At 71.2% G+C, this 230,686-nt stretch carries 205 protein-coding genes, 1 pseudogene and 1 riboswitch (2 of these 207 only partly in view); of the genes and pseudogenes, 89 read left to right on the top strand and 117 right to left on the bottom strand.

The features are described 5' to 3' along the window. Positions 1-738: the 5' portion of an SDR family oxidoreductase gene (locus ACFFRH_RS02020; RefSeq protein WP_386153599.1), read on the bottom strand. It extends 147 nt beyond the left edge of the window; only the first 738 of its 885 coding nucleotides appear in the window; it begins with the start codon at positions 736-738; the stop codon falls past the left edge of the window. A 114-nt stretch (positions 739-852) separates the two neighbouring features. Here ACFFRH_RS02020 and ACFFRH_RS02015 point away from each other — a divergent pair, with 114 nt between their 5' ends. Further along, positions 853-1,785, top strand: a complete 933-nt coding sequence (locus ACFFRH_RS02015; RefSeq protein ID WP_344749595.1) for a LysR family transcriptional regulator — start codon at positions 853-855, stop codon at positions 1,783-1,785. A gap of 326 nt (positions 1,786-2,111) precedes the next feature. Here ACFFRH_RS02015 and ACFFRH_RS02010 read toward each other — a convergent pair whose 3' ends face one another. From ACFFRH_RS02010 to pyrR, 15 genes are all read right to left on the bottom strand, one after another. Then, positions 2,112-2,468: a PIN domain-containing protein gene (locus ACFFRH_RS02010; protein WP_344749596.1), complete on the bottom strand. Its 357-nt coding sequence runs from the start codon at positions 2,466-2,468 to the stop codon at positions 2,112-2,114. Between the two features lie 89 nt (positions 2,469-2,557). Next, positions 2,558-3,745 carry a methionine adenosyltransferase gene (metK, locus tag ACFFRH_RS02005; protein ID WP_344749597.1) on the bottom strand — a complete coding sequence of 396 codons (1,188 nt, stop codon included), beginning with the start codon at positions 3,743-3,745 and terminating at the stop codon, positions 2,558-2,560. A gap of 279 nt (positions 3,746-4,024) precedes the next feature. Then, on the bottom strand, positions 4,025-4,393 hold the full coding sequence (locus ACFFRH_RS02000; protein WP_344749598.1) for a hypothetical protein: 369 nt from the start codon (positions 4,391-4,393) through the stop codon (positions 4,025-4,027). A 225-nt stretch (positions 4,394-4,618) separates the two neighbouring features. Then, positions 4,619-5,851, bottom strand: a complete 1,233-nt coding sequence (gene coaBC, locus ACFFRH_RS01995; RefSeq protein WP_344749599.1) for a bifunctional phosphopantothenoylcysteine decarboxylase/phosphopantothenate--cysteine ligase CoaBC — start codon at positions 5,849-5,851, stop codon at positions 4,619-4,621. Positions 5,852-5,859: 8 nt separating this feature from the next. Further along, positions 5,860-6,123 carry a DNA-directed RNA polymerase subunit omega gene (gene rpoZ, locus ACFFRH_RS01990; RefSeq protein ID WP_030909981.1) on the bottom strand — a complete coding sequence of 88 codons (264 nt, stop codon included), beginning with the start codon at positions 6,121-6,123 and terminating at the stop codon, positions 5,860-5,862. 12 nt (positions 6,124-6,135) lie between these two features. Continuing rightward, the gene (gene gmk / locus ACFFRH_RS01985) at positions 6,136-6,708 is read right to left on the bottom strand and encodes a guanylate kinase (RefSeq protein WP_386154243.1); all 573 of its coding nucleotides are present in this window, start codon (positions 6,706-6,708) and stop codon (positions 6,136-6,138) included. A gap of 194 nt (positions 6,709-6,902) precedes the next feature. Beyond that, positions 6,903-7,226: an integration host factor, actinobacterial type gene (gene mihF, locus ACFFRH_RS01980; RefSeq protein ID WP_030909986.1), complete on the bottom strand. Its 324-nt coding sequence runs from the start codon at positions 7,224-7,226 to the stop codon at positions 6,903-6,905. Between the two features lie 689 nt (positions 7,227-7,915). After that, the gene (pyrF, locus tag ACFFRH_RS01975; RefSeq protein WP_344749600.1) at positions 7,916-8,629 is read right to left on the bottom strand and encodes an orotidine-5'-phosphate decarboxylase; all 714 of its coding nucleotides are present in this window, start codon (positions 8,627-8,629) and stop codon (positions 7,916-7,918) included. Continuing rightward, on the bottom strand, positions 8,626-9,600 hold the full coding sequence (locus ACFFRH_RS01970; RefSeq protein ID WP_344749601.1) for a dihydroorotate dehydrogenase: 975 nt from the start codon (positions 9,598-9,600) through the stop codon (positions 8,626-8,628). The genes pyrF and ACFFRH_RS01970 overlap by 4 nt, the downstream gene beginning before the upstream one ends. After that, positions 9,590-10,441, bottom strand: a complete 852-nt coding sequence (locus ACFFRH_RS01965) for a dihydroorotate dehydrogenase electron transfer subunit (RefSeq protein WP_344749611.1) — start codon at positions 10,439-10,441, stop codon at positions 9,590-9,592. Before ACFFRH_RS01965 ends, ACFFRH_RS01970 begins: the two co-directional genes overlap by 11 nt. Positions 10,442-10,491: 50 nt before the next feature. Beyond that, positions 10,492-13,788: a carbamoyl-phosphate synthase large subunit gene (gene carB / locus ACFFRH_RS01960; RefSeq protein ID WP_386153590.1), complete on the bottom strand. Its 3,297-nt coding sequence runs from the start codon at positions 13,786-13,788 to the stop codon at positions 10,492-10,494. Next, on the bottom strand, positions 13,781-14,968 hold the full coding sequence (gene carA, locus ACFFRH_RS01955) for a glutamine-hydrolyzing carbamoyl-phosphate synthase small subunit (protein ID WP_344749602.1): 1,188 nt from the start codon (positions 14,966-14,968) through the stop codon (positions 13,781-13,783). Before carA ends, carB begins: the two co-directional genes overlap by 8 nt. A 157-nt stretch (positions 14,969-15,125) precedes the next feature. Beyond that, positions 15,126-16,445 carry a dihydroorotase gene (locus tag ACFFRH_RS01950; protein WP_344749603.1) on the bottom strand — a complete coding sequence of 440 codons (1,320 nt, stop codon included), beginning with the start codon at positions 16,443-16,445 and terminating at the stop codon, positions 15,126-15,128. Further along, entirely contained in the window at positions 16,445-17,374 is a 930-nt protein-coding gene (locus ACFFRH_RS01945; RefSeq protein WP_344749604.1) for an aspartate carbamoyltransferase catalytic subunit, read from the bottom strand. Before ACFFRH_RS01945 ends, ACFFRH_RS01950 begins: the two co-directional genes overlap by 1 nt. After that, a complete protein-coding gene (pyrR, locus tag ACFFRH_RS01940; protein ID WP_344749605.1) occupies positions 17,371-17,952 on the bottom strand; it encodes a bifunctional pyr operon transcriptional regulator/uracil phosphoribosyltransferase PyrR in 582 nt (193 codons plus the stop codon). Before pyrR ends, ACFFRH_RS01945 begins: the two co-directional genes overlap by 4 nt. A 441-nt stretch (positions 17,953-18,393) precedes the next feature. Between pyrR and ACFFRH_RS01935 the strand changes: the two genes are divergently transcribed. The 4 genes from ACFFRH_RS01935 to ACFFRH_RS01920 all read left to right on the top strand — a co-directional run bounded on the left by ACFFRH_RS01935 (position 18,394) and on the right by ACFFRH_RS01920 (position 23,616). Further along, positions 18,394-19,638, top strand: coding sequence for an arginine deiminase (locus ACFFRH_RS01935; RefSeq protein ID WP_344749606.1), 1,245 nt, complete (start codon positions 18,394-18,396; stop codon positions 19,636-19,638). Positions 19,639-19,864: 226 nt separating this feature from the next. Then, the gene (locus tag ACFFRH_RS01930) at positions 19,865-21,289 is read left to right on the top strand and encodes an amino acid permease (RefSeq protein WP_344749607.1); all 1,425 of its coding nucleotides are present in this window, start codon (positions 19,865-19,867) and stop codon (positions 21,287-21,289) included. Between the two features lie 483 nt (positions 21,290-21,772). Continuing rightward, positions 21,773-22,267, top strand: a complete 495-nt coding sequence (gene bldD, locus ACFFRH_RS01925; protein WP_344749608.1) for a transcriptional regulator BldD — start codon at positions 21,773-21,775, stop codon at positions 22,265-22,267. Between the two features lie 218 nt (positions 22,268-22,485). Then, positions 22,486-23,616, top strand: coding sequence for a PP2C family protein-serine/threonine phosphatase (locus ACFFRH_RS01920; RefSeq protein WP_386153582.1), 1,131 nt, complete (start codon positions 22,486-22,488; stop codon positions 23,614-23,616). A 299-nt stretch (positions 23,617-23,915) separates the two neighbouring features. Here ACFFRH_RS01920 and ACFFRH_RS01915 read toward each other — a convergent pair whose 3' ends face one another. Then, positions 23,916-24,365, bottom strand: coding sequence for an SAV_6107 family HEPN domain-containing protein (locus ACFFRH_RS01915; RefSeq protein ID WP_386153579.1), 450 nt, complete (start codon positions 24,363-24,365; stop codon positions 23,916-23,918). 744 nt (positions 24,366-25,109) lie between these two features. Further along, the gene (locus ACFFRH_RS01910) at positions 25,110-25,922 is read right to left on the bottom strand and encodes a L,D-transpeptidase family protein (protein ID WP_386153576.1); all 813 of its coding nucleotides are present in this window, start codon (positions 25,920-25,922) and stop codon (positions 25,110-25,112) included. Positions 25,923-26,041: 119 nt separating this feature from the next. On the opposite strand from ACFFRH_RS01910, the gene ACFFRH_RS01905 reads away from it, so the two are divergent. After that, entirely contained in the window at positions 26,042-26,518 is a 477-nt protein-coding gene (locus ACFFRH_RS01905) for a YbaK/EbsC family protein (protein WP_386153573.1), read from the top strand. 398 nt (positions 26,519-26,916) lie between these two features. Beyond that, positions 26,917-27,465, top strand: a complete 549-nt coding sequence (locus tag ACFFRH_RS01900; protein ID WP_344745002.1) for a GNAT family N-acetyltransferase — start codon at positions 26,917-26,919, stop codon at positions 27,463-27,465. Positions 27,466-27,692: 227 nt separating this feature from the next. Here the strand turns inward: ACFFRH_RS01900 and metF are convergent, their stop codons facing one another. Continuing rightward, positions 27,693-28,625, bottom strand: coding sequence for a methylenetetrahydrofolate reductase [NAD(P)H] (gene metF / locus ACFFRH_RS01895; protein WP_344745003.1), 933 nt, complete (start codon positions 28,623-28,625; stop codon positions 27,693-27,695). 416 nt (positions 28,626-29,041) lie between these two features. Here metF and ACFFRH_RS01890 point away from each other — a divergent pair, with 416 nt between their 5' ends. Continuing rightward, the gene (locus tag ACFFRH_RS01890; RefSeq protein ID WP_344745004.1) at positions 29,042-30,109 is read left to right on the top strand and encodes a polyprenyl synthetase family protein; all 1,068 of its coding nucleotides are present in this window, start codon (positions 29,042-29,044) and stop codon (positions 30,107-30,109) included. A 200-nt stretch (positions 30,110-30,309) separates the two neighbouring features. On the opposite strand, the gene thiE is transcribed toward ACFFRH_RS01890, so the two are convergent. Genes thiE through ACFFRH_RS01875 form a run of 3 tightly spaced genes read right to left on the bottom strand, consistent with a single transcriptional unit; the run spans position 30,310 to position 32,532 of the window. Further along, positions 30,310-30,951 carry a thiamine phosphate synthase gene (thiE, locus tag ACFFRH_RS01885; protein ID WP_344745005.1) on the bottom strand — a complete coding sequence of 214 codons (642 nt, stop codon included), beginning with the start codon at positions 30,949-30,951 and terminating at the stop codon, positions 30,310-30,312. Further along, positions 30,929-31,303 carry an Rv2175c family DNA-binding protein gene (locus tag ACFFRH_RS01880; protein ID WP_344745006.1) on the bottom strand — a complete coding sequence of 125 codons (375 nt, stop codon included), beginning with the start codon at positions 31,301-31,303 and terminating at the stop codon, positions 30,929-30,931. The genes thiE and ACFFRH_RS01880 overlap by 23 nt, the downstream gene beginning before the upstream one ends. Positions 31,304-31,353: 50 nt before the next feature. Further along, complete coding sequence (locus ACFFRH_RS01875; RefSeq protein ID WP_386153567.1) at positions 31,354-32,532, bottom strand: NAD(P)/FAD-dependent oxidoreductase; 1,179 nt, start codon at positions 32,530-32,532, stop codon at positions 31,354-31,356. A 325-nt stretch (positions 32,533-32,857) separates the two neighbouring features. Between ACFFRH_RS01875 and thiO the strand changes: the two genes are divergently transcribed. The 4 genes from thiO (at position 32,858) to pknB (ending at position 37,254) form a co-directional block, all read left to right on the top strand. Then, a complete protein-coding gene (thiO, locus tag ACFFRH_RS01870) occupies positions 32,858-34,210 on the top strand; it encodes a glycine oxidase ThiO (protein WP_344745008.1) in 1,353 nt (450 codons plus the stop codon). After that, the gene (gene thiS / locus ACFFRH_RS01865; protein ID WP_344745009.1) at positions 34,207-34,407 is read left to right on the top strand and encodes a sulfur carrier protein ThiS; all 201 of its coding nucleotides are present in this window, start codon (positions 34,207-34,209) and stop codon (positions 34,405-34,407) included. The genes thiO and thiS overlap by 4 nt, the downstream gene beginning before the upstream one ends. 33 nt (positions 34,408-34,440) lie before the next feature. Further along, positions 34,441-35,238 (top strand): thiazole synthase, encoded by a 798-nt coding sequence (locus ACFFRH_RS01860; RefSeq protein ID WP_344745010.1) that lies wholly within the window; start codon positions 34,441-34,443, stop codon positions 35,236-35,238. Positions 35,239-35,313: 75 nt separating this feature from the next. Then, positions 35,314-37,254, top strand: coding sequence for a Stk1 family PASTA domain-containing Ser/Thr kinase (gene pknB, locus ACFFRH_RS01855; RefSeq protein WP_344745011.1), 1,941 nt, complete (start codon positions 35,314-35,316; stop codon positions 37,252-37,254). Between the two features lie 19 nt (positions 37,255-37,273). On the opposite strand, the gene alc is transcribed toward pknB, so the two are convergent. From alc to uraD, 9 genes are all read right to left on the bottom strand, one after another. Beyond that, positions 37,274-38,236 (bottom strand): allantoicase, encoded by a 963-nt coding sequence (alc, locus tag ACFFRH_RS01850; RefSeq protein WP_344745041.1) that lies wholly within the window; start codon positions 38,234-38,236, stop codon positions 37,274-37,276. A gap of 91 nt (positions 38,237-38,327) precedes the next feature. Beyond that, positions 38,328-39,641 (bottom strand): allantoinase AllB, encoded by a 1,314-nt coding sequence (gene allB, locus ACFFRH_RS01845; protein ID WP_344745012.1) that lies wholly within the window; start codon positions 39,639-39,641, stop codon positions 38,328-38,330. 26 nt (positions 39,642-39,667) lie between these two features. Continuing rightward, on the bottom strand, positions 39,668-40,909 hold the full coding sequence (locus ACFFRH_RS01840) for a glycerate kinase (RefSeq protein WP_344745013.1): 1,242 nt from the start codon (positions 40,907-40,909) through the stop codon (positions 39,668-39,670). A gap of 231 nt (positions 40,910-41,140) precedes the next feature. Further along, a complete protein-coding gene (locus tag ACFFRH_RS01835) occupies positions 41,141-42,511 on the bottom strand; it encodes an 8-oxoguanine deaminase (RefSeq protein WP_344745014.1) in 1,371 nt (456 codons plus the stop codon). 146 nt (positions 42,512-42,657) lie between these two features. Next, the gene (locus ACFFRH_RS01830; protein ID WP_344745015.1) at positions 42,658-43,131 is read right to left on the bottom strand and encodes a (2Fe-2S)-binding protein; all 474 of its coding nucleotides are present in this window, start codon (positions 43,129-43,131) and stop codon (positions 42,658-42,660) included. Next, positions 43,131-44,006 carry an FAD binding domain-containing protein gene (locus ACFFRH_RS01825; protein ID WP_344745016.1) on the bottom strand — a complete coding sequence of 292 codons (876 nt, stop codon included), beginning with the start codon at positions 44,004-44,006 and terminating at the stop codon, positions 43,131-43,133. Before ACFFRH_RS01825 ends, ACFFRH_RS01830 begins: the two co-directional genes overlap by 1 nt. 5 nt (positions 44,007-44,011) lie before the next feature. Continuing rightward, the gene (gene pucL, locus ACFFRH_RS01820; RefSeq protein WP_344745017.1) at positions 44,012-44,914 is read right to left on the bottom strand and encodes a factor-independent urate hydroxylase; all 903 of its coding nucleotides are present in this window, start codon (positions 44,912-44,914) and stop codon (positions 44,012-44,014) included. 2 nt (positions 44,915-44,916) lie between these two features. Further along, the gene (gene uraH, locus ACFFRH_RS01815) at positions 44,917-45,228 is read right to left on the bottom strand and encodes a hydroxyisourate hydrolase (RefSeq protein ID WP_344745018.1); all 312 of its coding nucleotides are present in this window, start codon (positions 45,226-45,228) and stop codon (positions 44,917-44,919) included. A 142-nt stretch (positions 45,229-45,370) separates the two neighbouring features. Then, the gene (uraD, locus tag ACFFRH_RS01810; protein ID WP_344745019.1) at positions 45,371-45,988 is read right to left on the bottom strand and encodes a 2-oxo-4-hydroxy-4-carboxy-5-ureidoimidazoline decarboxylase; all 618 of its coding nucleotides are present in this window, start codon (positions 45,986-45,988) and stop codon (positions 45,371-45,373) included. Positions 45,989-46,184: 196 nt separating this feature from the next. Between uraD and ACFFRH_RS01805 the strand changes: the two genes are divergently transcribed. Then, the gene (locus ACFFRH_RS01805; protein WP_344745020.1) at positions 46,185-47,027 is read left to right on the top strand and encodes a deoxyribonuclease IV; all 843 of its coding nucleotides are present in this window, start codon (positions 46,185-46,187) and stop codon (positions 47,025-47,027) included. Positions 47,028-48,027: 1,000 nt separating this feature from the next. On the opposite strand, the gene ACFFRH_RS01800 is transcribed toward ACFFRH_RS01805, so the two are convergent. The 3 genes from ACFFRH_RS01800 to ACFFRH_RS01790 all read right to left on the bottom strand — a co-directional run bounded on the left by ACFFRH_RS01800 (position 48,028) and on the right by ACFFRH_RS01790 (position 50,752). Beyond that, positions 48,028-48,816 (bottom strand): LytR/AlgR family response regulator transcription factor, encoded by a 789-nt coding sequence (locus ACFFRH_RS01800; RefSeq protein ID WP_344745021.1) that lies wholly within the window; start codon positions 48,814-48,816, stop codon positions 48,028-48,030. Between the two features lie 76 nt (positions 48,817-48,892). Next, complete coding sequence (locus ACFFRH_RS01795; RefSeq protein ID WP_344745022.1) at positions 48,893-50,086, bottom strand: histidine kinase; 1,194 nt, start codon at positions 50,084-50,086, stop codon at positions 48,893-48,895. A 48-nt stretch (positions 50,087-50,134) separates the two neighbouring features. Continuing rightward, positions 50,135-50,752: a molybdopterin-dependent oxidoreductase gene (locus ACFFRH_RS01790; protein WP_344745023.1), complete on the bottom strand. Its 618-nt coding sequence runs from the start codon at positions 50,750-50,752 to the stop codon at positions 50,135-50,137. Positions 50,753-51,126: 374 nt separating this feature from the next. On the opposite strand from ACFFRH_RS01790, the gene aroF reads away from it, so the two are divergent. Then, complete coding sequence (gene aroF / locus ACFFRH_RS01785; protein ID WP_344745024.1) at positions 51,127-52,164, top strand: 3-deoxy-7-phosphoheptulonate synthase; 1,038 nt, start codon at positions 51,127-51,129, stop codon at positions 52,162-52,164. Positions 52,165-52,207: 43 nt separating this feature from the next. Here aroF and thiI read toward each other — a convergent pair whose 3' ends face one another. The 5 genes from thiI to ACFFRH_RS01760 all read right to left on the bottom strand — a co-directional run bounded on the left by thiI (position 52,208) and on the right by ACFFRH_RS01760 (position 58,070). Then, positions 52,208-53,410, bottom strand: a complete 1,203-nt coding sequence (gene thiI / locus ACFFRH_RS01780; protein WP_344745025.1) for a tRNA uracil 4-sulfurtransferase ThiI — start codon at positions 53,408-53,410, stop codon at positions 52,208-52,210. A 139-nt stretch (positions 53,411-53,549) separates the two neighbouring features. Continuing rightward, positions 53,550-54,179, bottom strand: a complete 630-nt coding sequence (locus tag ACFFRH_RS01775; protein ID WP_386154240.1) for a response regulator — start codon at positions 54,177-54,179, stop codon at positions 53,550-53,552. A gap of 182 nt (positions 54,180-54,361) precedes the next feature. Then, positions 54,362-55,471 (bottom strand): MacS family sensor histidine kinase, encoded by a 1,110-nt coding sequence (macS, locus tag ACFFRH_RS01770; protein WP_386153550.1) that lies wholly within the window; start codon positions 55,469-55,471, stop codon positions 54,362-54,364. Positions 55,472-55,760: 289 nt separating this feature from the next. Continuing rightward, positions 55,761-56,786, bottom strand: coding sequence for a 6-phosphofructokinase (locus ACFFRH_RS01765; protein WP_344745028.1), 1,026 nt, complete (start codon positions 56,784-56,786; stop codon positions 55,761-55,763). A gap of 267 nt (positions 56,787-57,053) precedes the next feature. After that, positions 57,054-58,070, bottom strand: a complete 1,017-nt coding sequence (locus ACFFRH_RS01760) for a lactonase family protein (protein ID WP_344745029.1) — start codon at positions 58,068-58,070, stop codon at positions 57,054-57,056. 153 nt (positions 58,071-58,223) lie between these two features. Here ACFFRH_RS01760 and ACFFRH_RS01755 point away from each other — a divergent pair, with 153 nt between their 5' ends. From ACFFRH_RS01755 to ACFFRH_RS01730, 6 genes are all read left to right on the top strand, one after another. After that, complete coding sequence (locus tag ACFFRH_RS01755) at positions 58,224-59,162, top strand: bifunctional helix-turn-helix transcriptional regulator/GNAT family N-acetyltransferase (RefSeq protein ID WP_386153545.1); 939 nt, start codon at positions 58,224-58,226, stop codon at positions 59,160-59,162. Positions 59,163-59,435: 273 nt separating this feature from the next. Beyond that, positions 59,436-60,518: an LLM class flavin-dependent oxidoreductase gene (locus ACFFRH_RS01750; RefSeq protein ID WP_386153542.1), complete on the top strand. Its 1,083-nt coding sequence runs from the start codon at positions 59,436-59,438 to the stop codon at positions 60,516-60,518. Then, a complete protein-coding gene (locus tag ACFFRH_RS01745) occupies positions 60,515-61,363 on the top strand; it encodes an ABC transporter permease (protein WP_386153540.1) in 849 nt (282 codons plus the stop codon). Before ACFFRH_RS01750 ends, ACFFRH_RS01745 begins: the two co-directional genes overlap by 4 nt. Positions 61,364-61,374: 11 nt before the next feature. Further along, on the top strand, positions 61,375-62,436 hold the full coding sequence (locus ACFFRH_RS01740; RefSeq protein ID WP_386153538.1) for a taurine ABC transporter substrate-binding protein: 1,062 nt from the start codon (positions 61,375-61,377) through the stop codon (positions 62,434-62,436). Beyond that, positions 62,417-63,367, top strand: a complete 951-nt coding sequence (locus tag ACFFRH_RS01735; protein ID WP_386153535.1) for an ABC transporter ATP-binding protein — start codon at positions 62,417-62,419, stop codon at positions 63,365-63,367. Before ACFFRH_RS01740 ends, ACFFRH_RS01735 begins: the two co-directional genes overlap by 20 nt. Positions 63,368-63,616: 249 nt before the next feature. After that, on the top strand, positions 63,617-66,823 hold the full coding sequence (locus ACFFRH_RS01730; RefSeq protein ID WP_386153533.1) for a P-loop NTPase fold protein: 3,207 nt from the start codon (positions 63,617-63,619) through the stop codon (positions 66,821-66,823). A 242-nt stretch (positions 66,824-67,065) separates the two neighbouring features. Here the strand turns inward: ACFFRH_RS01730 and ACFFRH_RS01725 are convergent, their stop codons facing one another. Continuing rightward, positions 67,066-67,752, bottom strand: a complete 687-nt coding sequence (locus ACFFRH_RS01725; RefSeq protein ID WP_386153531.1) for a CGNR zinc finger domain-containing protein — start codon at positions 67,750-67,752, stop codon at positions 67,066-67,068. Positions 67,753-67,816: 64 nt separating this feature from the next. Beyond that, the gene (locus tag ACFFRH_RS01720; RefSeq protein WP_386153528.1) at positions 67,817-69,034 is read right to left on the bottom strand and encodes an MFS transporter; all 1,218 of its coding nucleotides are present in this window, start codon (positions 69,032-69,034) and stop codon (positions 67,817-67,819) included. Between the two features lie 142 nt (positions 69,035-69,176). On the opposite strand from ACFFRH_RS01720, the gene ACFFRH_RS01715 reads away from it, so the two are divergent. Then, positions 69,177-69,401, top strand: a complete 225-nt coding sequence (locus tag ACFFRH_RS01715) for a hypothetical protein (RefSeq protein ID WP_386153525.1) — start codon at positions 69,177-69,179, stop codon at positions 69,399-69,401. A 119-nt stretch (positions 69,402-69,520) separates the two neighbouring features. Here the strand turns inward: ACFFRH_RS01715 and ACFFRH_RS01710 are convergent, their stop codons facing one another. Beyond that, positions 69,521-69,943, bottom strand: a complete 423-nt coding sequence (locus tag ACFFRH_RS01710) for a nuclear transport factor 2 family protein (protein WP_386153523.1) — start codon at positions 69,941-69,943, stop codon at positions 69,521-69,523. A gap of 161 nt (positions 69,944-70,104) precedes the next feature. Between ACFFRH_RS01710 and ACFFRH_RS01705 the strand changes: the two genes are divergently transcribed. Next, positions 70,105-71,220 carry a MerR family transcriptional regulator gene (locus ACFFRH_RS01705; protein WP_386153520.1) on the top strand — a complete coding sequence of 372 codons (1,116 nt, stop codon included), beginning with the start codon at positions 70,105-70,107 and terminating at the stop codon, positions 71,218-71,220. A 320-nt stretch (positions 71,221-71,540) separates the two neighbouring features. On the opposite strand, the gene ACFFRH_RS01700 is transcribed toward ACFFRH_RS01705, so the two are convergent. After that, positions 71,541-71,768, bottom strand: coding sequence for a DUF397 domain-containing protein (locus tag ACFFRH_RS01700; protein WP_386153518.1), 228 nt, complete (start codon positions 71,766-71,768; stop codon positions 71,541-71,543). Positions 71,769-71,948: 180 nt separating this feature from the next. Beyond that, the gene (locus tag ACFFRH_RS01695; protein WP_386153515.1) at positions 71,949-72,686 is read right to left on the bottom strand and encodes a GntR family transcriptional regulator; all 738 of its coding nucleotides are present in this window, start codon (positions 72,684-72,686) and stop codon (positions 71,949-71,951) included. Positions 72,687-73,108: 422 nt separating this feature from the next. On the opposite strand from ACFFRH_RS01695, the gene ACFFRH_RS01690 reads away from it, so the two are divergent. Next, complete coding sequence (locus tag ACFFRH_RS01690; protein ID WP_386153512.1) at positions 73,109-73,300, top strand: hypothetical protein; 192 nt, start codon at positions 73,109-73,111, stop codon at positions 73,298-73,300. Between the two features lie 89 nt (positions 73,301-73,389). Here the strand turns inward: ACFFRH_RS01690 and ACFFRH_RS01685 are convergent, their stop codons facing one another. Continuing rightward, positions 73,390-73,857: a Dps family protein gene (locus tag ACFFRH_RS01685; protein WP_386153509.1), complete on the bottom strand. Its 468-nt coding sequence runs from the start codon at positions 73,855-73,857 to the stop codon at positions 73,390-73,392. Positions 73,858-73,981: 124 nt separating this feature from the next. Between ACFFRH_RS01685 and ACFFRH_RS01680 the strand changes: the two genes are divergently transcribed. Together ACFFRH_RS01680 and ACFFRH_RS01675 are read left to right on the top strand one after the other, a co-directional pair. Next, positions 73,982-74,722, top strand: a complete 741-nt coding sequence (locus tag ACFFRH_RS01680) for a helix-turn-helix domain-containing protein (RefSeq protein ID WP_386153507.1) — start codon at positions 73,982-73,984, stop codon at positions 74,720-74,722. Continuing rightward, positions 74,719-77,100, top strand: coding sequence for a VIT domain-containing protein (locus ACFFRH_RS01675; RefSeq protein WP_386153504.1), 2,382 nt, complete (start codon positions 74,719-74,721; stop codon positions 77,098-77,100). The genes ACFFRH_RS01680 and ACFFRH_RS01675 overlap by 4 nt, the downstream gene beginning before the upstream one ends. A 174-nt stretch (positions 77,101-77,274) precedes the next feature. On the opposite strand, the gene ACFFRH_RS01670 is transcribed toward ACFFRH_RS01675, so the two are convergent. Both ACFFRH_RS01670 and ACFFRH_RS01665 read right to left on the bottom strand, forming a co-directional pair. Then, a complete protein-coding gene (locus ACFFRH_RS01670; protein WP_386153501.1) occupies positions 77,275-78,045 on the bottom strand; it encodes a hypothetical protein in 771 nt (256 codons plus the stop codon). After that, on the bottom strand, positions 78,042-78,533 hold the full coding sequence (locus ACFFRH_RS01665) for a SigE family RNA polymerase sigma factor (protein ID WP_344749455.1): 492 nt from the start codon (positions 78,531-78,533) through the stop codon (positions 78,042-78,044). Before ACFFRH_RS01665 ends, ACFFRH_RS01670 begins: the two co-directional genes overlap by 4 nt. 190 nt (positions 78,534-78,723) lie before the next feature. Between ACFFRH_RS01665 and mmuM the strand changes: the two genes are divergently transcribed. Further along, the gene (gene mmuM, locus ACFFRH_RS01660; RefSeq protein WP_344749456.1) at positions 78,724-79,596 is read left to right on the top strand and encodes a homocysteine S-methyltransferase; all 873 of its coding nucleotides are present in this window, start codon (positions 78,724-78,726) and stop codon (positions 79,594-79,596) included. A 96-nt stretch (positions 79,597-79,692) separates the two neighbouring features. Here the strand turns inward: mmuM and ACFFRH_RS01655 are convergent, their stop codons facing one another. Further along, on the bottom strand, positions 79,693-81,258 hold the full coding sequence (locus ACFFRH_RS01655) for a rhamnulokinase (protein WP_386154237.1): 1,566 nt from the start codon (positions 81,256-81,258) through the stop codon (positions 79,693-79,695). A 168-nt stretch (positions 81,259-81,426) separates the two neighbouring features. Next, positions 81,427-83,469: a bifunctional aldolase/short-chain dehydrogenase gene (locus ACFFRH_RS01650; protein ID WP_344749457.1), complete on the bottom strand. Its 2,043-nt coding sequence runs from the start codon at positions 83,467-83,469 to the stop codon at positions 81,427-81,429. A gap of 249 nt (positions 83,470-83,718) precedes the next feature. On the opposite strand from ACFFRH_RS01650, the gene ACFFRH_RS01645 reads away from it, so the two are divergent. Continuing rightward, complete coding sequence (locus ACFFRH_RS01645) at positions 83,719-84,726, top strand: LacI family DNA-binding transcriptional regulator (protein ID WP_344749458.1); 1,008 nt, start codon at positions 83,719-83,721, stop codon at positions 84,724-84,726. A 91-nt stretch (positions 84,727-84,817) separates the two neighbouring features. On the opposite strand, the gene ACFFRH_RS01640 is transcribed toward ACFFRH_RS01645, so the two are convergent. Then, positions 84,818-85,558 (bottom strand): lysophospholipid acyltransferase family protein, encoded by a 741-nt coding sequence (locus ACFFRH_RS01640; RefSeq protein ID WP_344749459.1) that lies wholly within the window; start codon positions 85,556-85,558, stop codon positions 84,818-84,820. Positions 85,559-85,706: 148 nt separating this feature from the next. On the opposite strand from ACFFRH_RS01640, the gene ACFFRH_RS01635 reads away from it, so the two are divergent. Continuing rightward, positions 85,707-86,471 carry an alpha/beta hydrolase gene (locus ACFFRH_RS01635; protein ID WP_344749460.1) on the top strand — a complete coding sequence of 255 codons (765 nt, stop codon included), beginning with the start codon at positions 85,707-85,709 and terminating at the stop codon, positions 86,469-86,471. 66 nt (positions 86,472-86,537) lie between these two features. Next, the gene (locus ACFFRH_RS01630; protein ID WP_344749461.1) at positions 86,538-87,014 is read left to right on the top strand and encodes a hypothetical protein; all 477 of its coding nucleotides are present in this window, start codon (positions 86,538-86,540) and stop codon (positions 87,012-87,014) included. 33 nt (positions 87,015-87,047) lie between these two features. Here ACFFRH_RS01630 and ACFFRH_RS01625 read toward each other — a convergent pair whose 3' ends face one another. The 7 genes from ACFFRH_RS01625 to ACFFRH_RS01595 form a co-directional block, all read right to left on the bottom strand. After that, positions 87,048-88,178 (bottom strand): hypothetical protein, encoded by a 1,131-nt coding sequence (locus tag ACFFRH_RS01625; protein WP_386153493.1) that lies wholly within the window; start codon positions 88,176-88,178, stop codon positions 87,048-87,050. Positions 88,179-88,350: 172 nt separating this feature from the next. Further along, positions 88,351-89,055: an endonuclease/exonuclease/phosphatase family protein gene (locus tag ACFFRH_RS01620; RefSeq protein WP_344749463.1), complete on the bottom strand. Its 705-nt coding sequence runs from the start codon at positions 89,053-89,055 to the stop codon at positions 88,351-88,353. Positions 89,056-89,332: 277 nt separating this feature from the next. After that, positions 89,333-90,277 (bottom strand): ROK family glucokinase, encoded by a 945-nt coding sequence (locus ACFFRH_RS01615; RefSeq protein WP_344749464.1) that lies wholly within the window; start codon positions 90,275-90,277, stop codon positions 89,333-89,335. Between the two features lie 26 nt (positions 90,278-90,303). Beyond that, a complete protein-coding gene (locus ACFFRH_RS01610; protein ID WP_344749465.1) occupies positions 90,304-91,521 on the bottom strand; it encodes a hypothetical protein in 1,218 nt (405 codons plus the stop codon). Further along, positions 91,511-92,683: an ArsA family ATPase gene (locus ACFFRH_RS01605; protein ID WP_344749466.1), complete on the bottom strand. Its 1,173-nt coding sequence runs from the start codon at positions 92,681-92,683 to the stop codon at positions 91,511-91,513. The genes ACFFRH_RS01610 and ACFFRH_RS01605 overlap by 11 nt, the downstream gene beginning before the upstream one ends. Positions 92,684-92,750: 67 nt before the next feature. After that, positions 92,751-93,188, bottom strand: coding sequence for an SRPBCC family protein (locus ACFFRH_RS01600; protein WP_344749467.1), 438 nt, complete (start codon positions 93,186-93,188; stop codon positions 92,751-92,753). Between the two features lie 197 nt (positions 93,189-93,385). Then, a complete protein-coding gene (locus tag ACFFRH_RS01595; RefSeq protein WP_344749469.1) occupies positions 93,386-94,153 on the bottom strand; it encodes a metallophosphoesterase family protein in 768 nt (255 codons plus the stop codon). Between the two features lie 219 nt (positions 94,154-94,372). Here ACFFRH_RS01595 and ACFFRH_RS01590 point away from each other — a divergent pair, with 219 nt between their 5' ends. After that, positions 94,373-96,166, top strand: a complete 1,794-nt coding sequence (locus ACFFRH_RS01590; protein WP_344749470.1) for an AMP-dependent synthetase/ligase — start codon at positions 94,373-94,375, stop codon at positions 96,164-96,166. Between the two features lie 102 nt (positions 96,167-96,268). Here ACFFRH_RS01590 and ACFFRH_RS01585 read toward each other — a convergent pair whose 3' ends face one another. The 4 genes from ACFFRH_RS01585 to ACFFRH_RS01570 form a co-directional block, all read right to left on the bottom strand. Next, a complete protein-coding gene (locus tag ACFFRH_RS01585) occupies positions 96,269-97,393 on the bottom strand; it encodes a glycosyltransferase family 4 protein (RefSeq protein WP_386153485.1) in 1,125 nt (374 codons plus the stop codon). Further along, a complete protein-coding gene (locus tag ACFFRH_RS01580; protein WP_386153482.1) occupies positions 97,390-98,667 on the bottom strand; it encodes a M48 family metallopeptidase in 1,278 nt (425 codons plus the stop codon). The genes ACFFRH_RS01585 and ACFFRH_RS01580 overlap by 4 nt, the downstream gene beginning before the upstream one ends. Beyond that, positions 98,664-99,491 carry a hypothetical protein gene (locus tag ACFFRH_RS01575; protein ID WP_386153479.1) on the bottom strand — a complete coding sequence of 276 codons (828 nt, stop codon included), beginning with the start codon at positions 99,489-99,491 and terminating at the stop codon, positions 98,664-98,666. Before ACFFRH_RS01575 ends, ACFFRH_RS01580 begins: the two co-directional genes overlap by 4 nt. 304 nt (positions 99,492-99,795) lie before the next feature. Further along, complete coding sequence (locus ACFFRH_RS01570; protein ID WP_386153476.1) at positions 99,796-100,314, bottom strand: C40 family peptidase; 519 nt, start codon at positions 100,312-100,314, stop codon at positions 99,796-99,798. 133 nt (positions 100,315-100,447) lie between these two features. Continuing rightward, positions 100,448-100,607, bottom strand: a riboswitch (cyclic di-AMP (ydaO/yuaA leader). 557 nt (positions 100,608-101,164) lie between these two features. Between ACFFRH_RS01570 and ACFFRH_RS01565 the strand changes: the two genes are divergently transcribed. Beyond that, positions 101,165-103,177: an erythromycin esterase family protein gene (locus ACFFRH_RS01565; RefSeq protein ID WP_386153473.1), complete on the top strand. Its 2,013-nt coding sequence runs from the start codon at positions 101,165-101,167 to the stop codon at positions 103,175-103,177. Between the two features lie 139 nt (positions 103,178-103,316). On the opposite strand, the gene ACFFRH_RS01560 is transcribed toward ACFFRH_RS01565, so the two are convergent. The 3 genes from ACFFRH_RS01560 to ACFFRH_RS01550 form a co-directional block, all read right to left on the bottom strand. Then, positions 103,317-104,273, bottom strand: coding sequence for an NlpC/P60 family protein (locus ACFFRH_RS01560; protein ID WP_386153470.1), 957 nt, complete (start codon positions 104,271-104,273; stop codon positions 103,317-103,319). A 464-nt stretch (positions 104,274-104,737) separates the two neighbouring features. After that, positions 104,738-105,376 (bottom strand): hypothetical protein, encoded by a 639-nt coding sequence (locus ACFFRH_RS01555; protein ID WP_386153467.1) that lies wholly within the window; start codon positions 105,374-105,376, stop codon positions 104,738-104,740. 47 nt (positions 105,377-105,423) lie between these two features. Beyond that, positions 105,424-106,746: an NYN domain-containing protein gene (locus ACFFRH_RS01550; RefSeq protein WP_386153464.1), complete on the bottom strand. Its 1,323-nt coding sequence runs from the start codon at positions 106,744-106,746 to the stop codon at positions 105,424-105,426. A 178-nt stretch (positions 106,747-106,924) separates the two neighbouring features. On the opposite strand from ACFFRH_RS01550, the gene ACFFRH_RS01545 reads away from it, so the two are divergent. From ACFFRH_RS01545 to ACFFRH_RS01535, 3 genes are all read left to right on the top strand, one after another. Next, positions 106,925-108,058 (top strand): phosphotransferase family protein, encoded by a 1,134-nt coding sequence (locus ACFFRH_RS01545; protein ID WP_386153461.1) that lies wholly within the window; start codon positions 106,925-106,927, stop codon positions 108,056-108,058. Positions 108,059-108,339: 281 nt separating this feature from the next. After that, a complete protein-coding gene (locus ACFFRH_RS01540) occupies positions 108,340-110,064 on the top strand; it encodes a DEDD exonuclease domain-containing protein (protein WP_386153458.1) in 1,725 nt (574 codons plus the stop codon). A gap of 55 nt (positions 110,065-110,119) precedes the next feature. After that, entirely contained in the window at positions 110,120-110,407 is a 288-nt protein-coding gene (locus tag ACFFRH_RS01535) for an Lrp/AsnC family transcriptional regulator (RefSeq protein WP_386153455.1), read from the top strand. Between the two features lie 3 nt (positions 110,408-110,410). Here the strand turns inward: ACFFRH_RS01535 and ACFFRH_RS01530 are convergent, their stop codons facing one another. The 3 genes from ACFFRH_RS01530 to ACFFRH_RS01520 all read right to left on the bottom strand — a co-directional run bounded on the left by ACFFRH_RS01530 (position 110,411) and on the right by ACFFRH_RS01520 (position 112,967). Further along, positions 110,411-111,361 carry a sensor histidine kinase gene (locus tag ACFFRH_RS01530; protein ID WP_386153452.1) on the bottom strand — a complete coding sequence of 317 codons (951 nt, stop codon included), beginning with the start codon at positions 111,359-111,361 and terminating at the stop codon, positions 110,411-110,413. 108 nt (positions 111,362-111,469) lie between these two features. Further along, positions 111,470-112,540, bottom strand: a complete 1,071-nt coding sequence (trpD, locus tag ACFFRH_RS01525; protein ID WP_386153449.1) for an anthranilate phosphoribosyltransferase — start codon at positions 112,538-112,540, stop codon at positions 111,470-111,472. A 28-nt stretch (positions 112,541-112,568) separates the two neighbouring features. Then, complete coding sequence (locus ACFFRH_RS01520) at positions 112,569-112,967, bottom strand: DNA-binding transcriptional response regulator (protein ID WP_344917239.1); 399 nt, start codon at positions 112,965-112,967, stop codon at positions 112,569-112,571. A 195-nt stretch (positions 112,968-113,162) separates the two neighbouring features. Here ACFFRH_RS01520 and ctaE point away from each other — a divergent pair, with 195 nt between their 5' ends. From ctaE to qcrB, 4 genes are read left to right on the top strand one after another with little or no spacing between them, the layout of a single operon-like run. Beyond that, positions 113,163-113,780, top strand: coding sequence for an aa3-type cytochrome oxidase subunit III (ctaE, locus tag ACFFRH_RS01515; RefSeq protein ID WP_386153446.1), 618 nt, complete (start codon positions 113,163-113,165; stop codon positions 113,778-113,780). Between the two features lie 16 nt (positions 113,781-113,796). After that, positions 113,797-114,612, top strand: coding sequence for a cytochrome bc1 complex diheme cytochrome c subunit (gene qcrC, locus ACFFRH_RS01510; protein ID WP_386153443.1), 816 nt, complete (start codon positions 113,797-113,799; stop codon positions 114,610-114,612). Continuing rightward, the gene (gene qcrA, locus ACFFRH_RS01505) at positions 114,609-115,721 is read left to right on the top strand and encodes a cytochrome bc1 complex Rieske iron-sulfur subunit (protein WP_386153440.1); all 1,113 of its coding nucleotides are present in this window, start codon (positions 114,609-114,611) and stop codon (positions 115,719-115,721) included. Before qcrC ends, qcrA begins: the two co-directional genes overlap by 4 nt. Beyond that, positions 115,721-117,421, top strand: a complete 1,701-nt coding sequence (gene qcrB / locus ACFFRH_RS01500; protein ID WP_386153437.1) for a cytochrome bc1 complex cytochrome b subunit — start codon at positions 115,721-115,723, stop codon at positions 117,419-117,421. Before qcrA ends, qcrB begins: the two co-directional genes overlap by 1 nt. Positions 117,422-117,894: 473 nt before the next feature. On the opposite strand, the gene ACFFRH_RS01495 is transcribed toward qcrB, so the two are convergent. The 4 genes from ACFFRH_RS01495 to ctaC form a co-directional block, all read right to left on the bottom strand. Beyond that, positions 117,895-119,130, bottom strand: coding sequence for a L,D-transpeptidase (locus tag ACFFRH_RS01495; RefSeq protein ID WP_386153434.1), 1,236 nt, complete (start codon positions 119,128-119,130; stop codon positions 117,895-117,897). 222 nt (positions 119,131-119,352) lie between these two features. Beyond that, complete coding sequence (locus tag ACFFRH_RS01490; protein ID WP_344746161.1) at positions 119,353-119,748, bottom strand: cytochrome c oxidase subunit 4; 396 nt, start codon at positions 119,746-119,748, stop codon at positions 119,353-119,355. Beyond that, positions 119,745-121,403, bottom strand: coding sequence for an aa3-type cytochrome oxidase subunit I (gene ctaD / locus ACFFRH_RS01485; protein ID WP_386153431.1), 1,659 nt, complete (start codon positions 121,401-121,403; stop codon positions 119,745-119,747). The genes ACFFRH_RS01490 and ctaD overlap by 4 nt, the downstream gene beginning before the upstream one ends. After that, positions 121,400-122,146, bottom strand: coding sequence for an aa3-type cytochrome oxidase subunit II (gene ctaC, locus ACFFRH_RS01480; protein WP_386153428.1), 747 nt, complete (start codon positions 122,144-122,146; stop codon positions 121,400-121,402). Before ctaC ends, ctaD begins: the two co-directional genes overlap by 4 nt. Positions 122,147-122,363: 217 nt before the next feature. Here ctaC and ACFFRH_RS01475 point away from each other — a divergent pair, with 217 nt between their 5' ends. The 3 genes from ACFFRH_RS01475 (at position 122,364) to ACFFRH_RS01465 (ending at position 124,279) form a co-directional block, all read left to right on the top strand. Beyond that, the gene (locus ACFFRH_RS01475; RefSeq protein ID WP_344746166.1) at positions 122,364-123,500 is read left to right on the top strand and encodes a cysteine desulfurase family protein; all 1,137 of its coding nucleotides are present in this window, start codon (positions 122,364-122,366) and stop codon (positions 123,498-123,500) included. A gap of 25 nt (positions 123,501-123,525) precedes the next feature. Further along, on the top strand, positions 123,526-123,795 hold the full coding sequence (locus ACFFRH_RS01470) for a sulfurtransferase TusA family protein (protein WP_344746167.1): 270 nt from the start codon (positions 123,526-123,528) through the stop codon (positions 123,793-123,795). 61 nt (positions 123,796-123,856) lie between these two features. Then, on the top strand, positions 123,857-124,279 hold the full coding sequence (locus tag ACFFRH_RS01465; RefSeq protein WP_344746168.1) for a CBS domain-containing protein: 423 nt from the start codon (positions 123,857-123,859) through the stop codon (positions 124,277-124,279). Between the two features lie 408 nt (positions 124,280-124,687). Here the strand turns inward: ACFFRH_RS01465 and ACFFRH_RS01460 are convergent, their stop codons facing one another. Then, positions 124,688-125,674, bottom strand: a complete 987-nt coding sequence (locus ACFFRH_RS01460) for a carbohydrate kinase family protein (RefSeq protein ID WP_344746169.1) — start codon at positions 125,672-125,674, stop codon at positions 124,688-124,690. A 254-nt stretch (positions 125,675-125,928) separates the two neighbouring features. Continuing rightward, entirely contained in the window at positions 125,929-126,282 is a 354-nt protein-coding gene (locus ACFFRH_RS01455) for a HesB/IscA family protein (protein WP_030910261.1), read from the bottom strand. Positions 126,283-126,493: 211 nt separating this feature from the next. Between ACFFRH_RS01455 and nadA the strand changes: the two genes are divergently transcribed. Next, positions 126,494-127,648, top strand: a complete 1,155-nt coding sequence (nadA, locus tag ACFFRH_RS01450) for a quinolinate synthase NadA (RefSeq protein WP_344746170.1) — start codon at positions 126,494-126,496, stop codon at positions 127,646-127,648. Positions 127,649-127,904: 256 nt separating this feature from the next. On the opposite strand, the gene ACFFRH_RS01445 is transcribed toward nadA, so the two are convergent. Beyond that, the gene (locus ACFFRH_RS01445) at positions 127,905-128,630 is read right to left on the bottom strand and encodes an SIMPL domain-containing protein (RefSeq protein WP_344746171.1); all 726 of its coding nucleotides are present in this window, start codon (positions 128,628-128,630) and stop codon (positions 127,905-127,907) included. A gap of 277 nt (positions 128,631-128,907) precedes the next feature. Between ACFFRH_RS01445 and ACFFRH_RS01440 the strand changes: the two are divergent. After that, positions 128,908-129,366: pseudogene (locus tag ACFFRH_RS01440) on the top strand (FAD-binding protein); the annotation flags it as partial. 28 nt (positions 129,367-129,394) lie between these two features. Continuing rightward, entirely contained in the window at positions 129,395-129,664 is a 270-nt protein-coding gene (locus ACFFRH_RS01435) for a hypothetical protein (RefSeq protein WP_344746187.1), read from the top strand. Positions 129,665-129,692: 28 nt separating this feature from the next. On the opposite strand, the gene ACFFRH_RS01430 is transcribed toward ACFFRH_RS01435, so the two are convergent. The 6 genes from ACFFRH_RS01430 to ACFFRH_RS01405 form a co-directional block, all read right to left on the bottom strand. Further along, positions 129,693-130,445: a maleylpyruvate isomerase family mycothiol-dependent enzyme gene (locus ACFFRH_RS01430; protein WP_344746172.1), complete on the bottom strand. Its 753-nt coding sequence runs from the start codon at positions 130,443-130,445 to the stop codon at positions 129,693-129,695. Position 130,446: 1 nt separating this feature from the next. Beyond that, a complete protein-coding gene (locus ACFFRH_RS01425; RefSeq protein WP_344746173.1) occupies positions 130,447-133,047 on the bottom strand; it encodes a serine/threonine protein kinase in 2,601 nt (866 codons plus the stop codon). A 237-nt stretch (positions 133,048-133,284) separates the two neighbouring features. Beyond that, entirely contained in the window at positions 133,285-133,875 is a 591-nt protein-coding gene (gene pspAB / locus ACFFRH_RS01420; RefSeq protein WP_344746175.1) for a PspA-associated protein PspAB, read from the bottom strand. A 212-nt stretch (positions 133,876-134,087) separates the two neighbouring features. Beyond that, on the bottom strand, positions 134,088-134,993 hold the full coding sequence (gene htpX / locus ACFFRH_RS01415; protein WP_344746176.1) for a zinc metalloprotease HtpX: 906 nt from the start codon (positions 134,991-134,993) through the stop codon (positions 134,088-134,090). A 9-nt stretch (positions 134,994-135,002) separates the two neighbouring features. Continuing rightward, entirely contained in the window at positions 135,003-135,281 is a 279-nt protein-coding gene (pspAA, locus tag ACFFRH_RS01410; RefSeq protein ID WP_344746177.1) for a PspA-associated protein PspAA, read from the bottom strand. Next, positions 135,278-136,111: a PspA/IM30 family protein gene (locus tag ACFFRH_RS01405; protein ID WP_344746178.1), complete on the bottom strand. Its 834-nt coding sequence runs from the start codon at positions 136,109-136,111 to the stop codon at positions 135,278-135,280. The genes pspAA and ACFFRH_RS01405 overlap by 4 nt, the downstream gene beginning before the upstream one ends. Before the next feature lie 147 nt (positions 136,112-136,258). Here ACFFRH_RS01405 and ACFFRH_RS01400 point away from each other — a divergent pair, with 147 nt between their 5' ends. Then, positions 136,259-136,867 carry a DUF3043 domain-containing protein gene (locus ACFFRH_RS01400; protein ID WP_344746179.1) on the top strand — a complete coding sequence of 203 codons (609 nt, stop codon included), beginning with the start codon at positions 136,259-136,261 and terminating at the stop codon, positions 136,865-136,867. A 290-nt stretch (positions 136,868-137,157) separates the two neighbouring features. On the opposite strand, the gene ACFFRH_RS01395 is transcribed toward ACFFRH_RS01400, so the two are convergent. Next, the gene (locus tag ACFFRH_RS01395; RefSeq protein ID WP_386153417.1) at positions 137,158-138,507 is read right to left on the bottom strand and encodes an SMI1/KNR4 family protein; all 1,350 of its coding nucleotides are present in this window, start codon (positions 138,505-138,507) and stop codon (positions 137,158-137,160) included. A gap of 55 nt (positions 138,508-138,562) precedes the next feature. On the opposite strand from ACFFRH_RS01395, the gene ACFFRH_RS01390 reads away from it, so the two are divergent. Next, positions 138,563-139,564, top strand: a complete 1,002-nt coding sequence (locus tag ACFFRH_RS01390; protein ID WP_344746181.1) for an aldo/keto reductase family protein — start codon at positions 138,563-138,565, stop codon at positions 139,562-139,564. A 236-nt stretch (positions 139,565-139,800) separates the two neighbouring features. On the opposite strand, the gene ACFFRH_RS01385 is transcribed toward ACFFRH_RS01390, so the two are convergent. After that, positions 139,801-140,007 (bottom strand): hypothetical protein, encoded by a 207-nt coding sequence (locus ACFFRH_RS01385; protein ID WP_350970781.1) that lies wholly within the window; start codon positions 140,005-140,007, stop codon positions 139,801-139,803. A 248-nt stretch (positions 140,008-140,255) separates the two neighbouring features. On the opposite strand from ACFFRH_RS01385, the gene ACFFRH_RS01380 reads away from it, so the two are divergent. Both ACFFRH_RS01380 and ACFFRH_RS01375 read left to right on the top strand, forming a co-directional pair. Continuing rightward, positions 140,256-141,632, top strand: a complete 1,377-nt coding sequence (locus tag ACFFRH_RS01380) for a bifunctional adenosylcobinamide kinase/adenosylcobinamide-phosphate guanylyltransferase (protein WP_386153413.1) — start codon at positions 140,256-140,258, stop codon at positions 141,630-141,632. A 313-nt stretch (positions 141,633-141,945) separates the two neighbouring features. Then, positions 141,946-142,914, top strand: coding sequence for an adenosylcobinamide-GDP ribazoletransferase (locus ACFFRH_RS01375; RefSeq protein WP_386153410.1), 969 nt, complete (start codon positions 141,946-141,948; stop codon positions 142,912-142,914). A 149-nt stretch (positions 142,915-143,063) separates the two neighbouring features. Here ACFFRH_RS01375 and ACFFRH_RS01370 read toward each other — a convergent pair whose 3' ends face one another. The 3 genes from ACFFRH_RS01370 to ACFFRH_RS01360 all read right to left on the bottom strand — a co-directional run bounded on the left by ACFFRH_RS01370 (position 143,064) and on the right by ACFFRH_RS01360 (position 145,672). After that, positions 143,064-143,987, bottom strand: a complete 924-nt coding sequence (locus tag ACFFRH_RS01370) for a CPBP family intramembrane glutamic endopeptidase (RefSeq protein WP_386153407.1) — start codon at positions 143,985-143,987, stop codon at positions 143,064-143,066. Positions 143,988-144,302: 315 nt separating this feature from the next. Further along, complete coding sequence (locus ACFFRH_RS01365; RefSeq protein ID WP_386153404.1) at positions 144,303-145,298, bottom strand: DUF1648 domain-containing protein; 996 nt, start codon at positions 145,296-145,298, stop codon at positions 144,303-144,305. Positions 145,299-145,336: 38 nt separating this feature from the next. After that, positions 145,337-145,672, bottom strand: a complete 336-nt coding sequence (locus ACFFRH_RS01360; protein ID WP_329092738.1) for a GntR family transcriptional regulator — start codon at positions 145,670-145,672, stop codon at positions 145,337-145,339. 138 nt (positions 145,673-145,810) lie between these two features. Here ACFFRH_RS01360 and ACFFRH_RS01355 point away from each other — a divergent pair, with 138 nt between their 5' ends. Beyond that, positions 145,811-147,319 carry a leucyl aminopeptidase gene (locus tag ACFFRH_RS01355; RefSeq protein WP_386153400.1) on the top strand — a complete coding sequence of 503 codons (1,509 nt, stop codon included), beginning with the start codon at positions 145,811-145,813 and terminating at the stop codon, positions 147,317-147,319. Between the two features lie 57 nt (positions 147,320-147,376). Here the strand turns inward: ACFFRH_RS01355 and ACFFRH_RS01350 are convergent, their stop codons facing one another. Further along, a complete protein-coding gene (locus ACFFRH_RS01350) occupies positions 147,377-147,508 on the bottom strand; it encodes a hypothetical protein (RefSeq protein ID WP_386153397.1) in 132 nt (43 codons plus the stop codon). A gap of 11 nt (positions 147,509-147,519) precedes the next feature. Here ACFFRH_RS01350 and lpdA point away from each other — a divergent pair, with 11 nt between their 5' ends. The 8 genes from lpdA (at position 147,520) to ACFFRH_RS01310 (ending at position 156,014) form a co-directional block, all read left to right on the top strand. Beyond that, positions 147,520-148,899 carry a dihydrolipoyl dehydrogenase gene (gene lpdA / locus ACFFRH_RS01345; protein WP_386153394.1) on the top strand — a complete coding sequence of 460 codons (1,380 nt, stop codon included), beginning with the start codon at positions 147,520-147,522 and terminating at the stop codon, positions 148,897-148,899. 37 nt (positions 148,900-148,936) lie between these two features. Next, positions 148,937-150,430 (top strand): 2-oxoglutarate dehydrogenase, E2 component, dihydrolipoamide succinyltransferase, encoded by a 1,494-nt coding sequence (sucB, locus tag ACFFRH_RS01340; protein ID WP_386153391.1) that lies wholly within the window; start codon positions 148,937-148,939, stop codon positions 150,428-150,430. A 201-nt stretch (positions 150,431-150,631) separates the two neighbouring features. Further along, positions 150,632-151,528 (top strand): TIGR01777 family oxidoreductase, encoded by an 897-nt coding sequence (locus ACFFRH_RS01335; RefSeq protein ID WP_386153388.1) that lies wholly within the window; start codon positions 150,632-150,634, stop codon positions 151,526-151,528. A 48-nt stretch (positions 151,529-151,576) separates the two neighbouring features. Further along, positions 151,577-152,314: a Type 1 glutamine amidotransferase-like domain-containing protein gene (locus ACFFRH_RS01330; protein ID WP_386153385.1), complete on the top strand. Its 738-nt coding sequence runs from the start codon at positions 151,577-151,579 to the stop codon at positions 152,312-152,314. Positions 152,315-152,342: 28 nt separating this feature from the next. Next, on the top strand, positions 152,343-153,020 hold the full coding sequence (gene lipB / locus ACFFRH_RS01325) for a lipoyl(octanoyl) transferase LipB (protein ID WP_350970771.1): 678 nt from the start codon (positions 152,343-152,345) through the stop codon (positions 153,018-153,020). A 349-nt stretch (positions 153,021-153,369) separates the two neighbouring features. Further along, entirely contained in the window at positions 153,370-154,299 is a 930-nt protein-coding gene (lipA, locus tag ACFFRH_RS01320) for a lipoyl synthase (RefSeq protein WP_362874352.1), read from the top strand. A 240-nt stretch (positions 154,300-154,539) separates the two neighbouring features. Then, entirely contained in the window at positions 154,540-155,220 is a 681-nt protein-coding gene (locus ACFFRH_RS01315; protein WP_386153380.1) for a DUF4191 domain-containing protein, read from the top strand. Then, positions 155,220-156,014 carry a class I SAM-dependent methyltransferase gene (locus tag ACFFRH_RS01310; RefSeq protein WP_386153377.1) on the top strand — a complete coding sequence of 265 codons (795 nt, stop codon included), beginning with the start codon at positions 155,220-155,222 and terminating at the stop codon, positions 156,012-156,014. The genes ACFFRH_RS01315 and ACFFRH_RS01310 overlap by 1 nt, the downstream gene beginning before the upstream one ends. Positions 156,015-156,243: 229 nt before the next feature. Here ACFFRH_RS01310 and ACFFRH_RS01305 read toward each other — a convergent pair whose 3' ends face one another. The 5 genes from ACFFRH_RS01305 to ACFFRH_RS01285 form a co-directional block, all read right to left on the bottom strand. Then, complete coding sequence (locus ACFFRH_RS01305) at positions 156,244-157,377, bottom strand: serine hydrolase domain-containing protein (RefSeq protein WP_386154233.1); 1,134 nt, start codon at positions 157,375-157,377, stop codon at positions 156,244-156,246. A 107-nt stretch (positions 157,378-157,484) separates the two neighbouring features. Beyond that, complete coding sequence (locus ACFFRH_RS01300; RefSeq protein WP_386153374.1) at positions 157,485-157,772, bottom strand: cupin domain-containing protein; 288 nt, start codon at positions 157,770-157,772, stop codon at positions 157,485-157,487. A 110-nt stretch (positions 157,773-157,882) separates the two neighbouring features. Beyond that, complete coding sequence (locus tag ACFFRH_RS01295; protein ID WP_386153371.1) at positions 157,883-158,929, bottom strand: RNA polymerase subunit sigma-70; 1,047 nt, start codon at positions 158,927-158,929, stop codon at positions 157,883-157,885. Positions 158,930-159,278: 349 nt separating this feature from the next. After that, positions 159,279-160,220, bottom strand: coding sequence for a tyrosine-type recombinase/integrase (locus ACFFRH_RS01290; RefSeq protein WP_386153368.1), 942 nt, complete (start codon positions 160,218-160,220; stop codon positions 159,279-159,281). 653 nt (positions 160,221-160,873) lie between these two features. Next, positions 160,874-161,848: an alpha/beta hydrolase family protein gene (locus ACFFRH_RS01285; RefSeq protein WP_386153365.1), complete on the bottom strand. Its 975-nt coding sequence runs from the start codon at positions 161,846-161,848 to the stop codon at positions 160,874-160,876. A gap of 253 nt (positions 161,849-162,101) precedes the next feature. On the opposite strand from ACFFRH_RS01285, the gene ACFFRH_RS01280 reads away from it, so the two are divergent. Together ACFFRH_RS01280 and ACFFRH_RS01275 are read left to right on the top strand one after the other, a co-directional pair. Then, positions 162,102-162,512: a hypothetical protein gene (locus tag ACFFRH_RS01280; protein WP_386153362.1), complete on the top strand. Its 411-nt coding sequence runs from the start codon at positions 162,102-162,104 to the stop codon at positions 162,510-162,512. Positions 162,513-162,560: 48 nt separating this feature from the next. Then, complete coding sequence (locus ACFFRH_RS01275; protein ID WP_386153359.1) at positions 162,561-163,775, top strand: TetR/AcrR family transcriptional regulator; 1,215 nt, start codon at positions 162,561-162,563, stop codon at positions 163,773-163,775. On the opposite strand, the gene ACFFRH_RS01270 is transcribed toward ACFFRH_RS01275, so the two are convergent. The 3 genes from ACFFRH_RS01270 to ACFFRH_RS01260 form a co-directional block, all read right to left on the bottom strand. After that, a complete protein-coding gene (locus ACFFRH_RS01270; RefSeq protein WP_386153356.1) occupies positions 163,776-164,018 on the bottom strand; it encodes a hypothetical protein in 243 nt (80 codons plus the stop codon). After that, complete coding sequence (locus tag ACFFRH_RS01265) at positions 163,987-164,790, bottom strand: DUF4158 domain-containing protein (RefSeq protein ID WP_386153353.1); 804 nt, start codon at positions 164,788-164,790, stop codon at positions 163,987-163,989. Before ACFFRH_RS01265 ends, ACFFRH_RS01270 begins: the two co-directional genes overlap by 32 nt. Before the next feature lie 284 nt (positions 164,791-165,074). Further along, positions 165,075-165,536, bottom strand: a complete 462-nt coding sequence (locus tag ACFFRH_RS01260; protein ID WP_386153350.1) for an RDD family protein — start codon at positions 165,534-165,536, stop codon at positions 165,075-165,077. Between the two features lie 136 nt (positions 165,537-165,672). Here ACFFRH_RS01260 and ACFFRH_RS01255 point away from each other — a divergent pair, with 136 nt between their 5' ends. The 3 genes from ACFFRH_RS01255 to ACFFRH_RS01245 all read left to right on the top strand — a co-directional run bounded on the left by ACFFRH_RS01255 (position 165,673) and on the right by ACFFRH_RS01245 (position 172,055). After that, on the top strand, positions 165,673-166,704 hold the full coding sequence (locus tag ACFFRH_RS01255) for a hypothetical protein (protein ID WP_386153347.1): 1,032 nt from the start codon (positions 165,673-165,675) through the stop codon (positions 166,702-166,704). A 159-nt stretch (positions 166,705-166,863) separates the two neighbouring features. Next, on the top strand, positions 166,864-168,288 hold the full coding sequence (glnA, locus tag ACFFRH_RS01250) for a type I glutamate--ammonia ligase (protein WP_344916640.1): 1,425 nt from the start codon (positions 166,864-166,866) through the stop codon (positions 168,286-168,288). A gap of 1,073 nt (positions 168,289-169,361) precedes the next feature. After that, a complete protein-coding gene (locus ACFFRH_RS01245) occupies positions 169,362-172,055 on the top strand; it encodes a ricin-type beta-trefoil lectin domain protein (protein WP_344743342.1) in 2,694 nt (897 codons plus the stop codon). A gap of 290 nt (positions 172,056-172,345) precedes the next feature. Here the strand turns inward: ACFFRH_RS01245 and ACFFRH_RS01240 are convergent, their stop codons facing one another. After that, the gene (locus tag ACFFRH_RS01240; protein ID WP_344743341.1) at positions 172,346-172,636 is read right to left on the bottom strand and encodes a hypothetical protein; all 291 of its coding nucleotides are present in this window, start codon (positions 172,634-172,636) and stop codon (positions 172,346-172,348) included. Positions 172,637-172,733: 97 nt separating this feature from the next. Here ACFFRH_RS01240 and ACFFRH_RS01235 point away from each other — a divergent pair, with 97 nt between their 5' ends. The 3 genes from ACFFRH_RS01235 to ACFFRH_RS01225 all read left to right on the top strand — a co-directional run bounded on the left by ACFFRH_RS01235 (position 172,734) and on the right by ACFFRH_RS01225 (position 175,008). Further along, positions 172,734-172,925 (top strand): hypothetical protein, encoded by a 192-nt coding sequence (locus ACFFRH_RS01235; protein WP_344743340.1) that lies wholly within the window; start codon positions 172,734-172,736, stop codon positions 172,923-172,925. Between the two features lie 643 nt (positions 172,926-173,568). Continuing rightward, positions 173,569-174,120 (top strand): C40 family peptidase, encoded by a 552-nt coding sequence (locus tag ACFFRH_RS01230; protein ID WP_344743339.1) that lies wholly within the window; start codon positions 173,569-173,571, stop codon positions 174,118-174,120. Between the two features lie 51 nt (positions 174,121-174,171). Beyond that, positions 174,172-175,008 (top strand): LLM class flavin-dependent oxidoreductase, encoded by an 837-nt coding sequence (locus ACFFRH_RS01225; RefSeq protein WP_344743338.1) that lies wholly within the window; start codon positions 174,172-174,174, stop codon positions 175,006-175,008. A gap of 31 nt (positions 175,009-175,039) precedes the next feature. On the opposite strand, the gene ACFFRH_RS01220 is transcribed toward ACFFRH_RS01225, so the two are convergent. From ACFFRH_RS01220 to ACFFRH_RS01210, 3 genes are all read right to left on the bottom strand, one after another. Then, positions 175,040-176,293 carry a hypothetical protein gene (locus tag ACFFRH_RS01220; RefSeq protein ID WP_344743337.1) on the bottom strand — a complete coding sequence of 418 codons (1,254 nt, stop codon included), beginning with the start codon at positions 176,291-176,293 and terminating at the stop codon, positions 175,040-175,042. Between the two features lie 119 nt (positions 176,294-176,412). Next, positions 176,413-179,394, bottom strand: coding sequence for a bifunctional [glutamine synthetase] adenylyltransferase/[glutamine synthetase]-adenylyl-L-tyrosine phosphorylase (locus tag ACFFRH_RS01215; RefSeq protein WP_344743344.1), 2,982 nt, complete (start codon positions 179,392-179,394; stop codon positions 176,413-176,415). A 262-nt stretch (positions 179,395-179,656) separates the two neighbouring features. Next, complete coding sequence (locus ACFFRH_RS01210) at positions 179,657-180,367, bottom strand: type 1 glutamine amidotransferase (RefSeq protein WP_344743336.1); 711 nt, start codon at positions 180,365-180,367, stop codon at positions 179,657-179,659. Positions 180,368-180,630: 263 nt separating this feature from the next. On the opposite strand from ACFFRH_RS01210, the gene ACFFRH_RS01205 reads away from it, so the two are divergent. Continuing rightward, positions 180,631-181,494, top strand: a complete 864-nt coding sequence (locus ACFFRH_RS01205; RefSeq protein ID WP_344743335.1) for an alpha/beta hydrolase — start codon at positions 180,631-180,633, stop codon at positions 181,492-181,494. Positions 181,495-181,663: 169 nt separating this feature from the next. Here the strand turns inward: ACFFRH_RS01205 and ACFFRH_RS01200 are convergent, their stop codons facing one another. Both ACFFRH_RS01200 and glnA2 read right to left on the bottom strand, forming a co-directional pair. Next, positions 181,664-182,398 carry a PaaI family thioesterase gene (locus ACFFRH_RS01200; protein ID WP_344743334.1) on the bottom strand — a complete coding sequence of 245 codons (735 nt, stop codon included), beginning with the start codon at positions 182,396-182,398 and terminating at the stop codon, positions 181,664-181,666. A gap of 499 nt (positions 182,399-182,897) precedes the next feature. Beyond that, positions 182,898-184,259 (bottom strand): gamma-glutamylpolyamine synthetase GlnA2, encoded by a 1,362-nt coding sequence (gene glnA2 / locus ACFFRH_RS01195; protein WP_344743333.1) that lies wholly within the window; start codon positions 184,257-184,259, stop codon positions 182,898-182,900. A 192-nt stretch (positions 184,260-184,451) separates the two neighbouring features. On the opposite strand from glnA2, the gene ACFFRH_RS01190 reads away from it, so the two are divergent. The 10 genes from ACFFRH_RS01190 (at position 184,452) to ACFFRH_RS01145 (ending at position 197,922) form a co-directional block, all read left to right on the top strand. Next, the gene (locus ACFFRH_RS01190; protein WP_344743332.1) at positions 184,452-185,510 is read left to right on the top strand and encodes a terpene synthase family protein; all 1,059 of its coding nucleotides are present in this window, start codon (positions 184,452-184,454) and stop codon (positions 185,508-185,510) included. A 34-nt stretch (positions 185,511-185,544) separates the two neighbouring features. Beyond that, the gene (locus tag ACFFRH_RS01185) at positions 185,545-186,090 is read left to right on the top strand and encodes an EF-hand domain-containing protein (protein WP_344743331.1); all 546 of its coding nucleotides are present in this window, start codon (positions 185,545-185,547) and stop codon (positions 186,088-186,090) included. Between the two features lie 71 nt (positions 186,091-186,161). Continuing rightward, positions 186,162-187,205 carry a terpene synthase family protein gene (locus ACFFRH_RS01180; RefSeq protein WP_344743330.1) on the top strand — a complete coding sequence of 348 codons (1,044 nt, stop codon included), beginning with the start codon at positions 186,162-186,164 and terminating at the stop codon, positions 187,203-187,205. Positions 187,206-187,522: 317 nt separating this feature from the next. After that, positions 187,523-189,487, top strand: coding sequence for a sensor histidine kinase (locus tag ACFFRH_RS01175; protein ID WP_386153334.1), 1,965 nt, complete (start codon positions 187,523-187,525; stop codon positions 189,485-189,487). An 85-nt stretch (positions 189,488-189,572) separates the two neighbouring features. Next, complete coding sequence (locus ACFFRH_RS01170; protein ID WP_344743324.1) at positions 189,573-191,033, top strand: BTAD domain-containing putative transcriptional regulator; 1,461 nt, start codon at positions 189,573-189,575, stop codon at positions 191,031-191,033. A gap of 2 nt (positions 191,034-191,035) precedes the next feature. Then, positions 191,036-193,159, top strand: a complete 2,124-nt coding sequence (locus tag ACFFRH_RS01165) for a sensor histidine kinase (RefSeq protein WP_344743323.1) — start codon at positions 191,036-191,038, stop codon at positions 193,157-193,159. Positions 193,160-193,218: 59 nt separating this feature from the next. After that, complete coding sequence (locus ACFFRH_RS01160) at positions 193,219-194,199, top strand: TolB family protein (protein WP_344743322.1); 981 nt, start codon at positions 193,219-193,221, stop codon at positions 194,197-194,199. A 299-nt stretch (positions 194,200-194,498) separates the two neighbouring features. Then, positions 194,499-194,834, top strand: a complete 336-nt coding sequence (locus ACFFRH_RS01155; protein WP_344743321.1) for a hypothetical protein — start codon at positions 194,499-194,501, stop codon at positions 194,832-194,834. A 763-nt stretch (positions 194,835-195,597) separates the two neighbouring features. Then, positions 195,598-197,382 (top strand): NAD+ synthase, encoded by a 1,785-nt coding sequence (locus ACFFRH_RS01150; protein WP_344743319.1) that lies wholly within the window; start codon positions 195,598-195,600, stop codon positions 197,380-197,382. A gap of 63 nt (positions 197,383-197,445) precedes the next feature. Continuing rightward, on the top strand, positions 197,446-197,922 hold the full coding sequence (locus tag ACFFRH_RS01145) for a hypothetical protein (protein ID WP_344743318.1): 477 nt from the start codon (positions 197,446-197,448) through the stop codon (positions 197,920-197,922). 114 nt (positions 197,923-198,036) lie between these two features. On the opposite strand, the gene ACFFRH_RS01140 is transcribed toward ACFFRH_RS01145, so the two are convergent. Together ACFFRH_RS01140 and ACFFRH_RS01135 are read right to left on the bottom strand one after the other, a co-directional pair. Beyond that, the gene (locus ACFFRH_RS01140; RefSeq protein ID WP_344743317.1) at positions 198,037-198,216 is read right to left on the bottom strand and encodes a hypothetical protein; all 180 of its coding nucleotides are present in this window, start codon (positions 198,214-198,216) and stop codon (positions 198,037-198,039) included. Positions 198,217-198,219: 3 nt separating this feature from the next. Next, a complete protein-coding gene (locus tag ACFFRH_RS01135; RefSeq protein ID WP_344743316.1) occupies positions 198,220-200,070 on the bottom strand; it encodes a hypothetical protein in 1,851 nt (616 codons plus the stop codon). 274 nt (positions 200,071-200,344) lie between these two features. Between ACFFRH_RS01135 and ACFFRH_RS01130 the strand changes: the two genes are divergently transcribed. Continuing rightward, positions 200,345-201,184 carry a helix-turn-helix domain-containing protein gene (locus tag ACFFRH_RS01130; RefSeq protein ID WP_344743315.1) on the top strand — a complete coding sequence of 280 codons (840 nt, stop codon included), beginning with the start codon at positions 200,345-200,347 and terminating at the stop codon, positions 201,182-201,184. Further along, entirely contained in the window at positions 201,169-201,414 is a 246-nt protein-coding gene (locus ACFFRH_RS01125) for a DUF397 domain-containing protein (RefSeq protein WP_344743314.1), read from the top strand. Before ACFFRH_RS01130 ends, ACFFRH_RS01125 begins: the two co-directional genes overlap by 16 nt. Positions 201,415-201,723: 309 nt before the next feature. On the opposite strand, the gene ACFFRH_RS01120 is transcribed toward ACFFRH_RS01125, so the two are convergent. The 3 genes from ACFFRH_RS01120 to ACFFRH_RS01110 form a co-directional block, all read right to left on the bottom strand. Beyond that, entirely contained in the window at positions 201,724-202,350 is a 627-nt protein-coding gene (locus tag ACFFRH_RS01120; RefSeq protein WP_344743313.1) for a TetR/AcrR family transcriptional regulator, read from the bottom strand. Positions 202,351-202,357: 7 nt separating this feature from the next. Further along, positions 202,358-203,920 (bottom strand): MFS transporter, encoded by a 1,563-nt coding sequence (locus ACFFRH_RS01115; protein WP_386153324.1) that lies wholly within the window; start codon positions 203,918-203,920, stop codon positions 202,358-202,360. Positions 203,921-204,204: 284 nt separating this feature from the next. Beyond that, complete coding sequence (locus ACFFRH_RS01110; protein ID WP_344743311.1) at positions 204,205-205,407, bottom strand: MFS transporter; 1,203 nt, start codon at positions 205,405-205,407, stop codon at positions 204,205-204,207. 574 nt (positions 205,408-205,981) lie between these two features. Between ACFFRH_RS01110 and panB the strand changes: the two genes are divergently transcribed. Continuing rightward, positions 205,982-206,827: a 3-methyl-2-oxobutanoate hydroxymethyltransferase gene (gene panB / locus ACFFRH_RS01105; RefSeq protein WP_344743310.1), complete on the top strand. Its 846-nt coding sequence runs from the start codon at positions 205,982-205,984 to the stop codon at positions 206,825-206,827. A gap of 122 nt (positions 206,828-206,949) precedes the next feature. On the opposite strand, the gene ACFFRH_RS01100 is transcribed toward panB, so the two are convergent. From ACFFRH_RS01100 to npdG, 3 genes are all read right to left on the bottom strand, one after another. Then, positions 206,950-207,861, bottom strand: a complete 912-nt coding sequence (locus tag ACFFRH_RS01100; RefSeq protein WP_344743309.1) for a threonine/serine dehydratase — start codon at positions 207,859-207,861, stop codon at positions 206,950-206,952. A 103-nt stretch (positions 207,862-207,964) separates the two neighbouring features. Further along, a complete protein-coding gene (locus ACFFRH_RS01095) occupies positions 207,965-209,137 on the bottom strand; it encodes a trans-sulfuration enzyme family protein (RefSeq protein WP_344743308.1) in 1,173 nt (390 codons plus the stop codon). A gap of 296 nt (positions 209,138-209,433) precedes the next feature. Next, positions 209,434-210,099, bottom strand: a complete 666-nt coding sequence (npdG, locus tag ACFFRH_RS01090) for an NADPH-dependent F420 reductase (protein ID WP_344743307.1) — start codon at positions 210,097-210,099, stop codon at positions 209,434-209,436. A 123-nt stretch (positions 210,100-210,222) separates the two neighbouring features. Here npdG and ACFFRH_RS01085 point away from each other — a divergent pair, with 123 nt between their 5' ends. After that, entirely contained in the window at positions 210,223-210,801 is a 579-nt protein-coding gene (locus ACFFRH_RS01085; protein ID WP_344743306.1) for a hypothetical protein, read from the top strand. Between the two features lie 121 nt (positions 210,802-210,922). Here ACFFRH_RS01085 and ACFFRH_RS01080 read toward each other — a convergent pair whose 3' ends face one another. Continuing rightward, positions 210,923-211,873, bottom strand: a complete 951-nt coding sequence (locus ACFFRH_RS01080) for a LysR family transcriptional regulator (protein ID WP_344743305.1) — start codon at positions 211,871-211,873, stop codon at positions 210,923-210,925. 103 nt (positions 211,874-211,976) lie between these two features. Between ACFFRH_RS01080 and ACFFRH_RS01075 the strand changes: the two genes are divergently transcribed. Beyond that, on the top strand, positions 211,977-212,246 hold the full coding sequence (locus ACFFRH_RS01075) for a CBU_0592 family membrane protein (protein ID WP_344743304.1): 270 nt from the start codon (positions 211,977-211,979) through the stop codon (positions 212,244-212,246). Further along, the gene (locus tag ACFFRH_RS01070) at positions 212,243-212,902 is read left to right on the top strand and encodes a cyclase family protein (RefSeq protein ID WP_344743303.1); all 660 of its coding nucleotides are present in this window, start codon (positions 212,243-212,245) and stop codon (positions 212,900-212,902) included. The genes ACFFRH_RS01075 and ACFFRH_RS01070 overlap by 4 nt, the downstream gene beginning before the upstream one ends. A 120-nt stretch (positions 212,903-213,022) precedes the next feature. On the opposite strand, the gene ACFFRH_RS01065 is transcribed toward ACFFRH_RS01070, so the two are convergent. Then, a complete protein-coding gene (locus tag ACFFRH_RS01065) occupies positions 213,023-213,205 on the bottom strand; it encodes a hypothetical protein (RefSeq protein ID WP_344743302.1) in 183 nt (60 codons plus the stop codon). 44 nt (positions 213,206-213,249) lie between these two features. Here ACFFRH_RS01065 and map point away from each other — a divergent pair, with 44 nt between their 5' ends. Next, positions 213,250-214,098 (top strand): type I methionyl aminopeptidase, encoded by an 849-nt coding sequence (gene map / locus ACFFRH_RS01060; protein ID WP_386153315.1) that lies wholly within the window; start codon positions 213,250-213,252, stop codon positions 214,096-214,098. A gap of 109 nt (positions 214,099-214,207) precedes the next feature. Here the strand turns inward: map and ACFFRH_RS01055 are convergent, their stop codons facing one another. From ACFFRH_RS01055 to ACFFRH_RS01040, 4 genes are all read right to left on the bottom strand, one after another. Next, complete coding sequence (locus ACFFRH_RS01055; protein WP_344743301.1) at positions 214,208-214,621, bottom strand: sensor histidine kinase; 414 nt, start codon at positions 214,619-214,621, stop codon at positions 214,208-214,210. Between the two features lie 177 nt (positions 214,622-214,798). Next, positions 214,799-216,841 carry a bifunctional copper resistance protein CopD/cytochrome c oxidase assembly protein gene (locus ACFFRH_RS01050; RefSeq protein WP_344743299.1) on the bottom strand — a complete coding sequence of 681 codons (2,043 nt, stop codon included), beginning with the start codon at positions 216,839-216,841 and terminating at the stop codon, positions 214,799-214,801. Further along, positions 216,838-217,467 carry a copper resistance CopC family protein gene (locus ACFFRH_RS01045; protein ID WP_344743298.1) on the bottom strand — a complete coding sequence of 210 codons (630 nt, stop codon included), beginning with the start codon at positions 217,465-217,467 and terminating at the stop codon, positions 216,838-216,840. Before ACFFRH_RS01045 ends, ACFFRH_RS01050 begins: the two co-directional genes overlap by 4 nt. 112 nt (positions 217,468-217,579) lie before the next feature. After that, positions 217,580-218,854, bottom strand: coding sequence for a helix-turn-helix domain-containing protein (locus ACFFRH_RS01040; RefSeq protein ID WP_344743343.1), 1,275 nt, complete (start codon positions 218,852-218,854; stop codon positions 217,580-217,582). A 1,374-nt stretch (positions 218,855-220,228) separates the two neighbouring features. On the opposite strand from ACFFRH_RS01040, the gene ACFFRH_RS01035 reads away from it, so the two are divergent. The 3 genes from ACFFRH_RS01035 to ACFFRH_RS01025 all read left to right on the top strand — a co-directional run bounded on the left by ACFFRH_RS01035 (position 220,229) and on the right by ACFFRH_RS01025 (position 224,483). Then, positions 220,229-220,648, top strand: a complete 420-nt coding sequence (locus tag ACFFRH_RS01035) for a helix-turn-helix domain-containing protein (protein WP_386153310.1) — start codon at positions 220,229-220,231, stop codon at positions 220,646-220,648. 1,145 nt (positions 220,649-221,793) lie between these two features. Continuing rightward, a complete protein-coding gene (locus ACFFRH_RS01030; RefSeq protein WP_386153307.1) occupies positions 221,794-222,222 on the top strand; it encodes a BTAD domain-containing putative transcriptional regulator in 429 nt (142 codons plus the stop codon). Continuing rightward, positions 222,219-224,483 (top strand): xanthine dehydrogenase family protein molybdopterin-binding subunit, encoded by a 2,265-nt coding sequence (locus ACFFRH_RS01025; RefSeq protein ID WP_386153304.1) that lies wholly within the window; start codon positions 222,219-222,221, stop codon positions 224,481-224,483. The genes ACFFRH_RS01030 and ACFFRH_RS01025 overlap by 4 nt, the downstream gene beginning before the upstream one ends. 83 nt (positions 224,484-224,566) lie before the next feature. On the opposite strand, the gene ACFFRH_RS01020 is transcribed toward ACFFRH_RS01025, so the two are convergent. Beyond that, positions 224,567-225,766, bottom strand: coding sequence for an excalibur calcium-binding domain-containing protein (locus tag ACFFRH_RS01020; RefSeq protein ID WP_386153301.1), 1,200 nt, complete (start codon positions 225,764-225,766; stop codon positions 224,567-224,569). A gap of 782 nt (positions 225,767-226,548) precedes the next feature. Between ACFFRH_RS01020 and ald the strand changes: the two genes are divergently transcribed. Continuing rightward, on the top strand, positions 226,549-227,667 hold the full coding sequence (gene ald / locus ACFFRH_RS01015) for an alanine dehydrogenase (protein ID WP_386153299.1): 1,119 nt from the start codon (positions 226,549-226,551) through the stop codon (positions 227,665-227,667). A 69-nt stretch (positions 227,668-227,736) separates the two neighbouring features. Here the strand turns inward: ald and ACFFRH_RS01010 are convergent, their stop codons facing one another. Next, positions 227,737-228,495 carry a thioredoxin-like domain-containing protein gene (locus ACFFRH_RS01010; protein WP_386153296.1) on the bottom strand — a complete coding sequence of 253 codons (759 nt, stop codon included), beginning with the start codon at positions 228,493-228,495 and terminating at the stop codon, positions 227,737-227,739. A 122-nt stretch (positions 228,496-228,617) separates the two neighbouring features. Between ACFFRH_RS01010 and ACFFRH_RS01005 the strand changes: the two genes are divergently transcribed. Then, the gene (locus ACFFRH_RS01005) at positions 228,618-229,271 is read left to right on the top strand and encodes a DUF305 domain-containing protein (protein WP_386153293.1); all 654 of its coding nucleotides are present in this window, start codon (positions 228,618-228,620) and stop codon (positions 229,269-229,271) included. 74 nt (positions 229,272-229,345) lie between these two features. Beyond that, positions 229,346-229,645 carry a DUF3467 domain-containing protein gene (locus tag ACFFRH_RS01000; protein WP_329092600.1) on the top strand — a complete coding sequence of 100 codons (300 nt, stop codon included), beginning with the start codon at positions 229,346-229,348 and terminating at the stop codon, positions 229,643-229,645. 95 nt (positions 229,646-229,740) lie between these two features. Here ACFFRH_RS01000 and ACFFRH_RS00995 read toward each other — a convergent pair whose 3' ends face one another. Then, positions 229,741-230,686 carry the 3' portion of a threonine aldolase family protein gene (locus ACFFRH_RS00995; RefSeq protein ID WP_386153289.1) on the bottom strand. 119 nt of this gene lie beyond the right edge of the window, so the window shows 946 of its 1,065 coding nt (coding positions 120-1,065); its start codon lies beyond the right edge, outside the window — the gene reads right to left on this strand; its stop codon occupies positions 229,741-229,743.

Genomic DNA, 230,686 nt, shown 5'->3' with positions numbered 1-230,686 from the left:
CTCCCGCTCGGGGATCGCGGTCACCGGCACGCCGAGCCGGCGCCCGATGACGCCGGCGACGTCGCGTACCGGCACCCCCTCCTCGGCGACGGCGTGCAGCCGCGCGCCCGCGGGAGCCTCCTCCAGGGCCAGCCGGTACAGGTGAGCGGCGTCCAGCCGGTGCACGCTCGGCCACCGGGGGTCGCCGTCGCTCACGTACGCGGAGACGCCCTTCGCGCGGGCGATGCCGATCGCGACCGCGACGAACCCCGGGTCACCCTCTCCATGCACCAGCGGCAGCCGCACTACCGAGACCCGCACTTCGCGCTCCGCGAACGACAGCGCCACCTGCTCGGCCGCCCCTCGGGGCGAATGCGTCCCCGGCTCGTCCTTCTCGGTGCCGACGCGGCCGGGCGGGAGCAGGCCGGTGCCCGAGGTGACCACGAGCGGCCGGCCGGACCCCGCCAACGCCTCGCCGAGCGCCGCGATGGCTCGCCGGTCGGTCTGGTTGGCGGCTTCGAAGTTCGCGAAGTCGTGCACGAAGGCCAGGTGGATGATGCCGTCGGCGGCGGCGGCCCCGTCGCGCAGGCCGGCGAGGTCATCGAGCGAGCCGGGGTGGGGCTCGGCTCCGGCGGCCCTCAACGCGGCGGCGGCCTCATCCGTACGGGCCAGACCGGTCACCTGATGCCCGGCCTCGATGAGCTCACGTACGACGGCGGACCCCACGAAACCCGTGGCGCCGGTGACGAAAACACGCATGATGATCTCCTTCTTCAGCGGTGTTCCCATCGTCGGAGCCGGTGCCGTGCGGCGTCCAAAGCTTGTCGCTCATCGGGCGATACGTTTCAGGCATCACCGCAGTAGGCTGCGGGCATGCCCAAGTCGCCCGATCTCGATCTGCGGCTCGTGCGCTACTTCACGGCCGTCGCCAAGCACCGGCACTTCGGCCGCGCCGCCGAGGCCCTGCACATCACCCAGCCGTCGCTGAGCCGGCAGATCCGCGCCCTTGAGCGGCAACTGGGCGCCCTCCTGCTCGACCGAACCCCGCAGGGCACGCGACTCACCGAGGCCGGCGAGGTCTTCCTGCCCCGCGCGAAGACGCTGCTGCACGCGGCCGCCCAGGCGGCGGCGCAGGCCCGCGCCGCCGCTCGGCCCAGCCGGATCACCATCGGGTACACGATGGGCCTCATCGTCACGCCGGCCGTGCGCGAGCTGCGCCGCCTGCATCCGGATGCCGACGTACGCACCTCACACGTGGCCTGGAACGAGCCGCGCCCCGCTCTGCTCGACTACCGTGTGGACGCGGTGGTGACCCGGCTGCCGTTGGCGACCGACGGGCTCGACGTGACGATCCTGTACGGCGAGCCGCGCGTGCTGCTGCTCTCGCGCGACCACCGCCTGGCGGGCAGGGGATCCGTGACGCTCGCCGACATCGCCGACGAGCCGTTGCCCCGACTGGCCGACCCGGACCCGGCCTGGGAGGCGTACTGGCGCATCGATCCCAGGCCCGACGGCCGCCCGGCCCCCGACGGCCCCATCATCGCCGACATCGAGGACAAGTCCGAGCTGATCGCCGCCGGGGAGGTGGTGGCCATCGTGGGCGGCCCGCCCCTTGTCAACCTCCGCCCGGACATCACCTCGATCCCTCTGGAGGGCGTCGAGCCGAGCCACGTCGTGCTGGCGACCCGGGCCGGCGACCGCAACCGCCTGGTGTCGGCGTTCCGCAAATCCGCCAAGGCGCTGCTCACCGGTTCGCGGGCACCCCTGAGGTCGTCGGAGGCGGCGGGTGGTCCGGCGGGTGAATGACGTACGTCACGCCGCCGCTGCCGGTGCTGCGCAGCCACACCTTCTCGAAGCCTCTCCGAGCAGGACCGGCAAGCCTTTGTCGAGCTGATCGACCACCGCCGGCCCTATGGCGGCTGGTGACACACCGGTACCGGGCTTGGAGAGCAACTCCGACTATCTGGTCGAACATCCGCGTCATTCTCGCCCTGGCCTTCCTGTCCGCCATCGCCGCCACCCAGCGCCCCTGCGACGCAGAACACACTGCCTTGACCATGCCCGAGATCCGCCGGCTGCTGACCACCCTCATCTTGAACCCACGCCGCACCGCGGTGCAGGTTCCGCACTGGTCACAATGGCGCCGACGTCATCAGGCCACCGCCCGCCGCTGCCACTACCGGCGCAGATCCCAACCATGATCCCGAAGTGTCACCGGAGTACTGGATGGAGGTGAAACCAAGCGCCGCAGCGGCCTCGCTCTGCGCGGTGTCATGACCGGCGAAGCCGAGCTTGTCCCCCGGCTCCTCCAGAAGCGGCACGGCCGCCAGCTCCGCGGTGGCGAGATGCACGGCGTCGAGCGCACGAAGGGCATGGGTGTGGACGATCTCCACCGCCCGGCGTTCCACGGCGTCACGGGGAGCGCTCAGCAACGTGACCGGGCCGTCCTCTCCAAGGTCCGCCGCCAGTACGGCGATCCCGGTCTCCACGTCCCGGTATCCCGCCGGGCGGGACAGCGGCCGGGAACACGAACGGCCCCCGCGAAGGAGTTCGCGGGGGCCGTCTTGGAACGTGCGGGTCAGAGACCGGCGGCGGAGCGCAGGGCGTCGGCGCGGTCGGTGGACTCCCAGGAGAAGCCCTCGCGGCCGAAGTGGCCGTACGCGGAGGTGCCCGAGTAGATCGGGCGGAGCAGGTCGAGGTCGCGGATGATCGCGGCCGGGCGCAGGTCGAAGACCTCCAGCACGGCCTGCTGGATCTTCTCGACGTCGGTCTTCTCGGTGCCGAAGGTCTCGACGAACACGCCGACCGGGTGGGCCTTGCCGATGGCGTAGGCGACCTGGACCTCGGCGCGGTCGGCCAGACCGGCGGCCACGATGTTCTTGGCGACCCAGCGCATGGCGTAGGCGGCCGAGCGGTCGACCTTGGACGGGTCCTTGCCGGAGAAGGCGCCGCCACCGTGGCGGGACATGCCGCCGTAGGTGTCAACGATGATCTTGCGGCCGGTCAGGCCGGCGTCGCCCATGGGACCGCCGATCTCGAAGCGGCCGGTCGGGTTGACCAGGAGGCGGTAGCCCTCGGTGGCGATCTCCAGGCCGGCCAGGACCGGGTCGACCACGTGCTCCTTGATGTCGGGAGCGAGCATCTCCTTGAGGTCGATCTCGGCCGCGTGCTGGGTGGAGACCACCACGGTGTCGAGCCGGACGGGCGTGTCGCCGTCGTACTCGACGGTGACCTGGGTCTTGCCGTCGGGACGCAGGTAGGGAACCGTGCCGTCCTTGCGGACCTGCGACAGGCGCTCGGCGAGGCGGTGCGCCAGCTGGATCGGCAGCGGCATCAGCTCGGGGGTCTCGCGGCAGGCGTAGCCGAACATCAGGCCCTGGTCACCGGCGCCCTGGCGGTCGAGGTCGTCGCCGGCCTCGCCCTCGCGGTTCTCGTAGGCGTCGTCGACACCCTGGGCGATGTCGGGCGACTGCGCCCCGATGGACACCGACACGCCACAGGAGGCGCCGTCGAAGCCCTTGTGCGAGGCGTCGTAACCGATCTCGAGGATCTTCTCCCGGATGAGACCGGGGATGTCGACGTAGGTCTCCGTCGTCACCTCTCCGGCGACGTGGACCTGACCGGTGGTGATCAGCGTCTCGACCGCGACCCGGCTCTTGGGGTCACCCTTGAGCATGGCGTCGAGAATCGCGTCACTGATCTGGTCGGCGATCTTGTCCGGGTGGCCCTCTGTGACCGACTCGGAGGTGAAAAGGCGACGGGACAAGTCAGTGGCTCCTCATGCAGCGGCTGCTGGCGTCTGGGGGCTCTGGCGTCGGCGGACACCAGTAGCGCTCCGGCGAATTCTAGCCCCACCTGATGTGGGGCCGCGAAACCGTCTCAGATCATTCACCCTAAAGTCTCAGATCGCGTACGGGAAAGAGCCCCTGCTCACCGCGATCCGGAGCCGGAACCACGCGCGGCCGCGCCGCGAGCGGAACTCGATCGAGGCACGGGCGAAACTCGGTCCCGGCACGGGCGGCAGCCCGCCGGAGCGGTGTCCGGCTCACAGATCGGGCAGCGGGTCGGGAGGAAGCGTCTCCGGGGCGAAGATCTCGGCGTCGGCGGCGGCGACCACCGCGGCGTACTCCTCGTCGATCTCGAACACCATGCCGCCGAGCTCGATGGCCGCGCCCGCGGAGAACTCCAGCGGGCCGAGCCGGGTGCGCCGGGAGTGGGTGGCGTACACCGAGGTCGGCGCGTCGCGGTCGAAGAACTTGGTGGACATCACGCAGATGGTGCGGTCGGTGACCACGATGAGGAAGGTCGCCATCACAGGGGTGCCCACCGACAGCGCGGGCAGGACGTAGTGGATCTCCTCCCCCGGAGGGAGCAGCGCCCGGCATCGAGCCCTGACGGCGGCGGCGACCGGCATGATCGAAACCCCTCCCAGCCGCGACAACGCAGGTCATCTCGGACGCAGTATCCGCCGGGAGGTGGCCGACGGCAAGAGCCGGGATCCATCGGAAATCGGTCTACGGCACATGTCCGGGATCCGCCGGGGAGCCGGTGGCCCGTCTACAGCAGGTGGGCAGGATCCGCGGGGGACGGCCGACGGTGAGCGGCCGGGATCCGCCGGGAGACGATCTACGCCGAGCGGTCAGGCCAGACGCGCGGCGACGAGATCCCAGACCGTGTCGGCGAGGGCCTCCTTGGGGCCGCGGGGGATCTCGACCTGCTCCCCGCCCGCGACCAGGACCACGGCCGCGTTGTCGGGCGTGCCGAAGGCGAGGCCGTCGCCGACCTGGTTGACGACGAGCAGGTCACAGCCCTTGCGGGCGAGCTTGGCCCGCCCGTTGGCGAGCACGTCGTCGGTCTCGGCCGCGAATCCCGCGATCACCCGCGGGTACGGCTTGAGGCCCTCGCGGCGCCGCTCGCCCAGCTCAGCCAGGATGTCGGGATTTTTCACGAGATGGATGGCGTCAGGCTCGTCGGCGGTCTTCTTGATCTTCGATCCGCTCCGCGCCGAGGGCCGGAAGTCGGCGACGGCGGCGGCCATGACCACGGCGTCGGCGCCCTCCACCGCGTCGAGCACGGCGGCGCGCAGCTCCAGGGCCGACTCGACCCTGACGACCCTCGCACCCGCCGGGTCGGGCAGGCCGACGTTGGCGGCCACCAGGGTGACCTCGGCCCCGCGGGCGACGGCCGTGCGGGCCAGCGCGTAGCCCTGCAGGCCCGAGGAGCGGTTGCCGATGAAGCGGACCGGGTCGATGGCCTCGCGGGTGCCCCCGGCGGAGATCACCAGGCGGCGCCCCGCCAGATCGGCGGGACGTCCGGCGATGACACGGCGGCAGACCTCGAAGATCTCCTTCGGGTCCGGCAGCCGTCCGGGGCCGGTGTCGGCGCCGGTCAGGCGGCCCACGGCGGGGTCGACGACGATCGAGCCGCGCTCGCGGAGCGTGGCCACGTTGGCGCGGGTCGCGGGGTGCTCCCACATCTCGGTGTGCATCGCCGGGGCGAACACCACCGGGCAGCGCGCGGTGAGCAGGGTGTTGGTCAGCAGGTCGCCCGCGAGCCCGTGGGCGGCCTTGGCGAGCACGTCGGCGGTGGCCGGCGCGACGACCACCAGGTCGGCGCCCTGCCCGATGCGGACGTGCGGCACCTCGTGCACGGACTCCCAGACGTCGGTCGTGACCGGGTTGCCGGACAGCGCGGCCCAGGTCGGCTCGCCGACGAAGCGGAGCGCCTCCCTGGTCGGGACCACGCGCACGTCGTGGCCCGACTCGGTGAACAGGCGCAGCAGCTCGCACGCCTTGTAGGCGGCGATGCCCGCGCTCACACCGAGGACGACCCTGGGTCTGCCGGGGGACCCGGCTTCTTCTGGGGTCCGCACGAGGTGGTTCAGCCCTCGATCGGCTCGGAGGTGAGCAGGCCCTCGCTGACCTCGCGCAGCGCGATGGACAGCGGCTTCTCCTGCGCGTGGGTCTCGACGAGCGGGCCGACGTACTCGAGCAGGCCCTCGCCGAGCTGGGAGTAGTAGGCGTTGATCTGACGCGCCCGCTTGGAGCCGAAGATCACGAGACTGTACTTGCTGTCGACGATGTCGAGCAGGGCGTCGATCGACGGGTTGGTGATGCCTTCGGAGTAGGCGGCGCTGGTTGCCACGTGTGATTTCCCCTAGCTAGGTGAACGTCCGAGGCGCGAATCCTCGGGAGCATCAGCCAATAAGGCTATCAGCCGATGGCATACGCCCTGGACGGACGTGTTGACGAGTGTCAGGTCGAACTCCTGCTCGGCCGCCATCTCGATCCGGCCGGCCGCCAGGCGGCGGGCGATGACGTCCTCGGGCTCGGTGCCGCGGCCGCGCAGCCGCTTCTCCAGCTCTCCCCAGGTCGGGGGGGCGAGGAAGACCAGCAGCGCCTCGGGCATGGTCGCGCGGACCTGCCTGGCGCCCTGGAGGTCGATCTCCAGCAGCGTGGGCACCCCGGCGTCGAGCTTCTCGAGCACGGGGCCGCGCGGGGTTCCGTACCGGTTGCCGGCGAACTCGGCCCATTCCAGCAGCTCACCCGAGGCGGCGAGGCGGTCGAACTCCTCGTCGTCGACGAAGAAGTACTCGACCCCGTGGGTCTCCCCGGGGCGGGGTTTCCTGGTGGTCACCGAGACCGACAGCCACACCTCGGGGTGTGCCCGCCGAAGCTCGGCGACGACCGTGGACTTGCCTACGCCCGACGGCCCGGACAGGACCGTCAGGCGCTTACCGGCCGAGAGGCCGGGGAAGGCTCGCGCCCCCTCCGGACCTCCGGCTGGGGATGTGAAGCGACCGGCCCCGCCCTCGGCGGTTGCCTCCGGAGTCCGACTCTCGTCGGACCACGACGTTCCGGTCACTCCAAACCCCCCGTGATGCCGTCCCCCATGCGGGGCGAGCGTGGTCGTATGAACCGAGACTAGCTCTCGGCCCCGCCGAACTCACGCTCGAGCGAAGCTCGCTGGTTCGTACCCAGGCCCCGCACGCGGCGGGACTCTGCGATTCCAAGCCGCTCCATGAGCTGCTTGGCGCGGACCTTGCCCACGCCGGGAAGCGACTCGAGAAGGGCCGAAACCTTCATCTTGCCGATGACGTCGTCGGCCTGCCCGTCTTTGAGCACCTCAGCCAGAGAGACCGCACCGTGCTTCAGGCGGTTCTTCACCTCGGCACGCTCTCGGCGGGCCTTGGCAGCCTTCTCTAGGGCTGCGGCGCGCTGCTCAGGGGTAAGGGGAGGAAGAGCCACGCCGGGTCACCTCGAATTTCCTGTCGATGTACTCGGACGGGATGGGAAACTAGCTGGTCATGGCGCTTCAAGCAACGTCAAGGCCACTTTATCCCCCTAGAAAATCTACTTCGTGACTTTGCGTGCTCGCCGCGTCGCTCTACGTCGACGAAACTGCCCTCGACGCCGAGTTTTCAGGGGTTGTCCCACCCGCGACGCCCGGCGGTCCCCAGGGTCCCCTCACACGCGAAACCGGGTGCTCCCCGGCGTTACCCCACCCGCGACGCCCGAGGGTCTCCGGACCGTGCCGTCCACACCGCCGACGGCTTCCGGGACCGTGCCACCCGTGACGCGCAACGGGTCCCCGGCGCGTCACGGGTGACGCACGACGGATTTCCGGACACGCCCCTCACGCCGCACGACGGGTTTCCGGACACGCCACCCACACCGCACGACGGGTTTCCGGACACGCCACCCACACCGCACGGCGGATTTCCGAACCGCCCCACCCGGGACACGCAACGAGTCTCCGGACCACGCCGCCCAACGGCGCCCGGCGGTTTCCGGGCCGCGTCACGCGCGACGCCCGGCGGGTCCCCGGGCCACGTCACCTCGCGGCTCTCCGGGCCGCGTCACCCGCAGCGCCCGGCGCGTGACACAGGCCGGGCGGGCCGGGCCGGGCTCGACGCCCGAGGGCTTCCCGGACCGTGTCACGCGCCGCGTCCCGTGGCGGCGGAGACGCGCCGGAGGGCGGCGGCGATGCCCGCGGCCGTCGCGCCCGGGTCGGCGGAGCCGGTGATCGGGCGGCCGATCACGAGAAGGTCGGCCCCGTCGGCCAGCGCCTGCTCGGGAGTCGCTACTCTTGCCTGGTCCTGGCTCGCGGCGCCGGCCGGGCGGACGCCGGGGGTGATGAGGGTGATGCCGGGTCCGACCTCGGCGCGCACCGCGGCGACCTCGCGCGGCGAGCAGACGAGGGCCTGGGCGCCCGCGGCGACGGCCAGTGCCGACAGGCGGCGTACGGCGTCCTCCGGGGGCCCGCTGACACCCACCTGCTCCAGGTCGGCCTCCGAGAGCGAGGTGAGCAACGTCACCGCCGCGATCTGGGTGTTGGGCATGGCCTCCACGGCCGCCCGGATCATCGCGGGGCCGCCGGTGGCGTGCACGGTCAGGATCGCGGGCTTGAGGCGGGCCACGGCCCTGGCTGCGCCCGCGACGGTGTTGGGGATGTCGTGGAGCTTCAGGTCCAGGAAGACCCGCACCCCGCTGGCGCCGCGGACGGAGGCGATCACGTCCGGGCCGTAGCGGAGATAGAGTTCCAGCCCGACCTTGACGGTGGTGACGTGCGGGGTCACCAGGCTCGCCCAGTGGGCCGCGGTCTCGAGGTCTGGCGCGTCCAGGGCGACGGCGATGGGTGCGGGCGTCACAGGGAACTCTCCTCAAGATCTATCCGGTGCCGGGAGGACGCCCCCGGCGGGCGGTGGGCCAGTCCGACCGCGTCGGCCAGCCGGTGGAACCCCCGGGCCGCCAGGAGCTCCTCCAGCTCGCGGAGGATGCGCAGGCAGGCGTAGGGGTCGTGGAACAGCGCCGTCCCCACGGCGACGACGCAGGCGCCGGCGAGGATGAGCTCGAAGGCGTCCCTGCCGGTCAGCACGCCGCCCATGCCGATGATGGGCACGCTGGGCAGGGCCGCGTGGACCTGCCACACGCAGCGTACGGCGAGCGGCCGGATGGCCGGTCCCGACAGTCCGCCGGTGACGGCCGCGAGCGCGGGGCGCATGGCCTCGGTGTCGATGCTCATGCCGAGCGGGTTGTTGATCATCGAGAGCGCGTCGGCGCCGCCGTCCACGCACGCGCGGGCGACGCTCACGATGTCCACGACGTCCGGGGAGAGCTTGGCCACCACGGGCACGTCGTAGCGCATGACCGAGCGCACCGAGGCGATCACCTCGGCGGAGGCCGCGCCGTCACGGGCGAAGACCCGGCCCCGGTCCTCGATGTTGGGACAGGACAGGTTCACCTCCACCGCGGTGACCCCGGGCGCGTCGGTGAGCCTGCGGGCCAGCGCGGTGTACTCGGCCACGGTGCCGCCGCCGATGGACACCACGGTCCGCACGCCCCGCTGGGCGAGCCAGGGCAGCTCGCGCTCCAGGAAGGCGTCCACGCCCGGCCCCTGGAGCCCGACGGCGTTGAGCATCCCCGAGGGCGTCTCGGCCATCCTGGGGGTCGGGCGGCCCGCCCTGGGGGCCATCGTGATCGACCGGGTGGTCAGCGCGCCGATCCTGGCGAGGTCGAAGAACTGGGCCAGCTCCGAGCCCGACGCCGCGCATCCGGCGGCTGTGGTGACGGGGTTGACCAGCTCCACGTGCCCCAGGTACGTCCGCATGTCAACCGGCATTCCGCGTTCCCCCACCGGGCGCTCCCAGCGCGTCGAACGGGATCGTCCCGACGTCGTCGAAGCGGACGCGCTCGCCCCTGAAGACCGGTCCTTCGACGCACGAGCGCACCATCCGGGTTACACCGTCGTCGCCGATGACCGGGAGCACGCACGTCATGCACACGCCGATCCCGCACGCCATCCCCTCCTCGACGGCCACCTGGACGGGGATGTCGAACTCGACCGCCACCGCGGTGACGCCGCGCAGCATCGGCATCGGGCCGCAGGCGTAGACGGCGTCGGCCCGCACGTCGGCGATCACCCCCGGCAGCACGTCGGTCACCCGGCCGCGCATGCCCAGGGAGCCGTCCTCGGTGGTCAGCGTGGTGGTCTCCCCCATCCTCCTGGCGCGCAGGGCGCCGAACACCCGGTCGGCGGAGACCCCGCCGAGGACGAAGTCGACGCGGCAGCCGCGTCCCTGGAGGGCGTCGGCCACGGTGAACAGCGTCGCCGAGCCGTGCTCGGCGCCGACCAGGACGCAGGTCACCGGGTCTCTGGGCAGCGGGAACGGGCGGCCGAGCGGCCCCACCAGGTCGAGGGTGTCGCGGGCGCGGCGCTCGGCCAGCCAGGCCGTGCCCGGACCCCGCACGGAGAAGACGAACTCGACCGTGCCTCCGTAGTCGGGCTTGACGTCGTGGACGAAGAAGGCGCGGCGCGTCAGCATCGACGTCCGCGCCCCTCCGACGGCCACCCCGACGAAGTGGCCGGGCCGGAAGCGCTCGGCGATGCCGGGCGCCACCACGGTCAGCGCATGGTAGGCGTCGACGCGGCGCGTCGTCAGCACCGTGCCGGTCACCTGCACCGGAGTAACAGGCGTCTCCCTCACCTCCGCTAAGGCACCGGCCCCGCTCCTCAGCCGCTCCGCAAACGCTTCGCGTGCTCCTGGAGGGACCGTACGCCGATGTCGCCGCGGACGATCGCCTGGATGCCCTGTACGGCCGCGGCGAGTCCCTGGACGGTGGTGATGCAGGGGATGGCGCGCAGCACGGCGGCGGTGCGGATCTCGTAGCCGTCCAGGCGCGGCCCCGACTGGCCGGGACTGCCGAACGGGGTGTTGACGATGAGGTCCACCTCCCCGTCCAGGATGCGCCGGACGATGGTCTGCTCGCCCTCGGGGCCGGTCCCCTCGCTGTGCTTGCGCACGATCTTGGCACGGACGCCGTTGCGGCGCAGTACTTCGGCGGTGCCCTCGGTGGCGAGGATCTCGAACCCGAGGTCGGCGAGGGCCTTCACCGGGAAGATCATCGCGCGTTTGTCGCGGTTGGCCACCGAGACGAACGCCCGCCCCTTGGTGGGCAGCGAGCCGTACGCGGCGGCCTGCGACTTGGCGTAGGCGGTGCCGAAGAACTCGTCGATGCCCATCACCTCGCCGGTGGAGCGCATCTCGGGGCTGAGCACGATGTCCACGCCGCGGAAGCGGTTGAACGGCAGCACGGCCTCCTTGACCGCGATGGGCGCGTCCAGCGGCATGGTGCCGCCGTCGCCGGTCGCGGGCAGCAGGCCCTCGGCGCGCAGGTCCGCCACCGTGGCGCCCATCATCACCCTGGCCGCCGCCTTGGCCAGCGGCACCGCCGTGGCCTTGGAGACGAACGGGACCGTACGGCTGGCGCGGGGGTTGGCCTCCAGCACGTACAGGATGTTGGCCGACATGGCGTACTGCACGTTGAGCAGGCCGCGCACGCCCACTCCCCTGGCGATGGCCTCGGTGGCGGCGCGGATGCGCTTGATGTCGTAGCCGCCCAGCGTCATCGGCGGCAGCGAGCACGCCGAGTCGCCGGAGTGGATGCCGGCCTCCTCGATGTGCTCCATCACGCCGCCGAGGTAGAGCTCCTCGCCGTCGAACAGGGCGTCGACGTCGATCTCCACGGCCTCGTCGAGGAACTTGTCCACCAGCACCGGATGGTCGCTCGCCGCGCCCGCCTTGGCCATGTAGGCGGCCAGGGTGTCGTCGTCGTAGACGATGGCCATCCCGGCGCCGCCCAGCACGTAGGAGGGTCGCACCAGCACCGGGTAGCCGATCTCCGCGGCGATGGCCAGCGCCTCGTCCTCGGTCACCGCGACGCCGTGCTTGGGCGCGGGCAGGCCCGCCTCGGCGAGGACCCTGCCGAACGCGCCGCGCTCCTCGGCGAGGTGGATCGACTCGGGCGAGGTGCCGACGATGGGGACGCCCGCGTCCTTGAGCGACTGGGCCAGGCCGAGCGGGGTCTGGCCGCCGAGCTGGACGATGACGCCCACCACGGGACCGGTCTGCTGCTCGGCGTGGACGACCTCCAGGACGTCCTCCAGGGTGAGCGGCTCGAAGTAGAGGCGGTCGGAGGTGTCGTAGTCGGTGGAGACCGTCTCGGGGTTGCAGTTGACCATGACGGTCTCGTACCCGGCGGCCGACAGCTCGAAGGAGGCGTGCACGCACGCGTAGTCGAACTCGATGCCCTGGCCGATCCGGTTGGGCCCCGAGCCGAGGATGAGGACCTTGGGACGCTCCCCGTAGGGGACCTCGGTCTCCTCGTCGTAGGTGGAGTACAGGTAGGGGGTCTGGGCGGCGAACTCGGCGGCGCAGGTGTCGACGGTGTTGTAGACCGGGCGGACGCCGAGCGCGTGGCGCAGGTCGCGCACCCTCGGCTCGGTCATGTCGCGCAGCTCGGCGATCTGCGCGTCGCTGAAGCCGTAACGCTTGACCCGGGTCAGCACCTCGGCGGTGAGCTGCGGCGCGTCGCGCAGCTCGGCGGCCACCTCGTCGATCTCGATGAGCTGGTCGAGGAACCAGGGGTCGACGGAGGTGGCCTCGGACAGCTCCCCGATCGTGGCCCCGGCGCGGATGGCCTGCTGCATGGTGAACAGCCGCCCGTCGTGCGGGACCCGGCAGGCGGCCAGGAGCTCGTCCTTGACGCCCGGCTCCCCGGCCCAGGTGAAGGAGGCGCCCTTCTTCTCCAGCGAGCGCAGCGCCTTCTGCAGGGCCTCGGGGAAGGACCTGCCGATCGCCATCGCCTCGCCCACCGACTTCATGTGGGTGGTGAGGGTCTGGTCGGCCCCGGTGAACTTCTCGAACGCGAACCTCGGCACCTTGACCACGATGTAGTCCAGCGAGGGCTCGAACGACGCCGGGGTCTCCTTGGTGATGTCGTTGGGGATCTCGTCCAGGGTGTAGCCGATGGCCAGCTTGGCGGCGATCTTCGCGATCGGGAAGCCGGTGGCCTTGGACGCGAGCGCCGAGGAGCGCGAGACGCGGGGGTTCATCTCGATGACGACCATGCGGCCGGTGCGCGGGTCGACGGCGAACTGGATGTTGCAGCCGCCGGTGTCGACGCCGACCTCGCGGATGACCGCGATGGCCACGTCGCGCATGTTCTGGTACTCGCGATCGGTCAGCGTCAGCGCGGGGGCCACGGTGACGCTGTCGCCGGTGTGCACGCCCATCGGGTCGATGTTCTCGATCGAGCAGACGATCACCACGTTGTCGGCCCGGTCGCGCATGACCTCCAGCTCGTACTCCTTCCAGCCGAGGATGGACTCCTCCAGGAGCACCTCGGTGGTCGGCGAGGCGTCGAGGCCCGCCCCGGCGATGCGGCGCAGTCCCTCCTCGTCGTGCGCGAAGCCCGAGCCGACCCCGCCCATGGTGAAGGAGGGGCGCACCACCAGCGGGTAGCCCAGCTCGCCGGCGGCGGCCAGGCACTCGTCCATGGTGTGGCAGACGAACGAGCGCGCCGACTCGGCGTTGAGGCCGCGCTCGGCGGCGACCTTGGCCACGATGCCCTTGAACAGCTCGCGGTTCTCGCCCGCCTGGATGGCGTCGACGTCGGCGCCGATCAGCTCGACCTCGTAGCGCTCCAGGACCCCGGCCTCGTACAGGGAGATCGCGGTGTTGAGCGCGGTCTGCCCGCCCAGGGTGGGCAGCAGCGCGTCGGGCCGCTCCTTGGCGATGATCTTCTCGACGATGTCGGGGGTGATGGGCTCGACGTAGGTGGCGTCGGCGAACTCGGGGTCGGTCATGATCGTCGCCGGGTTGCTGTTGACGAGGATCACGCGGAAGCCCTCGGCGCGCAGCACGCGGCAGGCCTGGGTGCCCGAGTAGTCGAACTCGCAGGCCTGGCCGATCACGATCGGCCCTGAGCCGATCACCATGATCGACTGGATGTCCGTGCGCTTAGGCACCCTTGCTTCCTTCCGTGCTTGTGGTCGCGCTCGTGGTCGCGCCGGTGTCAGCGCTCACCCCACCGGCCGTTCCCCGCTCGCCCGCCATCAACGCGCAGAAGTCGTCGAACAGGCCGGCCGAGTCGTGCGGGCCCGCCGCGGCCTCGGGGTGGTACTGGACGCTGAACGCCGGGCGCTCCAGCAGCCGCAGCCCCTCGACGCAGTCGTCGTTGAGGTTGACGTGGCTGACCTCCGCCGGTCCGTACGGCGTGTCGAACGCGCCCTCCAGGGGCGCCCGCACCGCGAAGCCGTGGTTGTGCGCGGAGATCTCCACCTTGCCGGTGCCCCGGTGCTGCACCGGCTGGTTGACGCCCCGGTGGCCGTAGCGCAGCTTGTAGGTGCCCAGCCCCAGGGCCCGCCCGAAGAGCTGGTTGCCGAAGCAGATGCCGAAGAACGGCACGCCCGCGTCGAGGACGCCGCGAAGCGCCTCGACCGGGCCGTCGGCGGTGGCGGGGTCGCCGGGGCCGTTGGAGAAGAACACCCCGTCGGGGCCGAGCGCGAGGATCTCCCCGGCGGTGACGGAGGCGGGCAGCACGTGCACCTCGCAGCCGCGCTCGGCCATCCGGTGCGGCGTCATCGCCTTGATGCCGAGGTCGACGGCGGCCACGGTGAACCGCTTGGGACCGATCGCGGGCACGACGTACGGCTTGGGGGTGGAGACCGCCCCCGCCAGGTCGGCGCCCTCCATCGCGGGGCTGCCCAGCACCCGCTCCAGCAGCTCCTCGACCGGCGCCAGGGCCTTGCCGGAGAAGACCCCGGCCCGCATCGCCCCCCGCTCACGCAGGTGGCGGGTGAGGGCGCGGGTGCCGGTGATGGCGATGCCGACGACGCCCTGCTCCTTGAGGTAGTCGTCCAGGGAACGGTTGGAGCGCCAGCTGGAGGCCGTCCTGGCGGGCTCGCGGACCACGTATCCGGCGACCCACACCCGCGACGACTCCGGATCCTCGTCGTTGACCCCGGTGTTCCCGATGTGGGGCGCGGTCATCGCGACGATCTGGCGGTGGTACGACGGGTCGGTCAGCGTCTCCTGGTATCCGGTCATCCCGGTGTTGAAGACCATCTCGCCGAAGGTCTCGCCCTCGGCGCCGTAGGGGGTCCCGCGGAAGACGCGGCCGTCTTCCAGCACTAGCACTGCGGTCACTCACACACCCCGATCATCTCGGTTACAGCTCCGCAAAGTATGAAATATCCGGCATGTTGGGTCGCTGTGCCCCCGTCGAGCGGGACACACCCGCGTCCCGCGAAGGCCCCGGAGGCCGCGAGGATCGCGGCGGTCCGGGGGCGGCGGACGGGTGCCCTCACGTGAGCTTTCCGTCCAGGACGGTCGGTCTGCCGCGCAGGAAGGTCGCCACGACGCGGCCGGGCAGCGTCAGGCCCTCGTAGGGCGTGTTGCGGCTCTTGGAAGCGTAACCCGCGGGGTCGACCGCGGCACGCACCGACGGGTCGTAGAGGGTGATGTTGGCCGGGGCCCCGGCCTCGATCGGCTGCCCGTGACCCTGGAGCCTGCCGATCCTGGCCGGGGCGAGGGACATACGCTCGGCGACACCGGCCCAGTCGAGCAGCCCCGTGTCGACCATCGCCTCCTGGACCACGGCCAGCGCCGTCTCCAGGCCGATCATGCCCATCGCCGCGGCGGCCCACTCGGTCTCCTTGTCCTCGACCGGGTGCGGGGCGTGGTCGGTGGCCACGCAGTCGATCGTGCCGTCGGCCAGGGCCTCGCGCAGCGCCTCGACGTCCGCGCGGGTGCGCAGCGGCGGGTTCACCTTGTAGATCGGGTTGTAGGAGCCGACCGGGGACTCCTCGACCAGGTCGTCGGTGAGGAGCAGGTGGTGCGGGGTCACCTCGGCGGTGACGTCCCAGCCCTTGGACTTGGCCCAGCGGATGATCTCCACGGAACCGGCCGTGGAGACGTGGCAGATGTGCAGGCGCGAGCCGACGTGGGCGGCGAGCAGGCAGTCGCGGGCGATGATCGCCTCCTCGGCGACCGCGGGCCACCCGGTCAGACCCAGCCTGCCGGAGACCGCGCCCTCGTTCATCTGCGCGCCCGCGGTGAGGCGCGGCTCCTGGGCGTGCTGGGCGACGACACCGTCGAACGCCTTGACGTACTCCAGGGCGCGGCGCATGAGCACCGCGTCGGAGACGCACTTGCCGTCGTCGGAGAAGACCCGGACCCGCGCGGCGGAGTCGGCCATCGCGCCGAGCTCGGCGAGGCGCTCGCCGCCCAGGCCGACGGTGACGGCGCCGACGGGCTGCACGTCGCAGTGGCCCGCCTCCTGGCCCAGGCGCCAGACCTGCTCGACGACGCCCGCGGTGTCGGCGACCGGCTCGGTGTTGGCCATGGCGTGCACGGCGGTGTAGCCGCCGAGGGCGGCGGCGCGGGTGCCGGTGTCGACGGTCTCGGCGTCCTCCCGGCCGGGCTCGCGCAGGTGGGTGTGCAGGTCGACCAGGCCGGGCAGGGCGATCAGCCCCTCGGCCTCGACGATCTCGCCCCCGGTCAGCCCCCGGCCGATCTCCACCAGGAGGCCGTCGCGGATCAGGATGTCGGCCGGCTCGCCGCCGAGGATCCTGGCGCCCCTGATGACGATGCCGTCACGCGTGGCCCCGATGCGGTCGTTCATCAGATCTCTCCCCCGAGGTCGGCGCCGCCCAGCAGCAGGTAAAGGACGGCCATGCGTGCGGTCACACCGTTGGCGACCTGCTCGACGATCGTCGAGCGCGGCGAGTCGGCCACCTCGGCCGCGATCTCCATGCCCCGGTTCATCGGGCCGGGGTGCATCACGATGGCGTGGTCGGGCATCTTGGCGACGCGGTCGCGGTCGAGCCCGTAGCGGCGGCTGTACTCCCGCTCGGTGGGGAAGAACGCCGCGTTCATGCGCTCGCGCTGCACGCGCAGCATCATCACCACGTCGGACTTGGGCAGCACCGCGTCGAGGTCGTACGAGACCTCGCACGGCCAGGAGTCGACCTGGACAGGGAACAGGGTCGGCGGGGCGACCAGGGTCACCTCGGCGCCGAGCGTGGCCAGCAGCAGCACGTTGGAGCGGGCCACCCGGCTGTGCAGCACGTCGCCGACGATGGTGATCTTCCTGCCGTCCAGCGGGCCCAGGCGGCGGCGCATGGTGAAGGCGTCGAGCAGTGCCTGGGTGGGGTGCTCGTGGGTGCCGTCGCCGGCGTTGACGACGCTGCCGCGCACCCAGCCGGCCAGCCGGTGCGGCGCGCCCGAGGCGCCGTGGCGGATCACGACGGCGTCGGCGCCCATCGCCTCCAGGGTGAGCGCGGTGTCCTTGAGCGACTCGCCCTTGGAGACGCTGGAGCCCTTGGCGGAGAAGTTGATGACGTCGGCCGACAGGCGCTTGGCGGCGGCCTCGAAGGAGATCCTGGTCCGGGTGGAGTCCTCGAAGAAGAGGTTCACCACCGTGCGGCCCCGCAGGGTGGGGAGCTTCTTGATGGAACGTTCCGAGATCTTCGCCAGCTCGTCGGCGGTGTCCAGGATGAGCAGGGCGTCGTCGCGGGTCAGGTCGGCCGCGGAGATGAGGTGTCGCTTCACCGGTCCTCCTCCTTCAGCAGCAGGACCGCGTCGCGGCCGTCGTTCTCCTCCAGGTAGACCTTGACGCTCTCCGACTTGGAGGTCGGCAGGTTCTTGCCCACGTAGTCGGGGCGGATGGGCAGCTCGCGGTGCCCCCGGTCGACCAGGGTGGCGAGCTGCACGGCCTGCGGGCGGCCCAGGTCGTTGAGGGCGTCGAGGGCGGCGCGGACGGTGCGGCCCGAGTAGAGGACGTCGTCGACGAGGACGACCACCCTGCCGTCGATGCCGTCGGCGGGCAGCTCGGTGCGGCCCAGCGCGCGGGCGGGACGCAGCCGGAGGTCGTCGCGGTACATCGTGACGTCGAGGGAGCCGACGGGCACCGCTCGGTCCTCGAACTGCTTGATGTGGGCGGCCAGGCGGCGGGCCAGGTGGACGCCGCGGGTGGGGATGCCCAGGAGAAGGACGTTCTCGCCGCCCTTGGTGCGCTCAAGGATCTCGTGGGAGATGCGGACGAGGGCCCGGTTGATGTCGGGCCCCTCCAGAACGGCGTGGGCGTTGCCCTGCGCATGCGGGAGCGGACGCGAAATGGCCTCGGCCAAGGAGAGACACCACCTTCCCCGCCTCACGGGACGGGTCTTAAAGGAAGTCAACGCCTTCACGGTACCAGCCGGGCGAAGGCTCGCCCGAACAGGGGGTCCGCTCCGCGGACGCCGAAGATCCTGCCCAGCAATCTTCTCAAAAGTGAATGAATATCACGATCTTCGCTGACTTCCCCTTGGTTCTTCGGGTATGCGCTTTACATCCGCACCGAACATCCGTACCGAGCGAAGCACGACGATCACGCCCCGGGCGTGGCCGGCCCGACGGCTTTCCGGTCGCCTCCCGGCGCCTCCCGGCGGCCCCGCCGCCGGCCGCGCCCGTCACCAGAGGCCCAGGAGCACCAGGAGCACCAGGAGCACCAGGAGCACCAGGAGCACCGAAAGCGCAAGCCACACCCGCCGCACCGCCGCACCAGCCGTTCCAGCCGCGAAGGAAGAGAAATGGCCTTTCACGTCGACTCCGAGGTCGGCCGGCTCCACCAGGTCCTGCTGCACAGGCCGGAACTCGCCCTGAAACGGCTCACGCCGTCGAACAAGGACGACTTCCTCTTCGACGACGTGCTGTGGGTGCAGCGCGCCGTGGAGGAGCACGAGGAGTGGCAGGAGCTCCTGGTCGACCAGGGCGTCACCGTCTACATGCTCTCCGACCTGCTCCGCGAGACGGTCGAGATCCCCGAGGCGCGCAAGCACATCCTGGACGGCGTCGCCGACGAGCGCTACTTCGGCCCGATGGCCGTCGACGCGATCCGCAACGCGCTGGACTCGATGGACTCCGTCGTGCTCCAGCGCTATCTCACCGGCGGCATCACCAAGCGCGAGCTGGTGGACATGGGCACCGACCCCAAGAGCCTCGCCTTCCACACGCTCAAGCCGGACGACTTCGTCCTGCCCCCGCTGCCCAACCACCTGTTCACCCGCGACACCTCCTGCTGGATCTACGACGGCGTCTCGATCAACGCGATGAGGAAGAAGGCCCGCCGCCGCGAGACCGTCAACATGGAGGCGATCTACCGCTACCACCCGGCCTTCGCGCCCGGATACGACCGGCCGGACGAGGGCGGCTACAACGTCTGGATGCCCGGCATCCCCGCGGCGCCCGCCACCATCGAGGGCGGCGACGTGCTCGTCATCGGCCGGGGCGCGGTGCTGGTGGGGATCAGCGAGCGCACGCAGCCCCAGGCCGTCGAGATGCTCGCGCGCAGCCTGTTCAAGCGGGGGGCGGCGACGAGGATCGTCGCGCTGGACATGCCGAAGGCACGGGCCTTCATGCACCTGGACACGGTCATGACCAACGTGGACGTCGGCGTCTTCACCAAGTTCGCCGGGCTGGGCATGCTGCCCTCCTACACGGTCGAGCCCGGCGACAACGAGAAGGAACTCAAGATCACCGACCATCCCCCCGAGGACATGCACCGGGCCATCGCGCGGGCGATCGGGCTGGACGACATCAAGGTCCTCAGCGCGACGCAGGACGTGTACGCCTCCGAGCGGGAGCAGTGGGACGACGGCTGCAACGTGCTGGCCCTGCGTCCCGGGGTGGTGGTGGCCTACGAGCGCAACACCACCACCAACAACCACCTGCGCGAGAACGGGATCGAGGTCATCACGATCCGGGGCAGCGAGCTCGGCCGGGGCCGGGGCGGCCCGCGCTGCATGAGCTGCCCGCTCGAACGCGACGGGATCTGACCCCTCCCCTGCTCCCCTGCCGCTCTCCCGTTCGCCGTCCGGAACGCGGGGTCCCGCGCGACGCGCGCGGAAGACCCCCTCCTCCCGGAGGGCCCGCGTCTCCCCGAAGATCTCCCGGAAGACCTCCCGAAAGGCCTGCCGGAAGATGTCCCGGGAAACAGGTCTGGTCCGTCCTCCCGGCAGGGCGGGCCATCACCACACGGGCCACAGTGGAGGGGGAGAACGGATGGCTTCGCTGACGCGCCGGCTGTTCCGCACCAAGCCCGCCGAGGAGATCGTCGCCGAGGGCGGCCGCGGCGAGGGCGGCGAGCTGCGCAGGAGCATGACCCTGTGGCAGCTGACCCTGTTCAGCGTCGGCGCCACCCTCGGCACCGGCATCTTCGTGATCCTCGGCCAGGCCGTGCCCAAGGCGGGCCCCGCGGTGCTGGCCGCCTTCCTGCTCGCCGCGGTCACCGCCCTGTTCTCCGCGCTGTCGTACGCGGAACTGGCCGGCACGATCCCCGTCTCCGGATCGTCGTACTCGTACGCGTACGCCACCCTGGGCGAGCTGGTGGCGTGGGTGTGCGGCTGGTGCCTGATGCTGGAGTACGCCGTCTCGGTGGCGGCCGTGGCGGTCGGCTGGGGCGAGTACCTGAACGTCTTCCTGCGGGACCTGCTCGGCTGGACGTTCCCCGCGGCCCTCGTGCACTCCCCCGGCGACCGGGGCGGTGTGGTCAACCTGACCGCGATCCTGATCGTCCTGCTCGCCACCTGGCTGCTGCTGCGCGGCGCCTCGGAGAGCGCGGGCGCCAACGCCGTCTTCGTCGTCGTCAAGGTCGTGGTGCTGGCGTTCTTCTGCGCCGTGGCGTTCACCGCGTTCGACTCGGGCAACCTGGCGCCGTTCGCCCCGATGGGGATCGCCGGCGTCACCGCCGCCGCCTCGCAGGTGTTCTTCTCCTACATCGGCTTCGACGCGGCCTCCACCGCCGGGGAGGAGGCCAGGAACCCCAGGCGCGACCTCCCCCTGGCGATCATGCTGTCCCTCGGTGTCGTCACGCTCGTCTACGTCCTGGTGGCGCTGGCCGCCGTCGGCGCCATGCCGTGGCGGGAGTTCGACCCGGAGAGCACCGAGGCGGGCCTCGCCGTGATCGCGAAACAGGCCGCGGGCGCCACCTGGCCCGGTCTCGTCATCTCCTTCGGCGCGGCCATCGCCATCGCGAGCGTGGTCCTGACCGTGCTGTACGGCCAGACGCGCATCCTGTTCGCCATGGCGCGCGACGGCCTGATTCCGAAGATCTTCGAGAGGGTGAGCCCGCGCCGCCGGGTGCCGGTCGCCAACACCCTCATCGTGGCCGCCTTCGTCTCCGTGCTCGCCGGGCTCATCCCGCTGGGCCAGCTCGCCGAGGCGACCAGCATCGGCACCCTGTTCGCCTTCGCGATCGTCAACGCGGGCGTGCTCGTCCTGCGCCGCACCCGCCCCGACCTGCCCCGCGGCTTCAGGACACCGTTCTTCCCCGTCACGCCGATCCTCGGTGTGGTCCTCTGCCTCGTCGTGATGGCCGGACTGGCCGGCGTCACCTGGCTCGCCTTCGGGATCTGGATGGCGGTCGGCCTGCTCGCCTACTTCCTCTACGGCTATCGCCACTCGCGTCTCAACCAGGGCACCCGCTGACCGCCCCCCTGCCCCTGAGGGGGCGGGAGAGCCGCCGGACCGGCACGCGGGCACGCCGATCCCCGCCTCCGGCCGCGCGGGACCGTCGCACCGGGTATCGCCCGCCGTCGCGTCTTTCAAGATCATACGCCTGTCGCGACGGCCGGGGACGACGCCCCCCAGAATCCCAAAGAAGAGGCGGAAATCCGCCGGAAGTCCCGGAAAAACCGGAGGTTTCGCGATGCGAAGTAGGACAAGTGCGGCGTTTGAGGCGGACCCCACCGGACCGGATTCGACATCTTTTTTCCAATCAGCTTGACCTTAGGCGCCCACAGCTTTACCGTCACTGTCCGTAACCACACCTCGTGGCGTTATCGGGTGAACCCTGACGCATCGGTCACCGAAGGTGCCTACCCCGGGCGCCAACCCGGTGAACGGGGCATAAGTTGCGAGGTAGCACAATCAAGTTGAGAGCACTACATAACAGAGCCGGGGGGCCACACCATGCCGTCTGAGTACGCCAAGTCGCTGGGTGCACGACTCCGCGCCATTCGCACCCAGCAGGGCCTGTCCCTGCACGGAGTCGAAGAGAAGTCCCGCGGGCGCTGGAAGGCGGTCGTCGTCGGCTCCTACGAGCGTGGCGACCGTGCTGTCACCGTGCAGAAGCTTGCCGAGCTGGCCGATTTCTACGGGGTGCCGGTCTCGGAGTTGCTGCCGGGAGGTGCCGCTCCCAGCCCCCTGGGCCCGACACCGAAGCTTGTGATCGACCTTGAGCGTCTCGCCCAGCTCCCCAAGGAGAAGGCGGGCGCGCTCGCCCGTTACGCGGCCACCATCCAGAGCCAGCGTGGCGACTACAACGGCAAGGTGCTGTCCATCCGCCAGGAGGACCTCCGCTCCCTCGCCGTGATTTACGACAAGTCCCCCAGCGAGCTCACCGAGGAGCTCATCAGCTGGGGCGTCCTGGACCCGGAGGCTCGCCGAGCCGTCGAGGCCTTCTGACGACCCCTGACCGGTCGTGGGTGCGCCGGAACCGGCGTGCCCACCCCGCAGAGATTCCTGCTCTCTCGGCAGAACGTGTCCTTCGTCCCGCCCCGGGCCACCGCCACTGTGGTAGGAAAAGGCAAACATGCGTTTAGCGAGATGTGGTGGACATGGCTTCGGGAGATGATCGGCTCGATCACTCTCGATCCAGCCGGAAAACCCGCCTCAGCGCCGTCATGACGTCGCTGGGATCGACCAGGACGCGCGCCTTCCTGCGCCTGCTGACCTCGATCGGCACCAGCAAGACCCAGGACACCCTGAAACTCCTGCCGTTCGTCGTGATGGCCGTGGTGGCCCTGATCGACTTCGGCTCGGGCCCCACGTCCGGCCTCCTGCCGCTGCTCGCCCTCGGCCCGGCCTTCGCCAGTGTGGCGTGCGGCCTGGCCCGCACCACCGTGGTCGGCGTCGTCGCCCTGGTGCTGTGCTTCGCGCTCGGCGCCTACAACGACATCCTCTGGATGCCCCGCACCGACATCACCCTCGTCGCCATCCTCGGCGTCACCGTGGCCAGCGTGCTGGCCAGCGCCGGGCGGCTGCGCCACGAGCACCAGCTCGCCGACGTTCGCTCGGTGGCCGAGGCCGCCCAGCGGGTGCTGCTGCGCCCGGTGCCCCGCCGCGCGGGACCGGGTATCGGCGTCGCCGTCTCCTACACCTCCGCCACGGCCGAGGCCAGGATCGGCGGCGACCTGTACGAGGTCGTCACCACCCCGCACGGGGTGCGGATCATCGTGGGAGACGTCCAGGGCAAGGGCCTGGAGGCCGTGGAGACGGCCGCCGTGGTGCTCGGGGCCTTCCGGGAGGCGGCCCACGACGAGAGAACGCTCCAGGGCGTCGTGGCGCGTCTGGAGAACGCTCTGACCCGCGAGCTGTCCGGCGAGCAGTTCGTGACCGCCGTGCTGGCCGAGATCAGCGGCGGTTCCACCATCACCGTCATCAACTGCGGCCATCCGGCGCCCATGGTGCTCGACGCCGAGGGCGGGATCTGGTTCGCCGAACCGCCGGACGAGGCGCTCCCGCTGGGCATGAGCGCCCTCAAGGCCAGCGAGCCGCAGCCGCACCACATCCCGTTCGAGCCGGGCGACCAGGTCCTCTTCTACACCGACGGGGTCGTCGAGGCGCGCGACGCGGCGGGCGAGTTCTACCCGCTGCTGGAGCGGGCGCACCTGCTGGAGGGCGACGACCCCCAGGGATCGCTGGACGCCCTCCGCGCCGACCTGCTCAGCCACGTGGGCAGGCCGCTGGGCGACGACGCCGCCATGCTCCTGCTACGTCACCGCGCCGCCCGCCAGAACTCCACGGCGGCGTGAGGCCGGACGCCGCTCGGACGGACGGCGTGGGGACGAGTGGGGGCAGGAGTGTGAGGGCGGGCGGCCTGAAGGCGGGTGGCGCGAGGACGAGGGACCGAAGGCGAGCAGCGCGGGGACGGGTGGCGCGAGGACGGGGAGCCTGAAAAACAGGCCGCGCGGGACAGGCGACACGAGGCAGGCCACGCGAAAAACGTCCCCGTACGTCCCGCGCCGGCCGGGAGGACCCCTGGGCACGAGGACGTACGGGGACGGCGCCGGTGAGCCAGGGCGGCGACCCCGGATGGGTGGCCGCTCCGGCTCTAACCGGCTAGAGGGACCTGGCCGGGAAGCATGGGCTGGCTCGGCACGCCGAGCAGGTTCTCCACGGCGGTGACGAAACGCTCCGCCTCGGAGATGAGCTCCTCCGCGTCTCGCGAGGACACCGTGCGGGTCAGGCCCGCCTCGGCGGCGGCCCGCTTGGCCGCGCTCGTCTCGAAGTAGGGTGCCCACTCGGCCAGGCGGGGCTCGGCCTCGGGCAGCATCTCCCAGGCGCTGCGCAGCCTGCGCCTCCTGCGGCCCTCCATGGGACGGGGACGGGCCGCCAGGACGGCAGCGGCCGCCCTGAGCGCGGCGAGGTGGGCCGCGACGTAGCGCGCGGCCGAAGTCCGGGCGGCGGCGGCCTCTTCGAGGCAGTCGCGCGCGTCTGTGAGGTGCGCCCGCACCGTGGGGGACAACCGGGGCCCACCGGAATCGCCGAGCCGAGGGGTCATAGTGCTTCAGCCTCCTTGGTCGCAAGCGGCTCCGGCGTTTTCACCGGCGGTATCACACTCGCAGACCCCACCGACAAATCCGCCGGACGGCCGGACGAGGAGCTTCCCCTCTCCCCGCCCGTCCTGACCTGGCCCGATCGTCTCCGCCGACGACGAGGACCCGATCGGCCGCCCTTGGACACGAGCCGCGAGCCCCGTGTCATCACATCGAACATAAATTCGATCACTAATACTGTCAAGTAAAACGGCGAACAAAAGTTCGATCTTCGAGTGCCTAAGAGACCTGGGAGGCGCCGGTGGTCGACGTGCGAGGGCACGCGGAAAGGCTCTGGGTGATCGACGCGCGAGATGGCACCGAAGGGCGCCGAGAGATCAGTACGCGAGAGAACACGGAAGAGTCCGGAAGACCGACGCGCGAGAGAACGCGAAAGAACGCCGGGAGACCGGTGCGCGAGGGAACGCGAAAGAACGCCAGATGATCGGTGTGCGAGAGAGCGCGAAAGAACGCAGATGATCGGTGCGCGAGAGGACGCACGAGAGCTCCGGGAGATCGATGTGCGAGAGAGCGCGAAAAGGGCCCCGGGAGATCACCGTCTCCCGGGGCCCTTTTCGCGGCCGGCGAGGTCACGCCCGCCGGATCACCCGCTTCACCGTCCTACCGGACGAAGCCGCTCCGCCACCCTGGCGTCCGCCCTACCGGACGAAGCCGCCCTGGCGTCCGCCGCTCTGGCGGACGAAGCCGCCCTAGCGGACGAACCTGCCTCGGACGTGCACCGGCACTCCCGTACCGAGCAGACCGGGAAGGACCTCCGCCACATGCATGGGCAGCCGCACGCAGCCGTGGGAGGCGGGAGCCAGCGGCACCGACAGCGCGCCGTGGAAGGCGATGCCCCCGTTGAAGAAGATCGGGTTGTAGAGCTGACCCAGGTAGGACTTGTGCCAGCCGTCCCGGCGCCAGGTGGTCTTGTAGTCGCCCGTCGGCGTGCGGGCGTCACCGCAGAACCGCTGGGCCTTGCCCTCCCAGGTGGCCGTCTCGCAGTAGGAGATCCCGCTGCCGGAGGAGGTGTGGCTGACCAGCTTCACCACACCGCCGACGTAGAGGACCATCACCTGCTTGGCGAGGTTGACCTCCACCCGGGTCGGCTTCCCGTTGGGAACGAGCACCTTCGGCGCCACCGGGGCCTCCAGGGCGTCCCAGGTCCTGCGCGCCACGGTGCTGGTCGGCGTGACGCCGTTCACCTTCTGGAAGGCCCAGACCGCCGCCAGGGTCGCCCCGCCGTAGCGGCCGTCGATCCTGCCCGGGGCGTAGCCGAGCTCGGCCAGCCGGGTCTGGAGCACCTTCACCGTGGCGCCCTTCGCGCCGAGCTTGAGCGTCTTGCCCGGCGCGACGAACGGGCTCGCCCCCGTCGCCTTCACGGCCGTCACCACCGTGACGGCAGGGGAGGCCGATGTCTGGGCCGCGGCGGCGCTCGCGGAAAGGGTGATGCCCGCGGAAGAGAGGAGCACGGCCCCCGCCGTCATCAGCGCGGCCACTCCCTGCCGCTGTCCAACCCCCACTTTCAATCAACTCCTCATATCACTATGTATCGGGTCAAGGGACCATAGCGCACGGGTTCCCCGTGCAGGCCGCCGGTTATAAAGCGGCAATCAACGGTCAATCTGTTTAGAGTGTCCGCGTGCCAGAAAAGTTGCATCCGAACATCGAGAAGGTCGCCGCCGTCCTGCGCGAGCACGACGTTCCCGGCGAGATCGTCATCTTCGCGGAGGCCACCCCGACCGCAGCCACCGCGGCCGCGCAGCTCGGCTGCGAGGTCGGCGCCATCGCCAACAGCCTGATATTCGACGCCGACGGCGAGCCGCTCCTGGTGCTGACCAGCGGAGCCCACCGGGTCGACACCGACCTGATCGCCAGGACCGCCGGCGTGGCGAAGGTGCGGCGCGCCGACCCCGCCTTCGTACGGGCGGCCACCGGCCAGGTCATCGGCGGCGTCGCCCCGATCGGCCACCCCGCGCCGGTCAGGACCCTGGTCGACACCTGGCTGGGCAAGCACGAGGTCGTCTGGGCCGCCGCCGGCCATCCGCACACCGTCTTCCCGACCTCCTTCGAGGAGCTCGTCCGCATCACCGGCGGGGTCCCCGTAGAGGTCGAATGACGGCTCCCCACCACACCTGAGCGCCCGCGCGTACCACCGCGAGACGCCGCACTCACAGGCCGCCGCACTCAGCCGCACCCAGCCGTACTCACGAAGCCAGGGCGCCGCACTCACGAAGCACCGCGCTCACCGGCCCCCGTGACCGCGGGACGCCACGCCCCCGAGGCCCCTGGCCACGAGAGACCGTCATGGCACGGAGTGCCGCGGGATCCCGTACGCCCCTACGCCCCCGCACGAGCCGAGCCGAACCACGAGGGGCCGCGAGGGGCCGGTCAGGCTCCTCGCGGCCGGGTCCGAAAGCGCGCGGGATCGGCCGGGAAACCCTGGGGCGGACGCCGGGCACCGCTCTCACGTCTCGTGCCGACCCGCGTCACGTCCGCACTGCTAGGGTGCGACGCGTGATCGGACTGCGACGGATCGGCCCCGACGAGTTCACGCTCCGGCTGGACGCGGTCCTCCACGTCTACACCGAGGCGATGAACCCGCCCGCCGACCAGATCGCCGGCCGCAGGCTCATCATGGGAAACCACGCCACCCATCCCGCCTTCACCTGCCTGTTCGCCGAGCGCGCCGACGGCACGCCGGTGGGCATCGCCTACGGCTTCCACGGGGTTCCCGGCCAGTGGTGGCACGACGTGGTCAGGCGGGCCCTCGTGGAGAAGCACGGTGAGGGCAGCGCCCGCGGCTGGCTGGGTGACGCGCTGGAGCTCGCCGAGATCCACGTCCATCCCGACTACCAGGGCAAGGGCATCGGCCGGGCGATGATCGCGGGTATATGCGCGGGCCGCCTGGAGCGCACCGCCGTGCTCTCGACCCGCGACCGGCCCACCGCGGCCCGGCACCTCTACCGGAGCATCGGCTTCGTGGACCTGCTCACGCAGTTCGTCTTCCCCGGCGGGCACGAGCGCTACGCGATCCTCGGGACCGTCCTGCCGCTGGACGGCTGAGCCACCGGCCAGGGCTCCTGGTCACCGCCGGGACGCCCTGCCGGGAACCGGGCCGCGTGGGCCGACCCGGCCGGGCGCCGAGCGCGTCCACAGGGGGGCCGGGGCTCCGGCCCGGGACAAGAGACACCGGACCAAGGCCACGGGATGCCGTCCGGGCCGGACAGGGCCAGCCGGGCAAGACCGTCGGATGCCGTGCCCCGGCGGGAGCGGAGCACGACACGGCGGCGTCAGCCCTGCAGCGGAGCGACCTCCGGCGTGTGGTCGAGGGCCTGGAAGACCTCGCGGGTCGCGCTGGAGCGGTTGAAGGTGATGAAGTGGATGCCGGGCGCGCCCTCGTCGAGCAGGGTCTGGCAGAGCTCGGCGGCGTGCTCGATGCCGAGGCTGCGCACGGCGGCCGGATCGTCGGCGACGGCCGCGAACCTCTCGGCCACCTCAGGCGGGAACGGCGCGCCGGAGAGCTGCTCGGACCTGGCGATGGTGCTCATCTGCGTGACGGGCATGATCCCGGGGATGATCGGCGTGTCACAGCCGCTGGCCGCCACCCGGTCACGCAACCGCAGGTAGTCCTCGGCGCGGAAGAACATCTGGGTGATCGCGTAGTCGGCGCCCGCACGGCACTTGCGCACGAAGTACTCGGTGTCGGACTCGATCGTGCGCGACCTGGGGTGCTTGTACGGGAAGGCGGCCACGCCCACGCAGAAGTCGCCCGACTGGCGGATGAGCCTGACCAGCTCCTCGGCGTACAGGACGCCCTCGGGGTGGGGCACCCACTCGCCCGTCACGTCGCCGGGCGGGTCGCCCCGCACGGCGAGGATGTTGCGCACGCCCGCCCCCGCGAAGCGGCCGATCAGGTGGCGCAGCTCGCGGACGGAGTGGTTGACGGCGGTGAAGTGGGCGACCGGGGTGAGCGTGGTCTCGCGGGCGAGCCGCTCGACGATGTCGACGGTGCGGTCGCGGGTGCTGCCGCCGGCGCCGTAGGTGACGGACACGAAGGTGGGGTGCAGCGACTCCAGCTCGCGGACGGCGCGCCAGAGCTGACGCTCCCCCTCGTCGGTCTTCGGGGGCGAGAACTCGAAGGAGAACGAGCGGGCACCGGCGGCGAGGAGCTCGCGGACGGTGGCGACACGATCGGGGAGGACTGATGCGCGACCCAGAGCCATGGGGCAAGGATACTTGCCCGGCCGCCCGGGTGCCCGATCAGATCTTGTCAGCCCCGCGTAGAACGGCCTTGTGTCAATTACCGCGCAAAACAACCACCCCTCTAGATCGAAATGTCCCCTTGGACCGTTAATCTCATTACCTGACCTCCTCCCGCCGTCGATGGCCGGGGGTTTCCAATTTTCATAGATTGGGTTTCCTGCCTCGCCACCAGTCGCAAGGAGCCCGGAGGTGTCGTGCGTCACATCGGCCCCACAGGCGTCTCACCTCTCCGCCGGACCGGCGGAGAGGTTCTTGTCGATCGTGCGTACGGTGGTCGGTGCGTCATCATCGCTGGTCACGCTGCCGGGACGCACGGCAACGTACCGCGTTTCCCCCCCAGAGCTGAAGCCCAGGGTCTCCACACTGGAGGTATTCGATGATCACTTCTGCAGCCGCGCTGGACACGATCCGGTCCGAGGTGGACCGCTCCCTTCGGCGATTCGTCGAACAACAGCGCCCACAGGTCAGCGCCCCGGAGCTGGCCCCGCTCGTGTCCGCGGCCGAGGATTTCCTCGCGGGCGGCAAAAGGCTGCGACCCGCCTTCTGCTACTGGGGCTGGCGTGGCGCGGGCGGGGGTGACGATCCCGCGCTCTTCGCCGCCGCGGCCTCGCTGGAGCTGCTCCAGGCCAGCGCCCTGGTGCACGACGACGTGATGGACGCCAGCGACCTGCGCCGGGGCATGCCCTCGGCGCACCGCAGGTTCGAGGAGTTGCACAGGAAGGCGGGCTGGCACGGCTCGGCCGAGCAGTTCGGCGAGGGGGCGGCCATCCTGCTCGGCAACCTGATGCTCATCTGGTCCGGTGAGATGTGGCGGAACAGCGGCCTGCCGGCCGCCTCGCTGGCGGCGGCGCAGAAGGTCCACGACGACATGCGCACCGAGCTGATGTGCGGACAGTATTTCGATCTTCTGGAGCAGGCACACGGCGAGGGCACCTTCGACAGCGCGCTGCGGGTCGCCCTCTTCAAGAGCGGCAAGTACTCCGTGGAGCAGCCGCTCCGGCTCGGCCTGGTGCTGGCCGCCCGGGGCAGGGAACCGTGGATCGACCGGCTCTGCGAGGAGTACGGGCAGTCCGTGGGCATCGCCTTCCAGCTGCGCGACGACATCCTCGGCGTGTTCGGCGACCCGGACGAGACCGGCAAACCGGCCGGCGACGACCTCCGCGAGGGCAAACGGACCATGCTCATCGCCCGCACCCTGGCCGCGGCCTCGGAGTCCCAGGCCCAGGTGGTACGCACCACGCTGGGCGACCCCGGCCTGGACGAGGCGGGGATCGACCGGCTGCGCCGGATCATCGAGGAGACCGGGGCCCTGGTGGCGTGCGAGGACCTGATCAAGGGGTATCTGGAGAACGCCCTCGGCTCGCTGGAGGGCGCCCCGATCCTTCCCGAGGCCCGCGCGGCCCTGGCCGACCTCGCGGTGGCCGCCACCTCCCGGCGGACCTGACCGCGCGCCCGGCGCCATCCGGCCGGCTCGCGACGGGTCCGCGAGCAGACCGGTCGGCGGCGGGCGCGGGCGGACCGGTTGACGACGGGTCCGTGAGCAGACCGGTTGACGGCGGGTCCGCGGGCAGGCGGACCGGCGCGCGGGCAGACCTGCCCGCCCGGCCGGGGACGCGGTCCTCGCCGGGCGGAAGGGCCTCAGGCTCAGGCGGGGGCGGTCAGCCTGCGCTTGAACTCCCCGGCCGCCGCCTTGGGGTCGTCGGCCTCGGTGATCGCCCGCACGACCACGACCCGGCGCACGCCGTACGACATGACCTCGTCCAGGTTGGCGAGGTCGATGCCGCCGATGCCGAACCAGGGCCGGTCGGTCTCCAGGGCCGCGGCGTGCCTGAGCAGGCCGGGGCCCGGGGCGGACCTGCCGGGCTTGGTGGGCGTCGGCCAGATCGGGCCGCAGCAGAAGTAGTCGACACCGGGCTCGACGGCCGCGGCGGACGCCTCCTCGGGGGCGTGAGTGGAACGCCCGATGAGGATGTCGTCGCCGAGCATGTCGCGCGCGACCCGCACCGGCAGATCGTCCTGGCCGAGGTGGAGCACGTCGGGCCGGATCGCGTAGGCGATGTCGGCCCGGTCGTTCACGGCCAGGAGGGTGCCGTGCCGGTCGCAGGCCTCGCGGAAGACGGCGAGGAGATCGAGCTCCTCGCGCGCCTCGAGACCCTTCTCGCGCAGCTGCACGATGTCGACCCCGCCCGCGAGGGCGGCGTCGAGGAAGTCCGCGAGGTCTCCCCGGTCACGCCGCCCGTCCGTACAGAGATACAGGCGGGCGTCAGAAACCGAGGGCTTGGGCACGTCTCTTCACTTCGGTGTGGCGGCCCGCGACGATCGCGTCGACCGGCGATCCCGGCAGCGTGTCGTCTGGGGTGAAGAGCCAGCGAAGGGACTCGACGTCGTCGTATCCGGCGTCCAGGAGCACCGTGAGGGTGCCGGGGAGGCCCTTGACGACGTCTCCTTCGACGAGGAACGCGGCGGGGACCTGTGGCTCGCCACCGCCCCTGCGCACTCCGATGAGCTTGCGGTCCTTGAGAAGTTGCTTGGCGCGACCGGCGCTCAGGTTGAGCCTTCTGGCCACCTCGGTCAGGGTGAGCCACTCGCCCACCAGCTGGTCGGTTTCCCGGTCGATCTGCGCAACAGAAAGCGTCACGAATCCACCACTACCACATCGAGCCCTTCGCCAAACACCTGGCGGCGAGGTTACGCCACCGTACAATCGCGCAACGCTATCGCAGGGTCGGCGAGGCGATCGACGTCGAGGCGCTGCCCGCCCTCGATGAGGCGGCGCCCCTGGACGAGGTCGCGGGGCCGGTTGACGGAGAGCACCGCGGTGAGCCGGTCGTCGTCGGTCACCCAGCAGATCGCCCACCTGGGCTTTCCCTCGGCCGCCGGGTCGCCGCGCAGGACGAGGCGGGCGCCGTCGTGGTGGCCCGCGTACTGGACCATGTGGCCGAACTGCTCGGACCAGAAGTAGGGGACCGGGTCGTAGACCGCGGCGTCGCCGACGAGGGTGGCCGCCGCGACGTCCGGGGCGCCCAGCGCGGTGTCCCAGTGCTCGACGCGGAGGCGGATGCCGTAGCGGCGCGACCACCAGGCCGCGCAGTCGCCCACCGCGACCACGTCGGGCAGCGAGGTGCGCAGGTGCTCGTCGGTGACCACGCCGTTGTCGAGCCTGATGCCGGACCCGGCGAGCCACTCGGTCGCGGGCCGCACGCCCACGCCGGTGACGACCACGTCGGCCTCGATCGCCGAGCCGTCGGCCAGGGTGAGCCCTCCGTGGTCGACGGAGGCGACCATCGTGCCCAGGCGCAGGTCGACGCCCGCCTCGGCGTACCAGGGGACGGTGTGCGCGCCGACCTGGCCGAGCGCGGCGGCCAGCGGGGTGTCGGCGGCCTCGACGACGGTCACGGCGCAGCCCGCCCTGCGGGCGGCGGTGGCCACCTCGGCGCCGATCCAGCCCGCGCCGATCACGGCGACCGTGGTCCCCTCGCCGAGCAGCGAACGCAGCCTGAGCGCGTCGTCGATGGTGCGCACCACGTGCTGGGGGCCGTCGCCGCGCAGCCTGATCGGGCGGGCGCCGGTGGCGACGACCAGGCCGTCGTAGGCCAGCTCGCCCTCGGTGGTCTCGACCACGCCGGGGTGGAGCCCCTTGGCGGACACGCCCGCGCGGAAGTCGACCTCAAGCGCGTCGAGGTCGGAGTCGACGACCGTGGAGTCGGTCTCGCCGAGCAGCACCCCCTTGGACAGGGGCGGCCGGTCGTAGGGCCGGTGCCGTTCCTCTCCGATCAAGGTGATCTTGCCGCCGAACCCACGGGCCCGTAACGCCTCGACGCTGCGCACGCCGGCCAGGCCGGCGCCAACCACCACGACATGATTCACACTTCCCGACCATAAGCGGGAACCCCGTACTCCTACCAACGGTCGTTGATAACGAAAACGGGATTTACCTCACATCTGGCGCGCTAAGCGTGTTGCCCGAACCCTTAAGGTGGGGGTGAAGACGCGCGGGAGCCCGGAACGCACCGGGCTGAGAGGAGGGCTGCGGGCGTAGAAGGACCCTGTGAGCTGGTGATGTGCGAGGAGACGCGCCCTGGGGCGCGATCGGGCACGGCACGGGCGACGAGGTCCCGAAAGCGGCCGCGAGCGAGCCCTCGACCGCCACGAACCTGATCCGGGTCATGCCGGCGAAGGGAGCGGAGCACGTATGGCGGACCATTTCGATCTTCTCGTCGCCGGCGGGGGCGTGATCGGCCTGTCGGTGGCGTGGCGTGCCGCCCGCCGGGGCCTGAGGGTGGCGGTGGCCGACCCCGCGCCGGCCTCCGGCGCCTCGCACGCGGCGGCGGGCATGCTGGCCCCGGTCAGCGAGGTCACCTACACCGAGGAGCCGCTGCTGCGGCTGGGCCTGGCCTCCCTGGAGCGCTGGCCCTCCTTCGCCGCCGAGCTGGCCGACGCGAGCGGCCATGATCTCGACCACCGCACCGACGGCACGCTCGACGTCGCCTTCGGCACCGACGACCTGGCCGCGCTGGACGACCTCGCCGCCTTCACCGCCAGGCTGGGACTGCCCGCCGAGCGGCTCACCGGCCGCGAGTGCCGCCGCCTGGAGCCCATGCTGGCCCCCGCCGTCCGGGGCGGCCTGCTGGCGGGCGGCGACGCCTGGGTGGACCCCCGGAGGGTCACCGCGGCGCTCCTGGCGGCCCTGGAGCGCGCGGGCGGCGCCCTGGTACGCGCCCGGGTGGCCGAGCTGCTCACCTCCTCGGGAACGGTCACCGGAGTGCGCCTGGCGGGCGGCGAGACCGTCGGCGCCGACCGGGTGGTCCTCGCCACCGGAGCCTGGTCGGGCGCCATGGAGGGGGTGCCCCCGGAGGCGCTGCCCCCGGTGCGGCCCGTCAAGGGCCAGATCATGCGGCTGCGCTCCCCCGCGCCGATCCTGCGGCGGTGCGTGCGCGGGGTCGTCCACGGCTCGCACGTCTACCTGGTGCCGCGCGGCGACGGCGAACTGGTCCTCGGCGCCACCCAGGAGGAGATGGGCTTCGACACCCGCGTCACCGCCGGGGGGCTGTGGGAGCTGCTGCGCGACGCGCGGGAGCTCGTCCCCGGGGTGACCGAGCTGGAGGTGGCCGAGGTGGCCGCGGGGCTGCGCCCCGGCACCCCGGACAACCTGCCGCTGATCGGCCCCACGATCGTGCCGGGCCTCCACCTGGCCACCGGGCACCACCGGGGCGGGGTCCTGCTCGCGCCGCTCACCGCCGACCTCTGCGTGGGCGAGATGGGCGAGGCAGGTGAGGTGGGAGGTACGGGTCCGGAACTCTCCGCGATCTGCTCACCCCTCCGGTTCCGGGAGCACGACTCCCGTGAGCACACCCCGCGGAAGCCCGGCTCCCGGGAACGCCCCGCACAGGAGCGGGCCTCCTGGGAACGCCCCGCACAGGAGCGGGCCCCGCAGGAGCACGCTCCCCGGGAGCCCGGCTCCGGGGAACACGACTCCCGGGAGCACCCGCCGCGGGAACCCCGCCTCCGGGAGCACACGGAGTACACACCGCAGGAGTACCGATGAACGTGACCATCAACGGCGCCGCGCACGAGTTGCCCCCGGGGGCGACCGTCGCGCAGGCCGTACAGCGGCTGACCGGCGTGCGGAGCGGGGTGGCCGTCGCGGTGAACGACGAGGTCGTCTCGCGCGGCGCCTGGGAGTCCACCGCGCTCGCGGAGGCCGACCGCGTCGAGGTGCTCACCGCGGTTCAGGGAGGTTGACCGGCGATGACGAACACTGCGGACACTGCGGACATGACATACACGATGGACGCGACCGACGATCTGATCATCGGCGGCGAGAAGTTCTCCTCCCGCCTCATCATGGGCACCGGGGGCGCCCCGTCCCTGGAGGTCCTGGACCAGGCGCTCGCCGCCTCGGGCACCGAGCTGACCACGGTCGCGATGCGGCGGCTCGACCCGTCCGCGCGGGGCTCGGTGCTCGACGTGCTGCGCCGGCGCGACATCAAGGTGCTGCCGAACACCGCGGGCTGCTTCACCGCCGGCGAGGCCGTGCTGACCGCGAGGCTGGCCAGGGAGGCGCTGGAGACGAACTGGGTCAAGCTGGAGGTCATCGCCGACGAGCGCACCCTGCTGCCCGACCCCATCGAGACCTTCGACGCGGCGGAGCGGCTGGTCGCCGACGGGTTCACGGTGCTGCCCTACATCGGCGACGACCCCGTGCTGGCGCGCAGGCTGGAGCAGGCCGGCTGCGCGGCGGTGATGCCGCTGGGCGCGCCGATCGGCTCGGGGCTGGGCATCCGCAACCCGCACAACATCGAGCTGATCGTGGAGTTCGCGAGCGTGCCGGTGATCCTGGACGCCGGGATCGGCACGGCCAGCGACGCGGCGCTCGCCATGGAGCTGGGCTGCGACGCGGTTCTGCTGGCCACCGCGGTCACCCGGGCACAGCGTCCCGACCTGATGGCCCAGGCGATGCGTTCGGCCGTCTCCGCAGGCCGGGCGGCGCGAATGGCCGGGCGGATACCCCGGCGCCGCTACGCGGAAGCCTCCTCTCCCTCGATCGACGGCCGACCCCCGGTTGATCGATAGAAAACCACCACGTCTCGGCATCGGTTTGGGATTCAGGCATCCTGTCGGCGCCAAATCGCCCGTAAACTCGGCCACGTGGACACGACGCTTACGGACCCCCTGGTCGGGAAACTCCTCGACGGGCGTTACCGCGTCGAGTCCCGGATCGCCCGGGGCGGAATGGCGACCGTCTATCTGGCCCTGGACGTCCGGCTCGACCGCACGGTCGCCGTCAAGGTGATGCACCGCTCGCTCGCCGAGGACCCCGCCTTCGTGCGGCGCTTCATCGGCGAGGCCAAGTCGGTGGCCAGCCTGTCGCACCCCAACGTGGTGCACGTGTTCGACCAGGGCACGGACGGCGACAACGTCTACCTCTCGATGGAGTACGTGCCGGGGCGGACCCTGCGCGACGTGCTCCGCGCCCGGGGCAGGCTGCCCGCCCGCGAGGCGCTGGAAGTCATGATCCCCGTCCTCGCCGCGCTGGGCGCCGCCCACCAGTCCGGCCTCATCCACCGCGACGTCAAGCCGGAGAACGTGCTGCTCGCCAACGACGGCCGGGTCAAGGTCGTCGACTTCGGCCTCGCCCGCGCGATCGAGGCGAGCAACCAGACGCGCACCGGTGTCATGATCGGCACCATCGGCTACATGTCGCCCGAGCAGGTGACCTCCGGCGGCGCCGACGCCCGCAGCGACGTCTACGCGGCCGGCATCATGCTGTTCGAGCTCCTGACCGGCCGCCAGCCGTACGAGGGCGAGACCCCGATGTCGGTGGCCTACCGGCACGTGCACGACACGGTGCCCGTGCCCTCGGCGCTGCTGCCCGGCTCTCCCCCGCTGCTCGACACCCTGGTGGCCAGGGCGACGGCCCGCGACCCCGCGAGCCGTCCGGCGGACGCCACCGCGCTGCTCGTCGCCGCCGTCGAGGCGCACCGGATGCTGCCCAGGGAGAGCGGCCCGGTGCCGTCCGTCCCCGTCGGCCCGCCGCACGGCCACGAGATGGCCGCGCCCGCGCCTCCCGCCCCGGCGAACCACACGCTGATCCAGCCCCGCGCCGACCTGCTCACCGGCCCGGCGGGCGACCGCCACGAGGCCGCCCCCAGGGCGCGCAGGGGGTCGGGGGCCCGCTGGTTCCTGATCGGGCTGGCCGTGGTCATGGTGATCGCGGTGGGGGTGACCGGCTGGCTGTTCTCGCAGAACACCTCCATCGTGGTGCCCGCCACCCTGGTGGGCAAGAACGTGACGGCCGCCACCAGCGAGGCCAGGCGCAGCGGCTTCACGGTCGAGACGGGCAAGGCCGAGCACGACGAGAAGGTTCCCAAGGGGATCGTGCTGCGCACCGAGCCCGGGGCCGGCACCGAGGCCGAGCCGCAGAGCAGGCTGGTCCTCATCGCCTCGGCCGGTCCCAAGCGGGTGGCGGTGCCCAACGTGGTGGGCATGACCGAACCGCAGGCGAGGAGCGAGCTGGCGAAGTTCTCCCTCCTCGTCGACGACGTCAGGAAGCAGGCCAGCGAGACCGTGCCGCGCGGCCAGGTGATGCGGACCATCCCCGCCGTGGGAAACCCGGTCAAGGAGAACAGCAAGCTCGACCTGGTCGTGAGCGCGGGCCTGGTCATGCCGGACATCAGGGGCATGCCCCGCGACCAGGCCGACCAGGTGCTGCGCGGAGCCGGGTTCGTCCCCGAGTTCGTCGAGCAGACCGACTCCGCCCAGCCGTGCACCGTCATCGCCCAGGACCCGCAGCCCAAGGCCGAGGTCGACAGGGGCGCGGTGGTCCGGCTCACCCTGTCGCAGTGCGGCGGCGACTGGCGCTGGCCCTGGGAGCGCGAGGGCGAGCCCCCGCCCGGTGACGGCGGCCAGAACGTCATCGTGATCCCGAACATCGTGTTCAAGGACTACCGGGCGGCGAGAGACGAGCTGCGCGCCGCGGGGGTCACGGTGAAGCTGAAGCGCACCCTGGGCAAGGGCAGGGTGCTGGCCCAGCTCCCGCCGGGCGGCCAGGCGGTCCCGCCCGGTACCCAGGTCACCATCTGGTACTGACACCCCGCACCGGCGCGGGTCAGCCCTCGGCGAGGAAGCCGTGCAGGCGGATCCGGGCCAGGCCGCCGTCGGGGTGGATGTCCACCCTGGCGTACGTGGCCGCGGGCGCGTCCCGGATGCGGAAGCGGTGCCGGGTGTCGGGCAGCAGGCGGGTCCTGGGCAGCAGCGGGAACCAGGTGGTGCCGTCCGCGGTGCCCGTGACGGAGACCTCGGCGGGGGCGTTGAACACCAGGTTGGTGGTGTCGATCTCGGCGAGGCTGACGACGCCGGCGCCCGCCAGGCGGATCACCAGCCAGTCGTTGCCGTCGTCGCGGCGGCGGGCGGTCTCCCAGCCCTCGGCCTGGTGGCGGGCGAGGCCGGGTGAGATGGCGTTGTTGGGCGAGGAGTAGAACTCGTTGGAGCAGGCGGTGACGAGCGCGCCGTTCTCCAGGGCGGCCAGGTCCAGGCCGAGGCCCTCGTACAGGGACAGGTCGGGCCTGACCTCGCCGTGCACCCGCAGGCGGGCGATGCCCCCGTCGGGGAACATGTTCAGCCGCACGTGCGTGTAGCGGCGCTCGCCGGACACCGCGAAGAGGTGCTCGGCGTCCCCCTTGAGGTCGCTCCTGGGAACGATCTCCACCCAGTCGGCCGTCTCCAGCTCGGCGACCGTGGGGTAGCCCTCGACCTCGGCGGCCTCGACGGAGGCGTACGGCGGGTAGTTGCCCTTGAACCAGGCGGTGTCGATCACGACGCCCCTGACCACGCCGGGCATGCCGAGCCTGACCAGGGCCCAGTCGTGGCCGGGTTCGCGGCGCCTGCGGGTCTCCCAGCCGTCGTAGACCTGGCCCTTGGCCCCGAAGGTGTGCGGCATGAAGCCGGGGCGGCCCGGCCTGATGAGGCTCTCCCTCTCGGCGAAGGACTCGTCGTTGGCCGCGATGACCGAGCCGCCGAGGGTGCGCAGGGCGAGGTCGGGCAGCGCGGTGAATCCGGTCGGTTCGGTCATTTCGGTCAAGGAGAGAACCTTTCTCGCGGGGAACCGGCCGGGCCGCCGTGGCGGTCCCACCGCGGACCGGGATCGTTTCGGCGACGTCGTGCTACAGGAGGGTGCCCTGGGGATCGTTCCCCACGGCCCGGCCGCGCAGCCACGTCGTACGGACCTCGCCCACCAGCGTCCTGCCGTGGTAGGGCGTGACCGGGTTCCTGTGGTGCAGGGCGGAGACGTCCACGGTGTGGACGGCGTCGGCGTCGAAGGCGACCAGGTCGGCGTCCGCGCCCACGGCGATGGCGCCCTTGCCGCGCAGTCCCGCCAGCTCGGCCGGGTTCCCCGCCATCCAGCGCACGACGTCGCCCAGGCCGTGCCCGCGCCGGGCCGCCTCGGTCCAGACGGCGGTGAGGCCGAGCTGGAGGGAGGAGATCCCGCCCCAGGCGGCGGCGAAGTCGGGCACCTTCAGGTCGGGGGTGGACGGCGAGTGGTCGGAGACGACGCAGCCGAGCACCCCGTCGGCGAGACCGCGCCAGAGCTCGTCGCGGTTGGCCGAGGAGCGGATCGGCGGGCAGCACTTGAACTGGGTGGCACCCTCGGGCACCTCCTCGGCCATCAGCGTGAGGTAGTGCGGGCAGGTCTCCGCGGAGAGCCTCACCCCCTCCCGCCTCGCCTTCGCCAGCGGTTCCAGGCACAATGCGGACGACACGTGCAGGATGTGCGCCCGCACCCCGGTCTCCCCCGCCAGCGCGGCGACCCGTTCGACGGCGCGGCGCTCGGCCTCTCCGGGCCGGGAGTCGAGGAACTCCGGGTATCCCGGCCCCTCGGGGTCGGCGAGCAGCGCGGGGTCCTCCGCGTGGACGACCAGCAGGCCGTCGAAGGAGGCGATCTCCACCATGGCGGCCCGCAGCCCGTCCGCGTCCAGCGGCGGGAACTCGTCCACGCCCGACGGGGACAGGAAGCACTTGAACCCGCGCACGCCCGCCTCGTGCAGTGCCCGCAGGTCCTCGACGTTGCCGGGGATCGCCCCGCCCCAGAAGGCGACGTCCACCGCGCACTGCCCGTCCGCCGCCTCGCGCTTCACGGCCAGGGCGTCCGCGTTCACGGTCGGTGGCAGCGAGTTGAGCGGCATGTCCACGATCGTGGTCACCCCGCCCGCGGCGGCCGCCCGGGTGGCGGAGGCGAACCCCTCCCAGTGGGTGCGGCCCGGCTCGTTGACGTGCACGTGGGTGTCGACCAGGCCGGGCAGCAGCGCGACGTCGCCGAGGTCGACCCGCTCGACGGCGTCCGGCCCGGCGTCGTGGGCGTGCACCCCGACGATCCTCCCGTCCCGTACGGCGACCGCCGCGGGTCCCTCTCCCCCGGGCAGCACGACCCTGCGGGACCGGATGACCAGATCCGGTACGTCCTCAGCCGCTGCGCTCATCCGCTCTCCGTTCCTGTCCTGTCCTGTCAGAGGTGTCTCTCCGCGACCGTGCGGGCGAGCCGTTCCAGCAGCGGGCCCGCCTGGGACATGCACACGGCCGGGTCGGGCTCGATGTCGGTGAGCGCGTAGGCGGCCGTGATGCCCGCCGCGTTCAGCTCCTCGTCGCCGAGGCCGCGGCGCCCGCAGACCGCGACGACCGGGACCCCCGCCTTGGCCGCGGCGCTCGCGACCCCGGCGGGTGCCTTGCCGCGCAGCGTCTGCTCGTCGAGCGAGCCCTCGCCCGTGATGACGAGGCGCGCGCCCTCAAGCCGGTCGCGGAAGCCGAGCAGCTCCAGGAGATAGTCGATGCCGGGACGGAAGTCGGCCGCCAGGAAGGCCAGCGCGGCGAAGCCCACGCCCCCCGCGGCGCCCGCGCCCGGCTGCCCGGCCACGCCCATCGAGCGGACGACGCCGTCGTGCTCGATGGCCCCGACCAGGCCGTGGGTGTGCGCGGCGACGGCGGCGAGCCGGGCGAGGGCCCGGTCGAGCAGCTTCACGTCGTCGGGACTCGCGCCCTTCTGCGGTCCGTACACGGCGGCGGCGCCGTGCGGGCCGAGCAGCGGGTTGTCCACGTCGCCCGCGACCACGAACTCGACCCCGTCGATCGGGATGAGTCCGGAGGTGTCGATTCTTTCCAGGTCACGGAGGGCCGCTCCCCCGAAGGGGAGTTCCCGCCCCTCGGCGTCCAGGAAGCGGACGCCGAGCGCCCGCATCATGCCCGTGCCGCCGTCGGTGCAGGCGCTGCCGCCGAGGCCGAGCACGACCCGCCGGGCCCCGCGCCGTACGGCGTGGGCGATCAGCTCGCCGGTGCCGTGGCTGGTCGCGGTGAGCGGGGCCAGCTCGACGCCCTCGTGCGCGGGGGATCCCTCCTGGGCGGCGGGCCCGGAGGCGACCGGCAGCCGCCGCAGGCCGGACGCCTCGGCCAGCTCGACGACCGCCGTCGGCACGTCCCCTCCCAACGAGGCGTCCCCCGGTGAGGAGGCGTCGCGCCAGGCGTAGGAGGCGAGGACCGGTTCGCCGACGGGACCGGTGACCTCGACCTCGACGCGGGTGAACCCGCAGGCCACGACGGCGTCCACGGTGCCGTCACCGCCGTCGGCCACCGGCAGCGCGACCGTGGCGACGCCGGGCCCGAGGCCGGCCGCGACCCGCGCGGCGACCTCGGCGCCGGTGAGCGAGCCCTTGAACTTGTCCGGGGCGATCACGACGTGTCCCGACGACTCAGACAACCCTGCTCCCTGGTGACGGATGGGGGGCACGCGTCCCCGGCCGGTACGAGCGGACGGGAGGCGAATGCCGGGCCCCGGTGAGACGGAGCACCATCTTGACATCCGGCCACGGGCACCCCGGACGCCCGGTCCCTCCCCTGGACACCCTGCCCGTCCCTTCCCCAAATGCCCCGGACGTCCCGGACACGCGGTCCTCCCCCGGCGACGCCTTCGGGCCACCGGCGGGAAAGGTCACGAGACCCCGAAGCCCTGCTCCGCCGCCAGGCGCATGAGGCGGCGGTGCGCCTCGCCTCCCGCGCGGCCGAGCTCGTCCTGCGCGACGGTACGCAGCTCGTCGTCCTCGACGACGGTCCGGCCGCCGACCAGCAGCCGGGCCAGCGGGGGCTGCCGGGTGCCGAAGACTAAGGCGCAGACCGGGTCGGCGACCGCGGAGGCGAAGGCCCCGGTGCGCCACAGGGCGATGTCGGCGAGCTTCCCGGCCTCCAGGGAGCCGAGCTCCTCCTCGCGGCCCAGGTTCCTCGCCCCGCCGAGGGTGGCGATCTCCAGGGCCTGCCGGGCGGTGAGCGCGGTGGGCCCGTACCTGGCCCGCTGGAACAGCAGGGCCTGCCGCATCTCGCCGGAGAGGGAGGTCAGCTCCGCGGAGGCGCTGCCGTCCACCCCCAGGCCGACGTTCGCGCCCCGGTGGAGCATCTCGGAGACCCGGGCGATCCCGGCGCCGAGACGGCCGTTGGAACTGGGGCAGTGCGCCGACCCCGTACCGGTCTGGGCGAAGACGTCGATGTCGCCGTCGCTCAGGTGGATGGCGTGGGCGAACCACACGTCCGGGCCGAGCCAGCCGAGTTTCTCCATGTAGTCGACCGGACGCTGCCCGACCTGCCGCAGGCAGTGCTCCTCCTCGTCGAGGGTCTCGGCGAGGTGGGTGTGCAGGCGTACGCCCTTGGACCTGGCCAGCGCGGCGGCCTCGGTCATCAGCTCGGCGCTGACGGAGAACGGCGAGCAGGGGGCGACCGCGACGCGGAGCATGGAGGAGAAGGACGGGTCGTGGTAGGTGTCGACGGCCTCGGCCGTCGCGTCGAGGATCTCGTCGAGCCGCTCGACCACGACGTCCGGGGGCAGGCCGCCCTGCGACCTGCCCCGGTCCATCGAGCCCCGGGCCGGGTGGAAGCGCAGGCCGACCTCCCGCGCCGCCTCGATCTCCGCGGCGAACAGGTCCCCGCGCCCCTTGGGGAAGATGTAGTGGTGGTCGCTGGAGGTGGTGCAGCCCGACAGGGCCAGATAGCCCAGTCCCGCGCCCGCCGCGCCCCTGACGACCTCGGCGTCCATCGCGGCCCACACCTGGTAGAGCGCCGTCAGCCACTCGAACAGGGTGGTGTCCTGGGCGAGCCCCTGGGAGGCCCACTGGTAGAGGTGGTGGTGGGTGTTGACCAGGCCGGGGGTGGCGAGGCAGCCGGTGCCGTCGATCCTGTCCGCTCCCGGGACGTCCGGCGCCGGGCCGGCGCCCACGGCCACGATCCTGTCGCCCTCGACGTGGATGTGCCCCGAGGGGATCTCCGGGCCCACGACCGGGGCGAGGTGGACGTTCTCGATCAGGGTGGGACTCACAGGCCGCCGCCTTCCACGCGGACGCTCTCGGACAGGACGGAACTCACGAGCCGCCTTCCACACGGAGGTTCTCGATCAGAGGGGAGCTCAACGGGCCTCCGCCTTCCGTACGGGTTCCGCACGGGCGCTCTCGGACAGGAGGAAACTCACCGGGCCTCCGCCTTCCGCGCCGCGGCGAGGCGTACGGCGTCGAGGATCTTCTCGTAGCCGGTGCACCGGCACAGGTTGCCCGCCAGGGCCTCGCGGATCTCCGCGTCGGACGGCCGCGCGACCCGTTCGATCAGGTCGTGGGCCTGGACGAGGAGACCGGGGGTGCAGAAGCCGCACTGGACGGCGCCGCACTCGACGAAGGCCTCCTGGATCGGGTCGAGCCGGTCGCCGTCGGCGAGCCCCTCGACGGTGCGGACCTGGCGCCCCTCGGCCTGCCCGGCCGCGACCAGGCACGCGCAGACGGGGATCCCGTCGAGATAGACCGTGCAGGAGCCACACTCGCCCTGCTCGCACGCGTTCTTGGAACCCGGCAGGCCGACCCGCTCGCGCAGGACGTACAGGAGGCTCTCGCCCTCCCAGACGTCGTCGGCGGTCTCCGTGCGGCCGTTGACGGTGAAGGTGACGCGCATCAGCCGGCCCTCCTCTCGAAGTGTCCGGAGCGGAACTCGTTCCACGCCCAGGTGAGGGTGCGCCGCGCCATCACCGCGATGGCGTGACGCCGGTAGCCGGCGGTGCCGCGCACGTCGTCGATCGGCGAGGCGGCCTCGGCGGCCAGCTCCCCGAAACGGCCGAGCACCGCCGGGTCGAGCCGCGCCTCCCAGTCGAGCTCGGCGGCGAGGAACTCCTCGGCGGCGACGGCGCGGCGGGGGGTCGGGGCGGCCGAGCCGATGCCGGTGCCGACCCGGCGCTCGCCGGGGTGCAGCGCGATCGCGAACGAGCAGACCGCGATCACCATGGCGTTGCGGGTGCCGACCTTGGAGAAGTACTGGGGGCCGCTCGCGGGGCTCATCCAGAACGCCCGGATCAGCTCGTCGGCCTCCAGCGCGCTGCGCTTGACCCCGACGTAGAAGTCGGCGGCCGGGATCATCCGCACGCCCCTGGCCGCGGACTCGACCTCGACGACCGCGTCCCCGGCCAGCAGCGGCGGGTGGCTGTCCCCGGCGGGCGAGGCCGCGCCGAGGTTGCCTCCCACCGTGCCCCGGTTGCGGATCTGCGGCGAGCCGACCGTGCGGGCGGCCTGGGCCAGGCCCGGCAGCCGGTCGCCCAGCTCGGCGATGAGCCGGGCGTACGTCACGCCCGCGCCGACCCGGAGCCTGCCGTCCGGCTCCTCGCTCCACCCGGCGAGCTCGGCGACCCGGTTCAGGTCGAGCAGCGCGCCGGGCCGCCGCACGTCGAAGTTGAGCTCGACCATCATGTCGGTGCCGCCCTGGATGGGGACCGCGTCCGGCCGGTCGGCCCTGGCGGCGAGTGCCTCCGCCCACGTGGCGGGTCGCAGGAAGTCCATCGTCGTCACTCCCAGGCGAAGCGGGCGTCGGGGGCGTCGTCGCGGAGCACACTGCCCTCGATCAGCCCGTAGGGACGGTCGGCCGCGTGGAACACCTCGTTGGGGTTGTCCAGCCCGAACGGGGTGAGGTCGACCAGGAAGTGGTGCTTGTTCGGCATCGCCAGGCGTACCTCGCAGACCTCCTCGCGGGCGTTCAGGACCCGCTCGCCCATCGCGTAGAGCGTCTGCTGCAGCGACAGGCTGTAGGTCTCGGCGAACGCCCCGAGCAGGTGGCGGCGCACCTCGTCGTACGACTCCCCGTACGCCGTCCCCGGCGCCTCCGCGCCGGGCAGGTGCCGCCAGCGGGCCGAGACGGCGGTGGCGAGGACGCGGTCCTTGGTGGGCGGGAGGGTGGTGTACTCGTCCTCGACGAAGCCGGAGAACTCCGAGTCGGTCGAGTTGAGCACCACCAGGTCCCTCAGCCCGGAGACCACGGTGGTGGTGCCGTCCCGGTCGTGGTGGACGGCGCAGGTGCGCACCTCCCGGCCGGAGCGGACGAAGGAGTGCCGCCCGCGCTCCCCGGCGACGTCCTCGGACACCGGGATGCGGTCCCAGAAGTGTTCCTCGATCTCCACGCGGGCGTGGTGGACGGTGGGCTGCGACTCCACGTAGTGGCGGGCCAGCAGGATCGCGAAGTCCTCGATCTCCGCGACGCCGTGCTTCCTGGCGAAGGCGTACACGGTGTTCTTCTGCGTGTCGGTCGGCAGGACCGCGGCGTTGTCCCCGGTGAGGTGGACCGCCTCCATGTCGCCGGACAGCGCCGAGCCGACGGTGACGTCCTTGATGTGGTGGACGCCGCCGTCCCTGACGACGCGGACCAGGCGGGTCTCCGCCTTGCCGTAGCGGTTGGGGCCGAGAACGACGGGCATGCTTAGCTCCCTCGATACGTCGAGTAGGCGAACGGGCTGAGCAGCAGGGGCACGTGGTGGTGCTCCCGCGGGTCCGCCACCGTGAAGTCGATCGAGACCCGAGGATAGAAGGCGTCCACCGCGCGGGCGGCGAAGTAGCCGCCGGTCTCGAAGACCAGGCGGTGGTCCCCCTTCCCGCAGGTCCATCCCGCGATCCGCCCGTCGGCGTCGGTGACGCCCTCGGCGAGCACCTCACCGTCCCGTTCCAGGCGGACGGCGACCCCCGCCACGGGCCTGCCCAGGGCGGCGTCCAGCACGTGGGTGGACAGGCTCATGCGGGACCCTCCCCGGGCGCGCGGTCTTCGAGGGGTACGAGGGGTACGGAGTCCGTGGAGTCCGTAATGGCTCCCGGGGATACGGAACTCGTGACGGCTCCCGGCGGCACGAGGCTCGTGACGTTGCCCGGGGACGCGGGGCTCATGGGGCGGCTCCCAGGAGTTTCGCCAGCCGCAACCGGGTGATCTTCGCGAGTTCGGTCCTGACGACGTCCCGCTCGGTGTCCTCGTCGTTGCCGAGCCGCTCCGTGAGCCGGGCCAGCATCTCCCCGGCCGACAGGCCGGTGGCGCAGATGAGGTAGACGTGGCCGAACCGCCGCTCGTAGGCGCGGTTGCCCTCCGCCAGCCGGTCGAGGACCTCCCGCCCGGCCGTGTCGACCCCCGCCTGCTCCCCTCGCGACCAGGCCGCCTCCCTCGCCGGGTGCCTTTCCGGGGGCCTTCCCGAGTGTTTGCCCGAGGGCCTTTCCCGGTCGCCGGACGGCTCGGAACCCGCCGCCGGGCTCCCCTCCCGGGGTGGCTCGCCGATCCGGGGGTGGGCGGCCAGCGCCTCACGGACGCCGGACCAGTCCAGCCCCAGCACGACGGCCTCCGCGACCTCGGCCAGCCGGTCGAGGTCGCGGTAGGGGCGCAGCGCGGCCACCTCCCGGGCGAACACCCGGGAGGCGCAGCAGGCCAGCAGCCCGGCCTCGGCCTCCTCGGCGCCCTGCGCGTTGAACGCGTCCAGGCCCGGGACCGGCGGCGCGGAGTCCACGTTAAGCATGTGAGCAGTACACACACCCCCGGTGTGTGTGGTCCAGCGCCAAGAACCGCAAAGTGAGCCATGATTTGCCCTGGATTTTCGTAACATGCTCCAAACTCTCCGGGCGGCGGGTGACAATGAGCGACGGCGGGCGATAAGAAACGCCGATCGGCGGGGCCCGGTGAACCACCTGGACAGCACCTAAAATGGCAGCACTATGACTTCACTCATCTCCCCCATCGGCGGCCACGTCTCCGTCGCCGGCGGTCTCGCCAAGGGCGGGCTGCGGTACGCCGCGGACATCGGCGCCGAGATGATCCAGGTGTTCGTCACCAACCCGCGTGGCTGGGCGCTCTCCGCGGGCGACCCCGCCCAGGACACCGCGTTGCGCGAGTCGGGCGTGCTGTCCTTCGTGCACGCCTCCTACCTCGTCAACATGGGGTCCCCGAGCCCCGAGACGCTGGAGAAGTCGGTGGCCACCGTGCGCCACAACCTGCTGCGCGGCCACGCGATCGGCGCGAAGGGAGTGGTCGTCCACACGGGGTCGGCGGTGAGCCAGCCCCGTGACGCCGCCCTGCGCCAGCTGCGCGAGCATCTCCTGCCGCTCCTGGAGGAGATCCCCGACGACGGCCCCGACCTGCTGCTGGAGTCGATGGCCGGGCAGGGCGGGGTGCTCTGCGCGACCGTCCAGGACCTGGAGCCCTACCTGGAGGCCCTCGACTGGCACCCGAAGGCGGGCGTCTGCTTCGACACCTGCCACGTCTTCTCCGCCGGGCACGACCTGTCGACCTCCGAGGGCGTCAAGGAGACGCTGGACGCCCTGCACGCGATCGCCCCGGGGCGGCTCAAGCTGGTCCACGCCAACGACTCCAAGGACCCGAGCGGCTCCAGGAGGGACCGGCACGAGAACATCGGCGCCGGCCACATCGGCGCCGCCCCCTTCGCCGAGATGATGCGCCACCCCGTGATGGCGGGGGTGCCGTTCTGCATCGAGACGCCGGGCGGCGCCGAGAAGCACCGCGAGGACATCAACACGCTCAAGAAGCTCCGCGACACCTGATCCGGCGACCGGCTGCCTGCCGGTGGTCACCGGCAGGCAGGGTCCGCGTCCCCCTGAGACCGCGAGGCCGGACGGGACGCCCGTCCTCGTGATCCGACCGCCCCCGTGTGGCCGGATCACGGTCCGGCCCGCTGGCTAGCGCGGGCGTCCCGTCATATCGGAGACCGGCGGCCCTCCCCCTTCAGGCCGAGGACCCGGCGGCCGGGTGACCGAACGTCGTCGGCTTTCGACGCTCACCCGGCGTCCGCGCGTCAGGTCCTGCGTGAGCCTTCCGGCTCTGTCCCCCCCTGACGTGGCGGGTCTCGCTCTCCGATGAGGGAACACTAGAGGCGCGTCCAGACGAGTGAGCGGCGCTTTCCCTCCAGCGCGATTAACGGTTCGTAGTTGTCGATGTACGGAGAGTACCGGCACGACGAACGGCCGTCGGCGGACGACGAACGGTCGGCAGGAGGCTTCCGGGACCCACGAGCCCCCCGGTACGGAAGACCACCGGAGGGACGCGCGAGACACGTGCGGCGAACGGGACCCGGGGCCGGAAACCCGGTGACGGCAGGCAGGCGTCCCAGGCAGGGGTGCTCGTGACGGGTGTCCCGGCCAGGAGTCCCCGCGACGGGCGCATGCCGCCATCCGGCCTCGGCCGGGGAGGGGGTCGAGGTGCGTCGAGGTGCGTCGAGGTGCACGGCCGAAGGCCCGGTGGCCCGGCGGCGGGCGTGCCCGGGTCCACCCGGGTGTGAAACGCCGCACGGGGGCGTGGACGCGGCACGAGGCGTGGGAGCCATACGAGCGTGGGAGCGCACGAGGCGGGGTCACACACGGGCGTGAAGCGCCGCACAGAGGCGCGGGAGCGCGGAGGCAGGAAACCTCGGGCCCCTCGGCGAGATGCGGCGTACGGGCCCCCAGGAGCCCCAGAGCCCAAGGAGGGCGAGGAGGGCGAGGAGGGCGAGGGCGAGGAGGGCGAGAGCCCTCCAGGTCGGCACAGGGGCCGGCGCGGGGCCCGCGGCTAGCGCAGGGCCGCGGAGGGCAGGGACCTGCCCCGGACCACCCCGGGGACGGCCTGGCGGTCGCGGAACTGGCGGATGAGCCGCTCACGGACCTGGCGGGTGTGGCGGCGGCTGACCGGGAGCGTCTCGGTGCCCACCCTGAGCATCACCCGGCCGCCGTCGAAGCGCAGCTCGCTCACGTGCCGCACCGAGACGAGCGTGCTGCGGTGCACCCTGATGAACCCCGATCCGGCCCAGCGCCGCTCCAGGGCGGCGAGCGGCATGCGGACCAGGTAGCTGCCCTCGTCGGTGTGCAGCCGGACGTAGTCGCCCTGCGCCTCGGCGAACCAGACGGCCTGCTGCGGCACGAACCTCGTCCGCCCGGCGAGCTCGACCGGGATGACGTCCTCGGGCACCGGGTCGGCCGCCGCGGGGGTCATCGCCTCCAGGCGGCGTACCGCCTCGGCCAGCCGGTCGGCCCTGAGCGGCTTGAGCAGGTAGTCGACCGCCTCCAGCTCGAATGCCTGCACCGCGCACTCCTCGTGGGCGGTGACGAAAACGAGCCGGGGCGGGTTGGGGAAGCCCGCGATGAGCCTGGCCAGGTCGAGCCCGTCGAGGCCGGGCATCCGGATGTCGAGGAAGACCCCGTCCAGCCGCTCGCCCGTGCCGATCATCTGGACCATGTCCTGGAGCGCGGTGACGCCGCCCACGGCGGTGGAGACGTGCTCGATCCGGGGGTCCTGGCGGAGGAGATAGGCGATCTCCTCAAGAGCGGGGACCTCGTCGTCAACGGCCAGGACTCGCAACATGACCCTACGCTGCCCTCTCGACCACACCCGCCGCAAGCCTCATCACGACTTCAGGTAATACTATGACTACAACTAGCTATTGGCGGGGGAGCTTGGGCACGCGGAGCCTCACCGTGGTGCCCATGTTCGGGGCACTCTCCACGACCAGGCCGTAGTCCTCGCCGTAGATCTGGCGAAACCGCACGTCCACACCGGCCAGCCCTATTCCGTCCTCCTCGTCCCCGTGCGGGCCGACGTACGGGAGGCCGCCGCCGAGGAGCGGCCGGGTCCGCTCGGCGGGCATGCCCAGGCCGTCGTCCTGCACGCTGATGTGCGCCTCGGGACCGGCGTCGCTGACCACCACCCGGACCTCGCCACGACGTCCCGCCGCGGCCACCCCGTGCCTGACGGCGTTCTCCACCAGGGGCTGCAGGCACAGGAACGGGACGGGGAGCGACAGCACCTCCGGCGCGACCCGGAGGGTGACGTTGAGCCGGTCGCCGAACCTGGCACGTTCCAGGAGCAGGTAGCGGTCCACGCAGTGCACCTCCTCGGCGAGGGTGGTGAAGTCACGGGCCCGGCGCAGCGCGTACCGGTTGAAGTCGGCGAACTCCACCAGCAGCTCCCGCGCCCGGTCGGGGTCGGTGCGGACGAAGGAGGCGATGGTGGTCAGCGCGTTGTAGACGAAGTGCGGAGACATCTGGGCGCGCAGCGCCCGCATCTCGGCCGCCATCGTCCGCCGCCGCGAGGAGTCGACCTCGGCCAGCTCCAGCTGCCCCGAGACCCACCGGCCGACCTCGGTGACGGTACGCACCAGCGCCGCGCTCACCACGGTGTCGTACGCGGCGAGCGCCCCGACCACCCGCCCGTCGACGGTGAGCGGCACGACGACCCCGCCCCGGATGCCGCAGCCCGGCGTGTCGCAGGCCAGCTCGTCCGCGGTCACCATGCGCGGGCGGGCGGAGGCGAGGACCGTACGGGCGTGCTCGGGCGCGTGGTCGCGGTGGCAGCCGGCCGCGCCGTCCCAGGCGAGCAGGCCGCCGGAGTCGGTGACCGCGATGGCGCTGGTGCCCAGCAGGGCACGCAGGTGGCGGACCGCCTTGCGGGCGGACTCGCGGGTGAGCCCGGCCCGCAGCGAGGGGGCCGCCATCGCCGCGATGTGCAGGGTGAGGAAGGTGGCCTCGTCCGTCGGGCCGCCCGGACGGTCCGGGTGCTGCCGGCGCGGGCGGGGGAGGAAGAATCCGAGGAAGGTGCTGAAGGCGCACAGCAGCACCCAGCCTGTCGTCGACATGCGGGAAACCGTAGTCAACCCACCCCTCTGATCAGGGGCGAACGCCGATCACGGTGGGCCTTCGCCCGCTTCCTCCTGATAGGAGTAGCGCTGCTCACGCCAGGGGTCGGCGATGTTGTGGTAGCCGCGCTCCTCCCAGAAACCGCGCTTGTCCTCCAGCAGGTACTCCACGGCGCGGACCCACTTGACGCTCTTCCACGCGTACAGGTGCGGGACGATCATCCGCACCGGGAACCCGCGTTCCGCGGAGATGGGCTTCTCGTCGAACTCCAGCGCGAACATCGTCTGGGAGCGGGCGAAGTCACCGATCCGGATGTTGGCGCTGTAGCCGTACTCACCCCAGATCATCACGTGTTTCACGTCGGGGGCGGGCGGGGCGATCTTCATCAGCGTCTCCGTGGACACCCCGCTCCACTCGTTGCCCATGATCGAGAACTTGGTGACGCAGTGGAAGTCGGCCACGATCGTGGTGCGCGGCAGCTCGGAGAACTGGGGCCAGGTGAAGCGGTGCTGCTCGCCCGAGGCGGTCGCCCCCATGACGTGCAGCTGCCAGGTCGCCGGGCGGAACGTGGGGACCCGGCCGTAGTGGATCACCGGCCTGCCCCGGGGGACGTACTGGCCCGGGGGCAGGCGAGGCTCCTCCGGCGGTTCGGACTGCTCCACCATCACTCCCCCTCGCCGTTTCCCCGCTGGCACGGGGTAATCCTGCCATCGTCGGCTCGCCGCCACTTCGGTGGCCACCGCATTGCCCCCTTCCCCGTCCCGTCCCCGGGTCACGAGAGAGCGTGTTCTCGTCGTGCGCTATCATTTGCCGCTATGCGCACCGCGTTCTGGTTTTGGTATGGCGACGGACCCTTAGGTCGGACCGTTCGCCCCCAGATGCTGCGCTGACAGCCTGGCGAACGAAAGGCCCCGGGTCCGGTTTTCGGACTCGGGGCCTTTTGCTTTTCCCGGCCTTCGCCGAGAACGCCACAGCCACGAGAGCCATCGGGACCCGCCGGGATCGGCGGGCACCGATGGAGAGATCGAGAAGGAGAGAAATGGTCATCGTCATGGGGCCCGGCGCCACCCGGGAGAACGTCGAGGCGATCGTGAAGGTCATCGCCGCGGCGGGCGGCGAGGCGTTCGTCAGCCGGGGCGTGAGCCGCACGATCATCGGCCTGGTCGGCGACATCGCCCAGTTAGCCGCCCTTGACCTGCGCGGGATGCCCGGGGTGGCCGACGTGATCCGGGTGAGCGCGCCGTACAAGCTGGTGAGCCGCGACAACCACCCCGAGCGGTCCACCGTGCGCGTCGGCGGCGTGCCGATCGGCCCGGACACCGTCACCCTGATCGCCGGGCCGTGCGCGGTGGAGACCCCGGAGCAGACCCTGGAGGCCGCCCTGATGGCGAAGGCCGCCGGGGCCACCCTGCTGCGCGGCGGCGCCTACAAGCCCCGCACCTCTCCGTACGCCTTCCAGGGGCTCGGCGAGGCGGGCCTGCGCATCCTCGCCGACGTGCGTGAGGAGACCGGGCTTCCCGTCGTCACCGAGGTCGTCGACGCCGACGACGTGGAGCTGGTGGCCTCCTACGCCGACATGCTCCAGGTCGGCACCCGCAACGCGCAGAACTTCGCGCTGCTGCAGGCCGTCGGCGCCTCCGGCAGGCCGGTGATGCTCAAGCGCGGGATGAGCGCCACCATCGAGGAGTGGCTGATGGCCGCCGAGTACGTCGCCCAGCGCGGCAACCTCGACATCGTGCTGTGCGAGCGCGGCATCCGCACCTTCGAGACCGCCACCCGCAACACCCTGGACGTCTCGGCGGTGCCGCTCGCCCAGCGGCTGTCGCACCTGCCGGTGATCGTCGACCCCTCCCACTCCGGCGGCCACCGCGACCTGGTCCTGCCGCTCACCCGGGCGGCCATCGCGGCCGGCGCCGACGGAGTGATCATCGACGTCCACCCGCACCCCGAGCAGGCCCTCTGCGACGGCCCGCAGGCGCTGGTCGACGGCGACCTGGACGAGCTCGCCCGGGTTATGGAGCGGTTCCCGCCGCTGCTGGGCAAGGTCGCCGCCGGTGACCTCCTGGCTCCCGCCTGACACCTCTCGCCCCTCCCCTCGGGCCCGCCCGGCCCGAGGGGGGTCAGGCGTCGATCTTGTACTCCTGCAGGGAACCGGCCAGCTGGACGGCGAGCTCCTCGGCGTCGAGGCGGCGCTCGATCTTCTTCAGGTCGGCGACCTTCGCGGCGGTCTCGGCCTTGCGGGGGGCCAGGAGCGTGCAGCAGTCCTCGTCGGGCAGCTCGGAGATCGCCAGGGTGCCGATGCGGCGGGCCTCGGCCATGATCTCGGTCTTGTCGAGGCCGATGAGGGGACGCAGGATCGGCATGTCGACGGCGTCGTCCTGGGCGGTGATGTTCTGCAGGGTCTGCGAGGAGACCTGCCCCAGGGAGTCGCCGGTGACCAGGGCCCCGGCGCGCAGGCGGCGGGCGACCTCCTCGCCGGTCTTCAGCATCAGGCGCCGCTGGGTGATGATCGCGAGGCGGTCCTGCCCCGAGGCCTTGATCGACTGCTGGGCCTTGCCGAAGGGGACGACCCACAGCCGGGACCCGCCCTGGAACTTGTCGAGCGCCCTGACCAGCGCGTACGCCTTGTAGATGGACTCCGAGGTGGTGAAGGGGATGCCGGAGAAGTGCAGGAAGTCGACCCGCAGGCCGCGGCGCATCATCCGGTAGGCGGCCACCGGGGAGTCGATGCCGCCGGACATCAGCACCAGGCCCCTGCCGCTGGTGCCGACCGGCAGCCCGCCCTGGCCCGGCTGCCCGCCGGTGAAGACGAACGCCTCGTCGCGGTCGACCTCGATCGAGACGACCAGGTCGGGGCTCTTCAGGTCGACCGGCAGGCCGTAGATGTCGTTGAGCTCGCCGCCGACCGAGCGGTCCAGCTGCATCGAGGTGAGCGGGAAGCGCTTGTCGCGGCGGCGCGAGCGGACCGCGAAGGAGACGCCGCGCCTGACGTCGTCGCGGTCGGCGAGCAGCTCGATGGCGGCCTTGGTGATCGCCGAGGGGTCCTTCTCCACCCGCCAGGCGCGGTGGACCCAGACCAGGCCCGGGACGTACGAGACGCGCTCGGCGACCGCGTCGGCGATCTCCGCACCACTGCCGTCCGGCAGGAAGAGCGCGATGACACCGTGGCGCTGCCGTACGTCGACCTTGACGCCGACGTCCTTCAGGGCGGCCTTGATGTTGGCCTGCAACCTGCGCTCGAAGAGCTCGCGGTTGTTGCCCTTGAGGACGACCTCGCCCAGTTTGAGCAGAACGCAGGGCTCGCCCAAGGCGGACATGGTCATGGTGCGACCTCCGGTGGAACGTCGAGGGGAACGGGGAGTCGGGGGACGTCGGGGAAACCCGGAGAACCCGGGAACCACAGTCAAGTCTCTCGCGTGCGCACGCAAAGACAACGTCTCGACCTTGTCACTTTAGTCGCGCTTACGACTCGTCGAGGCCCTGCTCGATCGCGTAGCGGACCAGTTCCACCCGATTGTGGAGCTGGAGCTTGTTCAACGTGTTCTGGACGTGGTTCTGCACCGTCCGGTGGGAGAGCACGAGACGCTCGGCGATCTGCTTGTACGACAGGCCCTTGGCGACCAGGCGGAGCACCTCGGTCTCCCGCTCGGTCAGGCGGGGAGTCGCCTCGGGCGCGGGCCTGGCGGCCAGCCTGCGGTACTCCCCCAGGACGAGTCCCGCCAGGCCGGGGGTGAACACCGCGTCGCCCCCGGCGGTGCGCCTGACCGCGTCGAGGAACTCCTCCTTGCTCGCCGATTTCAGGAGATATCCGGACGCGCCTGCCTTGACGGCCTCCAGCACGTCCTCCTGCTCGCCGCTGGCCGACAGCATCAGCACCCGGGGCGGCGGCTCCGACGCGGCCAGCCTCCTGGCCACCTCGACCCCCGGCAGGTCGGGCAGTTGCAGGTCGAGCACGACCAGCTCGGGCCGGACCGCCGCGGCCACCCGGAGCGCCTGACGCCCCTCCCCGACCGTCGCCACGACCTCGTACCCGGCCTCGGCCAGATCCCTGGCCACCCCGTCCCTCCACATCGGGTGGTCGTCCACCACCATCACGCGCATTGGCCCACCTTAGAGCTGTTCTGTCCCGGCCGACCGGCCTTCCTCACCGGCCGGCACCGAACACCACCCGTACCGGCCACCCCTGTCCGGAACGTCCCGTCGTGAACGCCACCCGCCCCGGGCCCGCCGACGGCCCTCGCCTCTCGTACGCCACGGGCGGAGGCCCGCATGGTCTATCCGGCCGGTACCGACATCTCGATCTCGGTGCCCCGGCCGGGGTCGGAGATCACGGTGACCGTGCCGCCGAGGTCGGCGATGCGGCCCCGGATGGACTGCGCGACGCCCAGCCGCCCCGCGGCGGCGGCCTCCTCCAGGCGTCCGGGCGCGATGCCCGGCCCCTCGTCCCTCACGGTCACGGTGACCAGCCCGCCGTCGCCCTCGGCGAAGACCCACGCGGGCGCCCGCGCCCCGCAGTGGCGGGCGACGTTGTCCAGGGCGGCCCCGACCGCGGCGGCCATCTCGGCCGCGGTGGCCGCGGGCAGGGTGAGCGGGGTCGCCGGGGCCGAGACGGTGACCGTGGCCGAGCCGTACCTGTGCAGCAGGACGCACAGGTCGGCGGTGCCGAGGGCGGACGCCTCGGGCCTGAGCCTGACCAGCTCGCGCAGTGCGGCCTCCTGCTCGCCCGCGAGCCTGCCCAGCTCGGCCGCCTCGCCGCCGATCTCCTGCCCGCGCCGCTGGACCAGCGCGAGCACCTGGAGCACCGAGTCGTGGATGTCCCGGGCGAGCCGCTCCCGCTCCCGCCCGGCCGCCTCCAGCTCGATCGCCTGCTGCATGCGTTCCTCGGCCTTCTTGGCCAGCCGGGCCACGTGCCCGACGACCACCCCGGCGAGGAAGAGCAGGACGGTGCCGTTGATCGGCAGCGTCTCGAAGCCGCCCCCGGGGACGCCGTGCAGCCACAGGTCGGCCAGCGAGACGATCAGCGCGGCCACCGCCCCCAGCCGCCGGCCGCCGTACACTCCCCAGGCGAGCACCGCCCCGCCCATCCAGGTGCCGGTGATCGGCAGGCTGCCCTGCTGGTAGGCGCCCTGCACGGCGGGGGTGGCGAGCAGGCAGCCCACGGTCACGAGCATGTCGGCGGCGAGCAGGGGCCGGCCGCGGAGCTCGCCGACGGAGTAGGCGAAGATCGTCGCCACGGTCCACAGCGCCATGACGCCGATCACCAGCCAGCCGGTCACCGGGTGGGCGTACCCCCCGGCGCGGATGAGCAGGACCGCCGCGTACGCGAGGGACGCGACGCGGAAAACCGCGACCGCCCGCCAGAACGGATCCTCGATTCCCGTCACCGGCTGCCCGCACCTTTCATCGCATAGGCCACGAGCCGCAATGATTCACCGACGAGGGATATGTACCTCTTCGACTCCCGAGGGCGATGATGTACGGCTTGCGCCTCCGCTGGTGCCTGGTCAAGGCGCAAGCCGTACATGGAGGGGAATCGCGGGCGGCCGCCCTGCCGGGAGGCTAGGGGAGGCCGCTTGCAGAACGCTTGACAGGGCTCGCCCTGAGACCGGGGGCGAAGCTCCGGGAGCGAGGCCCTGGAAGTGGGGCTCCAGGACTGGAGCTCCGAAGGGGACCTCAGCCGAAGAAGACCTCGGCCTCCTCGTAGCGGCTGACCGGCACGGTCTTCAGCTCCTTGGTGGCCTCGTCGAGGCCGACCCTGACGATGTCGGTGCCCTGCAGGGCGACCATCTTGCCGAAGTCGCCGTCCTGCACCGCGTCGATGGCCTGCAGGCCGAACCGGGTGGCGAGCACCCGGTCGAAGGCCGTGGGGGTGCCGCCGCGCTGGATGTGGCCGAGCACGGTGGTGCGGGCCTCCTTGCCGGTGCGCTTCTCGATCTCCTTGGCGAGGTTCTCGCCGATGCCGCCGAGCCGCACGTGGCCGAAGGCGTCGAGCTCGCCCGCCTGCAGCGCCATCTGGCCCTCGACCGGGTGCGCGCCCTCGGCCACGACGATGATCGGCGCGTAGCGCGTCTTGAAGCGGGACTCGACGTAGGCGCAGACCTTGTCGATGTCGAAGGGCTTCTCCGGGATGAGGATGACGTTGGCGCCGCCCGCCATTCCGGCGTGCAGGGCGATCCAGCCCGCGTGGCGGCCCATGACCTCGCAGATCAGCGCGCGGTGGTGGGACTCGGCGGTGGTGTGCAGGCGGTCGATCGCCTCGACGGCGATGTTGACGGCCGTGTCGAAACCGAAGGTGTAGTCGGTCGCGTTGAGGTCGTTGTCGATCGTCTTGGGCACGCCGACGACCTTCACGCCCTTGTCGAAGAGCTGCTTGGCCACACCGAGGGTGTCCTCGCCGCCGATCGCGATCAGCGCGTCGACCCCGCCCTTCGCGAGGTTTTCCTTGATCTTCTCAACGCCACCCTCGATCTTGATCGGGTTGGTCCTGGAGGAGCCAAGGATCGTTCCGCCACGCGGCAGGATTCCGCGTACGGCGTCAATGTCAAGCGGCATGGTGTCGCCCTCGAGGGGGCCGCGCCAGCCGTCGCGGAAGCCGACGAACTCGTGTCCGTGAACGCCCACTCCCTTGCGCACGACGGCGCGGATAACGGCGTTCAGGCCGGGGCAGTCGCCGCCCCCGGTGAGCACTCCGATACGCATGGCATCCTCCGGTAGTGAGTTCGATACAAGATGGCCAGACTAAGTGGCATGGCCGGTCCGGCGATGGGTTTTCGCCACCGACGCAACGCATTCTGCCCGCAGATGCGCCCAGTGGTCTAGACCAAGGAGAGTAGCCTCACATGTCGTTTTTCGCGATCGAAGGGTGAGGCGCCCGCCGGACCCGGTTCCCCGCGTCCGGCCGGGCACGCGCATCGGAAACTCATCGTAGGCACGCCGGAGACCTCCGAGAGCGCCCCTGAGGGAGGGCTAGGGCAGGGGCAGCACGCAGGAGGGGGTGCCGACGGCGAAGACCTCTTCCACGGGCTGCGGTACGCCGCCCTTGAGCGGGAGCACGGCGACGCCGTCCGAGCGCTGGTTGGCCACGTACACGCGGTCGTCGGCGATGGCGAAGTGCCGGGGCCAGGCGCCGCCGCAGGGGACCTCCGCCACCGGCTCCAGCCCGGGACCCGCGAAGACCGCGATCGTGTCGGGCCCCCGGTTGGCGACGTAGACGAGCCCGCCGGAGACCTCCAGGTGCGAGGGCTGGTTGTGCCCCTCGCTCCCGCTGGCCGGGACGACGGCGATCTCGCGCCACTCCCCGCCAGAGACGCCAGAGCCGCCGGAGACGTCAGAGCCGCCGGAGGCTTCAGAGCCGTCGAGGCCGCCGGAGACCTCGTAGACGCGCACGGTGCCGTCCAGCTCCCCCGCCACGTACCAGTGGCCGTCCGACCAGGCCATGTGCCGGGGACCCATGCCGGACGCGAGCCGCACCGGGCCCGCGGGGTGCGGGACCACCTCGTCGCCGACCAGATAGCGGCGGACCTCGTCGGAGCCCAGGTCGCTCACGTACAGCACCCCGTCGGGGCCGAAGACGGCCTGGTGGGCGTGGGCGCCCTCACGGTAGGGGAAGATCCACACGTCGGTCAGGAGGCCGGACCCGTCGATGCCGTGCACGCTGACCGTGCCGTCGCCGTAGTTGGCCACCGCGAGGCGCGTGCCGGTGGGGTCCACCGCCAGGTGGCAGGGGGCCGACCCCTCGCTGGGCCGCTGCGCGAGCGGGCTCAGCGTGCCGTCCCCGGCGCGGGCGAAGACGCCGACCGTGCCGCGCTCGCTCTCCCCCACCGCGTAGAGGACCGGGAGGGTGGGGTGGGCGGCGAGGAAGGAGGGGCCGGAGGCCGCCGTCTCCCCGAGCCGCGCGAAGCTCCCCAGCTCGACCAGGGTGATCCCCGGCCCGGACCCGTTGGTGTCCGGGGTGTATCCACCGATGTACGCGACCTCAGCCATCATGCTCCCGCCATGGGAACGGCACGCGCCGCCCCCGCTCATCATCCGTTCTCAACCAAAGTGCGAAGTTAGCGCAGCGGACCGCCGATCTCACAGAAGCCCACGTCGGCCAATTCATTGACTCCGTCAACGAATTGGTTGATTCTGTCAAGCATGGAGAGACACGTGGCGGACGTCCGCGCCTTCAACCGCTTCTACACGAGGCTGATCGGCCTGCTCCACCAGGGCCTCCTGGACAGCCCCTACTCGCTGACGGAGATGAGGGTGCTGTTCGAGCTGGACCAGGCGGGCCGGATGGAGGTGAGCGATCTGCGACGGCTGCTCGGGGTCGACGCCGGATACCTCAGCCGGATGCTCGGCAGGTTCGAGGGCGACGGCCTGGTGGTGCGCGAGCGGTCCGCCGCCGACGCGCGGCGGCAGGTGGTCGAGCTGACCGCCGAGGGCAGGACCAGGTTCGCGGGCTTCGACGAGCGCGCGGCGGAGGAGGTACGCGACCTGTTGGCCGGGGTGACCGACGAGGACGGCGACCGGCTGGTCGCGAGCATGACGACGATCAAAGAGATCTTCGGCCGGACGCCGAAGGCCGAGCGGCCGTACGTCATCCGCCCGCCGCGTTCCGGCGACCTCGGCTGGGTGGTCTACCGGCACGGCACGCTCTACGGCCAGGAGCGGGGCTGGGGGATGGACTTCGAGGCGTTGGTGGCCAGGGTCGTGGCCGACTACGTGGACGGCCACGACCCCCGGCGCGAGGCGGCCTGGATCGCCGAGGTGGACGGCGAGCGCGCCGGATGCGTCTTCTGCGTGCGCAAGGACGACGAGACCGCGCAGCTGCGGATGCTGCTGGTCGAGCCCTCCGCACGCGGCATGGGGATCGGCACCCGGCTCGTGGACGAGTGCGTGCGCTTCGCCAGGGCGGCCGGCTACCGGCGGATGGTGCTGTGGACCAGGGACGTGCTGGTGGGCGCGAGGCGCATCTACCAGGCGGCGGGCTTCGAGCTGATCGAGAAGGAGCGGGGCGAGGGCCGCGGGGCGCACGGGGCGAACGGAGCGCACGAGGCCTTCGTCGAGGAGATCTGGGCCCGCGACCTCTGAGCCCGCTTTCCTGCACCACAGGCCCACCACGGACCCGCCACAGACCCCTCACGGACCCACCACAGGCCCGCCGCAGACCCACCACGGACTCGCCACAGACCCGCCACGAAGGGGGCGAGGGCTCCAACCCGGGACCGGCCGATCGGCCCCGAGCCCAGGTGCCCCGATCAGAGGCCATCCCCAACCTCACCCTAATTCCCTATTTATAGATAGGTATTATGTGGTTACTATCAGGGGCACCACCCCGTTCCGTTTGAGCCCCATGAGGCGAAGATGCGCTTGCACTGGTTCCTGCCGACCACCGGCGACGGCCATCACGTCAGGCCCGCCACGACCACCGTCGCGGCGGGAGGCGCCGCGGCCAGGCCCGCGACGCTCGACTACCTGACCCAGGTGGCCCGCGCCGCCGAGGCGGCCGGTTTCGAGGCGGTGCTGACCCCGGTCGGGGCGGGCTGTCCCGATCCCCTGGTGGCGTGCAGCGCCGTGGCGGCACGGACCGAGCGGCTCAAGCTGCTGGTGGCCTTCCGGCCCGGCTTCACCCTCCCCACCCTGCTCGCCCAGCAGGCGCAGACCCTCCAGGAGATCAGCGGGGGGCGGCTCCTGCTCAACGTGGTCACCGGCGGCGACCCCGGGGAGCAGCGCGCCTACGGCGACTTCCTCGACCACGACGCCCGCTACGAGCGCACCGGCGAGTTCATCGAGGTGCTCAGGCGCACCTGGGCGGGCGAGCCGTTCGACCACGCGGGCGCCCACTACCGGGTGTCGGGGGGAGGGCTCGCCACTCCGCTCCTCGACACCCCCGACGTCTACTTCGGCGGGGCCTCCCCCGCCGCGGAGCGGGTGGCCGCCGCTGGGGCGGACGTCTACCTGATGTGGGGCGAGCCCCCGGCGATGATCGCCGAAAGGGTCGCCAGGGTGCGCGAGCTCGCCGCCGAGGCGGGCCGCGAGCCACGGTTCGGCATCCGGCTCCACGTCATCGCCCGCGACACCTCCGAGGAGGCGTGGGCACACGCCCGGCGCCTGCTCGACGGCATGTCCCCCGCCAGGATCGCCGCCGCCCAGGCGCGGTTCGCCCGGATGGACTCCGTGGGGCAGCGCCGCATGGCCGACCTCCACGGGGGTTCCGCGGACGCGCTGGAGATCTCCCCCAACCTCTGGGCGGGGGTCGGGCTGGTCAGGGAGGGCGCGGGCACCGCGCTGGTCGGCAGCTACGCGGAGGTCGCCGAGCGCATCCGCGAATACTCCGAGCTTGGCCTGTCGGAGTTCATCCTGTCCGGCTGGCCGCACCTGGAGGAGGCCTGGCGGGTCGGCGACTTCGTCCTCCCCCTGCTGGCCGCTCCCGCGCTCGTCACGTGAGCGTCCTCACCTCCCCTCCCCGTCCGCGCCCCCGCCGCGCGAACGGCCCCGGCGCCGAACCCGGCCCGCGGCGCCGGGGGCTCTGGCGGGCCCTGGCGCTGCGGGCCGGGGCGATCGTCGCGCTGGTCGCGATCTGGCAGGCCGTGGCCATGGCCGGGATCTGGCCGCCGGTCTTCGTACCGGAGCCCGTCGCGGTCTGGGACCAGTTCCTGCGCACCACCGTCGAGGGGGTGAGCGGCTACACCCTCCAGGAGCACCTGCTCACCAGCCTGCGCCGCATCCTGCTCGGCTGCCTGTACGGGGTGACGGGCGGCATCGCGCTGGGGCTGCTGATCGGCATGGTCCCCACGCTGCGCGCGCTGCTGGGCCCGCTGGTCACGTTCGTCCGCACCCTGCCGCCGCTGGCGTACCTCAGCCTGCTGGTGATCTGGTTCGGCATCGACGAGGAGCCCAAGATCTGGCTCCTGCTGCTCGCCGCGCTCCCGCCGGTCGCGGTGGCCACCGCCGACGCCGTGCGCGGGGTGCACGAGGACTACTTGAACGCGGCCCGCTCGCTGGGCGCCCGCCGGCACGAGCTGCCGCTGCGGGTGGTGCTGCCGAGCGCGCTGCCCGAGATCATCACGGGGGTGCGGGTCGCCGTGGGCGTCGCCTACACCACCGTGGTCGCCGCCGAGACCGTGAACGGCGTGCCCGGGATCGGCGGCATGGTCCGCGACGCCCAGCGCTACAACCAGACGGACGTGGTGGTGCTCGGGATCATCGTCATCGGCCTGTCCGGCCTGCTCATCGACTTCCTCCTGCAAACGCTGGACCGCCGCCTGGTTCCCTGGCGCGGCCGTACCTAGGAAAGACCCCCATGAAACGCATGAACCCCGTGACCCCCGTGAAGCGCGCCGCGCTCGCCCTGACCGCCGCCGCCCTCGCCCTGACCGCCTGCGGGTCCGGTACGGAGGAGGCCAAGCCCGCCGCCGACGGCTCCCCGGCGACCCTGCGCATCGGCTACCAGCTCATTCCCAACGGGGACCTGATCGTCAAGGACCAGCAGTGGCTGGAGAAGGCGCTGCCGAACACCAAGATCACATGGAGCAAGTTCGACTCGGGCGGTGACGTGAACACCGCGATGATCTCCGGATCGCTCGACATCGGCCTGGCGGGCAGCAGCCCGGTCACCCGTGGCCTGTCGGCGCCCCTCGACATCCCGTACCGGGTGCCGTGGATCTTCGACGTGATCGGGGACAACGAGGCGCTCGTCGCCCGGGGCGGCGTGACCGACGTCAAGGGGCTCGCGGGCAAGCGGGTCGCCGCCCCCTTCGCCTCGACCACCCACTACAGCCTGCTCGCCGCGCTCACCGAGGCCGGGCTGTCGGAGGCCGACGTGAAGATCCTCGACATGGAGCCGCCGGACATCCAGGCCGCCTGGCAGCGCGGTGACATCGACGCCGCCTACGTCTGGACGCCCACCCTGGCCGAGCTGCAGAAGAACGGCGGCACGACGCTGGTCACCAGCCGTGAGCTGGCCCAGCGGGGCAAGCTCACCGCCGACCTCGCGGTGGTGAGCGACGACTTCGCGAAGAAGTACCCGAAGGCGCTGCACGTCTGGCTCCAGCAGCAGGACCGCGCGGTCAAGCTGGTCAGGAGCGACAAGGACGCCGCCGCCGCGGCCATCGGCCGCCAGCTCAACCTCGACCCGGCGGAGGCCGGGCGCCAGCTCGGCCAGCTCGTGCTCCTCGACGCCACGGAGCAGCGTTCCGCCGACTATCTCGGCACCCCCTCGGCCCCCGGCAAGTTCGCCGAGAACCTGCACAGCTCCGCCGAGTTCCTCAAGGGCCAGAAGAAGGTGGACGCCGTACCGGAGCTGAGCGTCTTCCAGAAGGGTCTGGCCACGCAGGAGCTCGCGGATGCCTTCTCCGGAAGCTGAGACCGCCCGCGCGGGCACGGGTCCCGGGACATCGGCCGACGCGGGCACGGGTCCCGAGACGTCGGCCGACGCGGGCACGGAGACGACCGACGCGGGCGTGGAGGCAGCCAACGTGCGCACGGAGACGACCGACGTACGTACTGAGGCGACCGACGTGCGCGCGGCCCCCCGGGACACGGCACTCGCGCTCGCCGGGGTGTCGCACTCCTATCAGGGCCGCGCCGGGACGGTCGACGCGCTCGGGCCGATCGACCTGGAGATCGCCGCCGGGGAGTTCGTCACGGTCGTGGGCCCCTCGGGGTGCGGCAAGAGCACGCTGCTGCGGCTGGTCGCGGGCTTCACCGCGCCGTCGGCGGGGACCATCACGGCCTCCGGCGAACCGGTGTCGGGCCCCGACCCGGCCAGGGGGTACGTGTTCCAGCAGCACCGGCTCTTCCCCTGGCTCTCGGTCGAGGGGAACGTCGGTTTCGGGCTGCGCGGCCTGCCCAGGGCGGCGCGGCGCGAGCGGGTGGCCGGGCTGCTGGAGCTCACCGGGCTCACCGACGTCGCCAGGGCCCGGCCGTACGAGTTGTCGGGGGGCATGCAGCAGCGCGCGGCGATCGCCCGCGCCCTCGCCCCCGGCCCCGCGCTGCTGCTGATGGACGAGCCGTTCGCCGCCCTGGACGCCTTCACGAGGGAACGCATGCAGGAGGAGGTCCGCGAGCTGTGGCGGCGGGCGGGCACGACGGTGGTGTTCATCACCCACAGCGTGGACGAGGCCGTCTACCTCGGCACCCGCGTGCTCGCGCTGAGCGGCAGGCCGGGCCGGGTGGTCCTCGACCGCGCCTCGGACCTGCCGTACGGCGACCATCCCCGCACCGACCCGCGCTTCGCCGGGCTGCGTGAGGAGCTGACGGAGGTGGTCAGGGAGGCCGCGTCGTCCGGCGGTTGAAGGAGCTGACGGAGGTCGCCAGGAAGGCCACACCGGTCGGCGCCGGAAGGAGCTGACGGAGGTCGCCAGGAAGGCCACACCGGTCGGCGCCGGAAAGGGTCCGTGACGCCTCCGGCGTTCCCCGCCGCAAACTTTGCGGAAACCGGCGAGCAAACATCCGTCAAAACAGGTCGACCTATCGCCAAGATCGCCATCTGTCCCGTCTGACGCGTCCACAGTGGAATGACCGCCGTCAGATCGGGAGGACCGTTGAGCGAGGGACTCGCGTTCGCGAATCCAGTCTTCGAGACCACGCCCCACGTGGGCACCCGCCGAGCTCTCGTCTTCCTCGACTCTCCCCCGGCCTCACCCTCGCTCTCGACCCCGACCTCGCCGGACGCGGGCACCCCCGCCACCCGGCCGGACGCGCGGCTGGCGAACGCGCTGCGTGCCGAGGGGTTCGCCGTCGACGCCGAGGTCAGCGAGGGGGCGGACGCGGACGGCGAGCGCGTGTGGGGCCTGCTGCGCTCGGCGCGGGAGGGCGACCTGCTGGTGATCCGGCTGCCCGCGGACGGCGGCTGGACCTCCGGGCAGCTGGGATCGATGATCGGCGCGTTCGGACGGCAGGTCGGCGAGTCGCTGGCGGCCGCCGTACTGATGATCGTCGACTTCGGCTGGAGCGCCCTGGACGGCTCCGCGGAACCGGTCAGGCAGCTCGCCGTGGCCGGGGAGCCGAGGGTGGCCGCGGCGGCCCTCACCCTCACGCTGAGGCTCGACGAGACGGTGCCCGGCCCGGTGCGCACGCTGACCGACGTCATCGCGGAGGGCCTCACGACGCGGGCCGCCGACCTCGACGGCGACGGCACGATCAGCGTCGGGGATCTGCACGCCTACGCGCTCGCCCGCTACGCGGCGGCCTCGGCCGCCCGGACGCCCATCCTGATCTCGTACGGGGCCGTCGCGAGGGTCGCGCTCACCCCGGCGAGGGACACCTCCGCCGTGCCGCACGCCGCCTTCGCCCGCGTCCTGGCGCGGCTCGGCGACCAGGCCCCGCCCGCCTGCGGGGTCGAGATCGTCCGGCGGGTCTACGAGCTCCACCTGAGCGAGCCCGCCAGGGAGATCCTGCGCAGGGCGGCCCTGCTCGACGAGGACGAGCCGATCGACGAGATCCTCGGCGACGCCGCCGAGCTGAGGCACTGGGGCCTGCTGGGCGAGACGACCACGTTCGTCCATCCGGACGTGCGGACCTTCGGCCACTCGCGGCTGTCGGCCGCCGAACGGGCACAGACCTCGGCGCTGCTGCGCCGCCGCCGGGCCGGGCTGCGGACGGTACGGCCCAGGGCCAGGCTCACCGCCGACCGGTGGACCACCGAGGACCAGCTCGGGCACCGGGTGTACGCCGAGGCCATCGCCGCGTTCGTCCGCCACCCCGAGACCCGGCCGCCGCTCACGATCGGTGTCAAGGGCCCCTGGGGCGCGGGCAAGACCTCGCTGATGCGGATGATCCAGGACCTGCTGGACCCCGGGGCCGCCGGGGACGCCCCCTCCCCGATCCACCTGCCCGGCTCCCGCGCGGAGCGGACGCTGACCAACGCCGAGGTGCTCGCCAGGACGGGACGGCGTCCCCGGGAGAACGCCGGGCGGGCCGAGCCGGGCCCGCTCCCGCTGCGGCCGTCGGACTGGCGGCCCACGGTCTGGTTCAACCCGTGGATGTACCAGAGCGGCGAGCAGGTCTGGGCCGGGCTCGCCCACGAGATCATCACCCAGGTCACCCGGCGGCTGCCCCGCGCCGAGCGGGAACGGTTCTGGCTGGAGCTGAACCTGTCCAGGATCGACCGGGAGGCGGTCCGCAGGCGCGCGTACCACCTGGCGATGACCCGCCTGGCGCCCGTCGCCCTCGGCCTGGTCGCCACCGTCGTCCTCACCGGGGCGCTCCTGGCCGCCGCCGCGTTGCTGCCCGCGCTCGGCGGCCTCCTGGGCAACGCCGCGGCGGCCGTCGGCTCCGCCGGGTCGGCGCTGGTGGTGGGCGCCGGTGCCGTACGGCTGGCGCGGTTCTTCGGGGAGTCGGCGGACAACGCGTTCCGCGGCCTGGTCACCCAGCCCGACCTGCTCGGCCCCGGCGCGGCCGACGGGTTCGCCGGCGAGGTAGCGCCCGCCCCCGGGTACCGGTCCAGGACCGGTTTCCTGCACCTGGTGCAGACCGACATGCGGCAGGTCCTCGACCTCGTCGCCACCGGAGAGCGCCCGCTGGTGGTGTTCGTGGACGACCTGGACCGCTGCTCGCCGGGTACGGTGGCGCAGGTCATCGAGGCGATCAACCTGTTCCTCGCCGGGGAGTTCCCCAACTGCGTGTTCGTGCTGGCCATGGAGCCGGAGGTGGTCGTGGCGCACGTCGAGGCGGCCTACCCGGAACTGGCCGGGACGCTGCCCGGCGGCGGGCGCTCCGGCCTGGGCTGGCGCTTCCTGGAGAAGATCGTGCAGCTCCCGCTGAGCGTGCCGCTGCTGGACGACGCCGACCGGCTGCCCGCCTTCGTACGAGCCCTGCTGGGCGTATCCGAATGGACACCGAATCCGGCCGGACCGCGTCCGGCGGGTCCCCCAGCCGCCCTGGAACGGCTCGACCCGCCACCGGATCCGGCCGGGCCGCGTTCGCGCGGTCCCCTGCCTCCCGCACGGCCCTCCTCGCGCGGCGCGGTCACACCGGGTCTCCCCGGCACCACCGCGCCACCGGGAGCGGCCGTGCCGGGACTGCGGGCACCGGTGCCCAGGTTACGAACCCCGCTGGAGACACCGGGGCTCGGGCTGCGGGCGACGATGGAGCTTCAGGGATTCGGGCCGCGAACGCCGGTGGAGACGCCCGAGCCCGGATCGCGGGCGGCGGAACCGCCGGACCCGGTGCAGGTGAGCCGGTTGCAGGACGCCATCTGGGCGTTGCGCCCGACCACGACGACCCTCGACGAGGCGGCGCGGCTCGCGCAGGACGCCCTGGGCATCGAGTGCTCCGACGCCCTCGGCGGCCTCTGCGCGGCGACCCGGGAGGCCGCGGACCGGGTCTTCGACGACCTCTACAGCGACGAGAACGCCTACCGGGCGATCGAGTTCGTGCTCCCGGCCCTCACGTTCTTCAACCCGCGCGAGATCAAGCGGTACGTGAACGTGTTCCGCTTCTACTCGTTCCTGACCTACCGCCGCGCCCTCGCCGGGGCGGCCCCCGCCTCGGACGGCGAGGTCGCCAAGCTCGCGGCGCTCGCCGTCCAGTGGCCGCACCTGCTCACGCTGCTGGCCGGGGAGACGGACGGGGCGAGCGTGCTGCGACGGCTGGAGGACGCCGCGAACGACGACGGAGGCTGGGAGCGGGCCGTCCACGACACCGGCCTCACCGCCCACCACACCCTCGGCGGCCCCCACCTGGACGCCCTGCGCGACCTCCTCTCCGGCCCGCACCCCATCGCCGACCTGGCCCGCTATCTCCTCTGAGCCCCGTCCCGCTACCGCGTGACCGCCGGGGCGGATCACTGGCCTACCTGGCCGCCTACGACCGGCGTGGCTTCGGCCGCTTGAGCCGGCCCGCTGCCGGCTACGACACCTTCGCCGCCGACCTCAACGCCCTCATGGACGAACTCGACCAGCAGGACGCGGTGCCGGCCGGGTCCTCGATGGGCAGCGGCGAGGTGACCCGCTGCCGGGGTGCGGCGTCGACCGTTGATCGCGTACGAGTCCTACGGGGTGCCGCCCCGGGCGGCGCGGCGGCGCTCGGTGAGCCGCCGGGCCTTGGCCGTGTTGCCGCAGTCGGCCATGCGGCACCAGCGGCGGGAGCCGTTGCGGCTCTGGTCGAGGAACAGCCATCCGCAGCCGCCGTCGCGTATGGGGCAGCGGCGTACCCGGGGCAGGTCGGCCGTCCGCAGGACGTCGAGTGCGGCCTCGGCGACCCGGTCGGGTATCAGCATGGCGGGTATCGTGCCGTAGGTGAGCCGCACCTGCGGCGGGTCGCCTCTGTCGAGCACCAGCGCGGCTCTGGCAGCCGCCCCGGCCCATCGCTCGTGCAGCACGATCAGCGCGGCCCCGGCCGCGATCGGATCCTCCTCGCCCGCGTCGTCCGCCGGCCCGCCGTCGGCGGGCCGGATCGTTGCGAGCACCACGAGGTGCAGCCCTTCCCGGATGTCCCGTACGGTGGCCAGCCCCGCCTGCGCCGACGCGGGATCGTCGTGCCACGCCTGGCCGGCCCGATCGCGCTCCGCGTCGCTGATCAGGCCTGCCCTGGCCGCCCAGCGCAGCAGTGCGGGGGCGTCGGACAGATAGTCGTGGGGCGGCCCGCCGTCGAGCGGCACCCCTCGTTCGAGCGTGTTGACCAGATCGAGCGCGGGGTGCCCGCCGACCAGGGGAAGGTGTCCCACGTCGAGTGACATGCCCTTGAGGCTACCACTCAAGACAGGCAAGGAGGTTGCACGGTTCGGTGCGTTGAGCATCGGATCACGCGACTCGGGCGCCCTCGGGCAGGGGGTCGGCGGCCGTGGCCGGTGCGCCCTTCCGCCGGCTGGACAGGACCGGCTCGGCCAGCACGATGGCGAACGCCACCAGGCTGAGCAGCGCCCCGGCCAGTGCCGTGCTGCGCACGCCCGGACCGGGCAGGAGCACGCTGCCGAGGAACGCGCCCGCGGTGATGCCCACATTGAACGCCATGGAGGTAGCGGCGCTCGCCATGACCGACTCGCCCGGCGCGTACACGAGCACCCGCGATCCCAGTACGGCGGTCAGGCCTGCGAGTGTGAAGCCGGACAGGGAGATCGCGATGACGGTCCCGGCCGGGGAGGCGCCGAACGCGTACTGCCCGGCGAGCGCCAACGCCTGTAGGCCTATGAGCCCCGTCATGGTGCTCCAGCCGTGGCGGTCGACGAGGTAGCCCACCACGAACACGCCGGCCAGGCCCGCGATCCCGCGTGCCAGCAGAAGCGGGCCGATCGATGACTCGGTGAAGCCGCTGACGTCGCTCAGGAACGGGCTGATGTAGGTGAACGCCGTGAACGCGCCGGTGACCGCGACCGCCGTGGTGGCCACGATCGACAGGTACCGGCCGCGGTCGGGCGCGCTGCCCCGGTCCGCCGCGCCCTGCCCGGCGGGCGTGTCGGGCAGGACGGCCGCGATCGTGGCGAGGACGAGCAGGGCCAGGCCGCTGAGCGCGAGGAACGCCACCCGCCAGTTGGTCTGCTGGCCGAGCCACGTACCGGCCGGGATGCCGGTCAGCGCGGCGCTGGAGGCGCCGGCGTACAGGATGGACAGGGCCCGGCCGCGCACCTCGGCCCGGAAGAGGCCGGCGGCGGCCGGCGTCACGATGGCCCAGAACAGCGCCTGGCTCAGTGCGGTCACCATCCGGGCGCCCATGAGCAGCCAGTAGTTCCCCGCCATGGCTGACAGGCAGGTCGCCACGACGAAGATGCCTAACAGGACGCACAGTAGCCGCCGCCGAGGCATCCGGCGAGTCAGTCGCGTGAGCGGCAAAGACGCCAGCACGATGATCAGGCCGTATCCGGTGACCAGGAGCCCGACCGCTGACGGGCTGGTGCCGAGATCATGGGCGATCAGGGGGAGCAGGCCGATGGGCAGCGACTCGGTGGTCACGTAGATGAACACGGCCAGGGTCAGGGCGGCCAGTGCGACGATCGCCGACTTGCTTCCGAAGCGTTCTTGCACGCGATCTCCTCGGCTGGTTCACCATCGTTCGAGATGATGAAGGTAGCTTCTTCATGTCGTATCGCGGGAATGTCCTGTTGAGCATGAATGTAGACGTGTGCGTGCTACCGGTCAATACAATTTAGACGGTACGCTGACGGCTGTGCGGGAGCCTGAGCTCGGGACGGCTTCCGGCCATGTCATGCGCCTGGAACTTCAACAGGGTCGCAGGGGCGTGCCGGCCGAGCCGATCGAGCAGCGCACCCGGGACCTGGGCTACCTCGCCGGTAGCGGCAAGCACGAGAACCAGATCCTGCCGACCGGGCTACCCGTCGGCACCGCCCCAGAAGCCCTCGGCTGCGCCTGCGATCTCTACCTCAACCATTGACCCCCGACGAGCTTCCGGACGGGACCGCTGCGCGTCCAAGCCTGCCGAGACCGAGGTCCGCCGAGGCGCGGAGCGTGAGCCCGTTCCCCGATGCGGCGGCGGAACGGACCTCCTCGCGATCACGCCTGAGCGCTGAGGGCCCGCGCGACCGTGAGGCTGTCCTCGTAGATGTGGAAGCGGGTGACGAGCCCGTCCTCGACGGTGAGGTGCAACGCGAACGGTGAGGTGTACGAGACCCCGCCGTCCCGCACCGTCTGCGCGATCTCCCCGAGCACGACGGCGTCCGCGCCGTCGACCAGGATCCGCGTCACCGACGTGCCGTTCAGTTCGGGCACGTGATGGGCCTCCAGCGACCGGAAGTGGTCCGCCACCTCGGCCCTGCCGGACCGGGGGCGAATCCACGGCACCGCCGGATGCCCCTCGGCGGGCCAGGCGAGCCGCCAGTCGACCGGCTCGGCGAACAACTCCGCCGTACGGTCGTGATCGCCCTCGGCCATCCGGCGCAGCAGTTCTTCCACGATGCCACGGGTCTCATCACTCATGCCGCAAGCCTCACGGTTCCGGACGCCGCCCGTCGATTACCACCGAGGTACGGCGGGACCCGCGGAGACCTGCGCCGAACTCGATCGCGCCCCACCAAGGTCGTGCTGCCATGAGTGAGGTTCTTGACCCTCACGTGGCGTCAGGCCGCATAGTCGGTGCCGTGGAGGAACACTGGACCGTGGGACACGTGGCCGAACTGGCCGGTGTGAGCGTCCGCACGCTGCATCACTACGACGAGATCGGGCTCGTTCGGCCGTCGGCGCGGACCGCGGCCGGGTACCGGGCCTACTCGGCGGGCGACGTGGAGCGGCTACGGGAGGTGCTGGCCTACCGGCGGTTGGGCTTCGGGCTGCGGGAGGTCGCGAAACTGGTCGGCGACCCGTCCACCGACGCGGTCGCGCACCTGCGCCGACTGCGCGGCCTGCTGCTGGAGCGGCGTGATCGCGCTGACGCCGCGGTGGCGGCCATCGACAGGGAACTCAAGGCACGGGCAAAGGGACTGAAGGTGACGCCGGAGGAGCAACTGGAGATGCTCGGCGCACGGCTGTACGACGCGATCGGCGGCGCTTACACCGCGACACGGCGTACCGAGCCACGAATCGCCGCGCAGATCTGGGACGCGATCGGGGACGCGCGGACGGTGCTGAACGTCGGGGCCGGCACCGGCTCCTACGAGCCCGCTGATCGCGACGTGACCGCGGTGGAGCCATCGGCGGTCATGCGGGGGCAGCGGCCTGCGGGCTCGGCGCCGTGCGTGGCCGCCACCGCGGAGAGCCTGCCGTTCGAGGACCGGTCCTTCGACGTCGCGATGGCCGTCTCCACCGTTCACCACTGGGGGGACCCGATAGCGGGGCTGCGCGAGATGCGGCGCGTGGCCCACCGCGTGGTGGTGCTCACGTTCGACACCGACGAGCCCGGATGGCAGGACCGCTTCTGGCTTACCCGCGACTACCTGCCCGAGTTCGCCGCTGTCCTCGCGGATTTTCCCTCGCTTGCCGGGATGGCCGACGCGATCGGCGCCCGTGCCGAGCCGGTGCCCATCCCGTGGGACTGTGCCGATGGCCTGTTCGAGGCGTACTGGCGCCGACCGGCGGCGTATCTGGAGGATCACGTGCGCCGTGCGATGTCGGTGTGGACAAGGGTCGGGCCGCAGGCAGAGCAGCGGGCGGTGCGAAGCCTCGGCGACGACCTCGACTCCGGCCGGTGGGCCGAGCGCAACAGCGACCTCGCTGGCCTCGACGCGGCGGATCTCGGCCTCCGCCTGCTCATGACTTGAACCGCATCGCAACGTCAGCGTCATGGCGGCTCCTGGACGGCCCACCGGTCACACGCGGCGCTGAGCGGGCACGGCGCTGTGGACAGGATCGACGACGCGACCCGGCACGCCCAGGTCGATCGCCCGCGAGCTCTGCCGGTCGATCCGCGCAAGCTCGTCCTCCGCTCCGGCGAGGCTGATCCGCAGACCTTCGATCTCGCCGCCCCCACTCCGCCTCCGTCAGCACCTGAACACTCCGCCATCGTCAGCATTCAAAACACTGCCGAGCATGAATCGGTGCTGACGCCCCCACCAGACGTAGGTGATCAAAGGTGGGAGGGTCACCCGGTGGAGAAGTCGAACTCGCCGTCCTTGACGCCGCCGACGAACGCCTCCCACTCGGCCCGGGTGTAGACGATCACCTCGGCGTCGGGACGACGACTGTGCCGTACGGCGACCCGCCCACTGCCATCGGCCAGCGGACCGGCCTCGACACACTGACCGCCGCCGTCGGGGCTCTTGGTGCTGATGTGCCAAGCCACGCCCGCCAGTTCCTCAGGACTGATCATCACGTGCTTCTCCCTCTCACTCGTCCGAGACGGTCGATAGCGCTTCGGATGATGGCTGCGGACTCATCCCGGGTAAGCGCGACACTGCGGAGGGAATCGTACGTTCACACAAAGCTCGCGACACCGATCTCTCGAACCACACTTCTGTGAACTCCGGCATCAGCTACGGAGGCCGGGAGGCTACTCCAGGGCATGGTCGGCGGAGAGCTCACGGCCAGGGCCAAGAAAGTCCACGGCATACTCGGTCACCTCATTGTGCTGGTCCCAGTAGAGGTTGGTCATGGTGAGGGCCGGTAGACCGCTTTCCACGCCGAGAACCGGGGCGATGTCCTCGGGAACCGGCCTGATGGCGACGATGTCACGCCGCCGGACGACCCGCCGTCCCGCCCTGTCCTCGACCAGCCCGAAAGTCATTCTCGGGAGCGGTTCCGCGATCAGCAGTTCGGGCACCACCTGGCTCAGTTCACCCGGAAGCCACGAGGTGGACAGCGCCACGAGCCCTCTGTCGTCGTAGTAGGCACGACGGCGCTGGACGACGGAGACTCCCTCTTCGACCTCCAGCGCGTCCGCGACCGGCTCAGATGCCGGGACGAGGTCGGCGCCCAAGATCTCGACTCGCTCACCCTCGCGGTAACCGCTTCCGTTCGCCCGCAGCATTCGAAGGCGATCGGAGCCTGCCACGATCTTCTTCGGCAGGGCGGCCAGGGTGCCGATCCCCGGAACCGACTCCGCGTAGCCTTCCGCCCTCAACACGGCCGCGACCCGGGTGGCGGTCGCGGTGGACACCCCTTCGTCCCGCATGATCTCCCGTATCGACGGGATGCGGTCACCCGGCCGGATCTCCCCGCTCTCGATTCCGGCCCTGATCTGCGCGGCGATCCGCTTGTACGGAGCCATCGCCTGCGGACGGTCAGCCATCTCGGGACTCCTGTTCTAGTGCACTCTGAATCAGTCGTTGACTTCCCTGGTGCTCTAGAACACCATAGAGCTGTCGCGGGCCAAAGAACAGGCGGGCCGATCCCTGATCACACAGGAAAGCTCCGGGCGGCCTCCCCCAGGACCGAAGACCCGAAAGCCTCAAGCTGACGACGCGCCATACGCACCATCTCCTCCACGCAGTCGATCGAAACGAATTCAGATCGGGCGGCCTCCCCAGGCACCAGGCAGAAAGAGAGCACTTGTCATGGAACGTTCCTTCAAGTTCGGCCAACCGGCCGCCTGCCACGATCAGGCTGTCGGCGGACACCTCGCACACGACAAAGAGCTAGGGATACGCCCGCGAGGAGACGACCGTCCTGACAGGTGAGCCACCGCGCCTGTTCGCCCTGGTCCAGGAGTACGTGGGGGATGACGAAAAGGCCGTCACGGAGGTGGTGGCCTACGGGCTGACGTTGCCGGGTGGGACGGCGGCGACCGTGGGCGCGAACGGCCACGGATTCGGCCGATGGACGAGCGCGCACAGCGCCGCGCGGCGGCTTCACTCCGACCTCGTCTGGCTCGGGGACGGCGACGCGGGGAAGTCCGCCTCATAGCGGCCACGGGCGACGCGGCCGACCCCCTCCGGAGCTCGAACGCGAAAGACGCCCCGGCCCTCACGGACCGGGGCGCCTCGAAAGACGATCTAGCGCTGGGCCTCGATCATCCAGTGGTGCTTCTCCAGGTCCTGCGTGATCTCGATGAGGATGTCCTGGGTGACCAGGTCGGGCTTCTCGGCGGCCTCGATGCGCTCGCGCATCCGGCGGATGATGGACCCGAGGATGTCCGTCATGGCCGCCACGACCTTGCCGTCGTTGATGTAGCCCGTCTCCAGCTGCGGCACCTCACTGGTGCTCGCGAGGGTGGAGGCCCGGCCGTCGGGGTTGCACCCGAGGGCCACCGCGCGCTCGGCGACGGTGTCCGCGTGCTTCCTCGCCGACGAGACGATCTTGTCGAGCTGCAGGTGCAGCGACCGGAAGTTGTGGCCGATCACGTTCCAGTGGGCCTGCTTGGTCAAGAGCGACAGGTCGAGAAGGTCGACGAGAGCCCCCTGGAGCACGCCGGCGATGGCCTTCTTGTCTTCTGGCTTGAGTGGGCTGGTGATCGCGGACATGAAGCGTCCCCCCTGTTTCGAGCTTAGTTTCCCCTTTGCTACGGAATGTCCGTACCCACCCACCTGCACCTTTACTCCGGCCGACATGTTGACACTGTCATGATTACAGTGTCACTATCGAGACATGGAATGGACCATCGGTGAACTGGCCGAGCGGGCATCCGCGGCGCTGACCCCCACCGCCCAGCTCAACGGGCGGGTCAGGGACATGCCCAACGAGCGCCTCATCCGCTGGTACTCCACGATCGGCCTCCTCGACCCTCCGTCGGCCCGCCGAGGCCGCGTGGCCATGTACGGCAGGCGCCACCTGCTCCAGATCGTCGCCGTCAAGCGGCGCCAGTCCGACGGCCGGACCATCGCCGAGATCCAGGCCGAGCTGGCCGGGGCCACCGACCGGACCCTGGAGTCGATCGCCCGGCTCCCCGAGCCCGCACAGGAGAACGCACTCGGAAAAACACCCGGAAACGCAGCGGGAAACGCACCGGGGCACCCGCCGGAGTCCTCGCCGGAGAACGCGCCCGCGCCTCCGGCCGAGACCGGCTCCCCCAGGGCGGCACGCCCGCGTTTCTGGGCCCGGCCGTCCACCGCCTCGGCGGACACCGGCCTCCCGGCGGACCCCGCCCCCGCTCCGCCGAAGGCGAAGCCGTCTCCGGTCTCGTCCGTCAGGACTCCCCCGGCACCGTACGCCCCGGAAGCCGTGCTCGTTCACGGCGTACGGCTGGCCAACGGCGTGACGCTGATGCTCGACACGGGCGGACACGCCCCCTCACCCGATGACCTCGCCGAGATCGCCGCCGCCTCGGAGGGGCTCCTGTCGCTCCTCCGCGAACGCGGCCTCACACCTCCGGAAGGAATTCACGCATGACCACTTCGATCACAACACTGCCGCCGGAGGAGTGCCTGCCCGTCCCCGACGCCGGGATGGGGGCGCTCGCCACCGAGCGCGGCAACCTGCCGCTGGAGAGCGTGGACGTGACCGCCGCCGTGTCCGGCCTGAGCGCCGGGGTCGAGGTGGTCCAGGGCTTCCACAATCCGCACGACGTGGCGCTCGAGGCGACGTACGTCTTCCCGCTGCCCGACCGGGCCGCCGTGACGGCCTTCAGGATGGAGGCCGACGGCCGGGTCATCGAGGGCGTGCTCAAGGAGCGCGGCCAGGCGAGGGCCGACTACGACCAGGCGATCTCCCAGGGGAAGCGGGCCGCGATCGCCGAGGAGGACCGGCCCGACGTCTTCACCATGAGGGTCGGCAACATCGTGCCCGGCGAGCGGGTCACCGTGCACCTCACGCTGAACCAGCCCCTCCCGTACGAGGACGGCGCGGCCACCTTCCGCTTCCCGCTGGTCGTCGCCCCCCGCTACATCCCGGGCACCCCGCTGGACGGCGAGCGCGCGGGCGACGGCTGGGCCCCGGACACCGACGCGGTCCCCGACGCCTCCCGGATCACCCCGCCGGTGCTGCTGCCCGGTTTCCCCAACCCGGTCCGCCTGTCGCTCGCCGTCTCGGTCGACCCGGCGGGGCTGGAGCTGCGCGAGGTGCGTTCCAGCCTGCACGTGGTCCAGGAGGAGGGCGCCGTGACCCAGGGGGAGGGCACCGTGATCCGCCTCCAGCCGGGTGAGCGGCTGGACCGCGACTTCATCCTGCGCCTGACCGCGGGCGCCTCCACCTCCCTCGCGCTCGCCCCGGACGGGGACGACGAGAGCGAGGGCACGTTCACGCTGACCGTCGTCCCCGAACCGGCGCCCGCCGGGACCGGCGCCAAGGACGTGGTGCTGGTGCTCGACCGCTCGGGCAGCATGACCGGCTGGAAGATGGTGGCCGCCCGCCGCGCCGCCGCGCGCATCGTCGACACGCTCACCTCGGGTGACCGGTTCGCGGTGCTCTCCTTCGACACCGTCGTGGAGTACCCGGACGGGCTCGGCGAGGGCCTGTCCGAGGCGTCCGACCGCAACCGCTACCGGGCCGTGGAGCACCTGGCCAGGCTGGAGGCGCGCGGCGGCACCGAGATGCTGTCGCCGCTGGAGCGGGCCGCCGCGCTGCTCGCCGACTCCGCCGGGGACCGGGTGCTGGTGCTCGTCACCGACGGGCAGGTCGGCAACGAGGACCAGATCCTGGAGCGGCTCGGCGCCGCGCTCGCCGGGGTGCGGGTGCACACGGTCGGCATCGACAGGGCGGTCAACGCCGGTTTCCTGGGCAGGCTGGCCGGGCTGGGCGGGGGCAGGTGCGAGCTGGTCGAGTCCGAGGACCGGCTGGACGAGGCGATGGAGCACATCCACCGCCGGATCGGCGCCCCCCTGGTCACCGACCTGTCCCTCAAGGCCGACGGGCTCGACCTGGTCACCGAGACGGTGAGCCACGTCGGCTCGATCTACCCGGGCGTCCCGCTCGCCGTGCTGGGCCGCTACCGTGGCACGGCCGCCGGGGCGCTCACCGTACGGGGCCTGGGCGCCGACGGCTCGCCGTGGGAGCGGAGGGTCACCGCGTCCGTGGTGGACAACCCGGCCGTGCGGGCGATCTGGGCGCGGGCGCGGCTGCGGGCCCTGGAGGACCGCTACGCGGCCGGTGACCGGTCACTGGAGGCCGAGATCGTGGAGACCTCGCTCAGGTACGGGGTGCTCTGCCGGTTCACCGCCTTCGTCGCGGTCGACACGCAGGTGGTCGCCGAGGGCGGCCCGGGGCACCGGGTGATCCAGCCGGTGGAGCCGCCCAGCGGCTGGGAGAACCCGGTTTCCGCCGCCGCTCCGATGATGCTGACCTCGATGTCCTTCGAGAGCGCGGCGGCCCCGCCGCCCCCCGCGCCCATGGGCCCGCCCGGGATGGCCGCTCCCGGCGCCGCGCCGAGGTTCGCGGCGAGCCCGCTCGGCGGCGGCCTGCCGCAGGACGCGGCGGCAGGGGGCTTCGACGACCGCGCCCGGATGCTGCGTCCCGCGCCGGCCGGGGCTCCCCCGAAGCAGGGCAGGCCTCCGGCCGGCCCGCAGGACCCGCCGAGGGAGCAACTCGCCGAGGAGCTGAAGCGGCTGCGCGCCGCGGCCTCCCTGCCCGCCGCCGAACGGCTGCGCCTGCTGGAGGACCTGGGCAGCCGCCTCGCGGCCCTCGCCGTCTACCTCGGCGGCCACGCGGAGCTGGCGGCCCTGGCCGAGGAGCTGCAGGCCGGCGGGGACGTGGACGTCCTGTGGCGGCGGGCCGAGGAGGTCCTGGAGTCCCTGGCGGGCCCCGCCAAACGGCGCCCGTTCTGGAAGCGGTGACCTCCCCGGTCCCGCCCCGGGACGCCGTGGCGGCCTGAGGGCCGGGAGGTGGTCCGCGTGACCGTTCGAACGGTCACGCGGACCACCTCCGGGCACGCACACCCGCGAAGCGCGTGCTTCGGACCGGTTTCCCGGACCCACGGGGGGAGAGTCTCACCCTCCTCATGGTCCGACTCACGGTTCGACGGTGACGGTCCTCGTCGGGGTCGGCCTCGGCGGTGCGGTCATGCCGACTCGATCGTAGAGTCCCACCTCCCACCGCCCCGGCTGCCGTCCGAGTTCGGCGGCCACCCGTTCGACGACTCCGGGCCAGAGCAACTCCGACATCCTGTACTTGCCGTCACACAGACCCAGCTCCTTCCTGACCACCTTGCAGTCGTCATACGAGTTCGGAGCGGTGCCAAGAGAATGGATCGGCGTGTCACCGGGCAGCACCCAGATCTTGAGAGGCTGAGGGCGCTCCAACCAGTCGGGGGTCACCGACCTCTCGTCGTAGAAGTTGTCCACGCTCCCTCCGCATCTGCCGACCGAACCGCCCCCGTTGGCCGCCCGGATCACCACCACCGCCTCCGGTTCGGCGCACACGACCCTGTACGAGGTGTGGACGCTCAACGGCTGGAACGTGACTGTCGCCCCGTCGGACACGGTCGTGGAACCGTATGACGCGATCAAGGGGGCACCCAGGCTGTTCTCAGGGGGCAGAGCCGACGGCGGTGAGATCCTCGCCGCCGTCGGCGGCTCCTTCCCCGCCGGTTCCGTGTCCCTCCAGAGCCCCTGGACCGGGAAGGCCACCACGGCCACGGCGGCCACCGCCAGCGCCACGCCCGCCACGGTCCTGCGCCGCCTGATGCGACGGCCCCGCCGTACGATCTCCCGCACGTCGGGGGGACCCTCGAAGACGTCCTCGGCCAGCACCGCGCGCAGCTCGTCCTCGGTGTGGATCATCGCTTCGCTCCCGTCATCTCGATCTCCGAATGGACGCGAAGGCGTCTCAGCGCACGGCCGAGCTGGGTCTTCACCGTACCGAGGGAGCAACCGAGCACGTCGGCGCACTGCGCGAGGGTGAGCTCCTCGAAGTAGTGCAGGACGATGACCGCGCGCTGCCGCCCCGACAGGCCGCCGATCGCCTCCCGGAGCACCTGGCGGCTGCCGACCTCGGCGGTGAAGTCCCGCGGATCGGCGCGCTCGGGAAGGTGCTCGGCGGGCACCTCGGCGCGCCACTTCCTGCGCCACCAGGAGGCGTGGGTGTTCACGATGATCCGGTGCACGTACGGGTCGGGGTCGCCCTCGATCCGCCGCCACGCCACCCACGCCTTGGCCAGCGCCGTCTGCACGAGATCCTCGGCGGTCGCCCTGTTCCCCGTGAGCAGGTACGCCGTATGTCGGAGCCGCTCGTAACGTGTCGCCACGTAACCGTCGAACCCGTCGTCCATTCGCGATCTCCGTCCTGAGGCCTCCTCCGTCCTGAAGCCTCAAAGACATCTACTCGGCGGCGAGCCGGTTCGGACGACAGCGAGAAGTGACGCCTGGGTGGAGATGCCGCGAGGCCGATATGGGCCAGAGCGGGACCAAGGGCGGGCAGAGCGGGGTTCCAACCCCGGCCGCTCCACATAAAGTAGCGGGATGGTGATTCTGGACGGCGGCCTGGCCACCCACTTGGAGGAGCTGGGCGCGGACCTGCGAGACGATCTCTGGTCGGCGAAACTCCTGTTGGAGAACCCCTCCGTGATCCGGCAGGCGCATCTCGACTACTTCGCCGCGGGCGCCGAGGTGGCGATAACGGCGAGTTACCAGGCGAGCATCCCCGCGTTCGTACGGCGCGGCCTGAGCGCCGCCGAGGCCGAGGACCTCATCCTGCTCTCCGTGCACCTGGCCGCCCAGGCCAGGGACGCCCACGGCTCTGGCACCGTGGCCGCCAGCGTCGGCCCCTACGGCGCCTACCTGTCCAACGGCGCCGAATACACCGGCGACTACGACCTCGACGAGGACGGCCTGACCGACTGGCACCGCGACCGCTGGCACATCCTGGCCGACAGCGAGGCCGACCTGATGGCCTGCGAGACCATCCCGTCCTACACCGAGGCCAGGGCGCTGAGGCGGCTGCTCGCCGAGACGCCGGGGATGCGGGCGTGGGTGAGCTTCTCCTGCCGCGACGGCGAGCACATCAACGACGGCACCCCGCTCAGGATGGCGGCCGGCCTGTTCGCCGGGAACCCCCAGGTGATCGCGATCGGCGTCAACTGCACGGCACCGCGCCACGTGCTCAGCCTGATCTCGCAGATCAAGGGCAAGCCCACCATGGTCTACCCCAACTCCGGCGAGGTCTGGGACTCCGCGAACCGGCGCTGGCTCGGGCTCGCCGACCCGGTGGAGTTCGGGGAGGCCGCGGCCGGGTGGACCGCCGCGGGCTCCGCCTTCGTCGGTGGCTGCTGCCGTACCACCCCGGAGCACATCCGCCAGATCCGCGCCCACCTCACGGGTTCGGGCACCCCGTAGGGTTCTGACCGGCCACCGTCCCTTCCGCGCGTCCCGCGCCCGCGAGCCCGGGATCCCCGGCCGTACACCTCCGGGGATCCTGTGGTGGACATCCGCTCACCCTTCGGCGGGAACGGGCCTGCCGAACGTCTCCATGGGCGGGATCCCGGCGTCGGGGCGGGGCTCGTAGTGCTCCAGGTGCTGGGTGCGCCGGACCAGGGCGCGCAGGTCGGCGAGAGTTCCGGAGACGACCCCGTCCGCTCTGGCCTGGACCAGGACGTTGCCGATCGAGGTGGCCTCGACCGGCCCCGCGACCACGGGGAGGCCACAGGCGTCGGCGGTGAGCTGACAGAGCAGTGCGTTGCGCGAGCCTCCCCCGACGATGTGGATCGTGTCCACCGCCTGCCCGGTGAGCCGCCGGGCGTCCTCGATCGCCGCCCGGTGGGCGAGCGCCAGGGAGTCGATCACGCAGCGGACGGTCTGGGCGCGGGTCTCCGGCACGGGCCGGCCGGTACGGCGGCAGAAGTCGGCGATGCGTCCGGGCATGTCGCCGGGCGGGTGGAAGACCGGGTCGTCGGCGTCCACGACCGACCGGAACGGCACCTCCCCGGCGGCCCGCCCGAGCAGCTCCTCCAGGTCGACCCGCCCTCCCCCCGCCTCGGTGGGCGAGGTCCCGGCGTCGAGCGAAGCCTCAGCCTCCGCCTCCCAGGTGCGGATGCACTCCTGAAGCAACCACAGCCCGGTGACGTTGCGGAGGTAGCGCACGGTGCCGTCGATGCCCGCCTCGTTGGTGAAGTTGGCCCGCCGCCCCTCCTCGCTGATCATGGGCTGGTCCAGCTCGACGCCGACCAGCGACCAGGTGCCGCAGGAGATGTAGGCGAACCGCTCGCTCCGCGCGGGGACCGCCGCCACCGCGGAGGCGGTGTCGTGGGAACCGACCGCGATGACCCGGGTGTCCGGGGAGAGCCCGAGCTCGCCCGCGACCTCCGGCGCCAGCGGGCCGATCACCTCTCCGGGACGCCGGATCGGCGGCAGGACCCCGGCCGCGGGCCCGAGCCCGCTCGTCAGCGCGGTGTCCCACTCTCGGGTCCTGGCGTCGAGCAGCTGGGTGGTGGAGGCGTTGGTCAGCTCCGCGCCGACCTGCCCGGTGAGCCAGTACGCGATCAGGTCGGGGATGAGCAGCAGCGTCGCGGCCGAGGCCAGCCGGGGCTCGGCGGCGAGCTGGTGGATGGTGTTGAACGGCTGGCGGGCGATGCCGGTGCGGGCGTACAGCTCCTCGAAGGGGACCTGGCTCGCCGTCCGCTCGGTGCGGGCGTCGCGGTAGTGGACGGGGTTGCCGAGCAGCGCGCCGCGCTCGTCCAGGAGCCCGTAGTCGACGGCCCAGGAGTCGATCCCGATGCCGTCGACGGGACCCGCCGCGCGCAGGCCGTCCAGCACTCCCCGGTAGATCCGCAGGATGTCCCAGTACAGCGTGCCACCGGCCCGGACGGGCACGTTCGCGAAACGGTGCGCCTCGCGTAGTTCCAGGGTGTCCGGCCCGATCTCGGCGACGACCACCCGGCCGCTCGACGCGCCGAGGTCGACCGCGGCGTACCGCCCGGACCGCTCGGACCGCCCGGACCGCTCGGTCCTCTCGGTCCTCTCGGTCCCCTCGGGCTGTCCGGTCCGTTCAGGACTCTCAATCCTCTCAGGCCGTCCGGTGCGCCCGGTCCGTCCGGCGGGCTGTCCGGTCCCCGGTGCCGGCTGCATGCGAGCCCCTCTCAGGAGTCGGGAATCAGGGGTCAGGGATGTCCCCGGCCCCCGCCGGGCGGGGCAGGAGCCGCACGGGGGAGCCGGGGACGAGTGGCGGGGTCAGCGCAGGAAGGCCGCCGCGACGCCCGCGTCGACCGGGATGTGCAGCCCCGTGGTCTGGGTGAGCTGGGTCAGCTGGAAGACCGCCCCCGCGACGTGCTCGGGCAGCACCTCGCGCTTGAGCAGGGTGCGCTGCGCGTAGTACTCACCCAGCTTCTCCTCCTCCACCCCGTACACCGCGGCCCGGTTGGCCCCCCACCCCGAGGCGAAGATGCCGGACCCGCGCACCACCCCGTCGGGGTTGACGCCGTTGACCCGGATCCCGTACGCACCGAGTTCGGCCGCCAGCAGCCGCACCTGGTGCGCCTGGTCGGCCTTGGCGGCCCCGTAGGCCACGTTGTTCGGCCCCGCGAACACCGCGTTCTTGGAGGAGATGTACACGATCTCCCCGCCCATCCCCTGGTCGATCATCACCCGGGCGCTCTCACGCGAGACCAGGAACGACCCGCGGGCCATCACGCCGTGCTGCAGGTCCCAGTCGGCCGCCGTGGTCTCCAGCAGCGAGCGCGACAGCGACAGGCCCGCGTTGTTGACGATCAGGTCCACCCCGCCGAACGCCAGCACCGCCGCCCGCAGCGCGGCGACCACCTGGGCCTCGTCGGTGACGTCCACCTCCACCGCGACCGCGACGTCCTCCGGCCGGTACGCCTTCGCGCCCAGCTCGGCGGCCACCTTCCGCGCCGCGCCGAGGTCGCGGTCGGCCACCACCACGCACGCCCCCTCGGCGGCCAGCCTGCGCGCGGTCGCCGCCCCGATGCCGGAGCCGCCGCCGGTCACCACGGCCACCCGCGTCGCCAGCGGGCGCGCGGGCGGCATCCGGCGCAGCTTGGCCTCCTCCAGCTCCCAGTACTCGATCCGGAACTTCTCGCTCTCCTCGATCGGCGCGTACGAGGAGAGCGCCTCGGCGCCGCGCATCACGTTGATCGCGTTGACGTAGAACTCCCCGGCCACCCGCGCGGTCTGCTTGTCCTTGCCGAAGGAGAACATGCCCACCCCCGGCACCAGCACGATCGCCGGGTCGGCCCCCCGCATCGCGGGCGAGCCCTCCACGGCGTGCCGCCGGTAGTAGGCCGCGTACTCCTCGCGGTAGGCGGCGTGCAGTTCCCGCAGCCGGGCGACCACGTCCTCGATCGGCGCGCCGGCGGGCAGGTCCACCACGAGCGGGGCCACCTTGGTCCGCAGGAAGTGGTCGGGGCACGAGGTGCCCAGCGCCGCCAGCTCGGGGTGGCGCTCGCGCGACAGGAAGTCCAGCACCTCGCCGGTGGCGGTGTAGTGGCCGACCTGCGGGGCGTCGGTGGAGGCGAGCCCGCGCAGCACGGGGAACAGCGCCGCCGCCCGCTCGGCCCGCGCCTCCTCGTCCAGCGGCTCGTACCCGGCGAGCACCGGGCCGAACGGCTCCGTGCGGCCGTGCTCGGCGATGTACGTCTCCGCGGTGCGGATGATCTCCAGTGAGTTGGCCTCGCAGGCGGCCGAGGTGTCGCCCCAGGCGGTGATGCCGTGCCCGCCCAGGACGCACCCGATCGCCGACGGGTTGTCCTTCTTGATCGCCGCGATGTCCAGTCCCAGCTGGAAGCCTGGCCGCCGCCAGGGCACCCACACCACCCGGTCCCCGAAGATCCGCTCCGTCAGCACCTCCCCGTCGGCGGCGGTGGCGATCGCGATCCCCGCGTCGGGGTGCAGGTGGTCGACGTGCGCGGCGTCCACCAGCCCGTGCATCGCGGTGTCGATGGACGGTGCGGCGCCACCGGTGCCGAAGGCGCAGAAGTCGAACGCCGCGACCATCTCGTCCTCGCGCTCGACCCCCGGGTACACCCCCGCCAGTGCCCGGAGCCGGTCCAGCCGCAGCACCGCGAGGCCGCGCTCGGCCAGGGTGCCCAGGTCTCCCCCGGACCCCTTGACCCACATCACCTCGGCGGGAGACCCGGTCACGGGATCGGCCGCCGTCCCCTTGGCCGAGGTGTTGCCCCCCGCGAAGTTCGTGTTCCGCGGATCGGCCCCCAGCGCGTGCGACCGCTGCAGCAGTTCCTCAACCGGCGACGTCATGACACCTCTCCGCTCACTCGTTCACCCGTTACCTCCCGCGGGCACCCGGCGGGGCCTTCGTGGGAGTCCCGGGGGGCGCGACGGGGTGAGATCTTCTTAAAAACGTTTTAACGACGATGAAAAAGCTATGTGACACGTACGACACTGTCAACGCCGTCGCGCCGGATCGCAGGCCGAAAGCCGTCAGGCGGGCCGAAAGTACCGGCCCTGACTGGCGGAACACTGGTTGTTACGTTTTAATCAATGCACATGAGTTCGGTGAGCATAAAGGAAGTCGCGACACGGGCCGGGGTGTCCCCTGGAACGGTCTCCAACGTGCTCAACCGCCCGGAGAAGGTCGCCGAGGCCACCCGCACCCGGGTCGAGGCGGCCATCCGCGAGCTCGGGTTCGTCCGGCACGGCTCCGCCTCCAGCCTGCGGGCCGGGCACAGCCGCACCGTCGGCCTGTCGGTGATCGACATCGGCAACCCCTTCTTCACCGACGTGGCGGCGGGGGTCGAGGAGGTGGCCAGCGAGCGCGGGTACGCGGTGATCCTGGGCAACTCCTCCGGCGACCGGCTCAAGGAGGAGCGCAACCTGCTCGTCTTCGCCGAACAGCGGGTCCGCGGGGTGCTCATCACGCCCGCCGGGGCGAACCTGGCCAAGCTCGACCAGCTCAGGGAGCGCGGCATCAGCGTGGTGCTGGTGGACTACCCCGCCGAACGCGCCGACCAGTGCTCGGTCGCGGTCAACGACATCACCGGCGGCTCGCTGGCGGTCTCCCATCTGCTCTCCACCGGCGCCGAGCGGATCGCCTACGTCACCGGCCCCCTCACCATCCGCCAGTGCGCCGACCGCCTGATCGGCGCGGAGCGGGCGCTGACCGCGGCGGGCCGCGACCCCGGGGAGACGCTGGAGGAGATCGCGGTGAGCGCGATGAACGCCAGGTCGGGGCAGCAGGCGGCGGAGAAGCTGATCGCCGAGGGGCGTCTGCCCGACGCCGTGTTCTGCGCGAACGACCTGCTCGCCCTGGGCATGCTGCGCGGGCTGCTCCAGGCGGGCGTGCGGGTCCCCCGGGACATCTCCCTCATCGGCTACGACGACATCGACTTCGCCTCGGCGTCGACGGTCTCGCTCAGCTCCATCCGGCAGCCGACCCACCGGCTCGGCCGGGTCGCCACGGAGCTGCTGCTGGACGAGTGCGACAACCCCGACTCACACGCCCATCAGCAGATCATGTTCCAGCCCGAGCTGGTCATCCGCGAGTCGACTCTCTGACTCCGCTCGCCCTCCGGTCCCGCTTCCGACCTCGCTTCGTCCGGTGACCCCGCTCGTCCCGCTTCTGACCTCCGACCTCGCCTCCGCCCGGTCAGGGACGCTTGCGCGCCTCCTTGGCGGCCTGCCTGGCCGCCTCCTTCGCCTCCTTGGCGGCGCGGGCGGCCTCGACCTTGGCGCTCGCGGCGTACTTGTCGACGTACTCCTGGCCGGAGAGCTCCATCAGCGCGTACATGATCTCGTCGGTGACGGCGCGCAGGACGAGGCGGTCCTCCTCCATCCCGTAGTAGCGGGTGAAGTCGAGCGGCTTGCCGAACTTCACCCCCGGGCGGATGCCCAGCTTGGGAAGGACGCTGCCCGGGGGCATCATCTCGAAGGTGTTGACCATCGCCCACGGGATGACCGGCACGCGCGACTCCAGCGCCAGGCGGGCCACACCGGTCTTGCCCTTGTAGAGGCGGCCGTCGTGGGAGCGGGTCCCCTCCGGGTAGATGGCGAGCACGTGCCCCTCGCCGAGGATGCGCTTGCCGGTGCGCAGCGCCGCCTCACTGGCCTTGCCTCCGGAGCGGTCGATGGGGACGGTGCCCACGCCGCTGAAGAAGGCCTTGCTCATCATCCCCTTGAGACCACGACCGGTGAAGTAGTCGGACTTGCCGAGGGAGATCACCTTGCGCCGCAGGAACAGCGCGCCGAAGAAATGGTCGGCGAACGACAGGTGGTTTCCTGCCAGGATCACCGGCCCTTGCTTCGGCACGTTCCCCACACCCTCCACCCAGGGACGGAAAATCAGATGGAGGAAGGGCGAGAGGATGGCCTTCACCACCCAGTAGAACACTCGATGCTCCTTCGGTTGCGGGCGTGGACCTGGAGTTATCCTCCCACTTCCGATCCCGGTCACCTACCCCACCGAACCACCCAAATCGACCTCTCGCAAAACACGTCCCAGTCGTGCGACGATCGGGCGAACCTTACTAGGAGCCGCGATGCCAGTCATGCCCGGTGCGGAGGCGTACCACCATGCGGGGGGACAGATCGGCGTCCTGCTCTGTCACGGATTCACCGGGTCGCCGCAGTCGTTGCGCCCCTGGGCCGAATACCTGGCGGCGGCGGGCATGACGGTGGCGCTGCCGAGGCTCCCCGGCCACGGCACCACCTGGCGGGAGATGGCCCGCACCGGCTGGGAGGACTGGTACGCCGAGCTGGACAAGGCACTGGCGGACCTGCGCGGCAGCTGCGCCGAGGTCTTCGTCATGGGCCTGTCGCTCGGCGGGTGCATGGCGCTGCGGCTGGCCGAGGTGCACGGCGACGGCATCAAGGGGCTGGTGGTCGTCAACCCGTCCATCGTCAACGACGCGCCACTGCTCAGGCTGGCTCCCCTGCTCAAGTTCGTGGTCGCGTCGGTGCCCGGCGTCGCCGGGGACATCAAGAAGGAGGGCGCCACCGAACTCGGCTACACGCGTACGCCGGTCAAGGCCGCGGCGACCCTTTTGCGACTGTGGTCGTTGACCCAGTCAGAGCTGGGTAAGATCACCCAGCCTGTCCTGGTTTTCCATAGTCCGCAGGATCATGTTGTGAAACCGGGGAGTGTGCGTATTCTGCGTGAGAGGCTGACCGGGGGGAATCTGAATGTGGTGGAGCTCGCCGACAGCTATCACGTCGCGACGCTTGACAACGATGCTGATCGGATCTTTGCGGGGAGCCTGGAGTTCATCACCTCGAACGCGTCTGTACCCTTGCAGAGAGACTGATCGCGAGCGGGGGATGCGCGGTCTCCGGGAGAAAGTGATCGGCCGATGAACAACGGGCCCAGCTAGGTGACACCTCAAAGCGATGAGGACGAGGTCTGGCGTCAGATCGTCGCGTCCTTCAACGACACCGCCGAGCGTGACTCGGCGAATCAGCCGTGGCCGGACAGCGAGAACCTTCCGGCCGAGCCTCCGCGACGGGTGATCAAACAGTCGGACGAGGAGGACCTCCTGCGGGAGGACGACCCCGCGGACGACACCGAATCCGATACGGAACAGTCCGACAACGAGGACGAAGAGGGGCACTACGTGCCCCCGCCCCCGCCCCCACTCCCCAAGACCGACGCCACCACCAAGATCGCATGGCTCGCGCTGTTCGGCGGCCCCGCCTACCTGCTGCTGAGCGCCGCGCTCAACTGGAACCTGCAGGGGTGGATGCTCTTCACCGCGGTCGCCGCGTTCATCGGCGGTTTCGTGGCGCTGGTGGTCCGCATGGGCGACGGCCCGCCCAACGACTCCGGCTGGGACGACGGCGCCGTCATCTGAGCGGGGTGTCCGTCCACGGTCACCCCGCCCTGGCTACGGCTTGGCGCGCTCCGAGGTGCCGCCGAAGCGCTCGATCACGTCGGTGTACTTGCCGGAGGCGTCGACCACGTGGCCGACGGTCCACACGGTGCCGGTGCCCGGCAGGTAGGCCGCCGACTGGAGCCGCACCGTCCGGGGGGCGGCGGTCTCCGGACCGCGCAGCGCCTTGACCGTGTGCCCGTCGTACCGGAGCAGGAACGCCTCGCCGGGCCGCTCCAGGTCGACCCCGGAGATCCAGAAGTGACCCTTGCGGTCACCCGTCACCCCGTACAGGCGGACGTCTCCGGCGGGGAGGGAGACCCGGGACCACTTCTTGCCGTTCCACGACAGGACCAGCGGGACGATCCCTCCGGCCTCCCGGTAGACGCCGCCGACGGCGAGGGCCCGCTTGGGGCCGTCGAGGTGAACGTCGCGCAGGTAGCCCCCGGCGATCTCGGGGGTCTTGAAGGTCTTCCAACGCCCGCCGGACTGCCTCATGATCAACGGCTTGCCGCCGGTGTCGCCCACCGCCCAGCCGTCGCTCTTGCCCGACAGCGCCACCCCGTACAGCGTGCCCCGGTCGGGAAGGTGGGTGAGCTTCCACTTCGAGCCGGTGCCGGTGACGAGCATGGGCAGCTTGTCGCGGCGGCCGACCGCGACCATCCGGCCGGGGACGGCCGCCACCCCGCCCAGCCAGTCGCCCGAGTGCAGCTTGTCGACGATGACCCTGTCGAAGGACGCCCCGTCTCCCCTCGCCAGGTAGGGGAGGCCGTCGTGCCCCTCGCCGACGGCCCACAGCTCGGTCGCCGAGGCCGCCGCGACGGAACGCAGGGGCCCGGCACCGGTCGGGTCGTTGCGGATGCCGACCTCGCTCCAGGAGGTGCCGTTCCAGTGGGTGATCGCGCCGCGGCTCTGCCAGACGTCCCAGACGCTCTGCTGGCCGACCGCCCACACGCTCGTGGCCGAGACCCCCGCCACGTCGGACAGTGATCCGTCACTGCTCAGGCCCGCGCTGACCGGAGCCTGCCATGCCTCGGCCGCGGGCGGGCTGACGGGATCGGCGTGGGCTGGGAACGTTTGCGGAGACAGCAGGAGCAGGCCTCCCGCGCAGAGAACCAGCGCACGCCGCGGAAGGCGACGGGTCATGTTTCAAATGGTACGGGGCTCGTGCGCTCCCCGTGTGCCGGTCTCCCCACTTGAACGGCGCGATCTGGAAAGTCGCCCTGTCACAAGCTGGGAGGACGTTCTCCCTTCGTCCTCCCCTTCGTCACGGAAACGCCGGTCCCCCCGGCCGCCCCGCCTCCCCGGTTCCCCCGGTTCACCCGGTCTCGGGGCGCGGGTGGTCCAGTTCGGCGACCACCGGCAGGTGGTCGGTGGCGGCCACCAGGTCGGCGGGGTCGGCGTCGATCCCGCCGCAGGAGACCACGGAGAGGCCCTCGACCGCGAAGATCGCGTCGATCCGCTTGTGCGGGCCCCTCGCGGGGAAGGTGAAGCCGTCGCCGCGCGGCGAGACGGGGTAGCAGTCGGTGAGCCGCTCGGCGAGGTGCTGCCAGCTCGGCCGGCCGGACTGCTCGTTGATGTCCCCCGCCAGCACCGGCAGCGCGCCGAACCGGTCGGCCACCTCCCGCAGGAACCTCACCGCCTCGTCCGCGTGGCGGCGCCGGGCGGTCTCGTCGAGATCCAGGTGGATGGAACCGACGGCGACCCGCCGTCCGTCCGCCTCCACCACGGCGATCGCGATGGCGCGCCGCTCCAGAGGGAAGAAGGACTTCAGGAGACGGCCCTCCCCGTGCAGCAGCCGCACCCCGGGACCGGTCAGCACGGCGACCCCGCCCCTGCGGCGGCCCGCGGCCACGGCCAGCCCGCCGAAGGCGGCCAGCCGCCTTCGCCTGCGGCGCCAGCACAGGAACCGGGGCGCCTCCTGCACGCAGAGCACGTCGGCGCGGAGCGCGGCGACCACCCGCCCCAGCGCCGGGACGTCGTCCTTCATGGAACGCACGTTGTAGCTGGCGATCCTGAGCACCACGGCCACCTCACTTCGCGACGCGTGCCGCGAGGATAGCCGCGCACCACCGGCCATACCAGCCGCCTGCCCTGATCGGCATGGTCGCCGCCGGACATACCAGCCATCCGCATCGATCGGCATGATCACCGCTGGGCGCGCCGGCCGCCCGCACCGATCGGCTTGGTCGCCACCGGACATACCGGCCGCCCCACCGACCGGCGCAGTCGACGCCGGACGCGCCGGCCGCCCGCACCGATCGGTGTGCGGGCGGCCGTGCGCACCGGAAGCGAAGCGGTCAGCGCCTGCGGGCGAGGTCCGCGGCGCCCACCAGGCCCGCCGAGGCGCCGAGCTCGGCGCAGCGGATGTCGGCCAGCGGGCGGTGGCCCCGGCCGCTCAGGTGGGTGGTGTAGAACTCCCGGGTCTCGTCGATCCACAGGTCGGCGGCACGCGAGACGCCGCCGCCGAGGACGAAGCAGCCCGGGTCGAGGACGGCGGCGAGGTCGGCCAGCCCCTGGCCGATCCAGCGGGCCATCGAGGAGAACGCGGCCAGCGCGGCCGGATCGCCCTGCCTGGCGGCCTCGGTGACCTCCTGGCCCTCGATCTGGTCGGGCGTTCCCCCGGCGATCTCCAGGAGCTTGACGGCCTTGTCCGGCTCGGCCTCGGCGATCCTCCTGGCCTCGCTGACCAGGGCGTTCCCGCTGGCGTACTGCTCCCAGCAGCCGAGGTTGCCGCACCCGCACAGACGCCCGTCGGGGACCGCCTGCATGTGGCCGAGCTCGGCGCCCATGCCCCAGCGCCCCCGGTAGAGGGAGCCGTCGAGCACGATGCCGCCGCCGATGCCGGTACCGACGGTCACGCACACCAGGTGGGTCTCGCCGCGACCGGCACCGAACCTGGCCTCGCCCCACGCCATCGCGTTGGCGTCGTTCTCCACCACGACGGGAAGGCCGACCATGTCGGAGACCTTCCGCTGCAGGGGCTCCTCGCGCCAGGCGAGGTTGGGCGCGAACCGGACAATGGACCTGGTCTCGTCGACGAACCCGGCCGCGCCCAGACCGACGGCCTCGATCTCCCGGCCCTTGGAGAGCTCCAGGATCGCGTCACCGATCGTGTGGGCGACCTGGTCCGGATTCTCCGCCGGGGTGGGTCGCAGGAGATGCTCGACGATCTGGCCGTCCTCGTCCACGACTCCCGCCGCGACCTTCGTACCGCCAATGTCCACACCGATGGTCAGCGCCATTGTCCATTCTTCCTCTCCCCCTGGGCTCACCCCAGGTCGATGTGCTCCACGGGGGTGTCTCCTCGCTCGCGCTCGCGCTCCCGCTGTGCGGGAGCGGGCTTGCCGAGTCCGTCGACGGCCGACTTGAAGGCGGCGAACAGCTCGGTGCCCGCCTGCATGAGGTGGTCGGTGACGGCACCGCCACCGCCCGACTCGCGCTGCGCGGCCATCGCACGGCAGACGGGGCAGGCCCGGCAGATGTACTCCTCATCCTCCGAGACCGCCTCCTCCCACACGTCCCGCTCTCTTCTCCCTCGGCCACCACCGGAGAACGCGCTGCTGACCCCGGTCATCGTGCCCTTGATCAGGTTCTTGCGCAGTTCCCTGGTCGCTTTCTGCTGCAGCGTGTCGAAGAGCTTGAACGCCTCCTCGGCGGCGGTGCCCAGCGGGTCCTTGCCACTCTGGGACCGCTCGTCGCGCGCCCGCTCGTCCCGTGGCCGTTCCTGCTTCCCGGCCTTCCCCGCCGCGGTCTCCTTCTCGCGCTCCGCGGACTCGGCGCGGTCGCCGGGCCTGGCCCACGGGGTCCAACCGGTCCGCTCCTCCTGCCTGGCCCGGCTGACGCGCTCGAACCACTCGGCCCGCGCGTCACGATCGGCCCGCGCGGAGTCCGAGATCCGCTCGGTACGTGCGGCCTGCCCGGAACCCGGGACCTGTTCAGAGCTTGAGACCTGTTCAGAGCTTGAGATCTGCTCAGAGCTCGGGACTCGCTCGGGGCTCGGGGTCGGCTCGGAGGGCGCGGTCTCGGCCACGGCCTCCACCTCGACCACCTCCAGGCGCGCGACCTTCTCGACACGCTCGGCCCGCGCGGGCTTCCCCGCGGCCTCCGGCCGCTCGACGGACTCGACCCGCTCAACGGACTCGACGGACTCGACGGACTCGACGGACTCGACGGACTCGACGGACTGGGACGATCCGGTGCTCCCGCCCTTCGGGGACTTCCCGGCCGGGGCCGCGCTCCGCCCCTTCTGGGGCGTCTTCCCGGTGCGCCGGCCCTTCTGGGGCTTGGCCGCGTCCGCGGTGCCCTCGGCGCTTTCAACGCCCTCGGCACTTCCGGCTATCCCGGACACCCCAGCCACCCCGGTGTTCTCGGCGCTCTCGACGCCTCCGGCCTCGGACGGCGGCGTCACGGCGGCGGTGGTCTTTCGTGGCTTCCTCGGCGCGCGCGGCTTCGGGGTCTTCTCTGCGTCGTTCGTGTTATCGGTCATCAGGCCCTCCCGATTCGAACCGTACCCGGAGAAACCCGTCTCGGAGCGCGGCCTCCCGCACCGACCTGCGGGCCAGTGCCGCGGGCAGGGCGAGGACCCGGCGGTAGGAACCGGCGTTGACGATCAGTTCGTCGCCCTTGCGCGCCAGGTCCACCTCGTCCTTGTCCGCGAGCGGCAGGGCCAGGATCAGCTCGCCCTCGGCGGTGATCCGCAGCGGCGGGTCGACGGAGGGCGGGGCGAAGGGGTCGCCCTCGCCGTACATGGCCTCGGCGACGGCGGCGAGGGCGTCGAGGCCGACGGGCTCGGCCTCCAGGTACGGCACGATGTGCACGGGCAGCGGCGCGAAGGACTCCTCGACCTCGGCCAGGTGCCGGGCCTGGGCCCGCACCCATTTCCGCCGCCACGGGTCGGCGCCCTCGGAGGGGAAGACGCGGTTGGCGATCACCGCGTCCACCCGGTAGCCGTACAGGCTGAGGGAGGTGAGCGTGCGCCGGGCCTCGGCGAGCACGACGGCCTCGGGGGTGAGCACCAGCCGCACGCTCGCGCCGGGCCCGGTGAGCAGCTCGCGCACCTCCATCAGGCCCCGGTGGAGCCGCTCGCCCGCGCCGATCACGTGGTCTTCGGGCATGCTGACCTGCGCCAGACGGCGGACCAGCGGGGAGATGGTGCTCAGCAGCCGCCTGCCGATGGGCAGCAGCCGGTTCACGTGCCAGTCGAGGGCCTCGGGCAGCGCGAGCAGCCGGAGCGTCTCGGCGGTCGGGGCGCAGTCGATGACGATGACGTCCCACAGCCCGGTGCGCGCCTGCTCGCGCAGCTCCAGCAGCGCGATGACCTCCTCGGCGCCGGGCAGCACCGTGATCTCCTCGGCGGTCACCTCGTCGAGGCCGAGCTCGGCGAAGACGCCCCTGGCGTAGTCGCGCAGCTCACCCCACTGGCGTTCCAGCGCTCGCTGGGTGTCGACCTGGTGGAGGGAGAGACCGGGCGCGATCTCCGTGGGCTCCCCGCCCGCCCGCACGCCGAGGGCGTCGGCCAGCGAGTGGGCGGTGTCGGTGGAGACCACCAGGGTCTTCAGCCCGGACCGGGCGGCGAGCGTGGCCGTGGCGGCGGCGACGGTCGTCTTGCCGACGCCGCCCTTGCCGGTGAAGAGCAGGACCCTGCTCACGCCGTCTCCCGGCGGGACGGCGCGGGGCTCCGCTCCGCGACCGCGCCGTGCCGCGCGCCCCGCTCCCTCATGGGGTCTCGACGCGCTTCTTCAGCCCCTTCAGGGCGGTGTCGATGATGACCTTCTCCGCCTTCCGCTTGATCATGCCGATCATCGGCACCTTGAGGTCGACGGCGAGCTCGTACGTCACCTCGGTGCCGTTGCCCGCGTCGGCAAGACGATAACTCCCGGTGAGCCCGGAGACCATCTTTCCCGCCTCGGCGATGCTCCAGTCGACGGACTCGTCATCGTGCCAGGTGTAGCGGAGGGTGTATTCGTCGCTGATCACGCCCGCGTCGAGAACGAACCGGACCGTTTCCGGCCGGCCGTCCTCCCCCGTGGAGAGGACGCGCGCGGCCTTCACCTGCCCGGCCCACTCCGGGTAGGAGGGGAAGTCGGCGATGACCGTCATGATGGTCGACCGGTCCGCGCCGATCTTGATGCTGGAGGTGGTGCGATCAGCCATGGGGCAACCGTACTGCTTCACGATCGTCCGTGTACGCCCGGCGGGGCCGGGCACGGTCACCGCGGTGACAGGAAGCGGCGCCGCGAAGCGGACACCTCGCGTGTCCGCCCCTCCCGCCGAAGAGGCACCGCCGGGGGAACACACCCGGGAGGCCCCTCCGCGAAGGGGCACCACCCGGACCGCGCGCTCCCCACCGGCTACCACTCCAGGACGTAGGGGACGCCTCTGTTCCGGAAGTGGCCCACGTTGAGGCATTCGGTCCTGCCGACCCGGGTGCGGGCGGCGAGGGGCTGGTGCACGTGGCCGAACAGGGCGTAGCGCGGCTGGGTCCGCCTGATCACCTCCAGGGTGGCCTCGCTGCCCCGCTCGAAGCGCCGGGCGACCACGTCGTAGAGCAGTTCGGGGATCGCGGGAGGGATGTGGCAGCAGAGCACGTCCACCTCGCCGACGGCCTCGACCTTGCGGGCGAACTCCTCGTCGTCGATCTCGTACGGCGTCCGGTACTGGGTGCGCAGCCCGCCCCCGACGAAGCCGAAACGCAGACCGCCGATCTCCACGGTCTCGCCGTCGAGCACGTGATGGCCCTCCCGGACGTACTCGGGCCAGTAGCGCGGCAGGTCCACGTTGCCGTAGGTGATGTACGCGGGGGTCGGCATCGCGGTGAAGATCTCGCCGTACTGCCGCCGGACGGAGCGCTCGATGTGGTCGCGCGGGTCGCCCTCCAGCGAGGCCCACAGCGCGGAGGACATCGCCCGCGCCTCGTCGAACCGCTTGGCCGTCCGCAGCGCGATGAACTCCCCGGCCCGCTCGGCCCCGAAGAGCTCGGCGAAGATGCCCTGGGAGTGGTCCTCGTAGTCGACGAACAGGATCAGGTCGCCCAGGCAGATCAGCGCGTCGGCGCCCTCTCCCGCGCGGGCCAGCGCGTCGGCTCTTCCGTGCACATCGCTGACGACATGAACCCGCATGCCAGACATCCTAACCACCAATAAATACGGCTATATATGACGAACCTGGCGCGGCGAAAGCGCGGTGGGGGCGCACGGCGCGGCCGACGATCCGGCGCGACGGTTAGTTGCTACGGTGAAATCCCTCTTCATAACGCCTGGGTGACGAATTTACCCACGCGTAACTTATCGCGATAACTTCCAGGCAGCCCATCGATCGTGCGTCTCCAGGAGTGACCCGTGCGCGAGTACAGCGTCCCCGTGCTGGTGGATGTCCCCGCCTCCGCCAACCTCACCGACACGGTGTTCCGGCGTGCCGAGGAGGAGCCCAACGTCGTCGCCCTGCGGCGCAAGGTGGGCGACGACTGGACGGCCGTCACCGCCGGGGAGTTCCGCGACCAGGTCGCCGGGGTGGCCAAGGGCCTGATCGCGGCGGGGGTGGAGCCCGGCGACCGGGTGGCCCTGATGTCGCGCACCCGCTACGAGTGGACCGTGATCGACTACGCGATCTGGACCGCCGGGGCGGTCGGCGTGCCCATCTACGAGTCCTCCTCCGCCGACCAGGCCGCCTGGATCATCTCCGACAGCGGCGCGAAGGCCGTGTTCGCCGAGCTGGAGTCGCACGAGGCGACCATCCGCGAGGACGCGTCCGGCCTGCCGGGTCTCAAGAACGTCTGGCGCATCGAGAACGGCGCCCTGGACGAGCTCACCGCGCTCGGCACCGAGGTCTCCGACGACACGCTCGCCGAGCGCAGGACCGGGCGCGGCATCGCCGACCTGGCGACCATCGTCTACACCTCGGGCACCACCGGCAGGCCCAAGGGCTGCAGCCTCACCCACGACAACCTGCTGTTCACCGCGCGGAACGTCGCGAACGGACCGCTGGAGCGCCTGTTCACCGTGGACGAGAGGGCGGCGCTGCTCTTCCTGCCGCTCGCGCACGTCTTCGCCCGCATCATCGAGATCGTGCTGATCGAGACCGGCACGATCCTCGCGCACACCCCCAACATGAAGAACGTCGCCCCCGACCTGCAGGCTTTCAAGCCCACGTTCCTGCTGGGCGTGCCCCGCGTGTTCGAGAAGGTCTACAACGGCGCCGAGCAGAAGGCGACGGCCGAGGGCAAGGGGAGGATCTTCCACGCCGCGGCCGACACCGCCGTCGCCTGGAGCAGGGCGGAGACGGCGGGCGGCGCGGGACTGGGCCTCAGGCTCAAGCACACCCTGTTCGACAAGCTCGTGTACGGCAAGATCCGCGCCGCGACCGGGGGCAGGCTGACGACGGCGGTCTCCGGCGGCTCCGCCCTCGGCGAGCGGCTCGGCCACTTCTTCCGCGGCGTGGGCATCGAGACCCTGGAGGGCTGGGGCCTCACCGAGACCTCCGCGCCGTCCTCGGTCAACATGCCGGGCGCCAACAAGGTCGGCACCGTCGGCAAGCCGTTCCCCGGCGTCACCATCGGCATCGCCGAGGACGGCGAGGTGCTCGTCAAGGGCCGCCACGTCTTCCAGGGCTACTGGAACAACCCCGAGGCCACCGCCGAGGCGATCGACGCGGACGGCTGGTTCCACACCGGCGACATCGGCGAGCTCGACAACGACGGCTACCTCCGCATCACCGGGCGCAAGAAGGAGATCATCGTCACCGCCGCGGGCAAGAACGTCGCCCCGGCCCCGATGGAGGACCACATCCGCGCCCACCCGCTGATCAGCCAGGCGATGGTGGTCGGCGACGACCGGCCGTTCGTCGCGGCGCTCATCACGCTCGACGTCGAGGCCCTGGAGCAGTGGAAGGCCGCCAACGGCAAGGCGGGGGCGGACCTCACCGAGCTCAGCTCCGACCCGGCGATCGTCGCCGAGGTGCAGAAGGCGGTGGACGGCGCCAACAGGTTCGTCTCCAAGGCCGAGCAGATCAAGAAGTTCGCCATCCTCGACATCGACATCAGCGAGGAGAGCGGGCACCTCACCCCGACCCTGAAGATCAAGCGCAACATCGTGATGCGCGACTTCACCAAGCAGATCGAGTCCCTCTACGGCTAGTCACGCTTCCCGGCCGGACACGACCGGGAAGTCTCCGCGGGCTCCGGGCTCCGGGCACCCTGGAGCCGTAAGGGCCCTGCGCGTCTCCACGACGGACGGCGGCTAGGGGGTCTCCGCGGGCTCCAGGAGGCGGGCGAAGCGGGAGGCGGCGAGGTCCCAGCTCCACTCGCGCGCCGCCCACTCGCGTCCCCGCTCCCCCATCGCCCGCGCCCCCGCGGGGTCCTTGAGCAGGCCGACCAGTGCCGCCGCGACCTCGTCGGGGCGGGTGCCGTCGACGACCAGGCCGGTCTCCCCGCTCAGCACGGCGTCGGGGGCGCCGCCCGAGGAACCGGCCACCACGGGCAGGCCGCTGGCGGAGGCCTCCAGGTAGACGATGCCGAGCCCCTCCACGTCGACGCCGCCCAGGCGGGTGCGGCACGGCATGGCGAACACGTCACCCGCGGCGAGGTAGCCGGGCAGCTCCGCCCCGGGCACCGGGCCGGTGATCCTGACCGAGCCGCCCATCGGCCGGGCCAGCCGCTCCAGGGTCCTGCGGTACGGGCCTCCCCCGACGATCAGGAGCACCGCGCCGGGCACGTCCTCGACCACCCCGGGCCAGGCCCGCAGGAGCGTGTCCTGGCCCTTGCGCGGGACCAGCCTGGACAGGCAGACCACCACCGGCCGCTCCCCCAGGCCGAGTTCCGCGCGCACCCGGCCCCCTCCGGCACCGGGATGGAACACCCCGGTGTCGACGCCGGGCGCGAGCCGCACCAGCTTGTCCGCGGCTATCACCCGGGCCAGCCGGCGCCGGGTGTACTCCCCCAGATAGGTGACCACGTCGGCGTCCGCCCCGATCCTGGCGAGCACCCGGCGACCGGCCGGGATCCCGGCCCAGCCCGCCTCGTGGCCGTGGGTGACCATGACGACGCGACGGACCCCGGCCTCGCGCATCCGGGGCGCGAGCAGCCCGAGCGGCGCCGCCGCCCCGAAGACCACGGTGTCGCACCCGAACTCGGCGACCAGCCCGGCGGCCCGGCGCGCGACGGCGGGCGTGGGCAGCATCAGCGAGGTCGGGTGCCGCACGACGGGGTACGGCTGGCGCAGGTCGAAGGCCGCGCTGCCGACCCATCGGGGGGCGTAGACGACGACCGAGGCGGGCGGGCGGCGGGCGATGAGGCCGTACACGAACGACTGGATCCCCCCCGCGCGGGGTGGGAAGTCGTTCGTGACGACCAGCGTGCGGCTCACGGTTCGGGGAGGCCGTTCAGTGCGGCCCAGGTGCGCGCCAGGGCGATGCGCTGCGGCGTCGTGGGATGCGATGCATAAAGTACATATTCGACCAGATCGGGCGACAAATCAGAAATATTGGTAGCCGCCAGCCGTTTCTGCATGGCGACGAACGTCGCCGGGTCCCTGGTCAGGTCCAGCGCGTGCACGTCCGCGCGGGCCTCGATCTGCCTGCTCACCAGGTTCTGGGCCGGCCCCGACAGGACCGTGGCGAGGCTCAGCAACCCCATGACCAGGCCCACCGCCCTCGGGTCGCCGAGTGAGGCGATCTCCGTCCGGCGCCGTACGACCCCCGCCGAGGTCACCGCGTAGAGCAGGCACGCCCCGAACGCCGCGCCCAGGCCGCCGACGAGCGTGCCCGACAGCACGTCGCCCGCCTTGGCGTGGCCCAGCTCGTGCGCGACCACCAGCTCGACCTCGTCGGCGGGCGCGCGGAGCAGCGTGTCGTAGACCACGATCCTGCGGGTCGCGCCGAATCCGGAGACGTACGCGTTGAGCGCGGTGGTCCGCCGGGAGGCGTCGGCGACGAGCACGTTCTCGACCGGCACGCCGTCCCTGGTGGCCATGGCGAGCAGGTCGTCGCGCAGCCGCCCGGCCTCCAGCGGCCTGAAGTCGTTGAAGACCGGCTCGATGAGCACCGGGTAGGCGAAGGAGGCGGCCACGGTCAGGACGAAGGCCCCGGCCGCCGCGGGGATCCACCAGCGCCGGTAGCGCCGCGCCAGGGCGATCACCGCCAGCACCATGATCGCGGTCAGCGCCGTGCCGATGCCGGTGCTCTTCGCCCGGTCGGCCGCCCAGGCCGGCCAGGTCTGGGTGGACAGCCCGAACTCGCGCAGGTAGCTCTCCGACCACATCCCCAGGGGCCAGCGCAGGATCGCCACGGCCACCGACAGCGCCAGCACGCCGAGGAGCGCCCGCAGCCACCATCGCCCCGGCAGCCGGTCGACGAGCCGCGCGCCCAGCGGAGTGGCCACCAGCACCCCCGCCACGAGAAGCGTCAGGCCGAGCGACAGGTAACCGGGAAGGCTGACCAGCGCGTCGAACCTCTCGGCCCTGGCGATCTGCTCGGCGGTGAAGTCGCGGACCGGGTCGGGGACGACGGCCGGGGCCCCCTCCGGCAGCACGCTCCAGGGCGTGCTGAACGCCACGACCGCCAGCGTGACCACCCCCAGCACGGCCAGCGCCCACCCCGCCGACCGCACGCCCGAGGGCGTGTCCGTCGTGCTCAGCGTCACGTGAGTTCCTTCCTGAGGTAGTCGCGCCAGGCTCCGGTGAACTCGGCCACCGGCAGGCCGAGCGTGCTCCCGACATCGCTACCGTAGAGCCTCACCAGGGCCTTCTCCCCGAAGCGCTCCGCGACGAACCGGCAGGCGAGCCACGCCTCCTCGTACGCCTGCGCGAGCCTCGGCGCGCCGGGGGCGAAGTCGGCCGGGCCGGGGAGCCGGGCGGGCAGGACGCCCGAGCGCACCTCGGCGGCCAGCTCGGCGGCGGCCGTGCGCACCGCGATCCCGGCGTCGCGGTAGCCCGCGTAGTCGGCGAAGCCCTCCGACAGCCACATCGGCACCCGGCCGCCGCGGGTCGCGCCGGTGGCCACGTGGGCGAGCTCGTGGGTGATCACCACGTCCCTGCCGGTCTCGGTGAGCCGGGCGTATCCCGACGGCAGGACGATCACCCGGTCCCGGGTCGCCATCGCAGCCAGGCCGCGGGTGCTCCCGGCCCCGGCGAGCGCCGCGGCCTCGGCGTCGGTGCCGGGAAAGAGGATCACCGCGGGGGCCGGCCCCCAGATCGCCGCGATCGTCGCGCGGGCCCGGTCGGCCCTGGCCGCCAGATCACGCAGGACGGCGGCGGGGACACCGTGGCCGATCACGAGGGAGTGCTCGCCCCGGACGGTGACGGCGGCGCCCGGCCACAGGTCGCGGAGATCACCCGGGTCGCGGGGGCCGTACGGGAGGAGCGGGGCGGCTCCGGCCAGGAGGGGTCCCGTCCCGGCGAACGGACCGGCGCTCATCAGCGCCAGCATCCCGGCGAGCACGGCGCGACGCCCTTTCGGGACGGACATACGAGCCGATGGTACTCGACCGGCATGGAGCGGCCCCGGCCCTCCTGGTGGAGGGCCGGGGCCGCTTTTCCGTGCTCGGGCAGACGCTCGGGCAGATGCCCGGCGCGTGCCCGAGCGCGTGCCCGGACGCGGGCTCGGGCTCCCTACCCGGGCTCCGTGCTCACGCGCGGGTCCCGGGTTCGTACGGAGCCCCGGGCTCACGCGCGGGTCCCGGGTTCCGCAGGGAGCCCCGTGTTCACGCGCGTGAGCACGGGTTCCGTGGGGAGTCCGGGCTCACGTGCGGGTTCCGGGTTCCGTGCGGGGCTCAGGCCCCGGGCCGTACCGCTCCGGCGAAGGAGGACCTGTAGTAGCCCGCCAGCCTCACGATACGAACCGTCTTGCCGCTGCTCGGCGAGTGGACCATCCTGCCCTTGCCGACGTACATGCCGACATGGCCCTTCCCGCTGAAGAACAGCAGGTCACCGGGGTGCAACTTGCTCCACGGGACCTTCTTCTTGATCGACCTGTACTGGCTGTGCGTGATCCTGGGAAGGGACACGCCCGCCTTGCGCCAGGCGTATCGGACGAGCCCCGAGCAGTCGAACGCTCCGGGGCCGGAGGCTCCCCACCGGTACGGATCGCCGATCTGCTTCTTGGCCGCCGAGACCGCCTTGCCGGCCCGGACCTTCTGCAGTGCCGCCCTGCTCTTCCTGGTCTTGCCCTTGGCCTTGGCCTTGGACGTGGCCTTGGTCCCGGCCTGAGAGGCGGTCTTCGTGGTGCTCTCGGCCTTCTCGGAAACACCGGCCGCGCTGTTGAACAGTATCTCCGAGGGGCCGTCCGCCACCGCCTGCGCCGCCGTGGACCCCAGGGTGACCGCTCCGGCTGAGGCGGTCAGGGTGAGGGCGATACCGCCGAGGGAAAGGCGGAAAAGGCGCGACAGACGGGGGTTGTGCGGGGTGGTAGACAGGATTTCTCCTTGGGACTTCCACTGATGCCTACCGGGTTAGCTGACGGGTTCGGGCTTGGAAGATGCCCTACGGCACAAATGCGCCGATTCACCCCTGGCCACGCTGTGCTGGGCCTTTTGGGTCCCCGGTTCCATGCCTCCTGGCTGCATAGATTCGGCGGGCCGCCGTGATGAGCCCTGCCCCCGGGTGGGGGCACGGCGACCGATTGGATTTCTATAGGGACACCGGCCCGAAGACCGACATTCACCGCGACGGCGTGGCTTGCACGTCGCGACGCCAGAAGTTACCCCGATCTCCAACTTTCGGCAAAGCATTCGCCAAATCGGATGACCGGACGGCCATCTTGATCTTCCTGTTACCCCTGCTTAATGGCCATTTATGCTATTGAGATATGACTCTCGTCACACGTCCGTCGCCACGCCGACAAATAGCGATTTATGTAATATTCATCACATCGCACCGATTGAGGTTTGAACCTCGCCGATGGACCGGTCCCGGGCGATCCGGCCGGGCGGCCTCAGCGCCTCACACACCCGTAGGCGCCGTAGATCGACTCCCGGAAGCCCGCCTCGACGATCTCGAATCCGGCGGCCTTTCACACTGTGACCGGAAGGGCTCTCCCTTGAGCGCCTGAGGCGTCAGAGCGCCGTCACACCCGGGGGATATGTGTCCGTTTGGCGGGTTTTTGGTGGGGTATGGCCACGTCATCTCAAGGAGGCGGTAGCGATGTCGAACCGCTTGTTCCAGGACCGACGCGACGCGGGCCGAGTACTCGCGGGTCTCCTCGAGAGGTACCGGGGCCGACCCGGCCTCGTCGTCCTGGGACTGCCCCGGGGCGGCGTACCGGTGGCGTACGAGATCGCCATGGCCCTGGACGCCCCGCTCGACGTCTTCCTCGTCCGCAAGCTCGGCGCTCCCGGAAGGGAGGAGCTCGCGATGGGGGCGATCTCCAGCGGTGGGGTCGTCGTCCTCAACGAGGACATCGTCAGGGGCCTCGGCATCTCACCGGAGACCATCCGGCAGGTCGCCCAGCGCGAGGGGCGGGAACTGCTCCGGCGCGAGCAGACCTATCGTGAGGGGCGCCCGCCACCGGACCTCGCGGGCAGGACCGTCATCGTGGTGGATGACGGCCTCGCGACGGGTGCGAGCATGCGGGCCGCCCTGAACGCCCTGCGCCGCTCCCGCCCCGCCAGGATCGTCGTCGCCGTGCCGGCCGCGCCGGAGTCCACGTGTCAAGACCTCACCGCCGTGGTGGACGAGGTCGTCTGCGCCACCACGCCGTCGCCCTTCCTCGCGGTCGGGCAGTCGTACTGGGACTTCTCCCAGACGACCGACGCGGAGGTGCACGACCTTCTCCGCGCCGCGTCGAGGTCGCACCCGGCCGCGACGGGCGCGCGGGTGGCCACCGACGTGACCGTCATCCGGTCGGAGGCACGCCCCACCGAGGACGGCGCACCGGATGATCACCTACTGTTCGACCTGGTCGGCGATGCGCGCTTCGTGCTGATCGGCGAGGCATCCCACGGCACCCACGAGTTCTACGCGGCGCGCGCGCGGATGACGCGGCGCCTCATCGAGGAGAAGGGGTTCTGCGCCGTGGCGGCGGAAGCCGACTGGCCGGACGCCTACCGGGTGAACCGCTACGTCCACGCCCGGAGCGAGGACGCGACCGCCGAGGAGTCGCTGCGCGGCTTCGAGCGCTTCCCGGCCTGGATGTGGCGCAACGCGGTGGTGCTGGACTTCGCCGGGTGGCTGCGCGAGCACAACGACGACATCACCGGGGGCGAGCGGTCGAAGGCGGGGTTCTACGGGCTGGACCTCTACAGTCTCCACCGGTCGATCCACGAGGTCGTCTCCTCCCTTGAGCGGATCGATCCGGCCGCCGCGTCCCGCGCCCGCGAGCGTTACGCCTGTTTCGACCACCGCTCAGGCGACGACGGCCAGGCCTACGGCTTCGCGGCGGCCTACGGAGCGGGCCAGTCGTGCGAGCGGGAGGTGATCGAGCAGCTCACCGACCTGCAGCGCCACGCACTGGAGTACGCGCGGCGGGACGGGCTGCTCGCCGAGGACGAGCTGTTCTACACCGAGCAGAACGCCCGGGTGGTCAGGTCCGCGGAAAAGTACTACCGCACCATGTTCGGCGGGCGGGTCTCCTCCTGGAACCTGCGTGACCATCACATGGTGGAGACCCTGGAGGCGCTGGCCGACCACCTGAGCCGCCGGCGGGGCAGCCCGGCGAAGATCGTCGTATGGGCGCACAACTCCCATGTCGGCGACGCGCGCGCGACCGAGTCCGCAGCCCGCGGTGAGGTCACCATCGGCCAGCTGGTGCGGGAACGGCATCCCGGCGACTGCCGCCTCATCGGCTTCACCACCTACACGGGCACGGTGACCGCCGCGGACGACTGGGGTGGACCGGCCGAGCGCAAGCGGGTGCGGCCGGCGCTCTCCGAGTCGATCGAGGAACTCCACCACGAGGTAGGAGAAAAGGAGTTCCTCCTCTCGTTCGGTACCGCGCCGCGGGTGGCCGAGGCGTTGCGCAAGGTACGCCTGGAGCGGGCGATCGGCGTCATCTACCGCCCGCAGACCGAGCGGCGGAGCCACTACTTCCAGACCCGCGTCTCCGAGCAGTTCGACGCCGTGATCCACATCGACGAGACACGGGCCGTGGAGCCCCTCGAACGGACCGCCGGCTGGGAGGAGGGGGAACCGCCGGAAACCTACCCGTTCGCCGTGTGACACGTCACCGGGTCAAGCGGCCTGCCCGTCCGGACCGCTGTCACCCGGGCGGGCGCCGTCGCGGGAACGCCGCCGGCACGTCGCATGAGCCGGGAAGTGAGAGGCGGGAACGGCGACGACGGGGTGAGGTCCGCTGCGGTCAGGGGCGGACGGCTCCGACGATGCGGCGGCCGTAGGCGGACAGCGGGACGACCTTGACGACGTCGCCGGTCTGCGGGGCGTGCACGATCTGGCCGTTGCCCGCGTACATGCTGACGTGGCCGAGTCCCTCGCTGAAGATGAGGTCGCCCGGCTGGAGCTCGCTCAGCGAGACCTTGCGGCTCGCCCCCCAGCTCCACTGCTCCCAGGTCGTGCGGGGAAGGCTGACTCCCCCGCTGCGCCAGGCGCCCTGGACCAGGCCGGAGCAGTCCCAGCCGCCGGGGCCCGTGCCGCCGTACCGGTAGGGCTTGCCGACCTGGGCGAAGGCGAACTGCAGGGCGGCGCGGGCGTTGCCCGAGGCGGAGCCGTTGTACTGGATCCCGGGGCTCTCGGGGTTGCCCGTCCTGAAGGCGTTGAGCCCGCGCAGGATCTTCGTCTGGGCCTTGACCATCTTGTCGGCCTTGGCCTTCTCCCTGGCCAGGTCGTCACGCGTCTCGTCGGCCTCGGACAGGGCCTTCTTGGCCTGGTCCCGGCTGGTCCGCAGCGCCTTGGTGGCCTCGTCGAAGGCGCTCAGGGACTGGGCGCGGGAGGTGGACATCTGGTCGGCGGCGGCCAGGCCGCTCAGCAGGGCGCCGGGGTCGCTCTGGTAGATCATGCCTTCCCAGCCGTTGACCACGCCGACCTGGTAGGTGCTGACGGCCATCGTGACGAGCTCCTCGCGCAGCCCGGCGACCTGCTCGTTCTGGCGGTTCAGGTTCTCGTTGAGGGTGCGGTACTTCTTCCTGGCCCGCTTCCACTTCTCCGAGGCCTGGTTGTACTTCTCGACGACCTGGTCGGCCTGCTCGTTGAGCTTCTCCAGCTTCTTCTTGGCCTGGGCGAGTGTCGGCTTCGGCTCGGCGAACGCTCCGCTCACCGGCAGCATCAGCAACGCGAGAGCGAGCCCGGCCGCCACCGGCATCCGAATCAGTCCAACCGGCAAACCCGCCACGGCCACGTCAACGCCTCCCGACTGCACCAGACCTGCGGCGAATAGTACAGAAGAAGTAATGATTGACTCACCTTTTCGCCGGGTTTGCTCCTTATTTGCAGGTGGAAACCCTTTACCCTCGGCCCGGACACCCGTCTCACGAGCCGCGGCGCCCGTCTGGCGAACCACGGTGCCCGTCTCGCGAGCCGAGGCGCCCAGGCCGCGAGGGGGCGACCCGAGCCCGGACCCCGGCCACGCAGAGCGGCCGGACCCCGGCGCCGGGCGCGGGAGAGACCCGGCCCGCCCCGGCCCGGACGCCGGTCGTGAGGGAGCGGCCCGCCCCGGACCCGGCCGCGAGGAAGCGCCCCGGCCCGAGCCCCGGTCGCGGAGAACGGCCGGAACCCGACTCCGGGCGCGGGGAGCGCCCGGCCCGAGCCCCGGTCGCCCCGGTCGCGCTACCCGCAGGCGGCGATGTCGCAGATCTTGGCGGTCATCTTCCTGGCGTCGCGCAGCTGGACGGTCCAGTCGCTCTTCGCGGGCCTGGCGTACTCGCCCGCCCAGAGGTAGACCAGAACGGCGTTGCCCTTCCTGACCAGCACGCTCCGGTCGCCGCCCACTCCGGCCTTCCCTGCGTAGTAGACCTGCCCGGAGATCCTCAGCGCCTCGTCGCCGACCCCGGTCAGGCGCGAGGAGGCGTAGCGGTAGGAGGAGCCCGAGTCGGTCCTGGCCCCGCACCTGGTCAGGGCGGCGCGCACCTGGGCGACGGCCGAGACCGCCGAGGCGCGCGAACCGTACAGGATCACCTGCTCGACCTTCATGAAGTCCGGCACGCCGGTGAAGGTCACCGTCCGCGCGGCGACCCGGCCGGTCGCGGCCAGCGTGCTCCTGTCGCACGGGTTCACGGCCAGCTTGACCTTCGCCGAGTTGCCGACCTTCCAGTTGGTCTCGGGGTCGTTGTCCTTCTTGGCGGCGTCCTTCTCGTACAGCAGGAAGCCTTTGGGGATGGCGGCCGTCGTGGCCGCCGCGGGCGTGGTGACGGTCGCCCCCGCCGCCAGGGCGGCGAGGGTGAGGGCGAGCGTTATGATCTTCTTCACCGAATCAATCCTCCTGGGTGATCCGATGCCCGGCGACCACGAAAGGTTTACGCGCGCCCCAGACGTCTGAGGAGAAGCACCGAGGGCACCGGCCTGGCGCCCATCCGGCGGACCGACTCGGCGACCTCGCGATCCGAGGAGACCACCGCGACCGCACGCCCCGCGGGCTCGGCGCGGACCAGCTGGCGGATCAGGTCGTCGGCGATCTGGTTCGGGGCGCTGAACATCACGCGCACCCCCCTGGGGGCCGACACCGGCACCGGACCGTTCAGCTCGGCGCCGTCGAAGACGCAGGTCAGCTCGGTGCGGGTCTGCGCGTAGAGCGCGCCGAGACCGGTGAGGAGGCGGCTGCGCTGGTCGGCCAGGGTGAACGTGCCGTAACCGGTCTTGGTCACGTTGTAGCCGTCGACGATCAGGTGGATCTGCGGCAGCGCGAGCAGCTGGTCGAGCAGGGCGGGGTCGTCGTCGGCGAGCGCCCGCGCGGGAACCGCCTGGACCCCCTGCCTGCCGGGCGCCACCGAGGCCACCGAGTCGGCGGGACGGTGGATGCCCGAGGGCAGGGCGAGCTCCCTGCGCAGCCCGGCGGCGGCGTCCTGCAGCGCGTCGAGGAGCATGCGCACCTTGGTGTCCTCCACGCTGCGGCCCTCGCGGGCCGCCCTGCGCGTCGACTCCAGCTGCCGCTCGGCGTCGGCCAGCCGCTCGCGCAGGCGGCGCAGCTCGCTCTCCACCGTGCTCCCGGCCGAGAGCGCGGCGGCGCGCGCCTCGTCGGCCACCTCCTGGGCGGCGGCGGCGCGCGCCTCGGCCGCCCTGGTCCGCTCGCGGGCGTCATGCAGCCTGCGGCGCAGGTCGGAGACCTCCGAGCGCGAGGTCTTGAGCTGCTCGCGCAGCCGCTCGGACTCCTCCTTGGCCGCGGTCTTCTGGGCGGCCAGCTGCTCGCGCAGCCGGGAGACCGTCTGCTCCTGCGCGGAGCCCTCGGCCGCGGCGGCCGAGCGCTCCAGGTCGGCGCGGGCCGTCTCCACCATCTCCGCCCAGCCGGGCGGCCGGGTCAGGTAGGCGGCCGCGGCCACCATGACGGGCTCGGCCGCAGGCGGGACCGTGCCCTCCGCGAGGCTCGCGATCAGCTCGGGCCAGCCCTCGGTCAGCGTCTCCGCGACGAGCTCGCGGAACTTCTTGTCGGTCTCCAGCTGCGCGGCGATCGGCGCCCCGCCCAGCCTGGCCCGCTTGCGCGGGTCGAACCTGGCGATCCCCTTCAGGGGCAGCGGAACCGAGGCCGCGGGCATCGAACCGAGAATCTGGGAGGCCAGCTCCACGACATGTAAGCGGACCTGCTCGGGTAACGGACGAGACAGGCCCTCTCCGGCTGAACTCATCACGGCCCCTACTCGGATCGGTCTTCACGTCAAGGGTACGGCTACCGCACCCTGACCCCGACCTGACCGAGAATCGACCGATGGCCGACGAGGTCGTGAACGCTTCATGGACAAGCGCTTGCCGCTGGGTTACGACTGTGCGGATCACCTTGTGACGCACGCCACCCGGGAGAGCGCGATGGACGAGCCGACGAACGAGCCCGGCCCGCGGGCCGACAAGAGCATGCGGACATCGACCCGCGACCTCGGAGAGTTACGGGAGCGGATGCGCTCGTGGCTCGCCGGGAAGGTCGGGTCCCCCGTCGCGCTCTCCCCGCTGTCGCGTCCCTCGGGCAACGGCATGTCCAGCGAGACCCTGCTCTTCGACGCCTCCTGGACCTCCGCCGAGGGCGGGCACGACGTCCCGTGCGTCGCCAGGATGGCCCCGGCGAGCGAGGCGGTGCCGATCTTCCCCGGCTACGACCTCGGCAGGCAGTACGAGGTCATGCGGCTGGTCAGGGAGCGCGCGGGCGTGCTCGCGCCCCGGACCCTGTGGTACGAGCCCGACCCCGGGCCCCTGGGCGCCCCGTTCTTCGTGATGGAGCGGCTCACCGGCGACGTGCCGCCGGACGTGATGCCCTACACCTTCGGGAGCTGGCTGCTGGACGCCTCCCCCGCCGACCGCGAGCGGCTGCAGCGGAGCAGCGTCGAGATCCTCGCCACGCTGCACGAAACCCCGTTCACCGCCGAGGAACTGCGCCCCCTGGAGATCCCCGGGACGGGCGGTACGGCGCTGCGCAGGCACGTCGAGGACCAGCGGGCCTACTACGAGTGGGCGCACGGCTCGATGCCCGTCCCGGTGCTGGAACGGGCGTTCGGCTGGCTGGAGGAGCACTGGCCGACCGACCCGGGGCCCGACGTGCTGAACTGGGGCGACGCCCGTATCGGGAACGTGATGTACCGCGACTTCACCCCGGTGGCGGTGCTCGACTGGGAGATGGCCACGGTCGGCCCCCGCGAGCTGGACATCTCCTGGATGATCTTCCTGCACACCTTCTTCCAGGACATCACCGAGTTCATGGAGTTACCCGGGATGCCCGACTTCCTGCGGCGCGAGGACGTCTGCCAGACGTACCACGAAATAACGGGATACAAGCCCCGGGACATGGAGTTCTACGAGACGTACGCCGCCCTCAGGCACGGCATCATCATGGCCCGCGTCGAGCACCGCCAGATCCACTTCGGCGAGAAGACCATGCCCGGCGACCCCGACGACCTGGTGATGCACCGGGCCCTCCTCGAACGGATGCTGGACGGGAGTCACTGGAGCTGAGCTCCCCCGGGGACCCTCGCGGATCCTCCCGCCCCCTCCCCGGACCCTCTCGGAATCCCCCGGCCCCTCCTGGACCCTCTCGGAACCCTCCCGCCCCCTCCTGGGCCCCCTCGGAACCCTCCCGGAACCTCGCGAACCCGCTTGGAACCGAGGCCCTCCCGAGGTCCTCCAGAGCCCCTCGCGGGCCCGTGGAAGGCGCGGGTTCTCCCGGCGGGGCGCGCACCGGCCCGGGGAGAGCCCGGTGCGGTAAATGTCGGTCGGGGCTTCTATGGTCGTGAATCGTGGACTACGCCGTGCAGGGAACGCTCGACGAGCTGGGCACCCCGCTCAGCCAGATCACCTTCGTCGTGTTCGACCTGGAGACCACCGGCGTCTCGGCGGGCGAGCACGCGATCACCGAGATCGGGGCGGTCAAGGTCAGGGGCGGCGAGGTGCTCGGCGAGTTCGCCACCCTGGTCGACCCCGGCTCGCCGATCCCGCCGTTCATCTCGGTGCTGACCGGCATCACCGACAGCATGGTGGTGGCCGCGCCGAGGATCGAGTCGGTGCTGCCGTCCTTCCTGGAGTTCGCGGCGGGCTCCACCCTGGTGGCGCACAACGCGGGGTTCGACCTGGGGTTCGTCAGGGCGGCCTGCGCCGCGCACGGGTATCCCCCGCCGGCCCACCAGGTGGTCGACACCGTCGACCTGGCCCGCAAGCTGCTCACCCGCGACGAGGCGCCCAACTGCAAGCTGTCCACGCTCGCCAAGATCTTCAGCCACACCGAGCCCTGCCACCGGGCGCTCGCCGACGCGCGGGCCACCGTCGACGTGCTGCACGCCCTGCTGGAGCGGGCGGGCTCCTTCGGGGTGCACACGCTGGAGGAGCTCAAGGGCTTCGTCCGCGCGCCCACCCCCGAGCAGCGCCGCAAGCGGCACCTGGCCGACTCGGTGCCCGCGGGTCCCGGCGTCTACGTGTTCGAGGACGAGGGCGGCGACCCCCTCTACGTCGGCAAGAGCACCAACCTGCGCAACCGCGTGCGCAGTTACTTCACCGCGAGCGAGACCAGGCCGCGCGTCCGCGAGATGATCGGCGTCGCCGCGCGGGTCAGGTCGATCTCCTGCGCGACCTCGCTGGAGGCCGAGGTCAGGGAGCTGCGGCTGATCGGCTCGGCCAAGCCCCGCTACAACCGCAGGTCGCGCTTCCCCGAGAAGATGTTCTGGCTCAAGCTGACCGACGAGCCGTTCCCCCGCCTGTCGGTCGTCCGCGAGGTCAAGGACGACCAGGCCTCCTACCTGGGCCCTTTCAACAGCACCCGCGCCGCCGAGGACGCCCGCACGGCCCTGCACGAGACGGTCCCGCTGCGGCAGTGCACCGAGCGGATCACCCCGCGCACCAGGCGTTCCGCCTGCGCCCTCGCCGAGATCGGGAAGTGCGGGGCGCCGTGCGAGGGCCGCCAGAGCCCCGGCGAGTACGCCGTGCACGTCGTGGCGGCCCGCCGGGCGATGGAGCTGGACGCGGCCCCGGTCTTCTCCGCGATCGAGGCCAGGATGGAGCGGCTCGCCCTCGACCAGCGCTACGAGGAGGCCGCGGCCGACCGCGACCGGCTCGCCTCCTACGTCCGCACCTCGGCCCGCATGCAGCGGCTGCGGTCGCTCACCGCGATCTCCCAGATGATCGCCGCCGCCCCCCTGCCGGGCGGCGCCTGGGAGATCCACGTCATCCGGTACGGACGGCTCGCCTCGGCCGGGGTGATGCCGAAGGGCGCCCATCCCACCCCGTTCGTCGAGGCGCTCACCGCCACCGCGGAGACGGTGCCGCCGGGCCCCGGGCCGGTCCACGCGGCCAGCGCCGAGGAGACCGAGTGCGTCCTGCGCTGGCTGGAGTCCGCCGGGGTGCGGCTGGTGCAGGTCGAGGGCACCTGGAGCCTGCCCGTCTCGGGGGCGGGGCGGCTCAAGGCCCGCATCGACCACGCCTACCAGACGGCCGAGCCGCGTCGCGCGCGCGAGGGCCGACCGCTGCGCTGACTCCCGCGCTGATAGCTTCTGAGGCGGAATGCCGCACTCAACGAGGAGGAAGCTCGTGGTCACCGCGATCGTTCACATCAACGCCGAGGTGGACCGGATCTCCGAGGTCGCCCAGACGGTCGCCGAGATCGACGGGGTGAGCGAGGTCTACTCCATAACCGGGGAGTACGACCTGATGGCGATGGTCCGCGTCCCCGCCTACGAGGAGATCGCCGAGGTCGTCCCCGGCCGGATCAACAAGGTCGACGGGGTGCTGCACACCGAGACCCACGTCGCCTTCCGCGCCTACTCGCGGCACGACCTGGAGGCCGCCTTCTCGATCGGCCTCGGCGACTCCGACTGATCCTCACCCGCCCGGACGCGGACCGGCGGGCCGGATGGGGACCGTCCCATCGGCGCCGTCGGGGCCCGGGCGCGGCTCGGCCGGTCCGACGAGGGCCGCCGCGCCCGCGGAGGCCGGGCGCGGCGCGAAGGTGACGGTGACGTCGCCCTCACCGCCGCGGCCGCCGCTCTCACCCGTGGTGGGCAGCCGCGCCCGCACCTCGAAACCTCCTCCGGGCAGGGTCCCGGCCGCCAGCGTCCCGCCGAAGAGGGTGGCCCGCTCGCGCATGCCGAGCAGGCCGTGCCCCGCTGCCGCCGCGGGGACGGTTTTGCCGTCGTCCCGTACGAGAACGTCGAGGAAGCCCGGCCGCCAGCGCAGCGTGACGCGGGCCGAGCGGGCACCGGCGTGCCGCACGGTGTTGTCGAGCGCCTCCTGGACGATGCGGTAGGCGACCAGTTCGAGGGCGAGCCCGACCTCGGCGGGCCTGCCGTCCTCGACCACGTCCACCCGCAGGCCGCGCCCCCTGACCTCGGTGAGCAGGTCGCGGAGGTCGGACAGCCTGGGCTGGGGCGTCCTGCCCGCCGAGAGGCCGTCGAGGTCGAGCAGCGCCAGGGTGCGCTGGAGCTCGACGAGCGCCTGGCGCCCCGACTCCTCGGCCACCCTCAGGGTCTCCCTGGCCCGTTCGGGGTCCTTGTCCATGATCATCCGTCCGGCGCCCACCCCGAGCGTCATCATGCTGATCCCGTGGGCGACGACGTCGTGCAGCTCGCGGGCGATGCGTGCCCGCCTCTCGGCGAGCTGGGCACCGGCCAGCGCCTCCCCCTGGTCGGCGAACCTGGCCTCCCAGGACCTGAGCCTCAGCAGCAGGAGCCTGCGTTCCCACACCAGGCTCACCACGGCCGCGCACAGCAGAAGCGCCGCGCACGACAGCAGGATGGGGAACATCTGCTCGGTCAGCAGGTCAGCACGCCACATGACCGCAATGTAAGGCGGCTGTCGAGGGTGACACATCCTCTCGTGGGCTGATCTTGCATCCGCCCACGAGAGGAGGACTCCCGGCGCCGGAACGGCCTCCGGCAGAGGTCAGGACTTCTTCAGGGCCCGGCTGACCTCGATCCAGCGGTCGAGGGTCTCGGCGGCTGCGCCGGAGTCGACGGCCCTCGTCGCGCGCTCGTAGCCCGCGGCCATCGCGGCGTTCAGATCGTCGCCGGCACCGTCGTGCGCGCCCTCGCCCGCGCCGTCGAGGGCGACCAGCGCGGCGGCGGCGTTCAGCAGCACCGCGTCACGGACCGGCCCCGTCTTGCCGCCGACCAGGTCGCGGACGGCCTGGGCGTTGAACACCACGTCCCCGCCGCGCAGCGCGTCGGGCGCCGCCCTGGGGATGCCGAGGGCGGCCGGATCGAAGACGACCTTCTCCAGGGCGCCCCGGCGCACCACCCAGACCGTGGAGGTCGTGGCGATGGTGAGCTCGTCCAGCCCGTCGTCGCCCCTGAAGACCAGCGCGGAGACCCCGCGCTCGGCGAAGACGCCCGCGACGGTGGGGAGCATCCCCGTGTCGAAGATGCCGATCGCCTGGGCGGCGGGCCTGGCCGGGTTGGTCAGCGGGCCCAGGAAGTTGAAGATCGTGGGGGTGCCGAGCTCCTTGCGCGTGGGGCCCACGAAGCGCAGCGCCGGGTGGTAGACCGGCGCGAAGCAGAAGGCGATCCCGGCCTCGACGGCGACCCTGGCGGTGTCGGCCGGGGCCAGGTCGAGCACGATCCCGAGATGCTCCAGGACGTCGGCCGCGCCGCAGGAGGAGGAGGCGGCCCGGTTGCCGTGCTTGACGACCCTCGCCCCCGCCGCGGCGGCCACGATCGCGGCCATGGTGGAGACGTTGACCGTGTGGGCCCGGTCGCCGCCGGTGCCGACCACGTCGACGACGGGACCCTCGACCGACAGCGGGGTGGCCCGCTCCAGCATCGTGCGCGCCAGGCCGGTCACCTCCGCGACCGTCTCGCCCTTAGCCCTCATCGCCACCGCGAAACCCGCGATCTGGGCGGACGTGGCGGAGCCGGACATGATCTGGTTCATCGCCCAGGCGGCCTCGTCGGCCGTCAGGTGCTCGCCCGCGATCAGGGCGGACAACAGCGCGGGCCAGGTGGTGCGCGCGTCCATGAAGGTCTCCAGGGGGGTTCCGGGGAATCTACCGGGCGGACAGGCGGGTGGACAGGCGGCGGCGCATCAGGTCGGCGACGGTCTCGGCGAGGACGACCGGGTCGATCGGCTGCGGCACGACGGCCTCGGCGCGCGACCACTCGGCCAGCCAGCGGTCGTCGCGGCGGGCGATCAGCAGGCAGATCGGCGGGCAGTCGTGGACCTCGTCCTTGGCCTGGCGGGCCACGCCCATGCCACCGGCCGGCTGGGCCTCGGCGTCGAGCACGGCGACATCGATCTCGCCGGAGTCGAAGTGCTGGACGACCTTGGCGTGGGTGGCGCACTCCACGATCTCCACGAGGGGCACGTCTCCGGCGGGGCGGCGGCCGATCGCCTGCCGCACCTTCTCGCGGGTGCTCGCGTCGTCGCTGTAGACGAGGACCCTCATCTTGTCGTCGGTGCTCACGGTCGCGCTCACTATCCCTCGTCGATGTATGGTCACCTGGGATGCTACCGGTCAGCCGGTCCGGAGACCCAGGCCGGAGCCAGCCCCGAGCGAATTGCCCTATACGTCCACTTTGGGGGGACGTGCGCACCCGCTATCGGGGGGTCGTGCGGCGACCCGAGCAGGAGAGCCGCAATAATGCTGCCCGTGGCGACAGCATCCGCAATTTCAACGACGACGACAGCGCACTCGTCCCGCAGACCCGACCTGGTCAGCGTGGGGACGATTGTCTGGCTGTCCTCCGAGCTCATGTTCTTCGCGGCGCTGTTCGCGATGTACTTCACCATCCGGTCGGTGAGCATCGGCCAGGGCCTGCCCTGGCCCGAGGCCCATCTGAACGTCCCGTTCTCCCTGGCCAACACGATCATCCTGGTCCTGTCGAGTGTGACCTGCCAGCTGGGCGTGTGGGCCGCCGAGAAGGGCCAGGTCGCCAAGCTGCGCTTCTGGTACATCGTCAGCTTCCTGATGGGCGCCGTGTTCGTGGGCGGCCAGCTGTACGAGTACAGCCAGCTGGTCCACGAGGGGCACACGCTGTCGCACTCCGCGTACGACTCCGTGTTCTACCTGACCACGGGCTTTCACGGCCTGCACGTGACCGGTGGACTGATCGCGTTCCTGTTCATGCTGGGACGCACGTACGCCGCGAAGCGCTTCACCCGTGAGCAGGCGACCAGCGCGATCGTCGTGTCCTACTACTGGCACTTCGTGGACGTGGTCTGGATTGGCCTTTTCGTAACCATCTATGGCATTCACTAAGGAATCGGGGATCTCTGTGAATAGGATCACCGCTGGGCGGCGGCATCCCCTCGCGAGATACGCCGTCCTGCTCCTGGCCCTGGGCCTGATCGGCGGGGTCTACACCGTCGCGCTCGCGATCTCCCCCAGCCGGCAGGCCGACGCCGCCATCGCGTCCGGCAGGGCCGACGACGTGGCGGAGGGCAAGAAACTCTTCGAGCAGAGCTGCTCCAGCTGCCACGGCCTCAACGCCGAGGGCACCGCCCAGGGTCCGACCCTGATCGGCGTCGGCGCGGCCTCCGTGGACTTCCAGGTCAGCAGCGGCCGCATGCCCCTGGCCAACCCCAGTGCGCAGGCACCGCGCAAGCCTCCGGCGCCCTGGGTCAACGAGGACACCGTCCGCCAGCTCGGCGCCTACATCCAGTCGCTCGGCGGCGGCCCGACCGTCCCGTCCGCCGAGCAGGTCGACGCCGCCAAGGGCGACAAGTCCAAGGGCGGCGAGCTGTTCCGCGCCAACTGCATCCAGTGCCACAACTTCGTCGGCTCCGGCGGCGCCCTGACCCAGGGCAAGTACGCACCGCCGCTCCACGAGGCCACTGAGAGGCAGATCTACGAGGCGATGATCACCGGCCCGCAGGCGATGCCGGTGTTCAACGACAGCATGATCACCCCCGAGCAGAAGCGGGACATGATCGCCTACATCGTGGGCGTGCGCGAGGAGCCCAACCCGGGCGGCGCCGGTCTCGGCCGCATCGGCCCGGTCACGGAGGGTCTGGTGGCCTGGGTCGTCGGGCTCAGCCTCCTCTCCCTGGCCGCCATCTGGATCACCGCGAAGAGGCGACAGGCCAAATGACTGACAACAATCACGACATCGAACAGCCGGAGGAGCGCGCGCCGAAGCGCGTGATCGGCACCCCCTCCCCGGCGACGAGCACCTCGCTTCTCGGCCGCGAGGAGCCGAGGAAGACCGACGTCGTCCAGGTTCCCGGAGTGGTCCCGCAGGACGAGGCGACCGCGAGGAAGGGCGAGCGGTACGCCGCCCTCTGCTTCCTCGTCGCCTTCCTGGGCGGCATCGGCTTCGTGGTGTCGTACGTCGTCTTCCAGGTCGGCGACATCGAGAAGACGCAGGTCTCCAACCTCGCGCTGGGCGGCACGCTCACGCTGGCCCTGCTCGGGCTGGCCGCGGGCCTGACGACCTGGGTCCGCCTGGTCATGCCGAAGTACAACCTGGTCCAGGAGCGCCACGCGATGGCCTCCGACCCCGCGACCAGGTCCTACGTGGCCGAGACCTTCCTGCAGGGGGCGAACGAGAGCGGCATCGCCAAGCGCCCGCTGCTGCGCCGCACCCTGCTGGCCGCCGCCGCCCCGCTCGGCCTGGCCCCGCTGGTCCTGCTGCGCGACCTCGGCCCGAGCCACACGAACTTCCCGGCCAAGCTCCGGCACACCGTCTGGGGAGAGAAGACCAAGGACGGCCAGCCGCGCAAGCTCGTCGTCGAGGGAAGCGGCTCGCCGATCAGGGCCGCCGACTTCAACTCCCCCGGCGGCATCCTCTCCGTGGTGCCCGAAGGGTACGAGCACGACCTGAACGCGCTGGCCAAGGCCACACTGATCCTGATCAAGTTCCGTCCCGAAGAGCTCAAATCCGGGACTAACCTGAACTGGACACACGACGGGATCGTGGCGTACTCCAAGATCTGCACGCACGTCGGCTGCCCCGCCGCCCTGTACGAGCAGACCACCCACCACATCCTGTGCCCGTGTCACCAGTCGACCTTCGACGCCGCCGACGGCGCCAAGGTCATCTTCGGCCCGGCCGCCCGGCCCCTGCCTCAGTTGCCGATCGCCGTCGACAATGAGGGATATCTCGTCGCAACGGCGGATTTCGCGGTCCCTGTCGGTCCCAGCTTCTGGGAGCGCGGCGACGCCGAGGCCGAGGTCCGTGAGAACGGAGCCCAACAGTAATGAGCATCGAAAGCGTTCCCAAGCCCATCGAGGGTGCGAGCACCTTCGTCGACGACCGCATCGGCGCGGGAAACTTCCTCAGGCGCAACCTGCGGAAGATCTTCCCCGACCACTGGTCGTTCCTGCTGGGTGAGATCGCCCTCTACTCGTTCATCATCCTGCTGCTGACCGGCACGTTCCTGACGTTCTTCTTCAAGCCCAGCATGGGCCACGTCGAGTACACCGGCTCCTACGGCCCGCTGCAGGGCGTCATGATGTCCGAGGCGTACGCCTCGTCGCTGAGCATCAGCTTCGACGTGCGCGGCGGTCTGCTGATGCGGCAGATGCACCACTGGGCGGCCCTGCTGTTCATCGGCGGCATGATGGTGCACGCGCTGCGGGTGTTCTTCACCGGCGCCTACCGCAAGCCGCGCGAGCTCAACTGGCTGATCGGCGTGCTGCTGCTCACGCTGGCGCTCCTGGAGGGCCTCACCGGCTACTCCCTCCCCGACGACCTGCTCTCCGGCGCCGGTCTGCGGATCACCGAGGGCGTGGCGATCTCGCTGCCGCTGGTCGGCACCTGGATCACGTTCTTCCTCTTCGGCGGCGAGTATCCGGGCGAGGACGTCATCTCGCGCTTCTACTCGCTGCACATCCTGCTCATCCCGGGCATCCTGCTCGCGCTCATCTCGGCTCACATGATCCTGATGTGGGTCCAGAAGCACACGCAGATGCCGGGCAAGGGCCGCACGAACGAGAACGTGGTGGGCGCGCCGTTCTACCCGGCCTTCATGATCAAGGCCGGCGCCTACTTCATGTTCACCTTCGGCGTCATCGCGCTGCTGGGCACCTTCGCCCAGATCAACCCGATCTGGCTGTTCGGTCCCTACACCCCCGCCGACATCTCGGCGGGCTCGCAGCCCGACTTCTACATGGGCTTCCTCGAAGGCTCGCTGCGCCTGATGCCCGCCTGGGAGCTCAACCTCTTCGGCGGCGCGGGGGGCACGCTCGCGATGAGCGTGCTGATCCCGGCCCTGGTGCCGATGGGCATCGTCATGACGGGCCTGGCCCTGTACCCGTTCATCGAGCAGTGGGTGACCGGGGACCGCCGCGAGCACCACGTCGCGGAGCGTCCCCGCAACAACCCGCACCGCACCTCGATCGGCATGTCGGCGGTCACGTTCTACGGCGTCCTGTGGCTGCTGGGCGCCAACGACGAGATCTCCGCGTTCTTCCACATCTCGCTGAACTGGACGACCTACGCGGGCCGGTTCCTGATCATCGCCGGTCCCGTGCTGGCGTACATCATCACCTACCGGATCTGCCTGGGCCTGCAGCGCAGCGACGCGGCGATCATCAGCCACGGCGTGGAGTCCGGTGTGATCAAGCGGCTGCCCCACGGCGAGTACATCGAGGTCCACGTCCCGCCGCACGAGTCCATCGAGGCCCACATGCGCGGCAAGGAGGCGATCCCGATCGTCTCCGGAGGCGGCACGGGCCCGAAGAGCCGCGACGACATCCCCTCCAAGGGGATGCGCGGCCCGCTCGGCAGGCTCCGCGCCAAGATGAGCGCGGCGTACGGCGGCGAGAAGATCCCGCTCGACGACGGCCACGGTCACGGTCACGGCGAGGACCACGACGCCATCGGCGCGGGTCACGGGGAGCACGACGAGCACGCGGCGGCCGGCAAGGCCGGAGACGACAAGTCCCTGACCCGCTGACCCGCCACGGCTGACGCCACCCGGAGGGCCCGGACACCGCACGGTGTCCGGGCCCTCCGCTTTGCGCATCGGCCCTCCGCTTCGCGCGTCACGGGACGACGGCCTCACACGTCACCGGGACCGGACGGCGGCCGCGCACGTGAGCCAGGGTCCGGATGGCGGCTTCGCGTGTCGCCGGATCCGGACGACGGCCGGACACGTCGCCGGACGACGGCCGGACTTATCTCCGGAGAACGGCCGGGCTCATCGCCGGAGAACGGCCGTGTGGGTCGCGCGCATCGCCGGACGACGGCCGCGCGCGTCGCCCGGCGATGGTCGCGCTCATCGCCGACCCGGCGTCGACGAGGCCTCCGAACTGCCACGATGCCCACAGGAAGCCCCCAGGAGGCTTCTGCGGGCCTTTCACGGGCCGGAGCCACCCAGGACTCGGCCCGCGTCCCCGACGCCCCCAGAGGACGCCAGGACGTCGGCGGTCAGACGTCCTCGGTGTTGAAGTGCTTGAGGCTGCTCCACTCCAGCCACTGCCGCCAGCTCTCCTGCCAGTGGCCCCACCCGTTCATCGGCTCCAGGACGCGGGGCGAGCCGGTGATGATGATCGGGTCCCCGATCAGGGTGTTGTCGAGGAACCACTTGGCGTTGCTCGGGCTGACGTTGACACAGCCGTGGCTGACGTTGGAGTTGCCCTGGGAGCCGACCGACCACGGGGCGCTGTGGATGTACTCGCCGCTGTTGGAGATGCGGACGGTGTCGTAGACGGTCAGCTGGTAGTAGCCGGGGGAACCGGGTCCGATGCCCGGGGAGGTCATGACGGTGACGTCCTCCCGTGACATGGCGAGGTGCACGCCGCTGGTCGTGTGGTACTTCCAGTTGCCGCCCTGCCCGGCGCTCATGGGCATCTCGCGGACGACCTTGCCGTTGCGCTTCACCGTGAGGTAATGCGACTGGATGCTGCCCCGGGTGATCTGCGAGCGGCCGATCTTGAAGTTGACGGTCCTGTTCGCCGCTCCGTACAGGCCCTTGCCGCCGCGCACCCCCGCCAGGCGGGCCTCGACCCGGACCCTCGTACCCGCGGGCCAGAACTTCTTCGGGCGGAAGTGCACGTTCCTGGCGTCGAACCAGTGCCACGCCCCCAGGACCGGCCTGGAGGTACGGACGAACAGGTTGCGCTCGATGGAGACCCGGTCGGTGACGTCACGGTCAAAGGTGATCATCACCGGCATGCCGACGCCGACGGTCAGCCCGGTCGAGTCCCTGCCCGGCATGAAGTTCTCGATCGCGAAGGTCTCGCGTTTCTTCACCGTCGAGAAGGAGGAGGTCGTGGTGGTGACGGCGCCCGCGGGATTGACGGCCGTCGCGGAGACCTCGTAGGAGGCCCCTGGAGCCGCCGTGCCCCGGCTGCGCCACTGGGTGCCGTCGGCGCTGAGAACGCCCGGCAGGGAGCCTTTGGCGCCCTTCACGGCCCTGACGACGACCTGCCGCAGGGTGCCGCCCTGCGCCGCGACCAGGACGGGGGTGTCCGTGGGAACTCCTGTGGCCCTGTCGAGAGGGGCCACGGTGACGACGGCCGCGGCGACCGGGGCCGGTGAGTTCTGCGACGCCTGTGACGCCTGTCCGCCCTGTACGGCGGTGTTTCCCGAGCAGGAGGCCGTCACCAGCGCGAGAGTCAGCAGCCCCGCTCCCTGGCTCGAACCACGGATCGCGTGCCCCACATGAACTCCCCTGTCCCGGACTGAACCACTGATTTAGTTATTACCCGGAGTAAGCGGTTCACCACATAAGACATCCACCCCGAGCCCCAAATAAACGCCAAAAAGCGGGCCACGGAAGTTTTTCCGTGGCCCGCTTCGGATGGCCGTGAAACGCGGGGCCCGCCCGCTCAGGTGACCGTGCGACGCACGGCCGGCCCGCTCAGGTGGCGGTGAGACGCGGGGTCAGTGCGAGAAGTTGCCCCGGTAGTACTCGAAGACGAAACCGATCATGCTCATCACGATCGCGAACACGCCGATCAGGAAGAGCCACCAGCCGATGACCAGGCCGACCGCGCTGAGCGCGACGGCGAGGCAGACGAAGAGCGGCCACCAGCTGTGCGGGCTGAAGAAGCCGAGCTCCCCGGCCCCCTCGCTGATCTCGCCCTGCTTGTCGTCCTCCGGCTGCTCGCCGATGCGGCGGGCCGTGTACATGAGGTAGTAACCGATCATGAGCGCGAAGCCCACCGAGATGGCCATCGCCGTCGTGCCGACCGGCTCCTTGGACCAGTACCAGTAGACGACGTCCACGGCGGCGAAGAAGACGCCGCAGAGGATGAACAACCAGCCCTGGACCTTCATCGGTTCTCCTCCAGCTCACGGGCCGGGATGTGCGGGTGCTTGAGGTCGAACGCCGGGCGCTCGGACCGGATGCGGGGCAGCGAGGTGAAGTTGTGCCTCGGCGGCGGGCAGGACGTCGCCCACTCGAGCGAGTTGCCGTACCCCCACGGGTCGTCCACGGTGACCTTCGGCGCGGTCTTGTGGGTCTTCCACACGTTGTAGAGGAACGGCAGCGTGGAGGCGCCCAGCAGGAACGCGCCGACCGAGGAGACCATGTTGAGGTCGGTGAAGCCGTCGATCGGGCTGTAGTCGGCGTAGCGACGCGGGAAGCCCTGCGCGCCGAGCCAGTGCTGGACGAGGAAGGTGGTGTGGAAACCGACGAACAGCGTCCAGAAGTGGATCTTGCCCATCGTGTCGTTCAGCATCTTGCCGGTGAACTTGGGCCACCAGAAGTAGAAGCCCGCGAACATCGCGAAGACCACGGTGCCGAAGACCACGTAGTGGAAGTGCGCGACCACGAAGTAGGAGTCGGAGACCTGGAAGTCCAGCGGCGGGGAGGCCAGGATGACACCGGTCAGGCCGCCGAACAGGAACGTCACCAGGAAGCCGATCGAGAACAGCATCGGCGACTCGAACGACAGGTGGCCTCGCCACATCGTGCCGATCCAGTTGAAGAACTTCACCCCGGTGGGCACCGCGATGAGGAACGTCATGAAGGAGAAGAACGGCAGCAACACCTGTCCCGTGGGGAACATGTGGTGCGCCCACACGGTGATCGACAGGCCCGCGATGGCGATCGTCGCGCCGACCAGGCCGATGTAGCCGAACAGCGGCTTGCGGCTGAAGACCGGCAGCACCTCGGTCACGATGCCGAAGAACGGCAACGCGATGATGTAGACCTCCGGATGGCCGAAGAACCAGAACAGGTGCTGCCAGAGCAGCGCGCCGCCGGTCTGGGAGTCGAAGATGTGCGTGCCGAGCTTGCGGTCGGCCTCCAGCGCCAGCAGCGCGGCGGCCAGCACCGGGAACGCCATCAGCACCAGGATCGAGGTGAGCAGGACGTTCCAGGTGAACATCGGCAGGCGGAACATGGTCATGCCGGGCGCGCGCATGCAGACGATCGTGGTGATGAAGTTCACCGAGCCGAGGATCGTGCCCAGACCGCTGATGGTCAGGCCGACGATCCACAGGTCGCCGCCGACTCCCGGAGAGCTGATCGCGTTCGACAGCGGGGTGTAGGCGAACCAGCCGAAGCTGGCCGCGCCGCCCGGGGTGATGAAGCCCGACAGGGCGATGAGGCTGCCGAAGGTGAAGAGCCAGTAGCTGACCATGTTCAGTCGCGGGAAGGCGACGTCGGGGGCGCCGATCTGCAGCGGCATGAGCTCGTTGGCGAAGCCCGCGAACAGCGGGGTCGCGAACATCAGCAGCATGATGGTGCCGTGCATGGTGAACAGCTGGTTGAACTGCTCGTTGCTGACGAACTGAAGAGCCGGCTGGGCCAGCTCCGCCCTCATGATCAGCGCCATCACGCCGCCGATCAGGAAGAAGATGAACGACGTGATCAGGTAGAGATGTCCGATGACCTTGTGGTCGGTGGACGACGCCCACTTCGTGATGATCGAACCCTTGCGGGTCGGCACCGGGGAGAGGACGAGGGGTTCGTTAAGTGCGGTCACTGGGCACCCGCCTGGCTAGCGATGTACGTGTCGAAGTCCTTCGCGGAGACGAGCTTCACCGAGAAGAGCATCCTGCTGTGGTCGACGCCGCAGAGCTCGGCGCAGCGGCCGGCATAGGTGCCCTCCTTCACGGTGTCGACCTCGAACTTGTTGTTCACGCCGGGGATCACGTCGCGCTTGAAGTGGAACGCCGGGACCCAGAAGGAGTGGATGACGTCCGGCGAGTGGAGGTCGAACTCGACCTTCTTGCCGGCCGGCAGCACCAGCTGCGGGCCCTTGGTGTAGTCGGCGGCGGGCTGGCCCACGACCTGGACGGTCTTGCCGTTGTACTCCGTGGTGAAGCGCCAGCTCCACTGGAAGCCCTCGACCTTGACCTTCACGTCGGGCTTGCCGGACATCTCGTTGATGTAGTTCTGGTCCCGCGCGGTGAAGAAGAAGAACACGCCGACCATGATGATCGGCACCACCGTGTAGAGGATCTCGATCGGGAGGTTGTACCGCACCTGGGGCGGCAGCTCCTCCTTGGAGTTCTTCTTCTTACGGTGGAAGGCAACGGACCAGAGGATCAGACCCCACACGACCACACCGGTGGCGAGGGCGGCGATCCACGAGCCGTTCCACAGATTCTGGACAGCGTCTGACTGCTTGGTGACGCCCATGGGCAGGCCACCCCGGGACCAGTCTTCGGCACTGCACGCCGTCAGGGAAACCAGCAGCAGCGCCAGAGCGGCAGCGCGTGGCACCCGGCGGCGGGCCAACGGACGCCGTGCAGAACGGCGGGTCGGACTCACGGATCGCCTACCCCACAGATGAAGCCCAGGAGTCGCTCCTGGGCGGTCGTTTGTTCACGTTCAAGATTTCGTAGTTCACAGCTTCACGCTGGGGGACACATTAGCGCGGACACCCCTCGCCCTCCCCCGCAGCCCCCGCCCGCACCGCGCGTGGTGCGACGATTGAGGCGTGGCGTACTTCGACGCGGCCTCCACGGAGCCGCTGCACCCCCAGGCGCGCGAGGCTCTCATCGCGGCCCTCGACGTCGGCTGGGCCGACCCCGCGAGACTGTACGGCTCCGCCCGCCGGGCAAGGATGTTACTGGAACAGGCGAGGACCGAGGTGGCAGAGGCCCTGGGCGTACGGGCCGACGAGGTCTCGTTCACCTCCTCCGGAACCCAGGCGGTGCACCTGGGCGTGCTCGGCACCCTGCGCGGCCGTCACCGGGCCGGCCGCCGCCTGGTCACCTCGGCCGTGGAGCACTCCTGCGTGCTGCACGCGGCGGGCGTCCACGAGCGCGACGGCGGCTCGGTCGAGACGGTCGGCGTCGGGATCACCGGCGCGGTCGATCCGGAGGTCTTCGGCGAGGCGGTCCGCGCCGAGGGCACGGCCCTGGCCTGCCTGCAGAGCGCCAACCACGAGGTCGGCACGCTCCAGCCGGTCGCCGAGGTGGCGGCGGCGTGCGCCGAGGCGGGGGTGCCGCTGCTGGTGGACGCGGCCCAGACGGCGGGCAGGATGCCACTGCCTCCCGGCTGGTCGGTGCTGGCCGCCAGCGCGCACAAGTGGGGCGGCCCGGCGGGGGTCGGCGTGCTGGTGGTCCGCAAGGGCACCCGGTGGCGCACCCCGCTGCCCGAGGACGACCGCGAGCGCCGCAGGGTCCCCGGATTCGAGAACGTGCCGGAGATCGTCGCGGCGGCCGCCGCGTTGCGGGCCACGGTGGCCGAGTCGGTCGTGGAGTCGGCCAGGCTCTCGGCGCTCGTGGACCGCGTCAGGACCGAGGTGCCCCGGCTGGTCCCGGACGTCGAGGTGATCGGCGATCCGGTCGCACGGGCACCGCACATTGTCACCTTTTCGTGTCTTTACCTGGAAGGTGAGGCGTTGCTGACGGAACTCGACAAGGCCGGGTTCTCGGTATCGTCCGGCAGTTCCTGTACGGCGAGTACGCTTCGTCCGTCGCATGTTCTGGAGGCGATGGGCGTGCTCACGCACGGGAACGTCCGCGTTTCGCTCCCCCGGGGCACCTCGGCGACGGATGTGGACCGTTTTCTCGCCTTCCTGCCGGACGCGGTGCGGAGGATGCGCGAGGAGGCGGGGGTCAAGCTTTGATCAACACTCGGGGAGTGAAGACGCGATGACGTCCGGCCAGGCCACTCCGGCGGGAGCGGCACAGCCTCCCGCCCTGACCATCGACGCGCTGGGCAAGAAGTGCCCGATCCCGATCATCATGCTGGCGGCGCAGATCAACGACGTGCCGCGCAACGGGATCGTCTCGGTCCTCGCCGACGACCCGGCCGCCTTCACCGACATCCCCGCCTGGTGCCGGTTGAAGTCGCACCACCACGTGGGCAGCTACGAGCTCCCGGAGCGGGGCTGGGCCATCCACGTACGCCGCAATTACTGACATGTCCTGAAACTGGGTATGACCTCCCCCGAAAACACGCCAAACGGTTCGGGGGGACGGCATGAGCGGTGAGACGGCCAGAGATCTGATGCACACCGGGGTCCGGTGCGTCGAGGCACACGAGACACTCGACCGGGCCTCGCAGATGATGCGGGACATGAACGTGGGCGCGCTGCCCATCTGCGGCAGCGACGACCGGCTGAAGGGGATCATCACCGACCGCGACATCGTGGTCAAGTGCGTGGCCCAGGGGCTGGACCCCTCCAAGATGACCGCAGGAGACCTCGCGACCGGCCTGGTCTGGGTGCCCTCGGACGCGAGCATCGAGGACGCGCTGGCCAAGATGGAGCAGAACCAGATCCGGCGGCTGCCGGTGATCGAGGACGGCCGCATCGTCGGCATGATCAGCGAGGCCGACCTGGCCAGGAAGCTGCCCGACGACAAGCTGGCCGAGTTCGTGCACCGCGTCTACGCGAGCGGCTGACACCCGGCCCGCGCGGGCACCCGCACAGCGGCGGTACCGGCCGGATCACCGCCGGGCGACGGCCCGGTGGTGATCCGGTACCGGCCCGGTGGTGATCCAGGGGTGGTCCGGGGGTGGTCCGGCGGCGATCCGGGGGGGCTCCGATCCGCGGTTCGGGAGCGGTGTCCCGGAGGGGCGCCAGGGCCTGGCGGCTCAGGAGAGAGGCGTCCAGGCCGTGGCGGCCGAGGGGAAAGGCGCCCTGGCCGTGATCGCTCAGGCGCGGCGGCTCGGGCGTGACCGCTCAAGCACGGCGGCTCGGGCATGACCGCTTCGGGCGTGACCGCTCAAGCACGGCGGCTCGGGCGTGATCACTCAGGCGCGGTGACTCACGTGCGGTGGCTCACGCGTGACGGCTCAGGCGCGATGGGCTCAGGCGTGGTGGCACTTCACGAAGGGGGCCACCTCCGCGGCGGCGTCGGCGCCGTAGGCGTCGGCGAGGCGCTCCAGGAAGACCTTCTGGCCGAGCTCGTACTCCTGACCGCCGACCTGCTCCAGGACGTGGGTGGCGGTGAGGTTGCCGACCTGGCCGCAGCGCTCCAGGGACAGGCCCCAGGCCAGGGCGGACAGGAAGCCGGAGCGGAAGGCGTCGCCCACGCCGGTGGGGTCGGCCTTGCCGAGCTCGGGCGCCGGGGGGACGTGCAGGGACGGCTCGCCCTTGCGGTCGATGACGACGCCCTTGGGACCGAGCGTGGTGACGCGGACGCCGACCCGGTCGAGGATCTCCTCGTCGCTCCAGCCGGTCTTCTGCTCGATCATGCCCTTCTCGTAGTCGTTGCCGAACAGATAGGCGGCGCCGTCGACCAGCTCGCGGATCTGCTCCCCGGGCATGCGGGCGAGCTGCTGGGAGGGGTCGGCCGCGAAGGGGATGGCGCGCTGGCGGGCCTCGGCGGTGTGCCTGAGCATCGCCTCGGGGTCGTTGGGGCTGATCAGCACCAGGTCGAGGCCGCCGACCCGGCGGGCGACCGGGTCGAGCTCGATCAGACGGGCCTCGGCCATCGCGCCGGTGTAGAACGACGCGATCTGGTTGTGGTCGTCGTCGGTCGTACACAGGAAGCGGGCGGTGTGGTGCGTCTCGGAGACGTGGATGGAGTCGCAGTCGACACCATGGCGCTCCAGCCAGGAGCGGTAGTCGGCGAAGTCGGCGCCGACCGCGCCGACCAGCAGGGGCCGCAGCCCGAGGCAGCCCATTCCGAACGCGATGTTGGCCGCGCAGCCGCCGCGGCGGACCTGTAGGTCGTCCACGAGGAACGACAGGGAAACCCGGTCGAGCTGACCGGCGATGAGCTGGTCGCTGAAGCGGCCGGGGAAGGTCATCAGTTGATCGGTCGCGATTGAGCCGGTGACGGCGATGCGCACGGGGTTCTTCTCCTCGTTGTCTGCATCTTCGGAACGTGGGCGATTGAGCCACGCGGGAAGTTGAGCCACGCAAGAATACGCGACCTTTCTCGCGGCCCGCTCGTACTCCGTTCGCTACCCCGATCGGGCACGCGAAAGCCCCGCGGGGTGACCAATGTCACCCCGCGGGGCCGGGCGCTCTCGCCGGTTCGTCTCGCCGGGCGAGATCCGCCCGGTCGAACCCGCCTGGTCGCCCACCCAGCCGAACGGGTCGCCTAGTTGAACGAGTCGCCGCAGGCGCACGAGCCGGTGGCGTTGGGGTTGTCGATCGTGAAGCCCTGCTTCTCGATGGTGTCGACGAAGTCGACGGTGGCGCCCACGAGGTAGGGGGCACTCATCCGGTCGGTGACCACGCTCACGCCGTCGAAGTCGGAGACGACGTCGCCGTCCATCGAACGGTCGTCGAAGAAGAGCTGGTAACGCAGGCCGGAGCAGCCGCCGGGCTGCACGGCCACGCGCAGCTGGAGACCTTCCTCGCCCTGCTGCTCCAGCAGGCTCTTGACCTTCGCCGCGGCCGCGGAACTGAGGATCAGGCCCTGCGCCGTGGTCTCGCTGCTCTCAACCGACATGTTGGTGACTCCCGCGTCTGCGTCAGCCGCTCCCCGGGAACGGCTGTCTGTTTATGACGTCCTTCTCAGACGCTACCAACACCCGCCCCCCCGTACACATTCCTGAGACGACAGATACCTCCGTCCTCGGACAAAACCCCCTCCCCCGGAATAAAGCCCCAATCCTGTGTGTCATCATTAGTCGTCACTTCGACGATAAGGGGGTGTGGCCATGACGACCACCGAGACCGGGCTTCCGCTCTTCGTCCTCGGCAGAGGTGTCGACCCGCACAGCGAGCGCGGCGTCGACTGTCCCGGCGAGCTGCCGTCCGCTTCGGACCCGGCGCTCGTGGAGCGTGCCCGGAGGGCCAAGGCGGCGCTCGGCGACCGGGTTTTCGTGCTGGGCCACCACTACCAGCGCGACGAGGTCATCCAGTTCGCCGACGTGACCGGCGACTCGTTCAAGCTCGCGAAGGAGGCCGCGGCCCGCCCCGACGCCGAGTACATCGTCTTCTGCGGCGTGCACTTCATGGCCGAATCCGCCGACATCCTCACGTCGAGCTCCCAGAAGGTCGTGCTGCCCGACCTCGCGGCCGGGTGCTCGATGGCCGACATGGCCACCTTCGACCAGGTCGAGGAGTGCTGGGAGGCCCTGGAGGACGCGGGGATCGCCGGGGTCACCGTCCCCGTCACCTACATGAACTCCAGCGCCGACATCAAGGCGTTCTGCGGGCGCAACGGCGGTGCCGTGTGCACCTCCTCCAACGCCAGGCGCGCCCTGGAGTGGGCCTTCTCACGCGGCGAGAAGGTGCTCTTCCTCCCCGACCAGCACCTGGGCCGCAACACCGCGGTGCTGGAGATGGGCCTGTCGCTGGACGACTGCGTCGTCTACAACCCGCACCGGCCCAACGGCGGCCTCACCACCGAGCAGCTCGAGAACGCCAAGATGATCCTCTGGAAGGGCCACTGCTCGGTGCACGGCCGGTTCAGCCCCGAGTGCGTGGACGACGTCCGCGCCCGCATCCCCGGCGTCAACGTGCTGGTCCACCCCGAGTGCAGGCACGAGGTCGTCACCAAGGCCGACCACGTCGGCTCGACCGAGTACATCATCAAGAAGCTCGAGGAGGCTCCGGCCGGGTCCTCCTGGGCGGTGGGCACCGAACTGAACCTGGTCAAGCGGCTCGGCGCCATGTTCCCCGACAAGAACGTGACGTTCCTGGACCGGACGGTCTGCTACTGCTCGACGATGAACCGGATCGACCTCCCGCACCTGGTGTGGGCACTGGAGTCGCTCGCCTCCGGCCAGGTCGTCAACCAGATCACCGTGGACGACGACACCGCCCACTGGGCCGGGGTCGCCCTGGACCGGATGCTGGCCCTGCCCTGACCTCGGAGTAAAAGGCCGACCCGATCTCGGAGCGAAAGTTCGGCCCGATCTCGGAGTGAAGCCGTGATCCGGGCGGGGTCCCGCGGTCCTCTGGCCTGGCTCCCGGCCGGCCCGGCCCACGGCCGGAACCGGTGTCCCACGACTCCCCCTGACCTCAGCGTGGACGGGCCCCGGCGGGTGGTGACCCGCCGGGGCCCGTCGCGTGCCGGGGACCTGTCGCGTACCCGGGGTCGGGGGAGCACCGCGTGAGCGGGGCCTATTCGAGCTCGTAGACCACCCTGACGCTGACCGACACGTCCCGGCGGCCGGGGCTGATCGACGCCCTGTCGACGCCCGCGGCGAAGCCGAGGATCGGCGTCGGCGGGGTGACGTTCTGCTCGTTTATCTCCATGACGCGGCCGAGCCCGCGTCCCGCGAGCCTGGCGTACTGCGTGGCGCGGGTCTGGGCGTCCCTGAAGGCGATGTCGCGCGCCAGCCTGAGCGGCACGCGGTTGTCGGACACCTCGAAGGAGATGCCGTTCAGCCTGATCGCCTCGCCGACGGCGGCCGCCGCCTCCACCACGTCGTCCGCGTTGTCGATGTCACGCACTACGGCCACGACGCCCTGCGTGGCCCGATAGCCGGAGATCGTGGGATATTCCTTGTACTCGGGGCCGAGGGTCAACTCGTCGGTCCGCAGGTCCCTCGGCGCGACCCCGGCCGCGATCAGGGCCCGCGTCAGGGCGTCGGCGGCGGTACGGGCGTCGCTGAACGCCGCCCCGGCGGTGGGCCGATGCACCTCGACGCCGGTGTCCAGCCGCATGATGTCGGGGGTGGTGGACACGGTGCCCTCGCCCACGATCGTGATACGCGGGCGGCTCCCCTCCGCGATCGCCGCGGAGGGCTCGGAGTCCGCGAGCGCGGTGCCGCCGGACAGACCGGCGAAGAACAGCCCCGTGGAGACGAGCACGGCCGAGGTGACCGCCTGAGACATCTTGATCATAAAGTCATGGCACCACGGGACGCCGGTCGCGGCGGCGAGCGCTGCGCGGGCCCTGCCGTGTCTTGGCCGAATCCCGAGAAGGTGTTTTGCCGCCGACCGGGCCGGATTCCGCCCGGATCACGGCGATCGGCCACGAGTGAACGCGAGCCGGGCCCGGCGAGTAGATGGGGTCAAATCCCGGCGGGCCAGGACAGGCAGGGCCGAAGAAGGGCCGGGGCCGGTTTGGGGCGCGCTGGGCGGTCGCTTTTCGCACCGGGACGCACCAGTTCTGTCCGATATGCGGACTATGCCGGCGGGCACGCCTGCTTCCTCCGGGGTCATCCGGGCACGGCGTGGGCGCAGGAACTCCCTGAGCATCGTGTTGCGCCTCATCGGCACCTCCTCACGCCGGCGAATGGGGTACCGGCGTGCCCAGGGTGCGGGCGCTCCGAGGAGGAACCCGTCCCTTCCGCTCCCGGCCGCCCTTGAGGGCGGGCTCGTCGTCCCCGGAGACCGGCGGTACCCGCTGCTGCGCTCCACATACACGACCGTGGCCGACCCCGCCGGCGTGCTGGTTCCCGAGAACACCTCGGAGGTGGTCGCCGCGCCGGGGTTCGCTCGCGAGCAGGGCCTGCCGCTGTCCGTGCGAAGCGGTGGGCACGGCCTGTCCGGGCGTTCCTCCAACGACGGCGGAGTGGTCATCGACCTGTCCGCGCTGAACCGCGCCGAGGTGCTCGACCGGACGGCGCGGCTCGTCCGGGTCCAGGGCCGAAGCGCCGCGCGAGTTGTCCACCCTCGTCAACCTGCTGCCGGACGACCGCTCTCCGGTCGCGTCCGTCACCGCCGTGGTCGCCGACGGGAGCGAGCGACGGCTGCGGAGGGCGGTCGAGCCGCTGCTCCGCGTCGGCGCCACGCTTGGCCAGCATGCGGAGATCATCCCGTACTCATCTCTGATGTCGACGGCGCACCTGCACGCCAACGTCGGCCACCCCCGGCGATCCCGTGCCGTCCCTGGAGAAACCCCACGGCCGACCCGACCAGCCACAACAGGCTGACCTGACAAAGCACCACCAGGTCGTGGCCCTAGATCTGGGTGAGCCCTCGCCACCAGCCGAACAGCCCGCCGTCGCCCTCGATGGCGTAGTCGTCGGGGCTGCGCCTCCCCCACACGACCTGGAGCAGGTCTGCCGACGTGGCGGCGCGCACGGTCACGGTGCCCGGCTGCAGGGAACGCCGGTGGTGGAAGCGGTCGGGGTCGAGGGTGATCACCCACCCGGCCCCGGTGTCGGCCTGCAGGGAGATCGTCTCGCCCCCGCCCCTGATCTCGGCCACGTCCGGGTTCCACTTCACGTACGGCAGGACGTCGAGGAACTCCTCGACCCCGTCGGCCGCCACGCGCTCGTCGATCACCACGGGGACGCCCAGCGCGAGCTCGGCGTCCACCCGGTGCACCAGGGTCTCGTGGAGCATCCGCCTCGACCAGAACCGCACCCGCTTCTCCCCGGCCCAGGACCACATCGACGCCTCCGGGTCCTGCGACAGCAGCGCCTCGGGCAGGAAGGCGGCGCCCTCGGCGAGCCAGGCGGCGTAGCCGCCCGGGTCGGTGGGCAGGCCCATGTCCATGCCGTCGCGGTCGTAGCGCCGCTCGGCCAGGTCGCGCACCATGGCGGCCACCCACCGGTGCACGCCTCCGGTGTGGGTGACGAGCCTCGCCAGATCCCAGCCGGGGCAGGTCCGTACGGCAACGGACATGTCACGCCCCTTCAGGACGTCGGCCATCCGGGCGATCTCCGTGGCGACGGCCGCGGCGTGCTCGGCGTGGGTCCACTCCCTCATGTCAACCCTCTCGCGTGAAGCGCATGAACTGCTTCTCGTACTCCTTGGCGTCGGTGCTGGTGGCCAGCAACCGCTGCACCTTCCCCTCGAAGTCGAACACCACCGCCTCGTAGCCGGAGCCCTTGCGCCGCCAGCCCGCGATGTGCTCGTCGTCGTACCAGCCGATGAGCCGCTCCGTCTCGAACGGGATCCGGACCTTCGCCGGGCCGTCGGAGCCGGTGGACCAGACGCAGATCTCCTTCTTGCTGTCCTTGCAGTACGTCAGCAGGGACGAGCCGGACGGGGAGATGTCGTCGCCCTCGACCGTGATCGGGGTGCCCACGTCCAGCAGGGTCTGCAGCACGGTGCCCTGCGTGTCGTAGAAGCGGATGCGCTGGGTCTTGCCGGTGAGCGCCCAGGTGCCGACGGCCCTGCCGTCGCCCCGCCAGAAATAGCTCCACTTGCCCGCGTCCTTCTCCTTCACGCGGACGACCTTCGCCTTCTTCGTGGCGACGTCGATGATCGCGAAGCCGTACTCCTTGCTGATGTCACCGACCGCCTCGTAGAGGGTGACCAGGCCGCGCGTGCCGTCCGGCGACCACTGCGGAAGCGTCGGGTAGATCGGCGCCTTGGTGATCCTGATCCTACTCGCCGCGCCGGATCGATGATCGATGATCGACACAATCGCGTAGCTCTGCGCGTCGTACATCCGGTCGGTGCCCAGCGCCTTGGTGCCGTCGGCGTTGACCGTGTACTGGAAGTACTTGCCGTTCTTGACGAACCGCTCGGTGCCCTGCGCGCGGACGTAGAGGGTCTTGTCCCAGTCGAGGCTGTAGGAGCTCAGCTTGATCGGGTCCTGGTCGCTCTCGTGGAGCGTGAGCGAGCTGCCGGGCAGCTTGATCGTGCTGTCGGCCTCCGGCACCGTCGGCGCGGTGGGAGTGGGGGTGCCCGCGGCCCTCGTGGTGTCCGCCCGGGTGGTCCCCGGCGTCTCGGTGCCGGTGCCGCGCAGCGCCAGCACGACGCCCCCGGCCACGAGTGCGGTGACCAGCACCCCTCCCACGATCGCCGGCCACGCCCGGCGCCGGCTCCGGGCGGGGGGCGCCTGTCCCGGGTACGCCGGCGCCACGGGGTTCCGGTACGGGGTGCTCTCGGAGGAGGGATAGGTCGCGGGACCGCCGTAGGGCTGAGGTCCTTGGTGTCCCGGGTGTCCCGGATATCCCGGCTGCGGGTGCCCGGGGCCCTGCGGGGGGTAGCCGCCCGCGTAGCCCTCGGAACCGGCGTACCCGCCGGAAAAGGGCCGTGTCTGGGGCGCTCCCTGCTGCGGGGAACCGTGGGGCCCGGCCTGCTGGACGTGGCCGCGAGGGTCCTGCCACTGGGCGTGCTCGGGGTTCTGGGCATGGCCGCGGGGGTCCGACTGCTGGGGGTGCGGGGCGTAGCCGTGCGGGTCCGGCTGCTGCGGGTACTGGGCGTGACCACGCGGATCCGACTGCTGCGGATGCGGGACATGGCCGTGCGGGTCCGACTGCTGGGGGTGCCGGACGTAACCGGCGGGGCCGCCCTGCGGGCCCTGGGCCGGGTATCCCCCTCCCGGCCCGCCCTGCTGGGCGAACGGCTGCGGCCCGGAATGCTGCCGGTGGTCCCGCTGGACGTGGTCGTCGCCGCCCGGACGCCGCTGCCCGTACACGGTGTGCCCCGGGTCGTTCCCGCCCGGGCCGGTCTGCTGCGCCGCGGCGGCCGAGCCCTCGGCGAGGATGCCGCGCGGCGCGGTGGGCAGCGCGGCACCGGTCGCGCCGCCCGTGCCACCCGGGCCGCCCGCGTGGCCGAGCAGCCGCAGCAGCGCCTCGCCCGCCGCGGGCCGCTGGGCGGCGTCCTTGGACAGGCACTGCCCGACCAGGTCGCGCAGCGCCGGATCGGTGATCGCCCCCAGGTCCGGCTCCATGTTCATGATCCGGTTGAAGATCGCCGGAAGGCTGTCCGTACCGAACGGCGGCTGCCCGGTCGCCGCGAACACCATCGTGCAGCCCCACGCGAACATGTCGGCGGGCGACCCCGCGTTCTCCCCGGCCAGTTGCTCGGGGGTCATGTACGAAGGGGTGCCGATCGCCATCGCGGTCAGCGTGGAGGTCCGGTCGAGCGCCTTGGCGATGCCGAAGTCGATCACCCGGGGGCCGTCGGGGGCCAGCAGCACGTTGGAAGGCTTGAAATCGCGGTGCACGATCCCCGCCTGGTGGATCGCGACGAGCGCGGTGACCGTGCCGATCGCCAGGCGGTGCAGGGCCGCGCCCTCGCGCGGGCCCTCGCCGGTCACGACCGCGTCGAGCGTCGGGCCGTCGATGTACTCGCTCACGATGTACGGGCGATGCTGGTCGACCCCGGTGTCGATCACCGCGGCGGTGCAGAAGGGCGCGACGCGCTGGGTCGTGCTGACCTCGCGGACGAAGCGTTCCATCGCCTCCTCGTCCTGCGTGAGATCCGCGCGGAGCAGCTTGACCGCGACGCGTGCCCCCGTCGGGGAAACACCCAGGTAGACCGTTCCCTGGCCTCCCTCGCCGAGCCTGGCGGTGAGCCGGTACTCCCGCACGTGCTCGGGGTCCCCGGGCCGCAGGGACGCGAGGTCCGCCATGGTCACACCCTTCTCCCGTGATTCCCGTGATGATTTTCCGGTCCCATTGTGGGGGCAAAGGGTCACAGGACGTACATCAAACCGCAAGCCGGACGGCCACGATGGCGCGTTCCAGACGACCTCGCGAATCGCGCGGAAAGGCCTTGCGGGAAGGGCTTCGCGGGGGATCACTCAGAGGCCGGGCGCACTCCAGGCGGGGATCACTCAGAGGCCGGGCACGCCCCACACGGGGGCCGCTCAGAGGCCGGGCGCACCCCAGAGGGGGAACCAGCGGCCGAGATCCGGCTCGATCTCCAGCTCGCCGCCGATCGCGCCGCGTACCTGCAACTCCAGCGCGTTGTCCCTGCGCTGCGCCTGCCCTCCCCCTGGCCCGGCGGGCAGCGGGGCGAACGGGTAGAAGGTGCCCTGCTTGTAGAGGTACACCAGGGCGAGCCCACGGCCGTCGGGGGCGGCGAAGGAGACCAGCGAGCACAGCAGGGAGGGGCCGAAACCCGCCGCCTCGAGGGAGGAGTTGACCGCGTGCAGGTCCGTCACCAGGTCGCCGAGTGTGTCGGGGGAACGGCGCACCAGCAGCCACGTGTAGCCGAAGGAGTCCTTCGACACCTCCACCGGGGGGCCGCCTCCGGCGTCCAGCAGCTGGGTGACGTCACGCTCCAGCTCGGCGAACGCCCCGCCCTCGGCCGAGCGGAAGCAGACCGCCCCCACTCCCGTCGGCGCCAGATCGGTGGCGGCCTGCAGGGTCACCGCGGCCGAGGGCAGCGCGAACAGCGCGTCCAGGTCGGCCTTGGCCGGTTCGCCGCGCCCCATCAACGCGTCCCACCAGCGCATCGGATCACTCCCCCTCCGAACCTCGGCCCGCTCCCCCTCCGGGCCTCTTCCCCTTTCCCGGCTTTCCCACTGCCCCCACCTACCGGGCTTTCCCGGCTTTTCCCACTTCCTCGGCTTCCCCGGCTTTCGCGGCCCGGTGCCCCGTCCGCGGGTCCGGAACCGCAGGGCGAGCCGTCTCCGCACGTCCCCCGGCGACCCGGTCCGCTCGCCCGTCAGCCGCCCTGCCCGAGCTGGGCGGAGATCTTGCTGAGCTGTTCCAGGCGCCGCTCCAGCGGCGGGTGGGTCGCGAAGAGAGCGGACAGGCCCGCCCGGCCGGACAGGGCCGGCGCGAAGAAGAAGGCGTTGAACGGCTCGGCCTCGCGCAGGTCCTTCGTCGGGATGCGGGCCATCTCACCGCTGATCTTGACGAGGGCGCTGGCCAGGGCGGAGGGACGCTGGGTGAGCAGCGCTCCCGCGCGGTCGGCGGCCAGCTCGCGGTAGCGCGACAGGGCACGGGTGAGCAGGAAGCTGACCGCGTACACCAGGACCGAGACGAGCAGGATGATCACACCGATCGGCAGGCCGCCCCTGTCGTCGCGCCCGCGCCCGCCCAGGCCGCTGTAGAGCGCGACCCTGGTCATCAGCCCGGCGACGATGCCGAGGAAGGACGCGATCGTCATGACCGCGACGTCACGGTGGGCCACGTGGGACATCTCGTGGGCCAGCACGCCCTCCAGTTCGCCGCCGTCGACGCGGCGCAGCAACCCCGTGGTCACGCAGACCACGGAGTTCTTCTGGTTACGGCCGGTGGCGAACGCGTTCGGGACGTCCGAGTCGGCGATCGCCACCCGCGGCTTGGGCATGTCGGCCAGCGCGCACAACCTGTCGATCATGCCGTGTAACTCCGGGGCCTCCTGCGGGGAGACGACACGCCCGTGCATCGCGAACAGCGCGATGCGATCGGACATGAAGTACTGCACGAGCAGGATGCCACCGGCGATGAGCAGCACCACGACGGCTCGGACGCCCAACGCGATCAACACGGCCACGAAGACCACGTAGAGCAGTCCGAGCAGGAACATGGTGACCACCATGCGCCTGGTCAAGCCCCGGTCCGGGGCGAACCGGGTTTGTGCCATATGCCCAAGCTAGCCGGGAATCAGCCCCTCGTTGCCGAGCATCTCCCGCACTTCGTCCATGGATGCGTCGGCCGGAGGCAAAATCAGCTCCGAGGACTCCAGGCTGTCGTCGGGCAGCGCCTTGCCGACGTGGCGGACCTTGTCGAGCAGGGCGTGCAGCCGCACCCGGAAGGCCTCCTCCTCGCCGGCCTCGATGGCGGCCTCCAGCTCGGCGTCCAGCGTGTTCAGCACGTCGAGGTCGGCGGGGGCGATGTCGATCTGCCCCTCTCCCATGATGCGGACGATCACAGGCCCTCCCCCGGCTGGCGCAGCTGCTGCGTCTGGTTGGACTGCGGCTGCTCGTGATGCGGCTGCTGGGGCTGGGGCTGCTGGTGGGGCTGGGCCGGGCCGGGCGTGATCGCGCCCTGCGGCGCGGGGCCCTGGCCGAGCTCGGCCTTCATCCGAGCGATCTCCAGCTCCACGTCGTGCCCGCCGCCCATGCGGTCGAGCTCGGCCTGGATGTCGTCGCCGCGCTGCCCGCTGAAGTCGTCGAGCGCGCCGCTGGCCAGCAGCTCGTCGATGGCACCCGCGCGGGCCTGCATGGAGGCCGTCTTGTCCTCGGCGCGCTGGATCGCCAGGCCGACGTCGCCCATCTCCTCGGAGATGCCGGAGAAGGCCTCGTTGATCCGCGTCTGCGCCTCGGCGGCGGTGTAGGTCGCCTTGATCGTCTCCTTGCGCGTACGGAAGGAGTCGACCTTGGCCTGCAGCCGGTGGGAGGCCGTGGTGAGCTTCTCCTCCTCGGCCTGCAGGTTGTCGTGCTGCACGCGCAGGTCCGCGATCTGGGTCTGCAGGCTGCCTCGGCGGGTCAGCGCCTCGCGAGCCAGGTCCTCGCGGCCGACTCCGAGCGCCTTGCGGCCCTGCTCCTCAAGCTTGCGCGACTGCGCCTCGATCTGGTTGATCTGAAGCTCCACGCGCTTGCGCGAGGTGGCGACGTCCGCCACGCCTCTGCGCACCTTCTGCAACAACTCCAGCTGGCGCTGATACGAGTAGTCCAGGGTCTCGCGAGGATCTTCCATCTTGTCCAACGCGTTGTTCGCCTTGGACCTGAAGATCAGCGAAAGTCTCTTCATCACGCTCATGCGCGTCGGCCGTCCCCTTCTTCAAGTGCGCTTCGGGTCACCCCAAGTGAGTCCAGCCCCCCGAAAAGCACCAGAGCCACGATAGGGTTCACCCTACGCATAACGCGCGGGGGCGTCACTAAGTTGCAGTCCCGGTAGGCTGGCGTTGTGTTCCGACGTACCCAGACCACCGCGGACGACTCCCCCGCCTCCGCTAACGATCCTAAGCCTGCGGGCAAGGGGCGTCCCACACCCAAGCGACGGGACGCCGAAGGCCGTCGCCGGCAGCCGGTGAACGCCCCCCAGAACCGCAAAGAGGCCTACAAGAACCTCCGCGAACGCCAGGCCAGCGAGCGCGTCAAGGCGCGCGAGGGCATGCTGCGTGGCGACGAGCGTTACTTCCCCGCGCGAGACAAGGGGCCGGCCAGGAAGTTCGCCCGCGACTGGGTCGACTCCCGTCGTCTCGCCAGCCAGTACTTCCTGCCGTTCTCCCTCCTCATCCTGCTGCTCACCTGGATCCCCTTCCCGGCGGACGTCCGCGGTTACGTCTACGTCGCGGTGATCACGGTCGGCTGGCCGCTCATGATGGTCGGCGTGCTGCTCACCTCGATCTGGGTGTCCTGGAAGGTGAAGAAGCTGACCGCCGAGAAGTTCCCCAACGAGAACCTCAAGGGCGTCGGCTTCTACGCCGCCATGCGCGCGCTGCAGATCCGCAAGCTGCGCTTCCCGCCGCCCGCGGTGCTGCCCGGCGGCAGGCCGGTCCCGCCGAAGAACTGACGGCGGAGCCCGCCGCGGAGACCGCGCCGTCCGCGAGGCATCGCGGCCCGACACGTTCCCGGACCCCGTCCCCTCCACGAGGGGGCGGGGTTCTTCGTTCGTCGCGCCCCCACCGGCTCCGGGCCCCCACCGGCTCCGCGGCCGCACCCGCTCCGCGTCCCACTGGCTCGGCCCGCACCGGCTCCGCGTCCGCCGCGCGCCCCGGCCTCACCCCGAAGTCGCCCTCGGACGACCTCACTCCTGAACCGAATGAACCGAATGAACCGGACGAGCGTCATCCCGGACGACGGTTACTCCGGGACGACCTTCCAGTACAGCTCGCCGCCGTCGACCACCGGTTTCCAGGAACCGATGGACCCGCCGGTCTCCAGGGCGTGCGCCGTCGCCCGCAGCAGGCGGTAGTACGAACCGATCGGAACGCCGCCGGGCAGGAAATCCATCACGCCCTCGTGATCGGTGTCGCCCACGTCGCGCACCACGGAGTCGATCACCAGGTGGTCGCCGCTCCCGTCCGAACCGAACGGGATCATCCGCCCGTCCCACCACTCCGTCCGCGCGTCGTCGTCCGTGCCATCTCTCTCGACCTCTCCGTCCATCCCGCACAGCCGCCGCCAGGTGTCGCGGATCTCGCGGACCCCGTGGTTCCGGTTGCCGAGGAACCCGAACGGCCCGGTGCCGGCCACGACGGAGGCCCCGTCGTGGCGCAGCAGGGAGGCGCGCAGGTCGTCGGGGAAGCGCAGGCCCATCTGCGCCTCGGCGACGGCGATCGTACGGGCCCTGGCGGGCCTGCCCAGCGTGCGGAGGCTCGCGGGGGCGTTGGCCCTCAGCCACCTCTCGACGCGGCGCCACTGGTGGTTCACCGCCCGGGTCACCTTCGGGTCGATCGCCCGCACCCGCGGGGTCCGCGGCCGCGGCCGGCAGTCGGCGTCGGGCACCGCCGCGGGAGTCTCGGCGGTCACCTCAGGGACCGGGATCTCCTCCGGCTGGACGGGATCCGCCGGCTGGGGATAGCGCCCCATGTCGGAATACACCCCTTCGAGGTGACGGAACTCATCCGTGCCCACACATCGGACGACCTGGTACGTCCCTTCCCCATCTGCCCAGTAACGCAACCCTGGCTCCAGCGAGACGTCCGATTCCGGCTCACACCACTCGTCCGCGCTCCGGGAATCGGTCGCCTCGACGGTCTCCACCCCGTTCGAGAAGACCGCGCTCTCCAGGGCCTGCGTGCCGAAGGCGAGCAGGCACAGCCCGATCCCGATGGCGCCCCAGCGGACCAGGCGGCCCCGGGTGGCCTCGTCCAGCGGCTCTCCCGGCGTCCGCGGGCCCCGCTCGAACATCCGCTCGACGGCGGTCCTGACTGCGGAGGGGGGCCTGGCGGCGTACCGCCTGAGATCTTCGTCCGTGGGGGTGCCGAGGATGGGCGCGGGGGGCCATCGCGGCGCGCGCCCGGCCTCGGAGGCCGGTGCCCCGGCCGGAGTGGCGAGCCCGGACCTCTCGGCCGGTGAGGCGGCCCGGCGCTCCTCCGCCCGGCGCTCCTCCCCCCGGCGCCACAGGCGGGTGACCGCCACGACACCCACCACCAGCGCCGCCGCGGCGAGCGCGAGCCGTACCTGCCGAGAAGTGATCAACCGCAACACGCCCGGCAGGCTATCCCGAATCGCCATGAAATATGGCGCCTACTAACCTCGGACCATGGAATTCCGCCACCTTGGCCGCAGCGGTCTCATGGTCAGCGAGATCAGCTACGGCAACTGGATCACACACGGTTCCCAGGTAGAGGAGGATGCCGCCAGGCAATGCGTGCAAGCGGCGCTCGACGAGGGGATCACCACCTTCGACACCGCCGACGTGTACGCGGGTACCAAGGCGGAGGAGGTTCTCGGCCGCGCTCTCGCGGGGGTCCGCCGCGAGTCCCTGGAGATCTTCACCAAGGTCTACTGGCCGACCGGACCGGGCCCCAACGACCGAGGGCTGTCGCGCAAGCACATCACCGAGGCGCTGCACGGCTCGCTGCGCCGCCTGCAGACCGACTACGTCGACCTGTACCAGGCGCACCGCTTCGACAACGAGACGCCGCTCGAGGAGACCCTCAAGACCTTCGACGATCTCGTACGCCAGGGCAAGGTCCTCTACGTCGGCGTCAGCGAGTGGACCGCCGAGCAGATCGGCCGGGCATTGAAGATCGCCGACGAGATGGGCTTCGACCGCCTGGTCTCCAACCAGCCCCAGTACTCCATGCTGTGGCGGGTCATCGAGGCGGAGGTCGTGCCGCTGAGCGAGAAGGAGGGCGTCGGCCAGGTCGTCTTCTCTCCCATCGCCCAGGGCGTGCTCAGCGGCAAGTACCGGCCGGGACAGCCGCCGCCCGTCGGCTCCCGGGCCACCGACGAGGCCGGGGGGAAGAACGTCATCTCCCGGATGCTCACCGACGACGTGCTCAGCCGGGTCCAGAAGCTGGAGCCGGTCGCCGCCGACCTCGGCCTGTCCATGGCCCAGCTCGCGGTGGCCTGGGTGCTGCAGAACCCCAACGTGGCCTCCGCCATCGTCGGGGCCAGCAGGCCCGAGCAGGTCCGCGACAACGTCAAGGCCTCCGGGGTGAAGCTGGGGTCCGAGGTGCTGCAGAAGATCGACGACATCCTCGGCCCGATCGTCGAACGCGACCCCGCCAAGACCGTGAGCCCCGAGCGGCGTCCGTAGCGCGGTGACCGGTCACAGTGGTCACGATGGTCGCTGTGGTCGCTGTGAACGCCGGACGCCCTGCGGATCCCCGGCCCGGCGGTGACCGGTCAGGTGGCCGGTCACGGTGAACGCCGGTGGCGCTGACCTGGCTTCCCGCGTTCGTGCGCGGAACGGGAAAGAACCCCTCGGCTCCTCATCTTCAGCGAGGGTCCGAGGGGTTCTCCGTTCGTCCGGTCATCCGGATTCACTCCGGTTCACTCCGGGCGCAGTGACATGCCCTCGTACTCGACGCGCTCGCCCTCGAGCAGGGTGACCTTCTCGACTCCGGAATCCAGCAGCTCACGCCAGCTTTCACCGAGCCACGACTCGGCGTCCGCCTGGCTCGGGAACGTGTCGGACGGCGAAACACCCTCGACCACCTCGCCACCATTCGCGTTTTCGTAACGCCAGCGCCACGTCATGCCATAGCCCCTTCTCGCGGATCCTGCCGGTGCCCCTCGGCGGCTCAGCGAACACTACCTCTCCCGGGGACTCCCGGGCATGAAGGCGAGATCATGACCTCGTGCTCCGCCGCCGGGACGTTCCCGGCACTTCCGGCACCCCCGGCACCCCCGGCACCCCCGGCACACCGCGGGAGTCGTCGGCTTCCGCCCGCAGACGGAGGCACGCGGCCTCCCGGCCGGCTCCTCGGCCCGGCAGGAGAGCGGGCATGAAGATCTTGATCTCCGGCACGGCGAGCGCGGGCGGATGGCCCGCCCCGGACTGCGGGTGCGCCTCCTGCGCCCGTGCCACACCGGGTCGCCGTCCCGTCTCCGTGCTGCTCGACGTCCAGGTGGCACTCGACGGCTCCCTGATACCTGACGGCTCGGCCATACCTGACGGCTCGGCGCCGCTCGACGGCCCCGGCGACCCAGCGCCGATCGACGGCTCGACGGTCTCTGACGGATCGACGACCCCTGGCGATTCGGTGACGCCCGGGGGCTCGACGCCCCTCGGCGGCCCGGTGGTGACGGTGGGGCCGGCGCGGCTGCCGCTGGCCGGTCCGCTTCCGCCCGGCTACCACGCCTCGGTCGGCCCGGACGGCCTCACCGTCATCACCCCCGGCGGCCGGCGCGTCCTGTACGCCGCTCCTTCCCCGCCTGTCTCTACCCCTCCCGTTTCTCCCTCGTACGGGAAGCCTCCGCACGGGGAACCTCCGCGCGGCGAGTCCCCTCGCGATGAACCACCGCGTGGTGAGTCACCGCGCAATGAGCGAGACGTACGGGAGAAGAACGCCGGTGGTGGTGCGGGAGAGGCGTTGGACCTGGTGCTGCTGGACGTGCTCGACCGGCCTGAACGGCTTGGGGACCTGCGTCGGCGGGGCCTGGTCGGCGAACGGACACACGTGGTGGCCGTCGGCGTCGACCACCGGGTGCCCACGGAGACGGAACTGATCCGGCGGGCCGCGCTGTGGGGGGTTCGCGTCGTACCGGACGGCACGGTCGTCGACATCGGCGAGCCTCCACCCGTTCCGGTTTCCCCGCCCAGGAGGACCCTGCTGCTCGGGGGGAGCCGGTCGGGCAAGTCCGCGGAGGCCGAACTGCGACTGGCGGCGGAGCCCGAGGTCCTCTACGTCGCGACAGGCCCGTCCGGCGAGGGCGACCCCGAGTGGCTGCGCCGGGTCCGGGCGCACCGCGACCGCAGGCCCGCCCACTGGAAGACCGCCGAGACCACCGGCCTGGCCGAGTTGCTGCGGTCGGCCGACACTCCGCTGCTGATCGACGGGCTCGGTACCTGGGTGGCCGCCGTCTTCGACGAGTGCGACGCCTGGCCGGGCGGCGACGGCTCCACTCGCGAGGACGGCGAAGACAGCAGGGACGGCAGGGATGCGGTCGCGGCCCGGTGTGACGACCTGGTGGCCGCCTGGAGGCAGACCCGGGTCCGGGTCGTGGCGGTCTCCGACGAGGTCGGGCTCGGCGTGGTGCCCGGCACCGCCAGCGGCCGGATGTTCCGGGACACTCTCGGCCGGCTGAACCAGCGTCTCGCCCTGGAGTCCGAGGATGTCACCCTCGTCGTCGCCGGTCGTCTCCTCCCCCTCCCCGTCTGACCCTTACCGATCCCCCTCCCGACCCGCCCCCGACCGGCCCCCTCCACATCTGCTCCCTCCCGGCCTGACCTCTCCTCATCTGCTCCCTCCCGTGGTCTCCTCCCCTCTGACCTCTCCCATCTCCGTCCCCTCCCGTAGCCGCCCCCTCCTGCCTGACCTTCCTGGTGCTGTGACCGCCCCCCACCGGGCTTCCGGCACGACCCCGGCCGAGGTCGTCCCCGAGCCGGAACGCCACCGAATCCGACGCACATACGCGGTCCGACGAACGTGCGAGGTCACGACGCCGGGAGGCCGACGGCTACGATCATCGGTCATGTCCGAACCCTCCCCCCCGGCCAAGGACGGCCCGTCCACGTTCGCCGACGGGGTGCGTCTCGCGATCGGCACGCTGAGCGTGTTCCCGGTCCGGCCCGGGGCGATCGACCGCCGTGCGGGAGGGATCGCGATGGCGGTGGCTCCGCTGGTGGGGGCGGTGATCGGGGCCGTCGGCGGGCTGGTGCTGGCGATCTCCCTGTGGCTGGGGATGACATCGCTTCCGGCGTCGGTGCTGGCCGTGGCGGTCGTGGCGCTGCTCACCCGGGGACTGCACCTGGACGGGCTGGCCGACCTCGCCGACGGGCTGGGCAGCGGGAAACCCGCCGAGCGGGCGCTGGAGATCATGAAGCGGTCGGACATCGGCCCCTTCGGCGTGGTGACACTGATCTTCGTCCTGCTGATCCAGGTGACGGCCCTGCGGGAGGCCGTCACCTGTGCCGGTGCGGGCACGGGCACCATCACCCTGGTCGCGGCCTGCGCGGCCGGACGGCTCGCCCTCACCTGGGCCTGCCGCACGGGCATTCCCCCGGCGCGCCCCGACGGGCTCGGCGCGATGGTCGCGGGCACCGTACGGCGGAGCGTCGCGGTGGCCGTGACCGTGCTGGTGCTCGCGGGAACGGCGGCGCTGGTCTACCTCCACGACATCGGCGCCCTTGACCTCTGGTCTTCCGGCTCCCCGTCCGAGTCCTCCGGCTGGGGCTACATGGCGTACGTGGACGTGACCCATTCCGAAGTCGGCGACCTCCTCGGGACGGGCTCCACCGGTGCGGGTCTCATATCGGGCCTGGGTCCGCTCCTCACCCCCTTGGGTCTCCCCCTGGCCATGCTCGTGGGGCTGCTGGCGGCCTGGGCCGTACGGCGCAGGGCCGTGCGACGGCTCGGCGGCGTCACCGGTGACGTACTCGGCGCCCTCGTCGAGATCACCACCGCGACGACTCTGCTGACCTGCACGATCCTCGTGAACTGACCCCCTCCCGGCCCTGGCCCCGGAAGGCCCGAGGAACCGGAGATGCCCAGGGAACCGGAGAGACTCGGGGAACCGGAGAGGCCCGGGGAACCTTCCCTGCCCGGGGAACCTTCCCTGCCCGGGAGCTCACCCGGCCCTCACCCGGGATCTCACGCGACGGCGGCCGGGACCGGCCGCTCGACCGGCCGGTATTTGAACAGCAGCGCGGAGACCACGGCCAGCAGCGCCGAACCGACCAGGCCGGTGATCCCCGCGACGGCGAACACCGGCGGGTCGGCCGCGTCACCGACGAGCAGCATCAGGCCCGCCGAGGAGTTCAGTGATCCGTGCCCGACGACCGCGGGCCAGACGCTTCCCGAATAGAGGCGGAGCCAGCCGAGCAGGGCTCCGAAGGCCACACAGAAGACGATGAACATCGGCGCCGCCCACGCCCCGAGCTCGGGGTAGTTGTATCCGCGCAGGGTGAGCGGGAAGTGCCAGAGCCCCCAGATCACCCCGGACACCAGGAGTGCCCGCCAGGTGCCGAGCGGCGTCAGACGCGGCAGCAGCCAGCCTCGCCACCCCCACTCCTCACCGAAGGCCGCGACCGAGTTGATCAGTGGGGCGACCAGGACTATCGCCACGACCTGCGCGGCCACCAGGAGGCCGACCCCCATCGGGGGCGTACCGCCCGGGGTGGCCGCCGCCAGGCTCTCGCGGAACAGGCTGAACTCTCGCAGGTCGAGGGAGAGCAGGCCGAGGGCGGCGCTGAGCGCGATCGCGGCGACGACCAGCGCGGGGATGCCGAACCAGGCCAGCGCGACCAGCGCGAACACCCGGCCCCGGCTCCCACCCGCCGACAGGCCCGTCCGCACGGCCCACTCGCGCCCGGTGGAGGGATCCCCGAGTCGCCTGTCGTACAGCCGGACGGCGAGGACTCCGAGCGTCGGGGTGAACATCATCGCCACCCCGACCAACGTGAACACGAACGTGCCGGTCGGCTCGTCCGACAGCCAGATGGGAAGGGCGAACAGCCAGGACAGGCCGAACGCGACGAGCAGGAACAGCCACAGATCAGGGAACCGGCGAAGCATGACACCACCTTCGGGAGCGTGGACACGGGAGGAATGAACGGACGCGAGAGGAACGAGAGGCAACGGAGATGGCTACGGGAGAGCCGTGACACCGCGAGGGGAAAGGACGTGTGGAAGAAGAAGGAGGCGGACGGGCAGGCAGGCGGACGGGAGCGAGGTCGCGGGCGGAGGCCGGCGGACAGGGCTCAGGAGACGGAAGTCAGCGGACAACACTCGGGGGACGGAGAACAGGGGACAGAAGTCGGCAGACGGGGCAGGGGACGGAGAACAGGGTCAGGGGACGGAGAACAGGGGACGGAAGTCGGCGAGTCGGGATCAGCGGGCGGACGGGCCGGTGGAGGCCCGGTCCACGAGGGTGTTCAGCAGAGCGGCCCCGCTCTCCGCGTCGTCGATCGAGACGGCGAGGCGGCCACCGGAGACGTAACCCACCACGAGGCACTCCCCGCCACGGATCATGATCGTCGCGGCCCCCGGCAGCCCCCTGACGCCCCACCCTCCGACGCCGGACGGGAGCCGCTCCTCCGTCCAGGCCCGCTCCACCCGCTCGATCGGGATGTGCCTGCGGGGCAGGCGGAACGGCCCGAAGAAGAGCACGACACCCTCCTCGGTGATCTGCACCCGCACCGAACTGGTGGTCGCCCCCAGCAGACCCACGAGGGACAAGATCCCCGCCGGGAGCCACAGCACGCCCTCCCCGCCGATCAGGGCGAGCACGGCGAACCCCAGGCCCGCGGCCAGGAGGGAACCGCCGAGCGCGGCGAGCGGGCCGTTGCTCACCGAGGAGACCCACACCGCGCGCTGGCCGGGGCGGAGCGGGAACCGCCTCGCGGGGACGGCGGACGGCTCGGGGCGGTCGTCGGGCCCCGGGCGGGCGGCGAGGGCGCCGAGCCAGCCGCCCAGCAACAGCCCCGCGACCGCGAGGAGCGCGTCCCATCCCAGCTCGGCGGCCTGCCCCCAGCCGGGCGCGTCGAGGTTGGCCCTCAGCGTGACCGCCTGCAACCCCAGGAAGAACAGGCCGGCACCGCCCAGCAGGGCACCGAGCCCCATGCGGCTCGCCCTGCGTCTGAGCAGCGTGACGCCGGCGAGCGCGAACGCCAACGCCCCGCCCGCGAGCAGCACCCACAGGCCCGCCTGGAACAGCAGCGCGGCGGTGAACGGCATCGAGTTGTCGGGGGCGCCGGACGGCCCCCAGTGCGTGGCGATCGGATCGGGCAGCCGGTCTCGCAGCGCCAGCGGCACGGCGACCATCACGGTGGTCACCAGCGCGACCCAACCGGCGGCGATGGACAGAACTCGGGCTCGCAGCCCCACGTCGGTCACTCCTTCCAAGGACCGGGTTTCCCGCCCGGTCACGACAGTTCTCTGATGAGCTCGATGACGTCGTCGTGGCGGTAGCCGTACTGGACCGCCTCGTCGAGCAGGGCGCGCAGCTTCTCCTCGATGACGCTGCGCGGGTTGGGGCGGCTGAGCACGCTCACGCCGCGGCCTCTGCGGAACTCCAGCACCCCCTCGTCGCGCAGGTCCCGCAGGGCGCGCAGCACCGTGTTGGCGTTGATGCCCAGCGCGGCGGCCAGGTCACGGGCCGGCGGGAGCCGGTCTCCCGGAGCGTACGAACCCTCGGCGACGGCACGTCTGATCGCCTCGGCGACCTGCTCGTGCAGCGGCCGGGGATCGTTCAGATCCAAGGTAAGCAACATAGTGCTAGCGACATTAGCACCAAGACGTCCGATGGTGCCACTCCGAATAGCACCATCAGGCGGCACGATTCGTAGGACGAACCCTCGTTTATGCGTACTGCGCCAGCCCGACTAGCATCGGCCTACGTGACCACTGTGCGGCTTACCCCAACTGACAACGCTGTCTCGTTCGATACCGACGCGCTGGTCGTCGGCGTCCACACCGGACCGGACGGTCTGCTTCCCGCTCCCGGGGCCGAAGGTCTCGACCAGGCGCTCGGCGGCAGGCTCGCCGCCACGCTTGAGAGTGTGGGTGCCAAGGGTAAGCCGGGCGAGGTCTCCAAGATCCCCACCTTCGGTGCGCTGACCGCGCCGCTGCTGGTCGTCGTCGGCCTCGGCGACGTCCCCGACGGTTCAGGGGGCGGCTACGACGCCGAGGTCCTGCGCCGCGCCGCGGGCACCGCGGTCCGCGCCCTGGCCGGCACCGGCCGGGTGGCGCTCGCCCTGCCCGCCACGAGCGCCGAGCACGCGGGCGCCGCCGCCCTGGGCGGCCTTCTCGGCGCCTACTCGTTCACCAAGTACCGCACCGTGGGAGAGCAGAGCTCCCCGGTGACCGAGCTGACCGTGCTGACCGACGCCGAGGGCGCCCAGGCCGCGATCGAGCGCGCCAGCACGCTGGCCGAGTCGGTCTCGCTCGTCCGCGACCTGGTCAACACCCCGCCGTCGGACCTGTGGCCGGCCCGCTTCGCCGAGATCGCCGAGCAGGTCGGCACCGAGGCCGGCCTGTCGGTGGAGGTCCTGGACGAGAAGGCGCTCAGGGAGGGCGGCTACGGCGGCATCGTCGCCGTCGGCCAGGGGTCGGCCAACCCGCCCCGGCTGGTCCGCCTCTCCTACAGCCACCCCGAGGCCACCAAGAAGCTCGCGTACGTCGGCAAGGGCATCACCTTCGACTCCGGCGGCCTGTCGCTCAAGCCGACGGCCTCGATGGACTGGATGAAGTCGGACATGGGCGGCGCCGGCGCGGTCTTCGGCGCGCTCCTGGCCATCTCCAGGCTGGGCCTGAAGGTCAACGCGGTCGGCTACCTCTGCTTGGCCGAGAACATGCCGAGCGGCACCGCGCAGCGCCCCTCCGACGTGTTCACCAGCTTCGCGGGCAAGACCGTCGAGGTGCTCGACACCGACGCCGAGGGCCGCCTGGTCCTGATCGACGGCATCGCCCGCGCCGGGCAGGACGACCCCGACGTGATCGTCGACGTCGCCACGCTCACCGGCGCGCAGATCGTCGCGCTGGGCTGGCGGACGGCGGGCGTCATGGGCAACGACGACGACCTCCGCGCGGAGATCGTCGCGACGGCGGGCGAGCAGGGCGAGGCCGCGTGGCCGATGCCCCTGCCCGACGAGCTCCGCAAGGGACTCGACTCCCCGGTGGCCGACATCGCCAACCTGCACCCCGAGCGTTTCGGCGGGATGCTGACGGCCGCCATCTTCCTGCGGGAATTCGTACCTGACGGGGTCCGTTGGGCACACATTGACATGGCTGGTCCCGCCTTCAACAAGGGCGAGGCCCACGGCTACACGCCGAAGGGCGGCACCGGGGCGATCACCCGGACGCTCGTCGGCCTGGCCGAGCGCCACGCGGGCGAGCCCACGCGGTAACGCCGCGCAAGCGGGTCACAAGCAACCCAGACAAATGAAAAGATGCGGTTGCCGGGGTCAGGCCGAGGGCGGGCACCGGCACGGCGCCGAGCCGGGTCCGGTGGCGGTGTGGATGCGATCGAGGATCCGCGCGGCCACCCAGGGCACGACGAGGGGCGCGACCGTGAAGACGGTAATCCGATCCGACAAGGAGCTTTCCTGTGGCTGATGGCAGCGGCCCCTACGACATCGTCGTCCTAGGTGGCGGTAGCGGTGGGTATGCCTGCGCTCTGCGGGCGGCCGAGCTGGGCAAGACGGTCGCGCTGATCGAGAAGGACAAGATCGGCGGTACGTGCCTGCACCGGGGGTGCATTCCCACCAAGGCGCTTCTGCACTCCGCGGAGGTCGCCGACGAGACGCGGGAGAGCGCGACCTACGGCGTCAAGGCCCGTTTCGAGGGCATCGACGTGCCCGCGGTCCACGCGTTCAAGGACAAGATCGTCACTCGCGCCTGGAAGGGCGTGCAGGGCCTTCTCAAGAGCAAGGGCATCACGATCATCGAGGGTGAGGGCCGTCTCGCGGGCCCGAACCGGGTGGCGGTGGGCTCCGAGGTCTACGAGGGTCGCAACATCGTGCTGGCGACCGGCTCCGCGCCCAGGTCCCTCCCGGGCCTGGAGATCGACGGCGAGCGGATCATCACCAGCGAGCACGCGCTCAAGCTCGACCGGGTGCCCACCTCGGTGGTCGTCCTGGGCGGCGGCGTCATCGGCGTGGAGTTCGCCAGCGTCTGGCGCTCCTTCGGCGCCGAGGTGACGATCGTCGAGGGCCTGCCGCACCTGCTGCCCCTGGAGGAGGAGTCCAGCTCCAAGCTCCTGGAGCGCTCTTTCCGCCGCCGCGGCATCAAGCAGGAGCTGGGCGTCTTCTTCGAGGGCGTCAAGACCACCGACACCGGCGTGGTCGTCAGCCTGGCCAACGGCAAGACCCTCGACGCCGAGCTGCTGCTCGTCGCGGTCGGCCGCGGCGCGGTCTCCGCGGGCATGGGCTTCGAGGAGGCGGGCATCGCGATCGAGCGCGGCACCGTCACGGTGAACGAGTTCTGCCAGACCAGCGTGCCGGGCGTGTACGCGGTCGGTGACCTCATCCCGACCCTGCAGCTCGCGCACGCGGGCTTCGCCGAGGGCATCCTGGTGGCCGAGCACATCGCCGGTTTGAACCCCGTGCCGATCGACTACGACGGCGTGCCCAGGATCACCTACTCCGACCCCGAGGTCGCCTCGGTGGGCATCACCTCCGCCCAGGCCAGGGAGCGCGGCCACGAGATCGTCGAGCTGACCTACGACCTCGCGGGCAACCCCAAGAGCCAGATCCTGCAGACGCAGGGCGCCGTCAAGATCATCGCGGCGAAGGACGGCCCGGTGCTCGGGGTGCACATGGTCGGCCGCCGCATCGGCGAGCTGGTGACCGAGGGTCAGCTGATCTACAACTGGGAGGCCCTGCCCTCCGAGGTCGCGCAGCTCATCCACGCGCACCCCACCCAGTCCGAGGCCGTCGGCGAGGCGATGCTGGCACTGGCCGGCAAGCCGCTCCACGTCCACAACTAACGCAAGCCCTCACTCGGAACGCGAGAGAAGACAACCCATGCCGAAGTCCGTACAGATGCCCCAGCTCGGTGAGAGCGTCACGGAGGGCACCGTCACCCGTTGGCTGAAGAAGGAGGGCGAGCGCGTCGAGGCCGACGAGCCGCTTCTCGAAGTCTCCACCGACAAGGTCGACACCGAGATCCCCTCCCCCGCGGCGGGCATCCTCACGAAGATCGTGGTGGCCGAGGACGAGACCGTCGAGGTCGGCGCCGAGCTCGCCGTCATCGACGAGAACGGCACCGAGGGCGCCGCCGCCCCGGCGCAGGAGAAGGCCCCCGAGCCGGAGCCCGAGCCCGCCCCGCAGCAGCAGGCGCAGCCGGCCTCCTCGATCCCGCAGCCCGCCCCGCAGCAGCAGGCCCCGCAGCAGCAGGCCCCCGCGCAGCCGCAGCAGGCCCCCGCCCCGCAGCAGCAGGCGCCCCAGGCTCAGCCCCAGGCACAGGCCCCGCAGACCGTCCAGTCCTCCCCGGCCGCGCCGCCGTCCCCGATCGCGGCGTCCGAGCCCGCCGCGCAGCCGTCGGGCGACAGCCCGTACGTCACCCCGCTGGTGCGCAAGCTCGCCGGCGAGCACGGCGTGGACCTCGACTCGCTGACCGGCACCGGTGTCGGCGGGCGCATCCGCAAGCAGGACGTGCTGGAGGCCGCCCGCGACCAGCGCGAGCGCGCCAGCGCGGCCCAGGCCCAGGCGCAGGCCCCCCAGGCCGCCGCCCAGGCCCCGGCCCAGGCGTCCGCCCCGCAGGCCCCCGAGCCGGTCGTGGTGGACACCACGCTGCGCGGGCGCACCGAGAAGATGTCGCGGCTGCGTCAGACCATCGCCAAGCGCATGGTCGAGTCGCTGCAGGTCTCCGCCCAGCTCACCAGCGTGGTCGAGGTCGACGTCACCAAGATCGCGCGGCTGCGCGACCAGGCGAAGGCCGAGTTCCAGCGGCGCGAGGGCGTCAAGCTCACGTTCACGCCGTTCTTCGCCCTCGCCACGATCGAGGCGCTCAAGCAGCACCCGAAGCTGAACGCCACGATCAACAGCGAGACCAACGAGGTCACGTACTTCGACACCGAGCACCTCGGCTTCGCGACGGACACCGAGCGCGGCCTGCTCGTCCCGGTGATCAAGGACGCGGGCGACCTCAACATCGCGGGGCTGTCCCGTAAGATCGCCGACCTCGCCGAGCGCACCCGCACCAACAAGGTGAGCCCGGACGAGATCACCGGCGGCACGTTCACGCTGACCAACACCGGCAGCCGTGGCGCGCTGTTCGACACGCCGATCCTCAACCAGCCGCAGGTCGGCATGCTGGGCACCGGTGCCGTCGTCAAGCGCCCGGTGGTCCTGGACACCCCCGAGGGCGAGGTCATCGCCGTCCGCTCGATGATGTACCTGGCGCTCAGCTACGACCACCGCCTGGTCGACGGCGCCGACGCCGCCCGCTTCCTGACGACGATCAAGCGTCGTCTGGAGGAGGGCCGTTTCGAGAACCAGCTGGGCCTGCACGGCTAGTCACCCGTTCTCTCCCACCGGGCCGGTCCGCGACGTCGCGGGCCGGCCCGGCTCGTTCTCCCCCGGGCGCGGCTCCTCCCCCCGGGTACGGGTCGTTTCCCTCGCGTCGGCGGCGGGTCTTGAGAACCCGCGGTGATGACGCGAATCCGGTGGGTGCCCGGTTTCCGAAGATCCGGGGGGAGGTCGATTACATTGGACGACATGAAGATCATCGTGACCGGGTCCTCGGGCCTGCTGGGATCGGCTCTGGTCAAGGCTCTGCGGGACGACGGCGCCCGGGTGGTCCGTTTGGTGCGGCGGGTGCCGGAGGGCGGCGACGAGGCCTTCTGGAACCCGGCCAAGGGGGTCGTCGAGCGGGAGGCGCTGGAGGGCGCGGAGGCGGTGATCCACCTCGCGGGCGCGGGCATCGGCGACCGGCGCTGGAGCGAGGACTACAAGCGCGAGGTGGTCCGCAGCAGGGTCGAGGGGACCAGGACCCTGGCGGGCGCGCTCGCCGGTCTGCGGGCGAAGCCCGCGGTGCTGCTGTCCGGCTCGGCGATCGGCTTCTACGGCGACACCGGGGACGTCGCGGTGGACGAGACGGCGCCCGCCGGTGCCGGGTTCCTCGCGCAGGAGGTCGTGGTGCCATGGGAGGCGGAGACGGCGCCCGCGGAGGAGGCGGGCATCCGGGTGGTGAAGCTCCGTACCGGCCTGGTGCTGAGCGGGCAGGGCGGCATGATGTCGCAGCTTCTCCCCATCTTCAGGGTGGGACTGGGCGCCCCGCTGGGGTCGGGGCGGCAGTACTGGTCGTGGATCTCCATCGACGACTGGGTCCTCGCCGTCCAATACATCCTGAAAAATCCGGAAATCTCGGGCCCAGTGAACCTGACGGCCCCCGAGCCGGTCACCAACGCCGAGTTCACCAAGACCCTCGGAGCGGTCCTGCACCGGCCCACGATGCCGCTGGCCGTGCCCGGCTTCGTGTTGCGCACGGCCATCGGGGAGTTCGCCGAGGAGGGGGTGCTGACCGGCCAGCGGGTGCTCCCGCGGCGCCTGCTCGACAGCGGCTACACGTTCCGGCATACGCGTCTCAAGGAGGCACTCGCCGCCGTACTCTAAGATCCCTGTTTTCAGCGTTCCGGCCGACGAGACCACTGGGAGACGGACATGGGCAGCCCCGGGCAGTCGCACATCCTCGCGATCGGGGGCGGCTCGTTCCGCGCCTCCATCCGCCAGGGGACCATGGAGGCGAGCCCGCTGCTCAGGTACGCCCTCGACCTCACCGGCCAGGACCGGCCCCGCCTGGGCCTGCTCGCCACCGCCACCGGCGACGACGCGGAGTGGCTGCTGAGGATGTACGGCGCCTTCGGCGCGTGGGACGTCGAGGTCAGCCACCTGACCGTGTTCCCGATGCCCAACGTCGAGGACCCGCGCGAGTGGGTGCTCGGCCAGGACATCATCTACGTCAGCGGCGGCAGCGTGGCCAACCTGGCGGCCCTGTGGCGGCTGCACGGCCTCGACGAGATCTTCGAGGAGGCGTGGCGGGCGGGCGTGGTGCTGGCGGGCCAGAGCGCCGGGGCGCTCTGCTGGCACGTGGGCGGCAACACCGACTCCTTCGGGCCGACGCTGCGGGTGTGGTCCGACGGCCTGGGCATTCTGCCCTACTCCTGCGGCGTCCACTACAACTCCGACCCGCAGCGCCGGCAGCTGCTGCACGAGGCGGTGGCCTCGGGCGAGCTTCCGGAGGGCTACGCCGCCGACGAGGGCGTCGCCCTGCACTACGTGGGCACCGAGTTCATCCAGGCCGTCAGCGTGTATCCGGACGCCTACGCCTACAAGGTCGAGCACGACGGGGCGGGCGGGGCCAAGGAGTTCCGCATCGAGCCTCGGCTTCTCACGTCTTAACCACGAACGGGTCAACTACTCTTGAGGCGTGAGTGACCTGGCAATCGTCCGTCTTGGCGTTGACTTCCCCTACGAGCAGGCATGGGATCTTCAGCGGCGCATCCACGCGCGCCGGGTGGCCGAGGAGATTCCAGACACCTGCCTGATGCTCGAACACGCGCCGGTCTACACGGCGGGCAAACGCACCGCGCCGCACGAGAGGCCCTCCGACGGCACCCCGGTCGTCGAGGTCGACCGGGGCGGGCGGATCACCTGGCACGGCCCCGGCCAGCTGGTCGGCTACCCGATCGTGAGGCTCGGCGGCTCCCTCGACGTGAACGCCTACGTGAGGCTCCTGGAGGAGACCCTGGTGCACGTCTGCGCCGACTTCGGGGTCCAGGCGGGCCGGGTGGAGGGGCGCGGCGGCGTCTGGGTGGCCGGAGACCCCTCGCACGGCCTGCCGGACAGGAAGGTCGGGGCGATCGGCATCCGGGTCTCCGGCGGCGTCACGATGCACGGGTTCGCGCTCAACTGCTCCAACGACCCGAGCTGGTACAACCGGATCGTCCCGTGCGGCATCAGCGACGCCGGGGTCTCCTCGCTGTCGGCCGAGACCGGCCGCCGGATCGTGGTCGACGAGGTCCTGCCGTACGCCGAGAAGCACCTGGCGGAGGCGCTGGGCGCGCAGGCCTTCGAGCTGCCCGAGGAAGACCTGTTCCGGCGCTGACCCCGGCACCGGCGCACCGGGCTCCGGCCGCGCGTCGCGTCCGGAGCCGGTGGAGCGGGGAGCGGCCGCGAGGCCGCCCCGCACCGTTTCCGGCATTCCCGGCGCCGTTCCCCCCTCCTCCGCGCCGGTCCCGGCGCTCCTGACGCTCCTGACACCGCCCCCCACCGCTCCCCGAGCACCGCTCCTCAACACCGCTTCCAGGACCGTTCTCCGCGTCCCCTCACCCACGGTGACCCGGGTCCGCCGCAACCCGCGGCGGGACATAAGCTGGTGAGGTGAGCGAGCGTGACGACATTTACCGCACCTCGATGTGCACCACCTCGGTCCCCCGACCGACGAAGGAGCTCGCATGACCGTCGCCCCCGAGGGGCGGAAGCTCCTCCGCCTCGAGGTCCGCAACGCCGAGACCCCCATCGAGAAGAAGCCCGACTGGATCAAGACCAAGTTCAGGGCGGGTCCGAACCACACCGAGCTCAGGGCGCTGGTCAAACGCGAAGGGCTGCACACGGTCTGCCAGGAGGCGGGGTGTCCCAACATCTCCGAGTGCTGGGAGGACCGCGAGGCCACCTTCCTCATCGGCGGCGACCAGTGCACCCGCCGGTGCGACTTCTGCCAGATCGACACCGGCAAGCCCAAGGCGTACGACACCGACGAGCCCCGCCGCGTGGCAGACTCGGTGCGGCAGATGGGGCTCAACTACGCCACCGTGACCGGTGTCGCCCGTGACGACCTGCCCGACGGCGGCGCGTGGCTGTACGCCGAGACCGCGCGGCAGATCCACGCGCTCCTGCCCGGCTGCGGCGTCGAGCTGCTGGTGCCCGACTTCAACGGCGACCAGGCCCAGCTGGAGGAGGTGTTCTCCTCCAGGCCCGAGGTGTTCGCGCACAACATCGAGACCGTCCCGCGGATCTTCAAGCGCATCCGGCCCGCGTTCCGCTACGACCGGTCCCTGGGAGTGATCACCAAGGCCCGTCAGGCCGGTCTGGTGACCAAGTCCAACCTGATCCTCGGCATGGGCGAGGAGCGTGAGGAGATCGTCCAGGCCATGCGCGACCTGCACGAGGCCGGGTGCGACCTGCTCACCGTGACCCAGTACCTGCGGCCCACCCCGCGCCACCACCCCGTCGAGCGCTGGGTGAAGCCGGAGGAGTTCGTGGAGCTGCAGAAGGAGGCGGAGGCCATCGGTTTCGCCGGAGTCCTCTCCGGGCCGCTGGTCCGCTCCTCCTACCGGGCGGGCCGTCTGTACAAGCAGGCCGTCGAGGCTCGCCAGCACGCCTGAGCCCCTCCTGGAAACCGGAAGGACCCCGCTCCCGAGCGGGGTCCTTCCGGTTTTCCGCCCCCTGCTCCCCCATCCGGCGCCCCTCTCCGCGCGGGAAAGGATGTCCGCGCGTACGACGGGGGCCGCCCGGCGACGGTGAACCCGTACGGTCACGGGCGCCTCGCCGCTCCCGGTGCCGGAACCGGAGCTCGGCAGGTCACGTTTTCACTTCTTGAGCCCTGGATTTGTATCCTTCAGAACATGGCCAAGAAGCCCGAAGACACAGAGCGCCCGGGGCGCATCAAGCAGCTCCGCATGATCGCGAAGATCATCAAAGAGGCAAACCCCAAGGGGATGCCGATCGTCTACGCCTCGGCGCTGGGCACGCTCGCGCTGTGCGTGGTGATCGGCCTGGTCACGGGCTGGTTCTGGTATCTCCTCTTCATCGGGATCATGCTGGCCCTCACCGTCGGGCTGGTGGTTTTCGGCCAGCTCGCCCAGAGGGCCCAGTACTCCATGTTGCACGGGCAGGTCGGTGCCGCCGCCGCGATCCTGCAGGGCATGCGCGGCAACTGGGAGGTCACCCCCGCCGTCGCCGTCACCCGTGACCAGGACATCGTGCACCGCGTGGTCGGCTACCCCGGCATCATCCTGGTCTCCGAGGGGCCGGGCAGCCGCGTGCAGAAGATGCTCGTCGCCGAGAAGAAGCGCGTCCAGCGGGTCGCGCTGGACGTCCCCGTCTACGACATCCAGTCCGGCGACGGCGACGGGCAGGTCCCGCTGGCCAAGCTGCAGCGGCATCTGATGAAGCTGCCCCGCAACCTCAAGAAGCCCGCCCTGTACGAGATCAACAACCGGCTGAAGGCGCTTCCGCAGACGCTGCCGATGCCCAAGGGCCCGCTGCCGCGCGGCGCGAAGATGCCCCGTCCGAAGATGCGCTGATGAGCCTCGCCGGGGTGGGCCGCCACCGGGTGGACGCCGCGGCCACCTCCCGGGCCAACCGCGGCTGGTGGGACGGCGCCGCCGACGAGTACCAGGCGGAGCACGGGGAGTTCCTGCGCGACGCCGGGTTCGTCTGGGGTCCCGAGGGCCTTGACGAGGCCGACGCCCGCCTGCTGGGCGACGTCGCGGGCAGGGACGTGCTGGAGATCGGCTGCGGTGCCGGGCAGTGCGGGCGCTGGCTGGCCGGGCAGGGCGCCAGGGTGGCCGCCTTCGACCTGTCCTTCCGCCAGCTCCAGCACTCCGGCCGGATCGACCTGGAGGCCGGGTCCGCGCTGCCGGTGGTCCAGGCGGACGCGGAGGTGCTGCCCTTCGCCGACCAGACGTTCGACCTGGCCTGCTCGGCCTACGGCGCGCTGCCCTTCGTGGCCGACGCCGGGGCCGTGCTGGCCGAGATCCACCGGGTGCTGCGCCCCGGGGGCCTGCTGGTCTTCTCGGTGAGCCACCCGATCCGCTGGGCCTTCCCCGACGACCCGGGCCCCGCCGGGCTCACCTCCGACCGCTCCTACTTCGACCGTTCCGCGTACGTGGAGATCGGCGAGGACGGGCGGCCGTCCTATGTCGAGCACCACCGCACGATGGCCGACTGGGTGGGGCTCATCACCGCGTCGGGGCTCGTGCTGCGGGGGCTGACCGAGCCCGAGTGGCCGCCGGGCCACGACCGCGAGTGGGGCGGCTGGAGCCCGCTGCGCGGCCGTCACCTGCCCGGTACCGCGATCTTCACCTGCGCGCGGTAGCGACCCTCGCGCGGCGGACGACCGCGCACGCCAGACGACCGCGCACGTTGAACGCCCCACGTACGGTGGACGCCCCGCGTACGGTGAACGGCCCCGCCCAGCAGACGACCCCGCACGGTCAGGCGGCCCACGCGGTCAGACGGCCCGCACGGCAGGCGGCCCCGCACGGTCAGGCGCGGGACCCCGCCGGGGTGACCCGGCGGGGTGACCCGCTCACGCCTGACGGCGCCTAACGGTCGCCACCGGCGTTCAGGACGAGCCCGCCGAGGGCGTCGAAGGTGCCGAACTCCCCTGCGGAGACGAGATTCTTGGTCACGGCGACCGCGATCCCGGTGGCCGTGTCGGCGTACGCGGCCGATCCGCCGCTGCCCGCCATGCCGAACAGGGTGGGACTGTCCAGGAGCTCGGTGGCGCCGAGGGCGTACCCGAGGGACCTGGTCGCCGGGAAGGCGGTGACCTCGTCCATGCCGCCGAACTCCACCGCGGTGATCTCGCGGAGCCGTTCCGGCGAGACGAGCCGGACGCCGTCCACCTCGCCCAGCAGGGCGGCGTACATGCGGGCCACGGCGCGGGCGGACATGGTGCCGCCCGCCGGGATGTCCGAGGTCAGCACGTCTGCGCGGTTGCCGAAGGCCGCGTCGGGCATCGCCGCCATCGGCGCCGCCGTGTAGCCGTCCACGACCTTGAAGAACGGGACGTCCGCGAACATCGTCTCCGCGGACATCCCCTCGGGCATCTCGAAGTCGTTCGGCGCGTCCTCCAGGCGGGCCAGCCTGCCCAGCTCGGACTCGGGGACGCCGAAGAACAGCTCGTCCGCCACCCCCAGCGGCCCGGCGACCTCCTCCCGCAGGACGTGGGAGATCGGCGTGCCGGTGGCCCGGCGGACGATCTCGCCGACGATGTAGCCGAACGACTGGGGGTGGTAGCCGCTCCTGGTACCCGGCTCCCACCAGGGCGTGGCCCCGGCGATCACCGCGCACATCGCCTCCCAGTCGCACAGGTCCTCGGGGGTGGTGGCCACCGGTACGCCGGGCACGCCCGTCGAGTGGGTCAGGGCGTGCCGCAGGGTCGCGCGCTCCTTGCCGTGGGCGCCGAACTCCGGCCACAGCTCGGCGATCGGCGTGTCGTAGCCGAGGACGCCCCGCTCCACGAGCACGTGCGCCACGGTCGAGGTGACGCCCTTGCCGGTCGAGGCGCTCCAGAACGGCGTGTCCGGCGTGACGAGACGCCCGGTGGCCGGATCGGCGACGCCCGCGACGACGTCCACCACCAGCTCGCCGTGCCGGTACGCGGCGACCTGCAGGCCCCGCTCGGCACCGGACTCCACGAGCTTGTCGGCCGCCTCCTGGACCCGCTTCTGCATGTCGTTCACGATCTTCCCCTTCATCAATACTTCGCGATGAGACGTACGACCTGTACGACGGTGCGACGCCGGGAAAGGAATCGGTCCGGGTCCCAAGAGCGGGGAAATCAACGCCGGGAGATCGCGAGCAGGACGGCGGGCTCCGGCCCCGGGTTGCGCAGGGCCCGTACCGGCAGCCCGTCCAGCCACAGCACGTCGCCGCGCCGGAAGGCCCGGTGGTCGCCGTCGGAGCAGACCAGCTCGATCCGCCCGCGCTCCAGCAGGACGATCGCCCCCCGCCACTCGGCCGCGTCGTGGACGCGCGATCCCCCGGGCTCGACGACGATCCTGCGCACGTCGAACGACGGCCCGGACCGCCCGGGAGGTGAGGGGGGCGGATCCTCACCGGCGCTCACCACAGCGTCTCCCGGCCCCGTACCCGTACCCGTGCCCGTGCCCGTCACAGCGTCTCCCGGCCCCGCACCGGCGCTCACCGCAGTGTCCGCCGGGTCCTCACCGGCGCCTGTCACAGCGTCTGGGGAAGGCCGAAAGCCGGGAAGATCTCGGCACCGAAGGTCGTGATCTGGCTGACCAGCCCGTCCTCGACCCGCAGGACACCGAGCCACGAGCCGTGGTACTCGGACTCTCCGGCACGCTTGACGTACGCCGCCGCCGCGGGCTGCCGGTTGGCGCGGGTGGGCAGGACGCGCCAGTCCCCCCACGCCTCGGGGCCGACCATGGCCGGGCGCCACGCGTCGACGATCGCCGGCCCGCCCAGGATCCAGATCGGCGCCGGCGGCATCGACTGCCACGCGTCCGCGCGCAGCACCCCGGCCAGGATGGCGGGATCTGCCTGCTCGACGGCGTCGATGTAGCGCTGCAGCACCGCGCGTTCCTCACCGGTCGGATCCGAGGACGGCGCCCACTCCAGCCGTCGCGCGGGCAGGTTCTCCCGCATCGTCGACCGTGCCCGCTGCAGGGTGCTCTTCACCGAGACGACGCTCACCTCCAGCAGCGCGGCGGCCTCCTGCGCCGACCAGCCGAGCACGTCGCGCAGGATCAGCACCACCCGCTGCCGGGGAGGCAGGTGCTGGATGGCGGCCATGAACGCCAGCTCGATCGTCTCCTTGGCGACCACGGCGGCGTCCGGCTCGGCGCCCGCGGGCGCGGCGGGCTCCAGGAGCCGGTCCGGGTAGGGGCGCAGCCAGAAGACCTCGGTCGACGACGGTGACGGCACGCCGGGGGTGGCCAGCACCGGCGCCTCGCGCGGGCGCGGGCGGCGCGGGTGGCGATCGAGGAAGTCCAGGCACGCGTTGGTCGCGATCCGGTACAGCCAGGCCCGGAACGTCGAGCGTCCCTGGAAGCTCTCCCTCTTGCGCCAGGCGCGCAGGAACGTCTCCTGCACCATGTCCTCGGACTCCTCGAACGAGCCGAGCATCCGGTAGCAGTGCACCCGCAGCTCCCGCCGGTACCGCTCGGCGAGCGCGCCGAACGCCGGCTCGTCCCCCGCCAGCGCGGCGGCCAGGACCTCGCCGTCCTCCACCACTTCCCGGCCTGTCTCGTTCCCGGTCACGACCTCATACCTCCCGTACGGCGTACCGCCCGGCGCGGCCGCCCCCGGTATGACGGCCGTCGGCCGGAAAAGGAATCGGTCCCGGCACCTTTTTCGGGCCCCCACTCGGGTCGGCGCGACCAGCCCCGAAGTAACTCTGCATAGTCAATGTCACGGTCTGTGCCTGAACGCACTTCCTCAGCGCGACTGATCCGGTGCCGCCAGCGACGAAGTGGCCGTTCGCGCCTCGCAGCCGGTTCGCGATGTGTCCGGGGCCCAGGACTCTACTCGCGGGTAGGCCTCCGGGGAGATCGGACCGGATTTTGGCGCTACTGGAAGCCCGGGCAACGGGTTGTCGCAACAGCCCTGATCAGTGTCGGCGCCGGGGTGGAGCAAGATGCTCGGTGACTGCGGCGATGGCCTCAGCCCCGGGTTTGACGTAGCGCATGGCGGTGCGCGGGTTCTTGTGCCGTGTCTTGCCCATGATGAGTTGCAGCGGGATCTCGGCGTCGCCGAGATGGGTGGCGGCGCTGTGGCGTAGCTGGTGCAGGTCGAGCCCGGCGTACTTCTCCAGCAGGACGCGGGCGCGGTCGTAGCCGAGGCGGGCGCGGCCGGTGTGCGGGCAGATGTCGGCGGCCGCAGGGCGGCGGGCCGGGACGGGGCGGCGTTCGGACAGGAACAGCGGACCGTGCGTACGCGTGCTGCCGTCGGGGAGCCGGAGCAGGCGGGGCAGCAGGTGGGCGGTGCCGCTGTCCCAGTACACCCACTCGACGGCGCCGCCCTTGGACCGGACGGGAGCGCGCCGGTGCTCCAGGTCGAGGTCCTCGACGTTCAGCGCCAGGATCTCGGCGGCGCGGGCTACGGTTTCGTAGAGCATCCGCCACAGCGCCCGCTCCCGAAGGGGGATGTCGCGGCGCGACAGCAGCCGGTGAATCGTGGTCTTGGCCACGGCGCGGGTCTCGTCGGCGGTTTCCTTACGGCGTTCGGCGTCGGCCGGGACCGACGGCGCGGCCCAGTACTTCTTGGTCTGGCACCAGGACAGCCAGGAGGTGACGGCGGCGCGGTTGCGGTTCCAGGTCGCCGGCGCGCTCGCGCCCCACAGCTCGGCGAGCGCGGTGCCGATCTCGGCGTCGGCGACTTCGGCGAGCGGCCGGTCTCGGCCGAGCCGGGCAACGGTGCGGTCGATCGCGGAGGCGTAGGCGCGGTGGGTGTTGGGGTTGGCCGTGCGCGGGATCGCGAGAAAGGCGTCGGCGGCTGCGGCGAGGGTGACGTTCCCGCCGCGCAGGGCGGCGACCTTCGGTGCGGCGCTCATGCCGGCCGCCGAGCGACGTCCGCCGTAATGTACCGGATAACGGGCCGGAGTCGCGCAGCGTCCCGGCGAGACGTTCTCCTGGCCGCCGCGCCATCATGATCGCTCATGTACGTGATAATAGACGATTATCACGTACATGATGGCGGCCGGATGTGCATAGTCGGGACTGGATGGGGGGCGAAACGTCTCCTAGCGAGCGAGGCTCCTCGCTGCAGTCCGTCACGGCGGCTGCACCGCCTCAGTGCGCGGGTCCGGTCAGGCGGCTGATAGGGGTGCCGGGCTGGTCATGCACGTTCGCTACCGCGCTGGTCTGGTCCGTGCCCGCCTGGGTGAGGAAGATCCACGTCCCCTAGACGCCCCACGTCAGGCCGAGCAGCGAACTCGCGGCGTAGAAGCCCATTCCGTTGGTGGAGCCGGCGGCGGCGATTTTCGCGGCGCGGTTGCGGTATGCCTGGGAGGCGGCGACGACGTCGAAGCGGAAGGCGACAACGATGAAGGGGAGGCCGGTGAGTCCGGCGGCGCTACCGCCGACGGTTGCGGCGAACGTGGTCCACGTGGCGATTGCTCCTGTGCGATCTGTGATGGGGTGGAAGGTCCCGGTGCGATGAAGTGCGGTGGGCGGCGGCCGTCGCGCCGCCCACCGCCTCGCGGAACTATCTTGTTTCGACCTTGGCGATCGGGTGTTCGCCGTTCTCCAGGGCGTTCACTGCGTTCTTCCAGGCCGGGTCGTCCGGGTAGAGCCGGCTGCGCAGGTAGGCCCACACGAGAGCCCGCAGGGTCGCCACGCGCTCGGGATTTTCGTCGTTCGTCTCTGCGGCGTCGTATCCGGAGATGCCGCCGAAGATGTGACCGGCGCCGTACATGGTCAGCAAAGTCTTGTTGCCGGCGGGGCTGGCCGAGTAGGCGTCAGAACGGTAGCTGAGCCGATCGGAGAAGTAGGGGTTGAGGTCCTCGTCGCCCGCGACGATCAGGCCGACGCCTGTCATCTGGTTGAAATCGGTGTATTGCAGCACCGGGTAGTTCGTCTTGGCCCAGTCGGCGAAGTGGTCGTCGCTGCCGATGCCTGGAGCTCCGATGAGCACTCCGGCCTTGACCCGGGAGTCGGAGAGGTCCTTCGGGCGGTCGTCGTTCGGGTCCAGCATTCGGGCTCCGAGGAGGAGCGAGACGGTGTTGCCGCCCAGGGAGTGTCCTACGGCGCCGACACGATCCCTGTCGATCCGCCGTTCGGCGAGACCGGGAACGGTGGCCTCGATGTCGTCGAGGCGGTCGAGGATGTTGTGCATGTCTGTGGCGCGGTCACGCCAGAACAGGGGCGCGTCCTTGAGGTCGGTGTCGCGCAGGCCGAGGGCCGTCGAATCCAGGTGGGTCGGCTGGATGACCGCGAATCCGTGGGCGGCGAAGAAGTTCGCCAGCGGCCCGTAGCCGTTGTAGGAGGACAGAAAGTTCGCCATCCCGTGCCCGTGGGACAGGAGGATGAGCGGCAGGTCGGTGCCGCTCGCGGGGATCGATACCTTGACCTGCAGCGGCACGGGCCGGCCGGGAACGTCGAGGGTGACTGGGTGGTAGGTGAGGACGGGTTGCGACGCGTTGACCGGGATGTTGGCGGCGTCGCTGTACGGCTTGCTCATCGAAGTTTCCTGATCAGTTCTGGGAGTAAGCCGTCCGGCAGACTCCATGGTGGTAGCCGCCGACGGGTGAGCACTCTGTGTTTCCTGGACGTTGAGTCCTGGTGAAAGACCGTGCCCCTGCCGATCGGCCGGGAGAGTTGATCGCTGATGGATGTCGTGCCCGCCCACCTGGGCGTGAGCACTGCTTGATTAGGTTGCCGAGGTTCTCCCGCCGGACTGCTCAGGGTGATCGGGATCGAGAACGGGAGAACCGTTGCGCTTGTTCGTGGGGGATGACCGGGCCGAGGACCACCACGATGTGCAGGTGATGGACGGCTCCGGCCGGCGGCTGGCCAAGGCCCGCCTGCCCGAAGGTGTGGCCGGAATGGCCCGGCCGCACGCCATCGTCGGCGAGCCGGCCGAGGACCAGGACCGAGGCGCTGGGGGTATCGAGACCGATGGGCAGGGGTGGATGTGGCGCGGCACCATCGTCGGCGTCGCCGTGCCCACGATCGCGTTGTCCGACACCCCAGCCGCATCGCCGGCAATGCCCCGCCGACCAGGACCATCCGGATCGAGCGCCCGGCCGGCGCGGGCGGCCGCGGGACAGCCGTGTCGGCCATGGCCGATCACCCCCAAGTCAAACAATAACAAGAACACTCGTGTCGTTGCTCTGAAAATATAACAACTCTACTCAAGGAGTTGTTCCGGGCAATGCCATAGACTTGAGGGCATGACCGAGGCCACCACCGGGCGCAGGGAACGCAAGAAGGCCCGCACCAGGCAGGCGATCGCCGACGCCGCGCTGGAGCTGTTCCTGGAGCACGGCTTCGACCGGGTGGCCGTCAAGGACGTGGCCGAGGCCGCGGATGTGTCGATGAGCGGGCTGTTCAAGCACTTCCCAACCAAGGAGTCCCTGGTCTTCGACGAGGAAGACGATGTCCAGGCCGGCCTGATCTCCGCGGTGCGCGACCGCCCAAGAGACGTATCGGTTCTGGAAGCCCTGCGCGACTGGCTGCTGGCCCACGCCTGCGCGGCGACCGCCGACCCGGACGCCGTCGCGTTCCTCGGCCTCGTCGCCCGCACCCCGGCGCTGAACGACTACGCCCGCCGCATGTGGCTACGGCACGAAGAAAAGCTGGCCGAGGAGATCCGCCAAGCCGGGCCGGACGCCCCCGGCGCCGGCATCGCCGCCCGCGCGCTGGCCCGATTCGTCCTGGACCGCACCCAGCCCCGGCAGCGTGACGATCCGCGCGCCGAGATCGACACAGGTTTCGCCCTGCTCGCCCACGGCTGGCCCGCCCCCGAACGCCAAGTGCCGCCGCACCACCCTCCGCAGGCAACGCCTACGTCCCCGGCCCGCCCACCGGGACTACGCGAACGCAAGAAGGCCGCCACCCGGCAGGCCATCACCGATGCCGCGCTGGAGCTGTTCGCCGCCCGCGGCTACGACGACGTCGGTGTCCGCGAGATCGCCGAAACGGCCGGCACCTCGATCGCCACCCTGTTCGCCTACTTCCCCGAGGGCAAGGCCAGCCTGGTCTTCCCCGGCAGCCGCAGCCAGCTCGTCGCCGACCTGGTCAACGCCGTCCACCGCCGCGCACCCGGCCAGAGCGTCCTGGAGGCGCTCCACGACTTCATGGCCGGGCGCGGCCCGTTCGTCCCCGACCCCGCCCCTGACCAGCGACGCGTGCTCGACGTCATCCAGGCCACCCCGGAACTGCGCGACTATGCGCTGCACTCCTGGGCCGCGGCCCAGCAGCCGCTCACCACGACTATCACCCAAGAGGCCGCTCTGCCGGCCGACGACTTGTCTGCCCGGCTTCTGGTCCGCCATGTCCTGCAGATCCCCGACCTCGCCAACATCATCGATGCCGACGCCCGCCACACCCTGGACGTCGCCACCGCCCTGCTTGAGCGCGGCTGGCCCGGCTGCCTCACGGCGTAGTCAAAGGTCCAGGGCCGCCTGGGCGAGCCGGGCCAAGATGCCGTGCTTGCCCTGCACCCGCCGGAACTCACTGCTCAGCTCGTTCTCGACCTTCTTCTCGGCCCGCACGCTGATCTTGTGGACGAGCTGGACCAGCAACTCCACCAGGCCGTCGATCATCTCCGCCTTGCGCACCCAGCACAGCGCCGCCGGCAGGGTCAGCCTGATCGACTCAGGTGCGACGGCGAAGTCGGACGGGTACATGCGCATCGCCCGTGCCCGCCACACCTCCACGACCTTCTCCCTTCTCCGACACCACCTCGAACAGGTTGTCCGGTAACCCGACCGCCTTGACCCGCTCCAGCTTGACGATCTCGGCCGGCAGCGTCTCCAACTGCAGCGGCCCCGGGTCCTCCTTGAGCTCCTGCAGGAAACTGCGCGCCGCGGCGGCCGCGGCCTCTCCCTCGCCGTCCGGGTCGGGATCGGGAACCGCGATCAAGTCTTCGAGCGCGGCCGCTGCCGAGACCGGGAACCGTCGCATCGTGGTGGCAGTGAACTCCCGCTCGAACAGCGCCTCGGCCGCGCCTGCCGGCCGCTCGATCTGCTTGGGCGTAGGAGGCTCGGTCCGATCCTCGCGGCAGCGGGTCAGCAGCGCGGCACGCAGCCGCTCCCGCGAGGTCTCCACCGGGCAGATCTTGTCGGCCAGCCAGAACGTCAGCTTGTCCTCATCGGCGACCGTCGGCTCGCGAAAGCCGTGGAACCGGCGGATCTGTGCCCGGTGGTACTCGATCGTGCTGCCCGACCAGCGATACTCGGCGAACAGCGCCGCATCGACCATCACCTGGCCGGCCACGTAGTCCACTGCGGCCTTCGGCACGTCCTCCCGGCGTGGGAAACGGCCCTCCAGCTCGAAGAACTTCAGCATCAGTGCGAATCCGAGACGGGTCGCGCCGCTTTTGTTCGCCAGCAACTCGGCCTCGGCCTCATCCAATGTCCAGCACTCGATGAGGTCCTCCGGCTCCCACTCTCTGCGCATCGGCAGGGATCCTTTCTCTCCCCCGATCGCTCTGAAGATTCGCAAGCACTCTGCTGCGCACTGATGTCGTTACGGTCCGGTACCGCCCATCCGTGACCGCTACGCACCAGCCCCGAGACATTACAGAGCGTTACTTTGGGGCTGGTCGCGCCGACCCGAGTGGGGGGCCTTTCCCGGCCGGGCCCCGCGGCTTTCCCGTCCGGACCCCGAAGCCCGGAAGCGGGCGCGATCATGGACACGGAGCGGACTCCGGCAGGCGGGTGGGAGCGGAAAGCGGGGGCGACTCAGAGGCGTACGACCACGGTGTTCGCCGCGCGGTCGTGCAGGCCGCGCTGGTCGCGGTCCCAGACGAGGGCGGGCACGGCCAGGCAGAGCAGGAAGGTCCGTACCAGCACGGCGACGAACCCGGGGGCGCCGCCGCCGAGCGCGGCGACCCGGACGCCGAGCAGACGCATCCCGAAGGTCATCCCCATGGTGCCCACGAGCAGGAGGTATTCGGCGGCGAGGACCAGGATCGGCACCCAGGGCGCCGCGGTGGGGTCGACCCGCAGGAGCCCCTGGGTGATCGCCCAGGTGCAGATCAGCCAGTCGATCACGATGGCGCCGATCCTGCGGCCGAACCCGGCCACCGAGCCGCTGCCCTCCCGGGGCAGCCCGAGCCGCTCCCCCGGATAGCCGAGATCGACTCCGGCGGACCTGACGCCGCCGAGCCAGGTCTGGGTCCAACGCGGCTGCTTGCTGCTCATGCTCCAACGGTAGCCGTCCGGGACGCCGCCCTCGCATCCGCCCGCGCCGCCGACCGGCCACCGGCTACCGGTGTCACGCGAAAGCCGTGGATCATGTGTGTCGGCACCCCCTCGCGATCACCCCCCGGAGAACCCCGTGTCCGACATCGACGACATCGACGAGCGTTTCAGGGCGCTCACGGCTCAGATCGACGAGCGGGAACGCCGGCGGATGAACAAGGCCGCCGCCCAGGAGTGGGCGCGCCATCCCCGCCTCCGGCGGCGCCGGAGGCTGCGGAACGCGGCGATCGCCGTGGTGGTCCTGGTCGCGGCGGCCGGGGTGTTCGTCTCCTACCGGCCGGATGTCGTCGACCAGGTCCGTACCGCCGTCTCCGGACGGCTCTCGGACCTGACGGCGGGAGAGTCGGGAGAGACCGCCGGGACGAACGAGCCCGTGGAGACGGCACGGGCGGAACCGGGGAAGACCTCCCCCTTCGACGGCTCGCCCGCCCAGGGGTACGCCGAGGGCGCCGAGGGGCTGGTCATGCCGCCCGCCAGGGCGGTGGGCGGGCTGAGCCGCAAGGAGGTGTCCGCCGCCGTGCGGCACGCGAAGAACCTCCTCGTGGCCTCGCACCTGGACGAGAGGGTGCTGACGGGCGGCAGGCCGGAGAAGCTGATCCGCCTGCTGGACCCGGAGCAGCGCACACCGTTCGTCAAGGGGCTCAAGAAACCGGACAGGAAGAAGGGGTACCACAGCCGCGAGTGGGTGACGAGCCTGGCGCCGGGAAGCGGCGAGTTCGTCACCCGGACCGTCAAGGTGGACGGCGAGACCCGGCTGTCGGCCTTCGAGGAGGACGGCCTCAGGGGCGTCCGGGTCAAGGTCAACTACCTGTTCGTGTACGCGGTCCAGCGGCCGGACCGCCCGGACACCCTGACGAGGCTCGTCGCCCACAACATCGGCGTCGTGCAGGCGTGGCGGGACGGCGACCGGCTGCGCTTCTGGGTGAACGAGTGGAACGGCGGGGGTGTTGCCTCGGCGCGGTGCGACACCGACGACGGCTTCGTCCACCCCTTCTATCCGGACTCCCTGAACAACGTGGAGACGACCGGTCCCGCCGTGGATCCCTACTCCCGCGCCGAGGACGACACGCGTCCGGGAGCCTGCCGGAGGCTGACGTCGGAGACGTGAAACTCGGGCAAAGGAAAGACCCGCCATACCCGTCCGGAGCGGACTTGAGGACTAGCGTGGAGGCGACGTTCGCTTAACACGGGTGAAACAAACGAGACACGGGGCGGTAACGGCACAGGCATACTTTCGGGCTGTCAGCCCGTCCCATGGGAGGTTCGCGTGTTCAACTCCGCCGACGACGTCCTGAAGTTCATCAAGGACGAAGGGGTGCAGTTCGTTGACGTCAGGTTCACCGACCTGCCGGGGACGACGCACCATTTCACGTTCCCCTCGGAGAACTTCGGAGCCGGCGTCTTCACCGACGGCCTCATGTTCGACGGCTCGTCGATCCGCGGGTTCCAGGCCATCCACGAGTCGGACATGCTGCTGCTGCCCGACCCGTCCACGGCCGTCCTCGACCCGTTCAGGCAGCACAAGACGCTCAACATCAACTTCTTCGTGCACGACCCGCTGACGGGTGAGGCCTACAGCCGCGACCCGCGCAACGTCGCCCGCAAGGCGGAGGAGTACCTCAAGGGCACCGGCATCGCCGACACGGTCTACTTCGGCCCCGAGGCCGAGTTCTACATCTTCGACGACGTGCGGTTCGAGACCAACGCCCACTCGAGCTACTACCACATCGACTCGATCGAGGGCGCCTGGAACAGCGGCAAGGCCCAGGACGGCGGCAACCTCGGTTACAAGCCGCGCTTCAAGGGCGGCTACTTCCCGGTCCCGCCGATGGACCACTTCACCGACCTGCGCTCGGAGATGGTCCGCAAGCTGATCGACGCCGGGATCGACGTCGAGATGCAGCACCACGAGGTGGGCACGGCCGGTCAGGCGGAGATCGACTTCCGGTTCAACACGCTGCTCAAGGCCGCCGACACCCTGATGCTGTACAAGTACATCGTCAAGAGCACGGCCCTGGAGCACGGCCACACGGTCACCTTCATGCCCAAGCCGATCTTCGGTGACAACGGCTCCGGCATGCACTGCCACCAGTCGCTCTGGAAGGACGGCGAGCCGCTCTTCTACGACGAGGTCGGCTACGCGGGCCTGTCCGACACCGCCCGCTACTACATCGGCGGCCTGCTCAAGCACGCCCCGTCGCTGCTGGCGTTCACCAACCCGACGGTCAACTCCTACCACCGCCTGGTGCCCGGCTACGAGGCCCCGGTCAACCTGGTCTACTCCCAGCGCAACCGCTCGGCGTGCATCCGCATCCCGATCACGGGCTCCAACCCGAAGGCCAAGCGCATCGAGTTCCGGGTCCCCGACCCCTCCTGCAACCCGTACTTCGCCTTCGCCGCCCAGCTCATGGCGGGCATCGACGGCATCCGCAACAAGATCGAGCCGGTCGAGCCGGTCGACAAGGACCTCTACGAGCTTCCCCCGGAGGAGGCCCGCAACATCCCGCAGGTCCCGGGCTCGCTGTCGGACGTGCTCGCGGCCCTGGAGGCCGACCACGAGTACCTGCTGGAGGGCGGCGTGTTCACGCCGGACCTGATCGAGACCTGGATCGCCTACAAGCGCGAGAACGAGATCGACCCGATCCGCCTGCGCCCGCACCCCCACGAGTTCGAGCTCTACTACGACGTCTGAGCCGCTGAGCTCCTGAGCCGGGTGAACAACCGGCCAGGATGACCAGAGGTATCACGAAAGGCCGTCGATCGTCCCTCCCCGGAGGGCATGGTCGGCGGCCTTTCGCGTGCGCTCCTCCCCCGGCGGCACGAGGTGCGCACAGGTCCGCGGAGTGAATCCGGGATCCTCGTGGTCGAGGAACCCCGGGTACGTCGGAGCGAACCGGCGAATGCGATCACGTTCGCCGATGAAACTTACATCGGCGAACGCGATTCGCCGCGGCCGACGTGAGCGGCTTTCTCCCTCGGCCTGCCCGGAACGCGGGCCGATCCGGTGGGGATCCGGTACGCCGCGGGCACCGCGTGGCGGATCGCGCCGGGCCGCCGGCAACCGGCGCGGCGACGAGGAAACCGCCCCTGACCCGGCAGATCGGGCCCACGAGCCGCCAGGCCGCACCGCGAGCACGGCCGACCGGGGCCCATCGCGACCCGCGGGAAGTCCACCATGGCGCGGAAGATCATCCGCATCGCGGCGCCGGGATGGAAGAGGACGCGCCTTCCCCCGCTTCATCGACTGTTGCGGGACACCTTTGTAAATGCGACATTAACCACAAACATCAGTCGGCATACGTCATACGTTACGAAACGGTAACACCACGTCTGCCACGGATTCCTGGGGCGTGTCATGAGGAGGCCTTTCGCGCCCCGGCGGCGACTCTCGCCAACGCGGCGCCGGGCGGACGGACAGGGCTTCTTCGGCATCGGCGAGCTCGTCCTTCGCGTACCGGAGGGCTCGGAAGCCGTCAGCGGTGAACGCCCGGTGCGCGAGACCGGCCGGCACCGCTCGTCCCGTGGCAAGGACGTCCGGCCTCACCGGCGACGAGCCCGCCGAGGCCCGCGCTCCACCGGCGATTTCCGCGCATGGCGTGAGGACGGCCTACTCCTCGGCCCGGAAGGGCGCACGGCCCTGCGGTCGATGTCCTCGACCGCGGGACAGCGCCGCGCCCGCGCGATGGCACACCCCGATGAAGTCCTGCCGCGGCGGGGTGATCGCGCGGCGAACACCCCGCTCGGAACCAACGAAAGGAACAGAGCGTGAAGTCAGCCTTGTCCACCGCCGGGAAGGCGTTGGCGGCGCTCGCGGTGTTCGTCGCCGCCGTGTCGCTGCCGGCCTTCGCGGGTGGTGCCCCGGCCTCGGCAGCGGCCCAGGCGACGTACTACGTCGCCCCCGACGGCAACGACGACAACCCCGGAACGATCACGTCACCGTTCAGAACCCCGCAGCGCGCGAGGGACGTCGTGCGCACGGTGAACGCCAACATGACCGGCGACATCTACGTGTATCTCCGCGGGGGCAACTATTCGGTCGGCAGCACGATCGACTTCACGCCGGCCGACTCCGGCACGAATGGTTACCGGGTCATATACGCCGCGTACCAGAACGAGACGCCGGTCCTCAACGGAGGTGTTCAGGTAACCGGATGGACGCAGCACAGCGGGAACATCTGGAAGGCCCCGCTGAATCGCGGCAACAAGCTCCGCGCGCTCTATGTCAACGACAGGCGAGCGTACATGGCTTCGAAAACAATAGGATCGGCGGGGTGCTCCGGAAACTACACCATCACGGCGGGGCAGGCGTCCTGGGCATGGGAATCGGGTTCGCAGTGCGCGGGAGCGAAGTACGGTCTGGGTGACTTTCCCGCCATCGCCGGCAATCAGGACGACATCGAAATAGAAACAGGGACGACCTGGACCACGGCCATCGTGGGAGTCCGGCAGGTCACCTCTGACGGCACGAACCGCATAGCCCTGTTCCAGCAGCCGGGAGCGGCCATCGCCCAGGGCGCCTTCAACGGGAACGCCCAGGTCGGCGGCACCCACAAGGTCATGAACGCCTACGAGTTCCTGGACACCCCGGGCGAGTTCTTCTTCGACAAGACGAGCCGGACGGTGTACTACTACAAATCCGCCTCCGAGGACATGTCGACCGCGACGGTTTTCGCGCCGAACAACGTGTCCACCGTTCTCAAGGTCGCCGGCACCTCCACGAGCAGCCGCGTCCGGAACATCACATTCTCCGGCCTCACGGTCCAGCACTCCGACTGGAACCTGTTCAACGTGGCCGGCTCGGCGTTCAAACAGGCCCAGCAGGGCAATCTCGGCGCGCAGGCGTATGCCAAGCAGAACTTCCACGTCTATTACTACCGCAATGTCGACATGGCGCCCGGCATCATTCAGATCGACAACGCTGACGGGCTCGTCCTGCAGAACAACCGGATACAGCACACCGGCGTCGATGGAATCAACATGGTCAACGACGTGGTGAACACGCAGTTGATCGGAAACTACACCAACGACATCGCCGGATCCGCCATCGCCGTGGGCCATCCCCAGCATGTCTACATCGGGGATCACACCTCGACGAATCGCGAGAAGTATCCCGCCCAGGTCGAAGGAGCCCCCAAGAACATCACGATAAAGAACAACTACATTTACGACAGTGCCGTGTTGTTCAACGGGCACAGCCCCATCTCGGCGTACTTCGCCGACGGCCTGTCCATCCAGCACAACCGCATCGAGAAAACCCCGTGGTCCGGTGTGACGCTCGGTTGGGGCTGGTGGAACTTCGACGGATCGTCAGGCTCGATCGCGCCCAACCGGCCGACCACCACGGCGAAGAACAACACCATCAGCCACAACCACTTCGTCGACACGGTGCAGCGCCTGAGTGACACTGCTCCCGTCTACACGCTGGGCAACCAGCCGGGAACCACGATCAACAACAACTACATGCAGGGCGTCCCGTCCGGCCACAAGTACGGGCTCCACCCGGACGAAGGCTCAGGGAACATGACTTTCCGCGACAACGTCCTGAGCGTGGACAAGAACATCACGTGGCTCATCAACTCCGACGACTTCGGGCGTAAGCACGATCTGAGCATCACGCAGACGTACGGCCCCATCAACAAGGTCTCCAACAAGAACCTGCCGAACAGTACGATCCAGGACATCCTCGTATCTTCCGACTATGTCTGGCCGTCGCAGGCCTATGGCATCGCCGTGAACTCCGGACTCGAGGACGCGTACAGGAACATCATCCCCCCGAGCAATCTTTCCCTGCCGGACTACGTCCTGCCCGCCAGCACGTTCGTCGGCACCGGTGTGACATCGATTCCCATCCGGGGCGCCGGCGATGCGAGCAAGACGGTCTGGCTGGCTCCCTCGGGTACGACGTCCTTCGTCGCCGGCAACACGATGACCAGGGCGAGCGGAACCGCGACCTCCATCGCCGTTCCGACGTCGAACGGTGAGTACCGGCTCTACGTCGTGGACGCTCAGGGGAATCGATCGGCCGAGTCGAAATCGCTCGTCAGGCAGGGAAACGGCGGGAGCAACCAGCAGAACGGCACGATCGTCGGCGGCCAGTCGGGGCGATGCGTGGACATCAACGGCGGCACGGCGACCAACGGCGCCCAGGCGCAGCTGTGGGACTGCAACGGCGGCACCGGCCAGCGGTGGACGTACACGTCGGGCAAGCAGTTGCAGGTGTTCGGCGGCAAGTGCCTGGACGCCTACGGCCAGGGCACCTCGAACGGCACCCAGGTGGTGATCTGGGACTGCAACGGGCAGGCCAACCAGCAGTGGAACCTCAACTCCAACGGCACCATCACCGGTGTGCAGTCCGGGTTGTGCCTGGACGCCAACGGCGCCGGTACCGCCAACGGTACGAGGATGATCCTGTGGGCGTGCAACGGCGGCCCGAACCAGCAGTGGAGCCTGCGCGGCTGACGTGAGGTCCCACCGGGCCGCGGACGGTCATCGCGCACCGCCCGCGGCCCACCCCGCCGACGGCCGAAACCCCATCCGAAGGCGTCGCGGCCTCCGTACGAGAGTCGCGGCCTCCGTACGAGATACGAGATGGGGAGGCGGCCTTTCGCACGCGCCTCCCCTCCGACCGCATGAGGTGCGCACCGGTCCGCGATCCGAAACCGGGACGAGTTCACCGGCTTCGAGATCCGGTTTCCCGCGTGCGAGAAGTGGTTCCGCCTCACCGGAGCCCTCGTCGGACCCGGATCGCTTCATCTGGCGGTGTTCTCCGTGACGGACGGCGCCGTCCGGGCCGCCTCCGGCGATCCGCTCACCCTCTCCGAGGCGTCGGACACCGTGGGCCGGGTGCCGGACCCCTTGGACCGCGCACGGTGACGCCTCACCGGCATCACGGCGACGACCCCGCTCGCCAGGCCGCTCACCAGTAGGGACACGGTGCTCGTCAACGTCCGGTCGACGCCGAACGTGTTGGACACCACCACCCCGAGCGCCCCTGCCGCGATCGACACCACGCTCAGCACCGCGATCAGCACGGCAAACACGGCATCTCCTCCCGGTGTTAGATCACCGCCGGACGGGACAGAGGGGGGGCCGGACGCCGACGCGTCCGGCCGAAGAACCACCAGCTGGAGGTTGTGCATGCTTGCTCAGACCACGCGGAAGGCGGCACTCGCCGCCGCGGCGATGGCGACCCTCGTCGGCCTGGTCGGCGGTTGCGGGGGCGAGGGCGACGATGACGTGGACGACGGTCCCGACGTCGTCAACACGACGACCGGACCCGGCGTGGACGACGACGGCGGCACGGACGACGACGGGGACGACAACAACTGACGACCGGCCACGGGACACGGGCGGCGCCTCCACACCGCGCCCCGGCACCGTAACCGGCACCACCGCGACCCGCGTGCCCCGCACGCGGGTCGCCGTGTGTCGCCGTGTGTCGCGATACCCGTCACCCGTTCGTCCCGGTCATGGACGCCCCTCGAAGCCCCGGTCATGAGCGGCTTCATCCCCTGCCTCGGAGTCCCGCCACCCACGCCGTCCGGTCAGCCTCCCTCCGAACCGCAGGAGCGGCAGGAACGGCGGGAACAGCCCACGCCTCGCGGCCTTCCGGCCCTCGAGGACGCCACGAGGTCAGGGGCGCCCCCGCCGCCGAACCCGCACGGTACGGGGTAAATCCACGCACAACGCGCATCACCGGCTTTTTAGGCAGACTGGTCATGACTCACAGGGGCCGACCAGGCGAGGTGACGTGGCAGAGGCACTCCGGGACGATGAGGCGGATCTCACGCCTTCCCTGGCCGTGGATCGGCGTTCCGCCCCCCTCGGCCCGCGAGGACGCGGCCGGTTCCCCGGACGCCACGGCCTCCTCGGGCTCTCCTCCGGCCTTCCGGGCTTCTCGGGCCCTCCCGGCGGTCACGGTCCTCCCGGGCGCCACGCTCCTCACCGGCGCCGCAAACAGGCCGCTGCGGCCGTGCTCCTGGGAACGTTCCTGCTCCTGAGCGCCTCCGCCTGGATACCGACCCGGCCCGTCACCCCCAACCGGATCACCGCCATCGCGTACGCGATCGAGGCCGGGCAGCACCAGCCCGGCTGGCGGGGCGGGGAGATCCCCTACTCCTGGGGCGGCGGCCACGACGAGGACCCGGGCCCCTCCCTCGGCACCTGCCAGGGCTACCGGGGATCGATCAAGCCCTGCCCGGCCACCAGGACCCTCGGGCTCGACTGCTCCGGTCTCACCCGCTGGGTCTACCACCTCGCCTACGGGCGTGACGTGCTGGGACCGGGCAACACCGACGACCACGTCAGGCGGCTCAAGAGGATCCCGGCCGCCGTGGCGAGGCCGGGGGATCTCGTTTTCTACGGCAAGGTCGGCAAGCGTAAAGTCAGGACCCACCACGTCGGCATCTATGTCGGCCAGGGCAAGATGATCAATGCGCGGAGGACCGGGACCGAGGTGCGGATCGATCGCGTCGCGGCCGTCGACGACCTCGCCGGCTACTTCCGCTACGCGAGGACCCTATGAGGTCCCGCGAAAACGGCACAGCGGGAACTCCCGCCGTTCACTAGGAGAGATATGCGCCTGGGCGTCATGTTCGACCGTGACCTTCCCCCCGAGTCACTCGTCCCCTTCTGCCGCCATCTGGACGCGGCCGAGGTGGACGACGTCTGGGTGGTGGAGGATCTCGGCTGGACCGGGGCGATCTCGTCAGCGGCCACCGCGCTCGCCGTCACCGAGCGCCTCCGGGTGGGCATCGGGATCACCCCGGCACCGCTGCGCAACCCCGCCCTGCTCGCCATGGAGCTGGGCAACCTGGCCAGGCTGCACCCGGGCAGGCTCGCGGCCGGGATCGGGCACGGCGTCCAGGACTGGATGCGCCAGGTGGGCGCCCTCGCCCCCTCGCCGCTCGCGCTGCTGGAGGAGACGATCACGGCGGTACGGGGGCTGCTGCGCGGCGAGACGGTCACCCTCCAGGGCAGGGCCGTACGGCTCGACGGGGTGAGCCTGGTGCATCCCCCCGCCGTCGTGCCGCCGCTGCTGGCCGGGGTGGTGCGGCCCCGCTCGCTGGAGCTGTCGGGACGGGTGGCGCAGGGCACGATCCTGCCCGAGGGGGTCGGCCCCCGGCAGATCGAGGACGCCCTGAAGCTGACCGGCGAGGGCGATCACGAGATGGTGGTCTTCGTGAACCTCTACCTCGGCGACGACCCCACGGTGGTCACCGCCCTGGCCGAGGGCACCGCCGGGTTCCTGAAGATCGCCCCGGAGGAGGTCGTGATGGCGGTGGGCTCTCCCGAGGAGGCCGCCGACCAGGTGAGGTCCCTGTGGGAGGCGGGTGCCCGCACGGTCGTGGTCCGCCCGCACGGACCGGACCCGCTCCCCCAGGTGGACCTGCTCCTGGGGGAGCTCCGCTAGGAGCGATCATCCGGGACACCGGTGAGCGGGACTAGGAGCGGTCGCCCCGGACACCGGTGAGGCGGCGCAGGACGTCCCACCAGAACGAGGCGCCGAACAGCAGCGCGACCATGGTGAGCAGGTAGCCGGGCCAGTGCCCGGGAGTGATGAGCCGGTCCCACCAGGCTCCGCCGTTCCAGTGGAAGGACGGATCGGCGGAGCCGTCGGGCGGGATCGTGACGCTCACGATCGCGTGATCGAAGATCTTGACCAGCGCCGGGGAGCTGAGGGACTCGGTCACGCACTGGTACGGCTCGGCGAGGCCGATCTCGCCGCCGGCGCACTTGTCCTTCAGCGCGGCGTACCCGTCCCCGCCACCGCCCGCGATGGCGCTCACCCCCGCGCGGTAGGCGTTGTCGCGCAGCAGGGTCTTGCCGTACTCCAGCGCGTCCATGCTGAACGCCAGCGTCAGCACCACGCCCAGCGCGAAGACCACCCACTTGACGTAGCGGGCGTAGAGCGTGGACAGGCGCTGCATCTCCCCGTTGAACCAGTCCTCGACGCCCTTGCGGAACCTCGGCAGGTCCCGCTGGGCGCCCTCCCAGACGCCCTTGAGGTGACCGGCGAGAGGGCTGTTGATCGCCTCCAGCTTGGCGAGCAGGCCGTCGATCCCGCCCTCCTCGGCGGCGACCAGCTCCATCACGGCGCCGGAGAACCGCTCGGGCGGGATGTTGGCGATGCTGGTACGGGCGCCCTTGGGGTGGTCGATCTCCTGGAGCCGCTCGTACAGCCGCGCGGTCATGTCGACCTGCGGCGCGGGCGCCCCCACCGGCTCCCCGGAGGCGGGCCCGCCGCCCGGCTGAGAACCGGAGGAGCCGGAAGAGCCACCGGTGCTCGCGTCCGGGGAACCGGCGGGATCCGCCCCCTCGGCGGCCTCCGGGGCGATCCCCTCGGCGATCTCCTCCGAGACCCTCTCCCTCGCCTCCTCGGAGGCCTGGACCGCGGCGGGGTCGACCCGCATCGGCTCGACCACCGCGGGCGCGGGGTCGGGGCTGTGCGCCGGGCGCGGGTCGTCCCTGGAGAAGGGCAGCTTCGCGAAGACGTCGGCTATCTTCGACGGGATCCACGACCTGCCGTCCTCGGAGCCGTCCAGGGTGTCCCTGAGGTAGGCCCACAGGAACTTGCTGCGGATCCCGAGCAGCCGGACGAAGGCCTCGTTGATCCCGCTCACCAGGAGCGACAGGAGCAGGAAGGCCAGGATCAGGCCGATGGCCAGGTCGATGTAAACGGATATCAAATGGATCACCCGGGACCGTTGATACACGCACGCCCCCGGCGGCGCAACGCGATCACCAAAACAGGTCGGTTTTCGTGACCCGCGGAATCCTCGCGACCCGACGGAGGCCGGGCGGCTCGGCTCTCGCGTCAGTCCTCGTAGAAGACGCGCTCCACGACCCGGCGGGCGCGCCGGGTGGCGCGGCGGTAGTCGTCCACGAAGTCCTCCGTACCCTCGGGCGGGTAGCCGAGGGCGCGGGCGATGAGCGTGCGCTCGCGGGCGTCCACCGGGATCGCGTCGGAGGCGCGGCCCCTGACCGCGACGATGGCGTCGCGGATGCGCGAGGCGAACCGCCACGCCTCGGCGAGCACGGCCTCGTCGGCCTCCGACAGCAGGCCCTCCGTGACCGCCGCGCTCAGCGCCTCCAGGGTGCGGGTGGTCCGCAGCGCCGGACGTGCCCCCGCGTGGCGGAGCTGGATGAGCTGGGCCACCCACTCCACGTCGGACAGCCCGCCGGGGCCGAGCTTGGTGTGCAGCGCGGGATCGGCGCCGCGCGGAAGGCGTTCGGCCTCCATCCGGGCCTTGAGCCTGCGGATCTCCAGCACGGCCGCGTCGGAGATGCCCTCCTCGGGGTAGCGCAGCGGGTCGGCCAGGTGCAGCAGCCCGACGCCGAGCTCGGCGTCCCCCGCGGAGAAGCGGGCGCGCAGCAGCGCCTGCGACTCCCACGGCGACGACCACCGCTCGTAGTAGGCGGCGTAGGAGGCCAGGGTGCGGACCAGCGGCCCCGCCTTGCCCTCGGGGCGCAGGCCGGGGTCGATGAGCAGCGGCGGGTCGGGGGCGGGCAGGGCGAGCAGCCGTCGCAGCTCGTTGGCCACCTCGAACGCCGTCTCGGTGGCCTGCCGCTCCGGCACGCCCTCCAGCGGCGAGTGCACGAACATCACGTCGGCGTCGCTGCCGTACGAGGACTCGATCCCGCCCAGGCGGCCCATCGCGATCACCGCGAACCTCGTGCCCAGCGGGGTGCGGCGCTCCATCTCGACCTTGTCGATGGCGGCGTCGAGCGCGGCCTGGATCGTCACGTCGTTGAGGTTGGACAGCGTCTGGCCGACCTCCTCGATGCCGATGATGCCGGAGAGGTCGGCGACGGCCGTGCGGAGCAGCTCCCTGCGGCGCAACGCCCGGACGGCGGCCACCGCGCCCTCGGCGTCCCCGGGGTGGCGGGCGACCACGGTCCGCGCCTCGGACAGCAGCGTCTCGACGGGCCTGGGGGCGAGTTCGGTGTCCGAGCCGAGCATCGCGACCGCCTCGGGAGCGTTCATCAGCAGACCTGTCACGTAGCGGCTGGTACCGAGCATTCTGGCCAGGCGCGACGCGACGGCGGTCTCGTCGCGGAGCAGCCGCAGGTACCAGGGGGTGGATCCGAGCTTGTCGGAGACCTGGCGGAAGCCGAGCAGTCCGGCGTCGGGGTCGGGCGCGTCGGCGAACCAGCCGAGCATCACCGGCAGCAGGGTCCGCTGGATCGCGGCACGCCGGGAGACTCCGCTGGTCAGCGCGCTGATGTGACGCAGCGCCCCGCCGGGGTCGGCGTAGCCGAGCGCCTCCAGGCGGGCCTTGGCGGCGGCCGTGGAGAGCCGGTCCTCCGACTCGGGCAGCCGGGCCACGGCCTGCAGCAACGGCCGGTAGAACAGCTTCTCGTGCAGGCGCCTCGCCTCCATGGCGTGCCGCCGCCACCTGGTGGTGAACTCCCCCACCGGGTCGGCGGTCATGCCCAGGCTCCGGCCGAGGCGGCGCAGGTCGGCGTTGCCCTCGGGCACCACGTGCGTGCGGCGCAGCCGGTGCAGCTGGATCAGGTGCTCGACCTGGCGCAGGAAGGTGTACGCCTCGGCGAGGGCCTTGGCGTCGTCCCTGCCCACGTAGCCGCCCCGGGAGAGGGCGCCGAGCGCGGGGAGCGTGGCGCGCCGTCGCAGCAGCGGGTCGAGGCGGCCGTGGACGAGCTGGAGCAGCTGCACCGCGAACTCGATGTCGCGCAGCCCGCCGGGCCCGAGCTTCAGCTGGCGGTCGGCCTCGCCGCTGCGGACGTGGGCCTCCACCCGGCGGCGCATGGCCTGGACGTCCTCGACGAACCTGTCGCGGGTGGCGGCCTGCCAGACCATCTCGTTCATCGCGGCGACGTACTGCTGGCCGAGCTCGGCGTCGCCCGCGACCGGCCTCGCCTTCAGCAGGGCCTGGAACTCCCAGGTCTTGGCCCAGCGCCGGTAGTAGGCGAGGTGGCTGGCGAGGGTGCGGACCAGCGGCCCGGCCTTGCCCTCGGGACGCAACGCCGCGTCGACCTCCCACAGCGCGCCCTCGGGGGTGCTGGTCGAGCAGGCGCGCATCATGCCCTGGGCGAGCCGGGTGGCGAGCTTGATGGCCGCGTGCTCGTCGAGGGAGTCGTCGGCCCCCTCGCGCGGCTCGGCCACGAAGATGACATCGACGTCGCTGATGTAGTTGAGCTCGCGCGCCCCGCACTTGCCCATGCCGATGACGGCGAGCCGCACCGCCCCCGCCTCCGGGTGCTCGGACCTGGCGATGGCGAGCCCCGCCTCCAGCGCGGCCCCGGCCAGGTCGGACAGCTCGGCGGTCACCCCGGACAGCGAGACGACCCCGGTGACGTCGCGGGCGGCGAGGTGGAGCAGGCGGCCCCGGTAGGCGGCGCGCAGCGCCGACAGGGTGGCGGTGGAGGCGTCGGCGGCCCTCGGCTCGGGCTCGTCCGGCTCGGCGCCGACCGCGAGCAGCAGCTCCGCGCGGAGCTCCCCCTGGGTCGGGCGCTCCACGGCCGCCGAGCCGCCGAGCAGGCGCCAGTGGTCCGGGTGCCTGACGACGTGGTCGCCGAGCGCGGCGCTGACGCCGAAGACGCCGATCAGCCGCTCACGCAGGCCGGGGTCGGCCCGGAGCGCTCCAAGAACGCTGGGATCCTGCTCGGCCAGCCGGTTCAGCGAGGTGAGCGCCAGGTCGGGGTCGGCCGCGGCGACCAGCGAGCTCAGCAGGTCGAGGTCACCGACGGCCTCGGGACCCAGTTCGTCGAGCAGCCGCTCGGCCCTGGCGCCGTCGGCGAAGCCGAGCCTCGCCAGGCGCCCGGCGGTCGTCTGCATCCGAGGCACGGTTTCCACCGACCCTCCATGGTCCTCGATCACAAGCACGGGTGCCCTTCCTCAATCCCTACCCCGAGCGATCAAAGGTGCACGCTCCCCGGGGTCGCATGGGCCTCGGTTCCTCCGGCGGGTGGGCGGGATCGGCGCGACTCGCCTCCGGATCCCCTCCCTGGCCCGCGTCTCGGGCTTTCGGAGCGTCGCCGCACAGGCTAATCCTGAAACTGTGCGGCGTCGTTAGCGGATTCGGAACGTAATCGCGCGGTCACGCGGTTTGGACGGCGATGACGGCGGCGGCGAAACGCTCGGCGAGAGGCTTCCACGCGGCCACCAGGCCGTCCTCGTCCGCCTTCACCTGCGCGTTGAGCTCCTCGACCGAGTGGCCCAGGCCGGTCAGGGCGTCGGCCGAGCCGGCCGTCCAGCCGACGAAGATATCGGGGGTGGCCTCGGGGTGGAACTGCACCGCCCAGGCGTTCTCCCCCAGCCGGTAGGCCTGGTTGGGGTACGGGTCCCCGGTGGCCAGCGGCACCGCGCCCGGGGGGAGCTCCGTGATCGCGTCGCGGTGGTACTGCACGGCGGGGGAAGGACCGAGGCCGGCGAACAGCCGGTCCGCTCCGGCCGCGGGCAGCGGGACGACCTCGGTGATCCCGACCTCCAGCCCGTGCTCGCCGCGCCCGACGGCACCGCCGCAGGCGAGCGCCATGAGCTGGGCCCCCAGGCAGATCCCCAGGGTCGGCACGCCCTCCTCGACACAGACGCGGATCAGGTCGCGGGTGGCCGGCAGCCAGGAACACCGCTCGTCCTCCCAGGCCGCCGCCTCGCCGCCGAGAACGATCAGCCCTGCGGCGGCCCGCTCGGGCACGGCCTCACCCAGGTAGGGCCGGACGACCTCGCAGACGGCGCCGGCCCCGGACAGCCATCCGGCGAGGAATCCGAGTCCCGCGTCGGCCTCGTGCTCGATGACGGTAATCCTCATACGGCAATTATGGTCTTATACAGGCACAAGACGGTCACAGCTTGAAGGACACCCAGAACCGCCGCGCGTCATGTCGGCCGCGGACATTGACCTCGGGCACGAGCGCCCGCCACCTTTGTCCCGGCCACCCCGCACCACCCCGGCCACCCCGGGTACCCCGGGTACCCCGGCCACCCTGAACACCCCAGCCCCCCTGAAAGCCCCGCCCGAACACCCCGGCCCCGCCCGGACCGAAGGCGGAACTCCCTGTTCGAGGAGAACCGATGAACCCCGTCCTGAGTGATGTCGAGGTCCCCGGCGGCACGCTGCGCGTCGCCAGGTTCGGGGCCGGCCCCCGCGTGATCGTGGCGGTGCACGGCATCACCGCCTCGCTCATGGCCTGGGCCGGCGTCGCCCGCAGGCTCCCCGCCGAGTGGTCACTGGTCGCGATGGACCTGCGGGGCCGCGGCCACAGCGCCGAACTCCCCGGCCCGTACGGCCTGGCCAGGCACGCCGAGGACGTGAACCTCGTGGCCCGGTCCGTGGGCGCCGGGTCCGGCGCCGTGCTCACCGGTCACTCGATGGGCGCCTACGTCGCGGCCCTCGCCGCCGCGGGACACGACTACGCCAGGGTGGTGCTGATCGACGGCGGGCTCCCGCTGCCGGTGCCTCCCGGCGCCGACCCCGACGCGGTCCTGGAGGCCACACTCGGCCCGGCCCTCGCCCGGCTGGACCAGACCTTCCCGAGCGTCGACGCGTACCTGGACTTCTTCAGGGCCCACCCCGCCTTCGCCGAGGCGTGGACCGAGGACGTGGAGGAGTACGTCCGCTACGACGCGCGGGGGCCGGAGGGGGCGGTGCGCTCGCGGGCGCGGCGCGAACCGGTCCGCGAGGACGGCCGGTGGATGCTCACCGAGGGCGAGGCGGTCGGCGCCGCTCTGCGCGCGATCACCTCACCCCTGTCGCTGCTGCGCGCCCCGCGGGGACTGCTGAACCAGCCGGTCGGCATGCTGCCCGACGAGCTGACCGCCGCCTGGACCAGGCGGCTGCCCGCACTGGAGGACGAGTTGCTCGACGACTGCAACCACTACACGATCCTCTTCGGGGACCGCCCCGCCTCACTGGTCGCCGGGCATCTCTCCCGGTGACTCCCGGTGAGCCTCGGGCGGCGGCCCGGCGCCGGACCGCCGCCCGAGAGGTCGTACGGAACCCGGGAAGGAGTCACCCGGCGCCGGTCGCGGAACCGGGCGAGAGGCGGCAGGACCGGTGAGAGGCGCAGGGCGGTGAGGAGCGGCGGGACCGGAGACGGAGCGCCGGTCAGGCGGGCCGGGCGGGAGTGATCCAGGTGGCCTTGGCGGCGGCGACCAGGGTTCCGTCGGTCTCGTAGACGGCGCTCTCGCCGAAGAGCTTGCGGCCCTCGCGGCCGGCGGCGCGGGCGACGACGGAGTAGGTGCCGCCGGGGTAGATCCGGCGGTGGATCCGCACGGTCAGGCGGCCGAGCAGGGCGAACTCGCCGGGCCCGAAGTGCGCCCAGCCGGTGGGGCAGTCGAGGGCGGCCCAGAGGATCGCGTCGGGGACGCTGCCGTCCGCGTCGGTGATGGTCATCGGGACCCGCCAGCCCGCGGCGATCAGGTCGGTGCCGGGCACCGGGCCGGGGAAGATCCGCAGGCCGTCGCCGGGGCCGCGCAGGCCGCACGCGAAGCAGCCGGGGAAGGCGTGGCCGACCAGGCCGACGAAGCCGCCCTCGGCCTTCGCGGCCTCGTTGAAGGGCACGAAGTCCGGGACGCCGAACTCCTCGGCGACCGTGATGGCCTCGACGAGGAGCTTGTCACCGTGGGTGAGGGTCGCGGTGTTGGCGAGATGGCACAGGGAAAGCTCGGTGTCCAGTGGCGTGGGTGCGTGAAGCGTGACCTCGACGGCCGAGTCGTGCCGGGCGCCGTGCAACGCCTCCGAGACCGTGCCCGCGATCCAGCCGCCGTTCGCGGAGCCCTCGGGCCCACGGAAACGCGCCGGAACGGTCAGCACGGTCTGCAGCTCGGACGTCGTCGTCATGCCGCACCTCCTGTCGCCTTTATGGCGATCAATCCTCGGAAATCACGTTATTTGGACTGACCGATTTTATCGGACTGCTTGTACATACAGCCAACTCGGGATCGATGACGTCCTCATTAGCTGCGGGTAACGCCGGTATGACGTTCGAGGAGCGATCCCGGAGTACCTCGCCGGGCGACTTCTCACCACAAGACCCACAAGACCCACGAGACCCGTGAGACCCCGGCCTCACCGGCCCCGGTCGGCGGACCCTGATCACGGAAACCCGGCACCACGACCGCCCGCCGCCCGTACGACGGCGCGCACCGGTGCCAGGCCCATGGACCTCATGGGCCTCATGGGCCTCATGGACCTCATGGACACGGCGGGCGCCCCGGATGCCCGCCGTGTCCATGCCTGCCCGCGCCTGCCAGCCCCTGTCTGCCCTTGCCCGAGCCCCGCCCGCGCCCGCGCGCTCTCGGCCAGGCCCGGCCACGGCCGCGACGACGGCCTGCCGCGGCTAGAGGACCGGCAGGTAGCGGCCCAGCTCGAACTCGGTGACCTGCCTGCGGTACTCGTTCCACTCGGAGCGCTTGTTGCGCAGGAAGTAGTCGAAGACGTGCTCGCCGAGGGTCTCGGCGACGAGCTCGCTGCGCTCCATGACCGCGATGGCCTCGTCCAGCGACTGGGGCAGCGGCTGGATGCCCAGCGCCCTGCGCTCGGCCGAGGTCAGCGCCCACACGTCGTCCTCGGCGCCGGGGGGCATCTCGTACCCCTCCTCGATGCCCTTCAGCCCGGCCGCGAGGATCACGGCGAAGGCGAGGTACGGGTTGCAGGAGGAGTCGAGCGAGCGGAACTCGATGCGGGTCGAGCCACCCTTGTGCGGCTTGTACATCGGCACCCGGACCAGGGCGGAGCGGTTGTTGTGGCCCCAGGAGATGTAGCTCGGGGCCTCGCCGCCCGCTCCGGCGATCGCCTCGGCGCCGCCCCACAGCCGCTTGTAGGAGTTGACCCACTGGTTGCAGACCGCCGTGATCTCGGCGGCGTGCGTGAGCAGGCCGCCGATGAAGGAACGGCCGATCTTGGAGAGCTGGTAGTCGGCACCGGGCTCGTAGAAGGCGTTGCGGTCACCCTCGAAGAGCGACATGTGGGTGTGCATGCCGGAGCCGGGGTGCTCGGTGAAGGGCTTGGGCATGAAGCTCGCCCAGATGCCCTGCTCCAGCGCGACCTCCTTCATGACCAGCCGGAAGGTCATGATGTTGTCGGCGGTGGTGAGCGCGTCGGCGTAGCGCAGGTCGATCTCCTGCTGGCCGGGGCCGCCCTCGTGGTGGCTGTACTCGACGGAGATGCCCATCGACTCCAGCATCATGATCGCGTTACGCCGGAAGTCGTGTCCCGAGCTGTGCGGGGTGTGGTCGAAGTAGCCGCCGCCGTCGATGGGCTCGGGCCGCTCGTTGCCCTCCGGCCGGTTCTTCAGCAGGAAGAACTCGATCTCCGGGTGGGTGTAGAAGCTGAAGCCCATGTCGGAGGCCTTCGCCAGGGTGCGCTTGAGCACCCAGCGGGGGTCGGCGTGCGAGGGCGAGCCGTCCGGCATGAGGATGTCGCAGAACATCCGGGCCGCGCCCGGCGTCTCGCTGCGCCAGGGAAGGATCTGGAAGGTCGACGGGTCGGGCTTGGCGAGCATGTCCGACTCGTAGACCCGGGCGAAGCCCTCGATGGCCGAGCCGTCGAAGCCGATGCCCTCGGCGAAGGCCCCTTCGAGTTCGGCCGGGGCGATGGCCACCGACTTCAGGAACCCGAGCACATCGGTGAACCACAGCCGGATGAACCGGATGTCGCGCTCCTCAAGGGTGCGGAGAACGAACTCCTGCTGGCGGTCCAAGGCTTCTCCTTCATTGCCGGCGTGCCGCAACACGCCTAGTGGTCTCCCAGTTTGCCCTCTCAGTGTTTCGCACACGTTACGAGGAAGAACGGTGAGATGTGGCATCCGGACCGTCGCGCCTCCGCGTGCCGACCCCCCTCTCCTCCTACAGTGTGCGACCGGAGCCGCTGGAAGTCCGATCCGGGGGGAACGATGACGCGTACCGAAGTTCACCGACCACCGCACGCGACCTCGCCACCGGCCAGGCTCACCGAACGCCTCGCGGCGCTGGCGATGCCCTGCCCCGTCCATCCGTCGATACACCTGGTCGAGGCCGCGGTGGCCGACTGGGCGCGCGCGGCCGGGCTGGACCCCGATCCGGCCGCCTCCCGGCTGGCCGGGCGGGCTTTCGCCCGTTGCGAAACCGGTGAGGTCACGGCGCTGGCCCGCTGGCTGACCTGGATGTCGCGCCTGCGCCGGACCCCCGAGGCCCTCACCCCGGTCCTCGCCGTGGCCGAGGGCGGCGAGCCGGGCCCGGCACCGCTGGAGCGGGCCTTCTCCGGCCTCTGGACGGCGTGCGCGCCGGGGATGAGCGGCGCGTGGCGCGAGCGGTTCACGGCCGGGCTGGCCGCCCAGCGCGAGGCGCTCCTCCCGCGTGGGACCCCCACGGCCCTCCCTCCCGTAACACCTCCACCTTTCTCCCCCGGCACATCCCTCTCCCCCGGAGCGCCTCCGCCCCGCCCCCGCGAGACACCCGCGGACCTCTCCCCCGGAGCCTCCCCCGGGGGAGGCTCCGGGACGCCCTCGGCCGGGCCCACCTCGGCCGGGACGCCCTCGGCCGGCGATCCCGGCGATCACACGGAGCCGTACGGGGACGCCTTCGGCCGCTACCTGTTCGACCTGGTGGAGCCGTGCCTGGGGGTGGAGGTGCCGGCCCCGGTACGGCGGAGCCCGCGGTGGCGGGCGCTCGTCGAGGCGAGCGGCGACGTGGCCGCCTGGTGCGAGGAGGCGGTGGCCGGACACGGCCATGAGGGCACCATTTTTTTGGAACGCTCCAATCCGGAGGCGGAAGAAGGGAAGATCGACAGGGTCGCCACCCGCGTGGAGGAGCTGTGGACGGCCGCCCGCGCGATCCCCGCGCTCACCGAGCGGCACGGTCTGGGCTTCGCCGCCTCCCGCGAGGTGACGCGGGTGGCATGCGCTTTCTTGACCATCCCCCGGGCTTACCTGGAGCGGCTCCTGGAAACACCCCGCTATCGTCACCTAGGGTAACGGTTTGATGTCAACACGTAATGCTGGAGTAACGATGAGCAGCATGCTCCTCAATCACAAGCTCGACCGTGCCTTCGGGCACATGGACGTCGACGGCAGCGGATCGATCGAGCGCGAGGACCTTCTCGGCCTCGGCGCCCGGATCCTCGTCGGCTTCGGCGAGTCGCCGACCTCCCCGGCCGGCCACAGGCTCGCCCAGGGCTTCGAGGGGATCTGGCGGACCCTCGCCGCGGAGATCGACACCGACGGTGACGGCGCCATCTCGTCCGAGGAGTTCCGCGCGGGCATGACCTCCGCGTTCATCGAGGGCGACCGCTTCGACGCGGTGTTCGCGCCCGCCGCCGAGGCGGTGGCCGGCCTGTGCGACACCGACGGCGACGGGGCCGTGGGGCCGGACGAGTTCTGGACCATGATGGCCGCGTTCGGCACCCCGCGCGAGGACGTGCGGGCCACCTTCGAGCGGCTCGACGGCGACGGCGACGGCGTCGTGTCCGTGGGCGAGCTGGTGGAGGCGACCCGGCAGTTCTACACGAGCGCCGATCCGGAAGCGGCCGGCAACTGGCTGTTCGGTCCGCTGTAGTGGCCCGCACCCCGACCTTCGGCGACCCCCTCACCCGTTCCCGACCCCACCCACAGCCCTTGCCGCACTCGATGTCACTCTCCCTTTCCCCCTCGTCCCCCTCGCTCCCCTCGTCCGCCGCGCCCGCCGGAACACCGGGCTGCCCGGAGCCGCCGCGGCCCTCGGGAGTGGCCGCGGCGCTGCTGCTGCCCCTCACCGAGCTCGTGCCGGTGATGTCGGCGCCGTGCCCGATGCACCCCTCGGTCGACCTGGTCGGCGCCGAGCTGGCCGTCTGGGCCCGCGAGGTCGGGCTCGAACCTCCCGCCGGCGCCGGGTTCGAGCGGATGGCGGGCCGTGCCTTCTGCGGGTTCGGCGTGGAGTCGGCGCTGCTGTTCGCCAAATGGCTGACCTGGCTGTTCCACTTCGACGACGAGTGGGACGAGAAGCCCGCCGGGCGCGCGGCCGAGATCGTCGAGGCCACCTTCGCGCGGCTCGGCCTCGTCGCGCGCGCGCCCGCCCTCGCCTCCTCGCCCGTCGAGCTGGCCTTCGGCGACCTCTGGAGGGCCACCGCCGGGCGGATGAGCCCCCGGTGGCGGCACCGGTTCCTGGCGGGGCTGGCGGCGCAGGGCGAGGCCTGCCGTACCGAGGCCGAGAACCGCTGCGCGGGCCGCGTGCCCTCCCCCGCGGAGTACCCGCGGCTGCGGCGCGGCACCGCCGGCCCCTACCTGTTCGACCTGGTGGAGCCCTGCCTGGGGGTGGAGGTGCCCGCGGGACTGCGCGAGAGCACGACCTGGCGGACGCTGGTGGACGCCTGCAACGACGTCACCGCCTGGTGCAACGACGTCGCCTCGCACCACAAGGAACGGGCCAACGGCGACGTGCACAACTACGTGACGGTCGCCGCGACCGCGTTCGGGCTCTCCGACACCGGAGCCGTCGCCTGGGTGAACGACCGGATCGCCGCCCGCGCCGAGGACCTGCGGACCTCCGCGCGGCGGCTGCCCGCGCTGTTCGACCGGTTCGGGTTCTCGACGGGCCAGGCCAGAGACGTCAGCAAGGTCGCGTGCGCCTTCCTCACCGCGCCGAGGGCCCAGCTGGAATGGCTCCTGGAGTCCAGCCGGTACGACGTACCGTGACCCCGTGACCCCGTGACCGGCCGCCCCCACCCGCGCGGACCCGCCCGGGTGGGGGTCGCGGCGCGCGGCGCGGCGGGCCCCGATGGGCGGACCGGCTCCGGGGCGCGGCGAACGTGCCCGCGCGGCTCAGGTGGCCGGACCCGGACCCGGCCCCGGGACACGGCGACACGGCGACACGGCGAAGCCCGGACGATCGGACGGCCGGACCGGCTCCGAGGCCCGTGCGGGATCCAACCAGCGTTGATCACTCGTTGATTGAATTGCGGTCTGCGCCGGTTAAGGTCCCTTTAAGCACAAAATGAAGGGCCAAAATCATCATGCGCGGGCTGTACCGGGGGATCCCGAGGCTGACGCCCGTCCAGCTGCGGGTCACGGCGGTGCTCGTCGCCGCCGCGTCCGTGGCGATGGAGTGCGTCAACATCTGGGTCACGGCGCAGCTCCCGCAACCCTTCTACACGCCGCTGCCGTTCGCGCCCGAGGACGTGGCCGGTGCCGCGTTCCCCGTCCTGGGGGCGCTGCTGGTGTTCCACCGGCCCCGGCTGGTCATCGGCTGGCTGCTCTGCCTGGGCGGGCTGTGCTCCGCCTTGAACAGCCTCACGGTGAACCTCGCGCTCCTGGACACCGCGCGGGAGTGGATGGTCCTGCCCGAGGTGGTCCGGACGGTCGCCGGGGTGAGCTGGAAGCTGACCATCCTCTTCCTGGCCGTGCTGCTGCCGCTGCTCTATCCGGACGGGAAACCGCCGTCCCCGCGCTGGCGGGCACTGGTCTGGGGCTCCGTCGCCGTCCTCGCGGCCGACGTGCTCGTCACGGACCTGATGCCCCTCGCCGGGCAGCGGTACGCGAGCGCCCCCCACCCCCTGCGGTTCTCGCTGGACATGCTCACCAACGCGATGATGATCCTCGCCTTCGCCTCGATGGCCGCGCGGTTCCGGCGGGCCGGTCGCGAGGAGCGCGGGCAGATCGTCTGGACGCTGGCCGCGATCGCCACCGTCATCGTCCCCTGGGTGGTGGGCAACCCGGTGTGGTGGCTGGCGTCGTTCACGATCCCGCTGGTCCCGATCGCGATCACCTTCTCGGTCCTGCGGCACCGCCTCTACGGGATCGACACGCTCATCACCAGGACGCTGGTCGGCGCGGGCCTGGTCGGCGTGATCGGCGGGGTGTACGTGGCGGTGGGCACCGCCTCCAGCCTGTTCCTGTCGGACGTGGACCGGATCGGCGGCCTGGTCGCCGCCCTCTGCGCGGGGGCGTTCTTCCACCCGATGCGGCGGGTGCTCCAGCGCGGCGCCGACCGCCTCCTGTACGGAGGCAGGGGCGACCCGGTGGCGCTCGCCGCCGAGCTCGGGCGCAGGCTCCAGCGCACCGACCCCGAGGGAGGGCTCGCCGCGGCCCTGGAGGTGCTGCGCGACGGCCTGGCGGTCACCGGTACGGGCGTGCGCTTCCAGGGCGGCTGGCCCGAGGAGTCGACGGTGGGGACGCTGGAGGAGGTGACGCGCGACATCCGGCTGGTCTGGCACGGCGAGCCCGTCGGCCGCCTGCTCATCGGCCCTCCCGGGGCCCGGCGCCTGCCGGCCGCGCACAACGAGCGGGTCATCACCGCGCTCACGCCGTACGTGGCCGACGCCGCCCACGCGGTCCGGCTGGTCGGCGCGCTGCGGCGCTCCCGGGAACGGATCGTCACCACCCGCGAGGAGGAGCGCCGCCGCCTCCGCCGCGACCTGCACGACGGTCTCGGCCAGTCGCTCAGCGGGATGGCGATGTCCATCAACGCGGCCAGGCTCTCCCTGCGGGCCTCCCCCGAGACGGCCGAACGCATGCTCGGTGAGCTACGCTCCGGAATGGACGGCGTCACCAGTGACATCAGGCACCTGGTGTACGGGCTGCGGCCGCCCGCGCTGGACGACCTCGGGCTGGCCGGGGCCGTGGCGGAGATGGCGGGCCCCGGCGTCGCCGTGGAGGTCAGGGGCGAGCTGCCGGGCCTGCCCGCGGCGACCGAGGTCGCCGCGTACCGGATCGCGCAGGAGGCGCTGACCAACGCGCGCAAGCACGCCGGGGCCGCCGCGACGGTGCGGGTGTCGCTGGAGCGGGGCGAGGACGACCTGAGCATCCGGGTGAGCGACGACGGGGTCGGCGTCCCTTCCGGGCGCCGCTCGGGGGTCGGGCTCGCGTCGATGCGCGAGCGCGCCGCCGAACTGGGCGGGACATGCGTGATCACCACGCCCCCCGAGGGGGGCACCGTGGTCGAGGCGATGCTCCCGGTGAAGTTGAATGTGGAGATCTGACCACCGATGATTTCTTACGGCTCGCGAACGATGGTGAGTATTGCCCTATGACGTTGGTCCAGGTAGCCCTACCCTTGCGCCTGCAATGCTGACATTTCGTGCTTTAGGCCCGTTCCAGGCCCGTCATGGTGAGATACCCCTCGACCTCGGCGGCCAGCGCCAGATGGCGGTGCTGGCCCGGCTCCTCGTCGCCGGTGGCCGCGCCGTCCCGGTGACCATGCTCATCGACGAGCTGTGGCCAGGCGAGCCTCCCGCCCAGGCCCTGTCGACCATCCAGGGATACGTGTCGCGGCTGCGGCGCGCACTGGAACCCCGTCGCGCGCCGCGGGAGGAGGCCGAGGTCCTGGTCTCCGCTCCGCCCGGGTACGCCCTGCGCGCCTCGCCCGGCCAGGTCGACACCTGGAGTTTCGAGAACGCGGTCAAGACGAGCGGCGAGCCCGCCAAGGTGTGGGAACGCCTGGACGCCGCCCTCGCGCTCTGGCGCGGCCCGGCCCTGGCCGAGTTCTCCGACCTGCCGTGGGCGGTGAGCGAGGCGGGCAGGCTGGAGGAGCTGCGGCTGATCGCGGTCGAGCGCCGGGCCGACGCGGGGCTCCTGCTGGGGCACTCCGGCGCCCTGGTCGCCGACCTGGAGGCGCACGCCTCGGCCCACCCGCTGCGGGAGGAGGCCTGGCGGCTGCTCGCGCTGGCCCTGTACCGCAACGGCAGGCAGGGGGACGCGCTGGGAGCGCTCCGGCGCGCCAGGGTGATGCTCCGCGACGAGCTCGGCCTCGACCTGGGCGCCACCCTGCAACGCCTGGAGTCCGACATGCTGGCCCAGGCCGTGCACCTCCACCCGCCCGCGGAACCGCCGGCGCGCACGACGTCCACCGAGGAGCGGACGCTGCCGGGGCTGCGGGTCGTGGTGGTGGACGACCAGGCGCTGGTCCGCACCGGCCTGCGCGTGGTGCTGGACAGCGAACCCGGCTTCGAGCTCGTCGGGGAGGCCGAGAACGGCGAGCAGGCGATCACGGTCGTCAGGGAGACCTCCCCCGACCTGGTGCTGATGGACATCCAGATGCCCAGGCTGGACGGGCTGACCGCCGCGCGCAGGATCCTGGCCGACGCGGCGCCGCCGAAGGTCGTCATGATGACCACGTTCGGCACCGACGACAACCTCTACGCGGCGCTGCGGGCCGGGGTGAGCGGGTTCGTCCTCAAGACGTCGGCGCCCGAGCAGCTCATCACCGCGATGCGGGCCGCGCAGGCCGGTGACGCGCTGATCGACCCCGCCGTCACCACCCGCCTGATCGCGGCCTTCGCCGGGCGCACCGACCCGTCGGCGCCGCCCGGCCTCGCCGGTCTCGGCGACGCGGAACTCGACCTGATGAAGCTCGTCGCCCGGGGACTGACCAACCGGCAGATCGCGGCGACCTTGGCGGTCCCCGAGCGGTCGGTCTCGCGGTCGGTGGTCAAGCTGCTCGACCACCTCGGGCTGTTCGACCGGGCCCAGCTCGTCGTCACCGCGTACGAGTCCGGGCTGGTCAACCCCGGCGACGTGGGCAGATAGCCGTGTCCCAGCGGCCACGCGGACGCGGCCGGGTGCTCGACGGCACCGGTGGCGTGCCCAGGCGGGTCGTCGACGCGGTCACCGTGACCGAGGACGCCCCCTCCTGGCCCGTCACCTCGCTCGTCCGCGGGCTGCTGCGCTCCCCGCGGCGGCTCGCCGCCGTCACGATGGCGGTCCTCTCGGTGGGGCTCACCGTGGTCGGCCTCGTGCTGCGCGTCGACCTGCCGCCCGAGTGGGGGCCGGAGCAGCCGGCCACGCCCGACCTCGCCGCGGGACTGACGTTCCCGGTGGTGGGCGCCTTCCTGCTGGCCCACCGCGCGCGTCCGGCCACGGCGTGGCTGATGTGCGTGGGCGGCCTGATGTGCGCGGTCAACGCGTTCTCCGAGGCGGTGATGTTCACCTTCGCCGCGGCGGGCGACATGGAGTCGGCCGGGTACCTCCGCCTGAGCATGGTCACGGGGAAGGGGGTCGGCGGCTTCCTGCTGGCGATCCTGGTCCCGCTGTACTCCCCCGACGGGCGGCTGCCCTCGCGGCGGTGGCGGCCGCTGGTCGCGGTCGGCGTGGTCGTGTTCCTGGCGAACCTGCTGCTGAACCTCACCCGCCCGGACCCCGACCCGGCGGTCTATCCCTGGCCGCGGGTCGTCCCCAACCCGCTCGCGGTGGACTTCCTCGCCCCGTACAACCTGGCGGCGCGAGAGGTGGCCGTCTCCCTGATCTCGGTCCTCGCGGTCCTGGCACTGGTGTCCATGGTGCTGCGCTTCCGCCGGGCCGGCCCCGAACTGCGCCGCCAGATCGCCTGGCCGGTCTTCGCGTTCGCCGTCTACGTCGCCTTCCTCCTCGCCGGACCGGCCTGGTGGCTGGCCGGCACGATCTGGACCGGGCTGATCCCGGTGGCCATCGTCTTCTCGGTGCTGCGCTACCGGCTCTACGGCATCGACACTGTGATCAGCCGCGCCTTCGTCGCCGCCGGGCTGATCGCCGCGGTCAGCGTCATCTACGCGGTCGGCGCGGTCGCCGGGCTCGCCCTGTCGGGGTACGACCGGATCGGCGGCCTGGTGGCGGCCCTGCTCGCCGGGATTGTCTTCCGCCCGCTGCGGCACCGGCTCAGGAGGGTGGTCGACCGGCTCATGTACGGCACGCGCGGCGACCCGCGGGCACTCGCCGCACGCCTGGCCAGGGAGGTCCGCGAGACCGAGCCGGCCAACGCGCTCGCCGCCGTCGCCGCCGTGGTCAAGGACTGGCTGAGCGTCACCGGCGTCGCCGTCGAGGTCTACGAGCCCGGCGCCAGGCAGGTGCAGGTCGGCCTGCTGGGCCCGGCGCCGCGCGGGGTGCCGCTGGTCTGGCACGGCGAGCCGGTCGGGCGGCTGCTCCTCGGCTCCCCCGGCCCCCGCAGGTTCGCCGCCGCGCACAACGGCCGCCTGGTCGCGGCCGCCGTCCCGTACGTCGCCGATGTGGCGCACGCCGTGCGGATGACCGCCGACCTGCAGCGTTCCCGGGAGCGCATCCTCACCGCCCGCGAGGAGGAGCGCCGCCGCCTGCGCCGGGACCTGCACGACGGGCTCGGCCACGCGCTGACCGACATGGCCATGTCGATCAACATGGCCAGGATCAGCCTGCGCACCGCCCCCGCCTCGGCGGACAGGCTCCTGCTCGAACTGCGCGGCGGGATGGACGCGGTCAGCGAGGAGATCAGGGAACTGGTGTACGGCCTGCGCCCGCCCACCCTCGACGAACTCGGCCTGGCGGGGGCCGTACGGGCCCTGGCGCAGGAGGGCACGCCGCGGGTCGCGGTGGAGATCGAGGGCGACCTGTCCGATCTGCCCGCGGCGGCCGAGGTGGCCGCGTACCGCATCGCGCAGGAGGGGCTCACCAACGTCCGCAAGCACGCGAAGGCCAGCTCCGCGGTGATCTCGCTGCGGCGCGGGGAGTCGCTGGTGGTACGCGTCCAGGACGACGGGGGCGGGCTGCCCTCGGGACCGCGTTCGGGGGTCGGACTGCTCTCCATGCGCGAGCGGGCCGCCGAGCTGGGCGGTACCTGCGTGATCGCGGCGGCCCCCGGAGGCGGGACGGTCGTGGAGGCCGTGCTGCCGATCCCGGCCGCACCGGTCGCGGCGAGCCTGCGGTAAACCTTTTCGCCCTCTCGGGGCTCTAACCACCGTTGAGCAATTCACCCGAGGAGATCCCCTTGAAGCACTGGGCCCTGGCCGCCGGCGTCGCACTCGCCCTGACGGCCACCGCCACCACTCCCGCGCTCGCCGGATCCGCCGGGAGCACCGGATCCGCCGGGAGCACCGCGAGCACCGGGAGCTCCGGGAGCGCCGCACACGGGGCGGCTCCCGTCTCGGGCGCCGTCTACTTCCGCCACGGGAGGAGCGGGATCGAGGTGCTGACCCACCGGGGAGGCTGGACCGGCGGCCTGACGGTCGGCGGCGAGTCCTTCGCGGGCCAGTTCGCGGTCGCGCCCGGCGGCCGGAAGGTCGCCTGGATCGACGACAGGAACAGGCTGCGCGTCACGTCGGCTCCCGCGACCGGCACGAACAGGGTGACGGACAAGGTGATCGCCAGGAACGCCGCCTACGGCGGCCCCTGCCTGACCCCCGCCTGGACGGCCGACGGCAAGCGGATCGCCTACCCGGTGAAGGGCACCGCCGAGGCGATGACGGTGGCCGTGGTCGGCGCCGACGGCAGGGGCCGGCTCGACGCCGGGAAGACCCTCGGCCCCTGTCACCTGACCTGGTCGGCCGACGGCAGGACCCTCGCCGGGTACGCGGGCGACACCGACGGAGTCCACCTCCTGGACACCAGGGGGCGGGTCTCCCACCGCGCCCCGGGCATCAGGCTCGCCAACCACGTGGAGAGCCTGTCACCCGACGGCCGCCGGGTGGTGGTCAACGCCATCGGCGCGAACGCCCCGGGCGGCGACGGCTCCTGGCCCCTGTCGTTCACCCCGTCGATCCACGACACCAGGACCGGCGCGAAGGTCGCCATCCCGGTCAGGGGGCGGCTGCTGGGCGCGCGCTATCTGAGCGACGGCCGCCTGGCGGTCCGCGTCAAGGGCACGGCCGCCAACACGATCGTCGTCCTCTCCCGCTCGGGCAGGGAGGTCCAGCGGGTGACCGAGCCGGCCAGGGCGAAAAACCTCGGACTGCTCTGGGTCATCGGCTGACGAGATCCCCGTCCGCCGGGGTCGAGCGCTCTCCCGCCACGTCGCCCATCACACCCGGACCTCACCGGGCCTTTACGGTTCGTACGCCGATGAATTCCTATGTCCAGCAAGAAATCACAATTTCCCGAAAATTGTAGAAACGAACAAAAGGTAGGCAAAATCCGACCCTTCTTAACTTACTCCGAAAATAGGTAAATGAGCAGTTCGGTCCTTTAGTCCGAACGAATTGCCTTATATCTTTCTCCCTGTTCACGGCCGTCGAGCGAACCCTGCTCACGGCCCGGTCAAAGGAGAAGACCATGTATGGCAAGCGACAGCTGATGGTGCTCGGTCCGGCGCTTCTCGCCGCCCTCGCCTTCGGGCCGGCCTCGTTCTCACCCGCCTCGGCCACACCGGACCCCGAGCCGGGCGTGGCGGCGAGCACCGCGCAGAAAGAGGCCGTGACGGACGCGAGCACGTCGACGGAAGACCCGAGGGACTACTGGTGGGGATACCGAAACGGCTACCGGGCCGCCGCACAGGACTGCCGCAGGAGGGCACGGAGCTACGCCGCCGGGCCACCCAGCGACTACGACAGAGGTTGGCTGGACGGCTACGACGCCGGATACGCCCGCTTCTGCTGGACGGCGCACTAAGAACACCGGAACACCGGGGACACCGGAACACTGAAGACGCCGGGGACGCCGGGGACGCCGGGGACACCCGGGACACCGTGGACGCCGTGGACGCCGGGGACACCGAAAATGCCGGGGACGCCGGGGACGCCGTCACCGACGAGCACCGTCACGTCCTGCGACCGTGATCGGACGGCGGCGCCGATCCGACGGCGGAGCAGGACGAGCGCGGCCACGACGCGCTCCCGATCCCGGTGATCCCAGTGACACCCGGGAAGAACGAAGAACGGAGACACCCGGGAAGACCCGGACCCGCCGGTCGCGAACCCGGCGGGTGGCCCCGGCTCCCGGGTTCGAGCGTTCGTGGTCACCGCGGTTCCGCGCACGACCTCGCCGGAGGCCCGCCGGGCACCGGACGGTCCCGCGGCCGACGTTCACCGTGACCTCGTGCGGCGTCGTGTGATGTCGAGGGAGAGGTGAGGCCTCCCGATCGGGGCTGTCGCTCGCGACCTCAGTCCCACGGGGGGCCTTAATATCGGCGATATCGGCCCGCCACCGGCCGAGAGCCCTGACCGGCCCCTGAGCGGCTTCTGACGGCCCCCGTACCGGGAGAGGACCGGGGAAAGGACCGGAGCGTGAGCCGGGCCACCCGACGACGGAAGGCGGCCGGTGATCAGCGCCGGACGCCGGGAGGTCACCACCGGACGTCCGCGCTCGTCCACCGGCGGCCGAGGAGGGATCACCTGGACGGCGGGCTCCGGACGCGCCCCAATAGGATGGCCACGTGGCTCAACTCCGCATCGCCCTGGCCCAGAGCAATCCCGCCGTCGGTGACCTCGCCGCCAACACGGACAGGCTCGTCGAGTGGACCCGCCGCGCCGCCGACCGCGGCGCACACCTGGTCGTCTTCACCGAGATGTTCCTGACCGGGTATCCCGTCGAGGACCTCGTGCTGCGCACCTCGTTCGTGGAGGCGTCGATCGCCGCGATCGAGGAGGCCGCGCGACGGCTGGACGAGGCGGGACTCGGTGAGATCCCCGTGGTGGTCGGCTACGTGGACCGCGCGCGGCTCGCCCCGCGCGTCGGCCAGCCCAAGGGCGCCCCGCTCGACGCGGCCGCGCTGCTGCACCGGGGACAGGTGGTCGTCAAGACCGCCAAGCACCACCTGCCGAACTACGGTGTCTTCGACGAGTACCGCTACTTCGTCCGCGGCGACCGGCTGCCGATCTTCCGGCTGCACGGTGTCGACGTGGCGATCGCGGTCTGCGAGGACCTCTGGCAGGAGGGCGGCCCCGTCGCGGTGGTGGCCGAGGCCGGAGCCGGGCTGCTCGTGGTGCCGAACGCCTCCCCGTACGAGAGGGAGAAGGACGACGTACGCCTCGCCCTGGTGGCCAGGCGCGCCCGCGAGGCGGGATGCGCGCTCGCCTACGTCAACCAGGTCGGCGGCCAGGACGAGCTGGTCTTCGACGGAGACTCGGTGGTCGTCTCCGCCTCCGGCGAGCTGGTCGCGCGCGCGGCGCGCTTCTCGGAGGAGCTGCTGATCACGGACCTGGAGCTGCCCGAGGCCAGGTACGGAGGACTCGGCACCTTCCAGGTGGAGGCCGGCGACGGCACCGTGATCACGGTGGAGCGGCTGGAGCTGTCGGCCCGTCCCGTCGAGCCGTACGAGCCGCAGGCCCCCACGATCGCCGAGCACCTCGACGACACCGCCGAGGTCTACTCGGCGCTGGTCCTCGCGGTCCGCGACTACGTCGCCAAGAACGGCTTCCGGTCGGTCATCCTCGGCCTGTCCGGCGGCATCGACTCGGCGCTGACCGCCACGATCGCCTCCGACGCCATCGGCCCCGACCGGGTGCACGTGGTGCTGATGCCCTCCCGCTACTCCTCGGACCACTCGGTGAGCGACGCCCAGGAGCTGGTCGACCGGCAGGGGATCAACGCCAGGACCGTGCCGATCGCCGACATCGTCAGCGGCTTCGAGAAGGAGATCGAGCTCTCCGGCCTGGCCGCGGAGAACCTCCAGGCCCGGGTGCGCGGCATGATCCTGATGGGCCTGTCCAACGAGCACGGCCACCTCGTCCTCACCACCGGCAACAAGAGCGAGCTGGCCACCGGCTACTCCACCCTCTACGGCGACTCGGCGGGCGGCTTCGCGCCCATCAAGGACGTGCTCAAGACCCTCGTCTGGGAGCTGTCGCGCTGGCGCAACGCCCAGGCGGGCCGGTCGGGCGAGTTCCTGCACGGCTTCGCGGTGCCGCCGATCCCGGAGAGCTCGATCGAGAAGGAGCCCAGCGCGGAGCTCCGCCCCGACCAGCGCGACACCGACTCCCTGCCCGAGTACGACATCCTCGACAGGCTGCTGGACGACTACGTCGAGAAGGACATGGGCTCCGCCGAACTCGTCGCCGCCGGACACGACCCGGCCCTGGTCACCCGGGTGATCCGCCTGGTCGACCTGGCCGAGTACAAGCGGCGCCAGTATCCCCCGGGCCCGAAGATCACCCCCAAGAACTTCGGCCGCGACCGCCGCCTCCCCATCACCAACCGCTGGCGCGAGACCACCACCTGACGTCCAGGCCGTTTCCGGACGTCGGGCTCCCCCGCCGGGGAAACGATCAGTACAGTCGACAGGGTGCGTCATGTCGCGGGATGTGCCCTGATACTGCTTCTGGCCGTCGGCTGCGGCGCCAGTGGCCCCACCTTGGACCAAGCCGCCCAAACGCTGGCCAAGGACGCCAGGAAGCTTGAATATCTACACCCCACTGTCAACAAGAGAATCGTCGACAAAACCGGGGAAGACGGAAACGATTTTACAAGCTGCTCGGAAAAGGGCACCGCATTTCGCTTTCACCAGCTCAGCGGCGACTTTGCGAAAGACAACCAGTACACTCCCGCACAGTTAGCCGACCTAACCACTCGCCCATTGCAGGACGCACTCATGCGTGTCGGCTACAAAGTTGACCGGAATTCCAGCTGGGTGCAGCCCGGGCGAAGTTTCGTGATCCTTCATAAAGAAGATCCAGGCATCACCTTCATCGTCCTCGTACAGTCTTCCCAACCCAACATCGAAGTGATAGGTAAAACTGACTGCCTTCCGGCGAGCCAGTAGTCACGAGGAATTTCCGAGAAGGCGTGCCTGATCTCGAAGCCGCAGAGCAGAGCGTTTCAGGTTCCCTGCAGCCATTCGGCACTGTTCCGCGAGCCGGTCCATGTCCGATCGCCGTCAAACGACGTCATGATCGAAGCGCTGGGCCGCAGGCCCCGTCCAGGTGCGCTCGCCGTGGACCGACTCGGTCTTGATCTGATCGAACAGCGTCGTCAGATTCTTCACATAGCCATCGAAGCGGTCTGCGAGCAGCTCTTTCTCATTCGCGAGACGCAGCAATTCAGCATGCTCAGCCATCGGTCATCCTCCGCGCACTCTCAGGGCCGCTTCCAGTACCGGTTCCAGTCGTCCGTAGAAAATGTCCTTGAGCTGGCGGAGATCCGATTCACCGAGTGGCGGCTGGCCGTGACTTTCACGCGAGGCGTTGAAAGCAGATAGCTGGCCGTCGACAAGCACATCAACCAGATCCGATGCCTCTTCAGGCGATCCCTCGTCCAGAAAATTCTCGATCTCGTCCTGCAGGGTGTTCTTCCAGGTGAGATCGACGGCTTTGGACGCCGCCGCCCCAGCCAGGACGGAGTCCGCAAGGAGATGACCCGCCCAGCCGCCAACCAGCGCGTCCAGAGGGAGAAACAAGAACTCAACAGTGAACTTGCGAGTTTCCTCCGCGTCGAGATCAGCCTCGTGTAAACCACTGAAAAACAACGAGGCGAGCGCCCCGGCCCTTACCGCCTTGTCGTAGAAAGCTCGGCGCTGCCCTTCTCTTCCCTCTTCCGTGGACGCGTTGCCGAACGGATGTTCCTTACCCAGATCGAGATCTTCTAGAAAGTCGCCATATCCGCTTCTGAGTGGTGACAGCGCCGCCGGATCACGCAAGAGCCCGCCAAAGAAGTTCACCACCGATTCCGCGTCGAGATTCCGCCACCCCTCACCCGGGGCCACCGGTAGAGAGTCGTGTTCTCTGCTCCAGACGACGGCGAGTTCGGGAAAATACTGGGAGATGTGCCTGGCGAGGACCTGGCCAATCGGGGAAGGAACAGGTATTACCTTGGTGTCGCCAGGGAGATAACGCTTGTCCGACGGCTGGCCGTCCAGAGGCGGGAAGTATTCCAGCTTGCTTGGTTCGGGGAGCAGAGATGGCCATGCCGTCTTGTCCCCGAACACCTTGATGACATTGATCCAGGCATCCCTGCGGAGAGTGGCGGCTCCCGCGCCGGGGGCCAGCGCCTTGTCCAAGGCGGTGGCGAGCAACTTCTTGAATCCTGGGCGGCCCCCGTCGTTGACCACCTCGGGACGCAGCAACAGTGTGGCGTTGTCGCCGGAGGCAAGCAGTTCCTGGGTCGCCTCACCGTTCTGGCTCAACGCCTTGACCAGCCAGTAGGTGTTCCAGTCTTCCTCGTCTTCACGATGACCGCTCCGCTGAGCGAGTGCGGTTCCGGCCTGGACCAGGAATTCCCGCGACTGGCGGGCCAGGCCGAGCAGCGCCGCCATGTCCGCGATGGGCAGATCTCCCAACGCGCGGTCGCGCAGCTCTTTGGGAAGGGTGCCTGCCGCGTCCGTCGAGGCGAACGCCTCAGCCAGCGGGCCCAGGTCCTTTTTCGCCTTCGCCAGGTCGACCGGGCTGTAACCACGCGCGTCGTTCTGGTTTCTCACGCTCACCGCGGCGAAGATGCCCGCGAAAGCGCCTGTGCCCAGCGTGGTCAGCAGTCCCGCCGAATAGGCGGCGTCGACGGTCTTACCCTTCCCTTCCCTGAGCGCCTCCTGGACCTTCTCCCAGTTCTGGACGCTGGGATCCCTCTGATATGCCTGCCATGCCGCCAGGGTTCGTTTTCCGGCGAGTGTTCCGGCGGTCCGGGCGGCCTCCGCGTCGCCGAACGCGAACTCCGCCGCTCTGAGGCCTCCTTGTGAAGTGGCACCCTCGACGCGCTCGATCGTCTGGATCCGCCAGGTCAGATCCCGCCGCGTCTCGTCAAGGAAACGTCCGACACCGTCGAGCGCCTCGGCGCCCGGTCCGGCGGGCCAGTCGGTGCCGGCTTCGGCGATGGAGGCCGACAGCGAGGGTCTCAGCGTCCGGGCGCGCTGCACGGCGTCGTCCATGGAGGTGATGAGACGTCGCGCCCCCGCCGGATCAATGCCGACAAACTCCGCCATTCGACCCGGCCTCCTCGGGGCGAGACGTCAGAAAACAAGGCCCCAACAGATTATCGCGAATTCTCAACAACTGAAGATGTTGATAAGAAAAGGCTGGCGGCCGCCCGGGAAATATGCATCCGGCGGAGCCCTCGACTGCGAACCCATAGCACTTTTCACCGCGTTCCGGATACGCGCTTCCTATTAAGGCAACGGGCCATTACTTTTCGTAGTGATCCCATGACGAAGCACGCGTCGGCCCCTCGGCGGCCCCGGCGCGGGAAAGGAGCCCGCGATGCCCGCCCTGCCTGAGCCGGACGGTGAGGCCAGCCCGCTCACCTTCTTCGCCTCCGAGCTTCGCCGCCTGCGTGATCAGGCCGGACTGTCACAGGAGCAGCTGGCCCAGCAGATCGCCTATTCGACCGGCCTGGTCAGCATGGTCGAGAGGGCCAGGCGCAACCCGTCGCTCGACTTCACCGAGCGGTGTGACCGGGTGCTCGACGCCAACGGCGTGCTCATCCGGATCTGGCCGATGCTGACCTACGGCGTCCTCCCGCCGCGCTTCCGCCCCTGGGTGGACATCGAACGGCAGGCCCACACCCTGCGGGGCTGGGACCCACTGCTGGTCCCCGGCCTCCTCCAGACCCCCGACTACGCCCGTACGATCCTGGAGGCCTATCCGGGGGTGACCGACGAGCGGGTGCAGGAGCTGCTGACCGCCCGCCTGGAGCGTCAGAAGATCCTGGCGCGCGACAACCCTCCGCCGCTGTGGACCGTGCTCGACGAGGGAGTCCTGCACCGGGGCGTCGGGGGTCCGGACATCATGCGCGACCAGCTCGCCGCGCTTCTCACCGCGTCCGAGCGCAGGAACATCTCCATCCAGGTCGTTCCCAAAGGCGCCTACGTGACCGGCGGTGCGATCGCGGGCCTGGAGGGAGGATTCTTCATTGCGAGCGCCGAGGGCAGCCTGGATAGTGTATTCGTGGAGTCCGCTGCCGTAGGGCACGTCACGGACCATCCTCGTGACGTGGCGGCGATCTGCAGGCGATACGAAGCGGTCCGCTCGGCGGCCCTGCCCGCGCGGGCGAGCGCCGACCTCATAGCGAAGGTGATGACGGAATGGCAGCAGACCTGACCGGCGCGACCTGGCGCAAATCCTCCCTGAGCGGCTCCAGCGGCGGCAACTGCGTCGAGGTGGCCGTCGTCGGCGCCTCTCGCACCGGGCACAAGGCGGACCTCGGCGCCCTGCACGTGCTGCGCGACTCCAAGAACCCCGGCGGGCCGAAGCTCTTCTTCACCCGGGCCGAATGGGACGTCTTCATCGCGGGCGTGAAGCTCGGCGAGTTCGACCACCTCGGCGGCTGACGCCTCACCTCCGGTCGCGAGGCGCCCGAGCCGGGAAAGGGGCAGGTCGGGCCTCGCTAAGCCGAGCCGGGCGAAATCCGATCGCGAAGCATCTGGACCGAACCGGACGAGGGGACGGTCTCCGCCCGGCGCGGGAACACGACGCCTCACGTTCGAGACAACCGGGGCACCGGAGGCCGGGGCACCGGACCTGAGACGCCGGAGCACCCCGAGACGCCGAGACCCCGGCGTTCACCGCCGGGGTCTCGGCACGACATCCATGACGCCGCCCGTACGAGAGGTCCTGGACGGCCGCGTGCGGGGAGAGCCTCAGGAACCGAGGCCCGCCAGGAGGTGGTCGACGATCCGTTCGGCCAGGTCGGAGGAGGCGGTGCACTCGCCGACACCCTCGGTGCGGACGTACCACATGACGGTGCCGACCAGGTTCGCCATCGCGATGGAGACGTCGAGGCCGGTCCGCAGCTCGCCGGTGGTGACGCCGCGCCGCAGCAGGGCGGTGATCGCCGCCCTGCGCGGCTCGATGGTCGCCTGGCGGATGCGCTCCACCAGGCGGGGGTGCCGCTCGGCCTCGTTCATCGCGATGTTCATCACGCAGCGGTTGCGCGCGTCGCACGCGTCGCGCAGGAACACCCGCGCGTAGGCGACGAGATCCTCACGGACCGAGACGCCCGCGACCGGGGGCAGCGGCGACTTGAGGGTGGCCAGCGCGTCGACGAGCAGGTCTTCCTTGTTCGACCAGCGCCGGTAGATCGTGGTCTTGCCGACCCCCGCGCGAGCCGCGATCGCCTCGATCGACAGCTCGGAGATACCCACGCTCTCCCCGATCAGGTCGAGGGCCGCGTCGATGATGGCCTTCTCCGCCCTGGCACTGCGGGGACGGCCCGCCGGGCGGGGCGTCCGAGCCCCGGCCGCCTGAATCTCATCGGTGGTCGTCATAGCGTTCCTACACTACCGCCGGTTCCCTGTCTCGACTGATCTCCTCAGGGGCGGGAGCCACGGAGGGCTTGCCGGGCAGCCACCTGAACACGACCAGGGCTCCGACCAGCGCGATGATCGCGGAGACGAGGGCGGTGATGTGCATGCCCTCGACGAAGGCGAGCTTGGCCGGTTCGATCAGCGCCGCGCCTGGGGCGCCGAGGCTCTGGGCCACGCCCAGCGTGCCGGTCAGCGACTCGCCCGCCAGGTGCCTGAGCTGGTCGGGCAGGCCCACCAGGGCGGGGGCGATCTGGTCGCGGTAGGTGGCCGAGAGCAGCGAGCCGAGAAGCGCGACGCCGAGCGCGCCGGCCACCTGGCGGACGGTGTTGCTCATGGCCGAGCCGACGCCGGCCTTCTCCCGGGGAAGCGCCTCCATGATCGCGGTGGTCGCCGGGGGCATGATGTTCGCCATCGCCGCGCCCTGGACGAAGAACACGATCTCCAGCAGGACGACCGGGGTGTTGTGGTCCATCAGCGCGTAGGAGGCCAGCGCGGCGGCCACGACGACCATGCTGACGGTGGCGCTCAGCTTGCCTCCGAAGCGCGCGGCCATCTGCTGGCTCAGCGGCGCGAAGATCAGCTGTGCGGCGGCGAAGGGGATCATCAGGGCGCCCGCCTGCAGGGCGCTGAAGCCCAGCACGATCTGCAGGTAGAAGACCAGGAAGAACATCGCGCCCATCATCGCGAAGAACACGATGCCGATCATGCCGACCGCGGTGGCGAAGCGCGGGTCGCGGAAGTAGGTGACGTCGAAGGCCGGGTGGTCGATACGGCGCTCGTACCAGACGAAGGCGGCGAGCACGACGATGCCGAGGATGGTCGGCACGAGCACCTGGGCGCTGGCGATCGTGGCCAGTTCCCCGCCCCGGATGATGCCGTAGGTGATGGCGACGAGGCCGACGATGGAGAGGATCACGCCGACCGGGTCGAGCCTGGAGGGCTTGGGGTCGCGCGACTCGGGCACGACCAGGCTGATGAGCACCATGCTGACCAGCACGATCGGCAGGTTGACCAGGAAGACCGAACCCCACCAGAAGTGCTGGATGAGCAGGCCGCCGGTGATCGGGCCGATCGCCACGGCCAGGCCCACCCCGCCGGCCCAGACGCCGATCGCCTTGCCGCGCTCCTGCGGGGGGAAGACGTTGGAGATGATCGCCAGTGTGGCCGGCATGATCGCGGCACCGCCGATGCCCATGAACGCGCGGGCGACGATGAGCTGCATGGGGTCCTGGGCGTAGGCGCTGGCCAGCGAGGCCAGGCCGAAGAGCACCATGCCGACCATGAGCATGCGCTTGCGCCCGGTGCGGTCGCCGATCACCCCGAAGGTGAACAGCAGGCCCGCGAACACGAGCGTGTAGGAGTTGATCGCCCATTCCAGCTGACTCTGGGTGGCCCCCAGGCCCACCGCAGGATCCGCGATCGTCTTCAGTGCGACGTTGAGAATGGTGTTGTCGAGCACGACCGCCAGGAGGCTGAAGACCAGCACTCCCAGGATCTGCCACCGCCGCGGGTGACCGAGCTGTTGTTCCACGAAGGCCCCGTATTCGATACGCTTGAGTTTCGAAACACCACCGTAGCGCCGATCATTACGATACGCAACCGTATCGTTTCGTATTTATCGTGAAATGTCCCGAATTCGGGATGCGCCCTTCGAAGTGACGTACCGAGACCGGAGGACGGCCGAGACCGGGTGACGACCGAGAGCGGCGAGGCCGGGACGGGCGGCGCCCAGGATCGGCACGTCCCGGACAGGCGACACCCGCGATCGAGTACGTCCTCGAATCGGGCGCGTCCCCGATCCGGGCAAGGCCGAGGTCAGGCGGCCACCGGGACGGGTTCCTCGACCACGGCCGCGGTGCGCCGCCAGAACGGCAGGGCGACCAGCACCATCACCACACCGACCAGCCCCGCGGCGGCGAAGGCCCAGCCGGGACCGGGACCGTCGATGATCACTCCCGCGATGGGCGCCGCGGAGCCCCCGCCGATCAGCAGCGCCGTGCCGTGCAGGCCCATCGCCTCGCCACGGGCCCCGGCGGGCACCCAGCGGATCACGGTCTCGATCGTGGAGGACAGCGCGGGGGCGCACAGCACCCCGGCCGGCACCAGGGCCAGGATCAGCCAGTGCCAGTCACCGCCGACCAGCCCGACGGGGACGGTGAGCGCCCCCATGGCGCCGATCAGGATCAGCGGCGACACCCCTCGGGGCAGCATGCCGTACACGAACCCGCCCATCAGCGAGTAGGCGCACCACAGGCCGATCGCCAGGCCGATCCACGCGGTGTCGCCGTCCTGCTTCATCGTCGCCACCAGGGACAGCTCGGTGGCGGCCAGCACGAAGGTCGCCGCGACGACCGTGCCGAGCAGCCCGAACATGCCCGGGGTGAGCCACAGGCGCCGCGGGACCCTCCCCGCCACCTCCTGGAGCTCCTCGTCCGAGCGGACGGGCGGGTTCAGCGCGATCAGCGCCACCCCCGAGGCGACCAGGCCGGCCGCGACGAGGCCCATGGTGGGCACGCTGCCGAGGAGGGTCACCCCCGCGACCGCCAGGGCGGGACCGGCCATGTAGGAGAGTTCCACGATCATGGAGTCGAGGGAGAAGCCCATCCTGCGCTGGTCGACCGGGACCAGCGCCGTGAGGCACTGCCGGATCACGCTGAACACCGGAAGGCTGAGCAGCCCCGCGGGCACCGAGGCCGCGAGCAGCAGGGGGAACGGCATCGCCCACGCGGTGGACCAGAAGGCGAGCTGGGCGAGCGTGGTGACCACCAGCACCGGACGCAGGCCGTGGCTGTCGACGAACCTTCCGGCCAGCGGCGAGCCGACCGCCATTCCCACCGTGCTCGCCATGGTCACCAGGCCCGCCGCGGCGAAGCCGAGCCCGAGCCCGCTGGGGTCGACGACGTGCATCGTCAGCGTGATGGCGACCGCGGTCGAGGGAATACGGGCGACCAGCCCCACCAGCAGCAACGACCGCACGCCCGGGATAGCCAGCAGGCGGCGGTAAGGTTCGAAAGCCATTGTGATTACTTACCTCCGCGAGCATTGTGCCGTACGCCCCTGACACATCCGCCACCGGATTACCTGCCGAGGCACCGCGCACCGCCTGCCGAAAATCCCCAGGGCATGCCCCGCTCCGCCCGCGCCCGGCCGCCCGTCACCGCTGGAACACCAGCGCGTCGCCGCCCGTCACCCCTCGAACGCCCGCGCATCGCCGCCCGTCATCCCTTGAACGCCAGCGCGTCCCCGCCCGTCACCACCCGGGCGCCCGTACCGCCGAACGTCCCGGATGTGTCACACATCACCCGCACCCCGGCCGCGCCACCCCCGCGAACGTGCCGCACGGCACGACGCCCGGCACCGGAAGGCGCCTTCACCACCGGGGCACCGCCCGGACACACCCACCACTTACGCTCCGTTACCGGAGCGAGCGCGCGAATATATCGGACTAAAAGCACGAAAACATCACATGCCCCTCGCAACCGCCCGTTGGATTACCACGCCGGTCGGGTCTGTTGAACCTGTCGTACGCGTGCAATCATCGAAACCGTCCGGGGACGCCACAGGGGCGCCTCGAGACTTCACTGGAGGTCCCATGTCCTCTTCCGTCACCAACCGGCCGACCTCTCTCTACGGCGGCCAGGCTGGACGAAGGATCACCGTGCGCGACGTCGCCGCCGCCAAGGAGCGTGGCGAGCGGTGGCCGATGGTCACCGCGTACGACGCGATGACCGCCAGGGTCTTCGACGAGGCCGGCATCCCCGTGCTGCTCGTCGGCGACTCGGCCGCCATGGTCGTGTACGGGTACGACTCGACACTGCCCGTGTCGGTGGACGATCTCATGCCCCTGACGGCGGCCGTGGTCCGCGGCTCCTCCCGCGCGATGGTCGTGGCCGACCTGCCGTTCGGTTCCTACCAGTCCTCTCCCCAGCAGGCCCTGGAGACGGCCGCCCGCTTCATGAAGGAGGCCGGCGCCCACGCGGTCAAGCTCGAAGGCGGGCGGCGGGTGCTTCCCCAGGTCGAGGCCCTGGTCTCGGCCGGCATCCCGGTGATGGCCCACCTGGGCCTGACCCCCCAGTCGGTGAACGCCCTCGGCGGCTACCGCGTGCAGGGCCGCGGCCAGTCGGGCGACGAGCTGATGGCCGACGCCAAGGACCTGGAGTACGCCGGCGCGTTCTCGGTGGTCCTGGAGTGCGTCCCCGCCGACCTGGCCGAGCGGGTCACCGCGTCCCTGTCGATCCCCACGATCGGCATCGGCGCCGGGCCGGGCACCGACGCCCAGGTCCTCGTCTGGCAGGACCTGATGGGCCTGACCGCCAGCCCCGCCAAGTTCGTCAAGAAGTACTTCGACCTCGCCCACGAGATGGACAGGGCCGTGCGCAGCTTCGCCGACGAGGTGTCGACCGGCGCCTTCCCCACCGCCGAGCACAGCTACCGCTGACCGCCCGGGACCGCGCCGCCTCCGGGCGTCGCGGAACCGGTGACCGGCGCTGATCCGCCCCGGTGCCCCAGGAGAACCTGGCGGCGCCGGGGCGGCCTTCGTCGTACGGAACGCGCGAGGCGTCAGGCGAGCGTGGCGGGGTCGGTGTTGGCGCCGCACACGACGACGGCCACCCGCTCACCGGGGGCCGGGGTGTAGACGCCGGACAGCAGGGCCGCGTACGCCGCGGCGCCCGCGTACTCGACGGCGACCCTGTGCCTGCGCCACAGCTCGCGCCGCGCCTCGACGATGGCCTCGTCGGAGACCAGAAGGCTCCGCACCCCCGCCGCGCTCGTGATCTCGTACGCGATCTCGCCCGCCCGGCTGGCGCCCATGGCGTCGGCCCCCACCCCCGAGACCTCGACACCGACCGGCCCGCCGGCCTCCAGGGCCCGGTGCAGGGTCGGGATGAGCTCGGGCTCGACGGCGACCGCGCGGGCCCGGCCGCCGAGGGCGACGGTGATCCCGGCGACGAGCCCGCCGCCGCCGACCGCGACGAGGACCGTGTCGACGCCCCCGGTCTGCTCCAGGATCTCCAGGCCGATCGTGCCCTGCCCCGCGACCACCTCGGCCTGGTCGTAGGCGTGGATGTCCAGGGCGCCGGTCTCGGCCGCGCGCTTGACCGAGGCCTCGTACGCGTCGGCGTAGACGGCGCCGATCTGGGTCACCTTCGCGCCCAGCGCGCGCAGCCCGGCGACCTTCACCGGGTTGGCCACCGTCGGCACGAAGATCTCCGCCTGGACGCCGAGGTCGCGCGCCACGTACGCCACCGCCATGCCGTGGTTGCCCCCGCTCGCCGCGATCAGCCCGGCCTCGGGAATCTCCTCCGCGGCCAGCGCGCGGTTGAAGCCTCCGCGCGCCTTGAACGACCCCGAGTGCTGCAGCCCCTCCAGCTTCAGGAACAGCCCCGGCGACACCTCTGCCACCGGCGTGCGCAGGACGTGTCCCGCGATGCGCCCGGCGGCCTGCTCCACGTCCTCGAACGACACGCTCACGCGTGCTCCCTCCCCATGAAAAGATCTTGAAATGACCGCTCGGCCTCTCGGACGGCCTCGTGCCGCGGTGCGGGAGACACCGCGGACCCCGCTGCCCTCGACGTCAGGCGAGTGCCTGCTCGAAATCGGCCCACAGATCCTCGACGTGCTCGATGCCGACCGCCACCCGTACGGTGCCCTCGCCGATCCCGTGCCGGGCGAGCTCCTCGGCCGTCAGGGAGCGGTGGGAGGTGGTCGCGGGATGCAGGATGAGCGTCTCGACGCCGCCGAGGGACGGGGCCAGCAGGGCCAGCTTCACCGAGCTCATGAACCGCTCCCCCGCCTCCCGCCCGCCCACCAGGTCGAAGGAGAAGACCCCTCCGAAGTCGGGCAGGAGCTTGGCCGCCAGCTCGTACGAGGGATGCGAGGGCAGTCCCGGCCAGTGCACGACGGAGACGGCGGGGTGGGCGTTCAGGCGGGTGGCCAGCTCGCGGGTGTTGGAGCAGTGACGCTCCATCCGCAGCGGCAGCGTCTGGATGCCGCGCAGGGTGAGCCAGGCGGCGAACGGGTCCGCGGTGGTGCCCAGCTTGGTGGTGAAGTACCACACCTTGCGGTACAGCTCGTCGGAGGCGAAGACGGCGATCCCGCCGAGCACGTCGGTGTGCCCGCTCAGGTACTTGGTCGTGGAGTGCACCACGATGTCGGCGCCGTGCTCGATCGGCCTGCACAGGATCGGGGAGGCGAAGGTGTTGTCGACCACCGAGACCAGCCCGGCCTCGCGGGCCGCGGCGCACATGCCCGGCAGGTCGGCGACCTGGGTGACCGGGTTGGCGATGGTCTCCAGGTAGACCAGCTTGGTCTCCGGCCGCACGGCCTCGCGCAGCGCCGCCGGGTCGTCCTCGGGGACGTAGGAGACCTCGATCCGGAACCGCCCCACCAGGTCGTTGATCATCGCGGCGGTGCCGCCGTAGAGCGGCTTCTGCGCGATCAGGTGGTCGCCGGGTTCCAGCAGGCCGAGGAGTACGGAGTTGATGGCCCCCATCCCGGAGCCGGTGGCCACGGCGCCGACGCCACCCTCCAGCCCGGCGACGGCCTCCTCCAGGGAGCGGACCGTCGGGTTCGACAGCCGCCCGTAGACGAAGGCGCCGTCCGGACGGCCCATCCCGTCGGCGAAAACGGCCGGGTCGTCGAAGACGAACCCGGAGGTCTGGTAGAGCGGCATCGTGATGGAACGGCTGCCGTTCAGGGGAGGCTGGGGCAGGTGGACGGTGCGGGTCTCCGGACGAAAATCAGTCATACGCCAAGGATGTCCGGTTAACGCGCTATTTGTCAGATCCAATCGGGCAAGATTGGCCCGGTTCAAGGACCGAATCCGCTCAACCGGCCATCCGCTCGACCAGCCACCGGTTCCGCGGGCACCGATTCGACCGGCCACCGGTTCAGCGGGCACCTGTTCGATCAGTCACCCGTTCAACGGCCACCGGTTCGACCTACCACCCCGTTCAACGGGCCACCGGTTCGACCAGCCAGCCCGTTCAACGGCCACCGGTGGAACGACGGCCCGGCGCCCGGCCATCGGGATGACGGTCATCGCTAGACGTCGGTGACGCGCAGGCCCGCGTGGGCCTTGTAGCGGCGGTTGATCGAGATGAGGTTGGCGGTCAGCGCCTCGACCTGGTGGGCGTTGCGCAGGCGACCGGCGTACAGGCCGCGCATGCCGGGGATCCGGCCCGCCAGCGCCTGGACGATGTCGGTGGCCTCACGGTCGTCACCCGCCACGAGCACGTCCAGGGTGATCTCGTCGACCTCGGGGTCCAGCAGCAGGACGGCCGAGACGTGGTGGAAGGCGGCGACCACGCGGCTGTCGGGCAGGACGGCGGCCGCCTGCTGGGCGGCGCTGCCCTCCTCGACCGCGAGCGCGTAGGCACCCTGCTTGTCGAAGCCGAGCGGGTTGACGCAGTCGACGACGATCTTCCCGGCCAGCTCGGAGCGGAGGGACTCCAGCGTGGAGCGGTGCCCGTCCCAGGGAATGGCCACGATCACCACGTCGGCCTCGGCCGCCACGGCCGGGTTGTCCGCGCCGCGCACCGATCCGCCGACGCTCTCCGCCGCCGCCTGAGCCCGTCCCGCGCTCCGTGAGCCGATCAGCACGGTGTGACCGGCGAGGGCGAACCGCCGGGCCAGACCCTTGCCCTGGTCGCCGGTCCCGCCCAGGATCCCGATCGATATCTTGCTCACGTCCGGAATGTCAGTGCTCACTCACCACTCCTCATCGTCCCCCGACCCCTAAGGGCCGGACTCCAGCGACCATATCGCCTGCCCCGATCATCTCAGGGGCGCGTTTCCGGGATCGGCGCGGGGGGTCTGGGGCACGATGGAGCGATGGACGCTGGGTCGGTGACGCTGCTGCGTGAAATCCTGGCCTCGACCGGCTGGGTCGAGCGGACCCGTGAGCTGGGCCTCGCCCTTCGCGCGACGCGCTCCCCCGGCGGGCTGCTGCTGGTGGGCACTCCTCAGGAGGAACCCTGGCATCTGACCGCGCACCTGAGCGACGAGGCCAGAATCTCCGGGATCCCCCAGCTCACCCCGACGCTGGTCCGCTGGGCGCCCGCCCCCGGAGCGCCCGCGCACCTGCGGGTCGGGCTGGAGCGGATCGAGCGGGCCGGGCGGGGCGAGACGCTGTTCGTGGTGGCCGAGGAGCGCGCCCCCGAGGCGCTGCTGGAACGGGTGAGCGACGCCCGTAGGACAGGCACGACGATCCTGGCCCTCGACGGCGGCGACCCGGATCTGACGGGGCTGGCCCACGACGCGCTGACGGTCCCCGAGCGGGCGCCGTTCTCCTTCGACGGAGCCCAGCACCTGGTGAGCATGGCCGCGGGCGAGGTCGGCCGCCGCCCCGGCCTGCGCGACCGCCTGGCCAGGCTGCTGGAGCGGATCAGCGGCCCGCAGGTCACCGACTAGCCCCGCGGACCACCGGCCGGGCGGCAAGGCCGAACAGGCCGTACCCCCCGGAACACGGTCGGAACCTCCGGGAACCTCCGGAACACGGCCGGAACACCTCGGAAAACGGCCCGAGCCGCGGCTAGGACGCGTTCCAGCGCGCTCCGAGCCGTCCCGACAACTCCTCGGCCGCGTCCCTGAGCGCCGCGATGACCACGGCCTGCACCGGGTCGGGCTCGCCCGAGCGGGTGCGGCTGAGGCGGGTCACCGCGTCCAGCTTCCTGGCGCCCACGTTGGTGATGCCGGTGACGACGACCTCACCGTCCGGGACGTCGAGCAGGGCGAGCGACGGCACGATCGCCACCCCGTGCCCCGCCGCGACCAGGGCGAGCGTGGGCGGGAACTCCTGGATCATGTGCACCCGGCGCGGGGTGAATCCGTGCAGGGCGGCGAGCCGCTCCAGGGCGTGGCCGCAGGCCTGGTCCGGCGGCCCGGCGATCCAGGGCACCCCCGCCAGGTCGGCGACCTCTCGCGGGACCTCCGCCCAGCCCGGCGGGGCCACGATCCGGTACTCGTCCACGTAGAGGGGGTGGGAGACGATGGACTGCTGCGCCGCGACGGTCTTTCCGGCCTTGTCGGCGTCCTGCTCGGTGAGGGCGAGGTCGACCCCGCCGAGGCGGAGCTCCCGCAGCGCGGGCGCCCCGTACAGCTCCTGGATCCGCGGCGTGATCTGGGGGTGGCGCTCGGCCAGCCTGCCCAGCGCGGGCACCAGCAGGTGCCGGATGACCGTGGGGAAGGCTGCGATCGCCACCGGCCCGGCCAGCCGCTCGGTGAAGCGGATCAGCTCCCGCCTCGCCTCGCCCAGCTCCTCCTCGACGCGCTCGGCGTATCCGGCGAGGACCCGGCCCGCGGGGGTGAGGGCGACCCGGCGCTGTGACCTGTCGATGAGGGAGAGTCCGACCTCCCGCTCCAGGAGCGCGAGCTGTTGCGAGACCGCCGAGGCCGTCAGGTGGAGCGCCTCCGCCGCGCGCATGACACCGCCGCGACGGGCGACCTCGTGGAGCACCCGCAGCCGCCGGGGATCGATATCCATGCAGCTCAGCTTACGTGGACATTAAGAAAACTTTATTTGCCCTTCAGGGAGCGGGGCGGAAATCATGGGGCCATGAACCTCTCCCCGTCGGGCGCGTGACCCGGTGTCCCTCTTCGTCAACCTGCTCGGCTGGGCCGGCGCCGCCCTCATGCTGTACGGGTACGCCATGGTGTCGATGTCCAGGATGGCCGGCGACGGCATGCCCTACCAGGTGATCAACCTGATGGGGGCGGTCGCGCTGATGGTCAACACGGCCTACCTCGCGGCCTGGCCCTCGGCGATCCTCAACGTCGTCTGGGGCGTGATCGGCCTCGTCGCGATCGGCAGGATGGCCGGGTCCCGCGCGAGCCGGAAGGGGGTGAGCGTGCCGTGACCCGGCTGGTCGAGCTGAGCCACCGCATCACCGAGGGGATGATCACCTACCCCGGCGTCCCCGGCCCTCGCCTGGGCGTGCACCTGAGCAGGGAGGACTCGCGCGAGGTCTACGCCCCGGGCACGGAGTTCCACATCGGCAGCGTCGAGCTGGTCGCCAACACCGGCACCTACCTCGACACCCCCTACCACCGCTACCCGCAGGGGCCCGACCTGGCCGGGATGCCGCTGGAGTCGCTCGCCGACCTGCCGGGCCTGGTCGTACGGGCCGAGGGGGCGCCCTCCGTGGGGCTCGACCGGCTCGCGGGGCTGGACGTGCGCGGCAGGGCCGTACTCCTGCACACCGGCTGGGACCGGCACTTCGGCACCGAGGCGTACTTCCACGGCCACCCCTACCTCGAACCGGAGGCGGCCCGCTGGCTCGCGGAGCGCGGCCCCGCGCTCGTCGGCATCGACAGTCTCAACATCGACGACACCCCGCCCCGCGGTGAGCGTCCCGCGCACACGCTGCTGCTCGCGGCGGGCATCCCGATCGTGGAGCACATGACGGGGCTGGCCGCGCTGCCCGGCAGCGGGTTCCGCCTCCACGCCGCGCCACCGCTGCTGGCCGGCCTGGGGACGTTCCCCGTCCGCGCGTACGCCGTCGTGGACGGTTAGCGACCTCCCCCGCCCGCGCGTACGCCGTCAAGGACGGCCGGCGACCTTCCTCGCCCGCGCGTCCGCCGTCAAGGACGGCCGGCTGACCGGTCGGCGACCGGCTGGCGACCGGCCGCGGCCTCAGTCGTCGCCGTCCCAGGCGCGGTCGTTCTTCCTCCACTCCTCGTTCCTGTCGGCCGCGGTCTTCAGCGCGGCCGACGCGGCCTCGCGGGTCGGGTACGGTCCCATCCGGTCCTTGTTCGGGCATCCGTCGTCGGGTTCGACGGCCATGTGCGTCAGGCAGAACCACCATTGATCACTCATGCGGCAATACTGCCCAGTGAGAAGCACAACTAGACTGGGGGACCATGACGACACTGCTCCAGCCCGGGCGGATCTCCCCCATCCGCAAGGTTCCCTCTCACATCCAGCGGCCGGAGTACGTCGGGAAGAAGGTCCCGAAGACCGGGGAGTCCGACGTCAAGACCCCCGAGATCATCGAGCGGATGCGGGTGGCGGGCAAGCTGGCGGCCCAGGCGCTCGAAGAGGTCGGCAGGCACGTGGCCCCCGGCGTCACCACCGACGAGCTCGACCGGATCGGCCACGAGTTCCTCTGCGACCACGGCGCGTATCCCAGCACGCTCGGCTACCGCGGGTATCCCAAGTCGCTGTGCACCTCGATCAACGAGGTGATCTGCCACGGCATCCCGGACGACACCGTGCTGCGCGACGGCGACATCGTCAACATCGACATCACCGCCTTCATCGGCGGCGTGCACGGCGACACCGACGCCACCTTCCTCGTCGGCGACGTCGACGAGGAGTCGCGCCTGCTGGTCGAGCGCACCCGCGAGGCCACCAACCGGGCCATCAAGGCCGTCGCCCCCGGCCGCCAGCTCAACGTGGCCGGCCGCGTGATCGAGGCCTACGCCAAGCGGTTCGGCTACGGCGTGGTCCGCGACTTCACCGGTCACGGCATCGGCACCACGTTCCACTCGGGCCTCATCGTGCCCCACTACGACGACCCGTCACTCGCGGTCACGCTGGAGCCGGGCATGACGTTCACGATCGAGCCCATGCTGACGCTCGGCACCATCGACTACGACATCTGGCCCGACGGCTGGACCGCCGTCACCAAGGACCGCATGCGGACCGCCCAGTTCGAGCACACCATCCTGGTGACCGAGACCGGCCACGAGATCCTGACGCTTCCCTGAGTCCGGGCCCGCTCCTCTCCGAGTCCGGGCCCGTCCCGCGACCGTCTCCCTGACCTGGGGAGACCTCGACATCCGGACGCCGCTCCCGCGGGCGGGCGCCCGATCCCGGCTAGTCCTGGCGGGGCACCACTCCGGTGACGGTGGTTCCCTCGCCGGGAACGCCGTTGACGCCGCACGAGCCGCCGACCCGTTCGAAATGGGCGCGCATGGCGGCGATGCCCCGGCCCCTCGCCTCTCCGAAGAAGCCGACACCGTTGTCACTCACCGTCATGCGCAGGCCGCCGCGCCCGAGGGTGACGGCGACGGAGACGACGCGGGCACCGCTGTGCCGCTCGACGTTGGCCAGCGCCTCGCCGAGCGCGCCGAGCACGGCTCCGGCGACCACGGGCGGGACGTCCCGGGTGGGCAGTGCCCAGATCTCGACGGTGATCCCGGTGCGCTCGGCCCATTCGGTGAGATGCTCTTCGAGCGCCTGGGCCAGGCTCCGGCTCCGGCCCTCACGTACGCGCACTTCCTCGGACACAGCTCAACCTTCCTGATGCACATTGCAGCCTCCGGCCCCCCGACCGGATATGTGACTGGGCGTGGCGCGCGATGAAAAAGCGCTGCACCCGCTGCGGTGAGCACGAGCCCCCTGTGATACAGGCTACCGGGAGGTGTCCTGGAGGGAGCTCGAAGATAGAAGGGCGTAGCTGTCCGGCTACTCCGCGCCGTCTCGCCTGTTGAGTTTGGCCAGGTAGTCATTGTAAGCGTCGAGCTGGGCGTCGCCGCTACCTCCGTCGCGAGCCGCGGCGGCGTCGGCGCGGCGGTCGGCGCGGCGGGCCCCGCGGTCGTCGTGACGCCACCACTGGAAGGCCAGCGCGAGGAGCACGACGAGGGTCGGGATCTCACCGAACCCCCAGGCGATGGCGCCGCCGGTCTGCTGGTCCTGGATCGCGGACGCGCCCCAGGTACGGCCGAGCTGGTCGTACCAGTCGGAGGCGAGCACGGTGGTCATGCTCATCAGCGCGATGCCGAAGAACGCGTGGAAGGGCATGGTCACGAACAGCAGGATGAGCCGGGCCACGTGCGGCAGCCGGTAGGGGGCGGGGTCGACACCGATGATCACCCAGAAGAACAGGCAGCCGCTGAGCAGGAAGTGCACCGTCATCACGATGTGGCCGAGGTGCTCCTCCATCGCGGCGGCGAACAGCGGCGTGAAGTACAGCGCGTAGGTGGAGACGATGAAGATCGCGGTGGCGATCGCCGGATGGGCGATGACGCGGACGAACCTGCTGTGCAGGATCGTCGTCAGCCACTCCCTGGGGCCCCGGTCGCCCCTGCGGGCGGCGGGCTTGAGGGCGCGCAGGGCCAGGGTGACGGGCGCGCCGAGCACGAGGAAGATCGGCACCATCATCGACAGCGTCATGTGCTCGGCCATGTGCGCGCTGAACAGCACCTTGGCGTACCGGGCGACGCCGCTCTGGGTGGCGATCAGCAGGATCAGCACGCCGGTGAACCAGGCGGCCGTGCGGCCCTTGGACCAGGAGTCGCCGCGCCGGGCGAGGCGTACGACACCGGCGAGGTAGAGGCCGGCCAGCAGGGCGATGAGCGTGCCGGAGAACAGGTCGAACCACCACAGCGAGGCCAGGTTGGCGAGCGAGATCTCCGGCGGCATGGTGTAGCCGAGCACGTCGAAGGCCCTGTCGACGGGCAGGACCGCCGGGGGCGGCGCGGTGCGGGACAGCGCGACGGCGAGGCCGACGGCCGCGAACATGACGACGATCTCGCCTGCGGCGAAGCGGAGGAACGTACCGGACCCGCCCGCCGCGAGCAGCGGCAGGGTCCGCCTGCGGTGCCACCAGCCGACGGCGCCGAGCAGCGCGAACGCGACGGTCTTGGCCAGCAGCAGCAGGCCGTAGGCGGAGGTGAACAGCTCGGAGATCGCGCTGAGCCTGGCCATGACGCTGAACAGGCCGGACAGCCCCACCCCGACGAAGCACCACAGTGCCAGGGCCGAGAAGCGGGCGGCGGCGATCTCCAGATGCGGCTGGCGGCGCAGCGCGTGCGCGCAGAGCACGCCGAGGCCGCCCACCCAGAGCGCGAGGACGACCAGGTGGACGGCGACGCCGGTGGTCGCCAGGTCGTGGTTGGGCGAGGAGGAGGAGTGGCCGGTCAGCGCGGGCGGGAGCATCGTGGCCAGGGCGAGGATCAACAGGCCGCCGGCCGCGCCGGCGGTGATCGCGCCACGGGCGAAGAGGGCGATCGCGACCGAGAAGAGCACGACCAGGGTCAGCGAGATGCCCTGGGAGACCTGGCTGGCGAAGCTGGTGAGCTCGTCGCCGCCGAGCACGTCGGCCACCGGCAGCCCGAGCGCCTCCGAGAGGCTGAAGACCATCGTGGCCGCGGCGGCCCCGGCCCAGACGAGGGCGATCCAGGAGGTGGCCTTGACGTAGCCGAGGGCGGACCTGCCCAGCAGGCCCTTGTCGTTGGGGAGCAGGATCGCGGCGGCCAGGAGCGTGCCGACGGTGAGCACGCCCGCCGCGTCCATCGTCAGCTTCGCCAGCGGCAGTCCCCAGCGGGTGAACGCGCCCTGGTCGGGCAGGCCGGGGATGATGCGGGGGCTCGCGGCGCCTCCGGCGATCATGGCGATCACCAGGGCGGCGACGGCCGCGCCCACGCCCGCCAGGGCGAGCTTCACGACCCGGCCGTTGTCCGGCGCCTCGACCTGCGCCGCCTGCGCGGCCCGCGCGGTCTTGCTCATGTCTGTTTCCTGCCGCGCATGCTGAAGAACAGGCCGATGCCGACGCCGGTCAGGGCACCGACGACGATCCACATCCAGCCGGGCACGCCTCCCGAGGAGCCGGACTCCTCGGACTCCCCGGCCGCGGCGGCCGGGCTGAGCGTGCCGACCGGCGTGCTCGCGGCGGGGTCGCTCCCGGCGGCCGGGCTCTCGGCGCTCTCGGTGACCCCCGGGGACGGCGAGGTCTCCGAAGGCGGCGGGGACGGCGAGGGAGAGGACTCGGTGGAGCCGAGCAGGGTGAAGGGGATCTCCCCCTCTATCGGATGGCCGTCGGAGGACACCACGCGATAGGCGATGACGTACGCGCCGGGCGGGAGGTCTCCCTTGACCTTCTGGGTCACCACGGAGCCGTCGACGGCGGGCTTGCCGTCCTGGTGGGTCTCGTCCCCGGAGCGGACGACGACGTTCGGGAAGCGCACGGTGGCGCTGAATGTCAGCTTCACCTCCTCCAGGGTCTCGACCTTCGCGCCCTTGGCCGGGTTGCTGCTCTTGAGCCGGTCGTGAGCGAGGGCGGGCGAGGCGAAAGCCGTGCCGAGAACGAGGGCGGCGAGAAGCGCGAGGGCGACCGCGACAGGGGAAGTCTTCATGGCAACCACAAGGCTACCGACGCGACCACGCGGTCTCGACCCCCCTGTCCGATCCACCCCCTCGGGCGAGGCCGCCCCCGCCGTCCCGATCTACCGCCCTCGCCATCCCGATCTACAGTCCGACGCAGGCCAGTGCCCGCTTGTAGGCGTCGACACTCCGATCGGGCTCGTCGATCCGCTCCAGGACCCGGGCCGCGGTCAGCCAGGCATGGGCGGTGAAGCGGGTCTCCGGCGCCTGCTCCAGGCATTCGACCCCGGAGAGCAGCTCCCGCGAGGCGTCCGTCTGCATGCCCAGTGCCGCGAGGGTCTCGCCGTGCAGCAGGCGGGCCTCCGCCTGCAGGGCCTTGGGCATGCCGTCGAGCAGGTCGCAGACGAAGCGCATGTGCTCCTCGGCCCGGTCGGGCCGGGCGAGCAGCAGCTCCACCCGGACGAGGTTCATCGCGCAGCGCATCTTGGTGATCGAGCTGGCAGAGCTCTCCTCCAGCTCCTTCTCGACCTTCAGCAGCACGTCGCGCCAGGTCTCGGCCTCCATGGGCCGGGCGATCAGCATGACCTGGGCGTAGTCGTTGCGCAACCGGGCCAGCCGCCACGGGTCGCCGTACTCGGACTGGATGGCCAGGGCGCGCTCGGCGTGCGTGACCGCCTCGTCGGCGTGCGCGGTCTCGACGGCGGCGATCGCGGCGCCCCAGTGCGCCAGGGTGAGCGCCATCGGGGTGCCGAGGAGCTCGGCGGCGGCGATCAGCTCCGCGGAGAACTGGCGGGCCCTGAGCAGGTCACCGCGATCGACGTACGCGGCGAAGAGCTGGCTGCCCAGCCTCATGAGGCCGTCGGTCCAGACGGGCTGGACCGCGCCGGTGAGGATCTTCTCGGGGACCTGCATCGCCCGGGCCAGGTCACCCTTCTCGCGGTAGCAGCGCGAGAGCGCGACGGCGACCGCGATGTGACGCTCGGGGCTCATGGTCGTGGTGTCGCCCTCGTGCAGCCCGCTGAAGAGGGCGATCGCCTGGTCCAGGTCGCCGCAGGCCTCGGTCGCGAGGGCCAGGCCGTACTCGACGTCCTGCCGCAGCTGCGGCAGGCCCGCCAGGCCGCTGTCGGCGAGAAGCTCGGCGTAGCGGTTACGGGCCTCGACGACCTCGCCGTTGTCCAGGGCCATCTGCGCGTAGCTCAGCGCGAGCTCGATCTCCTGCATCTGCTCGGCCGTGACACCGTTGATCAGATAGGTCAGGGAGCAGTCGAGTTTTTCGGCGAGAAGCTCCAGCACCGCGGGTGTCGGAGTACGCTTGCCACTCTCGATGAGGGACACGTAACTGTCCGACAGTTCTGGATGAGCGAGCTGCGCTTGGGAAAGACCACGTTGCCGACGGGCGGTTTTGATGCGCTGTCCCACCAAGTCTTGACCGGTCACGTTACCCCTTGAAAGATATCATTTGAGCAGCAGAACCTACGACAGGAGTCTCCCCGTGCGCCGACGTCTTGCCTTGTCTGCCCTCGCCATGCTGTTTACGGCTACTTTTGCCGTCACTGGCAATGCTACGACCGCGAGTGCTGATTCGTCTGCCCCCCCGAAGGACACCGGCAAGTATTCTTCGCAGACGGTCAACGCCCAGGCCTACCTGGGCTGGGACTACCCGGGCTGAGCTACGGCTCAGCCCGGCCGAAGGAGACGAGAAACGAAACGAGCCCCGCCCCCGTGGAGAGCTTTCAGCCAGCGAGCCGCTCCACCCACCGGAACCGGTGCGCTCGCGCCGATGTGAGCGTGCAGGTTTCCCTCATGCGCGCTCCAGCAAGACGGAAACATTGAACATCGGGGCGTCCGCGCCCCCGGATGGTTGGCGCCACCGATCGCGGCCGAGCCGGGATCCGAACCCCTTCCGTGAAGATCGTTGTTCTTCGCGGAGGATCCCGGCCGGAAGAACACACGTGCGTGATCCGCTTCGCACACGTGCCGCTTCGTCGCAGGTCACGGCTCGTGGGCCGCACGACCCGGGTCGAGGGTGCCGACGACGGCCACTCGACCTCTCGTAGGCGTCATCCGTTCCGCTCGCTTTTCGTCGCCGACCGGTCCGCAGGCCGGTCGGCTCACGAACCCCTGTCGCCAGGCGCCCCCTCGGCACCTTCACGTCTGGAATCAGTCGTCACCCTGAAAATATATTGAAACAATCCACTATCAAGTCAATGTCCTAAAGCGGTCAGCCGAAGCCCGGGGAGACGGACGGCCATTTCGCAGCGGACACGAAGAAAGTCCCGGGTCGTTTCGGCTCACGAAAACCAGGAACACGCACGATCCGCAGGAAAGTAAACGAGCATGATCCGCCCACGGGAAAGCTCCGGGGAAAGCAGCGAGCGCGAGCGGCTCGCCCCCCGCTTACGACTTCCCTTGAGTTCGGTCTCCCGCCCCGGCGCACACGGCACGTGCCCGCGAGCGTCTCTAGGTGATCTTTAGAATCACCCGCGACAGTGAAACGGCGAGAATCCCAGAAAGATCCGGCGAAGCCCGGTGGCGCGGGAATTCGCCTCTCCGGGCCCGGCCCGAGAAGGCCCTTCCGAGCCCCCTGCCACCGCCGGCCCGGACGACGAACGCGAGGGGGCGCGCACCATGGCCCTCCGGGGGAGAGCGATCCCGGGTCCGGCAAGACGCCGAAACCCTCTGTGCGTCCGCGAAGCGGTCAGTAGATATGTTTCTTCCTGAACCAGGAAAAACACCACGTTTCTCCAGATTTTCGATTCCGCTGCCACCCCGCCGGGGGTGCGGACGAGAATCGTGGTCGATGCGCCGTACGAGACAGCCGGTTTCCCCGCGTCCGTGGAACCGAGGGTCGACCCGCCGATCTCCGAGAGATTCATGGTGATCGACGACCACATCGTCTTGACGGGCCACGCGCCCCGGATGGCCATGGTGCGCGCCCCCGCGCTGGTGTCGTTGCCGGGAGACCTGTTCGAGCATGTCTGGTCAAGCGCCGAACAGCGGCCCCGGGGGTGGAAGGCGCCGTTCTCACTCACGGAGCAGGAGAAGACCGTCCTGCGAATGGCCGCGGAGGGCGTGACGGACGAGGTGATCGGCCGTCGGCTCGGGCTGACCTCCCGCACCGTGCGCCGCCACATGGCCAACGCGATGGAGCGGATCGGGGCACACAGCAGACTCCAGGCGGGGATCGGTATCGCCAAGGCGGGGATCGTCTAGGTTCCGTTTCCCGGACCTCCGGGCATCGGGCGTGTGTCCGGTGACGCTTGGTGCGCGAGTCGCGGTGATCCGGCGAGTGCGGAGCGGGAGCGGGAGCGGCCGAGTCGGCGCACGGCCCACAGAATCGGGTCGCGTATTCGGCGATCTCACCGAGGATCCGGCGAATCCGGTGGAGGCGCGGGAACTCCTCGCGGCGGGGAGGTTTCGCACCAAGGGAGCCAAGGGAGTCAAGGGACCCGATCACATGGAAGCGATCCCGCTCCGGCGGCCCCCACATCGCGCCGTCCCGGTCCGCCGACAGCGACCGGCTCCCGCCACGGAGAACCGATCGGGTTCCGTCCGGGGAACGGCCACGACAGCACACCGCCTATCGACGGCCAGGGTTACGTTCCTTTTCTCCGCGTTTCATCACCTGCTCCACGGCAGTTGGGCCAACCTCCCGGCAGGCCCGTTCCAGAAATTTCGACAAACCCGAGAGTGTGGCGAAAACCATCCGGCCCCGAGTCTTTTCGGAATGCCCGGAACAGCTCTCACGGACACCCCCAGGAAACATCCAGAGACAATCACCCGCCTTAACCCACGACCGGTTCCCGGACGTCCCGCCTCGAATACAAAATGTGATCGGGCGTGCGCGGGAAGTGATCGAAATCATGCCGTCCGCGTTCTCCCGGTATCCGGGCGGAGGATGACGCGACCTCCACTTCGACGCGAACCCATCGGCTGTGCCTGGCTTCCGCGAATTCGCTGCGCCACGCTTGACCGCATGTGGGGACCTGGATGGGCAGGGCCGACGAAATCGTGAGGATGGACGACGGCCCCCGGCCGGGGGATTTCCACATCAGCACGTTGGGCTCGGGTGTCGTCCGTAGACTCTCGGACGAGCTTGAGTTGGGAGAGCCCCGGCAGCAGGCGATTCTCTGCGTCCTGGCCGCCGATACCGGACGGGCGGTTACCAAAGACCAGTTAATCGACGGCGTGTGGGGGTGGATCCGCCGAAGACCGGGGAGCAGAGCGTTTACACGTACGTGTCCAAACTGCGGCGGACACCGGAGCCGGACCGCGATTCACGAAGACCTTCGAGGCTGCTCGTCTCCACCTCGGGCGGATACGCTCCGCGGCTCGAACCCGGGCAGGTGGACGCCGAAGTGTTCAAAGAACACCTCGACCAGGCCCAGAAATCGTACGCCGAAGGCTCCCACGAGACGGCCCTGCGGTTCCTGAGGGACGCGCTGAAACTGTGGCGGGGGCCGTGTCTGAGCGGAATCCCCGGCCCGTTCGCCGAGTTCGAGCGGCACAGACTGGGAGAACTGCACCTGGTCGCGCTGGAACCGCACGCGGAGCTGCTGCTCCTGCTCGGACACCCGCAGGACGCCGCCGCCCGGCTTGTCACCCTGACCGCGGAGCACCCGTTGCGCGAGCGGTTCCGGGAGCTTCGCAGGCCGCTCGACGACAGGAGCCGTGGGTCAGCACCCGGGTGCCGGGCGCAACCGCAAGAGTCGCCAACGGCCGCCCCCCGCGTTGCGTCGTGCCTGCCATGTCCTCCCCCGGACCCGGCTGATGTACTGCTGGGATGAGCGGCATCGAAACACGGCGGCATCGCGGCGTCGGCGAGAGCGTCCTGCGTCCCGACGGGACGCTGAAGGTGACGGGCGAGTTCGCCTACTCCTCCGACCTGTACCTGGCGGACATGATCTGGGGGGTCACCCTCCGCAGCCCGCACCCGTCGGCGTGGATCCGCTCGATCGACGTCGGCCCCGCGCTCGCCATGCCCGGCGTGTACGCGGTCCTCACCCACGAGGACGTGCCGGGCGCGAAGTTCTACGGCCTGGACCACAGGGACCAGCCGGTGCTCGCCGTCGACCAGGTCCGCTACCAGGGCGAGCCGGTCGCGCTGGTCGCGGCCGACCACCCCGAGCGCGCCAGGCGGGCGGCCGAGGCCGTGGTCGTGGAGTACGAGGTCCGCGAGGCCGTCACCGATCCGCGCCGGGCCGCCTTCGACGCCTCCTGCCCCACGGTCCACGAGAGCGGCAACGTGGTGCGCCACCAGCCGATCCGGGTCGGCTCCGCGTTCGAGGCCCCCGTGGTCGTCACCGGCGAGTACGAGGTCGGCATGCAGGACCAGGCCTTCCTCGGCCCCGAGTCCGGGCTCGCCGTGCCGGCCGAGGACGGCGGGGTGGACCTGTACATCGCCACGCAGTGGCTGCACTCCGACCGGGAGCAGATCGCGCCGTGCCTGGGGCTGCCCGAGGAGAGGGTACGGCTCTCGCTGGCCGGGGTGGGCGGGGCGTTCGGTGCCCGCGAGGACCTGTCCATGCAGATCCACGCGTGCATGCTGGCCCTGCGCACCGGCCGTCCCGTGAAGATCGTCTACAACCGCGAGGAGTCCTTCTACGGCCATGTCCACCGCCACCCGGCCCGGATGCGCTACGAGCACGGCGCCACCCGCGACGGCAGGCTGCTCTACGTCAGGGCGGAGATCCTGCTGGACGGCGGCGCCTACTGCTCCACCTCCCCCGCCGTGGTCGGCAACGCGGCCTCCCTGGGGGTGGGGCCGTACGAGGTGGACAACGTGTGGATCGACGCCTACGGCGTCTACACCAACAACCCGCCCTGCGGCGCGATGCGCGGCTTCGGCGCGGTCCAGGCCTGTTACGCGTACGAGTCGCAGATGGACAGGCTGGCCGAAGCGTGCGGGATCTCCCCGGTCGAGGTCAGAATCCGCAACGCCGTCTCCCAGGGGTCGGTGCTGGCCACCGGGCAGGTGATCGACTCGCCCGCGCCGCTGGCCGAGATGCTCAGGGAACTCGCCGCGATGCCGCTGCCCGGCTCGAACGCCCCGGACGGATCGGACGCCCCGAAGTCCTCGGACCTGCTGGACATGCCGGGCGGCGTCTCGCAGACCACCCACGGCGAGGGGGTGCGGCGCGGCGTCGGGTACGGCGTGGGCATCAAGAACATCTGCTTCTCCGAGGGCTTCGACGACCACTCGACCGCCAGGGTGCGGGTGGAGCTGATCGGCGGCGAGCCGCACGTCCTGGTGCACACCGCGGCGGCCGAAGTGGGACAGGGCCTGCTGATGGTCCAGGAGCAGATCGCCAGGACCGAGCTGGGGATCGACGCGGTGACGGTCGCGACGGCGGACACGTCGGTCGGCTCCGCCGGATCCTCCTCGGCGTCCCGCCAGTCGTACGTCACCGGCGGCGCCGTCAGGGCGGCCTGCGAGGCCGTGCGGGAGCGGCTGGCGAAGCTGACGAGCGACGGGTCGTCGCTGGTGGAGGCGCTGGAGCGGGCCGGGGCGGTGGAGGAGACGAGGGAGTACCGGCACCGGCCCACCTTCCCGCTGGACCCGGTCACCGGGCAGGGCGACTCGCACACCCAGCTCGCCCTGTGCGTCCACCGGGCCGTGGTGGACGTGGACGTGGAGCTGGGGCTGGTCAAGGTGGTGGAGCTGGCGGCCGTCCAGGACGTGGGTAAGATCATGAACCCGCTGGCGCTGGAGGGGCAGATCCACGGCGGCTCGGCCCAGGGGCTGGGGCTGGCGCTGATGGAGGAGATCCAGGTCCGCGACGGGCTGGTGCTCAACCCGTCGTTCACCGACTATCTGATCCCCACCATCCTCGACATGCCGCCCATGCGGTTGTCGATCATGGAGAATCCCGACCCGAACGCCCCCTACGGCCTGCGCGGAGCGGGCGAGCCGCCCACACTCTCCTCCACCCCCGCGGTGGCCGCCGCCGTACGGGCCGCCACCGGCCTGCGGCTGCCCCGGGTGCCCATCCGCCCGCACGACATCGCCCTGGAAGGCCGCCACCAGGACATCGCCCTGGGAGGGTGATCACCTCCTCTCCGGGCTCTCCGGGCTCTCCGGAGCGGAGGGGCGGGGAGCCGGGGGCACCGCGCCGGCCGGTACGGCCGCTGTCAGCCGGTGTCGTCCCGCTCGCAGGCGACGCCGTCCTTGTCGCCGTCGATGTACCACTGGTACTCCTCGTGGGTGCCCCGGGTGTAGGGGCCGTAGCCGTTCTCCCGCGCGGCCTTGCAGGTGCGGAACCTGCGGTCGGTGCCCTCGCCGGACGCGTTCGCGGAGGTGTCCTCGGTGGTGTTCGCCGGACGGTTCGCACCGGTCCCGGCGGTGTTCGCGGTGGTCGGCCCGGTGGCCGGAGGGGTGACGGGCTGCTGGTCGGCCGGAGGATTCGCGGGCTGGCTCGCCGGAGGGGTCGCGGGCTGCTGCTGGTCGGCCGGAGGGGACGTGGCCGTGCCGTCCGGCGGGGTGAAGACCGACTGGCTCGGCTGGGAGCCGCCCGTCGGCTGCGGGACGACGGCCCCGGAGCCGAGCAACCTGACGACCATCGCGTCGGCCTGCTCCTTGGTGAAGGAACCGGCGATGCTCAGGCTGTCGTCGGTGATCGCCTGGGCGACCCGGGGGGCGGCCACCACCTTCTCTCCCACGACGATCGCGATCTGCTGCCTGACCGGGTCGTCCTCGTTGACCGCTTCCGCGGTCAGGTCGTTGATCTGCTCGCGGAAGGCGGGCGCGAACGCGATCCTGACCGAGTAGGCGCCGCTCTTCTCCTGGATCGCCTCGATCTTCCGCACGGCGTTCACGTTGACTCCGGCGGCGACCGAGTAGCAGGTCTGCCCGAGGTCGTCGGGGTAGGTCTCCGGGACCGTGCAGGCTCCGGGCTTCGCCTCGGTCACCGGGGCGAAGTGGAGGGGAACGGCCAGCCGCTTGGGTGGCGTGCCACCGAGCGGCATGTCGGGATTGCGGGTCATGAGCACCGCGATGGTGCCGAGCACACCGGTGATCAACACGACGATGACCAGGACGGTCACCAGGATCGCGGTGGTGACCCTGCTCGCCCTGGGCACCCCGTCCGGCGACTCCCCGGCCCGCCGCTCGCCGGTCCCGGGAGCGCCCGCACCCGGCCCGCCCGCTCCCGGCTCGCCCGGCCCCTGAACGGTCGGCGCCTGCCCCTCGGTGAGGACCGGTGGGTCGATGCCGGGACCGCCCGGGCCCTCGGGAACCGATCCCGCCGGAACGGGACCTCCTGGAACGGGGCCTGTCGGATCGCCGGAGCCCTGCCCGCCGAAGGCGGTCCCCCCGAAGGCCGCATCGCCCAACCTCGTATCGCCGGAACCCGGATCGCCGAGCCCCGCACCACCGGCACCAAAAGCATTGAAACCTGAGCTTTTAGCACCAAAAGCATCGAAGTCAGAGCCGCCGGGACCGGCACCGGCCCCTGGGCCGCCGAAGGCGTCGAAGGGGGAGGCGCCGGAGCCGGGCCGGGAACCACCGAAGGCGTCGAAGCCGGAAGCGCCGGGACCGGACCCGCTACCGCCGAAGGCGTCGAGGCCGGAGCCACCAGGGCCGGGAGCGAGGCCGGGGCCGACTCCGGGGCCGGACCCTGGGCCGCCGAAGGCGTCGAAGGTCGAGGCGCCGGGATCCCGGTCACCGCGCCCCTGTTCGTCGAGGCCGGGCGGACCAGCGGGACCGGAGAGGGGATCGTCCGGACTCCCCGCACCGCGGGCGTGGCGTCCAGGTGAGGCGCCAGGGCGGCCCTGCGGGGTGAAGGCGTCATAGGAGCCGGACGGGGACCGCGACTCGTCAGAGGGGTCGTCAGGCCCGGCTGGAGGTCCCTGCGGTACGGGCGGCCCACCCTGCCCCGCGTGCATCCCCATCGTCATATCCCCGTATTCCTCGCACCTGTTCGCGGCGAGCCTACCGATCGTCGCGGGGAGCCGGTAACCCCGCACGTCACGGCGGCTTCCCGGAGACCGGGCGTCGACGGCCGCTGACGGAATGTCACCGGCCCCGCCCCATTCCTGCCGCCCTGCGCGTGACCGCCCCCTTTCGGGGAACGCACAGTGAAGATAGAGGACACGCGCCCACCCTTGGAGGAGCCGTGAAGATCTCCGTTCCCCGCGAGGTCAAGAACCACGAGTACCGCGTGGCGCTGACCCCGGCCGGGGCCCACGAGTTCGTCCGGCACGGCCATCAGGTCTTCGTCGAGAAAGACGCCGGGGCGGGCTCCTCCATTCCCGACGCCGACTTCCAGAGCGCCGGTGCGACCATCCTCGACTCGGCCGACGACGTGTGGGCCGCGGGCGAGCTGGTCCTGAAGGTCAAGGAGCCGGTCCACGAGGAGTACCACCGGATGCGCAAGGGCCAGGTTCTCTTCACCTACCTGCACCTGGCCGCCTCCCCCGCGTGCACCCGCGCCCTGCTCGACACCGGGGTCACCGGCATCGCCTACGAGACCGTGCAGAACGCGAACGGCTTCCTGCCCCTGCTCGCCCCCATGTCGGAGGTGGCCGGGCGGCTCGCCCCCCAGGTGGGGGCGTACCACCTGATGCGCCAGGGCGGCGGGCGCGGGGTGCTGATGGGCGGGGTGTCGGGCGTGCACGCGGCCAGCGTGGTCGTGATCGGCGCCGGGGTCTCCGGCATGAACGCCGCGGTCATCGCGCTGGGCATGCAGGCGGAGGTGCTGCTGCTGGACCGCGACATCGACAGGCTCCGCCAGGCGGATGTGATCTACAAGGGCCACTGCAAGACCATCGCCTCCACCACGTACGAGATCGAGCGGGCGGTGCTGAACGCGGACCTCGTCATCGGCGCGGTGCTGATACCGGGGGCGAAGGCGCCCAAGCTGGTCGACAACACGCTGGTCTCGCGGATGAGGCCGGGGTCGGTCCTGGTGGACATCTCCATCGACCAGGGCGGCTGCTTCGAGGACTCCCGGCCCACCACCCACGCCGAGCCGACGTACCGGGTGCACGACTCGGTGTTCTACTGCGTGGCCAACATGCCGGGCGCGGTGCCGCACACCTCGACGTACGCGCTGACCAACGTGACCGTCCCCTACGCGCTCGCGATCGCCCACCTGGGCTGGCGGGAGGCCCTGCGGAGCGACCCGGCGCTGGCACTGGGCCTGAACACGCACGAGGGGCACCTGACCAACCGGCCCGTGGCCGAGGCTCACGGGCTGGAGGCGGTGCCCCTGGAACAGATCTTGCGGGTCTAGCGGGTCCGGCCGCCGGGACGCCTCGTCGGGACGGCGTCACCGGCGTCACCGGTGTCGGGTGCCGGCCGGTCAGGGCGCCGGGGTGGCGCTGGGAGCCGGGGCGTCGGTGGCGGGAGCGTCGGTGGCCGGGGCGTCGGTGGCCGGGGCGTCGCTGGGAGCCGCGGACGCGTCGGGGGCGGCCGACGGGTCCTGGCTGGGCGCGGTCGCCGGGATGGGCGCCTCGGCGGTGGTGGTGCCCACGCCACCGCTGCAGGACGCGCCGAGTTCGGGGGTGTCCGGGCCGTTCTTGTACTTCTGGATGAACTTGGGCAGGCGCCCGTCGTTCGCGCTCTCCAGCTTGAGCTGGTGGTTCCAGGAGCTGGCCACGACCTTGGAGGGCAGGCCCGGGTACGGGCTCAGGAGCATGTACTCCTTGGAGGCCAGTTCCCGCAGCTTGTCCACCTCGGCCTTGGGCAGGTTCGGCTGGTAGGTGATCCACACGGCGCCGTGCTCCATGGCGTGGACGGCGTTCTCGTTGTTGATCGGCTGGTCGTAGACGCCGCAGTTCTGCCAGGCCGGGTTGTGCTCACCGCCCATCGGCGGGGTCTCCTTGTACGTCACCTTGGTCTGGGTGTGCTGGCTGCCCACGTACTTCGCGGTGGCGACGCTGTCCAGTGAGTTCGTGGCCCGCTCGTTGACCATGTAGAAGGCGACGACCGCGACGAGCAGAACGACGACGGCACCTCCGGCACCCCACATCAGGAACGCGGCCCGGCGCTCCTTGCGCCTCTGCTCCTCACGCATACGGGTGAGGTGCTCACGCCTCGCCTGCGCCTTTTCCTTGGTCATCAACCCTCCAGCCGGCAAACAACTTCGGGTCACCCTATGCCCTACCGGCGTATGTGGAGAATAAGAGGATGACAACGTCTGATACAGCGACGAATCTCGACAGTGGGTACTCTGGGCAGGTAATGGAAACCCCCGGTGAAGATGGCGCGAGGTCCAGACGTGGCCTGGCGGTCGGCGTGCTGGTCGGTTGCCTGGTCACGGCGGTCGCCCTGCTGCTGCTGGTGGGGAGGACGACCACCCCGACCGACGCCTCGGCCGAGGCGGGCTTCGCCCGCGACATGTCCGTTCATCACGCCCAGGCCGTCGAGATGGCCTTCATCGCCAGGGACGGGAGCGAGGACGACGCGCTCCGGCGGCTGGCCTACGACATCATCGTCACGCAGACGGCCCAGCGCGGCATGTTCACCGGCTGGTTGCAGCAGTGGGGCCTGAACCAGTCGAGCGAGCGCCCCACCATGGCGTGGATGGCCGGTCACGGCGGCGGTCACGCTGTAACACCGGACGCGCCCGCCGCGATGCCCGGTATGGCAACTGAGGACGAGCTCAAAAAGCTCCGCGAGGCCACAGGCAAGGACCAGGAGATCCTCTTCCTCCAGCTCATGATCCGCCATCACGAGGGCGGCGTGCAGATGGGCAGGGGTCTGCTGAAACTGTCCGACCGTGAAGAGGTGGCCACCATGGCACAGCACATCGTCGACGGTCAGACGGGCGAGATCGAGTTGATGACCGACATGTTGCGGCAGCGCGGCGCCCAGCGGCTGCCTTCCATCCTTTAATAGCGTCGGCGCGTCCCTGTGTGGCCGGTCTCCGGCTAGGGCAGCATGGAGCCAACCTGGCCGGAGGAAAGAGAATGGTGAACGACGAGCCGGAGAACCGCCTGGAGGTGAGCATCTCCGCCGAGGTGGAAATGGGGCAGTACGCCAACTTCGCCTCCGTATGGCACACCCAGGATGGATTTGTCCTGGATTTCGCGGTGATCACCAGGCCGCCCCAGCTGGCCAACGACCCTTCCTCGGGACAGCACTTCGTGAGCGTGCCGACCCGGATCGTCAGCCGGATCCGCATTCCCCCGAGCCAGGTGTTCGAGCTGATGAAGGCCCTCGAACAGCAGCTGACCGCGTACGAGCACGAGACGGGTCACAAGAACTGAGGCCCGGCGCGGGCACCCCCACGCCGGGCCCTCGCGCCAAGCCCTCACCACGAACCTCGCCGCGGTCCTTCGCCACAGCCCCGGACAGTGCCTGCTCAGGCCGGTGAGTGCATCTCCTGCGCCACCGCGGCGGCGAAGGCGTCCACGTCGGCCTCGGTGGTGTCGAACGCGGTCATCCAGCGGACCTCGCCGGTGGCCTCGTTCCAGGTGTAGAACCGGAAGCGCTTCTGCAGGCGCTCGGTCACGTCCCTGGGCAGGATCGCGAAGACCGCGTTGGCCTGCACCGGACGCGGGATCTCCACCCCGGGCACGTCCCGCACGGCGTCGGCGAGCCGCAGGGCCATCGCGTTGGCGTGGCGGGCGTTGCGCAGCCACAGGTCGCCCGCGAGCAGCGCCTCGAACTGCACCGAGACGAACCGCATCTTGGAGGCGAGCTGCATGGCGCTCTTGCGCAGGTAGCGCAGGCCGCGCACGGCACCGGGGTCGAGCACCACGACGGCCTCGCCGAACATCAGGCCGGCCTTGGTACCGCCGAAGGACAGCACGTCCACGCCCACGTCGGTGGTGAACGCGCGCAGCGGCACGTCCAGCGCGGCGGCGGCGTTGGTCGCGCGGGCGCCGTCGAGGTGGACGACCATGCCGAGCTCGTGGGCGTGGTCGCAGATCGCCCCGATCTCCTCCGGCGTGTAGAGCGTGCCCAGCTCGGTGGTCTGGGTGATCGACACCACCTTGGGCTGTGCCCGGTGCTCGTCGCCGAATCCCCACGCCTGCCTGTCGATCAGCTCGGGCGTGAGCTTGCCGTCCGGGGTGGCGACCGGCAGCAGCTTGAGCCCGGCCGACCGCTCGGGGGCGCCGCCCTCGTCGGTGTGGATGTGCGCCGACTCCGCGCAGACGACCGCCTCCCAGTGGGCGGTCATCGAGCGGAGCGCGACCACGTTGGCGCCGGTGCCGTTGAACATCGGCCACGCCTGCGCGGCGGGGCCGAAGTGCCTCCTGAAGACCTCCTGGAGCGCGGCGGTGTAGACGTCGTCGCCGTACGCG

Source organism: Streptosporangium vulgare (genome assembly GCF_042428775.1).
Classification (GTDB): domain Bacteria; phylum Actinomycetota; class Actinomycetes; order Streptosporangiales; family Streptosporangiaceae; genus Streptosporangium; species Streptosporangium vulgare.
Note: the sequence above shows the minus strand (reverse complement) of the source record. Positions and strands in the feature narration are given on the sequence as shown.

Coding starts and splice junctions, on each gene's coding strand:
- ACFFRH_RS01120 (WP_344743313.1), bottom strand. CDS start 202,350: ATGACGACCACCGATGAGATTCAGGCGGCCGGGGCTCGGACGCCCCGC.
- ACFFRH_RS01335 (WP_386153388.1), top strand. CDS start 150,632: ATGAAGATCATCGTGACCGGGTCCTCGGGCCTGCTGGGATCGGCTCTG.
- ACFFRH_RS01425 (WP_344746173.1), bottom strand. CDS start 133,047: ATGGCGGACCTCGCGTCCCTGCGGCCCGGGGACCCCGAGCACGTGCGG.
- ACFFRH_RS01765 (WP_344745028.1), bottom strand. CDS start 56,786: ATGCGTATCGGAGTGCTCACCGGGGGCGGCGACTGCCCCGGCCTGAAC.
- ACFFRH_RS01200 (WP_344743334.1), bottom strand. CDS start 182,398: ATGACGACGACGTCCGAGCTGCAGACCGTGCTGACCGTTCCGGCGCGT.
- ACFFRH_RS01205 (WP_344743335.1), top strand. CDS start 180,631: ATGAACCCCGTCCTGAGTGATGTCGAGGTCCCCGGCGGCACGCTGCGC.
- uraD (WP_344745019.1), bottom strand. CDS start 45,988: ATGCTTAACGTGGACTCCGCGCCGCCGGTCCCGGGCCTGGACGCGTTC.
- ACFFRH_RS01700 (WP_386153518.1), bottom strand. CDS start 71,768: ATGATCAGTCCTGAGGAACTGGCGGGCGTGGCTTGGCACATCAGCACC.
- ACFFRH_RS01025 (WP_386153304.1), top strand. CDS start 222,219: ATGAGCGGCATCGAAACACGGCGGCATCGCGGCGTCGGCGAGAGCGTC.
- ACFFRH_RS01610 (WP_344749465.1), bottom strand. CDS start 91,521: ATGACCGATAACACGAACGACGCAGAGAAGACCCCGAAGCCGCGCGCG.
- ACFFRH_RS01825 (WP_344745016.1), bottom strand. CDS start 44,006: ATGGACTTCCTGCGACCCGCCACGTGGGCGGAGGCACTCGCCGCCAGG.
- ACFFRH_RS01565 (WP_386153473.1), top strand. CDS start 101,165: ATGTCGAACCGCTTGTTCCAGGACCGACGCGACGCGGGCCGAGTACTC.
- ACFFRH_RS02000 (WP_344749598.1), bottom strand. CDS start 4,393: ATGCCGGTCGCCGCCGCCGTCAGGGCTCGATGCCGGGCGCTGCTCCCT.
- ACFFRH_RS01270 (WP_386153356.1), bottom strand. CDS start 164,018: ATGTACCCGTCCGACTTCGCCGTCGCACCTGAGTCGATCAGGCTGACC.
- ACFFRH_RS01290 (WP_386153368.1), bottom strand. CDS start 160,220: ATGAGCGCCGCACCGAAGGTCGCCGCCCTGCGCGGCGGGAACGTCACC.
- ACFFRH_RS01085 (WP_344743306.1), top strand. CDS start 210,223: ATGGACGCTGGGTCGGTGACGCTGCTGCGTGAAATCCTGGCCTCGACC.
- ACFFRH_RS01080 (WP_344743305.1), bottom strand. CDS start 211,873: ATGGATATCGATCCCCGGCGGCTGCGGGTGCTCCACGAGGTCGCCCGT.
- ACFFRH_RS01600 (WP_344749467.1), bottom strand. CDS start 93,188: ATGGCTGATCGCACCACCTCCAGCATCAAGATCGGCGCGGACCGGTCG.
- ACFFRH_RS01860 (WP_344745010.1), top strand. CDS start 34,441: ATGACATACACGATGGACGCGACCGACGATCTGATCATCGGCGGCGAG.
- lipA (WP_362874352.1), top strand. CDS start 153,370: ATGACCGTCGCCCCCGAGGGGCGGAAGCTCCTCCGCCTCGAGGTCCGC.
- ACFFRH_RS01175 (WP_386153334.1), top strand. CDS start 187,523: ATGCGCGGGCTGTACCGGGGGATCCCGAGGCTGACGCCCGTCCAGCTG.
- ACFFRH_RS01725 (WP_386153531.1), bottom strand. CDS start 67,752: ATGTCACTCGACGTGGGACACCTTCCCCTGGTCGGCGGGCACCCCGCG.
- ACFFRH_RS01170 (WP_344743324.1), top strand. CDS start 189,573: ATGCTGACATTTCGTGCTTTAGGCCCGTTCCAGGCCCGTCATGGTGAG.
- mmuM (WP_344749456.1), top strand. CDS start 78,724: ATGGTGATTCTGGACGGCGGCCTGGCCACCCACTTGGAGGAGCTGGGC.
- ACFFRH_RS01920 (WP_386153582.1), top strand. CDS start 22,486: ATGACGTCGCTGGGATCGACCAGGACGCGCGCCTTCCTGCGCCTGCTG.
- ACFFRH_RS01135 (WP_344743316.1), bottom strand. CDS start 200,070: ATGGCGGAGTTTGTCGGCATTGATCCGGCGGGGGCGCGACGTCTCATC.
- ACFFRH_RS01675 (WP_386153504.1), top strand. CDS start 74,719: ATGACCACTTCGATCACAACACTGCCGCCGGAGGAGTGCCTGCCCGTC.
- ACFFRH_RS01110 (WP_344743311.1), bottom strand. CDS start 205,407: ATGGCTTTCGAACCTTACCGCCGCCTGCTGGCTATCCCGGGCGTGCGG.
- qcrA (WP_386153440.1), top strand. CDS start 114,609: ATGACTGACAACAATCACGACATCGAACAGCCGGAGGAGCGCGCGCCG.
- ACFFRH_RS01595 (WP_344749469.1), bottom strand. CDS start 94,153: ATGCGGGTTCATGTCGTCAGCGATGTGCACGGAAGAGCCGACGCGCTG.
- ACFFRH_RS01635 (WP_344749460.1), top strand. CDS start 85,707: ATGCCAGTCATGCCCGGTGCGGAGGCGTACCACCATGCGGGGGGACAG.
- ACFFRH_RS01760 (WP_344745029.1), bottom strand. CDS start 58,070: ATGGCTGAGGTCGCGTACATCGGTGGATACACCCCGGACACCAACGGG.
- ACFFRH_RS01235 (WP_344743340.1), top strand. CDS start 172,734: ATGCTTGCTCAGACCACGCGGAAGGCGGCACTCGCCGCCGCGGCGATG.
- ACFFRH_RS01010 (WP_386153296.1), bottom strand. CDS start 228,495: ATGACCAAGGAAAAGGCGCAGGCGAGGCGTGAGCACCTCACCCGTATG.
- ACFFRH_RS01155 (WP_344743321.1), top strand. CDS start 194,499: ATGTATGGCAAGCGACAGCTGATGGTGCTCGGTCCGGCGCTTCTCGCC.
- ctaE (WP_386153446.1), top strand. CDS start 113,163: ATGCTGCCCGTGGCGACAGCATCCGCAATTTCAACGACGACGACAGCG.
- ACFFRH_RS01215 (WP_344743344.1), bottom strand. CDS start 179,394: ATGCAGACGACCGCCGGGCGCCTGGCGAGGCTCGGCTTCGCCGACGGC.
- ACFFRH_RS01790 (WP_344745023.1), bottom strand. CDS start 50,752: ATGGTGGAGCAGTCCGAACCGCCGGAGGAGCCTCGCCTGCCCCCGGGC.
- thiO (WP_344745008.1), top strand. CDS start 32,858: ATGGCGGACCATTTCGATCTTCTCGTCGCCGGCGGGGGCGTGATCGGC.
- sucB (WP_386153391.1), top strand. CDS start 148,937: ATGCCGAAGTCCGTACAGATGCCCCAGCTCGGTGAGAGCGTCACGGAG.
- ACFFRH_RS01735 (WP_386153535.1), top strand. CDS start 62,417: ATGCCTTCTCCGGAAGCTGAGACCGCCCGCGCGGGCACGGGTCCCGGG.
- ACFFRH_RS01180 (WP_344743330.1), top strand. CDS start 186,162: ATGTCACTCTCCCTTTCCCCCTCGTCCCCCTCGCTCCCCTCGTCCGCC.
- ACFFRH_RS01685 (WP_386153509.1), bottom strand. CDS start 73,857: ATGTCCGCGATCACCAGCCCACTCAAGCCAGAAGACAAGAAGGCCATC.
- thiI (WP_344745025.1), bottom strand. CDS start 53,410: ATGACCATGTCCGCCTTGGGCGAGCCCTGCGTTCTGCTCAAACTGGGC.
- ACFFRH_RS01125 (WP_344743314.1), top strand. CDS start 201,169: ATGGCAGCAGACCTGACCGGCGCGACCTGGCGCAAATCCTCCCTGAGC.
- ACFFRH_RS01560 (WP_386153470.1), bottom strand. CDS start 104,273: ATGCCGGTGGCGGCCGGGCTCGCTCTCGCGTTGCTGATGCTGCCGGTG.
- alc (WP_344745041.1), bottom strand. CDS start 38,236: ATGACCGAACCGACCGGATTCACCGCGCTGCCCGACCTCGCCCTGCGC.
- ACFFRH_RS01405 (WP_344746178.1), bottom strand. CDS start 136,111: ATGAGCGTGATGAAGAGACTTTCGCTGATCTTCAGGTCCAAGGCGAAC.
- ACFFRH_RS01545 (WP_386153461.1), top strand. CDS start 106,925: ATGGACGAGCCGACGAACGAGCCCGGCCCGCGGGCCGACAAGAGCATG.
- thiS (WP_344745009.1), top strand. CDS start 34,207: ATGAACGTGACCATCAACGGCGCCGCGCACGAGTTGCCCCCGGGGGCG.
- ACFFRH_RS01385 (WP_350970781.1), bottom strand. CDS start 140,007: ATGACGTGGCGCTGGCGTTACGAAAACGCGAATGGTGGCGAGGTGGTC.
- ACFFRH_RS01275 (WP_386153359.1), top strand. CDS start 162,561: ATGACCGAGGCCACCACCGGGCGCAGGGAACGCAAGAAGGCCCGCACC.
- ACFFRH_RS01830 (WP_344745015.1), bottom strand. CDS start 43,131: ATGCGCGTCACCTTCACCGTCAACGGCCGCACGGAGACCGCCGACGAC.
- ACFFRH_RS01670 (WP_386153501.1), bottom strand. CDS start 78,045: ATGATCCACACCGAGGACGAGCTGCGCGCGGTGCTGGCCGAGGACGTC.
- ACFFRH_RS01665 (WP_344749455.1), bottom strand. CDS start 78,533: ATGGACGACGGGTTCGACGGTTACGTGGCGACACGTTACGAGCGGCTC.
- ACFFRH_RS01315 (WP_386153380.1), top strand. CDS start 154,540: ATGGCCAAGAAGCCCGAAGACACAGAGCGCCCGGGGCGCATCAAGCAG.
- ACFFRH_RS01190 (WP_344743332.1), top strand. CDS start 184,452: ATGACGCGTACCGAAGTTCACCGACCACCGCACGCGACCTCGCCACCG.
- ACFFRH_RS01615 (WP_344749464.1), bottom strand. CDS start 90,277: ATGGCGCTGACCATCGGTGTGGACATTGGCGGTACGAAGGTCGCGGCG.
- ACFFRH_RS01710 (WP_386153523.1), bottom strand. CDS start 69,943: ATGAGTGATGAGACCCGTGGCATCGTGGAAGAACTGCTGCGCCGGATG.
- ACFFRH_RS01575 (WP_386153479.1), bottom strand. CDS start 99,491: ATGTCCGTCCCGAAAGGGCGTCGCGCCGTGCTCGCCGGGATGCTGGCG.
- ACFFRH_RS01470 (WP_344746167.1), top strand. CDS start 123,526: ATGACGTCCGGCCAGGCCACTCCGGCGGGAGCGGCACAGCCTCCCGCC.
- ACFFRH_RS01930 (WP_344749607.1), top strand. CDS start 19,865: ATGGCTTCGCTGACGCGCCGGCTGTTCCGCACCAAGCCCGCCGAGGAG.
- qcrB (WP_386153437.1), top strand. CDS start 115,721: ATGAGCATCGAAAGCGTTCCCAAGCCCATCGAGGGTGCGAGCACCTTC.
- ACFFRH_RS01305 (WP_386154233.1), bottom strand. CDS start 157,377: ATGCAGAAGCGGGTCCAGGAGGCGGCCGACAAGCTCGTGGAGTCCGGT.
- ACFFRH_RS01890 (WP_344745004.1), top strand. CDS start 29,042: ATGATCACTTCTGCAGCCGCGCTGGACACGATCCGGTCCGAGGTGGAC.
- ACFFRH_RS01330 (WP_386153385.1), top strand. CDS start 151,577: ATGGGCAGCCCCGGGCAGTCGCACATCCTCGCGATCGGGGGCGGCTCG.
- ACFFRH_RS01380 (WP_386153413.1), top strand. CDS start 140,256: ATGAAGATCTTGATCTCCGGCACGGCGAGCGCGGGCGGATGGCCCGCC.
- ACFFRH_RS01000 (WP_329092600.1), top strand. CDS start 229,346: ATGGTGAACGACGAGCCGGAGAACCGCCTGGAGGTGAGCATCTCCGCC.
- ACFFRH_RS01650 (WP_344749457.1), bottom strand. CDS start 83,469: ATGACGTCGCCGGTTGAGGAACTGCTGCAGCGGTCGCACGCGCTGGGG.
- trpD (WP_386153449.1), bottom strand. CDS start 112,540: ATGGACGCGCGCACCACCTGGCCCGCGCTGTTGTCCGCCCTGATCGCG.
- ACFFRH_RS01455 (WP_030910261.1), bottom strand. CDS start 126,282: ATGTCGGTTGAGAGCAGCGAGACCACGGCGCAGGGCCTGATCCTCAGT.
- ACFFRH_RS01390 (WP_344746181.1), top strand. CDS start 138,563: ATGGAATTCCGCCACCTTGGCCGCAGCGGTCTCATGGTCAGCGAGATC.
- ACFFRH_RS01695 (WP_386153515.1), bottom strand. CDS start 72,686: ATGGCTGACCGTCCGCAGGCGATGGCTCCGTACAAGCGGATCGCCGCG.
- ACFFRH_RS01225 (WP_344743338.1), top strand. CDS start 174,172: ATGCGCCTGGGCGTCATGTTCGACCGTGACCTTCCCCCCGAGTCACTC.
- allB (WP_344745012.1), bottom strand. CDS start 39,641: ATGAGCGCAGCGGCTGAGGACGTACCGGATCTGGTCATCCGGTCCCGC.
- map (WP_386153315.1), top strand. CDS start 213,250: ATGACGACACTGCTCCAGCCCGGGCGGATCTCCCCCATCCGCAAGGTT.
- metF (WP_344745003.1), bottom strand. CDS start 28,625: ATGGCTCTGGGTCGCGCATCAGTCCTCCCCGATCGTGTCGCCACCGTC.
- ACFFRH_RS01140 (WP_344743317.1), bottom strand. CDS start 198,216: ATGGCTGAGCATGCTGAATTGCTGCGTCTCGCGAATGAGAAAGAGCTG.
- ACFFRH_RS01740 (WP_386153538.1), top strand. CDS start 61,375: ATGAAACGCATGAACCCCGTGACCCCCGTGAAGCGCGCCGCGCTCGCC.
- ACFFRH_RS01915 (WP_386153579.1), bottom strand. CDS start 24,365: ATGACCCCTCGGCTCGGCGATTCCGGTGGGCCCCGGTTGTCCCCCACG.
- ACFFRH_RS01265 (WP_386153353.1), bottom strand. CDS start 164,790: ATGCGCAGAGAGTGGGAGCCGGAGGACCTCATCGAGTGCTGGACATTG.
- ACFFRH_RS01130 (WP_344743315.1), top strand. CDS start 200,345: ATGCCCGCCCTGCCTGAGCCGGACGGTGAGGCCAGCCCGCTCACCTTC.
- ACFFRH_RS01795 (WP_344745022.1), bottom strand. CDS start 50,086: ATGTCGACGACAGGCTGGGTGCTGCTGTGCGCCTTCAGCACCTTCCTC.
- ACFFRH_RS01285 (WP_386153365.1), bottom strand. CDS start 161,848: ATGAGCAAGCCGTACAGCGACGCCGCCAACATCCCGGTCAACGCGTCG.
- nadA (WP_344746170.1), top strand. CDS start 126,494: ATGACGACCACCGAGACCGGGCTTCCGCTCTTCGTCCTCGGCAGAGGT.
- ACFFRH_RS01775 (WP_386154240.1), bottom strand. CDS start 54,179: ATGGTGGTGGACGACCACCCGATGTGGAGGGACGGGGTGGCCAGGGAT.
- ACFFRH_RS01625 (WP_386153493.1), bottom strand. CDS start 88,178: ATGACCCGTCGCCTTCCGCGGCGTGCGCTGGTTCTCTGCGCGGGAGGC.
- ACFFRH_RS01520 (WP_344917239.1), bottom strand. CDS start 112,967: ATGAGGGTCCTCGTCTACAGCGACGACGCGAGCACCCGCGAGAAGGTG.
- ACFFRH_RS01755 (WP_386153545.1), top strand. CDS start 58,224: ATGGAGAGACACGTGGCGGACGTCCGCGCCTTCAACCGCTTCTACACG.
- ACFFRH_RS01645 (WP_344749458.1), top strand. CDS start 83,719: ATGAGTTCGGTGAGCATAAAGGAAGTCGCGACACGGGCCGGGGTGTCC.
- ACFFRH_RS01095 (WP_344743308.1), bottom strand. CDS start 209,137: ATGACTGATTTTCGTCCGGAGACCCGCACCGTCCACCTGCCCCAGCCT.
- ACFFRH_RS01430 (WP_344746172.1), bottom strand. CDS start 130,445: ATGAGGGAGTGGACCCACGCCGAGCACGCCGCGGCCGTCGCCACGGAG.
- ACFFRH_RS01005 (WP_386153293.1), top strand. CDS start 228,618: ATGGAAACCCCCGGTGAAGATGGCGCGAGGTCCAGACGTGGCCTGGCG.
- ACFFRH_RS01065 (WP_344743302.1), bottom strand. CDS start 213,205: ATGAGTGATCAATGGTGGTTCTGCCTGACGCACATGGCCGTCGAACCC.
- panB (WP_344743310.1), top strand. CDS start 205,982: ATGTCCTCTTCCGTCACCAACCGGCCGACCTCTCTCTACGGCGGCCAG.
- htpX (WP_344746176.1), bottom strand. CDS start 134,993: ATGGCACAAACCCGGTTCGCCCCGGACCGGGGCTTGACCAGGCGCATG.
- ACFFRH_RS01465 (WP_344746168.1), top strand. CDS start 123,857: ATGAGCGGTGAGACGGCCAGAGATCTGATGCACACCGGGGTCCGGTGC.
- ACFFRH_RS01950 (WP_344749603.1), bottom strand. CDS start 16,445: ATGAACGACCGCATCGGGGCCACGCGTGACGGCATCGTCATCAGGGGC.
- ACFFRH_RS02015 (WP_344749595.1), top strand. CDS start 853: ATGCCCAAGTCGCCCGATCTCGATCTGCGGCTCGTGCGCTACTTCACG.
- bldD (WP_344749608.1), top strand. CDS start 21,773: ATGCCGTCTGAGTACGCCAAGTCGCTGGGTGCACGACTCCGCGCCATT.
- pucL (WP_344745017.1), bottom strand. CDS start 44,914: ATGCCCGTCGTTCTCGGCCCCAACCGCTACGGCAAGGCGGAGACCCGC.
- ACFFRH_RS01210 (WP_344743336.1), bottom strand. CDS start 180,367: ATGAGGATTACCGTCATCGAGCACGAGGCCGACGCGGGACTCGGATTC.
- ACFFRH_RS01260 (WP_386153350.1), bottom strand. CDS start 165,536: ATGAGCAGCAAGCAGCCGCGTTGGACCCAGACCTGGCTCGGCGGCGTC.
- ACFFRH_RS01185 (WP_344743331.1), top strand. CDS start 185,545: ATGAGCAGCATGCTCCTCAATCACAAGCTCGACCGTGCCTTCGGGCAC.
- ACFFRH_RS01805 (WP_344745020.1), top strand. CDS start 46,185: ATGACTTCACTCATCTCCCCCATCGGCGGCCACGTCTCCGTCGCCGGC.
- ACFFRH_RS01970 (WP_344749601.1), bottom strand. CDS start 9,600: ATGCCGGTTGACATGCGGACGTACCTGGGGCACGTGGAGCTGGTCAAC.
- ACFFRH_RS01935 (WP_344749606.1), top strand. CDS start 18,394: ATGGCCTTTCACGTCGACTCCGAGGTCGGCCGGCTCCACCAGGTCCTG.
- ACFFRH_RS01045 (WP_344743298.1), bottom strand. CDS start 217,467: ATGAAGACTTCCCCTGTCGCGGTCGCCCTCGCGCTTCTCGCCGCCCTC.
- ACFFRH_RS01750 (WP_386153542.1), top strand. CDS start 59,436: ATGCGCTTGCACTGGTTCCTGCCGACCACCGGCGACGGCCATCACGTC.
- uraH (WP_344745018.1), bottom strand. CDS start 45,228: ATGAGCCTGTCCACCCACGTGCTGGACGCCGCCCTGGGCAGGCCCGTG.
- ACFFRH_RS01550 (WP_386153464.1), bottom strand. CDS start 106,746: ATGAGTTCAGCCGGAGAGGGCCTGTCTCGTCCGTTACCCGAGCAGGTC.
- ACFFRH_RS01800 (WP_344745021.1), bottom strand. CDS start 48,816: ATGTTGCGAGTCCTGGCCGTTGACGACGAGGTCCCCGCTCTTGAGGAG.
- ACFFRH_RS01375 (WP_386153410.1), top strand. CDS start 141,946: ATGTCCGAACCCTCCCCCCCGGCCAAGGACGGCCCGTCCACGTTCGCC.
- pspAB (WP_344746175.1), bottom strand. CDS start 133,875: ATGCGCTGGTGGGACGCGTTGATGGGGCGCGGCGAACCGGCCAAGGCC.
- ACFFRH_RS01490 (WP_344746161.1), bottom strand. CDS start 119,748: ATGAAGGTCCAGGGCTGGTTGTTCATCCTCTGCGGCGTCTTCTTCGCC.
- ACFFRH_RS01050 (WP_344743299.1), bottom strand. CDS start 216,841: ATGAGCAAGACCGCGCGGGCCGCGCAGGCGGCGCAGGTCGAGGCGCCG.
- ACFFRH_RS01680 (WP_386153507.1), top strand. CDS start 73,982: ATGGAATGGACCATCGGTGAACTGGCCGAGCGGGCATCCGCGGCGCTG.
- ACFFRH_RS01370 (WP_386153407.1), bottom strand. CDS start 143,987: ATGCTTCGCCGGTTCCCTGATCTGTGGCTGTTCCTGCTCGTCGCGTTC.
- ACFFRH_RS01530 (WP_386153452.1), bottom strand. CDS start 111,361: ATGTGGCGTGCTGACCTGCTGACCGAGCAGATGTTCCCCATCCTGCTG.
- ACFFRH_RS01310 (WP_386153377.1), top strand. CDS start 155,220: ATGAGCCTCGCCGGGGTGGGCCGCCACCGGGTGGACGCCGCGGCCACC.
- ACFFRH_RS01445 (WP_344746171.1), bottom strand. CDS start 128,630: ATGATCAAGATGTCTCAGGCGGTCACCTCGGCCGTGCTCGTCTCCACG.
- aroF (WP_344745024.1), top strand. CDS start 51,127: ATGGTCATCGTCATGGGGCCCGGCGCCACCCGGGAGAACGTCGAGGCG.